Annotated in this window: 198 protein-coding genes, 2 tRNA genes, 5 pseudogenes and 2 riboswitches (1 of these 207 cut by a window edge); of the genes and pseudogenes, 110 read left to right on the top strand and 95 right to left on the bottom strand. The window is 63.5% G+C overall.

All coding sequences use genetic code 11. The annotated features are described in order from the left end of the window. Positions 1-335 precede the first annotated feature (335 nt). The 5 genes and pseudogenes from mnmE (at position 336) to AC5J09_RS26410 (ending at position 6,031) form a co-directional block, all read left to right on the top strand. Positions 336-1,658: pseudogene (mnmE, locus tag AC5J09_RS26390) on the top strand (tRNA uridine-5-carboxymethylaminomethyl(34) synthesis GTPase MnmE). Between the two features lie 112 nt (positions 1,659-1,770). Further along, positions 1,771-3,649 (top strand): annotated as a pseudogene (gene mnmG / locus AC5J09_RS26395) (tRNA uridine-5-carboxymethylaminomethyl(34) synthesis enzyme MnmG). Positions 3,650-3,657: 8 nt separating this feature from the next. Beyond that, positions 3,658-4,299 (top strand): 16S rRNA (guanine(527)-N(7))-methyltransferase RsmG, encoded by a 642-nt coding sequence (gene rsmG, locus AC5J09_RS26400; RefSeq protein WP_324762559.1) that lies wholly within the window; start codon positions 3,658-3,660, stop codon positions 4,297-4,299. A gap of 14 nt (positions 4,300-4,313) precedes the next feature. Then, on the top strand, positions 4,314-5,108 hold the full coding sequence (locus tag AC5J09_RS26405) for a ParA family protein (protein WP_494298943.1): 795 nt from the start codon (positions 4,314-4,316) through the stop codon (positions 5,106-5,108). 32 nt (positions 5,109-5,140) lie between these two features. Further along, the gene (locus tag AC5J09_RS26410; protein ID WP_100672636.1) at positions 5,141-6,031 is read left to right on the top strand and encodes a ParB/RepB/Spo0J family partition protein; all 891 of its coding nucleotides are present in this window, start codon (positions 5,141-5,143) and stop codon (positions 6,029-6,031) included. 9 nt (positions 6,032-6,040) lie between these two features. Here the strand turns inward: AC5J09_RS26410 and holA are convergent, their stop codons facing one another. From holA to leuS, 3 genes are read right to left on the bottom strand one after another with little or no spacing between them, the layout of a single operon-like run. Continuing rightward, a complete protein-coding gene (holA, locus tag AC5J09_RS26415; protein WP_100672637.1) occupies positions 6,041-7,072 on the bottom strand; it encodes a DNA polymerase III subunit delta in 1,032 nt (343 codons plus the stop codon). 12 nt (positions 7,073-7,084) lie between these two features. Next, positions 7,085-7,630: an LPS assembly lipoprotein LptE gene (locus AC5J09_RS26420; protein WP_275597101.1), complete on the bottom strand. Its 546-nt coding sequence runs from the start codon at positions 7,628-7,630 to the stop codon at positions 7,085-7,087. Continuing rightward, positions 7,617-10,247 (bottom strand): leucine--tRNA ligase, encoded by a 2,631-nt coding sequence (gene leuS, locus AC5J09_RS26425; RefSeq protein ID WP_494298944.1) that lies wholly within the window; start codon positions 10,245-10,247, stop codon positions 7,617-7,619. Before leuS ends, AC5J09_RS26420 begins: the two co-directional genes overlap by 14 nt. Positions 10,248-10,513: 266 nt before the next feature. On the opposite strand from leuS, the gene AC5J09_RS26430 reads away from it, so the two are divergent. Next, complete coding sequence (locus AC5J09_RS26430) at positions 10,514-11,173, top strand: YggS family pyridoxal phosphate-dependent enzyme (protein WP_494298945.1); 660 nt, start codon at positions 10,514-10,516, stop codon at positions 11,171-11,173. 111 nt (positions 11,174-11,284) lie between these two features. Beyond that, on the top strand, positions 11,285-13,192 hold the full coding sequence (locus AC5J09_RS26435) for a propionyl-CoA synthetase (RefSeq protein WP_494298946.1): 1,908 nt from the start codon (positions 11,285-11,287) through the stop codon (positions 13,190-13,192). Positions 13,193-13,294: 102 nt separating this feature from the next. On the opposite strand, the gene AC5J09_RS26440 is transcribed toward AC5J09_RS26435, so the two are convergent. Then, positions 13,295-13,993, bottom strand: coding sequence for a DUF1013 domain-containing protein (locus AC5J09_RS26440; RefSeq protein ID WP_018098706.1), 699 nt, complete (start codon positions 13,991-13,993; stop codon positions 13,295-13,297). Between the two features lie 276 nt (positions 13,994-14,269). On the opposite strand from AC5J09_RS26440, the gene acs reads away from it, so the two are divergent. Further along, on the top strand, positions 14,270-16,219 hold the full coding sequence (gene acs / locus AC5J09_RS26445; RefSeq protein WP_100672642.1) for an acetate--CoA ligase: 1,950 nt from the start codon (positions 14,270-14,272) through the stop codon (positions 16,217-16,219). Positions 16,220-16,389: 170 nt separating this feature from the next. On the opposite strand, the gene AC5J09_RS26450 is transcribed toward acs, so the two are convergent. Beyond that, positions 16,390-16,644, bottom strand: a complete 255-nt coding sequence (locus AC5J09_RS26450) for a DUF1674 domain-containing protein (protein ID WP_324762554.1) — start codon at positions 16,642-16,644, stop codon at positions 16,390-16,392. Between the two features lie 130 nt (positions 16,645-16,774). On the opposite strand from AC5J09_RS26450, the gene htpX reads away from it, so the two are divergent. The 4 genes from htpX to purH all read left to right on the top strand — a co-directional run bounded on the left by htpX (position 16,775) and on the right by purH (position 22,751). Then, positions 16,775-17,734 carry a zinc metalloprotease HtpX gene (gene htpX, locus AC5J09_RS26455; RefSeq protein ID WP_100672643.1) on the top strand — a complete coding sequence of 320 codons (960 nt, stop codon included), beginning with the start codon at positions 16,775-16,777 and terminating at the stop codon, positions 17,732-17,734. After that, positions 17,734-19,146, top strand: a complete 1,413-nt coding sequence (locus tag AC5J09_RS26460; RefSeq protein ID WP_494298947.1) for an RsmB/NOP family class I SAM-dependent RNA methyltransferase — start codon at positions 17,734-17,736, stop codon at positions 19,144-19,146. Before htpX ends, AC5J09_RS26460 begins: the two co-directional genes overlap by 1 nt. A gap of 167 nt (positions 19,147-19,313) precedes the next feature. Further along, positions 19,314-20,999, top strand: coding sequence for a heparinase II/III family protein (locus tag AC5J09_RS26465; protein WP_411932430.1), 1,686 nt, complete (start codon positions 19,314-19,316; stop codon positions 20,997-20,999). 141 nt (positions 21,000-21,140) lie between these two features. Then, complete coding sequence (purH, locus tag AC5J09_RS26470; RefSeq protein ID WP_494298948.1) at positions 21,141-22,751, top strand: bifunctional phosphoribosylaminoimidazolecarboxamide formyltransferase/IMP cyclohydrolase; 1,611 nt, start codon at positions 21,141-21,143, stop codon at positions 22,749-22,751. Between the two features lie 282 nt (positions 22,752-23,033). Here purH and AC5J09_RS26475 read toward each other — a convergent pair whose 3' ends face one another. Both AC5J09_RS26475 and AC5J09_RS26480 read right to left on the bottom strand, forming a co-directional pair. Beyond that, entirely contained in the window at positions 23,034-24,425 is a 1,392-nt protein-coding gene (locus AC5J09_RS26475; protein WP_494298949.1) for an MFS transporter, read from the bottom strand. 125 nt (positions 24,426-24,550) lie between these two features. Further along, positions 24,551-29,338, bottom strand: a complete 4,788-nt coding sequence (locus AC5J09_RS26480; protein ID WP_494298950.1) for an NAD-glutamate dehydrogenase — start codon at positions 29,336-29,338, stop codon at positions 24,551-24,553. 283 nt (positions 29,339-29,621) lie between these two features. On the opposite strand from AC5J09_RS26480, the gene pdxY reads away from it, so the two are divergent. Then, positions 29,622-30,503, top strand: a complete 882-nt coding sequence (gene pdxY / locus AC5J09_RS26485; RefSeq protein ID WP_275597106.1) for a pyridoxal kinase PdxY — start codon at positions 29,622-29,624, stop codon at positions 30,501-30,503. Positions 30,504-30,662: 159 nt separating this feature from the next. Then, positions 30,663-31,346 (top strand): carbonic anhydrase, encoded by a 684-nt coding sequence (locus AC5J09_RS26490; protein ID WP_324762548.1) that lies wholly within the window; start codon positions 30,663-30,665, stop codon positions 31,344-31,346. 95 nt (positions 31,347-31,441) lie between these two features. Here the strand turns inward: AC5J09_RS26490 and AC5J09_RS26495 are convergent, their stop codons facing one another. The 3 genes from AC5J09_RS26495 to AC5J09_RS26505 all read right to left on the bottom strand — a co-directional run bounded on the left by AC5J09_RS26495 (position 31,442) and on the right by AC5J09_RS26505 (position 33,754). Then, the gene (locus AC5J09_RS26495) at positions 31,442-32,263 is read right to left on the bottom strand and encodes a lytic murein transglycosylase (RefSeq protein WP_100672651.1); all 822 of its coding nucleotides are present in this window, start codon (positions 32,261-32,263) and stop codon (positions 31,442-31,444) included. Between the two features lie 172 nt (positions 32,264-32,435). Beyond that, positions 32,436-33,470, bottom strand: coding sequence for an aspartate-semialdehyde dehydrogenase (locus AC5J09_RS26500; protein WP_003531790.1), 1,035 nt, complete (start codon positions 33,468-33,470; stop codon positions 32,436-32,438). Positions 33,471-33,583: 113 nt separating this feature from the next. Further along, positions 33,584-33,754, bottom strand: coding sequence for a hypothetical protein (locus tag AC5J09_RS26505; RefSeq protein WP_018098718.1), 171 nt, complete (start codon positions 33,752-33,754; stop codon positions 33,584-33,586). 272 nt (positions 33,755-34,026) lie between these two features. Here AC5J09_RS26505 and AC5J09_RS26510 point away from each other — a divergent pair, with 272 nt between their 5' ends. Continuing rightward, a complete protein-coding gene (locus tag AC5J09_RS26510) occupies positions 34,027-35,916 on the top strand; it encodes an MFS transporter (protein WP_275597108.1) in 1,890 nt (629 codons plus the stop codon). Positions 35,917-36,014: 98 nt separating this feature from the next. Here AC5J09_RS26510 and AC5J09_RS26515 read toward each other — a convergent pair whose 3' ends face one another. Together AC5J09_RS26515 and leuB are read right to left on the bottom strand one after the other, a co-directional pair. Continuing rightward, positions 36,015-36,722 carry a phosphatase PAP2 family protein gene (locus AC5J09_RS26515; protein ID WP_275597109.1) on the bottom strand — a complete coding sequence of 236 codons (708 nt, stop codon included), beginning with the start codon at positions 36,720-36,722 and terminating at the stop codon, positions 36,015-36,017. 130 nt (positions 36,723-36,852) lie between these two features. Then, entirely contained in the window at positions 36,853-37,965 is a 1,113-nt protein-coding gene (gene leuB / locus AC5J09_RS26520; protein WP_494298951.1) for a 3-isopropylmalate dehydrogenase, read from the bottom strand. A gap of 333 nt (positions 37,966-38,298) precedes the next feature. Between leuB and AC5J09_RS26525 the strand changes: the two genes are divergently transcribed. Beyond that, the gene (locus AC5J09_RS26525) at positions 38,299-40,362 is read left to right on the top strand and encodes a M3 family metallopeptidase (RefSeq protein WP_494298952.1); all 2,064 of its coding nucleotides are present in this window, start codon (positions 38,299-38,301) and stop codon (positions 40,360-40,362) included. Between the two features lie 211 nt (positions 40,363-40,573). Here AC5J09_RS26525 and AC5J09_RS26530 read toward each other — a convergent pair whose 3' ends face one another. Next, positions 40,574-41,743, bottom strand: a complete 1,170-nt coding sequence (locus AC5J09_RS26530; protein WP_494298953.1) for a dihydrodipicolinate synthase family protein — start codon at positions 41,741-41,743, stop codon at positions 40,574-40,576. 277 nt (positions 41,744-42,020) lie between these two features. Between AC5J09_RS26530 and AC5J09_RS26535 the strand changes: the two genes are divergently transcribed. The 13 genes from AC5J09_RS26535 to AC5J09_RS26595 all read left to right on the top strand — a co-directional run bounded on the left by AC5J09_RS26535 (position 42,021) and on the right by AC5J09_RS26595 (position 58,013). After that, positions 42,021-43,064 (top strand): LacI family DNA-binding transcriptional regulator, encoded by a 1,044-nt coding sequence (locus tag AC5J09_RS26535; protein ID WP_100672658.1) that lies wholly within the window; start codon positions 42,021-42,023, stop codon positions 43,062-43,064. Beyond that, positions 43,061-44,062: a 1,5-anhydro-D-fructose reductase gene (locus tag AC5J09_RS26540; protein WP_018098725.1), complete on the top strand. Its 1,002-nt coding sequence runs from the start codon at positions 43,061-43,063 to the stop codon at positions 44,060-44,062. The genes AC5J09_RS26535 and AC5J09_RS26540 overlap by 4 nt, the downstream gene beginning before the upstream one ends. Beyond that, positions 44,062-45,684, top strand: coding sequence for an acyl CoA:acetate/3-ketoacid CoA transferase (locus AC5J09_RS26545; RefSeq protein ID WP_494298954.1), 1,623 nt, complete (start codon positions 44,062-44,064; stop codon positions 45,682-45,684). The genes AC5J09_RS26540 and AC5J09_RS26545 overlap by 1 nt, the downstream gene beginning before the upstream one ends. Beyond that, a complete protein-coding gene (locus AC5J09_RS26550) occupies positions 45,677-46,456 on the top strand; it encodes an enoyl-CoA hydratase/isomerase family protein (protein WP_379938388.1) in 780 nt (259 codons plus the stop codon). Before AC5J09_RS26545 ends, AC5J09_RS26550 begins: the two co-directional genes overlap by 8 nt. Beyond that, positions 46,456-47,964 (top strand): aldehyde dehydrogenase family protein, encoded by a 1,509-nt coding sequence (locus AC5J09_RS26555; protein ID WP_494298955.1) that lies wholly within the window; start codon positions 46,456-46,458, stop codon positions 47,962-47,964. Before AC5J09_RS26550 ends, AC5J09_RS26555 begins: the two co-directional genes overlap by 1 nt. A gap of 159 nt (positions 47,965-48,123) precedes the next feature. Continuing rightward, complete coding sequence (locus AC5J09_RS26560; protein ID WP_416385254.1) at positions 48,124-49,368, top strand: ABC transporter substrate-binding protein; 1,245 nt, start codon at positions 48,124-48,126, stop codon at positions 49,366-49,368. A gap of 211 nt (positions 49,369-49,579) precedes the next feature. Next, a complete protein-coding gene (locus AC5J09_RS26565) occupies positions 49,580-50,458 on the top strand; it encodes a carbohydrate ABC transporter permease (protein WP_018098730.1) in 879 nt (292 codons plus the stop codon). After that, the gene (locus AC5J09_RS26570) at positions 50,458-51,339 is read left to right on the top strand and encodes a carbohydrate ABC transporter permease (RefSeq protein WP_494298956.1); all 882 of its coding nucleotides are present in this window, start codon (positions 50,458-50,460) and stop codon (positions 51,337-51,339) included. The genes AC5J09_RS26565 and AC5J09_RS26570 overlap by 1 nt, the downstream gene beginning before the upstream one ends. 3 nt (positions 51,340-51,342) lie before the next feature. After that, positions 51,343-52,455, top strand: coding sequence for an ABC transporter ATP-binding protein (locus tag AC5J09_RS26575; RefSeq protein ID WP_494298957.1), 1,113 nt, complete (start codon positions 51,343-51,345; stop codon positions 52,453-52,455). After that, positions 52,452-53,972 (top strand): GMC oxidoreductase, encoded by a 1,521-nt coding sequence (locus AC5J09_RS26580; RefSeq protein ID WP_494298958.1) that lies wholly within the window; start codon positions 52,452-52,454, stop codon positions 53,970-53,972. Before AC5J09_RS26575 ends, AC5J09_RS26580 begins: the two co-directional genes overlap by 4 nt. Beyond that, positions 53,969-54,742, top strand: a complete 774-nt coding sequence (locus AC5J09_RS26585) for a 3-ketoacyl-ACP reductase (RefSeq protein WP_494298959.1) — start codon at positions 53,969-53,971, stop codon at positions 54,740-54,742. Before AC5J09_RS26580 ends, AC5J09_RS26585 begins: the two co-directional genes overlap by 4 nt. A gap of 237 nt (positions 54,743-54,979) precedes the next feature. After that, entirely contained in the window at positions 54,980-56,635 is a 1,656-nt protein-coding gene (locus AC5J09_RS26590; protein ID WP_494298960.1) for a GMC family oxidoreductase, read from the top strand. 106 nt (positions 56,636-56,741) lie between these two features. After that, the gene (locus tag AC5J09_RS26595; RefSeq protein WP_494298961.1) at positions 56,742-58,013 is read left to right on the top strand and encodes a glycerate kinase type-2 family protein; all 1,272 of its coding nucleotides are present in this window, start codon (positions 56,742-56,744) and stop codon (positions 58,011-58,013) included. A gap of 75 nt (positions 58,014-58,088) precedes the next feature. Here the strand turns inward: AC5J09_RS26595 and aptA are convergent, their stop codons facing one another. Continuing rightward, entirely contained in the window at positions 58,089-59,426 is a 1,338-nt protein-coding gene (gene aptA, locus AC5J09_RS26600) for an omega-aminotransferase AptA (RefSeq protein ID WP_127710443.1), read from the bottom strand. Positions 59,427-59,571: 145 nt separating this feature from the next. On the opposite strand from aptA, the gene AC5J09_RS26605 reads away from it, so the two are divergent. Next, the gene (locus AC5J09_RS26605) at positions 59,572-60,120 is read left to right on the top strand and encodes a cupin domain-containing protein (protein ID WP_018098737.1); all 549 of its coding nucleotides are present in this window, start codon (positions 59,572-59,574) and stop codon (positions 60,118-60,120) included. A gap of 75 nt (positions 60,121-60,195) precedes the next feature. On the opposite strand, the gene AC5J09_RS26610 is transcribed toward AC5J09_RS26605, so the two are convergent. From AC5J09_RS26610 to hglS, 4 genes are read right to left on the bottom strand one after another with little or no spacing between them, the layout of a single operon-like run. After that, positions 60,196-61,428: a pyridoxal phosphate-dependent aminotransferase gene (locus AC5J09_RS26610; protein WP_324762538.1), complete on the bottom strand. Its 1,233-nt coding sequence runs from the start codon at positions 61,426-61,428 to the stop codon at positions 60,196-60,198. Between the two features lie 16 nt (positions 61,429-61,444). Then, positions 61,445-62,977, bottom strand: coding sequence for an L-piperidine-6-carboxylate dehydrogenase (gene amaB / locus AC5J09_RS26615; protein ID WP_494298962.1), 1,533 nt, complete (start codon positions 62,975-62,977; stop codon positions 61,445-61,447). A 34-nt stretch (positions 62,978-63,011) separates the two neighbouring features. Further along, positions 63,012-64,433, bottom strand: a complete 1,422-nt coding sequence (locus AC5J09_RS26620; protein ID WP_494298963.1) for an FAD-binding oxidoreductase — start codon at positions 64,431-64,433, stop codon at positions 63,012-63,014. 10 nt (positions 64,434-64,443) lie between these two features. Then, positions 64,444-65,844 (bottom strand): 2-oxoadipate dioxygenase/decarboxylase HglS, encoded by a 1,401-nt coding sequence (hglS, locus tag AC5J09_RS26625; RefSeq protein ID WP_494298964.1) that lies wholly within the window; start codon positions 65,842-65,844, stop codon positions 64,444-64,446. A gap of 113 nt (positions 65,845-65,957) precedes the next feature. Between hglS and AC5J09_RS26630 the strand changes: the two genes are divergently transcribed. The 4 genes from AC5J09_RS26630 (at position 65,958) to AC5J09_RS26645 (ending at position 78,780) form a co-directional block, all read left to right on the top strand. Further along, on the top strand, positions 65,958-66,863 hold the full coding sequence (locus AC5J09_RS26630; protein WP_018098742.1) for a LysR family transcriptional regulator: 906 nt from the start codon (positions 65,958-65,960) through the stop codon (positions 66,861-66,863). A 420-nt stretch (positions 66,864-67,283) separates the two neighbouring features. Then, the gene (gene ndvB, locus AC5J09_RS26635; protein WP_494298965.1) at positions 67,284-75,782 is read left to right on the top strand and encodes a cyclic beta-(1,2)-glucan synthase; all 8,499 of its coding nucleotides are present in this window, start codon (positions 67,284-67,286) and stop codon (positions 75,780-75,782) included. Positions 75,783-76,069: 287 nt separating this feature from the next. Then, the gene (locus AC5J09_RS26640) at positions 76,070-77,227 is read left to right on the top strand and encodes an OpgC family protein (protein WP_100672675.1); all 1,158 of its coding nucleotides are present in this window, start codon (positions 76,070-76,072) and stop codon (positions 77,225-77,227) included. A 195-nt stretch (positions 77,228-77,422) separates the two neighbouring features. Then, positions 77,423-78,780, top strand: a protein-coding gene (locus AC5J09_RS26645; RefSeq protein WP_494298142.1) for an IS3 family transposase whose coding sequence is annotated in 2 segments (ribosomal slippage) — positions 77,423-77,927 and positions 77,927-78,780 — 1,359 coding nt in all. Because the reading frame shifts where the segments join, the coding sequence is not laid out codon by codon here. 80 nt (positions 78,781-78,860) lie between these two features. Here the strand turns inward: AC5J09_RS26645 and AC5J09_RS26650 are convergent. Further along, entirely contained in the window at positions 78,861-80,618 is a 1,758-nt protein-coding gene (locus AC5J09_RS26650; protein ID WP_018098745.1) for a glucan ABC transporter ATP-binding protein/ permease, read from the bottom strand. Between the two features lie 378 nt (positions 80,619-80,996). Between AC5J09_RS26650 and AC5J09_RS26655 the strand changes: the two genes are divergently transcribed. Then, on the top strand, positions 80,997-81,737 hold the full coding sequence (locus AC5J09_RS26655; RefSeq protein WP_003535227.1) for a helix-turn-helix transcriptional regulator: 741 nt from the start codon (positions 80,997-80,999) through the stop codon (positions 81,735-81,737). Between the two features lie 131 nt (positions 81,738-81,868). After that, positions 81,869-85,327, top strand: a complete 3,459-nt coding sequence (pyc, locus tag AC5J09_RS26660; protein ID WP_100672676.1) for a pyruvate carboxylase — start codon at positions 81,869-81,871, stop codon at positions 85,325-85,327. A 15-nt stretch (positions 85,328-85,342) separates the two neighbouring features. Here pyc and AC5J09_RS26665 read toward each other — a convergent pair whose 3' ends face one another. The 3 genes from AC5J09_RS26665 to AC5J09_RS26675 all read right to left on the bottom strand — a co-directional run bounded on the left by AC5J09_RS26665 (position 85,343) and on the right by AC5J09_RS26675 (position 87,700). Further along, positions 85,343-86,104 carry an amino acid ABC transporter ATP-binding protein gene (locus AC5J09_RS26665; protein ID WP_100672677.1) on the bottom strand — a complete coding sequence of 254 codons (762 nt, stop codon included), beginning with the start codon at positions 86,102-86,104 and terminating at the stop codon, positions 85,343-85,345. Beyond that, the gene (locus AC5J09_RS26670; RefSeq protein WP_003535752.1) at positions 86,101-86,781 is read right to left on the bottom strand and encodes an amino acid ABC transporter permease; all 681 of its coding nucleotides are present in this window, start codon (positions 86,779-86,781) and stop codon (positions 86,101-86,103) included. The genes AC5J09_RS26665 and AC5J09_RS26670 overlap by 4 nt, the downstream gene beginning before the upstream one ends. Positions 86,782-86,926: 145 nt before the next feature. Further along, positions 86,927-87,700, bottom strand: a complete 774-nt coding sequence (locus AC5J09_RS26675) for an amino acid ABC transporter substrate-binding protein (protein WP_018097439.1) — start codon at positions 87,698-87,700, stop codon at positions 86,927-86,929. A 252-nt stretch (positions 87,701-87,952) separates the two neighbouring features. On the opposite strand from AC5J09_RS26675, the gene AC5J09_RS26680 reads away from it, so the two are divergent. From AC5J09_RS26680 to ispG, 3 genes are all read left to right on the top strand, one after another. Then, positions 87,953-88,750 (top strand): DeoR/GlpR family DNA-binding transcription regulator, encoded by a 798-nt coding sequence (locus tag AC5J09_RS26680; RefSeq protein WP_494298966.1) that lies wholly within the window; start codon positions 87,953-87,955, stop codon positions 88,748-88,750. Positions 88,751-88,822: 72 nt separating this feature from the next. After that, complete coding sequence (locus AC5J09_RS26685) at positions 88,823-90,013, top strand: MFS transporter (RefSeq protein WP_198516757.1); 1,191 nt, start codon at positions 88,823-88,825, stop codon at positions 90,011-90,013. A 184-nt stretch (positions 90,014-90,197) separates the two neighbouring features. Next, the gene (ispG, locus tag AC5J09_RS26690; protein ID WP_018097436.1) at positions 90,198-91,451 is read left to right on the top strand and encodes a flavodoxin-dependent (E)-4-hydroxy-3-methylbut-2-enyl-diphosphate synthase; all 1,254 of its coding nucleotides are present in this window, start codon (positions 90,198-90,200) and stop codon (positions 91,449-91,451) included. Positions 91,452-91,460: 9 nt separating this feature from the next. Here the strand turns inward: ispG and AC5J09_RS26695 are convergent, their stop codons facing one another. The 3 genes from AC5J09_RS26695 to AC5J09_RS26705 all read right to left on the bottom strand — a co-directional run bounded on the left by AC5J09_RS26695 (position 91,461) and on the right by AC5J09_RS26705 (position 94,195). Then, a complete protein-coding gene (locus tag AC5J09_RS26695; RefSeq protein ID WP_275597126.1) occupies positions 91,461-92,102 on the bottom strand; it encodes a LysE family translocator in 642 nt (213 codons plus the stop codon). Positions 92,103-92,220: 118 nt separating this feature from the next. After that, positions 92,221-93,276 (bottom strand): histidinol-phosphate transaminase, encoded by a 1,056-nt coding sequence (hisC, locus tag AC5J09_RS26700; RefSeq protein ID WP_494298967.1) that lies wholly within the window; start codon positions 93,274-93,276, stop codon positions 92,221-92,223. A 4-nt stretch (positions 93,277-93,280) separates the two neighbouring features. After that, on the bottom strand, positions 93,281-94,195 hold the full coding sequence (locus tag AC5J09_RS26705) for a polyprenyl synthetase family protein (RefSeq protein WP_324762529.1): 915 nt from the start codon (positions 94,193-94,195) through the stop codon (positions 93,281-93,283). 149 nt (positions 94,196-94,344) lie between these two features. On the opposite strand from AC5J09_RS26705, the gene mtgA reads away from it, so the two are divergent. From mtgA to rpmF, 3 genes are all read left to right on the top strand, one after another. Further along, positions 94,345-95,133 (top strand): monofunctional biosynthetic peptidoglycan transglycosylase, encoded by a 789-nt coding sequence (mtgA, locus tag AC5J09_RS26710; protein WP_494298968.1) that lies wholly within the window; start codon positions 94,345-94,347, stop codon positions 95,131-95,133. A gap of 72 nt (positions 95,134-95,205) precedes the next feature. Further along, positions 95,206-95,853: a glutathione S-transferase family protein gene (locus AC5J09_RS26715; RefSeq protein WP_494298969.1), complete on the top strand. Its 648-nt coding sequence runs from the start codon at positions 95,206-95,208 to the stop codon at positions 95,851-95,853. 162 nt (positions 95,854-96,015) lie between these two features. Continuing rightward, positions 96,016-96,201 carry a 50S ribosomal protein L32 gene (rpmF, locus tag AC5J09_RS26720; RefSeq protein WP_003535764.1) on the top strand — a complete coding sequence of 62 codons (186 nt, stop codon included), beginning with the start codon at positions 96,016-96,018 and terminating at the stop codon, positions 96,199-96,201. Positions 96,202-96,378: 177 nt separating this feature from the next. Here rpmF and phaR read toward each other — a convergent pair whose 3' ends face one another. After that, positions 96,379-96,957: a polyhydroxyalkanoate synthesis repressor PhaR gene (gene phaR / locus AC5J09_RS26725; RefSeq protein WP_003535770.1), complete on the bottom strand. Its 579-nt coding sequence runs from the start codon at positions 96,955-96,957 to the stop codon at positions 96,379-96,381. A gap of 222 nt (positions 96,958-97,179) precedes the next feature. Here phaR and AC5J09_RS26730 point away from each other — a divergent pair, with 222 nt between their 5' ends. The 7 genes from AC5J09_RS26730 (at position 97,180) to AC5J09_RS26760 (ending at position 106,430) form a co-directional block, all read left to right on the top strand. Then, a complete protein-coding gene (locus tag AC5J09_RS26730; protein WP_100672683.1) occupies positions 97,180-98,361 on the top strand; it encodes an acetyl-CoA C-acetyltransferase in 1,182 nt (393 codons plus the stop codon). A 117-nt stretch (positions 98,362-98,478) separates the two neighbouring features. Further along, positions 98,479-99,204 (top strand): beta-ketoacyl-ACP reductase, encoded by a 726-nt coding sequence (locus tag AC5J09_RS26735; RefSeq protein WP_018097420.1) that lies wholly within the window; start codon positions 98,479-98,481, stop codon positions 99,202-99,204. Positions 99,205-99,949: 745 nt separating this feature from the next. Further along, positions 99,950-103,012: a helicase-related protein gene (locus AC5J09_RS26740; protein ID WP_494299136.1), complete on the top strand. Its 3,063-nt coding sequence runs from the start codon at positions 99,950-99,952 to the stop codon at positions 103,010-103,012. A gap of 9 nt (positions 103,013-103,021) precedes the next feature. Next, entirely contained in the window at positions 103,022-103,435 is a 414-nt protein-coding gene (locus AC5J09_RS26745; protein ID WP_018097418.1) for an RNA-binding S4 domain-containing protein, read from the top strand. Positions 103,436-103,819: 384 nt separating this feature from the next. Next, positions 103,820-104,158 (top strand): ferredoxin FdxA, encoded by a 339-nt coding sequence (gene fdxA, locus AC5J09_RS26750; RefSeq protein WP_003535779.1) that lies wholly within the window; start codon positions 103,820-103,822, stop codon positions 104,156-104,158. 409 nt (positions 104,159-104,567) lie between these two features. After that, a complete protein-coding gene (locus AC5J09_RS26755; RefSeq protein WP_003535785.1) occupies positions 104,568-105,137 on the top strand; it encodes a CarD family transcriptional regulator in 570 nt (189 codons plus the stop codon). A 426-nt stretch (positions 105,138-105,563) separates the two neighbouring features. After that, positions 105,564-106,430, top strand: a complete 867-nt coding sequence (locus AC5J09_RS26760; protein WP_018097417.1) for an RNA polymerase factor sigma-32 — start codon at positions 105,564-105,566, stop codon at positions 106,428-106,430. A 188-nt stretch (positions 106,431-106,618) separates the two neighbouring features. On the opposite strand, the gene AC5J09_RS26765 is transcribed toward AC5J09_RS26760, so the two are convergent. From AC5J09_RS26765 to thiB, 4 genes are all read right to left on the bottom strand, one after another. Beyond that, positions 106,619-108,130, bottom strand: coding sequence for a M48 family metalloprotease (locus AC5J09_RS26765; RefSeq protein WP_100672686.1), 1,512 nt, complete (start codon positions 108,128-108,130; stop codon positions 106,619-106,621). A gap of 321 nt (positions 108,131-108,451) precedes the next feature. Continuing rightward, a complete protein-coding gene (gene thiQ / locus AC5J09_RS26770) occupies positions 108,452-109,168 on the bottom strand; it encodes a thiamine ABC transporter ATP-binding protein (RefSeq protein WP_324762525.1) in 717 nt (238 codons plus the stop codon). Continuing rightward, positions 109,165-110,796, bottom strand: a complete 1,632-nt coding sequence (thiP, locus tag AC5J09_RS26775; RefSeq protein ID WP_494298970.1) for a thiamine/thiamine pyrophosphate ABC transporter permease ThiP — start codon at positions 110,794-110,796, stop codon at positions 109,165-109,167. Before thiP ends, thiQ begins: the two co-directional genes overlap by 4 nt. A gap of 7 nt (positions 110,797-110,803) precedes the next feature. Next, positions 110,804-111,832 carry a thiamine ABC transporter substrate binding subunit gene (thiB, locus tag AC5J09_RS26780; RefSeq protein WP_275597133.1) on the bottom strand — a complete coding sequence of 343 codons (1,029 nt, stop codon included), beginning with the start codon at positions 111,830-111,832 and terminating at the stop codon, positions 110,804-110,806. A gap of 48 nt (positions 111,833-111,880) precedes the next feature. Beyond that, positions 111,881-111,995, bottom strand: a riboswitch (TPP riboswitch). A 133-nt stretch (positions 111,996-112,128) separates the two neighbouring features. Here thiB and AC5J09_RS26785 point away from each other — a divergent pair. The 3 genes from AC5J09_RS26785 to AC5J09_RS26795 all read left to right on the top strand — a co-directional run bounded on the left by AC5J09_RS26785 (position 112,129) and on the right by AC5J09_RS26795 (position 115,173). Next, positions 112,129-112,614 carry a GNAT family N-acetyltransferase gene (locus AC5J09_RS26785; protein WP_494298971.1) on the top strand — a complete coding sequence of 162 codons (486 nt, stop codon included), beginning with the start codon at positions 112,129-112,131 and terminating at the stop codon, positions 112,612-112,614. Between the two features lie 77 nt (positions 112,615-112,691). Continuing rightward, a complete protein-coding gene (locus AC5J09_RS26790; protein WP_494298972.1) occupies positions 112,692-113,342 on the top strand; it encodes a thiamine diphosphokinase in 651 nt (216 codons plus the stop codon). A gap of 4 nt (positions 113,343-113,346) precedes the next feature. Next, on the top strand, positions 113,347-115,173 hold the full coding sequence (locus tag AC5J09_RS26795; RefSeq protein ID WP_494298973.1) for an ABC-F family ATP-binding cassette domain-containing protein: 1,827 nt from the start codon (positions 113,347-113,349) through the stop codon (positions 115,171-115,173). 48 nt (positions 115,174-115,221) lie between these two features. Here AC5J09_RS26795 and AC5J09_RS26800 read toward each other — a convergent pair whose 3' ends face one another. The 3 genes from AC5J09_RS26800 to rplS all read right to left on the bottom strand — a co-directional run bounded on the left by AC5J09_RS26800 (position 115,222) and on the right by rplS (position 117,580). After that, positions 115,222-116,043 carry an amino acid ABC transporter permease gene (locus tag AC5J09_RS26800; RefSeq protein WP_324762519.1) on the bottom strand — a complete coding sequence of 274 codons (822 nt, stop codon included), beginning with the start codon at positions 116,041-116,043 and terminating at the stop codon, positions 115,222-115,224. A 67-nt stretch (positions 116,044-116,110) separates the two neighbouring features. Next, on the bottom strand, positions 116,111-116,920 hold the full coding sequence (locus AC5J09_RS26805) for a basic amino acid ABC transporter substrate-binding protein (protein WP_379938432.1): 810 nt from the start codon (positions 116,918-116,920) through the stop codon (positions 116,111-116,113). 126 nt (positions 116,921-117,046) lie between these two features. Further along, positions 117,047-117,580, bottom strand: a complete 534-nt coding sequence (rplS, locus tag AC5J09_RS26810) for a 50S ribosomal protein L19 (protein ID WP_003529750.1) — start codon at positions 117,578-117,580, stop codon at positions 117,047-117,049. 284 nt (positions 117,581-117,864) lie between these two features. Here rplS and AC5J09_RS26815 point away from each other — a divergent pair, with 284 nt between their 5' ends. Then, positions 117,865-118,611, top strand: a complete 747-nt coding sequence (locus AC5J09_RS26815) for a sulfite exporter TauE/SafE family protein (RefSeq protein ID WP_100672693.1) — start codon at positions 117,865-117,867, stop codon at positions 118,609-118,611. Here the strand turns inward: AC5J09_RS26815 and trmD are convergent. The 5 genes from trmD to ffh all read right to left on the bottom strand — a co-directional run bounded on the left by trmD (position 118,593) and on the right by ffh (position 122,310). Then, on the bottom strand, positions 118,593-119,297 hold the full coding sequence (gene trmD / locus AC5J09_RS26820) for a tRNA (guanosine(37)-N1)-methyltransferase TrmD (RefSeq protein WP_494298974.1): 705 nt from the start codon (positions 119,295-119,297) through the stop codon (positions 118,593-118,595). The two genes, AC5J09_RS26815 and trmD, sit on opposite strands and share 19 nt — an antisense overlap. 10 nt (positions 119,298-119,307) lie before the next feature. After that, positions 119,308-119,871, bottom strand: a complete 564-nt coding sequence (gene rimM / locus AC5J09_RS26825; RefSeq protein ID WP_324762516.1) for a ribosome maturation factor RimM — start codon at positions 119,869-119,871, stop codon at positions 119,308-119,310. Between the two features lie 136 nt (positions 119,872-120,007). Next, the gene (rpsP, locus tag AC5J09_RS26830) at positions 120,008-120,382 is read right to left on the bottom strand and encodes a 30S ribosomal protein S16 (protein WP_018097407.1); all 375 of its coding nucleotides are present in this window, start codon (positions 120,380-120,382) and stop codon (positions 120,008-120,010) included. A gap of 38 nt (positions 120,383-120,420) precedes the next feature. Beyond that, positions 120,421-120,756: a chorismate mutase gene (locus tag AC5J09_RS26835; RefSeq protein WP_003529740.1), complete on the bottom strand. Its 336-nt coding sequence runs from the start codon at positions 120,754-120,756 to the stop codon at positions 120,421-120,423. 12 nt (positions 120,757-120,768) lie between these two features. Next, on the bottom strand, positions 120,769-122,310 hold the full coding sequence (gene ffh / locus AC5J09_RS26840) for a signal recognition particle protein (protein ID WP_494298975.1): 1,542 nt from the start codon (positions 122,308-122,310) through the stop codon (positions 120,769-120,771). 407 nt (positions 122,311-122,717) lie between these two features. On the opposite strand from ffh, the gene AC5J09_RS26845 reads away from it, so the two are divergent. The 6 genes from AC5J09_RS26845 (at position 122,718) to AC5J09_RS26870 (ending at position 128,967) form a co-directional block, all read left to right on the top strand. Beyond that, on the top strand, positions 122,718-123,734 hold the full coding sequence (locus AC5J09_RS26845) for an MBL fold metallo-hydrolase (protein WP_494298976.1): 1,017 nt from the start codon (positions 122,718-122,720) through the stop codon (positions 123,732-123,734). A gap of 93 nt (positions 123,735-123,827) precedes the next feature. Further along, positions 123,828-124,733 (top strand): diaminopimelate epimerase, encoded by a 906-nt coding sequence (gene dapF, locus AC5J09_RS26850; RefSeq protein WP_494298977.1) that lies wholly within the window; start codon positions 123,828-123,830, stop codon positions 124,731-124,733. Then, the gene (mtaB, locus tag AC5J09_RS26855) at positions 124,730-126,004 is read left to right on the top strand and encodes a tRNA (N(6)-L-threonylcarbamoyladenosine(37)-C(2))-methylthiotransferase MtaB (RefSeq protein ID WP_494298978.1); all 1,275 of its coding nucleotides are present in this window, start codon (positions 124,730-124,732) and stop codon (positions 126,002-126,004) included. Before dapF ends, mtaB begins: the two co-directional genes overlap by 4 nt. 14 nt (positions 126,005-126,018) lie before the next feature. Next, positions 126,019-127,650 (top strand): signal recognition particle-docking protein FtsY, encoded by a 1,632-nt coding sequence (ftsY, locus tag AC5J09_RS26860; protein ID WP_494298979.1) that lies wholly within the window; start codon positions 126,019-126,021, stop codon positions 127,648-127,650. Positions 127,651-127,747: 97 nt separating this feature from the next. Then, a complete protein-coding gene (locus AC5J09_RS26865; RefSeq protein WP_010970512.1) occupies positions 127,748-128,380 on the top strand; it encodes a septation protein A in 633 nt (210 codons plus the stop codon). Next, the gene (locus tag AC5J09_RS26870) at positions 128,377-128,967 is read left to right on the top strand and encodes a DUF2585 domain-containing protein (protein ID WP_494298980.1); all 591 of its coding nucleotides are present in this window, start codon (positions 128,377-128,379) and stop codon (positions 128,965-128,967) included. Before AC5J09_RS26865 ends, AC5J09_RS26870 begins: the two co-directional genes overlap by 4 nt. Before the next feature lie 107 nt (positions 128,968-129,074). On the opposite strand, the gene AC5J09_RS26875 is transcribed toward AC5J09_RS26870, so the two are convergent. Genes AC5J09_RS26875 through ccmA form a run of 5 tightly spaced genes read right to left on the bottom strand, consistent with a single transcriptional unit; the run spans position 129,075 to position 131,962 of the window. Continuing rightward, positions 129,075-129,683 carry a DsbE family thiol:disulfide interchange protein gene (locus AC5J09_RS26875; RefSeq protein WP_324762509.1) on the bottom strand — a complete coding sequence of 203 codons (609 nt, stop codon included), beginning with the start codon at positions 129,681-129,683 and terminating at the stop codon, positions 129,075-129,077. Continuing rightward, on the bottom strand, positions 129,680-129,856 hold the full coding sequence (gene ccmD, locus AC5J09_RS26880) for a heme exporter protein CcmD (protein ID WP_018097399.1): 177 nt from the start codon (positions 129,854-129,856) through the stop codon (positions 129,680-129,682). Before ccmD ends, AC5J09_RS26875 begins: the two co-directional genes overlap by 4 nt. Then, positions 129,853-130,623 (bottom strand): heme ABC transporter permease, encoded by a 771-nt coding sequence (locus tag AC5J09_RS26885; protein WP_324762508.1) that lies wholly within the window; start codon positions 130,621-130,623, stop codon positions 129,853-129,855. Before AC5J09_RS26885 ends, ccmD begins: the two co-directional genes overlap by 4 nt. A 59-nt stretch (positions 130,624-130,682) precedes the next feature. Next, a complete protein-coding gene (gene ccmB / locus AC5J09_RS26890) occupies positions 130,683-131,342 on the bottom strand; it encodes a heme exporter protein CcmB (RefSeq protein ID WP_338283715.1) in 660 nt (219 codons plus the stop codon). Further along, complete coding sequence (gene ccmA, locus AC5J09_RS26895) at positions 131,339-131,962, bottom strand: heme ABC exporter ATP-binding protein CcmA (protein WP_494298981.1); 624 nt, start codon at positions 131,960-131,962, stop codon at positions 131,339-131,341. The genes ccmB and ccmA overlap by 4 nt, the downstream gene beginning before the upstream one ends. Positions 131,963-132,232: 270 nt before the next feature. Here ccmA and acnA point away from each other — a divergent pair, with 270 nt between their 5' ends. From acnA to AC5J09_RS26925, 6 genes are all read left to right on the top strand, one after another. After that, entirely contained in the window at positions 132,233-134,923 is a 2,691-nt protein-coding gene (acnA, locus tag AC5J09_RS26900; protein WP_100672705.1) for an aconitate hydratase AcnA, read from the top strand. Positions 134,924-135,162: 239 nt separating this feature from the next. Then, positions 135,163-135,966: a DUF1223 domain-containing protein gene (locus tag AC5J09_RS26905; RefSeq protein ID WP_494298982.1), complete on the top strand. Its 804-nt coding sequence runs from the start codon at positions 135,163-135,165 to the stop codon at positions 135,964-135,966. A gap of 326 nt (positions 135,967-136,292) precedes the next feature. After that, positions 136,293-136,703, top strand: coding sequence for a DUF2794 domain-containing protein (locus tag AC5J09_RS26910; protein ID WP_018097393.1), 411 nt, complete (start codon positions 136,293-136,295; stop codon positions 136,701-136,703). 206 nt (positions 136,704-136,909) lie between these two features. Next, complete coding sequence (locus AC5J09_RS26915) at positions 136,910-137,224, top strand: ArsR/SmtB family transcription factor (RefSeq protein WP_100672707.1); 315 nt, start codon at positions 136,910-136,912, stop codon at positions 137,222-137,224. Then, a complete protein-coding gene (locus AC5J09_RS26920) occupies positions 137,221-137,580 on the top strand; it encodes an SRPBCC family protein (protein ID WP_100672708.1) in 360 nt (119 codons plus the stop codon). The genes AC5J09_RS26915 and AC5J09_RS26920 overlap by 4 nt, the downstream gene beginning before the upstream one ends. A 44-nt stretch (positions 137,581-137,624) precedes the next feature. After that, a complete protein-coding gene (locus tag AC5J09_RS26925; RefSeq protein WP_494298983.1) occupies positions 137,625-138,242 on the top strand; it encodes an ATP-dependent Clp protease proteolytic subunit in 618 nt (205 codons plus the stop codon). A gap of 17 nt (positions 138,243-138,259) precedes the next feature. Here AC5J09_RS26925 and AC5J09_RS26930 read toward each other — a convergent pair whose 3' ends face one another. The 4 genes from AC5J09_RS26930 to AC5J09_RS26945 all read right to left on the bottom strand — a co-directional run bounded on the left by AC5J09_RS26930 (position 138,260) and on the right by AC5J09_RS26945 (position 143,235). After that, the gene (locus AC5J09_RS26930; protein ID WP_494298984.1) at positions 138,260-138,817 is read right to left on the bottom strand and encodes a GNAT family N-acetyltransferase; all 558 of its coding nucleotides are present in this window, start codon (positions 138,815-138,817) and stop codon (positions 138,260-138,262) included. 126 nt (positions 138,818-138,943) lie between these two features. Further along, a complete protein-coding gene (locus tag AC5J09_RS26935; RefSeq protein WP_100672711.1) occupies positions 138,944-139,681 on the bottom strand; it encodes a Bax inhibitor-1/YccA family protein in 738 nt (245 codons plus the stop codon). A gap of 246 nt (positions 139,682-139,927) precedes the next feature. Further along, on the bottom strand, positions 139,928-142,519 hold the full coding sequence (locus AC5J09_RS26940) for an ABC transporter permease (protein WP_494298985.1): 2,592 nt from the start codon (positions 142,517-142,519) through the stop codon (positions 139,928-139,930). After that, entirely contained in the window at positions 142,516-143,235 is a 720-nt protein-coding gene (locus AC5J09_RS26945) for an ABC transporter ATP-binding protein (protein WP_494298986.1), read from the bottom strand. Before AC5J09_RS26945 ends, AC5J09_RS26940 begins: the two co-directional genes overlap by 4 nt. A 70-nt stretch (positions 143,236-143,305) precedes the next feature. Between AC5J09_RS26945 and AC5J09_RS26950 the strand changes: the two genes are divergently transcribed. The 9 genes from AC5J09_RS26950 to AC5J09_RS26990 all read left to right on the top strand — a co-directional run bounded on the left by AC5J09_RS26950 (position 143,306) and on the right by AC5J09_RS26990 (position 150,927). Further along, positions 143,306-143,947 (top strand): arylesterase, encoded by a 642-nt coding sequence (locus AC5J09_RS26950; RefSeq protein WP_018097385.1) that lies wholly within the window; start codon positions 143,306-143,308, stop codon positions 143,945-143,947. 114 nt (positions 143,948-144,061) lie between these two features. Further along, complete coding sequence (thpR, locus tag AC5J09_RS26955; RefSeq protein WP_018097384.1) at positions 144,062-144,649, top strand: RNA 2',3'-cyclic phosphodiesterase; 588 nt, start codon at positions 144,062-144,064, stop codon at positions 144,647-144,649. A 127-nt stretch (positions 144,650-144,776) separates the two neighbouring features. Next, the gene (locus AC5J09_RS26960; protein ID WP_003529694.1) at positions 144,777-145,094 is read left to right on the top strand and encodes a 4a-hydroxytetrahydrobiopterin dehydratase; all 318 of its coding nucleotides are present in this window, start codon (positions 144,777-144,779) and stop codon (positions 145,092-145,094) included. Between the two features lie 100 nt (positions 145,095-145,194). Then, a complete protein-coding gene (locus tag AC5J09_RS26965) occupies positions 145,195-145,572 on the top strand; it encodes a YkvA family protein (protein ID WP_324762500.1) in 378 nt (125 codons plus the stop codon). A 328-nt stretch (positions 145,573-145,900) separates the two neighbouring features. Further along, positions 145,901-146,404, top strand: coding sequence for an invasion associated locus B family protein (locus tag AC5J09_RS26970; protein WP_100672716.1), 504 nt, complete (start codon positions 145,901-145,903; stop codon positions 146,402-146,404). A gap of 257 nt (positions 146,405-146,661) precedes the next feature. Further along, positions 146,662-147,897 carry a dual-specificity RNA methyltransferase RlmN gene (gene rlmN, locus AC5J09_RS26975; RefSeq protein ID WP_494298987.1) on the top strand — a complete coding sequence of 412 codons (1,236 nt, stop codon included), beginning with the start codon at positions 146,662-146,664 and terminating at the stop codon, positions 147,895-147,897. Positions 147,898-148,101: 204 nt separating this feature from the next. Next, positions 148,102-149,055 (top strand): ABC transporter substrate-binding protein, encoded by a 954-nt coding sequence (locus AC5J09_RS26980; protein ID WP_018097379.1) that lies wholly within the window; start codon positions 148,102-148,104, stop codon positions 149,053-149,055. Between the two features lie 202 nt (positions 149,056-149,257). Continuing rightward, a complete protein-coding gene (locus AC5J09_RS26985) occupies positions 149,258-150,136 on the top strand; it encodes an ABC transporter permease (protein WP_275597162.1) in 879 nt (292 codons plus the stop codon). Then, positions 150,133-150,927 (top strand): ABC transporter ATP-binding protein, encoded by a 795-nt coding sequence (locus tag AC5J09_RS26990; protein WP_100672718.1) that lies wholly within the window; start codon positions 150,133-150,135, stop codon positions 150,925-150,927. The genes AC5J09_RS26985 and AC5J09_RS26990 overlap by 4 nt, the downstream gene beginning before the upstream one ends. Before the next feature lie 235 nt (positions 150,928-151,162). On the opposite strand, the gene AC5J09_RS26995 is transcribed toward AC5J09_RS26990, so the two are convergent. After that, a complete protein-coding gene (locus AC5J09_RS26995; RefSeq protein WP_018097376.1) occupies positions 151,163-151,804 on the bottom strand; it encodes a LysE family translocator in 642 nt (213 codons plus the stop codon). 250 nt (positions 151,805-152,054) lie between these two features. Here AC5J09_RS26995 and AC5J09_RS27000 point away from each other — a divergent pair, with 250 nt between their 5' ends. Next, positions 152,055-153,272, top strand: coding sequence for an argininosuccinate synthase (locus tag AC5J09_RS27000; RefSeq protein WP_494298988.1), 1,218 nt, complete (start codon positions 152,055-152,057; stop codon positions 153,270-153,272). Between the two features lie 63 nt (positions 153,273-153,335). Here AC5J09_RS27000 and AC5J09_RS27005 read toward each other — a convergent pair whose 3' ends face one another. Together AC5J09_RS27005 and AC5J09_RS27010 are read right to left on the bottom strand one after the other, a co-directional pair. Continuing rightward, positions 153,336-154,574: a multidrug effflux MFS transporter gene (locus AC5J09_RS27005; protein ID WP_494298989.1), complete on the bottom strand. Its 1,239-nt coding sequence runs from the start codon at positions 154,572-154,574 to the stop codon at positions 153,336-153,338. Next, positions 154,571-155,050 (bottom strand): MarR family winged helix-turn-helix transcriptional regulator, encoded by a 480-nt coding sequence (locus tag AC5J09_RS27010; RefSeq protein ID WP_494299137.1) that lies wholly within the window; start codon positions 155,048-155,050, stop codon positions 154,571-154,573. Before AC5J09_RS27010 ends, AC5J09_RS27005 begins: the two co-directional genes overlap by 4 nt. A 331-nt stretch (positions 155,051-155,381) precedes the next feature. Between AC5J09_RS27010 and leuC the strand changes: the two genes are divergently transcribed. Both leuC and AC5J09_RS27020 read left to right on the top strand, forming a co-directional pair. Continuing rightward, positions 155,382-156,791, top strand: a complete 1,410-nt coding sequence (gene leuC, locus AC5J09_RS27015; protein ID WP_100672722.1) for a 3-isopropylmalate dehydratase large subunit — start codon at positions 155,382-155,384, stop codon at positions 156,789-156,791. Between the two features lie 112 nt (positions 156,792-156,903). Beyond that, positions 156,904-157,455 (top strand): SixA phosphatase family protein, encoded by a 552-nt coding sequence (locus AC5J09_RS27020; RefSeq protein ID WP_494298990.1) that lies wholly within the window; start codon positions 156,904-156,906, stop codon positions 157,453-157,455. 37 nt (positions 157,456-157,492) lie between these two features. Here the strand turns inward: AC5J09_RS27020 and AC5J09_RS27025 are convergent, their stop codons facing one another. Beyond that, on the bottom strand, positions 157,493-158,041 hold the full coding sequence (locus AC5J09_RS27025; protein WP_494298991.1) for a L,D-transpeptidase family protein: 549 nt from the start codon (positions 158,039-158,041) through the stop codon (positions 157,493-157,495). A gap of 245 nt (positions 158,042-158,286) precedes the next feature. Between AC5J09_RS27025 and AC5J09_RS27030 the strand changes: the two genes are divergently transcribed. Beyond that, entirely contained in the window at positions 158,287-158,970 is a 684-nt protein-coding gene (locus tag AC5J09_RS27030; RefSeq protein ID WP_100672725.1) for a response regulator transcription factor, read from the top strand. A gap of 32 nt (positions 158,971-159,002) precedes the next feature. Next, positions 159,003-159,458 (top strand): cyclic nucleotide-binding domain-containing protein, encoded by a 456-nt coding sequence (locus AC5J09_RS27035; protein ID WP_100672726.1) that lies wholly within the window; start codon positions 159,003-159,005, stop codon positions 159,456-159,458. Between the two features lie 13 nt (positions 159,459-159,471). Here AC5J09_RS27035 and AC5J09_RS27040 read toward each other — a convergent pair whose 3' ends face one another. The 3 genes from AC5J09_RS27040 to AC5J09_RS27050 form a co-directional block, all read right to left on the bottom strand. Beyond that, positions 159,472-160,278 carry an exodeoxyribonuclease III gene (locus AC5J09_RS27040; RefSeq protein WP_018097367.1) on the bottom strand — a complete coding sequence of 269 codons (807 nt, stop codon included), beginning with the start codon at positions 160,276-160,278 and terminating at the stop codon, positions 159,472-159,474. 188 nt (positions 160,279-160,466) lie between these two features. Beyond that, on the bottom strand, positions 160,467-161,369 hold the full coding sequence (locus AC5J09_RS27045; RefSeq protein WP_494298992.1) for an ROK family protein: 903 nt from the start codon (positions 161,367-161,369) through the stop codon (positions 160,467-160,469). Positions 161,370-161,384: 15 nt separating this feature from the next. Beyond that, a complete protein-coding gene (locus tag AC5J09_RS27050; RefSeq protein ID WP_411922143.1) occupies positions 161,385-162,641 on the bottom strand; it encodes an ROK family transcriptional regulator in 1,257 nt (418 codons plus the stop codon). 111 nt (positions 162,642-162,752) lie between these two features. Here AC5J09_RS27050 and AC5J09_RS27055 point away from each other — a divergent pair, with 111 nt between their 5' ends. From AC5J09_RS27055 to AC5J09_RS27085, 7 genes are all read left to right on the top strand, one after another. After that, positions 162,753-163,496, top strand: a complete 744-nt coding sequence (locus tag AC5J09_RS27055; protein ID WP_494298993.1) for an ATP-binding cassette domain-containing protein — start codon at positions 162,753-162,755, stop codon at positions 163,494-163,496. A gap of 44 nt (positions 163,497-163,540) precedes the next feature. Continuing rightward, positions 163,541-164,521 carry an ABC transporter permease gene (locus AC5J09_RS27060; RefSeq protein WP_494299139.1) on the top strand — a complete coding sequence of 327 codons (981 nt, stop codon included), beginning with the start codon at positions 163,541-163,543 and terminating at the stop codon, positions 164,519-164,521. Between the two features lie 37 nt (positions 164,522-164,558). Then, entirely contained in the window at positions 164,559-165,572 is a 1,014-nt protein-coding gene (locus AC5J09_RS27065; protein ID WP_100672731.1) for a sugar-binding protein, read from the top strand. A 121-nt stretch (positions 165,573-165,693) separates the two neighbouring features. Further along, a complete protein-coding gene (locus AC5J09_RS27070; RefSeq protein ID WP_494298994.1) occupies positions 165,694-166,827 on the top strand; it encodes a Gfo/Idh/MocA family protein in 1,134 nt (377 codons plus the stop codon). 147 nt (positions 166,828-166,974) lie between these two features. Continuing rightward, positions 166,975-168,051 carry a Gfo/Idh/MocA family protein gene (locus AC5J09_RS27075; protein ID WP_494298995.1) on the top strand — a complete coding sequence of 359 codons (1,077 nt, stop codon included), beginning with the start codon at positions 166,975-166,977 and terminating at the stop codon, positions 168,049-168,051. Beyond that, the gene (locus tag AC5J09_RS27080) at positions 168,051-168,881 is read left to right on the top strand and encodes a sugar phosphate isomerase/epimerase family protein (RefSeq protein WP_379938490.1); all 831 of its coding nucleotides are present in this window, start codon (positions 168,051-168,053) and stop codon (positions 168,879-168,881) included. The genes AC5J09_RS27075 and AC5J09_RS27080 overlap by 1 nt, the downstream gene beginning before the upstream one ends. Beyond that, a complete protein-coding gene (locus AC5J09_RS27085; RefSeq protein WP_100672734.1) occupies positions 168,878-169,687 on the top strand; it encodes an alpha/beta fold hydrolase in 810 nt (269 codons plus the stop codon). The genes AC5J09_RS27080 and AC5J09_RS27085 overlap by 4 nt, the downstream gene beginning before the upstream one ends. 174 nt (positions 169,688-169,861) lie before the next feature. Here the strand turns inward: AC5J09_RS27085 and AC5J09_RS27090 are convergent, their stop codons facing one another. The 5 genes from AC5J09_RS27090 to tesB all read right to left on the bottom strand — a co-directional run bounded on the left by AC5J09_RS27090 (position 169,862) and on the right by tesB (position 176,477). Continuing rightward, complete coding sequence (locus tag AC5J09_RS27090; RefSeq protein WP_100672810.1) at positions 169,862-170,524, bottom strand: outer membrane lipoprotein carrier protein LolA; 663 nt, start codon at positions 170,522-170,524, stop codon at positions 169,862-169,864. 135 nt (positions 170,525-170,659) lie between these two features. Then, positions 170,660-173,308, bottom strand: a complete 2,649-nt coding sequence (locus AC5J09_RS27095) for an FtsK/SpoIIIE family DNA translocase (RefSeq protein ID WP_494298996.1) — start codon at positions 173,306-173,308, stop codon at positions 170,660-170,662. 326 nt (positions 173,309-173,634) lie between these two features. Further along, positions 173,635-174,990 (bottom strand): ammonium transporter, encoded by a 1,356-nt coding sequence (locus AC5J09_RS27100; protein ID WP_494298997.1) that lies wholly within the window; start codon positions 174,988-174,990, stop codon positions 173,635-173,637. Between the two features lie 27 nt (positions 174,991-175,017). Next, positions 175,018-175,356: a P-II family nitrogen regulator gene (locus tag AC5J09_RS27105; protein ID WP_018097362.1), complete on the bottom strand. Its 339-nt coding sequence runs from the start codon at positions 175,354-175,356 to the stop codon at positions 175,018-175,020. A 236-nt stretch (positions 175,357-175,592) separates the two neighbouring features. Then, positions 175,593-176,477: an acyl-CoA thioesterase II gene (gene tesB / locus AC5J09_RS27110; protein WP_018097361.1), complete on the bottom strand. Its 885-nt coding sequence runs from the start codon at positions 176,475-176,477 to the stop codon at positions 175,593-175,595. Positions 176,478-176,566: 89 nt separating this feature from the next. On the opposite strand from tesB, the gene AC5J09_RS27115 reads away from it, so the two are divergent. Next, the gene (locus tag AC5J09_RS27115; RefSeq protein ID WP_494298998.1) at positions 176,567-177,811 is read left to right on the top strand and encodes a ubiquinone biosynthesis hydroxylase; all 1,245 of its coding nucleotides are present in this window, start codon (positions 176,567-176,569) and stop codon (positions 177,809-177,811) included. Positions 177,812-177,924: 113 nt separating this feature from the next. Here AC5J09_RS27115 and AC5J09_RS27120 read toward each other — a convergent pair whose 3' ends face one another. The 4 genes from AC5J09_RS27120 to AC5J09_RS27135 all read right to left on the bottom strand — a co-directional run bounded on the left by AC5J09_RS27120 (position 177,925) and on the right by AC5J09_RS27135 (position 180,508). After that, positions 177,925-178,113, bottom strand: coding sequence for a Trm112 family protein (locus tag AC5J09_RS27120; RefSeq protein WP_003537577.1), 189 nt, complete (start codon positions 178,111-178,113; stop codon positions 177,925-177,927). Positions 178,114-178,121: 8 nt separating this feature from the next. Then, a complete protein-coding gene (locus AC5J09_RS27125) occupies positions 178,122-178,802 on the bottom strand; it encodes an LON peptidase substrate-binding domain-containing protein (protein ID WP_018097359.1) in 681 nt (226 codons plus the stop codon). Between the two features lie 144 nt (positions 178,803-178,946). Next, positions 178,947-179,939, bottom strand: a complete 993-nt coding sequence (trxA, locus tag AC5J09_RS27130) for a thioredoxin (RefSeq protein ID WP_018097358.1) — start codon at positions 179,937-179,939, stop codon at positions 178,947-178,949. A gap of 59 nt (positions 179,940-179,998) precedes the next feature. Next, positions 179,999-180,508, bottom strand: coding sequence for a prolyl-tRNA synthetase associated domain-containing protein (locus AC5J09_RS27135; protein WP_494299000.1), 510 nt, complete (start codon positions 180,506-180,508; stop codon positions 179,999-180,001). Positions 180,509-180,764: 256 nt separating this feature from the next. Between AC5J09_RS27135 and AC5J09_RS27140 the strand changes: the two genes are divergently transcribed. Both AC5J09_RS27140 and AC5J09_RS27145 read left to right on the top strand, forming a co-directional pair. Further along, positions 180,765-180,839: transfer RNA gene (locus AC5J09_RS27140), tRNA-Gly, on the top strand. Positions 180,840-180,933: 94 nt separating this feature from the next. Further along, positions 180,934-181,191, top strand: a pseudogene (locus AC5J09_RS27145) (SDR family NAD(P)-dependent oxidoreductase); the annotation flags it as partial. A gap of 3 nt (positions 181,192-181,194) precedes the next feature. On the opposite strand, the gene AC5J09_RS27150 reads toward AC5J09_RS27145, so the two are convergent. The 6 genes and pseudogenes from AC5J09_RS27150 to AC5J09_RS27175 all read right to left on the bottom strand — a co-directional run bounded on the left by AC5J09_RS27150 (position 181,195) and on the right by AC5J09_RS27175 (position 186,091). Then, on the bottom strand, positions 181,195-182,184 hold the full coding sequence (locus AC5J09_RS27150; RefSeq protein ID WP_494299001.1) for a CobW family GTP-binding protein: 990 nt from the start codon (positions 182,182-182,184) through the stop codon (positions 181,195-181,197). A 290-nt stretch (positions 182,185-182,474) separates the two neighbouring features. Beyond that, positions 182,475-183,491, bottom strand: a complete 1,017-nt coding sequence (locus tag AC5J09_RS27155) for an aldose epimerase family protein (protein WP_494299002.1) — start codon at positions 183,489-183,491, stop codon at positions 182,475-182,477. Positions 183,492-183,571: 80 nt separating this feature from the next. After that, a pseudogene (gene metA, locus AC5J09_RS27160) lies at positions 183,572-184,499 on the bottom strand (homoserine O-acetyltransferase MetA). Positions 184,500-184,562: 63 nt separating this feature from the next. Next, positions 184,563-184,640, bottom strand: a riboswitch (SAM riboswitch). 57 nt (positions 184,641-184,697) lie between these two features. Next, positions 184,698-185,078, bottom strand: coding sequence for a RidA family protein (locus AC5J09_RS27165; protein ID WP_003531294.1), 381 nt, complete (start codon positions 185,076-185,078; stop codon positions 184,698-184,700). 8 nt (positions 185,079-185,086) lie between these two features. Then, positions 185,087-185,692: a 3-isopropylmalate dehydratase small subunit gene (leuD, locus tag AC5J09_RS27170; protein WP_018097351.1), complete on the bottom strand. Its 606-nt coding sequence runs from the start codon at positions 185,690-185,692 to the stop codon at positions 185,087-185,089. A gap of 147 nt (positions 185,693-185,839) precedes the next feature. After that, complete coding sequence (locus tag AC5J09_RS27175; RefSeq protein ID WP_100672749.1) at positions 185,840-186,091, bottom strand: hypothetical protein; 252 nt, start codon at positions 186,089-186,091, stop codon at positions 185,840-185,842. Between the two features lie 120 nt (positions 186,092-186,211). Between AC5J09_RS27175 and AC5J09_RS27180 the strand changes: the two genes are divergently transcribed. Both AC5J09_RS27180 and AC5J09_RS27185 read left to right on the top strand, forming a co-directional pair. Continuing rightward, a complete protein-coding gene (locus AC5J09_RS27180; protein ID WP_100672750.1) occupies positions 186,212-187,114 on the top strand; it encodes an HpcH/HpaI aldolase/citrate lyase family protein in 903 nt (300 codons plus the stop codon). Beyond that, the gene (locus tag AC5J09_RS27185; protein WP_003531285.1) at positions 187,111-187,317 is read left to right on the top strand and encodes a DUF1737 domain-containing protein; all 207 of its coding nucleotides are present in this window, start codon (positions 187,111-187,113) and stop codon (positions 187,315-187,317) included. The genes AC5J09_RS27180 and AC5J09_RS27185 overlap by 4 nt, the downstream gene beginning before the upstream one ends. A 544-nt stretch (positions 187,318-187,861) precedes the next feature. On the opposite strand, the gene AC5J09_RS27190 is transcribed toward AC5J09_RS27185, so the two are convergent. Continuing rightward, complete coding sequence (locus AC5J09_RS27190; RefSeq protein ID WP_003531284.1) at positions 187,862-188,296, bottom strand: metallopeptidase family protein; 435 nt, start codon at positions 188,294-188,296, stop codon at positions 187,862-187,864. 142 nt (positions 188,297-188,438) lie between these two features. Here AC5J09_RS27190 and AC5J09_RS27195 point away from each other — a divergent pair, with 142 nt between their 5' ends. The 5 genes from AC5J09_RS27195 to bfr all read left to right on the top strand — a co-directional run bounded on the left by AC5J09_RS27195 (position 188,439) and on the right by bfr (position 195,266). Further along, positions 188,439-189,419, top strand: coding sequence for an ImuA family protein (locus tag AC5J09_RS27195; RefSeq protein ID WP_198516760.1), 981 nt, complete (start codon positions 188,439-188,441; stop codon positions 189,417-189,419). Then, positions 189,319-190,875 carry a DUF6504 family protein gene (locus tag AC5J09_RS27200; RefSeq protein ID WP_494299006.1) on the top strand — a complete coding sequence of 519 codons (1,557 nt, stop codon included), beginning with the start codon at positions 189,319-189,321 and terminating at the stop codon, positions 190,873-190,875. Before AC5J09_RS27195 ends, AC5J09_RS27200 begins: the two co-directional genes overlap by 101 nt. After that, positions 190,872-194,222, top strand: a complete 3,351-nt coding sequence (locus AC5J09_RS27205) for an error-prone DNA polymerase (protein ID WP_494299007.1) — start codon at positions 190,872-190,874, stop codon at positions 194,220-194,222. Before AC5J09_RS27200 ends, AC5J09_RS27205 begins: the two co-directional genes overlap by 4 nt. Before the next feature lie 281 nt (positions 194,223-194,503). Next, positions 194,504-194,815, top strand: a complete 312-nt coding sequence (locus AC5J09_RS27210; RefSeq protein WP_018097345.1) for a (2Fe-2S)-binding protein — start codon at positions 194,504-194,506, stop codon at positions 194,813-194,815. Continuing rightward, positions 194,781-195,266 (top strand): bacterioferritin, encoded by a 486-nt coding sequence (bfr, locus tag AC5J09_RS27215; protein WP_003531268.1) that lies wholly within the window; start codon positions 194,781-194,783, stop codon positions 195,264-195,266. The genes AC5J09_RS27210 and bfr overlap by 35 nt, the downstream gene beginning before the upstream one ends. Positions 195,267-195,463: 197 nt before the next feature. On the opposite strand, the gene AC5J09_RS27220 is transcribed toward bfr, so the two are convergent. The 14 genes from AC5J09_RS27220 to rplU all read right to left on the bottom strand — a co-directional run bounded on the left by AC5J09_RS27220 (position 195,464) and on the right by rplU (position 207,772). Beyond that, entirely contained in the window at positions 195,464-195,991 is a 528-nt protein-coding gene (locus AC5J09_RS27220; protein ID WP_100672754.1) for an RNA pyrophosphohydrolase, read from the bottom strand. A gap of 60 nt (positions 195,992-196,051) precedes the next feature. Continuing rightward, a complete protein-coding gene (locus AC5J09_RS27225) occupies positions 196,052-197,251 on the bottom strand; it encodes a divergent polysaccharide deacetylase family protein (protein WP_494299009.1) in 1,200 nt (399 codons plus the stop codon). Positions 197,252-197,430: 179 nt separating this feature from the next. Beyond that, positions 197,431-198,753 (bottom strand): S41 family peptidase, encoded by a 1,323-nt coding sequence (locus AC5J09_RS27230; protein WP_100672756.1) that lies wholly within the window; start codon positions 198,751-198,753, stop codon positions 197,431-197,433. Continuing rightward, a complete protein-coding gene (locus AC5J09_RS27235; protein WP_494299011.1) occupies positions 198,743-200,167 on the bottom strand; it encodes a murein hydrolase activator EnvC family protein in 1,425 nt (474 codons plus the stop codon). Before AC5J09_RS27235 ends, AC5J09_RS27230 begins: the two co-directional genes overlap by 11 nt. A 141-nt stretch (positions 200,168-200,308) precedes the next feature. After that, on the bottom strand, positions 200,309-200,791 hold the full coding sequence (rlmH, locus tag AC5J09_RS27240; RefSeq protein WP_026168840.1) for a 23S rRNA (pseudouridine(1915)-N(3))-methyltransferase RlmH: 483 nt from the start codon (positions 200,789-200,791) through the stop codon (positions 200,309-200,311). Positions 200,792-200,943: 152 nt separating this feature from the next. Continuing rightward, positions 200,944-201,435, bottom strand: coding sequence for a ribosome silencing factor (gene rsfS / locus AC5J09_RS27245; RefSeq protein ID WP_411932361.1), 492 nt, complete (start codon positions 201,433-201,435; stop codon positions 200,944-200,946). Positions 201,436-201,479: 44 nt separating this feature from the next. Continuing rightward, the gene (locus AC5J09_RS27250; protein WP_494299141.1) at positions 201,480-202,046 is read right to left on the bottom strand and encodes a nicotinate-nucleotide adenylyltransferase; all 567 of its coding nucleotides are present in this window, start codon (positions 202,044-202,046) and stop codon (positions 201,480-201,482) included. Between the two features lie 56 nt (positions 202,047-202,102). Then, entirely contained in the window at positions 202,103-203,386 is a 1,284-nt protein-coding gene (locus AC5J09_RS27255) for a glutamate-5-semialdehyde dehydrogenase (RefSeq protein WP_494299012.1), read from the bottom strand. Beyond that, complete coding sequence (proB, locus tag AC5J09_RS27260; RefSeq protein ID WP_494299013.1) at positions 203,379-204,560, bottom strand: glutamate 5-kinase; 1,182 nt, start codon at positions 204,558-204,560, stop codon at positions 203,379-203,381. Before proB ends, AC5J09_RS27255 begins: the two co-directional genes overlap by 8 nt. 2 nt (positions 204,561-204,562) lie before the next feature. After that, the gene (gene obgE, locus AC5J09_RS27265; RefSeq protein ID WP_003531226.1) at positions 204,563-205,573 is read right to left on the bottom strand and encodes a GTPase ObgE; all 1,011 of its coding nucleotides are present in this window, start codon (positions 205,571-205,573) and stop codon (positions 204,563-204,565) included. Positions 205,574-205,750: 177 nt separating this feature from the next. Beyond that, positions 205,751-206,338: a GNAT family N-acetyltransferase gene (locus AC5J09_RS27270; RefSeq protein ID WP_494299014.1), complete on the bottom strand. Its 588-nt coding sequence runs from the start codon at positions 206,336-206,338 to the stop codon at positions 205,751-205,753. Next, positions 206,335-206,967, bottom strand: coding sequence for a GNAT family N-acetyltransferase (locus tag AC5J09_RS27275; protein WP_018097332.1), 633 nt, complete (start codon positions 206,965-206,967; stop codon positions 206,335-206,337). The genes AC5J09_RS27270 and AC5J09_RS27275 overlap by 4 nt, the downstream gene beginning before the upstream one ends. Before the next feature lie 130 nt (positions 206,968-207,097). Further along, a complete protein-coding gene (gene rpmA / locus AC5J09_RS27280; RefSeq protein ID WP_018097331.1) occupies positions 207,098-207,367 on the bottom strand; it encodes a 50S ribosomal protein L27 in 270 nt (89 codons plus the stop codon). Between the two features lie 33 nt (positions 207,368-207,400). After that, positions 207,401-207,772, bottom strand: coding sequence for a 50S ribosomal protein L21 (rplU, locus tag AC5J09_RS27285; protein ID WP_494299015.1), 372 nt, complete (start codon positions 207,770-207,772; stop codon positions 207,401-207,403). 300 nt (positions 207,773-208,072) lie between these two features. Between rplU and AC5J09_RS27290 the strand changes: the two genes are divergently transcribed. After that, positions 208,073-208,162 (top strand) — tRNA-Ser (locus AC5J09_RS27290). Between the two features lie 75 nt (positions 208,163-208,237). Then, positions 208,238-209,062 (top strand): DUF429 domain-containing protein, encoded by an 825-nt coding sequence (locus AC5J09_RS27295; RefSeq protein WP_494299016.1) that lies wholly within the window; start codon positions 208,238-208,240, stop codon positions 209,060-209,062. A gap of 128 nt (positions 209,063-209,190) precedes the next feature. Here AC5J09_RS27295 and AC5J09_RS27300 read toward each other — a convergent pair whose 3' ends face one another. Then, positions 209,191-209,694 (bottom strand): hypothetical protein, encoded by a 504-nt coding sequence (locus AC5J09_RS27300; RefSeq protein WP_494299017.1) that lies wholly within the window; start codon positions 209,692-209,694, stop codon positions 209,191-209,193. A gap of 274 nt (positions 209,695-209,968) precedes the next feature. On the opposite strand from AC5J09_RS27300, the gene AC5J09_RS27305 reads away from it, so the two are divergent. After that, complete coding sequence (locus AC5J09_RS27305; protein ID WP_440853673.1) at positions 209,969-210,130, top strand: hypothetical protein; 162 nt, start codon at positions 209,969-209,971, stop codon at positions 210,128-210,130. Positions 210,131-210,190: 60 nt separating this feature from the next. Here AC5J09_RS27305 and AC5J09_RS27310 read toward each other — a convergent pair whose 3' ends face one another. Further along, positions 210,191-211,498: an amidase gene (locus AC5J09_RS27310; RefSeq protein ID WP_494299018.1), complete on the bottom strand. Its 1,308-nt coding sequence runs from the start codon at positions 211,496-211,498 to the stop codon at positions 210,191-210,193. Between the two features lie 125 nt (positions 211,499-211,623). Here AC5J09_RS27310 and AC5J09_RS27315 point away from each other — a divergent pair, with 125 nt between their 5' ends. The 4 genes from AC5J09_RS27315 to AC5J09_RS27330 all read left to right on the top strand — a co-directional run bounded on the left by AC5J09_RS27315 (position 211,624) and on the right by AC5J09_RS27330 (position 216,521). Further along, the gene (locus AC5J09_RS27315; RefSeq protein ID WP_100672766.1) at positions 211,624-211,845 is read left to right on the top strand and encodes a KTSC domain-containing protein; all 222 of its coding nucleotides are present in this window, start codon (positions 211,624-211,626) and stop codon (positions 211,843-211,845) included. A 330-nt stretch (positions 211,846-212,175) separates the two neighbouring features. Next, a complete protein-coding gene (locus tag AC5J09_RS27320) occupies positions 212,176-213,741 on the top strand; it encodes an alkaline phosphatase D family protein (RefSeq protein ID WP_494299020.1) in 1,566 nt (521 codons plus the stop codon). Between the two features lie 135 nt (positions 213,742-213,876). Beyond that, positions 213,877-215,703 (top strand): translational GTPase TypA, encoded by a 1,827-nt coding sequence (gene typA / locus AC5J09_RS27325; RefSeq protein WP_324762471.1) that lies wholly within the window; start codon positions 213,877-213,879, stop codon positions 215,701-215,703. 311 nt (positions 215,704-216,014) lie between these two features. Then, positions 216,015-216,521 carry a GNAT family N-acetyltransferase gene (locus AC5J09_RS27330; protein ID WP_494299021.1) on the top strand — a complete coding sequence of 169 codons (507 nt, stop codon included), beginning with the start codon at positions 216,015-216,017 and terminating at the stop codon, positions 216,519-216,521. A 46-nt stretch (positions 216,522-216,567) separates the two neighbouring features. Here the strand turns inward: AC5J09_RS27330 and AC5J09_RS27335 are convergent, their stop codons facing one another. Next, positions 216,568-217,170, bottom strand: a complete 603-nt coding sequence (locus AC5J09_RS27335; RefSeq protein WP_494299022.1) for a hypothetical protein — start codon at positions 217,168-217,170, stop codon at positions 216,568-216,570. Positions 217,171-217,327: 157 nt separating this feature from the next. Here AC5J09_RS27335 and ppa point away from each other — a divergent pair, with 157 nt between their 5' ends. Then, positions 217,328-217,861: an inorganic diphosphatase gene (gene ppa, locus AC5J09_RS27340; RefSeq protein WP_003531185.1), complete on the top strand. Its 534-nt coding sequence runs from the start codon at positions 217,328-217,330 to the stop codon at positions 217,859-217,861. A gap of 837 nt (positions 217,862-218,698) precedes the next feature. On the opposite strand, the gene AC5J09_RS27345 is transcribed toward ppa, so the two are convergent. Then, positions 218,699-218,992 carry a YggT family protein gene (locus AC5J09_RS27345; protein ID WP_003531184.1) on the bottom strand — a complete coding sequence of 98 codons (294 nt, stop codon included), beginning with the start codon at positions 218,990-218,992 and terminating at the stop codon, positions 218,699-218,701. A 232-nt stretch (positions 218,993-219,224) separates the two neighbouring features. On the opposite strand from AC5J09_RS27345, the gene AC5J09_RS27350 reads away from it, so the two are divergent. Then, positions 219,225-220,472 carry an MFS transporter gene (locus AC5J09_RS27350; protein ID WP_100672771.1) on the top strand — a complete coding sequence of 416 codons (1,248 nt, stop codon included), beginning with the start codon at positions 219,225-219,227 and terminating at the stop codon, positions 220,470-220,472. Positions 220,473-220,482: 10 nt separating this feature from the next. Here AC5J09_RS27350 and AC5J09_RS27355 read toward each other — a convergent pair whose 3' ends face one another. The 6 genes and pseudogenes from AC5J09_RS27355 to hemC form a co-directional block, all read right to left on the bottom strand. Beyond that, positions 220,483-221,256, bottom strand: a complete 774-nt coding sequence (locus tag AC5J09_RS27355; protein ID WP_324762468.1) for a glutamine amidotransferase — start codon at positions 221,254-221,256, stop codon at positions 220,483-220,485. A 2-nt stretch (positions 221,257-221,258) separates the two neighbouring features. Continuing rightward, positions 221,259-221,738 (bottom strand): tellurite resistance TerB family protein, encoded by a 480-nt coding sequence (locus AC5J09_RS27360; RefSeq protein ID WP_018097317.1) that lies wholly within the window; start codon positions 221,736-221,738, stop codon positions 221,259-221,261. 35 nt (positions 221,739-221,773) lie between these two features. Further along, a complete protein-coding gene (locus AC5J09_RS27365; RefSeq protein ID WP_494299023.1) occupies positions 221,774-223,426 on the bottom strand; it encodes a heme biosynthesis protein HemY in 1,653 nt (550 codons plus the stop codon). 18 nt (positions 223,427-223,444) lie between these two features. After that, positions 223,445-224,740 (bottom strand): COG4223 family protein, encoded by a 1,296-nt coding sequence (locus AC5J09_RS27370; protein ID WP_494299024.1) that lies wholly within the window; start codon positions 224,738-224,740, stop codon positions 223,445-223,447. Between the two features lie 215 nt (positions 224,741-224,955). Then, positions 224,956-225,661: pseudogene (locus AC5J09_RS27375) on the bottom strand (uroporphyrinogen-III synthase). A 4-nt stretch (positions 225,662-225,665) separates the two neighbouring features. Continuing rightward, a complete protein-coding gene (gene hemC / locus AC5J09_RS27380; RefSeq protein WP_324762464.1) occupies positions 225,666-226,595 on the bottom strand; it encodes a hydroxymethylbilane synthase in 930 nt (309 codons plus the stop codon). 171 nt (positions 226,596-226,766) lie between these two features. Between hemC and tsaD the strand changes: the two genes are divergently transcribed. From tsaD to AC5J09_RS27405, 5 genes are read left to right on the top strand one after another with little or no spacing between them, the layout of a single operon-like run. Beyond that, entirely contained in the window at positions 226,767-227,864 is a 1,098-nt protein-coding gene (tsaD, locus tag AC5J09_RS27385; RefSeq protein ID WP_494299025.1) for a tRNA (adenosine(37)-N6)-threonylcarbamoyltransferase complex transferase subunit TsaD, read from the top strand. A 10-nt stretch (positions 227,865-227,874) separates the two neighbouring features. Then, entirely contained in the window at positions 227,875-228,873 is a 999-nt protein-coding gene (locus AC5J09_RS27390) for an NAD(P)H-dependent glycerol-3-phosphate dehydrogenase (protein ID WP_100672778.1), read from the top strand. Positions 228,874-228,890: 17 nt separating this feature from the next. Further along, the gene (locus AC5J09_RS27395) at positions 228,891-229,184 is read left to right on the top strand and encodes a YciI-like protein (protein WP_100672779.1); all 294 of its coding nucleotides are present in this window, start codon (positions 228,891-228,893) and stop codon (positions 229,182-229,184) included. 6 nt (positions 229,185-229,190) lie between these two features. Next, positions 229,191-229,622 carry an EVE domain-containing protein gene (locus AC5J09_RS27400; RefSeq protein ID WP_100672780.1) on the top strand — a complete coding sequence of 144 codons (432 nt, stop codon included), beginning with the start codon at positions 229,191-229,193 and terminating at the stop codon, positions 229,620-229,622. Positions 229,623-229,635: 13 nt separating this feature from the next. Further along, positions 229,636-230,304 carry a class I SAM-dependent methyltransferase gene (locus AC5J09_RS27405; RefSeq protein ID WP_494299026.1) on the top strand — a complete coding sequence of 223 codons (669 nt, stop codon included), beginning with the start codon at positions 229,636-229,638 and terminating at the stop codon, positions 230,302-230,304. A gap of 16 nt (positions 230,305-230,320) precedes the next feature. On the opposite strand, the gene AC5J09_RS27410 is transcribed toward AC5J09_RS27405, so the two are convergent. After that, positions 230,321-230,686: the 3' portion of a hypothetical protein gene (locus AC5J09_RS27410; protein WP_494299027.1), read on the bottom strand. The gene runs 258 nt beyond the window's last position; only the last 366 of its 624 coding nucleotides appear in the window; the start codon falls outside the window, past its right edge; its stop codon occupies positions 230,321-230,323.

Genomic DNA, 230,686 nt, shown 5'->3' on the forward strand with positions numbered 1-230,686 from the left:
AGACTCTCTTCTCTCAGCCGAGAGGCCGGCGCCGCCCAGCGCCGGCCTCTCGCGTATCCGGGATGGAGCACTTCCTTCTGCCGCCATTTTCCCCTATCGACCGTGATCCCGGGACGGGAGTGATTCACGTGAAACGCCGGGGTGGATATGCGCCCAAACAGAGCGACACTTGATTTCGAGCGCGGCTCGGTGCATAAGGCGGCTTCGCAATAGCCGGACGAGTGTCGCACCAATTGCGCTTCCGAGGCTCTGCCCGATCCCCAATGTTCAATATGCCGAAATGGCGGGTATGGCCGGCGTCAAACCTGCTCGTCGTTGCGTAAACCGGTAAGCCGATGCCATCCACCGATACGATCTACGCTCTTTCGAGCGGCTCGCTGCCTGCAGGCGTTGCCATTATACGTGTGAGCGGTCCGGCGACCGCTGATGCGCTGGTGCGACTTTGCGGAGCCCTGCCTGCGCCGCGCATCGCGGCGCTCAGAACGATTTTGGACTCGAAACGGTGAAACGCTGGACAGCGGCCTGGTCCTCTATTTCCCGGCGCCGGCGTCTTTCACCGGTGAAGATTGCTGCGAATTGCAGGTTCACGGTGGACGAGCCGTGGTAAGCGCCATCCTCGAGGAGCTCGCCGCAACTGAGGGGCTACGGCATGCGGAGGCCGGAGAGTTCGCAAGGCGGGCCTTTCAGAACGGCAAACTGGACCTGGTGGAGGTGGAGGGGCTGGCCGACCTGATTGCTGCAGAGACGGAAATGCAGCGTCGTCTCGCCATAGAGCATTCCGGCGGCGGACAATCCGCACTCTATGCCGGCTGGGCCCGACGGCTGACCCGATTCGCGGGCAATGATCGAGGCAGAGCTCGACTTTGCGGATGAAGACGATGTGCCGGGTTCCGTCAGCGCCGCGATCTGGGAGGATATCGGCAGGCTCCGGCAGGAAATCGATGGACATATCGCGCGCGCCGGCCTTGCCGAAATCATCCGGGACGGGCTCAAGATCGTCATTGCCGGTGAGCTCGAACGCAGGCAAGTCGAGCTTGCTGAATGCACTGGCCCGAAGGGACATCGCTATCGTGACGGAGGTTGCAGGAACGACACGCGACGTTCTGTCCGTAGATCTTTCGTTAGCCGGATTCTCAGTTAAACTCTTCGATACGGCGGGACTTCGTGAAACGGACGAGCTTGTGGAGCGGGAGGGTATTCGGAGAGCCCGGCAGGTTATCGCCGATGCCGATCTTGTCCTTCTGTTATCGGAGAAACCGGGATCATTCCGGCTTGATGAGGCTCTTCCGGAAAAGGTCCCCGTCATTCGGGTCGCAACCAAGGTCGACCGCCCCTCACCACGATGGGCTGCATCGGATGCGGACATTTTCCTGTCCACGGGGTCCGGTGAGGGCATGGCCGATCTATTGACGGCACTGCAGTCGCATCTCCCCGATCTGGCCGGTAAGACTGCCCTGGCGATGCCGTCCCGGAAGCGCCATGTCGATTGTCTGCGGCAGGCCAGTGCGGCGCTGGAGCGGAGCCTGAGTTCTTCCGAACTCGAACTGCGTGCTGAGCAGCTTCGGCAAGCAGGAGACGCCCTGGGTAAGATTACCGGCCGGGTCGATGTGGAGAACCTTTTGGACGTGATATTCTCCGAGTTCTGTATCGGAAAATAACGAGACGGATACAACGCAGGCGAGTTGCCTCGGGCGTTTCACGTGAAACGCCCTTGACTCGACGGCATGAACTGACAATCAAGGCGGAAGCTGAGCAAAGCTAGGCTGGAGCATGTCTGAGATGGACTATGATGTCATTGTGATCGGTGGAGGCCACGCAGGTTGTGAGGCTGCCTCTGCTTCCGCGCGGCTCGGCGCCCGTACAGTTCTCATCACACATAAAAGGAATACGATCGGGGTAATGTCCTGCAACCCCGCGATCGGCGGGTTGGGCAAGGGCCACCTCGTTCGGGAGATCGATGCGCTCGACGGCCTCATGGGACGTGTGGCCGATGCCGCGGGTATTCAGTTCCGGCTTCTCAACCGGCGCAAGGGGCCTGCAGTGCGCGGACCCCGCACCCAGGCAGACCGCAAGCTGTATCGCGAGGCGATGCAGCGGGAGATCGACGGGATCGAACACCTCTCGGTGATCGAAGGGGATGCCTTCGACCTGTTGACCGAAGACGGTGTGGTTCGTGGCGTGATTATGAAGGACGGCCGAGTCTTTCGCGCATCAGCCGTCGTTCTCACGACCGGCACGTTTTTAAAGGGCCTCATTCATATCGGCCAACGCAAGATACCCGCCGGTCGCGTGGGCGAGGAACCGTCCCTGGGTCTCTCTGAGACACTGCGGCGCTTCGGCCTGCAACTTGGTCGATTGAAGACCGGCACGCCGGCGCGCCTGGACGGACGCACGGTCGACTGGGACCGCGTCGGGCGGCAAGGGCCGGACGAAAATCCAGTCCCGTTCTCCTTCATGACCGATGCAATCATCAATCGCCAGATCGATTGCGGCGTGACACGGACCACGGATGCGACGCATAAGATTATCGCCGATAACATTCACCAGTCCGCGATGTATTCGGGACAGATCGAAGGCGTTGGCCCACGCTACTGCCCCTCTATCGAGGACAAGATCGTCCGCTTCGGCGAGAGAGATGGTCACCAGATCTTTCTGGAGCCGGAGGGACTAGACGATGACACCGTCTATCCGAACGGGATTTCGACCTCCCTTCCCGAGGATGTGCAGGACGCCTTCATTCGTACGATTCCCGGTCTGGAGCAGGTCGAAGATTCTTCAGCCGGGTTACGCGATCGAGTACGATCATGTCGATCCGCGGGAGCTGGAACTCTCCCTCGGCGTGCGCAAAATGCCCGGACTGTATCTTGCGGGTCAGATAAACGGCACGACGGGATATGAAGAAGCCGGAGCTCAGGGGCTCGTTGCCGGTTTGAATGCCGCGCTTGCCGCGAGCGGACGGGCTCCCTATGTCTTCAGCCGCACGGACTCCTATATCGGCGTTATGATCGATGACCTGACTTCGCGGGGCATAAGCGAACCCTATCGCATGTTTACTTCGCGGGCGGAATACAGGCTGTCGCTGCGCGCAGACAATGCCGATATGCGGTTGACGCCGGCGGGCGTTGCGCTCGGATGTGTCGGCGACGCGCGCCGTCGACGCTTCGAGGCATGGAAGCATTCCTTCGAGACGGGACGCAGGCTCCTGCAGTCACTTTCGGTTACGCCAAACGAGGGCAAGCGTTTCGGCCTGAAGCTCAATCAGGACGGCCAGCGTCGTACCGCTTTCGATATCCTCTCTTATCCGGATCAGTCGATAGCCGCTTTGAAACCGGTATGGTCCGAGCTTCAAAACATTCCGGCCGGGGTGGTCGAGGCGCTGGAGATCGATGCGGCCTATGCTGTCTATATGGATCGCCAGGCCACTGACATTGCCGGTGTAAGGCGTGACGAAAATACGACCATACCGGATGATTTCGATTACGACGTGCTTCCCGGGCTTTCGAACGAGTTGAAGCAAAAGTTGGCACAACACAAGCCGCGGAACCTCGCCCAGGCTATGAAGGTCGATGGCGTGACGCCCGCGGCGATATCTCTCATTCTGTCCTGGCTACGAAGGCAGGATCGCCAGGCACAACGTGTGGGTGGATAGGTTATACAATGCAAGCGAGTCTAGTTCCGGCACTGAACGGATTGCGTGTTTCACGTGAAACGGTCGAAAAGCTCGAGCATTTTGCCTCCCTCTTCCAGAAATGGGCGCGATCGATCAACCTCGTCGCCCCCTCCACGCTAGGGGATCTATGGCAGCGCCACATCCTCGATAGCCTCCAGCTTTATCAACTCTCCCCTGCCCCGAAGACCTGGGTCGATCTCGGAAGCGGCGGAGGATTTCCCGGTGTCATTACGGCCATTTGTCTTTCCGAGGCAGAGAACGGATGGGTTCACCTGGTCGAGAGCAATAACAAGAAGGCCGCCTTTTTACGCGTCGCGCTCAGGGAAATCGGTGCCAGGGGTTCCGTTCATCCGATTCGAATCGAAGCGGCACCGGCTGAAATTCCGAATTGCGACGCGATTTCGGCGCGTGCGCTCGCCGATCTGAGCCAACTGCTCGATCATTGTGCGCCATGGATGCTCATGGAAGACTCCAAAACGGTGGCATTCTTTCACAAAGGGCGGGATTATCAGCAGGAAGTCGACAAAGCCGTTAGCCGCTTTCAATTCGATCTGATAAAACATGCAAGTGTCGTCGAGCCGGATTCGGTTGTGCTCGAGATTGCAAATCTTTCACGTCGGACGAAGTGATAGGCGAGCGAAACATGTTTGGCCCAAAGAATCGGATCATCACTATTGCCAATCAGAAGGGCGGCGTCGGCAAAACGACGACGGCCATCAATCTTGCTACTGCGCTCGCCGCCATCGGTGAAAGGGTGCTGATCGTCGATCTCGATCCGCAAGGCAATGCCAGCACCGGGCTCGGTATCCAGCGTCGTGCCCGGCATTTGTCTTCCTACGAGCTGATGATGGGGACCCATTCGATCGGCCAGATTGCTCAGGATACGGCGGTGCCAAATCTGGCCATCGTGCCTTCGACCATGGATCTGCTCGGCGTCGAAATGGAGATTTCCATGGAATCGGATCGGGTTTTCCGGCTCCGTAAGGCTTTGGCTTCGGTGGATGCTCTTGCTTATTCCTATGTGCTGGTCGACTGCCCGCCATCGTTCAATCTTTTGACGATGAATGCAATGGCAGCCGCGCATTCGGTTCTCGTACCATTGCAGTGCGAGTTTTTTGCCCTCGAAGGCTTGAGCCAGCTGCTGGAGACGGTCGAGCAGGTGCGGCAGACGGTGAATCCAGGCCTCGATATTCAGGGAATCGTGCTGACCATGTTCGATTCCCGGAACAATCTTGCCCAGCAAGTCGTCAGTGACGTTCGCTTGCATTTGGGAGATAAGGTTTATCATACCCTCATTCCCCGCAACGTGCGGGTGTCCGAGGCCCCCTCCTACGGCAAGCCGGCCATTCTTTATGATCTCAAATGCGCCGGAAGTCAGGCTTATCTCCAACTGGCCTCGGAAGTCATTCAGCGCGAGAGGCAGCGGAAGGCCGCTTAATCGTTTCGGTAGCGTAACTAATCAGGTGTCAGATGAACGATGACAGCTCCAAGAGGCGTCTGGGTCGCGGCCTTGCCGCCTTGATCGGCGAAATGGACCAGCCGCTGCACACCGGCGCGGCTCCGGCCGCCGCAATCAGCGCCGATCGGCGGATCCCGATCGAGTTCGTTTCCCGCAACCCTCGCAACCCCCGCCGGCAGTTCGACGAGGCTGAGCTTCAGGACCTTGCAAGCTCGATCCGCCAGCACGGGATCGTTCAGCCGGTCGTCGTGCGCACCGTCGGTCACGACCGCTATGAGATCATTGCCGGTGAAAGGCGCTGGCGCGCGGCGCAACTTGCGGGCTTCACCGAAATACCGGTCATCGTGCGCGATGTTGACGACAGGACGGCGCTGGAGATCGCCATTGTCGAGAACGTTCAGCGCTCCGACCTCAATCCCCTCGAAGAGGCCCTGGGCTACGAGCAACTGATCGCGGAACACGGCTACACGCAGAACGATCTCGGCGACATCATCGGCAAGAGCCGGAGCCATGTTGCGAACAGCCTTCGCCTTCTGAAGCTGCCGGAGCCCGTGCGCGACATGCTTTCCGATGGCAGCCTTTCCGCGGGCCACGCCCGCGCGCTTATACCCACATCGGACCCGGTGGCCTTGGCGCGTGCGGTCGTCTCGAAAGGTCTTTCGGTCCGCGAGGCCGAACGGCTGGCGCAGAACGACATCAAGTCGCAGAACGATCCCAACTACGCAAAGGGCCGCCAGCGTGAGGAGAAGGACGCCGATACGCTGGCGCTGGAGCGCACCCTGTCCGATAGCCTCGGCCTGGAAGTGAGCGTCAACCACAAGGCCAGCGGCGGGCATCTCAAGATTACATACAAGACGCTCGACCAATTGGAAGAGATCTGCCGGCTGCTCGAGCGGCGTTGACGAACACCCTCAACGCCGCGCAGACTGGATCGTGATCGCCAGGAGATTCTGGATCACCAGGCTCTCCTCAAGGCTCTGGCGGCTGCGGCTTTGATAGATGGTCGCCTGCAGGCGACCCAATTCGCGCCGGATCGCCGGAGCGGTCCAGTGTTTCAGCGCCGCTTCGACAACCGGCTTGCGGCGGAAGTGGAGGCCGCGGCCAAGGCTTGCGACGACCTGACCCGCGGACTGGCGGCCCGCATCCATTTCGGCACGCATCACGTCGAGCTGCTGGAATTGCCTCAGGCAGGCCTGAAGCACGAGGAAAGGCGGCGTCTTGGATGTCGTGATCTTCTTCATCGCGTGCAGCAGCGCGTCGGCGTCGCCCTTCAATACCGCATCGACCGCATCATCGACCGAAATGGCGCTGGCGTCGCCGACGATGCCGAGAACGTCGTCCTCGTCGACCAAATCCTTGCCGCGGCAATAGAGGGCGAGTTTCCGGAGCTCGTTGCGCGATGCCATGCGGTCGCCCCCGAGCGCCTCCACCAGACGTTCGCGTGCGGCGGGACCGATGCGAAGGCCCGCTTCCGAAAGTTCCTTGTCGACAAGTGCTTGCAGGCCCCTGGCGTCGTCGCTGTAGCAGGCGATCGAAGCGACGGAGCGGGAAGTCTCGCCCACTTTCCTGAGCGCCGCCCCCTTCTTCAGGTCGCCCGCTTCTATGATGAGCCGGGCGCCGGCGGGCGGGTCGGTCGCGAGAATCTGCAGCGCTTCGGTGAGCGCCTTCTCAGCGGACGCACCGCGCACCCAGACCAGCTTATCGCCGCCGAAAAGACCGATGGCATTGACTTCGTCCAGCACGCTTCCCGCGCCCTGCAATGACCCGGCATCAAGCTTGACGACGGCGAAAGGATCATCGAGAGGAAGGCCGAAGCTGCCGGCGAGTTCGGACGCGCGTTCCGAGACGAGGCCGCGATCGGGACCGTAGAGCAGGAAAAGTCGGTAGATCGCCGCAGATCGCTGCAGGAAATTATCGAATTCGTGCGACTTGACCTCGCTCATCTGACGAACGGATCAGCGGCCGAGAGCGGCTGCGAGGTCGGCCCCGATGATCTCCGCCAGTTCCTTGGCGGCGCGATTCTCGCCATCGCGCACGGCGCGTATCTTGGCGAATTCCTGCTGGGGGAAGTCGACCAAAGCGACGGCCGTCCGGTTCCCTGACTTCACGGTCTCGCCGGTGGCGGTCTTGGTCAGGTTGTAGTCCGCTTTCACGACGATGCGGCCGGCTCCGGCGTCGTCGTCGTCATTGTCGAGATCCGTGCTCTCATAGAGCACGCCCATCGTCCGGTGCGAGACGCTGAGCGCCAGATGATATTGCGGATTGACCGGTTCGCCCTGACCACGCGACGTCAGGAAGACGAGGGCATTTCGGACTTCCTGCTCGACGCGATCGTCGGCTTCCGAAATCTCGATCGCGGCAAGCGCGACAGAGGTCGAACCGGTAGGACCGTCGGAATAAAGGGGCCTGACCTGGCAGCCGCCAAGTGCCGCGAGCGACAATGCGCCCGCTACGAAGCCCAAGGACCGAAGACGGAAGCCAGCTATATCAGACAACGACATTGACGATCCTCTGAGGCACGACGATGATCTTCTTCGGGCTGCCGCCGTTGAGCGCGGCCTTGACGGCGTCAAGTGCGAGCACGGCGCTTTCGATCGCACTCTGATCTGCGTCGCGCGCGATTGTCAAATCGGCGCGCTTTTTCCCGTTGACCTGGACCGGCAGCGTGATCTCGTTCTCGACGATGAGCGCAGCATCGAATTTCGGCCAGGCCTTCTCGGCGATCAGACCTTTGCCGCCGATCTCCCGCCAGCATTCTTCCGCAAGATGCGGCATCATCGGCGCGATCAGGTGGATCAGGATCGTCGCGGCGTCCTTTACCGCAGCAGTCAGAGCGTTGTCCGCCTTGCCGCTCGCGACCTGCGTCAGCGGGCCGGCCATGGCATTCACCAGTTCGTAAATGCGTGCGACCGCCTTGTTGAAGGCGAGCTTGTCATAGTCGGCCTCTACCGCCTTGAGAGTGCGATGCGCGGCCTGGGACACGGCAAGCCCCTCGCCTCCGCTTGCCGGTGCGGCATCCACCGCACGCAGCTTCTCCGCGGCCTCGGTCAGAAGACGCCAGACGCGCTGCACGAAGCGATGGGCGCCTTCGACGCCTGCTTCGGACCAGATAACGTCGCGATCCGGCGGCGAATCGGAGAGCACGAAGAAGCGTGCAGTGTCGGCCCCGTAGGAGCCGATGATGTCATCCGGGTCGACGACGTTCTTCTTCGACTTCGACATCTTCTCGATCGAGCCGATGGCGATTTCCTCGCCGGTCTCGATGTGGACCGCGCGCCGCTGTCCGTCTGTTTCCTCGACGCGGATCTCGGCGGGCGTGATCCATTCCCGCTGCGCGCCTTCGCCGCGGCTATAGGTCTCGTGGACGACCATGCCCTGCGTGAACAGCCCCTTGAAAGGCTCGTCCAGCGCCACGTGGCCGGTCGCCTTCATCGCTCGGGTGAAGAAGCGCGAATAGAGCAGATGCAGGATCGCATGCTCGATGCCGCCGATATACTGGTCGACCGGCAGCCAGTGATTGGCCGCTTTCGGATCCGTCGGGTTGTCCTCCCAGGGCGCCGTGAAGCGGGTGAAGTACCAGGAGGAATCGACGAAGGTATCCATTGTGTCGGTTTCCCGGCGTGCGTCCTTGCCGCATTGCGGGCAGGCGACGTGACGCCAGGTCGGGTGACGGTCGAGCGGATTGCCGGGCTTGTCGAAGGTCACGTCCGGCGGCAGCGTCACGGGCAGGTCTGCCTTCGGCACCGGAACGACGCCGCAGTCGTCGCAATGGATGACCGGGATCGGGCAGCCCCAGTAGCGCTGGCGGGAAATGCCCCAGTCGCGCAGGCGGAAATTGACTTTGCGCTCGCCACGCGGCGTGCCGTTCAGCAGATCGTTTTCGAGTCTGGAGGCGACGGTCTCGAACGCCTCTTGCGCCGAGAGCCCGTCGAGGAAGCGCGAATTGATCATCACGCCGTCGCCGTCATAGGCCTCGTCGCCGATCGTGAAGGTCTGCGGATCGGCATCCTTCGGCATCACCACCGGAACGACCGGCAGATCGTATTTGCGGGCGAAGTCCAGGTCGCGCTGGTCGCCCGAAGGGCAGCCGAAGATGGCGCCGGTGCCGTAGTCCATCAGCACGAAATTGGCGACGTAGACCGGCAGCTCCCAGTTCGGATCGAAGGGGTGCCGCGCGCGGATGCCGGTGTCGATGCCCTTCTTCTCTGCCGTCTCCAATGCGGCGAGCGACGTGCCCGCGCGCCGGCATTCCTCGCAGAATGCTTCGATCTCGGCGTTCTTGGCTGCGGCATCCCTGGCGAGCGGATGATCGGCGGAGATCGCCAGGAAGGAGGCGCCGAACAGCGTGTCGGGCCGCGTCGTATAGACGGTGACTTCCTTCTCCTCGCCGGGGACCGTCGCCGGATCGAGCTCCCACCGCACCGACAGCCCTTCCGAACGGCCGATCCAGTTTTTCTGCATCAGCCGCACTTTTTCGGGCCACTCGTCGAGCGTGTCGAGCGCGTCGAGCAGATCCTGGCTGAAGTCGGTGATGCGGAAGAACCATTGCGTCAGCTCGCGCTGTTCAACGAGCGCGCCGGAGCGCCAGCCGCGGCCTTCGATCACCTGCTCATTGGCGAGCACGGTATTGTCGACCGGGTCCCAGTTGACCTTCGATTGCTTTCGGTAGACCAGGCCTTTTTCCAGGAAATCGAGGAAAAGATGCTGCTGGCGCTGGTAATATTCGGGATCGCAGGTCGCAAACTCCCGGCTCCAGTCGAGCGAAAGCCCCATGACCTTGAGCTGCGCCTTCATCGAGGCGATGTTCTGGTAGGTCCAGCTCGCCGGATGAACGCCGCGCTCCATGGCAGCGTTTTCCGCCGGCATGCCGAAGGCGTCCCAGCCCATCGGGTGCAGCACGTTGAAGCCGCGGGCGCGCTTGTAGCGGGCGACCACGTCGCCCATCGTGTAATTGCGCACGTGACCCATGTGGATCCGCCCGGACGGATAGGGGAACATCTCCAGGACGTAATATTTGTCGCGCGGATCGTCGTTCTTCGTCTCGAAGACCTTGCCCGCTTCCCATTGGTGCTGCCAGCGCGGTTCGGCATCGCGCGGATTATATCGTTCGGTAGCCATGTCTTTGTCGATGTTCCGGAAATTCTGCCGGGCGCGAGCGCCCGCGCGTGATAGCTGGCGTGACCTTCACCACGAAACGCCCCAAGCGTCAAGTTTTGAAGGATTCGCCGGGCGATCCCTTCGATTTGGCATTTCAAGCGCGGGCAGGATAACGCCGCGGCCAAAGCGAACCCGCCCGCTCCGGCTTGCGCTGGACTTGGCAAGCGTTGCAAGTTTCAATAAGCCGCAAGCGAGGATGTCTAGACGATCTTGAACGGGAGCGTGGAATGGAAGTCGAGGAACGGCTGAACGAAGTGCTGAGCCGGATTCGCGCAAGCGAGAAGTCGGCCAAGCGTTCGGAAAATGCTGTCAGCCTGGTGGCCGTGTCGAAAACCTTCGACGCCGAGACGATCCGGCCGGTGATCGAGGCTGGCCAACGCGTCTTCGGCGAGAACCGCGTGCAGGAGGCGCAAGCCAAATGGCCCGCGCTCAAGCGTGAGACCCCCGACATCGAGCTGCACCTGATCGGCCCGCTGCAATCCAACAAGGTTGCAGACGCGGTTGCGCTCTTCGACGTCATCGAGACGATCGACAGGGAGAAGATCGCGCGCGCGGTCGCCGCCGAAATGCAGCGCCAGGGGCGCAATATCCGCCTCTATGTTCAGGTGAACACGGGTCTCGAGCCGCAGAAAGCTGGCATCGCGCCGGAAGACGCGGCCGCCTTCGTCAGGCTCTGCCGTGACGAGTTGGCTCTGAACATCGAAGGACTGATGTGCATTCCCCCGCTGGACGAAAATCCGGGACCGCACTTCGCCCTGCTCGCCAAGCTTGCCGATCAGTGCGGCCTTTCCAGGCTCTCCATGGGCATGTCGGGCGATTTCGAAACGGCAATCGCCTTCGGCGCCACCGGCGTGCGGGTAGGCTCCGCCATTTTCGGAGCACGCTGAGTTCCAATCCCATTACCCTTTCGTCGGGGTTCCCGTTTACCTCCGTTCGCCTATCTTGCGAAGTGGAGGAACCGGGCTTCTCGTCCGGAGAGCGAGTGGGAGGAAACGGATATGGCGAGCCGCTATTCCGAAGTGTATGCCGCGTGGAAAGCCGATCCGCACGGCTTCTGGGCAGATGCCGCATCGGCGATTGACTGGTTCGAGCGGCCGGCGCGCATTTTCGAGCCTGCCGGCGGCACCTATGGCCACTGGTTTCCGGACGGCGTCACCAATACCTGCCACAATTGCCTCGACCGGCATGTCGAGGCCGGCCGAGGCGAGCAGCCGGCCTTTATCTATGACAGCCCCGTCACCCGCCGGATCGAGAGGATCTCCTATGCGGAGCTGCTCGCCGATGTGAAGGCGATGGCTGCGATCTACCGCAATCTGGGCGTCGACAAGGGCGATCGCATCATCATCTACATGCCGATGATTCCGCAGGCGGCGATCGCCATGCTCGCGGCGGCGCGGATCGGCGCGGTGCATTCCGTCGTTTTCGGCGGCTTTGCCGCCAACGAACTCGCCATGCGCATCGATGATTGCCAGGCAAAGCTCGTCGTCTCGGCAAGCTGCGGGCTGGAGCCCGGTCGGACCGTCGCCTACAAGCCTCTGCTCGATCAGGCGATCGAAACGGCCAGCCACAAGCCGGCCCATTGCCTGATCTATCAGCGCGATATGCTCGCCGCCTCGATGATTCGCGGCCGCGACATCGATTTCGCCGAGGCGCTTGCGCAGGCCAGAGACGCCGGTGAGGAAGCCTCTTGCACGCCGGTTGCCTCCACCGATCCGCTTTATGTCCTCTATACGTCCGGGACGACCGGCCAGCCGAAAGGCGTCGTGCGGGACAATGGCGGCCATATGGTCGCGCTCAAATGGTCGATGGAGAACTTCTTCGGCGTCAATGCCGGCGACGTGTTCTGGGCGGCTTCCGACATCGGTTGGGTGGTCGGTCATTCCTACATCGTCTACGGGCCGCTCCTCAACGGCTGCACGTCGATCCTCTTCGAAGGAAAGCCAGTCGGGACGCCCGACCCCGGAACCTATTGGCGCGTGATTTCCGAACACGGCGTCGCCGTCATGTTCACCGCGCCGACGGCGCTGCGAGCGATCCGGAAAGAGGATCCGGAAGCTGTCCATGCAGGCCGTTACGACCTGTCGCGGTTCCGGGCGCTCTATCTTGCGGGCGAGCGGGCCGACCCGGACACGATCCGCTGGGCGGAACGGGCGCTGAAGGTTCCGGTGATCGATCACTGGTGGCAGACGGAAACAGGATGGCCCGTCGCCGGCAATCCATTGGGTCTCGGCCTCCTGCCGGTAAAATACGGTTCCCCGGCGGTTCCCCTCCCCGGCTACGACGTGCAGGTCGTCGACGACGCGGGCCACCCGGTGGAAACCGGCGCGCTCGGCAATGTCGTGATCAAGCTGCCTTTGCCGCCCGGCTGCCTGCCGACGCTCTGGAATGCCGATCACCGCTTCCATGCGGCCTATCTCGAGGAATATCCCGGCTTCTACAAAACGGCGGATGCCGGCTATCTCGACGAGGACGGCTATATCTTCATCATGGCGCGGACCGACGACATCATCAACGTTGCGGGACACCGGCTGTCGACGGGGGCCATGGAAGAGGTTTGCGCCAGCCATCCGGATGTCGCCGAATGCGCCGTGATCGGCATCGCCGATCCCCTCAAGGGGCAGGTGCCGGCGGGCTTCCTGGTCATCAACGCCAATGTTTCCCGTGAAACAGAAGAAATCGAGAAGGAGGTCATCGGCCTCGTGCGCGAGCGCATCGGGCCGGTCGCCGCCTTCAGGACGGCGGTCTGCGTCAAGCGGCTGCCAAAGACGCGATCCGGCAAGATCCTGCGCTCGACGATCCAGAAGATCATCGACCGCCAGCCCTGGACGATGCCGGCGACGATCGACGATCCGTCGATCCTCGACGAGATTACCGAACTGTTGCGGTCCAAGGGGATTGGCGTTTAGAGCACTTCCAGGAAAGCGTGTAACGGTTTTCCGTCAGCGACGGTCAATAAAGAACCCGGATGTTGCGATCCGGGTTTTCTCATCTCGCAGATGGCGAACCGATCAGTAGTCGTCTTCCTCGTCGTCCTTGCGGTCCGACTTCAGCGACTTCAGCTTGGCGAAGACGGCATCGGCGTCGATTTCCTTCTCCTCTTCGCGATCGTGGCCGTAGTCGAGCTTCTCGGTCTCCTGCGCGGATTCGAGCGTCGCGCCGGTCTCGGCTGCGGAAGGAAGCGGGCGCCCCTTGGAGGCGCGCTCGACCTCCAGGTCCAGGTCGATCTGCGAGCAGAGGCCGAGAGTCACCGGGTCCATCGGCGTCAGGTTGGCAGAGTTCCAGTGGGTGCGCTCGCGAATCTGCTCGATCGTCGCCTTCGTCGTGCCGACAAGACGCGAGATCTGCGCGTCCTTCAGTTCCGGATGGTTGCGGACCAGCCACAGAATGGCGTTCGGGCGGTCCTGACGCTTGGAGACCGGCGTGTAGCGCGGGCCCTTGCGCTTGGAGTCCGGGACGCGGACCTTCGGCTCCGAAAGCTTGAGTTTGTGATTCGGATTTCCTTCGGCGCGTGCAATCTCGTCGCGCGAAAGCTGGCCGGTAGCGATCGGATCGAGGCCCTTGATACCCTGCGCCGATTCACCGTCGGCAATCGCCTTGACCTCGAGCGGGTGCAGCTTGCAGAACTGCGCGATCTGGTCGAACGAGAGTGCGGTGTTGTCAACCAGCCAGACGGCTGTTGCCTTGGGCATAAGCAGTTGCTGAGCCATGGATATAGTCCTTTTGTCCGTCCGCGCCGGTGTCGCGGGCCGTGGAGTCTACCACTCATTTCCGGGAATTGGGGGTTCTATACCGTTCTTGTCTCGAAATTGCAATTCTTCACTTTCAAATGTGCTTTTGTCTAATTGCGGACCGGAAGCGACCTGCTTATGAATTGTCGCAAAGGACCGGTGGGAGCCGATCCAGGGCGGAATGAGGAACTCTGTGCGCAGTTTTCCGCCGGTATCCGCCCATGATCTGACCAGAAATGCGCAGGGAGGAAAATTATGGACGTCAAGACCTACCCGGTCCTAGAAGCGGCCAAGAACCGCACGCTGCTCGACAATGCGACCTATCTCGAATGGTATCGCGAGAGCGTTGCCGATCCGGAGAAGTTTTGGGGCGAGCACGGCAAGCGGATCGAATGGTTCGAGCCCTATACAAAGGTCAAGAATACCTCCTTCGAGGGCGATGTCTCGATCAAGTGGTTCGAAGACGGACTGACCAATGTGTCCTACAATTGCATCGACCGCCACCTGAAGACGCACGGCGACAAGACGGCGATCATCTGGGAGGGAGACAATCCCTATCTCGACAAGAAGATCACCTATAACGAGCTGTACGACAGGGTCTGCCGTCTTTCCAACGTCATGAAGAAGCACGGCGTCAAGAAGGGCGACCGCGTCACCATCTACATGCCGATGATCCCCGAAGCGGCCTATGCGATGCTCGCCTGCGCGCGCATAGGCGCGATCCATTCGGTCGTTTTCGGCGGCTTTTCGCCCGAGGCGCTGGCCGGCCGAATCGTCGATTGCGAGTCCACCTTCGTGATCACCTGCGACGAGGGCCTGCGCGGCGGCAAGCCGATTCCGCTCAAGGAGAATACCGATACGGCGGTCGATATCGCTGCCAGGCAGCACGTAATGGTCAGCAAGGTCCTGGTCGTGCGCCGCACCGGCGGCAAGGTCGGCTGGGCTCCGGGGCGCGATCTCTGGTATCATCAGGAGACCGCGACGGTGGAGCCGCATTGCCCGCCGGAAAAGATGAACGCGGAGGACCCGCTCTTCATCCTCTATACGTCCGGCTCTACCGGCAAGCCGAAGGGCGTGCTGCACACGACCGGCGGCTATCTCGTCTACGCTTCGATGACGCATCAATACGTGTTCGACTATCGGGACGGCGACATCTACTGGTGCACGGCCGATGTAGGCTGGGTCACCGGCCACTCCTACATCGTCTACGGGCCGCTCGCCAATGCGGCGACGACGCTGATGTTCGAGGGCGTGCCGAACTTCCCCGACGCGGGACGATTCTGGGAAGTGGTCGACAAGCACAAGGTCAACATCTTCTACACCGCGCCGACCGCGATCCGCTCGCTGATGGGAGCGGGCGACGATTTCGTCAAGCGCTCCTCACGCTCTTCGCTGCGCCTGCTCGGAACGGTCGGCGAACCGATCAATCCGGAAGCCTGGGAGTGGTACTATCACGTTGTCGGCGACGAGCGTTGCCCTATCGTCGATACCTGGTGGCAGACTGAGACCGGCGGCATACTGATCACGCCGCTGCCGGGGGCCACCGATCTCAAACCCGGCTCGGCGACGCGGCCCTTCTTCGGCGTCCAGCCGCAGATCGTAGACAGCGACGGCAAGGTCGTAGAGGGCGCGGCCGACGGCAACCTCTGCATCACCGACAGCTGGCCCGGGCAGATGCGGACGGTCTATGGCGACCACGAACGCTTCATCCAGACCTACTTCTCCACCTACAAGGGCAAGTATTTCACGGGTGACGGCTGCCGCCGCGACGAGGACGGCTACTATTGGATCACCGGCCGTGTCGACGACGTGCTGAACGTCTCCGGCCACCGGCTCGGCACGGCGGAGGTGGAATCGGCGCTCGTCTCGCACAACCTCGTTTCCGAGGCGGCGGTCGTCGGCTATCCGCATCCGATCAAGGGTCAGGGCATCTATTGCTACGTTTCGCTGATGGCCGGCGAGGTCGGAGACGACGAACTGCGCCAGGCGCTCGTCAAGCACGTGCGTTCGGAGATCGGGCCGATCGCGACGCCGGACAAGATTCAGTTCGCGCCCGGCCTGCCGAAAACACGCTCGGGCAAGATCATGCGCCGGATCCTCCGCAAGATCGCCGAGGACGATTTCGGTTCGCTCGGCGACACGTCGACGCTCGCCGATCCAGGTGTCGTCGACGACCTGATCGCCAATCGTCAGAACCGCGCGTGATGTGAGCTGGGTGGCGAGAGCCACTGATCCCGCTGCCGCACCTTCTCCCCGCAAGCGGGGCGAAGGTGCATTGCGGGGAGAAGGTTAGGATGAGGGGCTCAACCCCGCCCTCTACCAGCCGCGAACGCAGCGCTCGATTCGCTACCGAAACGAAATTGAAACGACCTGCCTCAGAAATCGATCGCGCGGCCCTTGATCTCCCAATCGCCGAAGCGAGCCGGGTCGAGGCCGCCGCGCCCGCCTAGTTCCGCCGGCATATCCTTCGGCGCTTCGGCACGTCGCCTCTCTTCGGCCTCCTTCAGAGCACGCAGCGCTGCCGGGGAAAGCGGACGTTTGGGTCGGTCGGGAGAATTGTCGTTGTCGTTCTGCATACCGGTCGCGGTTTCCGTAACGATATTGAAGAGCTGGCCGTCTATACCCATCATATAGGCACTTCCGTGTGAACGGAAAAGCTTGATTCACGTGAAACCTTTGCGCGTACCGAATGGAACGAAGCGGCTGCAAGCGGCTTTCCAGGAGGCGCGGAAAGGACACCGATATGGTTGGAGCTCATTCATGAACCTCATGCGCACGGCAATGCTGCTTGCCTTCATGACCGTCCTCTTCATGGCCGTCGGCTATGTCATCGGCGGCCGCGGTGGCATGATGATCGCCCTCGTCATCGCCGCGGGCATGAACTTCTTCTCCTACTGGAATTCCGACCGGATGGTCCTGCGGATGTACCGGGCGCAGGAGGTGGACGAGCGCAGCGCGCCGGAATATTACGGCATCGTCCGCGATCTGGCGAAGAATGCCGGCCTGCCGATGCCGCGCGTCTACGTCATCGACAGCCCCCAGCCGAATGCCTTCGCCACCGGCCGCAATCCCGAGAACGCTGCGGTCGCCGCTTCGACGGGACTGCTGCATTCGCTCTCCTACGAGGAGGTTGCCGGGGTGATGGCGCATGAGCTCGCCCATATCCAGTATCGCGACACTTTGACGATGACGCTGACGGCGACGCTCGCCGGTGCGATTTCCATGCTTGGCAATTTCGCCTTCTTCTTCGGTGGCAACCGCGAGAACAACAATCCGCTCGGCTTCATCGGCGTGCTGATCGCGATGATCGTCGCCCCGCTCGCGGCCATGCTGGTACAGATGGCGATCAGCCGTACACGCGAATATTCCGCCGACCGCCGCGGTGCGGAGATCTGCGGCAATCCACTCTGGCTTTCCTCGGCGCTTCGCAAGATCGCCGGTGCCGCGCAGGTCATCCATAACAATGACGCGGAGCGCAATCCGGCGACGGCGCATATGTTCATCATCAATCCCCTCTCGGGCGAGCGGATGGACAATCTGTTCTCGACCCATCCGAACACGGAGAACCGGGTGGCGGCTCTGGAGAGAATGGCCCGCGAGACGTCCACGGGCTCGACGGCGCCGGTCCGCCCTGATAATGCAGGGCGCAAATCGCGCTCTGTCCCGAGAACCGGCTGGGGTCGCGGTGGTTCCGAACCGCCGAAAGGCCCCTGGTCCTGATGCCCGAAAACCGCAAGAACGATTCACGTCCGAAACGATCCCGCGAGCACAATCGCTCAAGAGCGGGAGGAGCCCGGCCCGACGCGGATGCCGCGGCCAAACCGGGCTTGAAGAGCCGCCAGGCGGCTGCCAAGATCCTGGCGGCGGTGGTGGATCGCAAGACGCCGCTCGACGGAATGCTCGATCCGGAGCGCGGGAACCCGGCCTATCGCGAGTTGAGCGAAGCAGATCGCGCGCTGGTGCGCGCCATTCTCAACTCGGCACTCCGCCATCTGCCGCGCATTCGCGCGGCCATCGACTCGCTTCTGCAAACGCCTCTCCCCGAGGGTGCGCGGGCTCTCGAACACGTGCTGACCGTTGCCGCCGCGCAAATTCTTTATCTCGACGTTCCGGATCATTCGGCGGTCGATCTCGCAGTGGAACAGGCCCAGTCCGACCCGCGCAATCGCCGTTTCGCAAGCCTCGTCAACGCCGTATTGCGGCGGCTTTCGCGTGAAAAGGACGAAATTCTCGAAAAGCTGCAGCAAGTGCCGGCGATGCCCGGCTGGTTCTTCGACAGGCTCGTCGCCTGTTACGGTCCCGACCAGGCCGAGCGCATCTCCGAGGCGCAGCTCGTTCCCGCCGCCATCGACGTGACCGTGAAATCCGATGCGGCGTCCTGGGCGGAACGGCTCGCTGGCACCGTGTTGCCGACCGGCTCCGTTCGTCTTCAGGACTTCTCCGGTTCGATCCCGTCGCTTTCAGGCTTTTCGGAAGGGGCCTGGTGGGTCCAGGACGCGGCTGCTTCCATTCCGGCCCGCCTTTTCGGCGATATTCACGGGAAAAAGGTGGTCGATCTCTGTGCTGCGCCCGGCGGCAAGACGGCGCAGCTCGTCCTCGCGGGGGCCGAGGTGACCGCGCTTGATCAGTCGTCAAGCCGGTTGCGGCGGCTCAAGGCGAACCTCGACCGGCTGGGCTTCGAGGCCCGGACAAAGGAGAGCGACATGGCCGAGTTCCGGCCGGAAGAGCTCTTTGACGCGGCCCTTCTCGACGCCCCCTGCTCCTCGACGGGCACCACCCGGCGGCATCCCGACGTGCTCTGGACGAAAGGCCCGTCGGACGTCGAGAAGCTTGCCAGGCTGCAGGAACGGCTGCTGCGGCATGCGCTTACCCTGGTGAAGCCCGGCGGGCTCATCGTCTTTTCCAATTGCTCGCTCGACCCGCTGGAGGGCGAGGAGGTCGTCGGCCGCGTCGTCGCCGACGGCGGATGCGAACGGGTGCCGATCGACGCAGCCGATTGGCCGGGGCTCGAAAAGGCGATCACCCCGCTTGGAGAGTTCCGCACGACACCTGCGATGCTTCCACTGGAACCGCCCTTCGCCGGTGGCCTCGATGGTTTTTATGCCGCCGTGCTGCGCCGTGAGGGAGCCTGAGGGTGCTCATCAACAGACTGTTTTGCTTTGACAATTGACGCCCTCGGACGGCCCGCCTATCAATGGCGACAGGGTTGATAAATATTTAATGATCTTTCCCGCACGATTCCGATCTTCTGCATGATCCTCGAATCGGCTCCGGTTGAAGAGGAAACCCACGGGCGCCGATGACGTTTTCCAGTAAAACAAGGCTCCTATATTTGTATTTGCGCGAAGGCCAACGCCGATTGGCGCGCTTGCTTTCGCGCGGAAAGACGGCGGCGCTGCGCGTTGCAGGCTCTACGCCCGCCCGTCTGATCGTCGCACCCACGGATCTTCGGGCCATCGATCCCTTTGCCGCCGAAGAGATTCTCGCAGGTCGTTTTCCGCTCGCCGGCCGCGTCCTGGATACCGAAGGCGAGTCGCCTTTCGAAATCGACCTGCCGTCGCACGAGTTCGCGGTTCGCCTTCATTCCTTCGGCTGGCTGCGGCACATGCGGGCGATCCAGGACGAAGCCGGCTCGATCAGGCTGCGCCAGATCATGGACGACTGGATCGGCTGCCATGGCCGAAGCATCGGCGAAATCTCGTGGGAAGCGGATGTGGTCGCGCAGCGCGTCATCGCCTGGCTGTCCCATTCGCCGGTGGTGCTGCGTAATGCCGAGCACGGTTTCTATCGCCGCTTCCTGAGAAGCCTTGCCCTTCAGGTCCGCTACCTCCGGAATGTCGCCGAGACCGTGACCGACGGAGAGGCGCGCCTGAGGGTTCGCCTGGCACTCGCCATGGCCTCCGTTTCGATGCCGGCTACGGCTTCGGCTATCCGCAAGGCGTCGCGCAATCTGGATCTGGAGCTGGAGCGGCAGCTTCTGCCTGACGGGGCGCATTTCTCCCGAAACCCCCGGGCCGGGCTCGAGCTGCTGCTCGATCTGCTGCCGCTGCGCCAGACCTATGTCAATCTCGGCCACGACGTGCCTTCGAGGCTCATTCCCTGCATCGACCGCATGTATCCGGCGCTCCGCTTCTTCCGCCACCAGAGCGGGGAGCTCGCTCTCTTCAACGGCGCGACATCGGTTCTCGCCCATGAGCTCGCCTCGGTGCTCAGATATGACGAGACGTCCGGCGAGCCGTTCCGGTCGTTGCCACACGCCCATTACGAACGCCTGTCGATGGGCGATACCGTCATCATCATGGACACTGGGCGTCCGCTTTCGGTCGACCTGTCGCGAACCGCCCATGCCGGCTGCCTCTCCTTCGAGATGTCCTCCGGCAGGAATCGCTTCGTCGTCAACTCCGGCGCGCCGAAATTCGCCGGCGAACGATTCAGGCAGATGGCGCGCACGACCGCCGCGCATTCCACCGTCACCGTCGACGACACCTCTTCCTGCCGCTTTTCGCAGTCGCGCTTTCTGGGCCCGATCATGATCAGCGGCCCCTCGCGCGTTGCGATCGAGCGAAAGGACGAGCCGGGAAGCATCGAGCAGGTCAAAGCGAGTCACGACGGTTACCTTGCGCCCTTCGGCCTGATCCACGAGCGCGACATCGGAATTCTCAATGGCGGGCGGTTGATCCGCGGCCGCGACCGCCTGCTGCTGGAGGATGGCAGTGATCCGGAAAATGACGACGACGCGGCCGCGGTCGCCCGTTTCCACATCCATCCGGCAATCGGCATGCGCCGGCACAGCGAGAGCGAGATTTATCTGACGGCGCCCGACGGAGAGACATGGCTCTTCGCCTGTCGCGACGGTGCGCTCGCGATCGAGGAGGATATCTTCTTCGCCGATCCCTCCGGCGTTCGCGCCTCGTCGCAGATAAGCGTGACCTTCTCCGCCGCCTCGCAGCCGGAGATCCAGTGGACTTTCACGCGGGAGGGATGACCCCGAAACTGCGCCGGGCCTATTTTCCCGTTGTTGCGGCGCCGAAGGTTCCTTCCGGCAACAAGCTATGCTAACGGGCAGCCATCCCAATCGCCGGAACTTCCTCCCTACGCGTCCGGCGCTGCCAAAGGAGCAAGGTCGATGGCTGTCGCCTCCAAGAAAATCCCCGCCCCGGACGAGGTCCGGATCAAAACCGCCCTCCTTTCGGTCTCCGACAAGACGGGCATCGTCGAACTCGCCCGCGCCCTCAACGACAAGGGCATACGGCTGGTGTCGACCGGCGGTACGCACAAGGCGCTTGCCGATGCCGGCCTTCCCGTCAGCGACGTCTCGGAGCTGACCGGCTTTCCGGAAATCATGGACGGGCGCGTCAAGACGCTTCACCCCGGCGTCCATGGAGGTCTTCTCGCGATCCGCGACGACGCGGAGCATGCGGACGCCATGAGCGCGCACGGCATCACCGCGATCGATCTCGCCGTCATCAATCTCTATCCCTTCGAAGACGTCCGCGCCAAAGGCGGCGACTACCCGACCACGGTCGAGAATATCGACATCGGCGGCCCCGCAATGATCCGGGCATCGGCCAAGAACCATGCCTATGTGACGATCGTCACAGACCCGGCGGACTATTCGCCGCTGCTGGAGGAAATCGCAGGCGGGACGACGCGCTACGCCTTCCGCCAGAAGATGGCGGCCAAGGCCTATGCCCGCACGGCCGCCTATGATGCGGCGATCTCCAACTGGTTTGCCGAGGTGCTCGACACGCCCATGCCGCGCCACCGCGTTCTCGGCGGCGTGCTCAGGGAGGAGATGCGCTACGGCGAAAACCCGCACCAGAAAGCCGGATTCTACGTGACCGGCGAGAAACGGCCGGGAGTGGCTACGGCGGCGCTGCTGCAGGGCAAGCAGCTCTCCTACAACAACATCAACGATACCGATGCCGCCTTCGAACTGGTGGCGGAATTCCTGCCGGAAAAGGCACCGGCCTGCGCCATCATCAAGCATGCCAATCCCTGCGGCGTTGCGACCGCGCCCTCGCTCGCGGAAGCCTATCGCCGGGCGCTCGCCTGCGATTCGACCTCGGCATTCGGCGGCATCATCGCGCTCAACCAGGAACTCGACGCCGAGACTGCGGAAGAGATCGTCAAACTCTTCACCGAGGTCATCATCGCGCCGTCGGTCAGCGACGACGCGAAAGCCGTCATCGCCCGCAAACCGAACCTGCGGCTGCTTGCGACCGGCGGCCTGCCGGATCCGCGCACGCCCGGCCTGACGGCGAAGACGGTCGCCGGCGGTGTGCTCGTCCAGACGCGCGACAACGGTATGGTAGAGGATCTGGAGCTCAAGGTGGTCACCAGGCGTGCGCCGACGGCGCAGGAGCTCGAAGACATGAAGTTCGCCTTCAAGGTGGCGAAGCACGTCAAGTCCAACGCCATCGTCTATGCCAAGGACGGCCAGACGGCGGGCATCGGCGCCGGCCAGATGAGCCGCGTCGATTCCGCCCGCATCGCTGCCATAAAGGCAGAAGAAGCGGCCAAGGCGCTCGGCCTCGCCGAGCCGCTGACGCGCGGTTCGGCCGTCGCCTCGGAAGCCTTCCTCCCCTTCGCCGACGGTCTTCTGTCAGCCATCGCGGCCGGCGCAACCGCCGTCATCCAGCCCGGTGGTTCGATGCGCGACGAAGAAGTGATCGCGGCGGCGGACGAACACAATGTCGCGATGGTCTTCACAGGCATGCGGCATTTCCGGCACTAGAGCCCTTTTGTCTAATGCACTTCCGGGCGGAAAACCGGGACACCTGGAAGTGCTCTAAGGCCTTAAGATTTATTGATTTCCTCATTCCTGTGCTCGTCACAGGAATCCAGCCAGACCAAGTCCTTGGGCTGAAAGATGACAAGCACAGGAATGAGGATGAGGAGAGATTGCAACCCTCCTTAGGTCGTTTCGACCTGAAACATGAATGTGATCGATTCCAAGACGTTAAGGCGCCGGATGCGGAGGAAACCGCATCCCGCTCCGGCCTCCTGCTCGACATTCCTATCGCGGCCGGTGCGCCGGATAGGGGGTCCGCAGGAGGATCACGAGACCGACGGCGAAAAAGGCCACGAGCGCCATCATGCCGATCCGGGCCGAACCGGTCATAAGCGTGATCGTCGCGACCGAGGCGGGCGCCAGGAACGAGGTGGCGCGGCCGGAAAGGGCGTAAAGACCGAAATAGCGCCCGGCTTCGTCGGGCGAGACACTGCGCGCGAGGTAGGATCGGGACGAGGCCTGGACCGGCCCGAAGGCGACGCCGACGAGCAGGCCGTAAAGAATATAGGCCTTTTCGGCGGCCGTGCCGAAGAGGCCGCCCGAGTCCGCCGAGCCAAGCGGGACAAGCCCGAAGAGCGTGAAACCAGGCCCAGTGGAGACGATGCCGAGCGTGGCGATCGTCAGTGAGACGAGGCTTGCGACGACGATCGTCTTGGAGCCGAGCCGTGCATCGAGCCTGCTCGCATAAAGGCAGCCGAAAATCGCCACGACATTCAGGATGATGCCGTAGAGCCCGAGTTCCATCGTCTGCCATCCGAACATCCCGGCCGCGAAGGTGCCGCCGAGCGCGAGCAGCCCGTTGACGCCGTCCTGAAAGATCATCCGGGCAATCAGGAACCGGAAGATGCCGGCCCTCTCCTTGAGTTCGGCAAGCGTGCCCTTCAGTTCCTCGAAGCCCCGAGCGGTTGCTTTCGCCATCGACATCGTTGCCTTGGTCGCATCCGGCGTGAAGAGGAACATCGGCAGGATGAAAACCATATACCAGGCGGCGGAAATGGGGCCAGTGATGCGGGCGTCTTCGCCCTTTGCCGGATCGAGCCCGAACAGAGGTTCGAGTCCGATCGCCGTCTTGCCGGTCTGCGGGCTCCCGGCAATCAGCGCGACCACGGCGATCAGCACGATCATGCCGCCGAGATAGCCGAGGCCCCAGGCGATGTTGGAGATGCGCCCCACTTCCTTTTCGCTCACGAGCCGCGTCATCATCGAATCGTTGAAGACGATGGAAAATTCGGCGGCCACGGTCGCCAGCGCAAGAAGGACCGCCGTATAGATCAGGGACGAGCCCGGCGCCGCGTTCCAGAGCAGGGCGAGCGAGATGATCTTCACGGCGGCGAAAAAGGCGATCCACGGCTTTCGCGGGCCGGCCGCATCGGCAATGGCGCCGAGAACCGGCGAAAGCAGGGCGATCACGATCCCCGCAATGGTCAGCGTATAGCCCCAGACCGCCTGCCCTTGGGCGGGATCGGCCGTTAGCCGGGAAACGAAATAGGGCGCGAAGATGAAGGTGGTGATCACGGTGAAGAAGGGTTGCGCGGCCCAGTCGAACAGCATCCAGCCGGCAATGCCGAGACGGGAAGTCCGAGGCCGCTCCTCCATTCGCCCAGCCGCGATATCCACTTCATCCCTCCCCGGCACTTGCGCAAGCGCGCCGCGTTCGTGGGCGGCGGGCAGGGCAATGAAGAACAACCTTCGACCGGAGCGGAATTGGTCCCTCCGGCCGAGTTATGGCCGGAGGGACTGTGTCATTTCGTCCAGCCGCGTGCAAGATCGCTGAGGAGACCGGCTGCGACAGTGACCTTGGCGAGCGTCGTTTCGCCCTTTTCGGTCAGGAGCCTCAGCTGGTCGCCGACAGTGGCGACGCGTTGGCGATCGCGATCCTGCCAGGCGAGAACGGGGTTTCGCTCGCCCTTATGCTCGACCAGGGCGGCGATGGTGATATCGCGGCGTGCGGTGCCGATATCGCCGACCGCCCGCGAGAGCGCCATCGACTCGAACTGCTCGGTGGCGGGCACGCGGTCGGCGGCCGCCAGCAGGCGGTTGATCCTCAGGCTCTCGGTGACGGTGAAATAGGCCTGGGCGGTGCGGCTCAGCGGCTCGCCGGTTACCGTGGCGATCTGCATGATCTCAGGGACCAGGGTCATGAGCGACAGTTCGGCGATTTCCTCGGCAAGCTTTGCCGGCACGCCGTTTTCGATGAAGCCGGCGGCCCTCAGGCGGGCTTCCTCGGCACCCTCCCTGGATATCGCCGCCCGCATGGTGCCGCGCAGCTTCTGCAGCCCGTCGCGAAGTCGGGCAACCGCTTCGGCCACGGAGCCCTCGGAGGCGCGGGTGCGCAACGCCCGTTCGGCGACGAGCGCAAAGATACGCCCCACCTCATGATAGAGCCGGTTCTGGATCACGCCGCTGATCCTGTTGTCGAGCGCGTCGATCTCGCCGTAGATGCGTGGCAGATCGAAGCCATCCAGGGCCAGCACCGCTGCCTTCACGACATCGGCGGAGAGGAAGCCGGTGGCATCCGTCAGCGTCGAAACGAAAGCGGGGCCGCCGCGGTTTATCGTTTCGTTGGCGAGTACGGTCGCGACGATTTCGCGGCGCAGCCGGTGCCCGTGAATATCGCCGGCATAGGCCTTGCGCATCTTTGCGGGGAAGTAGCGCTCCAGGGTCGCGGTGAAATAGGGGTCGTCCGGAAGCTCGCTGACGATCAGCTCGTCGAAGAGCACCAGTTTCGCATAGGAGAGCAGCACGCCGATCTCCGGGCGCGTGAGCGGCCGGCCCGCCTGGTAGCGCTCGCTCATCGCCTGGTCGGTGGGCAGGGTCTCGACCTTGCGGTTGAGGTGGCCGTCGGCCTCCAGCCGCGCCATCAGCCGCGCCAGCGGCGTGCGGTTGGCGAGGCCCTGCATTTCGGTGAGCGAGATCGCCAGCGACTGCTGGTAGTTGTTGCGCAGCACGAGATGTCCCACCTCGTCCGTCATCGATGCCAGAAGCGTGTTGCGCTTGGGCCGGGTCAGGCGGCCTTCGCGCATGGCGGAGGCAAGCGCGATCTTGATGTTGACCTCGACGTCGGAGGAATTGACGCCGGCCGAGTTGTCGATGGCATCGGAGTTGCAACGCCCGCCATTGAGCGAGAAGCCGATCCGGCCTTTCTGGGTGACGCCGAGATTGGCCCCCTCGCCGATCACGCGCGCCCGCACATCCTCGGCGGAGACGCGGATCGCGTCGTTGGCGCGGTCGCCAACCTCGGCATCCGTCTCGTTGGTGCCGCGCACATAGGTGCCGATGCCGCCGAACCAGAGCAGGTCGACCGGGCTCTTCAGGATTGCGCTCATGATCTCGAAGGGCGTCGCCTTCGGCTTGTCGATGCCGATCGCCGCCATCGCTTCGGGGGTGAGTGTCACCAGTTTTTCCGAACGCGAAATGATCATCGCGCCGGGCGAGAGCGCCTTACGGTCATAATCCTGCCAGCTGGAGCGCGAAAGCGCGAACATTCGCTTGCGCTCGGCAAAGGAGAGATCGATATCCGGCTCGGGATCGATGAAGATGTCGCGGTGGTCGAAGGCGGCGATCAGCCGGATCTTTTCCGAAAGCAGCATGCCGTTGCCGAAGACGTCGCCCGACATGTCGCCGACGCCGGCGACGGTGAAGGGCGTCGTCTGGATGTCGACGTCCATTTCGCGGAAGTGCCGCTTGACGGCCTCCCACGCGCCGCGCGCGGTGATTCCCATCTTCTTGTGGTCGTAGCCGGCGGAGCCGCCTGAAGCGAAGGCGTCGTCCAGCCAGAAGTCCGCTTCCTGGGCGAGCGCATTCGCCGTGTCGGAGAAGGTTGCCGTTCCCTTGTCGGCGGCAACGACGAAATAGGGGTCGTCGCCGTCGAGCCGCAGCGTGTCCTCCGGGGGAACGACGTCCTGGCCGACAATATTGTCGGTGACGGAGAGCAGCGTGCGGATATAGGTCTTGTACGCTTCCGTTCCCGCCTTGAAGACCTCGTCGCGGCTGCCGCCGACGGGCAGCTGCTTCGGGTAGAAGCCGCCCTTGGCGCCGACCGGAACGATGACGGCGTTCTTCACCTGCTGCGCCTTGACGAGGCCGAGCACCTCGGTTCGGTAATCCTGTGCCCGGTCGGACCAGCGAAGGCCGCCGCGCGCCACCTTGCCGAAGCGCAGATGGACGCCTTCCACTTCCGTGCCGTAGACGAAAATCTCGCGGAAAGGCCGCGGTTCCGGCAGGCCCTCGAGCTGCTTCGGATCGAGCTTGAAGGCAAGAACCGCGCGCGGCCTGCCTTCGGCGTCCTTTTGGAAATAGTTTGTCCGGAGCGTCGACTGGACCGCATTGACGTAGCGGCGCAGGATCCTGTCCTCGTCGAGGCTGGGCACGGCCGACAGAGCCTCCTCGATGCCCGACAGCAAGGCGTTGCACTTCTTGGTGCGCGCTTTCCCGTCCGTCGTCGGATCCATGCGCGTGGAGAAGAGGCGGAAGATGTCGGCGGCGATCGTCGGATACTTGTTCAGAGTATCGGCGATATAGCCTTGGGAATAGGTGATGCCGGCCTGGCGCAGATAGCGTGCATAGGCGCGCAGCACCGTGATTTCGCGGGCGGTGAGCCCGGCAAGCAGGACCAGCCGGTTGAAGTTGTCGTCCTCCGTCGTGCCGTTCCAGGCCGCCAGGAAGGCCTCCTCCAGGGCGGGGCCGATCCTGGCGAGATTGAGCGTGTGCCCGTCGCGATGGATCAGCTCCATGTCGTGAAGGACGACCTCGCGGGGCTCGTCCCCATGGACGTGCACACCGATGTCGTAGGTCTGCTCGCTGATGACACGGAAGCCGAGATTTTCGAGAAGCGGCACGCGGCGCGACAGCGAAACGGGCGTGTCGGCATGGAAGATCTTCAGTTCCAGCGTATCCGGCCGCTCCTGGTGTCGGTGGTAGAAGGAGATGCGGATCGGGTCGCCAGCCGTGCAGGCGGCGATGTCTCCGAGGTCGGCATAGGCTTCCGCGGGCGTGAAGGCCGCCTGATAGGCTTCACCGACCGATATCTCCGTGCCCTCCTTGCGGGCGAGCAGATTGAAGCGATCGATCCAGCGGGTGACGATTGCGCGGACCGCCTCTTCGAGCTTCGCCTGGGGAACCCGTGGCGTCTTGCCGCCCGAGCGGCCGATGATGAAATGGACGCGTGCAAGCCCGCCTTCGGGAAAGGCCGGGTAATAGGCCGAGACCCGGCCGTCATAGACCGTTTTCAGATAGTCGCCGATCTTTTCGCGGACGTCGGAATCGTATTGTTCGCGCGGCACGAACACGATGACCGAGACGAAGCGGTCGAAGTGGTCGATGCGCGGCAGCACCCGCACCCGGGGCCGGTCGCCGAGTTCGTTGATCTGTTCGCAGAAGGCGGCGAGCAGCCCGATGTCGATCTGGAAAAGATCGTCGCGCGGATAGGCTTCCAGCGTGTTGGCCAGCGTCTTGCCGGAATGGCTCTGCGGATCATAGCCGAAATGATCGACGATCTTCTCGATCTTGTGCCTGAGCAGCGGGATCTCCGACGCCTGCCGCGTGTAGGCCGTCGAGGTGAACAGACCGACGATGCGCAGTTCGCCGACGACGTTGCCGGAGGCGTCGAAACGCTTGATGCCGATGTAGTCCATGTGGGCACGCCGGTGGACGACCGACTTCACATTGGCCTTGGTGACGATCAGGAAGTCAGGCCCCTCGAGGAAGGCGAGGATTTCCGGGGTGGTCAGCACCGCATCCTTGCCCTGGCGCAGGACCCGCACGTCCGGATTGGACAGGATGCCGAGGCCCCTGCCCTTGCCGCGCTCGACCGTCGCCCGTTCGCCCTTGCCGGAATAGGTATATTCCCGCATGCCGAGGAAGGTGAAGTTGTTATCCCTTAGCCAGCGAAGGAACGCCAGCGCCTCGTCGCGGTCGCTCTTCTTGCGGGAAGCGTTGTAGTCTTCGAGCTCCCGCATTGCCTGGTCGAGCAGAGCGGTCATCGCCGGCCAGTCGTGTACGGCTTGATGAACCTGCTCCAGCACATCCGAGATGCGCTTGCTCAATGAGCGTGCCTCCAGCGGGGTCAGCCTGCTCAAGTGGATTTGAATGTGGCTGACGCGGTGCTCGGGCGCGCTTTCCTCGTCCGGATCGAACAGCTTCACGGGTTTGCCGGGCTCCATCACCAGAATCGGGTGGATCGCCAGGTGGATGTCGCGGTGGGTACTCGTCACCTCTCCCATCACCGAATCGTAAAGGAAGGGCATGTTGCGTTCGGTGATCGCGATGATCGAAACCTCGATACCACCCGGTGCGACCCCTGCCACCGTCTCCACCGAGACCTGGGGCTTGCCGCCGTCCCAGCGTGCGAGTTCGCTGCGTGCGTGGGCAGCGGTGAGCGCCAGCATCTCAGGCGTGTAACGGTCGAGGTCGTCGTTGCTCGCTCCGCCGAAGAGGATTTCCGGTGGCAGTGTCTCGGCCCCGAATCTGGACCCTGCCGCCCGGGCCGCATCGATGTGCCGGTCCCGCTTCGGATTATGCTTCACGCCCATGAAATCGCTCTCCACTCATGATGGTTGAACCTAGCAGAACCATGCCCAATGGCGACCGTTTTTATGATGGATTTCGGCAAAATGGAGCCGAATTTCGGAGAAAATCACGTAGATTCGACCTAAATCCATTTAAATCGAAGCCAATTTTGCAAAAATTTCCCGAAAAACCGCAAAAACGAACGAAAACGCCGAAGATTCGGTCACGTGGGTCTGCACGAGCAGCAGTTGACAGTCCGTGAGGGGCGGGCGATCACACTTCGAAAGCGAATAACGGGGTCTCCCAATGTCCGACACGCCTGCCGCGCCCGGTGCCGTCATCGTCATTTCGAGTCATGTGGTGCGCGGCGCGGTCGGCAACCGGGCTGCCGTCTTCGCGCTGGAAATGCTCGGTCACCGGGTCTGGGCCCTGCCGACGGTCGTGCTTCCCTGGCATCCGGGACACGGTCGGTCGACGCGGGTGACCATGCCGGACGAGGACTTCCGCTCGATCATCGGCGATCTCGTCGCTGCGCCCTGGATCGGCGAGGTGCGCGGGGTGCTGTCCGGCTATCTGGGTTCCCCCGAACAGGCGGCGGCCGTTGCCGGCCTCGTGAAGGCGCTGCGCCAGCGCAATCCCGCGCTCTTCTATGCCTGCGATCCGATTCTTGGCGATGCGGGCGGCCTCTACGTCCCGGTGGAGGTCGCCAGCGCCATCCGCGACCTGCTGCTGCCGCTTGCGACGCTCGCCACGCCCAACCGGTTCGAGCTTTCCTGGTTGGCAGGTGCTTCGCTCGAGACGAATGCGGCCATCCTCGACGCGGCGGTCGACCTAGGGCCGCCACGCGTGCTGGTGACGTCGGCGATACCGATGATGAGCGGCGGCACGGGCAATCTCTACCTGTCCGGACGCCATGCGCTGCTTGCCGAGCACCGACTGATCGACAATCCTCCGAACGGCACCGGCGATCTGCTCTCGGCCGTATTCCTGGCGCGCCTGCTGGAAGGGCTGCCGGAGGAACGCGCGCTGCAGATGGCGACCGCCAGCGTCTACGAGATCATCGCGAGAAGCCGCAAGCGCGATTCCGACGAACTGACGCTCGAACAGGATGCATCGAGCCTGGCGACGCCGATGGCAATGGTGCAGATGCGCCGCCTCATGCATCCGAGCCAGGCGCGGAAGAAATAGCGTCAGATATGGAAGAATTGCCTCATAGGCGCATTTCGCCCTTTCGGATGGCCGGAGCACGCTGTAACAGTTCGACGCTTCATGGTTCCCGGTGCGTCTTTCAGACACGCTACCCGCATGTTTCCTTGAATCCCGATCAAAGACAGGAGCACCAGGACGATGCAGCAGGAACGAGTGGATGAAACGGGGTTACCGATGGATATACAGGGCTTTCCGGAACATCTTCTGACCGGCTACCGCAATTTCATGAGCGGTCGCTTCACCGAACAGCAGCAGCGCTACAAAACGCTCGCCGAGAGCGGTCAGAAGCCGAGGACGATGGTCATCGCCTGTTGCGACTCCCGCGCCGCGCCCGAAACAATCTTCGATGCCGGCCCGGGAGAACTCTTCGTCGTGCGCAACGTCGCCAACATGATGCCGCCATATGAACCGGACGGACATTATCATTCGACCTCGGCCGCGCTCGAATTCGCGGTCCAGTCGCTGCGGGTCACCAACATCGTGGTCATGGGCCACGGGCGCTGCGGCGGCATCAAGGCGGCACTCGACCCGGACGCCGAGCCCCTCTCCCCCGGCGATTTCATCGGCCGCTGGATGAACCTCCTGAAACCGGCCGCCGAGCAGATCCAGAGCAATGACGTGATGACTCCGGCGGAACGACAGCGTGCGCTCGAGCGGGTCTCCATCCGCAATTCGATCGCCAATCTGAGGACGTTCCCCTGCGTGAACGTTCTGGAGTCGAAGGGAAAGCTTCGTCTCCACGGCGCATGGTTCGACATCTCGACCGGCGAGCTCTGGGTCATGGATGCGAAGACTGGCGATTTTTCCCGACCGGGAATGTAACGGTCGCCAGTCAGGCCCCTCGTCCGCCGGCCTGTCCCTTCTCCCCCGCTAGGGGGAGAGAAGTCGCGGCAGCGGGGTGAGGGGCAAAAGCGCTGTCACCCGCCGTCGATCTCGGCGCCGATGATGGCGATCGCCTGCTGATAGACGCTGGCGGCGTTCCAGCCCTGGATGGCGGCGAAGTTGACCTCGCCCGGCTGATAGCCGCCGCCCGGCTGCCAACCATGGCCGCGCAGGAAATTTGCGGTTGAGGCAAGCGCATCCGCTTTGGAGCGGACCATGTCGACATGGCCGTTGCCGTCCCCGTCCACGCCGTATTTCAGCACGTTCACCGGGAGGAATTGCGTCTGCCCGATCTCGCCGTGCGCCGCCCCGCGGGCGGCCGGGCTGAGGTCGCCGCGCTGGACGAGCTGGAGGGCGGCGTAAAGCTGGTTGGTGAAATAATCCGAGCGGCGACAATCATAGGCGAGCGTCGAGACGGCGGAAAGCGTGTGTTCCTTGCCCAGGAACGAGCCGAAGCCGGTCTCCATGCCCCAGATGGCGATCAATGGGCCGGCGGGAACGCCGTAGCGCTGCTCGATGCTCTGGAAGAGCCTGGCATTCTGCGCCCGCAGCTTCTTGCCGCGCGAAATGATCACCTGACCGCCGCGCTTCTGCATGAACTGGTCGAGCGACAGCTTGAAGCTCTTCTGGCCGCGATCGGCCCGGATCGTCGCCCTGCTGTAGGAGACGTTGGCGAGCGCCTGGTCGACCACCGAAGGGCTGATGCCGTTCCCGGCGGCTTCGCGCTTGAATTCCGACAGCCAGGCGGAGAAGCCGCTGCCGTCATTGCCGCACTGCGCCGCAGAGGCGTCCGCCGGAAGAACTACGGTTGAGATCAGGGCCGCCAGGCCCGCTGCTGCGCTCTTCACCCTATGCATGGATTACCCCGTCGATTGCCCGAATTTGTTGCCTTCGAAATTCCCGCTTCGTCATCCGCTCGTCGCCGGCACGATGGTTTCACGTGAATCCATTGCCCGCCGACGAACTGCGAACCCCGCCTGTCGCCGTAACGAAGCAGGCGGGGCTTAAAGTTTGCCCGACCGAGGCCGATCAAGCCGCCTGCTTGCGCGGTTTGATCAGGCCGCGGTTGATCAACAGCTCTGCGATCTGCACCGCGTTGAGCGCCGCGCCCTTGCGCAGGTTGTCCGAGACGATCCACATGTTGAGGCCGTTTTCGACCGTCGCATCCTCGCGGATGCGCGAGATGTAGGTCGCGTCCTCGCCGGCGCATTCGTAAGGCGTCACATAGCCGCCGTTCTCATGCTTGTCGACGACCAGGCAGCCCGGCGCTTCGCGCAGGATCTCGCGCGCCTCGTCGGCGGTGATCTCGTTTTCGAATTCGATGTTGACCGATTCCGAGTGACCGATGAAGACCGGGACGCGCACGGCCGTGCAGGTCACCTTGATCTTCGGGTCGAGCATCTTCTTGGTTTCGGCCAGTACCTTCCACTCTTCCTTGGTGTAGCCGTCCTCCATGAAGACGTCGATGTGCGGAATGACGTTGAAGGCGATGCGCTTGGTGAACTTCTTGCTCTCGATCGGATCGGCGACGAAGACAGCGCGGGTCTGGTTGAAGAGCTCGTCCATGCCGTCCTTGCCGGCGCCGGAAACCGACTGATAGGTGGAAACGACGATGCGCTTGATCTTGGCATGGTCGTGCAGCGGCTTCAGCGCCACCACGAGCTGCGCCGTCGAGCAATTCGGATTGGCGATGATGTTTTTCTTGGAGAACTGCGCGATCGCGTCCGCGTTCACTTCCGGTACGATCAGCGGAACATCGGCGTCGTAGCGCCAGGCCGAGGAATTGTCGATGACGACGCAACCCTCCCGGCCGATCTTCGGCGAGTATTTCTGCGAGACGGCGCCGCCGGCCGACATCAGGCAGATGTCGGTGTCGGAAAAATCATAGGTGTCGAGGTTCGTCACCTTCAGCGTCTTGTCGCCGTAGGAGACCTCGGTGCCGACCGAGCGCGAGGAGGCGAGCGCCACCACTTCGTCGGCCGGAAAGCCGCGCTCGGAAAGAATGTTCAGCATCTCCCGGCCGACATTGCCGGTGGCGCCTGCGACAGCAATTTTGAAACCCATGATCTAAGCTCTCTTTCTGTCTCTCCTCGTTTGGTGGAGGGGGAAACTGCGCGGTGCGACCGCGAAGTTCCTGTCCCCGGCCTTACCGGGGAGAGAGCGGAGGGCCAGAGACGTCAGACGGTTTTCGTCGTCGTTTTGGCCGTGGTTTTGCGCGCGAGCGAGAAATGGCTGATCCGCCCGGCGGTATGGGCCGGCAAATTCAGCGCAGCGATGGACGAACCCTTCGGTCCCATGGCGGTTTCCTCGTTCGCCGCTGCTCTTACCGGCTTTTCGGCAAGAGTCAAGCCGCGGAGGCTCCCTAGTGGTCGTCACGCAAGGCACGGCTTGCCCGCGGCACGATTGAAGACTTCGTGATGTGCGGGCGCGAGCATGGTGACCCCGGCATTAGACGAAAGTCATAAGCCCAAAGCATCCCTGCCTCGCGTGCCACTTTTCTGACATCTTGTTGCGAGGCGCACCACGCCCGGATGTCAAAGGGGACCCGACGTTCAGGGAGGAACGTCCGGACCGGGGAATGGGCGCTCCAATAGACCGATTTTGGAGTGGAGGAATCAAAATGGCAAACGTCGTGACAGCGGGCGGCACAAAAGCTGGCCCGATGACCGGCGAGGAGAAGAAGGTCATCTTCGCCTCGTCGCTCGGTACCGTCTTCGAATGGTATGATTTCTATCTTTACGGTTCGCTTGCCGTTTATATCGGTGCAACCTTCTTCAGCCAGTATCCCGAGACCACGCGCAACATCTTTGCGCTTCTCGCCTTCGCCGCCGGCTTCCTTGTCCGGCCGTTCGGCGCGCTGGTTTTCGGTCGCCTGGGCGACCTCGTCGGCCGCAAATACACATTCCTCGTCACCATTCTGATCATGGGCCTGTCGACCTTCCTCGTCGGCGTCCTGCCCGGTGCCGCCTCGATCGGCATTGCGGCTCCGATCATCCTGATCGGGCTCCGCCTCCTGCAGGGTCTTGCGCTCGGCGGTGAATACGGGGGTGCCGCGACCTATGTGGCAGAGCATGCGCCGCACGGCCGCCGCGGCTATTTCACCTCGTGGATCCAGACGACGGCGACGCTTGGTCTGTTCCTCTCGCTGGTGGTTATCCTTCTGGTCCAGTACATGCTGGGCAAGGAAGCTTTTGCCGAGTGGGGCTGGCGCATACCCTTCCTGCTCTCTTTCGTGCTGCTCGGCGTCTCCGTCTGGATCCGCCTGAAGATGAACGAGTCTCCTGCCTTCAAGAAGATGAAGGAAGAGGGCAAGGGTTCGAAGGCGCCGCTGACGGAAGCTTTCGGCCAGTGGCGCAACGCCAAGATCGCCCTTCTGGCGCTCTTCGGCGCGGTCGTTGGCCAGGCTGTGGTCTGGTATTCCGGCCAGTTCTACGCGCTGTTCTTCCTGCAGAGCATTCTGAAGATTGACGGCCAGTCGGCAAACCTGATGGTTGCCGCCTCGCTCCTTATCGGCACAGGCTTTTTCGTCTTCTTCGGCTGGCTGTCGGACAAGATCGGCCGCAAGCCGATCATCATGGCGGGCCTCCTGCTTGCCATGCTCACCTACTTCCCGCTGTTCAAGGCGATGACTTGGGCCGGCAACCCAGCGCTTGCGGAAGCGCAGCAGAACGTTCGCGCCACGGTCACCGCGGCTCCGGGCGACTGCAGGTTCCAGTTCAACCCGACGGGCACGGCGAAGTTCACCACCTCCTGCGACATCGCCACCGCCTTCCTGACCAAGAACTCGGTTCCCTATGACGTCGTGACCACGGCGGCTGCGGGGACACCGGCGACGGTGAAGATCGGCGAAACGACGATCACCAGCTTTGACGCCGTTGCGGCCGGCGACAAGGCGAAGGCCGAGGAAGCGGCTTTCGGCAAGCAGATCAACATGGCGCTGCAGGCCGCGGGCTATCCGCTGGTGCGCGGCGTTGCCAAGGTTCCGGAATCGAAGCTCGACGCCTTCGTCGCTGCCAATCCGGAACTTGGCCTCGACGCCGCTGCCGTGCGCGCCGGCGAAAAGGCCATGGTGCCGGCCGACAAGCTCGTCGCCGACAAGCTGCTCACCCAGGAAGAAGTCGGCAGCGCCACCGAAATGGCGGTCTACAGCATAGACAAGGGCGGCGCCTTCACGATGGTGGCCGACCCGGCCCGCGTCAACTGGACGGTGATCATTGCTGTACTGACCGTGCTCGTCATCTATGTGACGATGGTCTACGGCCCGATTGCGGCGCTGCTCGTCGAACTCTTCCCGACCCGCATCCGCTATACCGGCATGTCGCTGCCCTACCATATCGGCAATGGTTGGTTCGGCGGGCTGCTCCCGGCAACGGCCTTCGCGATGAGCGCGGCAAAGGGCGACATCTACTACGGCCTCTGGTACCCGATCGTTTTCGCGGGCATCACGCTGGTGATCGGTCTTCTGTTCCTGCCCGAGACGAAGGACCGGGATATCCACACGATGGAATGAGCCGGCGGACGGGAGCGGGATGGGAGCGTGTTTCCCATTCCGCCAACTCAACAGCTCTCCTGACTCCGGCGCGGCTTCCGCGCCGGCTTTTTTTCGATTTACTCGGCTTCCCTTTCCTCGGCCTCGTGCTCCACATGCCTCAGCACAGGCCAGCCGGCCGCACCGCGCTTGAACAGCCAGCCCTGCCGGGCAAAGAGGAAAGCCATCATCAGCGCGACCCAGAGCCCGAGCAGCAGGCCGGCGGCGACATCGCTCGGGTAATGCGCGCCGACCACGACGCGCGAGATGCCGACAAGCAGGGCCAGCAGCAGAAACAGCGGCCGAAGCTGCGGCATCACCATCGCGAAGGCGCCGAAGAAGGCGCCGGCCGCCGTGGAATGTCCCGACGGGAAGCTTTCGAACAGCGTGTCGCCGGTAAAGGGCGTGAGGCTGTAGGGGCCGTAATCTGCAAGGAGCTCGGGACGGGCGCGGCCGATCAGAAATTTCAGGCCGTGCACCAGCGCGCTCGCCGTGCCGATCGTCAGTAGGAAATAGGCGGACAGATTGCGCGCCGCGCGCGCCCTCTGCCGCAAGGTGTCGCGCGCGGAGGATCGGCGGACGACGAAGGCGATCAGCAGCAGCAGGGCCGAGCTGTAGATCATCCAGGCGAAGGTGCCGATATCGGTGATGGCGCGGTTGAAGCCGACGATCTCCTCCGGCAGACCTTGCGCCCATTCGGAAAGATGCGGGTCGAACGGGGTGAAGGCGACGACGAGGACGACCGTCATCAGCCAGATCCAGACGGTCAGTGAAAGCGGTCGGTTCATTTTGCTCCTTCCTTCGCCTTATGGATGTGAAGGCTCGGCCGGCAAAATCAAGACCCCGTAAACGCGAAGCACCCCCGGCAAGGCCGGAGGTGCGGTTCGACTATTCGGGCCGCGAGCGAAGGCGCAGTCGTCAGGCCGAGAGGCTCTTGAACTCGGCGAGGATCGCGTCGCCCATCTCGGCCGTACCGACTTTCCGGCAACCTTCCGCCATGATGTCGCCGGTGCGGATGCCCTGATCGAGCACGTTGGCGATCGCCTTCTCCAGGCCGTCGGCTTCCTTCACGAGGTTGAAGGAGTAGCGCAGGCACATGGCGAAGGAAGCGATCATGGCGATCGGATTGGCGACCCCCTTGCCGGCGATGTCCGGCGCCGAGCCGTGCACCGGCTCGTAGAGCGCCTTGCGCTTGCCGGTCTTGGCATCCGGAGCGCCGAGCGAGGCGGAGGGCAGCATGCCGAGCGAGCCTGTCAGCATGGCGGCGACGTCGGACAGCATGTCGCCGAAAAGGTTGTCGGTGACGATCACGTCGAACTGCTTGGGCTGCCGCACGAGCTGCATGCCGCCGGCATCCGCCAGCATGTGCTCGAGCTGGACGTCGGAATACTTCGCCTTGTGCGTCTCGGTCACGACCTGGTTCCAGAGCACGCCCGACTTCATCACGTTGCGCTTTTCCATCGAGCAGACGCGATTGTTGCGGGTGCGGGCGAGTTCGAAGGCGACCCCGGCGATGCGCTCGATCTCGTAGGTGTCGTAGACCTGCGTGTCGATGCCGCGCTTCTGGCCGTTGCCGAGATTGATGATCTCCTTGGGCTCGCCGAAATAGACGCCGCCCGTCAGCTCACGCACGATGAGGATGTCGAGGCCCTCGACCAGCTCGGGCTTCAGCGACGATGCGTTGGCAAGCGCCGGGTAGCAGATGGCGGGGCGAAGGTTGGCGAAAAGCTCGAGGTCCTTGCGCAGGCGCAGGAGCCCGGCTTCCGGCCGCACCTCATAGGGCACCGCATCCCATTTCGGTCCGCCGACGGCGCCGAAGAGCACCGCATCGGCGGCAAGCGCCTTCGCCATATCCCCTTCGGAGATCGACGCGCCATGGGCGTCATAGGCCGAGCCGCCCACAAGCCCCTCGTCCGTCACGAAGCCGGCGTCTCGCTCGGCATTCATGTAAGCGATGATTTTGCGGACTTCCGCCATGGCTTCCGGGCCGATGCCGTCGCCGGGCAGAAGGAAGAGATTGCGCACAGTCATGGATAGTCCTTCTCGCGTGAAAACTCGGCCGGGTTCTTAGCGCAACTTCGTATCAAGGGAAATTGCGTCTGCGAAAGAATTGTGCGTGCTCCGGTGTCACCGCTACCCTGTTTCCGCTTGACGGAATCGCCCGCCGGCGCTCGAATGGCTGAACTCAACCGGGGATTTCACCATGTCGGAAACGCTTCTTTTCGGTGCCTTTCCGCAGGCGGTCTGGCACGCAGCGCCCGGCCTTTTCGCCCTGCGCAAACCTTGACGGTCCGGCGCCGATCGACCACTTCAAGCACCTGCTTTGCGGTTTGCGCCGCGCTCCCGCATTCGAAAGGAATCCTGATGACCGACAGCGCTTCGCTCAATCCCGCCCTCGTCAACTGGACCGGACACGAGGGCCTGCCCCGGTTCGAGGCGATCATGGACGAGGATTTCGCGCCTGCCTTCGATGCGGCATTGGCGAGTCACGAGGCGGAGATCGAGGCCATTGCCAACAATGCGGAGGAGCCCACCTTCGACAACACCGTCGCCGCGCTGGAAATCGCCGGCGATGAACTTTCGCGCGTCTCCGCTCTCTTCTGGAGCAAGGCGGGCGCCCATACGAACGAGGTGATTCAGGCGCTGGAGCGCGAGATCGCACCGAAAATGTCGCGCCATTATTCGAAGATCGGCACCAACCCGGCACTCTTCGGCCGCATCGACGCACTCTGGGAGAAACGGGAAGAGCTCGGCCTCGATGTCGAAGCCATGCGCGTTCTGGAACGGCACTGGAAGAGCTTCGTGAAGGCGGGCGCCAAGCTTGACAAGCCCGAGCAGGAGCGTCTCGCGGCGATCAACGAGAAGCTCGCCGGCCTCGGCGCCAGGTTCGGGCAGAACGTTCTCGCCGACGAGAAGGGCTGGGCGCTCATCCTGTCGAGCGAAGAGGACCTGGCGGGGATTCCGGATTTCCTGAGAGATGCGATGGCGGCGGCCGCGCGCGAGCGCGGCGAGGAAGATAAATATGCGGTCACGCTGTCGCGCTCGATCATCGAGCCGTTCCTGACCTTCTCCGAAAGACGGGAACTGCGCGAACAGGCTTTCAGGGCCTGGACGGCGCGCGGCGAAAATGGCGGCGAGACCGACAATCGCGGCATCATCGCCGAAACGCTCGCTCTCCGGGCGGAAAAGGCGAAACTGCTCGGCTATGAGAATTATGCGGCGCTGAAGCTCGACAATACCATGGCGAAGACCCCTGAGGCGGTGAATGGCCTGCTGATGCAGGTATGGGAAAAGGCGGTGGCGCGGGCCCGGGAAGAGGAGGCGGAACTCGCCACGCTCATTGCCGAAGAGGGCCGCAACCACGAGGTCATGCCTTGGGACTGGCGACACTATGCGGAAAAATTCAGGGCCCGGAAATTCAGCTTTTCGGAAAGCGAACTGAAGCCCTATCTGCAGCTGGAGAAGATCATCGACGCCTGCTTCGCCGTCGCCAGCCGCCTCTTCGGCATCACCGCAACCGAGAAGAATGGCGTTCCCGCCTATCACCCGGACGTCCGCGTCTTCGAGATACGCGACGCCTCAGGCAGGCTCACGGCCCTTTTCCTCGGTGATTATTTCGCGCGCTCCTCGAAACGCTCCGGCGCATGGATGAGCTCCTTTCAGTCGCAGCACAGGCTGAAGCTCGAGAACGGCGCAATCGGCGAAATCCCGATCGTGTACAATGTCTGCAACTTCGCCAAGCCCGCCGAGGGCAAGCCGGCGCTTCTCTCGATCGACGATGCCCGCACGCTCTTCCATGAATTCGGCCACGCGCTGCACGGCATGCTTTCCAATGTCACCTATCCCTCGGTTTCGGGTACCGGTGTCGCGCGCGATTTCGTGGAGCTGCCCTCGCAGCTATACGAGCATTGGCTGACGGTGCCGGACATTCTCCGGAAATATGCGGTGCTCTACAGGACCGGCGAGCCGATGCCGCAGGCGCTGCTCGACAAGGTGTTGGCGGCGCGGACGTTCAATTCCGGTTTCGCGACGGTCGAGTTTACCGCCTCGGCGCTCGTCGATATGGCCTATCACACGGCGGAAGAGGTCGGCGATCCGATGGCGCTCGAAGCGGCGACGCTCGAGAAGATCGGCCTGCCGCAGTCGATCGTCATGCGCCACCGCAGCCCGCATTTTCTTCACGTCTTCTCCGGCGACGGCTATTCGGCCGGCTACTACTCCTACATGTGGTCGGAGGTGCTCGACGCCGATGCATTCGCGGCCTTCGAGGAGACCGGCGATCCCTTCGACCCGGCGATGGCGGCCAGACTGAAGGACAATATCTACTCGGTCGGCGGCTCCGTCGATCCGGAAGACGCCTACAAGGCCTTCCGCGGCAAGCTGCCAAGCCCGGATGCGATGCTGGCGAAGAAGGGGCTGGCGGCTTAGGCTCTTGTCTTTGAAAATATAGGGGGTAACTGCCCCCGACCCTCTCCCCGCAAGCGGCGGGAGGGGACGCGCCACACGGGCGATCTCATTGCGGCTACGCCTGTGGTGTGGAGGGGGACCGCGCGCGCCGTCGCCCCTTCGCCCCGCTTGCGGAGAGAAAGTCGCGAAGGCGACGAGGGGGCATGACCTGCCCGATGAAGACAGGTGAGATCTATGCCTGCTCCACCCCCAGCACAGCCAGCAGATTGTGCATCCGCTCAGTAGCCAGCTCCGGCTTGTCGAGCACATTGGCCTGATCCGCCAGGCGGAAGATATCGGCATAGTGGAGCAATCCGCGAGCCGATTGCAGGCCGGCCGGCAGGGTGAAATGCCGTTGGTGGCCGTTCAGCCAGGCCAGGAAGACGACGCCGGCCTTGTAGTATTGCGTCGGCGCCTCGAAGATCTTGCGCGAGAGCGGCACGGTCGGCTCTATGACGCCGCGAAAGGTCGCAAGATCGCCCTCGGCGAGGGCCGCGAGCGCCTTCGAGGCCGACGGCGCGACGGCGTCGAAGATGCCGAGCAGTGCGTGGCTGTACGTGTTGCCGTCGCCCTCGATCAGTTCCGCATAGTTGAAATCGTCGCCGGTGAAGCAGAGCACGCCCTCGGGGAGCCGGCTGCGCAGCGCCAATTCCTTGGCGTTGTCGAGCAGCGAAATCTTGATTCCCTCTACCTTGGCGCTGTTCTCGCCGATGATGGCCAGCATGGTTTCGAGTGCCTGCCCGAAGTTTTCCGAGCCCCAATAGCCTTTGAGCTGCGGGTCGAACATGTCGCCCAGCCAGTGGAGTACGACCTTGTCCCTGGTCTGGGAGAGGATGCGGCCGTAGACACGCCGGTAGTCGTCGGGGGAGCGCGCCACGCGCGCGAGCGCCCGGCTCGCCATCATGATCGCCCGGCCGCCCTCGGCTTCGACGAAGCCGACCTGCTCCTCGTAGGCCGCGATGACATCGTCAATCGAGCGCGCGTCGGCCGGCGAAAGGTGGTCGGTGCCGGCGCCGCAGGCGAGATCGGCGCCCGGAACGCTTCGCGCTTCGGCGAGCGAGCGGCGGATCAGCTCCTGCGCCGCCGTCCATGTAAGTCCCATGCCGCGTTGCGCCGTATCCATCGCCTCGGCGATCCGGAAGCCGAGCCCCCACAGGTGATGGCGGAAGGCCATCGTCGCTTCCCAGTCGATTGCCGGATTGCCCCAAGGGTCGCTGTCGCGAAGCGGATCGGAAACGACATGCGCGGCCGCATAGGCGATGCGGTTGAAGGTCGGGGCCGCTCCGGGTCGGGTGATCGGTTCGCCCCGAAGCCGGTACTCTTCGAGCGAACCGTCCTGGCGCGGCAGAAAAACGCTGGTCATCGGCTTATGTCCTCCTCTACCTCATCGCATCGAATAATTTAGACCGTTCCAAATTTCAAGACAAAAATGAAACTCTCTCCTCGCAGCAGCAGCGCTCCCCTGTGGAGTCCGAAATGAGGTAATCCTCTCGAATTAGCTATAACAGCCGCTTACGGGGAGAAATGCAGTGCCATGCGTTGCCAAGGCGCCGGAAAAAATGTGAACAGGAGCCTCTTGACGAAATTGGAACGTTCCAATTATTAAGGACGAGAGAGATGAAATTTCGGGGAGGATGTTCATGGGGAAGGAGCGGGTGACGGTTGTCGACATCGCGCGCGCCGCCGGCGTGTCGAAGTCGACCGTGTCGCTCGTCCTGCAGGCAAGTCCGCTCGTCAACGAATCGACGAGGGCTAAAGTCAATGCAGTCATCCGTGAGCTCGGCTACGTGTATAATCGCAGCGCCGCCAATCTGCGCCAGGCGAGATCGAAGATCATCGGCATCGTCGTCAACGATCTCACGAACAGCTTCTTTGCGGAGCTCGCGGTCGGCGTCGATGAGGTCGTGCAGGCCGCCGGCTTTGTGCAGTTCCTCGCCAATACGAGCGAGAAGCTCGACCGCCAGCGCGAGGTCATCGCCTCGATGCGCGAGCACGGGGTGTCGGGGCTCATCATATCCCCGGCGCGCGGAACGGAAGCCGCGGATCTCGCGCCGCTCGTTGCCGCCGGCATTCCGGTCGTGCTCGTCGTGCGCGACATTCCCGGCGCCGGTGTATCCTCTTTGACTTCGGACAATCATGCCGGCGCCGTTGCCGCCGTGCGCCATCTGGTCGAGCGTGGCCATCGCCGCGTCGCCTTCCTCGGAGGCTTCGCCGATACCGCGGTCTTCGAAGCGCGCATGCGCGGCTATGGCGATGCCCTTCGGGAGGCCGGCCTCCAAGTCTCAGACGACCTGGTCATCGGTTCGGCGCCCTCGCGCGCCGGCGGGGTGACGGCGATCGAGCAGGCGATGATGCTGAAGGAGCGGCCGACCGCGGCCCTCTGCTTCAACGATGCCGTCGCCTTCGGCGTCTGCGACGGGCTGCGTGCGCGCCGGCTGGAGCCCGGCGAGGATTTCGCGGTGATCGGTTTCGATGACGTGATCGAGGCCAAGACCGCGGTGCCGGCGCTGACCACGGTCTCGGTCGATCCGCATGGCATGGGCGAGCGTGCGGCGGAATTGCTCTTGAAACAGATCAATAGCGGCCGTGTCGAGCCGGAAGCGATCGTCAGCCCGGTCCGGCTCGCCATTCGTCAGAGCTGCGGTGCTGCCGTCGGACGCAGAGTGAAGGAGATTTCGTCATGATTCGCTGGGGACTGATCGGCGCGAGCACGATCGCGCGCGAATGGGTGATCGGCGCCATCCGCGCCGCAGGCGGCGACGTCGTCTCGGTGATGAGTTCGAGCGCGGAACGAGGAGAGGCCTATGCCGCCGAGAACGGGATCGTAAAGGCTGTCACGAGCGTCGACGATCTCGTCGGCGATCCCGACGTGGACGCCGTCTACATCTCCACGACGAACGAGCTTCACCACGATCAGGCGCTCGCGGCGATCCGCGCCGGCAAGCACGTTCTCTGCGAGAAGCCGCTGGCGATGAATCTCAATGACGGCTGTGAAATGGTGCTCAAGGCCTGCGAGGCCGGCGTCGTGCTCGGCACCAATCATCACTTGCGCAACGCCGCCACCCATCGGGCCATGCGGGAAGCGATCGCCGCGGGCCGGATCGGCCGACCGATCGCGGCACGGGTCTTCCATGCCGTCTATCTGCCGCCGCACCTCCAGGGCTGGCGGCTCGACAGGCCGGAGGCGGGCGGAGGCGTCATTCTCGATATCACCGTGCACGACGCCGACACGCTGCGCTTCGTTCTGAACGACGACCCGATCGAGGCGGTCGCGATCAGTCACAGCGCCGGCATGGGCAAGGAAGGACTCGAGGACGGGGTCATGGGCGTGCTCCGCTTCCGCTCCGGCGTCATTGCCCAGTTTCATGATGCCTTCACCACGAAATTTGCCGAGACGGGTCTCGAAGTGCACGGAACCGCGGGATCGCTGATCGGTCGCAACGTGATGACGCAGCGGCCTGTCGGCACGGTCGTGCTGCGCAATGAAGAGGGCGAGAGCGAATTGCCGCTCGACCACCGCAATCTCTACGAGACGGCGCTCGAGGCATTCCATTCCGCGATCGGGGGCAATGGCCGTCCGTCGGCGAGCGGCGAGGATGGCGTCTGGTCGCTCGCCACCGGGCTTGCGGTGGTAAAGGCGGCGGCTACCGGCGGTGCCGTCGAGATCGAAACGGGACTTTGATGCGCATGACGGGCAAACATATTTCGCTTGCGGAAGCTGCCGGCTTGATTCCGGACGGCGCAATCGTTTCGGTCTCCTCCTCCAGCGGGCTTGGCTGCCCGGACCTGATGCTGAAGGCGATCGGCGAGCGCTTCGAGGCGACCGGATACCCGCGCGATCTGACGACGCTGCATCCGATCGCCGCCGGCGACATGAGCGGCATCAAGGGTGTGGATCATATCGCCAGGAAGGGTCTCCTGAAAAAGATCATCGGCGGCTCCTATCCCTCAGGCCCGTCGAGCGCCGAACCGCCGCTGATCTGGCAGATGATCGGCGCGAACGAGGTGGCCGCCTATAATATTCCCTCGGGCATTCTCTTCGACATGCATCGCGAGGCGGCGGCCAAGCGCCCGGGCGTCATGACCAAGGTGGGGCTCGACACCTTCGTCGACCCCTCGCGCGAAGGCTGCGCCATGAATGCGTCAGCCGCCGCCGAACCGGTGGTGAAGAAGATCTCCTTCGAGGGCGAGGACTGGCTTTATTTCAAGGCGATCGCGCCTCAGGTGGCGATCATCCGCGCGACGACCGCCGACGAATGCGGCAATCTCACCTATGAGCACGAGGGCGCCTATCTAGGCGGCCTCGACCAGGCGCTTGCCGCCCGCAACAATGGCGGCATCGTCATCGCCCAGGTGAAACGCATTGCCAAAGAAGGCTCGCTGAAGCCCCATGATGTGCGTGTACCGGGCGTTCTGGTCGACTATGTCGTCGTGGATCCCGAACAGAAGCAGACGACGCAGACGCTCTACGACCCCGCCATTTCCGGCGAGATATTCCGTCCGCTCGACAGCTTCCGACTGCCGGAATTCAATATCCAGAAAGTGATCGCGCGCCGCGTCGCCAAGGAGCTCGAGGCGGGCAGTGCGGTCAATCTCGGTTTCGGCATTTCCGCAAACGTCCCGCGCATCCTCATCGAAGAGGGTCTGCACGGCGCAGTGACCTGGGTCATCGAACAGGGCGCCGTCGGCGGCGTGCCGCTCCTCGATTTCGCCTTCGGCTGCGCCTCGAATGCGGACGCCTTCATGCCGTCGCCATACCAGTTCACCTATTTCCAGGGCGCAGGCTTCGATGCTTCTCTGCTCTCCTTCCTGGAGATCGACCGCACCGGCTCCGTCAACGTCTCGAAGCTCAGCTTCCGCCCGCATGTAACGGCGGGGGCGGGGGGTTTCGTCGACATCACCGCGCGGGCGAAGAAGATCGTCTTCTCCGGCATGTTCAATGCGGGTGCGAAGCTGGCGGTCGCCGACGGGCGGCTCGTGATCGAGAAGGAAGGCAAGCTCAAGAAGCTCGTCAACACGGTCGAGCACGTCACTTTCTCCGGCCGCCGGGCCGTCGAACAGGGGCAGGACATCACCTATGTCACCGAGCGCTGCGTGATGAAACTGACCCCGGAAGGCGTGGTGCTCACCGAAATCGCCCCGGGCGTCGATCTCGAAACGGATATCCTTGGTCAGTCGGAGTTTCCGCTGATCGTCTCCGACGCGCTGAAGCCGATGGATCCGGCGCTGTTCGGCGAGGGGCCGATCGGCCTGACGCTGCCCGCCAAGGCGCCGCGCCGGCTCACGGGAGGCGACGATGGCTGACGAACGCATCCGCATCGATTTCGACGGTCCCATAGCGATCATGACGGTCGCGCGGCCGGAAAAGCTCAACGCCTTCGACATCGGCATGCTGAAGGCGCTAGACGCGGCCTGCGATACGGCCGAGGCGAAGCGCGACGTGCGCGTCCTGATCCTTACCGGCGAGGGCAAGGCCTTTTCCGCCGGCGGCGACATCAAGGCCTGGGGCGGCATGGAGCCAGTCGCCTTCGGCCATGACTGGGTCCGTTTCGGCCACCGCGTTTTCGAACGGCTCGCCACGCTGCGCATGCCGGTGATCGCGGCACTCAACGGCCATGCGCTTGGCGGCGGTCTGGAGCTTGCGGCGGCGGCGGATATACGTCTGGCCGAAAAACAGGTGAAGATCGGCCTGCCGGAGACGAGCCTCGGCATGGTTCCGGGCTGGTCGGGCACGCAGCGCCTGGTCGCGCGCTTCGGCGCGCAGATCGTTCGCCGCATGGTGCTCGGCGGCGAGATGTTCTCGGCGGCGGAAGCCAAGGCCGAGGGGCTTATCGACGCAGTGGTCGAGACCGGCGCGGTCATGCAGGCGGCGCGCGACTACGCTGCGCGGGTCGCCGGCCGCGGGCCGGCGGCGCTCGAAATATCGAAGCTGATGATCGCCTCGGCCAGCGGCGAAGACAAGGGCGCGGCGGTGGAAGCGTTGGGATCGATCCTCGTCGCCAAGACCGGCGATCTCAAGGAAGGCGTAGCCGCCTTCAGTGAAAAGCGTGAAGCTCGCTTCAAGGGAGAATGGTGATGACGGCGGTGGTGAGGCCGAAGGCGCTCGGCGACTACAAGATCCGTGAATTCCGGATGCTGATCGACGGTCAGTGGGTGGATGGCGCCGAGGGCCGCTCGATCGAGCGCGTGGCGCCGGGTCACGGCGTCGTCGTCAGCCGCTATCAGGCGGCGGCGAAAGCGGATGCCGAGCGGGCGATCGCCGCCGCACGGCGCGCCTTCGACGAAGGTCCGTGGCCGCGCATGACAGCATCGGAACGATCGCTGATCCTGCTCAGGGCCGCCGACATGATTGCCGCGCGCGCGGATGAGCTCGCTTTTCTCGATGCGGTCGAATCCGGCAAGCCGATCAGCCAGGCGAAGGGCGAATTGGCGGGTGCCGCCGACATCTGGCGCTATGCGGCAGCACTTGCCCGCGAACTCTCGGGCGAAAGCTACAACACGCTCGGGGAGGGTACGCTCGGCGTCGTGCTGCGCGAGCCGATCGGCGTCGTATCGATCATCACGCCGTGGAACTTCCCTTTCCTGATCGTCAGCCAGAAGCTTCCCTTCGCCCTTGCCGCCGGCTGCACGACGGTGGTGAAGCCCTCCGAACTCACCTCGGCCTCGACGCTGGTTCTCGGCGAAATCCTGCAAGCGGCCGGCGTGCCCCAGGGCGTCGTGAACATCATCGTCGGCACGGGGCCGGAGGCCGGCGCGCCGCTCACCACCCACCCGCATGTCGACATGGTCTCCTTTACCGGCTCGACCGGAATCGGCCGACTGACCATGGCCAATGCGGCGCAGACCTTGAAGAAGGTCTCGCTGGAACTCGGGGGCAAGAATCCGCAGATCGTCTTTCCGGACGCAAACCTGGACGAATTCATCGATGCGGCCGTCTTCGGCGCCTATTTCAATGCCGGCGAATGCTGCAATGCCGGCTCGCGGCTGATCCTGCATCGCGATATCGCCGAGGAGGTGACGGCGCGCATCGCCAGCCTCTCGGCCAAGGTCAAGGTCGGAGATCCGCTTGACCCTGAAACGCAGGTTGGCGCAATCATCACGCCGCAGCATCTGCAAAAGATCGCCGGCTATGTTTCTTCGGCGTCGAACGAAGGCGCGAGAATAGCCCATGGCGGCACCACGCTCGATCTCGGCATGGGACAGTTCATGGCCCCGACCATTCTGTCGGCCGTTCGGCCCGAAATGGCCGTGGCCCGGGAGGAAGTCTTCGGGCCGGTTCTCTCCGTTCTGACTTTCGAGAAGACGGAAGAGGCGATCCGGATCGCCAATTCGATCGATTACGGGCTTTCCGCCGGGGTCTGGAGCCGCGACTTCGACACCTGCCTGACGATCGGGCGGCGCGTACGCGCCGGCACGGTCTGGATGAACACCTTCATGGATGGCGCATCGGAGCTGCCTTTCGGCGGCTATCGGCAATCCGGTCTCGGCCGCGAGCTCGGTCGCCATGCGGTCGAGGACTATACGGAGACGAAGACGCTCAACATGCATATCGGCCGGCGCAGCAACTGGTGGATGCCGCGCTGAAGAAGGGAAGGGGCGAGGTTTCGTAATCGCCGAAAGGGTGTAACGTCTTGAATTGGCCGGGTGACGTCAGTCGCAGGCCAGCCGTCCGCGGGAACCGGGCGGCACCGGAAAAGAGCGGAGGAGGTTCCGCTTCGGAAACTTGCAAACGGGAGGATAACGATGCGCAAGTTCATGACGACGACTGCTGTTGCAGCACTGATGTTGGCGGCGACAGCTGCGGAGGCAGCCGAGAATGTGGAAGTACTGCACTGGTGGACGTCCGGCGGCGAAGCCGCGGCCCTCGACGTCCTCAAGAAGGACCTAGAGAGCAAGGGCATCAGCTGGACCGACATGCCGGTCGCCGGCGGCGGCGGCACCGAAGCGATGACGGTGCTTCGTGCCCGCGTCACCGCTGGCAACGCGCCGACGGCCGTGCAGATGCTCGGCTTCGACATTCTCGACTGGGCCAAGGAAGGCGCGCTGGGCAATCTGGACGAGGTCGCCTCCAAGGAGGGCTGGGACAAGGTCATTCCGGCGGCACTGCAGCAGTTCTCGAAATATGACGGACACTGGATCGCCGCGCCGGTCAACGTCCATTCGACCAACTGGGTCTGGATCAACAAGGCCGCCCTCGACAAGGCCGGCGGCAAGGAACCGACCACCTGGGAAGAGCTGATCGCACTGCTCGACAAGTTCAAGGAGCAGGGCATCACGCCGGTCGCCCATGGCGGCCAGCCCTGGCAGGACGCGACGATCTTCGACGCCGTCGTTCTTTCGCTGGGCAACGACTTCTACAAGCAGGCTTTCATCGATCTCGATCCGGCGGCGCTCGGCGGCGACAAGATGAAGGAAGCCTTCGACCGCATGACGAAGCTGCGCTCCTATGTGGACGACAACTTCTCCGGCCGCGACTGGAACCTCGCCTCGGCAATGGTCATCGAGAACAAGGCCGGCCTGCAGTTCATGGGTGACTGGGCGAAGGGCGAGTTCCTGAAGGCGAAGAAGGTGCCCGGCACTGATTTTGTCTGCATGCGCTTCCCCGGAACGCAAGGTTCGGTCACCTTCAATTCCGACCAGTTCGCGATGTTCAAGGTTTCGGAAGACAAGGTTCCGGCACAGCTGCAGATGGCCTCGGCAATCGAGAGCCCGGCCTTCCAGTCGGCCTTCAACGTCGTCAAGGGTTCCGTTCCCGCCCGCACCGACGTTCCGGATACCGACTTCGACGCCTGCGGCAAGAAGGGCATCAAGGACCTCGCGGAAGCAAATACCAACGGCACGCTCTTCGGCTCCATGGCCCACGGCCATGCCAATCCGGCTGCCGTCAAGAACGCGATCTACGACGTGGTCACACGCCAGTTTAACGGCGAACTCGACTCGGAAGAGGCGGTGACGGAACTCGTGGCGGCGGTCGAGGCTGCGAAGTAGAGGCACCGAGGAGGGGAAAAGCCCCTCATCCCGCTGCCGCGACCTTCTCCCCGCGTGCGGGGAGAAGGGACAAGCGGTGAGCTCCGGCGTCCTCTCGCCTTGAGATGAGGGCTTGAGCCGCTACGCCTCAGTCCCCTCTCCCCGCATGCGGGGAGAGGGCTAGGGTGAGGGGCAATCCCCTCCACGAACGAAACATACGGTGGTAGCAAACATGGATAGCCGCAACCGGCTGCAGGAGCTTTTGCCAAAGCTCGTGCTCGCCCCCAGCTTTCTCATAGTTCTGGTGTTCGTCTACGGCTTCATAGCCTATACGGGCTTCCTGTCGATGACGGACAGTAAGATGCTGCCGTCCTACAACTTCGTGGGTTTGAGCAATTACAGCCGGTTATGGGCCCTGCCGCACTGGTGGCGCGCGGTCAGCAATCTGGCGATCTTCGCGACTCTCTATATCGTGGTCTGCTCGGTGCTGGGTCTCGGGCTGGCGATCCTGCTCGACCAGAAGATCCGCGCCGAAGGTTTCCTTCGTCCGATCTATCTCTATCCGATGGCGCTTTCCTTCATCGTCACCGGCACCGCGTGGAAGTGGTTCCTCGATCCCGGTATCGGGCTTGAGAACACCATGCATCTCTGGGGCTGGGAAAGCTTCTCGTTCAACTGGATCAAGGACCGCAACTACGCCATCTACTGCGTCGTCATCGCGGCCGTCTGGCAGTCGACCGGCTTCATCATGGCGATGTTCCTGGCGGGCCTGCGCGGCGTCGACAACGAGATCATCAAGGCCGCCCAGATCGACGGGGCGACCACCCCAACCATCTATCGGCGGATCATCATTCCCCTGATGCGGCCGGTCTTCCTTTCGGCCTTTGTCGTACTCGCCCATCTTGCCATCAAGGCCTACGATCTGATCATCGCATTGACGGGCGGCGGGCCGGGGCAGGCGACCGAGCTGCCGGCGACCTTCATGTATTCTTACACCTTCACCCGAAACCAGATGGCGATCGGCGCCTCGTCGGCGATCGTGATGCTGGTGATGATCTTCTCGATCATCGTTCCCTATCTCTATTCCGAAGTCCGGGGAGGAAAACGCTGATGGGCGCTCCCAATTCCGAAAACGTCATCTCGCACAGCCGGCTGACGCGCGCTCTGATCTATTCGGCGCTGATCCTCTTCGCACTCTATTCGCTGCTGCCGCTCTATGTGATGCTGGTGAATTCCCTGAAGCCGCTGGATGAGATCCGGCAGGGCGGCATGTTGAACCTGCCTCGGACCTGGACCGTCGAGCCATGGCTTTCGGCCTGGTCGACCGCCCAGATCGGCGTGCAGCCCACCGGCCTTCGGCCTTTCTTCATCAATTCGATCCTGATGGTCGTCCCGGCCGTGGCGATTTCCACGATCATCGGCGCGCTCAACGGCTACGTGCTGACGAAATGGCGCTTCCCCGGGGCGAACATCTTCTTCGGCATGCTGCTTCTCTCGTGCTTCATTCCCTTCCAGATCGTGCTGATACCGATGGCGCGCATTCTCGGCATTATCGGCATCGCCGGTTCGATCTGGGGTCTGATCCTGGTGCATGTGGTCTACGGTATCGGCTTCACGACGCTCTATTTCCGCAACTACTACGAGGCCTTCCCGACCGAGCTGGTGCGTGCGGCACAGATCGACGGCGCCAGCTTCTTCCAGATCTTCCGGCGGATATTGCTGCCGTCGTCAGGGCCGATCATCGTCGTCTCGGTCATCTGGCAGTTCACCAATATCTGGAACGACTTCCTGTTCGGGGCCTCGTTCTCCGGGCCGTATTCGACGCCGATGACGGTGGCTCTCAACAATCTCGTGAGCTCGTCCACGGGGGTCAAGGAATACAATGTCCACTTCGCGGGCGCGATCCTCGCCGCCCTGCCAACGCTCATCGTCTACATCGTGTCCGGCCGCTATTTCGTCCGCGGACTGATGTCCGGCGCCGTGAAAGGATAAGCCATGTCGTTTCTGAAGATCACCAATCTGCGCAAATCCTACGGCGCTCTCGAGATCTTGAAGGACATCAACCTGGAGATCGAAGAAGGCGGCTTCCTCGTGCTCGTGGGCCCCTCCGGTTGCGGCAAGTCGACGCTTCTGAACACGATCGCCGGCCTGGAGCCGATCACCTCGGGCGACATCGCCATCAACGGCCGCTCGGTTTCGGGGCTGCACCCGTCGAAGCGCGACATCGCCATGGTATTCCAGTCCTATGCGCTCTATCCGAATATGACGGTGGCCGGGAACATCGCCTTCGGCATGGAGATCCGCGGCGTGCCGAAGGAGGAACGCGAGAAGGCGATCAAGCAGGTGGCCGACATGCTGCAGATCGGCCATCTGCTCGACCGCAAGCCGAGCCAGCTTTCCGGCGGCCAGCGCCAGCGCGTCGCCATGGGCCGGGCGCTGGTGCGCAATCCCCAGGTCTTCCTCTTCGACGAGCCGCTCTCGAACCTCGACGCGAAGCTGCGCGTCGACATGCGCACCGAGATCAAGCGGCTGCATCACCGCATGAAGACGACCATCGTCTATGTGACGCACGACCAGATCGAGGCGATGACGCTCGCGACCAAGATCGCCGTCCTGAAGGACGGCGTCCTGCAGCAATTCGGAACGCCGGCGGAGATCTACAACAACCCCGCTAATATGTTCGTCGCCGATTTCATGGGCTCGCCTGCGATGAACCTGCTCAAAGCGCAGATAGAAACCGCAGGCTCTCAAGTCTCGGTGACGCTGGCGCGGCCGAATGCCGAACCCCTGAGACTAGCCGTGCCGCAAAACGGCGCGCTCTCTGCCTATGCCGGCAGGGAGGTGGTCTTCGGCATCCGTCCGGAAGCGCTCACCGACCCGGACGGGGCGGATCGCAATGCGCAATTCGTCGTCGAAGGCGAATGCCTGATCGAGGTGGTCGAGCCGGCCGGCTCCGATACCTTTGCCGTCACGAGGCTCGGCGGCAAGGAAATCGTCGCAAGGCTCAGGGCCGATGCGCGCATTGCGCCCGGACAGACGTCACGGCTGGCCTTCAATCTCGACAAGGCCGTCTTTTTCGACCCGCAAAGCGAAAAGCGGATTGCATGAGAAAGACGATGGAGAGCCAGCCGGATATCGTCATCATTGGATCGGGGGTCGGCGGCGCAACCGTCGCCGCGGGTCTTGCCGCCTCGGGCGCCGAGATCCTGATTCTCGAAGCGGGCTCACATATCGAGGACCTGCCGATCAATCGCGACCAGCGGGCGATCTTCCAGCGCGGCCATTTCCGCCCGAAGGAGACGTGGTACGAGGCGGGCGGCCCCGGCTTCAATCCCGGCAACTACTACAATGTCGGCGGCAATTCGAAATTCTACGGCGCGGTGCTGACCCGCTACCGCCGCGAGGATTTCGAGGAAATGCAGCACCGGGACGGCGTCTCCCCGGCCTGGCCCTTTTCCTATGAGGAGCTCGAGCCGTGGTATTCCAAGGCAGAGCAGCTTTATCAGGTGCGAGGCAAATTGGGCGAGGACCCGACGGAACCCGCTCATTCGAGCGGCTATCCCCATGGCCCGGTGCCGGACGAGCCTGCGATCGCCATGGTCCGTGAGCGCCTGGCCGCGATCGGCCTTCATCCCTATTCGCTGCCGCTCGGCGTCGATATCGAGCGCTGGCTCGCCAAGGGCAAGACGCCGTGGGACGCGCATCCGAACTCATCCGACGGCAAGATGGATGCCGAAACGGCGGCGCTGGCGGCGGCGCTGAAATTTCCGAATGTGCGGCTGCAGACCGGCTCGCGGGTGACGCGGCTCGCAACCGGGCCGGGCGGAAAGGCGATCGAAACCGTGTTCTACGCCAAGGACGGGGCGGAGCACCGTCTTTCGCCGAAGCTCGTCATTCTCAGTGCCGGCGCGGTGCAGTCGGCCGTACTGCTTCTGCGCTCTGCCGACGACAGCAACCCGACCGGGCTTGCCAACCGGTCCGATCAGGTCGGCCGCAATTTCATGAACCATAATTCAAGCGCCGTCATCGCGCTCAGCCCCTGGTACCGCAACAATTCGGTCTATCAGAAGACCTTCGGCCTCAACGATTTCTATCTCTCCGACGGTGCGGGCGGGCCGCCGCTCGGCAATATCCAGCTTCTCGGCCGCATTTCCGGCGCGATCCTGAAGGCGAACATGCCGGCCATGCCGGAATGGCTGCTGAACCGGATGTCCGCCCGCGGTATCGACTTCTACGCCATGAGCGAGGACCTGCCGTCACCGGAGAGCCGCGTCATGGTCGACGGCGAGCGCGTCGTGCTGAAATGGGTGCGCACCAATTGGCAGGCCCATCTCGATCTCGTCGCCAAGCTGAAGGCGGTGCTGAAGAAAGCCGGCTTCCCGGTCGTGCTCGCGCGGGCCTTCGACAAGCGGACGCCTTCGCATCAGTGCGGCACGGTCCGGATCGGCAATGATCCCGGCCAGGCGCCGCTCGACGTTTATTGCCGCGCCTTCGATCATCCGAATCTCTTCGTCGTCGATGCCGGCTTCCTGCCGACCTCCGCCGCCGTCAATCCGGCGCTGACCGTCGCCGCCCAGGCGCTGCGTGTCGCCGATCATATCGTAAAACAGGATCTGCGGTCATGACCGATAAGGCACGCCCCGTCGCGATCGTCACCGGCGGCCGCCGCGGCATCGGGCTAGGGATCGCCCGGGCGCTCGCGGCGACCGGTTTCGACATCGCCATCACCGGCATTGGCGATGCGGAGGGTGTCGCTCCCGTAATCGCCGAACTCAACGGGCTCGGCGCCCGGGCGATCTTCCTGCGCGCCGATCTGGCCGACCTTTCGAGCCATCAGACGACCGTCGACGCGGCCGTCGCGGAATTCGGCCGGATCGACTGCCTTGTCAACAATGCCGGCATCGCCTCCATCGTGCGTGGCGATTTTCTCGATCTGAAGCCGGAGAATTTCGACACGATCGTCGGCGTCAATCTGCGCGGCACGGTGTTTTTCACGCAGGCCGTGCTGAAGGCGATGCTCGCGAGCGAGGCTCAAGCGCAGCGCTCAATCATCAACATCACCTCGGTCTCGGCGGCGATGACGTCGCCCGAGCGGCTCGACTATTGCATGAGCAAGGCAGGCCTTGCGGCCTTCAGCCAGGGCCTGGCGCTGAGGCTCGCCGAGACCGGCATCGCGGTCTTCGAAGTCCGTCCCGGCATCATCCGCTCGGACATGACGGCTGCGGTTTCCGGCAAATACGACGGGCTGATCGCGAGTGGCCTGGTGCCGATGCGGCGCTGGGGCGAACCCGAGGATATCGGCAATATCGTCGCCGGGCTTGCCGGTGGGCAGTTCGGTTTCGCCACGGGCTCGGTGATCCAGGCGGATGGGGGATTGTCGATCGGGCGGTTGTGAATTGTGTGCGGGCGTTTCCCGTCACCCGGTCGTCGAGATTTGCCCCTCACCCTAACCCTCTCCCCGCGTGCGGGGAGAGGGGACGTGCCCACCGAAACGCCGGCGGTCATGGTTGCGAATGCGGCCACCGCGAGTCCCTTCTCCCCGCCTGCGGGGAGAAGGTGCCGGCAGGCGGATGAGGGGCATGGCGAGACAGCTGATACCGCGCCTGAAGCGCGTGACATTGAGGACATGTGAATGACCTACGACTACATCATCACCGGGGCCGGTCCGGCCGGCTGCGTGCTTGCCAATCGTCTGAGCGAGGATCCGGACGTCAGGGTGCTGCTGCTTGAAGCCGGCGGCGGCGACTGGAATCCGCTGTTCCACATGCCGGCCGGCTTCGCCAAGATGACGAAGGGGGTCGCCAGTTGGGGCTGGCACACGGTGCCGCAGAAGCACATGAAGGGCAGGGTGCTGCGCTACACCCAGGCCAAGGTGATCGGCGGCGGTTCTTCCATCAATGCGCAGCTCTATACTCGCGGCAATGCGGCCGATTACGACCTCTGGGCGAGTGAGGAGGGCTGCGCCGGCTGGGACTATCGCAGCGTGCTTCCCTATTTCAAGCGCGCCGAGGACAATCAGCGCTTCGCCGACGACTATCATTCCTATGGTGGGCCGCTCGGCGTTTCCATGCCGGTTTCGGCGCTGCCGATCTGCGACGCCTATATCCGAGCCGGGCAGGAACTCGGCATTCCCTACAACCACGACTTCAATGGCAAGCAGCAGGCGGGCGTCGGCTTCTATCAGCTGACGCAGCGCAACCGCCGCCGGTCCTCCGCCTCGCTCGCCTATCTCTCGCCGGTCAGGGATCGCCCGAATCTGACGGTGCGCACCGGTGCCCGCGTCGCGCGCATCGTGCTCGAGGGCAGGCGCGCCGTCGGGGTGGAAGTCGCGACGAAGAGGGGCGTCGAGATCATCCGCGCCGATCGCGAGGTGCTGGTCTCGTCGGGTGCGATCGGCTCGCCGAAGCTGCTGTTGCAGTCCGGTATCGGCCCGGCCGATCACCTTCGTTCCGTCGGCGTCGAGGTCAGGCACGATCTCGCCGGTGTGGGCGGCAATCTCCAGGATCATCTGGATCTCTTCGTCATCTCCGAATGCACCGGCGATCACACTTATGACGGCGTCGCCAGGCTGCACCGCACGCTCTGGGCCGGGCTGCAATATGTGCTCTTCCGCTCCGGCCCGGTTGCCTCGTCTCTCTTCGAGACCGGCGGCTTCTGGTATGCCGATCCGAATGCCCGCTCGCCGGACATCCAGTTCCATCTCGGCCTCGGTTCGGGCATCGAGGCCGGCGTCGCGCGGCTCAAGAATGCCGGGGTCACACTCAATTCCGCCTATCTGCACCCGCGCTCGCGCGGTACCGTCCGGCTCTCCTCGGCCGACCCGGCGGCCGCGCCCCTGATCGATCCGAACTACTGGGAGGATCCGCACGATCGGCAGATGTCGCTCGAAGGTTTGAAGATTGCGCGGGAAATCATGCAGCAGCCTGCGCTGAAGCCCTTCGTCCTAGACGAGCGTTTGCCGGGCAAGGATGTGCGCACCGAGGAGCAGCTCTTCGACTATGGCTGCGCCAACGCCAAGACCGACCACCACCCGGTCGGCACCTGCAGGATGGGGACCGACGCGGCGGCGGTGGTCGACCTGGAGCTCAGGGTTCGCGGGATCGAGGGGCTGCGCGTCTGCGACAGCTCGGTGATGCCGCGGGTCCCGTCCTGCAACACCAACGGCCCGACGATCATGATGGGCGAGAAGGGGGCCGACATCATCCGCGGATTGCCGCCGCTGCCCCCGGCCGTGTTCCAGCACGAGCGTAACGACGCGCGCCCCCGGGCGCGCGCGGAGGTCCGCTGAAGGAGCGATCGGGTGTTGCAGTTTCGGACGGCCGATCGAAAAACGTTGCGGCGGCCGAAGGCGGCGTTCAAGGTGCCTCCCTATCTAGAAACTTCGGTCTGATTCCATGACGTCAATAGAGCCGCGCCCTTTTCTCATATCGCTTTTCGAGGCCGCCGTTGCCGCGGCCGATCCTGAGGCCGCCATTCGGGCGCACCTTCCGGCGCGGCCGAAGGGCCGCACGATCGTGGTCGGCGCCGGCAAGGCCGCGAGCCAGATGGCGGCCGCTTTCGAGCGGCTCTGGGACGGGCCGCTTGCAGGCGCCGTCGTTGCCCGCCACGGGCCCGTCGAGAAATGCGAGCGGATCAGGGTCCTGCAATCGGCTCACCCGGTGCCGGACGAGGCGGGGCTTGCCGCGTCATCGGCGCTCCTCGAAACCGTCGGGGGACTGACGGCGGATGATCTCGTGGTGGCGCTCATCTCCGGCGGAGGCTCCGCTCTCTTGCCGGCCCCGCCCGGCGGCTTGACCCTGGAGGACGAGATCGCCGTCAACAAGGCGCTGCTTGCCTCCGGAGCGCCGATTTCCGCCATGAATGTGGTGCGCAAGCATGCCTCGCGGATCAAGGGCGGGCGGCTTGCACTTGCCGCCGCCCCGGCGCGAGTCGTGAGCCTCGTCATCTCCGACGTGCCCGGCGACAATCCGGCCTTCGTCGCCTCGGGCCCGACGGTGGCCGACCGGTCCAGTCTCGAAGAAGCGCGCGAGATCGTCGCGCGATACGCTATCGCCCTGCCCGAGCGGGTGACGGCGCATCTCGCTTCCGAAGCGGCGCGGGCACCCCGGCCCGACGATGCTGCATTCGGCGGCAACGAAGTGCACGTCATCGCCTCGGCGGCCGTTTCGCTGGAAGCGGCGGCGGCACGGGCGCGGGAAAGCGGCATCGAGGCGATGATCCTGTCGGATGCGATCGAGGGCGAGGCGCGCGACATCGGCCGTATGCATGCGGCGCTCGCGCGGGAAGTGGCCTCGCGCAACCGTCCCTTTTCGAAGCCGGTCGTGCTGCTTTCCGGCGGCGAGACGACGGTGACGATCTCCGGCGAAAGTTACGGAAAGGGCGGACGCAACAGCGAATTCCTCCTGTCGCTCGCGCTCGACATCGACGGCATCGGCGGTATCGATGCGCTTGCCGCCGACACCGACGGCATCGACGGATCCGAGGACAATGCCGGCGCCTTTGCCGACGGCGCAAGCGTCGGCCGGATGCGGGCGGCAGGCGCCGATCCCCGCGCTCACCTCGCGCGCCATGACGCCTGGACGGCCTTCGCGGCCAGCGGCGACCTGTTCGTACCCGGGCCGACGGGGACGAATGTCAATGATCTGCGGGCGATCCTGATACGCTGAAGCGACGCCTGGATGAATGCGAGAATGCCCCCTCCAAGGCGTCGGGAGGGGGCATTTAAACTATCTCAAGCGCCGTTATTTCACCCGCTTCAACGCATCGGCAAGGATCGAGACGATCTCGCCGAAATGCTGCTTCTCCGCGATCAGAGGCGGCGAGAAGGCGATGATGTCGCCGGTGACGCGGATCAGCAGGCCCCGCTCGAAGCAATCGACGAAAACGTCATAGGCGCGAGCGCCGGGCGCGCCGTCGCGCGACTGGAGCTCGATACCGGCGATGAGGCCGATGGTGCGGATGTCGATGACATGCGGCAGGCCTTTCATGGAATGCATCGCCTCGTGCCAGTCGCCCTCGATTTCGGCGGCGCGCGTCATCAGGCCTTCGTCTCGATAGATGTCGAGTGTGGCGATGCCGGCGGCACAGGCGGCCGGATGTCCGGAATAGGTATAGCCGTGGAAGAGCTCGATCTGGCCTTCCGGGCCGTGCATCAGGGCGTCGTGCACCTTGCGGCTGGCAAAGACGGCGCCCATCGGGATCGCGCCGTTGGTAAGCCCCTTGGCGGTGGTGACGATGTCCGGCGTGACGCCGAAATAGTCGGTCGCGAAGGCCGCACCGAGCCGGCCGAAACCGGTGATCACCTCGTCGAAAATCAGGAGAATGCCGTGCTTGTCGCAGATCGCGCGCAGCCGCTCGAGATAGCCCTTCGGCGGGATCAGCACGCCGGTCGAGCCGGCGACGGGCTCGACGATGCAGGCGGCGATCGTCTCGGCGCCGTGGAGCGCCACGAGCCTTTCGAGGTCGTCGGCAAGCTCAGCCCCATGCTCCGGCTGCCCTTTGACGAAGGCGTTCTTCGCCGGGTCATGGGTGTGGCGCAGATGGTCGGACCCGGGAAGCTGCGGGAAGACGCGGCGGTTGTTGACGATGCCGCCGACGGAGATGCCGCCGAAGCCGACGCCGTGATAACCGCGTTCGCGGCCGATGAGGCGGGTGCGCGTGCCTTGGCCGATCGAACGTTGATAGGCAAGTGCGATCTTCAGCGCTGTGTCCACGGACTCCGAGCCCGAGCCGGTGAAGAACACCCGGTCGAGCTTGGCGCCGGCCGGGCCGGGCGCGATCTCGGCCAGCCGCTCGGCGAAGTCGAAGGCGATCGGATGTCCCATCTGGAAGGACGGCGCGAAGTCCATGGTCGAAAGCTGCCGCTCGACCGCGGCGGCGATCTGCCGGCGGCCGTGCCCGGCATTCACGCACCAGAGGCCGGCGGTGCCGTCGAGAACCGTCCGGCCGTCGACGCTGGTGTAGTGCATGCCCTCAGCGGCGGCGAGCAGCCGGGGCGCCGCCTTGAACTGACGGTTGGCGGTGAAGGGCATCCAGTAGCTGTCGAGAACCGGAGCGTTGGGCTTGTTGTGGGCGTTCATGGCATCCTCCTGTCGTTAGCTGATTGACGCCATGATTTGGATTTCCGAACAAGTCCTTTTCTAGGTCCATCTAAGCCATTGTATTTACATAGGTCAGTTTGCTAGAATTTCGCTATTTCAAACAAGGTCAACACCGGGGTTCGCTATGAGCGTCGATATCGGCAACCGTCTGCGGCATGTTCGGCTGAGGCACAAGCTTTCCCAGCGCGAACTCGCCAAGCGGGCGGGGGTTACCAACTCCACCATCTCGTTGATCGAATCGAATGCATCGAACCCCTCGGTCGGCGCGTTGAAGCGAATCCTCGACGGCATTCCGATCGGCCTTGCGGAGTTCTTCTCCTTCGAGCCGGAGAAGCCGCGCAGGGCTTTCTATGCGGCGGAGGAGCTGGTGGAGATCGGCAAGGGACCGATTTCCTATCGCCAGATCGGCGACAATCTTTTCGGCCGCAGCCTTCAGATACTGAAGGAGTGCTACCAGCCGGGCGCGGATACCGGCAAGGTGCCGCTGGTGCATGAGGGCGAGGAAGGCGGGATAGTGCTTTCAGGCCGGCTGGAAGTGACCGTGGACGACGAGAGGCGCATCCTCGGACCGGGCGATGCCTATTATTTCGAAAGCCGGCGCCCGCACCGCTTTCGCTGTATCGGGCCGGTGCCCTGCGAAGTGATCAGCGCCTGTACGCCGCCGACGTTTTGACCGGGAGAGAACGCCCCTCCCACCTGTGGGGAGGGGTTGGGGAGGGGGCCTTCTGAGGCGACTCCCGCCCTTCGCTTACGCAAGCCGCTCGCAGGCCGCCGCGATACGTTCGAGCGCCTCTTTCAGCTCCGCCTCCGAGGTTGCATAGGAAATGCGGAAAAAGGGTGAGAGGCCGAAAGCCGAGCCCGGGACGACGGCGACATGGGCGTCTTCCAGAAGATAGGCGCAGAAATCCGTATCCGTCTCGATCCTCTTGCCCGATGGCGTCACCTTGCCGAGAACGCCGGCGCAGCCGGAGAAAGTGTAGAAGGCGCCCTCGGGAACGCGGCAGTCGAGGCCGTCGATCGCGTTCAGGCCGTCGACCACGAGATCGCGGCGGCTCTGGAAGCTGGCTGTGCGTTCTTTCAGAAAGTCCTGCGGTCCGTTCAGCGCCGCGACCGAAGCCGCCTGGCTTATCGAAGAGGGGCAGGAGGTCGCCTGGCTCTGGACGACGGCCATCGCCTTGATGAGCTCGCGCGGGCCGCCGGCATAGCCGATCCGCCAGCCGGTCATCGCATAGGCCTTCGAAACGCCGTTTACGGTCAGCGTGCGGTTCTTCAGGCCCGGCTCCAGCTGCGCCGGGGTGACGAAGCGGAAACCGTCATAGACGATGTGCTCATACATGTCGTCGACGAGCAGCCAGACATGCGGGTGCCTCAGAAGTACCTCGAGCAGCGGCCGGTAGTCGGCCGCACTGTAGGCGGCGCCCGACGGGTTGGAGGGCGAGTTCAAGAGCACCCATCGGGTCCGCGGCGTGATGGCCGCCTCCAGCTTCTCCGCCGTCAGGCGGAAGCCGGAAGAGGCGTCGCAGGCGATCAGAACGGGCTTGCCCTCGCAGATCTGGACAATGTCCGAATAGGAGGTCCAATAGGGCGTCGGAATGATGACCTCGTCGCCCGGATCGAGCGACGCCATCATGGCGTTGAAGAGGATCTGCTTGGCGCCGGTCGCGACCGTGATCTCGTCCAGCTCGTAGGCCAGCGCGTTCTCGCGCTGGAATTTCTCGCGGATCGCCTTCTTCAATTCCGGCGTGCCGTCGAGTGCGGTGTATTTCGTTTCGCCGCGGTGGATCGCATCCGAGGCGGCCTGCTTCACGTGTTCCGGCGTGTCGAAATCCGGCTCACCGGCGCCGAGGATGATCACCGGCTTGCCTTCGCGCTTCATGGCGGCGGCGCGGGCGCCGATCTTCAGGATTTCCGAAACGCCGATCGAGGAAATCCGCGAGGCGGGCTGAAAGCCCGCCTCCTTGACCGTTGCATTGATGGTCATGGCCGATCCTGTTCGATTATTCGATGTCGAAAGAGACGCCCTGCGCCAGCGGCAGAGCCTTCGAATAGTTCACCGTGTTGGTGGCGCGCCGCATATAGGCCTTCCAGGCGTCGGAGCCCGATTCGCGGCCGCCGCCGGTCTCCTTTTCGCCGCCGAACGCGCCGCCGATCTCGGCGCCGGAGGTACCGATATTGACGTTGGCGATGCCGCAATCCGAGCCGTCGGCTGCGAGGAAACGTTCCGATTCCTGCATGTCACGGGTGAAGATCGAGGAGGAAAGCCCGGCCGCAACCGCATTGTGCTCGGCGAGCACCGCGTCGAAGTCGCTGTACTTCATGACGTAGAGGATCGGCGCGAAGGTTTCTTCGAGAACCGGGCCTTCCTGCTTCGGCATTTCGACCAGTGCCGGCTTGACGTAATAGCCGTTCTCGTGGCCGAGCTCGACCCGCTCGCCGCCGGTGACGGCACCGCCATGGCTCTTTGCTTCGGCGATCGCCTTCTGCATCCCGTCGAAGGCCGCCTTGTCGACGAGCGGCCCGACGAGTGCGGCCGATTCCAGCGGGTTGCCGACGGAGACCGACTGATAGGCCTTCTTCAGGCGCGGCACGAGCTGGTCGTAGACGCTTTCATGGACGAAGAGGCGGCGCAGGGTCGTGCAGCGCTGGCCGGCGGTGCCCATAGCCCCGAAAGCAATGGCGCGCAGCGCCATGTCGAGGTCGGCGGACGGGCAGACGATGCCCGCATTGTTGCCGCCGAGTTCCAGGATCGCACGGGCGAAGCGCTTGGCAAGCCGCGGACCGACCTCGCGGCCCATGCGGGTGGAGCCGGTCGCCGAGACCAGCGGCACCTTCGGATGGTCGACGAGGGCCTCGCCGATTGCACGGTTGCCGATCAGGACCTGCGACAGGCCTTCCGGAGCGTCGCCGAAACGGGCGATGGCGCGTTCCAGGATCGCCTGGCAGGCGAGCGCGGTGAGCGGCGTCTTTTCCGACGGCTTCCAGACGACGGCGTCGCCGCAGACGAGCGCGAGCGCCGCATTCCACGACCAGACCGCGACGGGGAAGTTGAAGGCGGAAATGATGCCGACGACACCGAGCGGGTGCCAGGTTTCCATCATCCGGTGACCGGGACGCTCGGTGGCGATCGTCAGGCCGTAGAGCTGGCGGGAAAGGCCGACGGCGAAATCGCAGATATCGATCATCTCCTGCACTTCGCCGAGGCCCTCGGACGGGATCTTGCCGGCTTCGATCGAGACGAGGCGGCCGAGATCGGCCTTGAAGGCGCGCAGTTCCTCGCCGAGAAGCCGGACGAGCTCGCCGCGCTTCGGCGCCGGCACGAGACGCCAGACGCGGAAAGCCTCGTCGGCCTTCTCGATCTTCCTGGCGGCTTCAGCGGCAGACACGGTCTTGAGACTGGCGATCTTCTCGCCGGTGACCGGGCTGAAGGACGGCATGTCGCCGCCGGTGTAGAGGTCCTTGGCGACGCCCATTTTCTCGAGGAGCGCGGCTGCCTCGCTCGCGACGTCGATTTTCTTGGCTGCAATGTTCATGTGGTGACTCCCGTCTTGTAGCTGGCGCGATGACCTAACCGAAGCGCACGCTGCCGAGCTTGCCCGGCGAGGTGAGCGTCGTGAGGCCGGCCGCCATGTTCTTCAATTTTTCCGGCGTGTAGAGATCGTAATAAGCCTGATTGCGGCGGCCGAGCGCATGTTCCGCGCTGAAGCTGCCGTGATATTGCTCGACCGCGACTGCAAAGACCCAATCGCGCAGACGCTGCTCGAAGGTCGCATCGGCCAGTAGCGGACTATCCTTTGCGACGACCAGGTTGAAGTGAACGCCGCCGTCGCCGATATGGCCGAAATCGCAGACCGTGACGCCCGGAAATTTTTCCGGCATTTCCGCCTTCATATGGTCGCAGAAGACCATGATGTCACCCCTGCGGAAGGAGAGATCGAAGGCGATCAGCTTGCCGAGGTGTTTTACGCCCTCCGAAAGCGCATGGCGCAGCGCCCAGATCTCGTGCGGCGGGCCGACGAGTGCATCGGCGAGCGGCGCCTCTTCCATCTCCCATATCTCCGCGAGCACGCTTTCGAGAACCGCGTCGAGCGGCTGCTCGCCCTCGCGCGGGCTCGAGGTGCGGGAGATTTCGGCAAGGATGACGTAGTCGGGGACCTTGCCGCCCTGGAAAGGGTTCTTCAGCGCCGGCACATGGGCGAAGGCCGCGGCGATCGCGTTCCCCGACATTCCCTCGAAGGCCGAGAGATAGGCGCCGAGCCGCTCTTCCATGGCCTTCAGGAGCGGCAGGACATGCGCGCCGCTCGCCGGCACCAGGAAGGCGGTCGCCGTCTGCTTCGGCAGGCGCTCGAGATTGAGCACGCATTCGGTGACGATGCCGAAGGCGCCCGAGGTGCCGATGAAGATCTGCTTCCAGTCGATGCCGGTATTGTTCTTGCGCAGGTCCGAGCCGAGGTCGAGCACCGTGCCCGCTTCGTCGGCGAGGACCACTTTCAGACCCAGCATGTTGCGGCGCACGTCGCCATATTTGAGGAAGCGCGAGCCGCCGGTATTGGTGGCGGCCATGCCGCCGATCCGAGGGTCGGCGCCGAGATCGATCGGGAAGAACAGGTCGTGTTCCTCCAGCCGCCGGTTGAGCTCGGACAGGCGAAAGCCGGCGTCGACGCGCACGGAGCGATTGTCGACGTCGAGCGCAAACTGGCGGGTCAGCCGGTCGAGGCTGACGACGACCTCGCTGCCCGACTCGTCCGGCGTCGACCCCGAGACCAGACCCGTATTGCCCGACTGGGGGATGAGGGCGATGCCGCTGCGGACGCAGTAACCGACGGCGGCCGAGACCTCTTCCGTCGTTGCCGGACGCAGAACGGCCGCCGCGCGGCCGCGGTCGTAGCGTGCGCCGGTCTCGTAAGCCTCCATGTCCTCCCGACGCGTGACGACGCCCTTGTCGCCAAGGAGCTTCGTCAATGCGTCGATATGGTGCTCGTCAATCATCGCCGGCGTATCACTCCGCTGCCATGGCGGCGGTAAGCGCCTTGAGGCAGCCTTCGATCGATGCCTGCTCGATGCCGGCATAGTGGTCGAATTCGTTGAGTACGGCGACGCCGAGATCGGTCTCGAAGCGCTTCTGGTTCGGGCTCGCCTCGAATTCCTGCTGCGCACCGTCGCCGAGGTTCGACTGGAAGATACCGGCGGCGCTGACGGGAAGGAAGTCCTCATAGACGATCGGATCGAACCGAATGAGGCCGTCGGCGATCAGGGAATTGAGATCGCGCCGGCCCGGCAGCTTCGTCCGCCGGCCCTTCTCCGTCAGGGAGTAGCTGAAATAGCCGAGGCCCGCCTGCCGGATTTCCGCCCAGCTGTCGGGGAAGGCCTCGAAGACCTGGGTCAAGGCCGCTTCGTATTCCCTGGCGTTTGAACCATCGGCGGCCGGACGTACGATCTTGCGCGATTCGTCGAGCAGCCGGTCGTAGAGACCGCGGCCCTTCGGCGTCAAGGCGATGCCGCGCTGCTCGATCTCGCCGAAGCGGGCGGTATGCGAGCCGGTCTTCCAGCCGCCATCGGCGCTACGGAAGGAAACCGGCTCTTCGAGCGCCTTGAAGGACGTCTGGCGAAGCAGGACCGGGCACTTGCGTGTCGGCGGCCCTTCGACCACGGCCTTCGGTGCAATGCCATATTCCGGCATCAGTGCCTGGACGCGGTCGATGTCGAGCGTACGTGGCGTCAGATGGTTGATATGCGGCCCCTTGAAGGAGACCACGTCGGCGATCAGCCGGTGCGCATCGTGCAGGCGCTCGTACATGTCGGCGCCGACATTCGCCTCGTCGTGCCAGCGGAAGGTCTCGAGTACTTCGGCGACGAAACGCTCGGCATCGGCCTTGTCGAGGCCGCCGTCGCGCTCGGCCTTTTCGGTAAGATCGACCGCACCGGATGTGAAGATCCGGCGCTCTTTCAGGATCGCCTCCGCCTCGGCGCGAAGAGCCTCGTCGGCAATGAGGTCGAGCCTCAGAAGCGAGGTGAAGACGCGGAAGGGGTTGTGCTTCAGGGCCGCGTCTCCGACCGGCCGGAAGGCCGTGGAGTGGACCGGCACCCCGGCGGTCGACAGATCGTAGTAGCCGACCGGATACATGCCCATCACGGCAAATACACGGCGCATCATCGAAAGCTCCGCCGGCGTGCCGAGACGGATCGCGCCGTGACGCTCCTCGGAAATGCGTTCGAGCGAATCCGTCGCCTCCAGCCTCTCCTTGAGGGTGGAGTCGGCCGAGAGCGTTTCGCCGTTGACCCTTGCGACGAGCTCCATCAGCGTGCCGTAGGCCGGTACTTCTTCGCGGTACATCAACGACATCGCAGCGGAAAAGGCCGAGCGGATATCGTCGGCGGATACGAAACTATTCTCTTTCACTGGGGCTCGCCTCGCGCTATGGATGAAGGACAAGGTCATTCTTAATTCTGATCATATCGGAAGGCTGTGAGCTTGGATCGCGCTGCTTCTGACTATGTTGATGCGAGGCTGGAATGAAGTTGAGCCGCCGACTGGTTCCCGACGTGACGACGCTGCAGGCCTTCGAATGCGCGGCGCGCCATGGCAGTTTCACCCAGGCCGCCGCGGAGCTCAATCTCACCCAGAGCGCCGTCAGCCGGCAGATCAAGGATCTCGAAAACCAGCTGGGCGTGCTGCTCTTCGAGCGGGTTCGCCAGCGGGTCATTCTTTCCGATGCGGGGCAGAAATTCCTGCCCGAGGTGCGCCGGCTTCTGAACCAGACCGAAGAGCTGATGGTGCGCGCCATGGCGTCGGCGCGGGCCGACTCGAGCCTCTCCATCGCATCGCTTCCGACCTTCGGCAGCCGCTGGCTGGTGCCGCGCCTGCCCGATTTCCTGAGGCGCCATCCGGGCACCGTCGTCAATATCGCCTCCCGTTCGGAGCCGTTCGACTTCGAAGAGCAGAACTTCGACCTCGCGATCCATTACGGCCAGCCCGTCTGGGCGCGCGCCATTTGCAACTATCTCTGCAGCGAAGTCATCGTGCCGGCCGCCAGCCCGACCCTCCTTTCGATGCATCCGGTGGAGGCGCCTGCGGACATCGGCGGCGGCCCGCTGCTGCATCTGGCGACGCGGCCCAAGCTCTGGGCGCAATGGTTCGAGGTAAACGGCGTCGAGCAGGACGGCGCCTATCGCGGCAACCGCTTCGATCAATTCTCGATGGTAATCGAGGCGGCGACTGCAGGTCTCGGTTTTGCCCTTTTGCCTCGCTATCTGATCGAGCAGGAACTTACCGCAGGCACCCTGCGGATCGTTCTCGATCGACCGATGCAGACGGAGAACAGCTATTATCTCGCCATTCCGGAAGGCAAGCTCGAAAATCCGATCAGTCGCGCTTTCCGGGAGTGGATCACCGAACAGGTCGGTGATCGGTCGCAGTAGCAAGTCCGGTTGAGGGCCTACGGATCTCAGCCTGCGGATAGGCTTACACCAGGAAGGGGCGGACTTTGACAGAGATATCCATCGAATGGAGGGAGCTCGCCGGCAAGCCCGGCCCCTCGCGCTACGGGTCTCCGGAGCCGGCTGCGGGCGATGCTCGCATTCCTTGCAAGCTGCTGACATCACGGCTAAAAAATGCCATCTTCATGCACCACGCGGCCGTGAAATCCAGCGCGCCGCCGGCTTTGCGTTCGGCGCCTGCCTTCACCGATACTCTCTTCCCGGGACAATGACGGCGAAGGAGGGCACATGACCGTGTCTAGAAACGCGCCGGCGCCGTCTGCATCCTCGGGGTCGCAGCCACACCGGCAGAACAACGACAACCGGGCCGATCAGTCCCGAGTGGAACCAGAATCCGTACCCATGCTCCAGAACACAACGCAGTCCAACTTACCGCGCGAACCGGAAGCGAAGCAGATCGACTACAACGATTCGATCCGCTCGACCTATTTCTCGATCGACGACCTGCGAGCATGCGGCGCGAGCCTCGCCGAACACGGCACTTCCGCTCTGCCGGGCTTCTTTCCGTTCGAATTTCGCGTCCGCCATCGGGAGAACGAGAAAGAAATCCTGCGCGTCTACCGGGCGACCGCGGCCGACGTGGAAGCCGGCGCCTCGATCACGCCTGCAGCCGAATGGCTGCTCGACAACCACCACGTCGTCGAAGAGGCGATCCAGGAGGTACGGCGCGACTTTCCACGCCGTTTCTACCGGCAACTGCCGACGCTATCGGTCTCCGGAACCGTCATCCCGCGCACGATGGCCCTTGCCTGGCTTTACGTTGCCCATACCCACAGTACCGTCACGCGGGAAAGCATCACCGCGATGGTGGAGGGCTTCCAGGAGCACGAGACCCTCAAGATCGGCGAATTGTGGGCGTTGCCGTCGATCCTGCGTTTCGTCCTCATCGAAAATCTGAGGCGCATCGCCATCCGCGTCGAGCGCTCGCGCGGCATGCGGCGGAAAGCGAACGAGGTCGCTGACCAGCTCATCCGGCTGAACGATCCGGAAGGCTGCCGGACGCTTCTGGTGGAGTCCGAGGCGCTTGCCGCCGACAACACTTTCATCGCACAGCTCCTTTACCGCATGCGTGACGGTTCCCAGAGTTCGGGTGCCGTGATCGCCTGGATCGAGGAGAGGCTGGAGAGGCGTGGCACCGACGTCGAGGAGGCGCTGGTAGCGGAGCAGAACCGCCTTTCGTCCGGCAACGCGACGATGAGCAATATCATCCGCAGCCTGCGCGAGATCGACGACACGGACTGGGCCGTCTGGTTCGAAAGCGTCAGCAAGATCGATGCGACGCTGCGCGAAGGATCCGACTATGCGGCGCTCGATTTCGGATCGCGCAACACGTATCGCGACACGATCGAGAAGCTTGCCCGCCGGTCCGGTCACAGCGAGCATGAAGTCACGAAGATCGCGATCGAGATGGTCGAGGAGGCAAAAGCCGCCGCGGCCGTCGAAGCGCCTCTGCAGGAGCCGAATGTCGGCTCCTTCCTCGTCGGCAAGCAGCGCCTGGCCCTCGAGAAGAGGATCGGCTATTCGCCCTCGATCTTCCAGCACCTCATCCGGTCGGTCCGCAAGCTCGACTGGTTCGCCATAGCCGGGCCGAACATTCTCTTGACGATCCTGGCGATGATCGTCGTCTATGCCTTCGTCAGCCCGATGGATATTCCGAGCGGCGCGAAGCTGATCATGCTCCTGCTCTTCGCGCTGCCTGCCTCCGAAGGCGCGATGGGCCTGTTCAACACGGTCTTCACGCTGTTTGCCAAACCCTCGCGGCTGGTCGGTTACGAGTTTCTCGACGGAATACCCGAGGATGGACGCACGCTGGTCGTGGTGCCTTGCCTGATTGCCAAGCGCGATCATGTAGACGAGCTCGTGCGCAACCTCGAGGTTCACTATCTCGCCAATCCGCGCGGCGAGATCTATTTCGCGCTCCTGAGCGATTGGGCCGACAGCAAGTCGGAGGAGGCGCCTGCCGACACGGATGTTCTCGAATATGCCAAGCGCGAGATCGCGTCTCTCTCGGCCCGCTATGCCTATGACGGCAAGACGCGCTTCTTCCTGCTGCACCGCCGCCGCCTCTACAACGAGGCCGAGGGCGTGTGGATGGGATGGGAGCGCAAGCGCGGCAAGCTGCACGAGTTGAATCTGCTGCTTCGCGGCGACCGCGATACCTCCTTCCTTCAGGGCGCCAACACGGTGCCGGAGGGCGTGCAATATGTGATGACGCTCGACTCCGACACGCGTCTCATGCGCGACGCGGTGACCAAGCTCGTCGGCAAGCTGTATCACCCGATCAACCGGCCGGTCGTCAATCCGAGGACACAGGAGGTCGTGACCGGCTACAGCCTCCTGCAGCCGCGCGTGACGCCGTCGCTCACCACCGGCAGCGAGGCCTCGGCCTTCCAGCGCATCTTCACCATCAATCGCGGCATCGACCCTTACGTCTTCACCGTGTCGGACGTCTATCAGGACATTGCCGGCGAAGGCAGCTTCACCGGCAAGGGCCTCTATCACGTCGACGCCTTCGAGGCTGCTCTCAAGAGCAGGATCGAAGAAAATGCGGTGCTCAGCCACGACCTTCTCGAAGGTTCCTATGCGCGTTGCGCGCTGGTGACCGACATCGAGCTCGTCGAGGATTTTCCGACCCGCTACGAGGTCGAGATGTCGCGTCAGCATCGTTGGGCGCGAGGCGACTGGCAGCTCCTGCCGTATATCTTCAATCCGAAGAACGGCCTTTCGATGCTCGGGCGCTGGAAGATGTACGACAACCTGCGCCGCTCGCTCATTCCCGTCGCCTGGCTCGCCGCTTCGGTCATGGGCTGGTACTACATGGAGCCGACCCCGGCGCTGATCTGGCAGCTCGTGCTGATTTTCAGCCTGTTCGTCGCGCCGACGCTGTCGCTGATCTCCGGGATCATGCCGCGGCGCAACGACATCGTCGCGCGTGCGCATCTCCACACCGTGCTGTCGGACATCCGCGCCGCCAACGCGCAGGTCGCGTTGCGCATCGTCTTCATCGCGCACAACGCGGCGATGATGGCGGATGCGATCGTGCGCTCGCTCTATCGCACCTTCGTCAGCCGCAAGCTGATGCTCGAATGGCGCACCGCCGCGCAGGTGCAGAGCGCCGGCCACGGTTCGATCGGCGACTACTTCCGCGCGATGTGGACGGCACCGGCGCTTGCACTGGTGTCGCTGGCGCTTGCCGCCATCTCCGATACGGGGCTGCCCTTCATCGGGCTGCCCTTTGCCCTTATCTGGGCCGCCTCGCCTGCGGTCGCCTGGTTCGTGAGCCAGTCCGCCGAGACCGAAGACCAGCTCGCCGTTTCCGAGGAGGCGATCGAGGAGATGCGCAAGATCGCCCGGCGGACATGGCGCTACTTCGAGGCGTTCGTCACCGCCGAGCAGAACTTCCTGCCGCCGGACAACTTCCAGGAAACGCCGCAGCCGGTACTCGCGGAGCGTACCTCGCCGACGAATATCGGCGTCTATCTCCTGTCGGTCATGTCGGCGCGCTCCTTCGGCTGGATCGGTTTCGAGGAGACGATCACGCGCCTCGAGCAGACGATCGCCACGATCGACCGCATGCCGAAATATCGCGGCCATCTCTTCAACTGGTATCGCACGCGCGGGCTCGAACCGATGGAGCCGCGTTATGTCTCCTCGGTCGACAGCGGCAACCTCGCCGGACACCTGATCGCGGTCTCCTCCATGTGCCGCGAATGGGCCGAAGCGCCATCCGCCCACGTCCAGGGCAATCTCGACGGCATCGGCGACGTCGCGGCGATCCTCAAGGAGGTGTTGAGCGAGCTTCCCGACGATCGCAAGACCGTACGGCCGCTGAGGCGCCTGATCGAGGAGCGCATCGCCGGCTTCCAGAATGCGCTTGCGGCGGTCAAGCGCGAGCGCGAGTTCGCCTCCATCCGGGTGATCAACCTCGCGGTGCTCGCACGCGACATGCACAAGCTGACGGTCAATCTCGACCATGAGGTGCGCACCGTCCCCAGCGGCGAAGTGGCGACATGGGCGGGCTCGCTGGTGGCCGCCTGCGAGGCACATATCGCCGACGGCGTCTTCGACCTCGGTGCCATCGAGGCTCTGCGCCAGCGTCTGCTGGTGCTCAAGGAGCGCGCACGCGACATCGCCTTCTCGATGGACTTCAGCTTCCTGTTCCGGCCGGAGCGGCGGCTGCTGTCGATCGGCTACCGGGTCAACGCCAACGAGCTCGACGAGGCCTGCTACGATCTGCTCGCCTCCGAGGCGCGGCTGACGAGCCTTTTCGCGATTGCCAAGGGGGATCTGCCGACCGAGCACTGGTACAAGCTCGGCCGTCCGATCGTGCCGATCGGCGCGCGCGGTGCGCTCGTCTCCTGGTCGGGTTCGATGTTCGAATATCTGATGCCGCCGCTGGTCATGCAGGAGCGGCAGGGCGGCATCCTCAACCAGACCAACAATCTGGTGGTCCAGGAGCAGATCAATCACGGCCGTCGGCTCGGGACGCCATGGGGCATTTCCGAGGCGGCGTTCAATGCGCGCGACCACGAGCTGACCTACCAGTATACGAACTTCGGCGTGCCGACGCTGGGTCTGAAGCGCGGCCTCGGGCAGAATGCCGTCATCGCACCTTACGCGTCCATTCTCGCCTGCATGTACGATCCGAAATCGGCGCTCGCCAACCTGGCGCGGCTCCGGGAGGTCGGCGCCCTTGGGGCCTACGGCTATCACGACGCCGTCGACTTCACGCCGACGCGCGTGCCGGAAGGGCAGAAATGCGCCGTCGTGCGCAACTATTATGCCCATCATCACGGCATGTCGGTCGCCGCGGTCGCAAATGTCGTCTTCAACGGGCAGCTGCGCGAGTGGTTCCATGCCGACCCCGTCATCGAGGCCGCCGAACTCCTCCTGCAGGAGAAGGCGCCGCGCGACATCCCGGTCATGGCCGCCAAGCGCGAGCCGGAAGCGCTGGGCAAGGGCCAGGCCGATCTCCTGCGCCCCGAAGTCCGCGTCGTCGAAGACCCGATCAACCAGGATCGCGAGACGGTTCTGCTGTCGAACGGTCACTACTCCGTCATGCTGACGGCGACAGGGGCGGGCTATGCCCGCTGGAACGGCCAGGCGGTCACGAGATGGACTCCGGACCCGGTCGAGGACAGGACGGGGACCTTCATCTTCCTTCGCGACACGGTGACGGGCGACTGGTGGTCGGCGACGGCCGAACCCCGGCGTGCGCCGGGCGAAAAGACCGTTACCCGCTTCGGCGACGACAAGGCCGAATACGTCAAGACCGTCGGCGATCTGACAAGCGAGGTGGAATGCATCGTCGCCACCGAGCACGATGCCGAAGGCCGTCGGGTTATCCTGCTCAACACGGGTACGGAAGACCGGTTCATCGAGGTGACGTCTTATGCCGAGCCCGTGCTTGCCATGGACGATGCCGACAGCTCGCACCCGACCTTCTCGAAGATGTTCATCCGCACCGAGATCAGCCGTCACGGAGACGTGATATGGGTCTCGCGCAACAAGCGCAGCCCCGGCGATCCGGACATCGAGGTCGCCCATCTCGTCACCGACAATGCCGGCAGCGAGCGCCACACGCAGGCGGAGACCGATCGCCGGCGCTTCCTCGGCCAGGGCCGCACGATTGCCGAGGCGGCCGCATTCGACCCGGGCGCCACGCTTTCCGGTACCGACGGCTTCACGCTCGATCCGATCGTGTCGCTCCGTCGCGTCGTACGCGTGCCGGCGGGCAAGAAGGTGAGCGTCATCTTCTGGACGATCGCCGCCCCGGACAGGGAAGGCGTCGATCGGGCGATCGACCGTTACCGGCATCCGGAAACCTTCAATCACGAGCTCATCCATGCCTGGACCCGCAGCCAGGTGCAGATGCGCCATGTCGGGATCACCTCGAAGGAGGCCGCGAGCTTCCAGATGCTCGGCCGCTATCTCGTCTATCCGGATATGCACCTTCGCGCCGACGCGGAGACCGTCAAGACCGGGCTTGCCTCGCAATCGGCGCTGTGGCCGCTGGCGATCTCCGGCGATTTCCCGATCTTCTGCCTCAGGATCAACGACGACGGCGATCTGGGCATCGCCCGCGAGGCCTTGCGGGCGCAGGAATATCTGAGAGCTCGCGGCATCACCGCCGATCTGGTGGTGGTCAACGAGCGCGCCTCCTCCTATGCGCAGGATCTGCAGCACACGCTCGACTCCATGTGCGAGAATTTGAGGCTTCGCGGCCTTTCGGACGGCCCGCGCCAGCACATCTTTGCGGTGCGCCGGGACCTGATGGAACCGGAAACCTGGTCGACGCTGATCTCGGCATCGCGGGCCGTCTTCCATGCCCGCAACGGCACGATCTCGGATCAGATAGCCCGCGCCACATCGCTCTACTCCAAACCTTCCGAAAAGAAGGAGGAGGGCGCCGAGATGCTGCTGCCGGTGATACGGGAGACCGACGAGCCGGTGGCGGTCGAACTCGACGGCGGCGACCTGGATTACTGGAACGGTTTCGGCGGCTTTGCCGAGGACGGCCGCGAATATGCCGTGCGGCTGCGCGGAGGCGAGGCGACGCCGCAACCCTGGATCAACGTCATCTCCAACGAGCAATTCGGCTTCCATATCTCCGCCGAAGGTGCGGCCTTCTCCTGGAGCCGCAATTCGCGCGACTATCAGTTGACGCCCTGGACCAACGACGCGGTCGTCAATCGTCCGGGCGAGGCGATCTTCGTGCGCGACATGGCAAGCGGCGCGGTGCTGACGCCCTATGCCGCACTGTCGCGACGCAAGTCCGCCCAGTTCGAGACCCGTCACGGCCTCGGCTATTCGCGCTTTCTCAGCACGCAGGACGAGCTCGAGATGGAGGCCATGCATACGGTCCACAGGAGCCTTCCGGCCAAGCTCGTCCGGCTGACGATCCGCAACCGCAGTTCGGCCGCGCGCAAGTTGCGCATCTACGGCTACGCGGAATGGGTGCTCGGCAACAATCGCAGCCGTACCGCGCCCTTCGTCCTCAGTGAGTGGGACGAAAGCGCGAAGACGCTCGTTGCCACCAATCCTTACAGCATCGACTATCCGGGCCGGTGCGCGTTCTTCGCCAGCGACGGCGATATCGCCGGCTATACGGCGAGCCGGCGGGAATTCCTTGGCCGGGCCGGAGGAATCCTCGCGCCGCAGGCAGTGATCGCCGGCGCCGAGCTCACCGGATCGACGGATGTGGACGGGGATGCCTGCGCGGCGCTCGCGACGGATCTGACCATCGAGGCGGGCGTGGAGCGACAGGTCACCTTCTTCCTCGGTGATGCGGACAATTCCGATCAGGTGCAGGCGGTGCTGGAGGAACTCAGGGCGGACAGTTTCGACGCTGCGCTCGAAGCGGCGAAGGCGTTCTGGGGTGATTTCACCGGAGTCGTGAAGGTGGAGACGCCCGATCGCGCCTTCAACCACATGATCAACCACTGGCTTCCCTATCAGGCGCTCGGCTGCCGGATCATGGCACGCTCGGCCTTCTACCAGGCAAGCGGTGCCTTCGGTTTCCGCGATCAGCTGCAGGATACGCTTGCCTTCCTCATCCATCGGCCGGCGCTTGCCCGTGCGCAGATCCTCAATGCCGCGGCGCGGCAGTTCGTCGAAGGCGACGTGCAGCATTGGTGGCTGCCCGGCACGGACGCGGGCGTCCGCACGATGATCTCGGACGACGTGGTCTGGCTCGCTCACGCGGTTGCGCATTATTGCGCCGTCACCGGCGAGGAAGACATCCTCAAGGAGAAAGTTCCTTTCATCACCGGGCCGGCTCTGGAAGAAGGCCAGCACGACAGCTTCTACAAGCCGGATGTGGCCGACGAGGTGGGCGACGTCTACGAGCATTGCGCCCGTGCGGTCGATCTCGCCATCCGCCGGACCGGCGCGAACGGTCTGCCGCTCATTCTCGGCGGCGACTGGAACGACGGCATGAACCGTGTCGGGGAGGGCGGGAAGGGCACGAGCGTCTGGCTCGGCTGGTTCCTGGCAGGCACCCTGCGCGCGTTCCTGCCCTATGCCCGTGCCCGGAAGGACAAGCCGCGCCTGGCCCTATGGGAGCGGCATCTCGAAGCACTGAAGGATGCGCTCGAACAGGCAGGCTGGGACGGCGATTACTATCGCCGCGGCTATTACGACGACGGCACGCCGCTCGGATCGGCGGAGAACGGCGAGTGCCGCATCGATTCGATCGCGCAATCCTGGAGCACGCTTTCGGGAGAGGGCGACAAGGAGCGCTCTCTGCGCGCAATGGACGCGGTGATGGCGGAGCTCGTAGATCCCGAAAAGCGCATCGTCCGGCTGTTCACGCCGCCGCTCGAGACGACGAAGCAGGACCCGGGCTACATCAAGGCCTATCCCCCGGGCGTGCGGGAGAATGGCGGTCAGTATACCCACGCGGCCACCTGGGTGGTGCTGGCATTCGCCGCTCAGGAGCGGGCGGAAGAGGCCTGGCGCACCTTCCGCATGCTCAACCCCGTGTCGCATGCTCTCAGCCAGGAGGACGCCGAACATTATCGTGTCGAGCCCTATGTGGTTGCTGCCGATATCTATGGAGAAGGCGCGCTTGCCGGCCGCGGCGGCTGGACCTGGTACACGGGCTCCGCCGGCTGGCTCTACCGCGCCGGTGTCGAGGGGATTCTCGGCATCCGCAAGCGGGGTGACAAGCTCTTGATCCGGCCCGTCCTACCCTCCGAATGGCCGGGCTTTTCGGCCGAAGTGCGCGTGAACGGCGCCACGCACCGGATTTCCGTCAGCCGCGATCCAAAAAGTGGCGAACCGGTCGTTAGCGTAAATAATAGTGTCACAGAAAACGCGCATGAAGGGGTTTTGCTGTAGCTGCCGGCTTGAAGCACGAGCTGAACCGGCTTTGTTTTCCTGGATCACGATGGCTTGGATCGAACGACCCAAAGCAATCGTGATCCGATCCAACAAGTCGAGCGGAATGCAGGGCGTAAAACGGTACACACATTTCCTCGTCCCGCTCGGAGGCAAGGCCGGCTTTTCTTTGCCGTGTCAGGTTCGCCATTCATTCATGGCGTCGGCGCCGCCCGCATCGGGGCGGCACGGCGGCGCCGGTTTCAACAGGGGTGGGGCGGGGCGCCAAATCCCGGATATCAACGCGCATGCTGCAGAAGACCTTTGAGGGCGGCACCGATCAGAGAGGGGTCGCCCCTCCGGTGCCGACCGGGCGCGACACACGCCTCGACGTTTTTCGGGCACTTTGCCTGCTGACCATCTTCGTCAACCATGTACCGGGCCAGTATCTCGAATATCTGACCCACAAGAACTTCGGCTTTTCCGATTCGGCGGAGGCCTTCGTGCTGATTTCCGGCCTGTCGGTGGGGGCGGCCTATTCCGGCAAGTTCCTGGCCGGCGGCCGGCTCGCCCTCACGCTGAAGATATGGCGGCGCGCCCTGGCGCTCTATGTCGCGCACATCATGACGAGCGTGGTGACGCTTGCGATCTTCGCCGGCGGCGCCCTCTATTTCGGCCGTCAGGAGTTGATCGGCGAGATCAACATCCGGCCGATCGTCGAGCAGACGGAGCAAGGGATCGTCGCCATGGTGCTGCTCGGGCACCAGCTCGGCTACAACAACATTCTGTCGATGTATGCGGTGCTGTTCCTGCTGCTGCCCGGGTTTCTGTGGCTGAATGCCGTGCGCCCCCGATTGCTGTTCGCGTTTTCCGCGACGCTCTGGCTCGCTGCCGGCTGCTTCAAAATGGTGCCCTATAACTTTCTCGACGACGGCTACTGGTTCCTCAATCCCTGGTCCTGGCAGTTCCTGTTCGTGATCGGCATTCTGTGCATGAGCCATGTGCGGCGGGGCGGGAGTCTCCCGCGGAGCCCCTGGCTTCTCGGCCTTTCCGTCGCCTATCTCGCGATTTCCGCCTTCTGGGTGCTGTTTTCCTGGTGGAACATCGATCTCTCCTTCGGCCTGCCTGCGGTGCTGACGGGCTTCGACAAGACCTTCCTGTCGCTGACGCGGCTGCTGCATGTGCTGGCGCTTGCCTATATTCTCGCAACCGTCCCCGTCTTCAGCCGGCTGACGCGGGTCGGAAGCAACCACCCCCTGGTGATGATCGGGCGCCATTCGCTTGCCGTCTTCATTTTCGGGACGATCCTCGCAATGGCGGGCCAGGTGCTGCTACTCGTCACCGACCGGGACCGGATCATCGGCACGATCTTCGTCATCGGCGGCATCGGCCTGCACTTCGCCTATGCCTATTACCTCGAATGGCTGAAGGAGGTCTCCGTGGCGCCGCCGCTGAAGGCGGCGTGAGGGACTTATCCGCACGGCGGGAGGAGAGTCGCCCCCTCCCGGCGCGGCGGCGGTCATCACAGACCGCACAACCGTTCGATGATTTGCCCTGGCGCTCATGACGCTCGCGGATGTCGCGACCTTCCCGATCACATAGAAATGCCCCGGAATTGAACTGACCCCCGAAAGTTGGACATCCACTTTCGGGGGTTTTGCATGTCCAAGTACAGCGAGTGTCTGAAGCGAGCGATTGTCGAGCGATGCCTGAACGGCGAGGAGAGTTATAGCAGCGCTGGCCGGCCTTATGGCATTGATCATTCGACGGTCCGCAAATGGGTGGCGAGCTACGAGGCACATGGAGCTGCGGGGCTTGCCAAGAAGTTCGGCCGCTATGATGCAGCGTTCAAGCTATCGGTTCTCGAACGGATGTGGGAGGATGGGCTTTCCTACCGCCAGACGGCGGCGTTGTTCAACATCCGCAATGCGGGTTGCCTTCCGGATTGGGAGCGGCGCTACGAGACTGGCGGGCTTGATGCCCTGGCCCCGCGCCGCAGAGGAAGGCCCCGATCGATGCCCGAGCCGCCGGTGCGCAAGCAGCCGCAAGCGCCGCAGAACGATGAGACGAAGAGCCGCGAAGAGTTGCTGGCGGAACTGAACCATCTGCGCATGGAGAACGCCTATCTAAAAAAACTGGAGGCCTTAACGCGGGACCAGGCGGCGCCGAGAAAGCGCAAGTCGTCCAGGCGTTAAGGCCGTTTTATCCGCTTGCCGCGCTGCTGAAGCTGGCGGGGCTCTCGCGCAGTACGTTCTATTATCGACTGAAGCTGGCGTCGCTTGCCGACAGGCATGCCGTGCTCAGGGAGCGGATCAAGGCGATCTTCGCCCTGCACAAGGGCCGCTACGGCTACCGTCGGGTGACGGCGGCGATCCGCCAGCCCGGGCAGAAGATCAATCACAAGACGGTCCAGCGCCTGATGGTCGAGATGGGATTGAAATCGCTGGTGCGGCCGAAGAAGTACCGCTCCTACAGGGGCGACGCCGGGCGGGTGGCGCCCGACCTCCTCAAACGCCAGTTCCAGGCCGAGGGGCCGAATCAGAAATGGGTGACGGACATCACCGAGTTCAATGTGGCCGGCGAGAAGCTCTATCTCTCACCGGTCATGGACCTGTTCAACGGTGAGATCATCGCTTATGAAACCGCCAGACGTCCGGTCTTCAAGCTGGTCGAGGGCATGCTCAACAAGGCAATGGAGAGGCTCAAGGGCAAAGACAGACCGATCCTGCATTCCGATCAGGGATGGCACTATCAGATGCCGGCCTATCGGCGCCGGCTGCAGGCGCGCGGCATCGCCCAGAGCATGTCGCGCAAAGGCAACTGTCTCGACAACGCCGCCATGGAGAGCTTCTTTGCCGTGCTCAAATCCGAGTTCTTCCACCCCAACCGGTTCAACAGCATCCAGAGCCTGAAGGACGGCATCGCCGACTACATCACCTATTACAATCATCAGCGCATCAAGCTGAAACTGAAAGGACTGAGCCCTGTGCAATACAGAACCCAGTCCCTCGTAACGTAGCCCAGCAACCGTCCAACCTTTTGGGGTCAGTTCAAATCCGGGGCATTTCGTTGTAGATCATCCGGTGACCGGTGAGGCGATCACGCCGCCGTAAGGCTCTTGCGGACATCCTCGTCCGTGAGGATACCGCTGGCGCGAAGCAGTGCCGCGAAGCGGCCGTTGCTCTGGCTGAGTTCATGGAAGCCGCCCATTTCCACGATCCGGCCCTGATCCATGAAGATGACGAGATCGGCTTCCCGCACCGTCGACAGGCGGTGGGCGATGATGAAGGTCGTCCGGTCCTTGCGCAAGGCGTCGATGGCATCCTTGACGCGGGCCTCGGTCTCGACGTCGAGCGCGCTGGTCGCCTCGTCGAGCACCAGGATCGGCGCGTTCTTCAGGATCGCGCGGGCAATCGCGACGCGCTGGCGTTCGCCGCCCGACAGCCGGTTGCCGCGTTCGCCGACGACCGTGTCGTAGCCGTTGAGACGGTCCTCGATGAAGTCGCTCGCGGCGGCGGCCTCGGCGGCTGCCATCACCTCGTCCAAAGAGGCGTCGTCACGGCCGAGGCGGATATTTTCGCCGATCGAGCGGTTCATGAGGCCGGCATCCTGGAAGACCGTGGCGATCGACCGGCGCAGCGATTTGCGGGTGACGGTCGCGATGTCCACGCCATCGATGAGGATCTGGCCGTGCTTCGGCTCATGGACCCGCTGCAGGAGGTTGACGAGCGTGGTCTTCCCGGCACCGGTCGGGCCGACGATGGCGATCGTCTGGCCGGCCTTGGCCTTGAACGAGACGTTGCGCACGCCTTGGGCGGAGTTTGCGAAGTCGAAGGAAATGTCCTTGAATTCGACCTCGCCGACGACACCCTTCAGTTCCCCGGCATCGGACGGCTCCTCGCGGTCCTGCACGGAGTCCTCGAGCTGGAAGAAATCTTCAAGTTTGGCGCGCGCTTCGAAGATCTGGGTGGCGAAGGCCTTCATCTGGTCGAGGCGGCCGATCAGCAGATTGGCGAAGCCGATGAAAGCGATCACCTCGCCGACACCGAGCTCGCCGCGCTGCACCAGAACGGTGCCGATGACGAGGATCGCCATCATCGAGATGGTCGAGGCAATACGGTTGAGGCCGCTCGCCAAAGCCCACCAGTCGAGCACCGGATACTGGGCCGACAGCAGGCGCTGCGTGAACTTCTTCAGCTCGCGCGTTTCAGCTTCGATGCGGTTGTAGCTGTGAACCACCGAAACGTTGCTGATCGAGTCGGACACGTGCGAGAAGACCGTGTGGTAATGGCCCTCGACGGCAGCCTGACCCTCCTTCGTGCGGCTCATCACGACCTTGCTGATCATCACATAGGCAGCACCGAGCACGACGAGGATGAGCGACAGACGGACGTCCATGGCAAAGGCGGTCGGAATGAGAAGCACGAGCGCCACTGCCGTTGCCAGATGCTGCCGCATGAATTCGAGCCAGAGGCCGAAGAGCGTCTCGCAGGCCCGCAGCAGCGTGTGCAGCGCGTTCGAAGTGCCGCGCTGGCTGTGCCAGGAGAGAGGCATCGAGACGATCCGGCCGAAGGCTTCGGTCAGGAGCGAAGCGCGGCGACCGTGGGCGAGACGGTCCGCCTCGCGGGAGACGAGCACGAAGGCGATCGTATTGAAGACGCCGAAGCCCGCCCACAGGAGCAGCATCGGCGCGACGTCCTTCTGTGAGGAGATCGCGTCGATGATTCGGCCGAACAGAATCGGCTCCGCAATGGTGATGGCAGCCAGGACGATATTGGCTATGACGATCGCCCCGACGCGAAACTTGTGGACAGCAAGATACTGAAGCGCTCTTGCATACACCTGAAACAAGGACACTGTCTCACCCCTTTCGGGTATCGGAATTGGCGCCGCAACGGCACGATGCGGCGATGCGTTGCGTCTTGAACCGACGGCAAGAGGATTTTCATCCACCTTGCGTGCCGGCAAAGCCGCGGGTGACGGCCTTTGCGTTCTTCCCAAAAAACGCGGTAGACGGGGCGGATCAGCGAGAAGGATCATCCGATACCATGGGAGGGTTGGCGGGATGATCCATCGTTAGCTATCTTGATGCCTCGACTCCGAGTTTTTGCAGGTTTCCTGCAAGACCGGGCGTGATATGAAGAATTATCGCGGTTGCAACATGAATGGCTTCTGAACGGCGTATTCATATGGCCTGGCGGGTTGCGCGGCGCGTTTTTGATTCGAGGATGCTCTATGAATATTACGTTGCTCGTACAGTTTCTGGCGCTACTGGAAGAGATGAAGACGCGCGAGGAGATCCTGCCTGAGTTCGAGCGGCTGCTCGACCGGTGCGGTTTCGACTTCTACGGCATCGTGCGTCAGCCGAAACCGCACGAGAATCCGCTGAGACTTCTTCTGGCCGGACGCTGGCCGGAGGGCTGGCCGCAGATCTACATCCGCAAGAAATACGTCGTCATTGATCCGACTATCCGCTTCCTCGGGCATGCCCAGCGCGGCTTCCGCTGGCGCGACACGCTCGTGGCCTTCCGCTCGGACCCGCACCGCAAGCGCATGGAAAGCATGATGGTCGAGGCCCGCAATCACGGCCTCTTCGACGGCTATATCTTTCCGGTGCACGGCCGGCGCGGGCTCATGGGCAACCTGACCGTGGGCGGCCGGGTGGTCGACCTGAGCCCGGTGGAGTTGAGCCTTTTCGACGCCATCGCCAAGCGGCTGTTCTGGAAGCTGCTCGAACTCACCGATCCGGAGATCATGGCGGAACTCGTCTCGCGCGTCGAAGTCCAGATGACGCGGCGCGAAATGGAGGCGCTCCACTATCTCGCCGACGGCATGACATCGAACGACATCGGCAAGGTCCTCGACATTTCCAGCCACACGGTCGACTGGTACATGAACGGCATCCAGGAAAAGTTGAAGGCGAAGAACCGGCATCACGTCGTGGCGATCGCCTTCCGCCTGGGACTGATCTCCTGACGACCCGCGCTCCTGACCGAATGGGTCAGCATTCGTGTCGCATCTGAAATTGCGCTTCATTCCTTGACTCGCTAATAGTTCTTTTCGCGGGTGCAGCATTCCCGCGTGTCCAAGTCTATGAGGAGTCCGACTTGTCCATTTCCAAGATCCTTGTTGCCAACCGTTCCGAAATCGCCATCCGCGTCTTCCGCGCGGCCAATGAGCTGGGGCTTAAAACGGTCGCGATATGGGCTGAGGAGGATAAGCTGGCGCTGCACCGCTTCAAGGCGGACGAGAGTTATCAGGTCGGGCGCGGACCGCACCTTCCCCGCGACCTCGGCCCGATCGAGAGCTACCTGTCGATCGACGAGGTGATCCGCGTCGCCAAGCTGTCCGGCGCCGACGCCATACACCCGGGCTATGGCCTGCTCTCCGAAAGCCCGGAATTCGCCGAAGCCTGCGCTCAGAACGGCATCACCTTCATCGGCCCCAAGCCGGAGACGATGCGCCAGCTCGGTAACAAGGTCGCGGCCCGCAACCTGGCGATCTCGATCGGCGTGCCGGTCGTACCGGCGACCGAGCCTCTGCCGGACGATCCGGAAGAGATCAAGCGACTGGCCGAGGAGATCGGCTATCCGGTCATGCTCAAGGCGTCCTGGGGCGGCGGCGGCCGCGGCATGCGGGCGATCCGCGACCCCAAGGACCTGATCCGCGAGGTGACCGAGGCCAAGCGCGAGGCCAAGGCCGCCTTCGGCAAGGACGAGGTCTATCTCGAAAAGCTGGTCGAGCGCGCCCGTCACGTCGAAAGCCAGGTCCTCGGCGACACGCACGGCAACGTCGTCCACCTTTTCGAGCGCGACTGCTCGATCCAGCGTCGCAACCAGAAGGTCGTGGAGCGGGCGCCGGCGCCCTATCTCGATGATGCGCAGCGCCAGGAACTCGCGGATTATTCGCTGAAGATCGCCCGGGCGACCAACTATATCGGCGCCGGCACCGTCGAGTATCTGATGGATTCCGACACCGGCAAGTTCTACTTCATCGAGGTCAATCCGCGCATCCAGGTCGAGCATACGGTCACCGAGGTCGTAACCGGCATCGATATCGTCAAGGCGCAGATCCACATCCTCGACGGCTTCGCCATCGGCGCGCCGGAATCGGGCGTGCCGCGCCAGGAGGACATCCGCCTCAACGGCCATGCGCTGCAGTGCCGCATCACCACGGAAGACCCGGAGCAGAATTTCATTCCGGATTATGGCCGCATCACCGCCTATCGCGGCGCCACCGGCTTCGGCATCCGCCTCGACGGCGGCACTGCCTATTCCGGGGCGGTGATCACCCGTTACTACGATCCGCTGCTCGAGAAGGTCACCGCCTGGGCGCCGAATCCGGGCGAAGCGATCCAGCGGATGATCCGTGCGCTGAGAGAATTCCGCATCCGCGGCGTGGCGACCAACCTCACCTTCCTCGAGGCTATCATCAGCCACCCGAAGTTCCAGGACAACAGCTATACGACGCGCTTCATCGACACGACGCCGGAATTGTTCCAGCAGGTCAAGCGCCAGGACCGCGCCACCAAGCTTCTCACCTATCTCGCCGACGTCACCGTCAACGGCCATCCGGAAGTCAAGGGCCGGCCGAAGCCCTCCGACGATATCGCCGCGCCGGTCGTGCCGTTCATCGGCGGCGAGGTGAAGCCCGGTACGAAGCAGCGCCTCGATCAGCTCGGTCCGAAGAAATTCGCCGAATGGGTGAAGGCGCAGCCGGAGGTGCTGATCACCGACACGACGATGCGTGACGGCCACCAGTCGCTGCTCGCCACCCGCATGCGCACCTACGATATCGCCCGCATCGCCGGCACCTATGCGCGGGCGCTGCCGAGCCTCTTCTCGCTCGAATGCTGGGGCGGCGCGACCTTCGACGTCTCCATGCGCTTCCTGACAGAGGACCCGTGGGAGCGGCTGGCGATGGTGCGCGAGGGTGCGCCGAACCTGCTCCTGCAGATGCTTCTGCGCGGCGCCAACGGCGTCGGCTACAAGAACTATCCGGACAATGTCGTCAAATATTTCGTCCGCCAGGCCGCGAAAGGCGGCATCGACGTCTTCCGCGTCTTCGACTGCCTGAACTGGGTCGAGAACATGCGCGTCGCGATGGATGCGGTGGCCGAGGAGGACAGGATCTGCGAGGCGGCGATCTGCTATACCGGCGACATCCTCAATTCCGCCCGGCCGAAATACGACCTGAAATACTACACGGCGCTCGCCGCCGAACTGGAAAAGGCCGGCGCCCATATCATCGCCGTCAAGGACATGGCCGGGCTATTGAAGCCGGCCGCCGCCCGGGTGCTGTTCAAGGCGCTGAAGGAAGCGACCGATCTGCCGATCCATTTCCACACCCACGACACTTCGGGCATTGCGGCGGCCACCGTGCTCGCGGCGGTCGAATCCGGCGTCGACATCGTCGATGCGGCGATGGACGCGCTCTCCGGCAACACCTCGCAGCCCTGCCTCGGCTCGATCGTCGAGGCGCTGTCCGGCTCGGAGCGCGACCCGGGCCTCGATCCGGAATGGATCCGCCGCATCTCCTTCTACTGGGAGGCGGTACGCCATCAATATGCGGCCTTCGAAAGCGACCTCAAGGGACCGGCTTCGGAAGTCTATCTGCACGAGATGCCGGGCGGCCAGTTCACCAATCTGAAGGAACAGGCCCGCTCGCTCGGCCTCGAGACCCGCTGGCACGAGGTGGCGCAGGCCTATGCCGACGCCAACCGGATGTTCGGCGATATCGTCAAGGTGACGCCGTCTTCCAAGGTCGTCGGCGACATGGCGCTGATGATGGTCTCCCAGGATCTGACGGTCGCCGATGTCGAGAATCCGGGCAAGGACATCGCCTTCCCGGAATCGGTCGTCTCCATGCTCAAGGGCGATCTCGGCCAACCGCCGGGCGGCTGGCCGGAGGCGCTGCAGAAGAAGGCGCTCAAGGGCGAAGAGCCCTATGACGCGCGTCCGGGCTCGCTGCTCGAAGACGCGGATCTCGACGCCGAGCGCAAGGGCATCGAGGAGAAGCTCGGCCGTGAGGTGACCGATTTCGAGTTCGCCTCCTACCTCATGTATCCGAAGGTCTTCACCGATTATGCGGTAGCCTGCGAAACCTACGGCCCGGTCAGCGTGCTGCCGACGCCCGCCTATTTCTACGGCATGGCGCCGGGTGAGGAACTCTTCGCCGACATCGAAAAGGGCAAGACGCTCGTCATCCTCAACCAGGCGCAGGGCGAGATCGACGAGAAGGGCATGGTCAAGATGTTCTTCGAAATGAACGGTCAGCCGCGGTCCATCAAGGTACCCGACCGCAATCGCGGCGCCTCGGCCGCCGTCCGCCGCAAGGCGGAAGCCGGCAACGCCGCCCATCTCGGCGCGCCGATGCCGGGCGTGATCTCGACCGTCGCGGTGGTCTCCGGCCAATCGGTCAAGGCCGGCGACGTGCTGCTCTCGATCGAGGCGATGAAGATGGAGACGGCGCTTCATGCCGAGAAGGACGGAGTGATTTCCGAGGTGCTGGTAAGGGCCGGCGATCAGATCGATGCGAAAGATCTGCTGGTCGTGTTCGGGGGTTAAGCACCGCCCGATGCCTCAAATGTCATAGCTCATCGGCGCGCTCAGGGAGGCGATGAATCGCTTCGTCCGCTCGCGCTCCGGCGTCGAGAAGATCTTGCGCGGGGGACCGCTTTCGACGACGACGCCGCCATCCAGGAAGACGACGTGATCGGCGACGCGGGAGGCGAGGCGAAGGTCGTGGGTGGCCATGATCATCGTGGTGCCTTCCCGCGCAAGGCGGCTCAGGACCTCCACCACTTCTTCCGCCAGTTCCGGATCCAGCGCCGAGGTCGGCTCGTCGCAAAGGAGCACGCGCGGCGAGGGAGCAAGTGCCCGGGCGATCGCGACACGTTGCTGCTGGCCGCCGGATAGCGTGGCCGGCCAGGCATCCGCCTTATGCGCCATTCCGACTTTCTCCAGCAGCTCGAGCGCCCGGGTGCGGGCCCGGTCGGCCGGCCACTTGAGGACGGTGACGAGGCCTTCCATGACATTGCCGATCGCCGTCTGGTGCGGGAAAAGCTGGAAGTTCTGGAACACCATTCCCGTCTGACGGCGCAGTCTCTGGATCGCCTGCCAGCCGACCTTCCGGCCTTCCGCGAATTCGAGCCGGTCGTCGCCGAGGCGAATTGCCCCCGCCGTCGGGATCTCCAACAGGTTGACGCAGCGCAGCAGCGTGCTCTTGCCGCCGCCGGACGGTCCAACGAGCGCAGTCACGCTGCCTTCCGCGAGCGAGACGCTGATGTCGTTCAGCACGGTGTTGGTGCCGAAGCGCTTGACGATGTGGGAGAGCTCGATCATGCGCGCGCCTCCAGGAAGCCGCCATAGCGGGCGAAGCGCTGCTCCAGTTTCCCCTGCAGCGCCGAAAGGACGGAACTCATGACAAGATAGATCAGGGCGGCTTCGATGTAGAGGATCAAGGGTTCATAACTGGTGGCGACGATGCGCTGCGCCGTCTGAAATAGCTCCGGCACCGTGATCGCGGCGGCGAGCGAGGTGTCCTTGACGAGCGAGATGAAGGTGTTCGACAGCGGCGGAACGGCGACGCGGCCCGCCTGCGGAAGGATCGTCCGGCGCATCGCCTGGCTCCAGCTCATGCCGATCGAGTAGGCCGCTTCCCACTGCCCCCTCGGAACCGACGAGATCACCGCGCGGATGATTTCGGAACTGTAGGCGCCGATATTGAGCGTGAAGCCGATCAGCGCTGCGGGAAAGGCGTCGAGCAGTATGCCCATGCTCGGCAGGCCGTAGAAGATGACGAAGAGCTGCACGAGCAGCGGCGTGCCGCGGATCACCCACACATAAAACCGGGCCACGGCCGCGAAAGGAGCGGGAGCAAACAGCCGGACGACGGCGGTGACGAGGCCGAGAGCCAGGCCGAGGGTGAAGGAGAGGAGCGTTAGAGGGATCGTGAAGATCAGCCCCGCCCAGAGCAGGGCCGGCAACGAATCCGCCATCAGTTGAAGCCAGTGGGGCAAGGGAGAACCTTTCAAAACGCGCGATCCGTCCCGGATGCCGGGACGGATCGCGATTCATAAGCAGGATGGGGAAAGGTGTGAAGCCCACATCCGTGCAACTTGAAGAGCGGGGGCGGTTGTTCGACCGGTCGCGCTTCCGCAGGCCCTATTTCGAAACGTCGGCGCCGAAATATTTCTGCGAGATCTTCTCATAGGTGCCGTCGGCCTTGATCTCGGCCAGCGCCTTGTTGATCGCTTCGAGCAGCTCCGGCTCGCCCTTGCGGATGATGATGCCCGAATAATCGGCATCGGGCTTTTCGGCGGCGATCTTCACATTCGCATCCGGCTTCTGCTTCTTGAAGTCGAGGAAGGAAAGGCTGTCATTGATGGTCGCGTCGGCCCGGCCCGTCAGCACGAGCTGGATCGACTGGTCGAAACCGTCGGTTCCGACGAGCTCTGCGCCCGAGGCTTGCGCGAGCTTGCCGAAGTTGCTGGTCAGCGACTGTGCCGACTTCTTGCCCTTCAGGTCGGCGAAGTCCTTGATCTCCTCGTCGTCGCCGCGGACGATCAGCACCGCCTTGGAGGCGATATAGGGTTCGGAGAAGTCGTATTTCTTCTTGCGTTCCTCGGTGATGCCGACCTGGTTGATGACCGCGTCGTAACGGTTTGCGTCGAGGCCGGCGATCAGGCCATCCCACTTGCCTTCCAGGAATTCCGGCTTGACGCCGAGGCGCTTGGCGACTTCCTGGCCGATCTCGACGTCGAAGCCGACGAGAGCGCCGCTCGCGTCATGATAGGTGAAGGGGGCGTAAGTGCCCTCGGTGCCGATCTTCAGCACGCCTGCGGACTTGACCTCGTCCAGGTTCTGCCCCGCCTCAGCGGGAACGAAGGCGGCGAGTTGCAGGAGGGCGGCAGCAAAAAGCGTCGGAAGGAGTTTCATGGTTGTTTTCCAGTTCTGGTTCTCCGGCCGTCATCCGGATTGCAGCGAATTTCGCATAAACCCGCCAGTTTCCAAGCGTATAAAAGACCAATTCCGAACGGTTTCGATGAAGATTTTTCCTCAGATGGCCGATTCCCCCCGAAAACGCTGCGGCGTGAAATGTTCCGCTGCGTGCCTGCGGTTTTGCGGCAGGCGGGATTGAAAGCCGTGGTTGGGAGTGATAATCACGCTTCCATCGATTCATGCACGATTATGCACGGTTTCAGGATGTCCATCGATCTGCTGCTGCGAGAGAGAAAGAGTCTGATCCAGGAAAGGCTCAGAACCGAGGGCCGGGTGCTTGCGGCCGATCTCGCGCGCGAATTCGGCGTGTCGGAAGACACGATCCGCCGCGACCTGCGCGAAATGGCCGCCGCCGGTCTTTGCGAGCGCGTCTATGGGGGAGCGTTGCCGGTTGCGCCCGACGCGGGCTCGCTCGTGGCCCGGATATCGCGCGCGCCCGAACGGAAGGCGGCGCTGGCGCGGGCTGCGGTCGCCTTTCTGAGGCCGCGCATGACCGTGTTCCTCGACGCCGGCTCCGCCAATCTGGCGATTGCGCAGGCGATCGGACCGGACCTCCCCGCGACGATCATCACCAATACGCCGCCGGTCGCGGCGGCCTTGATGGAGAAGCCGGGCATCGAAGTCATTCTGGTGGGCGGGCCGTTGAACCGCGCTGTCGGCGCGGCAGTCGGTGCGCGGGCGCAGCGCGATGCCGAGCTCTTGCGGCCCGATCTCGCGATACTCGGAACCTGCGGTGCGGATGCCGAAGCAGGGCTGACCGCGTTCCACTTCGAGGATGCGGAATTCAAGCGGCTGATCGCTTCCAGGAGCCGCGCCCTGCTTGCGGCCGTCACGACCGACAAGCTCGGTACCGCTGCGCCGCATCCGGTGGTCGCCATAGACGGTGCCTCCACGCTCGTTCTCGAGGCGGATGCGCCGGAAGCCCATGTCGCGGCCTTCACGGCGCGGGGGGCGAACGTCGTTCTCGCGAAGGAGCGTATCCGGTGATCCGCGATCCCGACGGCAATCTCATCGAAATCACCAATTGGGCCGGACGATCCGGCAGCGGAAGGTTAACCCATGGATCAGCGTACAGATTCCGCCCAGAAAGCCGTTGGCCGGCAGGGCTATATGTCGAAAAACCGGCTAGCCGTGTCTCTCCTGTTTCTGATGAACGGCTTCGTCACCGGAAGCTGGGCGCCGAAAATCCCGGAGTTCAAGGAACGCCTCGGCATCGGCGAGAGCGTTCTCGGCCTTCTCATCCTCGGTTTCGGCATCGGCTCGCTGGTGCTGATGCCGATTGCCGGCGGCTTCATCGCCCGTCTCGGCTCGCAGAAGGTGGTCAAGGTCACGGCGATCATCCTTTCACCGCTGCTTCTCCTTCTGACGCTGCTGCCGAATCTGTGGACGGCAGCACTCGGCATGTTCCTGCTCGGCGGCTTCGTCGGCGCGATGGATGTGGCCATGAACGCCAATGCCGTCGAGGTCGAGAAGTCGATGCGCCGTGCAATCATGTCCTCGTGCCATGCCTATTGGAGCCTCGGCGGGCTGATCGGCGCCGGGATCGGCGGCTTTCTGATGGCCCGCTTCGGCGTGCTGCCGCATGCGATCGTCGTCACCTGTCTGTGCCTTGCGATACTCGCGGTTGCCTGGCCGATGATCCTTGCCGACCGGCCGCATCCTGCGGCAACCAAAGAGAAGCTTAGGCTGCCGATGACGCCGCTGCCCTGGCTGATCGGCATCATGGCGCTTTTCTCGATGGTGCCCGAGGGTGCCGTTCTCGACTGGGGTGCGCTTTATCTGAAGGATGAACTCGGCGCCTCCGTCGAGCTTTCAGGCTTCGGTTTTGCGGCCTTCTCGGCGACCATGGCGGCGATGCGCTTTGCCGGCGATCACGTGCGCGACCGGCTCGGCGCCACTCTGACCCTGCGCATCTGCACCGTGACCGCTCTCTTCGGCATGGTGCTGGCCGGTCTCGCTCCCAATGCCGTTCTCGCGATCCTCGGTTTTGCGCTTGCAGGCATCGGCATTTCCAACATGGTGCCGATCGCCTTTTCGGCTGCCGGCAATATGCCGGGTCTGCAGCCCGGCATCGGGCTGTCGGTCGCGACCACCATGGGCTATTCCGGCATGCTGTTTGCGCCCTCATTGATCGGCTTCATCGCGGAACACAGCGGCTTCGCGATCATCTTCGCCTGTGTTCCCGTGCTGTTCATCGTGGTGCTGCTGCTTTCGCATCACGCCGTTCATGCGGATCATGGCAAGGGGTGATCGTCCTTCGGGCGGGGCGCAGACCGGCGCAAGCGACTGCTCGCGTAGCCGCTGCCATCAATTCGCCGTCAGCGCGTGATGTTGCCGTTGACAAGCGGGCGTTCCTTCGCCACCTGAAAAGTGAAAGTATCGGGCGGTCCGTGCGCGTTCCGCTCTGCAGCAACGGACCCAAGAAGAGGCCTTCATGTCTTCTGCCTTCGATTTCGAGCCACAGCCGCGCCGCGCCTCGGTTGCCGTCGATGTCGGCGGCGTGATCGTCGGTGGCGGTGCTCCGGTCGTCGTCCAGTCGATGACGAACACCGATACGGCCGATATCGATGCGACGGTGGCGCAGGTGGCCGCACTCCACAAGGCAGGTTCGGAGCTGGTGCGCATCACGGTCGATCGCGACGAGAGCGCCGCGGCCGTGCCGAAGATCCGCGAGCGGCTCCTGCGCCTCGGCATGGACGTGCCGCTCGTCGGCGATTTTCATTATATCGGTCACAAGCTGCTCGCCGATCATCCGGCCTGTGCCGAGGCGCTTGCGAAATACCGCATCAATCCCGGCAATGTCGGTTTCAAAGACAAGAAGGACAAGCAGTTCGCCGAAATCATCGAGATGGCAATCCGCTACGACAAACCGGTTCGCATCGGGGTGAACTGGGGCTCGCTCGATCAGGAACTGCTGACGCGCCTGATGGACGCGAACCAGGCGAATGGCTCCCCTCTGACGGCACAGCAGGTGATGCGCGAGACGATCGTGCAATCGGCGCTTCTCTCGGCGGAACTTGCAGAGGAGCTGGGCCTGCCGCGCAACCGCATCATCCTGTCCGCCAAGGTCTCGGGCGTGCAGGACCTGATCGCCGTCTATGCGATGCTCGCCGCCCGTTCCGACCATGCGCTTCATCTCGGCCTCACCGAGGCGGGCATGGGCACCAAGGGCATCGTCGCCTCTTCCGCCTCGCTCGGCATTCTGATGCAGCAGGGCATCGGCGACACCATCCGCATTTCCCTGACGCCCGAGCCCGGCGGCGACCGCACGCGCGAGGTGCAGGTGGCGCAGGAGCTACTGCAGGTGATGGGCTTCCGTCAGTTCATTCCGGTGGTCGCGGCCTGTCCGGGCTGCGGCCGCACCACCTCGACCGTGTTCCAGGAACTGGCCCAGAAGATCCAGGAGGATATCCGCGCGAGCATGCCGGTCTGGCGTGAGAAATATCCGGGCGTCGAGGCGCTGAAGGTCGCCGTGATGGGCTGCATCGTCAACGGCCCCGGCGAGAGCAAGCATGCCGATATCGGTATTTCGCTTCCTGGAACCGGCGAAATGCCGGCCGCACCCGTCTTTATCGACGGGCAGAAGGCGCTGACGCTGCGCGGACCGAAGATCGCCGAGGACTTTCAGCTGCTCGTCGCCGATTATATCGAGAAACGCTTCGGCCACGGCCAGGCGGCCGCGGAGTAGTATCGAGGATCAAAGCCGCGCCGTCAAAAGCTTGAAGCCGGCAAAGGCGAAGAAGCCGGCCATCAGGCTTTCGATGATCCGCCGCGATTTCAGATAGGCCCGATGGACCGGCGCGAGCGAGAAGACGATCGCGAAGCCGCAGAAGGTCACGAGACCGATCAGCATGCAGCCGACGATGAAGGCGGCGGTGACGCCGACCGGCGCTCCCTCCGGCATCCCGAGCGAAACCAGCATCATCCAGGCGAAGATCGCCTTCGGATTGGTCAGGTGGATCCCGAGACCTTTGAGGTAAAGCTTCTTGAGCGAGGAGGTCGGGGGCACACGAAGGGCGGACGGTCGGGCGTCGCCCCGCATCGCCGCTCTGAGCGCATTATAGGCAAGCCAGAACAGGTAGCAGGCGCCGGCGATCTTCAGGACGATGATCGCCTGGCCATAGGTCCGGATAAGGGCCGACAGGCCGGAAGCCGTCAGCATCGCCCAGGTGTAGCTGCCGCTCAGCACGCCGAAGGCGAGCGCGAGGCCTGCGCGTCTCCCCCGGCTGATCGAGGTGGCGATGATCGCCAGAACCGCGGGCCCCGGCGAGGCAACGGCGATGACATAGGCCGTCCAGGCGACGAGGAGCTGCGGCAGATAGGGCGTAAGGTCCAGCATGACGGCGTCCGATTGTCCTTGCGAACGGGACAGTAGCCGAGGCCTCCGTTGATGCCAATGGGAGGTATGGCCGTAGCCACCTGCAGCATTTTGCGGCAGCACCCGATTCTGCGCTGCCTTACAGAATCTCGTCGAGTGCCGCGACCAGCTTGGCGCATTCCGCGTCGGTGCCGATGGTGATGCGCAGGAAATCCGCGATTCGGGGCTTGGCGAAATGGCGGACGATCACAGCCCTTTCGCGCAGTTTCGCCGCCAGCGTCTGGCCCGCATGTCGGGGGTGGCGGGCGAAGACGAAGTTTGCCTGCGACGGCAGGACCTCGAAGCCGCGCTTTTCGAGTTGGCTCGTCAGCTTCGCCCGCGAGGCGATGATCTTGCCGCGGGTAACCTCGAACCATGCCTCGTCTTTCATCGCAGCCGTTGCACCCGCCTGGGCGGTGCGTCCGAGCGGATAGGAGTTGAAGCTATCCTTGACGCGCTCCAGCGCCTCGACCAGCGGGCGCTGGCCGATCGCGAAGCCGACGCGCAGGCCGGCCAGGGCGCGTGACTTGGAGAAGGTCTGAACGACGAGCAGATTGTCGTATTTCGGAACGAGCCCGATTGCGGATGCGCCGCCGAAATCGATATAGGCCTCGTCGATCACCACCGGCTGATCGGGATGCTCGGCCACCAGCCTTTCGATATCGGCAAGCGGCAGGCCGATGCCGGTGGGGGCGTTCGGGTTCGGCAGGATGACCGCGCCCGAGGGACGGCGATAATCGGCGATGTCGATGCGGAATGCGGCGTCGAGCGGCACCTCCACCGCCTCGATGCCGAAAAGGCCCGCATAGGTCGTGTAGAAGCTGTAGGAGATGTCCGGAAAAAGCAGCGGCCTGTCGTGCTTCAGCAGCGCGGCGAAAGCGTGTGCCAGGACCTCGTCGGAACCGTTGCCGACGAAGACCTCCCCGACCGATACCTTGTGGCGCGCGGCGATCGTCTCCCGCAGCCCGAGAGCGACGGGATCCGGATAGAGGCGGAGATCCGTGTCCGCCGCCGCCCGGATCGCCTCGAGCGCCTTTTCCGAGGGCCCATAGGGGCTCTCATTGGTGTTGAGCTTGACGAGATCGGCCATGCGCGGCTGTTCACCGGGAACGTAGGGTTTCAGCGCGGCCACGATCGGCGACCAGAATTTGCTCATGAGCTCAGTTCCTGCGATTGGCGATGAAGCGGGCGGTTTCGGCAAGGATCGCCGAGCTTGGCCCATAGGGTTCGAGCAGGCCTTCCGCCTCGGCCACCAGGCTTTCGAGCCGGCGCTCGGCCCAGGGCTGGCCGTGCAGGGAGACAAGCGTACCCTTCCCCCGTGCCGCATCCTTGCCGGTCGCCTTGCCGACGATTGCTGCATCGGCGGTGAGGTCGAGAAGGTCGTCGGCGAGCTGAAAGGCGAGGCCGATCTTCTCTCCGAAGGCGCGCAGGCGTCGGCGGTCCTCTGCCGGCGCATCGGCGATGATTGCGCCCGCCTCGCAGGCGAAGCGGATGAGGGCTCCTGTCTTCATCGACTGCAAAAGGACGATGCCGGCTTCGTCGGGAGCACTCTTTTCGGCGGCAAGGTCGAGCGCCTGACCGCCGGCCATGCCGCCATGCCCGGCCGCGCGCGCGAGCGCCAGCACGAGCGTCGTCTTCTGGCGGTCGGAAAGCGCCGTTTCCGGCGCCGCGATGATGTCGAAGGCGAAGGTCAGCAGGCTGTCGCCCGCGAGGATCGCCGTCGCCTCGTCGAAGGCGACGTGCACCGTCGGCTTTCCGCGGCGCATGTCGTCGTCGTCCATGGCCGGAAGGTCGTCATGGACGAGTGAGTAGCAGTGGATGCATTCGAGCGCGGCGCCTGTTCTGAGCGCCGCTTCCGCATCGCCGCCGAGGAGGGCCGCGCTTTCGGCGACGAGAAAAGGCCTCAGCCGCTTGCCGCCGTTGAGCACGCCATGGCGCATGGCGCCGAGCAGGTTTTCCGGGCGGGCGATTTCGCCCGCGCCCGGGGCCGGGCCGAGCAACGTCTCGAGCAGCGCTTCGACTGCGGCCGCGTTGGTCCTGAGGCGCGCCGGAAAGGATGATCTTTCGTCTGTCATAGAGGCTCTTTGACATGCGGCGGAGCGGCTTTCAACGGGGTTTTGCGTCGCGCGCACAGGGCCGGTCCGGGGACGACGGCGCTGCAGAGCCTTGCCTTTTGCGAGAAAGGCCGTTCAACTTTCGCTCGCCATCGCATATGAGAGGGTGAATGGGACAAGAGGCGGGCGGAAAAGAGGTGGACGGACGGGGCGTGGAGATCGTTTCGGAAGAACGCGAGGAGGCGGAGTTGTCCGCCGGTCGCCGGACAGCCACGCGCAGGACGTGGCGCTCGCGGTGGCGTCGGCTCGTTCTCGTCGTCCTCTCCGTTCTCATCCTGCCTTATGCCTTGATCGTCCTCTATCTCCTGGAGTTCATTCACCCGGTCTCGACACTGATGCTGCGCGACCTCGTGCTGCTGCGCGGCTATGACCGGCAGTGGGTGGAATTCGACGACATCGCGCCGGTGCTCGTCCAGTCGGTGATGATGTCGGAGGACGGGCAGTTCTGCGCTCATGCCGGCATCGATTGGGCGCAGATGCGTGGCGTCGTCGAGGACGCGCTCGACGGCGAACAGACGCGTGGCGCCAGCACGATCCCGATGCAGACGGTCAAGAACCTGTTCCTCTGGAACGGCCGTTCCTTCGTGCGCAAGGCGATGGAACTGCCGCTGGCGATCGCAGCCGATTTCGCCTGGAGCAAGCGGCGCCTGATGGAGATCTACCTGAACGTCGCCGAATGGGGCGAGGGCATCTACGGGATCGAGGCCGCCGCCCGTCATCATTTCGGCGTTTCGGCGGCGAAGCTTTCGCGCCGGCAGGCCGCTCTCCTCGCCGTTTCGCTGCCCAACCCGATCGACCGCAATGCGGGAAAGCCCGGGCGCGGTCTCAGGCGCCTCGCCGGCGTGATCGAGCGCCGTGCCAGCCGCTCCGGCGGTTACATCACCTGCCTTTATGATTAAGATGAAACCAATTCATTGGTTTGTCCGGTGCCGATGTGGCAAGTCTGCCCTCGGTTTCAGCGGAGACAGATCATGACCAAGCTCGTCCTCTATGTCGGCAACAAGAACTATTCGTCCTGGTCGATGCGCCCCTGGCTCGCGCTCACGGCTTGCGGCATTCCGTTCGAGGATGTCGTTATTCCTTTCGATTTTGCGGCCGGCAATCCGCGGTTCCGCGAAATCTCGCCGACAGGACGCGTTCCGGTGCTCCACCATGGCGAAAACCGCGTTTGGGAGTCGCTCGCGATCATCGAATACGCGGCGGAGCTTTTCCCGGATGCGGGTCTCTGGCCGGAGGACCGCGCGGATCGTACCCGTGCGCGCAGCTACTCGATGGAGATGCTCTCCGGCTTCCGGGCGCTGCGCGGCGCCTGCCCGATGAATATCCGCCGGCCGAGAAAGTCGATCGCTCTGCCGGATGGCGTCAGCGAGGATGTGGCGCGGATCGAGACGATCTGGCGGGAGTCGGTCGAGCGATCAGGGGGGCCGTTCCTTTTCGGCCGGTTCACCGCGGCCGACGCGATGTTCGCTCCGGTCGTCAACCGTTTCGAGACCTATGAACTCGTGACGGATTCGGCGACGCTCGCCTATATGGACGCCGTCAAGGCGCATCCGGCCTTCCGCAGGTGGGAGGAGGCCGCAAGAGCCGAAACCTGGATCGTGCCGGAGGACGAGGCCTGAAGCGGATCGAGGCTTCCCGAGGGGAGTCGAAAATTTGCGCGCGGGGACTGGTCAAAGTGCGGTTCGACATGTATAAGCGCGCGAAATTCCGAGATCGACATCTGTTTGACCCGGCCATTTTCGGCTGCTGAACAGTGTTTTGCCCGATAAGTGGAGAATGAAATGGCTGTACCGAAAAGAAAAACGAGCCCGTCCAAGCGTGGCATGCGCCGTTCCGCTGACGCCCTCAAGGCTCCGACCTACATCGAAGACAAGAACTCCGGCGAACTGCGCCGCCCGCATCATATCGACCTGAAGACCGGCATGTATCGCGGCCGCCAGGTCCTGACGCCGAAGGAAAACGCATAAGCGTTTCCGCCTGCGGATGAAGTTCGAAGGGTCGGCATTGCCGGCCCTTTTTCTTTTGGTGCGAATGTCTGATGGCTTGGACGAGCGCGCCTCTCATCCGGCCTGCCGCCCACCTTCTCCCTGCAAGCGGGGTGAGGGGCTGGAGCCCCTGCCATCACGGAGAAGCATCGCGGAAGTTCAGCCCAGATTGTCCAGTTTCGTCTGAAGGGCGCGAAGCTGTTCCTTCAGTTCGTCGATGTCCTTCGCCTCGGCCTTCCTGGTTTCCTTGGCCGGCGGGGCGGCCATGAAGGGCGAAAACATCTGCATGGCCTGATGGAACATTTCGGTGTTGCGCCGGACCTGTTCCTCGACGAGCTGCAACGGCACCTTCAGGTTCTTGCCGATCGGCGTGTCGCCGAAGGCCTTGGTGATCTGCTCGCGCATCTGCGCCTGCTGTTCGGTGAAGGCCTGCATCGAGTGCTCGAGATAGCTCGGTACGACCATCTGCATCTGGTCGCCATAAAAGGAGATCAACTGGCGGAGAAAGGAAATCGGCAGAAGCGTGTTGCCGGTCTTCGACTCCTGCTCGAAGATGATCTGCGTCAGCACGGAATGGGTTATGTCTTCGCCGGACTTGGCATCCTGCACGATGAAGTCCTCGCCCCTCTTCACCATGACAGCCAGGTCGTCGAGGGTCACGTAAGTGCTCGTACCGGTATTGTAGAGGCGCCGGTTCGCATATTTCTTGATGACGATCTGGCCTTCGTTTTTCCCCATCAGGGTCTCCTCTTACCCATGGTCCCGTCTTTATTGTATTTTTCAGAGTATCCGCAAAAGAGCGCCACTGACAATCTCTTTGTGCAATGCGGCGACGCAGCTGCGAACAAGCGCCGACAAGCCACCGTGAAGCTTTTGCGGCAGTGCAACTAGCCGTTTGACTCACGCTCCTCCCTTTGCCAGTCTGCCTCCATCAGGCAAAGCAAATATGAGGAACGTCCCATGAGCAATCCCTCGATCGTCATCGCCAGCGCGGCCCGCACGGCCGTGGGCTCCTTCAATGGCGCCTTCGGCAACACTCCCGCGCACGAACTGGGCGCGGCCGCCATCAAGGCGGTGCTCGAGCGGGCGGGCGTCGAAGCGGGCGAGGTGGACGAGGTGATCCTCGGCCAGGTGCTGCCGGCAGGCGAGGGGCAGAATCCTGCACGGCAAGCGGCGATGAAGGCGGGCCTCCCGCAGGAAAAGACCGCCTGGGGCATGAACCAGCTTTGCGGCTCGGGCCTGCGCGCCGTGGCGCTCGGCATGCAGCAGATCGCCACCGGCGATGCGAAGGTCATCGTTGCCGGCGGCATGGAGTCGATGTCCATGGCGCCGCATTGCGCGCACCTGCGCGGCGGCGTGAAGATGGGCGACTACAAGATGATCGACACGATGATCAAGGACGGCCTGACGGATGCCTTCTACGGCTACCACATGGGCATCACCGCCGAGAACGTTGCGCGGAAATGGCAGCTGACGCGCGAGGAACAGGACGAATTCGCGCTTGCCTCCCAGAACAAGGCGGAAGCGGCCCAGAAGGCCGGGCGTTTTGCCGACGAGATCGTGCCTTTCGTCGTGAAGACGCGCAAGGGCGACGTAACCGTGGATCAGGACGAGTACATCCGCCACGGTGCCACGCTCGATTCGATCGCAAAGCTCCGCCCGGCCTTCGACAAGGAAGGTACCGTGACCGCGGGCAATGCTTCGGGTCTCAACGACGGCGCCGCCGCGGCGCTCTTGATGACCGAGGCCGAGGCGACCCGGCGCGGCATCCAGCCGCTTGCCCGCATCGTCTCCTGGGCGACGGCAGGCGTCGACCCGCAGATCATGGGCACCGGCCCCATTCCCGCATCGCGCAAGGCCCTCGAAAAAGCCGGCTGGTCGGTCGCCGACATCGAGCTCGTGGAAGCGAACGAGGCTTTCGCGGCTCAGGCCTGCGCCGTCAACAAGGACCTCGGCTGGGATCCTTCGATCGTCAACGTCAATGGCGGAGCGATCGCCATCGGCCATCCGATCGGTGCCTCCGGTGCCCGCGTGCTGAACACGCTTCTTTTCGAAATGAAGCGGCGCGGCGTTTCCAAGGGGCTTGCCACCCTGTGCATCGGCGGCGGCATGGGCGTCGCCATGTGCGTGGAACGCCTGTAACCGGCCGCCTGCAATGCGGGCAAGTTTCGGATCGGACGATGGACATCAGCGGCCCGGGCTCGCCGGGCTGCAGGGGTGTGCTTTTGCGAATTTGGTTCAACCGAGCGGGAGGCGAGTATGAGCAGGGTAGCACTGGTAACGGGCGGATCCCGCGGCATTGGCGCCGCAATTTGCGTGGCGTTGAAGGCTGCGGGCTACAAGGTGGCCGCAAACTATGCCGGAAATGACGAGAGGGCCAAGGCCTTCGAGCAGGAAAGCGGCATTCCCGTCTATAAATGGGACGTATCGAGTTATCAGGCCTGCGTCGATGGCATCGCCAGGGTCGAGGCGGACCTCGGACCGGTCGACATCCTCGTCAACAATGCCGGCATCACCCGTGACGCCATGTTCCACAAGATGACGCCGGAACAGTGGGGCGAAGTGATCGGCACCAATCTCACCGGCGTGTTCAACATGACGCATCCGGTCTGGTCGGGCATGCGCGACCGCGGTTTCGGGCGCATCGTCAACATCTCGTCGATCAACGGCCAGAAGGGGCAGATGGGCCAGGTGAACTATTCCGCCGCCAAGGCCGGCGATCTCGGCCTGACCAAGGCGCTGGCCCAGGAAGGGGCGGCGAAGGGGATCACCGTCAACGCGATTTGCCCCGGCTATATCGGCACCGAGATGGTGCGCGCCGTTCCGGAAAAGGTGCTCAACGAGCGGATCATTCCGCAGATACCGGTGGGACGCCTGGGCGAGCCGGAGGAAGTGGCGCGCTGCGTCGTGTTTCTCGCTTCCGACGACGCGGGCTTCATCACCGGCTCGACGATTTCGGCCAATGGGGGCCAGTACTTCGCCTGAGGCGTGGTGCCTGCGGCTTTTTTTCGGCGCCCTTCGGGGCGCCGGATTCCGTTTTGGCCCTCGGATCTCGCATCCGTGTCCATGCTGAAGCCTGCCCCCGATGTCTATAGGTGCCACTAGATATTGTGGCGAACGAAAGGGGAAAACGTTCCTCCGGGCGAGTCGGCGCCGCTCTGCCCATGCGGGAGCGGGTGCCTGTGAAGCGATTCCTATTTCCGGACTCGGCCGATCGGCGGCGAATCCCGTTAAAATTTTTCAATCTTTCCAGACTCTTGGATTCGGAATCCTTTTGCGTGGTCAAAGGCTGCAATGACGACAATGGAAGCCGATCGGCGACTTCCGAGGGATGATCCTCCCCTTGGATTCAGCATCTGGTGCGTAACTAGATGTTGAAATCTATATATAGCCGTGAACATAAAGTGAATCAGCGCGAGTCAGCGATTCGTCTCTGATTCGTTCCGTCGCTGTTCCAGAATCCAGAACTGCAGTTGAAAGGGGAGCCGCAAGATATGGTGTGCCGCTTGGCGCATTTATTCCCCGTGAACCCTTGCGTTTGGCACGTCGCATAGGCATCTGTTTCCCGCCGGAGCGTGAACGCGCGCCGGCTCACCATACGTGTTCCTTAAATCGGAGCCGTTTTAAGGATTATATATACGCCAAATCAGCACTGCAGCGAGCTTTGCGCGACCAAGGAAGCGCGGTGCTGTAGAGACTGCCCGGGATAGAGACCTTGTCTTTTCAATCCATGATCCTGAGCGGCCGCGGCGTGACCGCGGTGCTCGGACCCACCAATACCGGCAAGACCCATTATGCGATCGAGCGCATGATCGCGCATGACAGCGGCGTCATAGGGCTGCCGCTGAGATTGCTCGCACGCGAGGTCTATACCCGTCTCGTGGAGAAGGTCGGCCACCACAATGTCGCGCTGATCACGGGCGAGGAAAAGATCGCCCCGCATCGCGCCCGCTTTTCGGTCTGCACGGTGGAAGCGATGCCGCGCGAGACCACGGCCTCCTTCGTGGCGATCGACGAGGTTCAGCTCGCGGGCGATCTCGAACGCGGCCATATCTTCACGGACCGGATACTGCACCTGCGCGGCCGCGGCGAGACGCTGCTGCTCGGCGCCGCGACGATGCGGCCGATCCTCGAATATCTGCTGCCCGGCATCACCGTCGTCGAGCGGCCGCGCATGTCGCAGCTTCTCTATGCCGGCTCCAAGAAAATCACCCGCCTGCCGAACCGCTCGGCAATCGTCGCCTTTTCGGCCGACGAGGTCTATGCGATCGCGGAGCTCATCCGGCGCCAGCGCGGCGGCGCGGCCGTGGTACTGGGCGCGCTTTCGCCGCGAACCCGCAATGCCCAGGTGGCGCTCTATCAGGAGGGGGAAGTCGACTACCTCGTGGCGACCGACGCCATCGGCATGGGGCTGAACCTCGACGTCGATCATGTCGCCTTCGCTCAGGACAGGAAGTTCGACGGCTACCAGTACCGTAACCTTAATTCGGCGGAGCTCGCCCAGGTCGCGGGGCGCGCGGGCAGGCACGTCCGGGACGGGACCTTCGGCGTGACCGGACGCGTCGATCCGTTCGACGAGGAGCTGGTGCACCGCATCGAATCGCACGAGTTCGACCCGGTCCGCGTGCTGCAATGGCGCTCCAAGGCGCTCGACTTTTCTTCGCTGAAGGCACTGAAAAAGAGCCTCGAGGCCGCACCGGCGGTATCCGGCCTGGCACGGGCGCTCCCGGCCGTCGATCAGCAGGCGCTCGAGCATCTGACCCGCTACCCGGAGATCGTCGACGTCGCCACGGCGTCCGAGCGCGTCGAGAAGCTCTGGGAAGCCTGCGCGCTCCCGGATTATCGCCGCATCACGCCGGCTCAGCATGCGGATCTGATCTCGACCATCTATGCCGACCTCGTTCGCCATGGCACGGTCAACGAGGATTTCATGGCCGAACAGGTCCGGCGCGCCGATCATACGGACGGCGAAATCGACACACTTTCGGCGCGAATTGCGCAGATCAGGACCTGGACCTATGTATCCAACCGGCCCGGGTGGCTTGCCGATCCGACACACTGGCAAGAAAAGACGCGGGAAATCGAAGATCGATTGTCCGACGCGCTACATGAAAGGTTGACGAAACGCTTTGTTGATCGCAGGACATCTGTGCTCATGAAGCGCCTGAGAGAGAATGCGATGCTGGAAGCAGAAATCAGTGTGAATGGTGATGTCTTCGTCGAGGGACACCATGTGGGTCAGCTAGCCGGTTTCCGGTTCACGCTCGCCGCGGGCAGCGAGGGAACGGACGCGAAGGCCGTTCAGGGTGCCGCCCATAAGGCGCTCGCGCTGGAATTCGAAGCGCGCGCCGCTCGTCTCCATGCGGCCGGCAATGGCGACCTGGCTCTGTCGTCGGACGGTCTTGTCCGTTGGCTCGGCGATCCGGTCGCGCGGCTCACGGCGAGCGACCACGTCATGCGTCCCCGCGTCATCCTGCTTGCCGACGACCAGCTTCAGGCTAATGCCCGCGAACATGTCCTGGCGCGGATCGAGCGTTTCGTGAACCATCACATCAGCACGGTGCTGAAGCCGCTGGACGACATTTCGCGCGCCGAGGATCTGGAGGGTCTCGCCAAGGGTCTCGCCTTCCAGATCGTCGAGAATCTCGGCGTGCTCTTCCGTCGCGACGTCGCCGAAGACGTGAAGTCGCTCGATCAGGAGAGCCGCGCGTCGATTCGCAGATACGGTGTACGCTTCGGCGCCTATCACATCTTCCTCCCCGCGCTTTTGAAGCCGGCTCCGGCGGAGCTGATCACGCTTCTCTGGGCACTGAAGAATGACGGGCTGGACAAGCCCGGTTACGGCGAGCTCATCCCGATGCTTGCCGCCGGCCGTACCTCGGTCGTCACCGATCCGTCTTTCGAGCGGACCTTCTACAAGCTCGCGGGCTTCCGCTTCCTCGGCAAGCGCGCTGTGCGGATCGATATCCTCGAGCGGCTTGCCGATCTCATCCGTCCGCTCCTGCAGTGGAAGCCGGGGACGTCGCCCCGTCCGGAAGGCGCCTATGACGGCCGCCGTTTCGTCGCGACGACGTCGATGTTGTCCATTCTCGGGGCGACGCCGGATGACATGGAGGAAATCCTCAAGGGTCTCGGCTATCGCGCCGACGCCGTGCCGGCCGAAGAGGCGGCAGCTTTCCTGGCAAGCCAGAACGGGGACACGGCGTCTGCCGAAGAGGCCGGTGCCAGCGTAGCGGATACGGGCGCCGAGGCCGAGGCCGCGGATGCGCCTGCCGCAGAGACGGAAACGGCCGGAACCGCGGCTGCCGAGACGCCTGCCGCAGAGACGGAAGCAGAGACGGAAGCCGCCGTCGATACCGCCACTGCAACGACGCCGGTGGCGCCGGCAAGCGACGATGCAGCGGCACCGGCTGAGCCGGAGGCCCCGGTTGAAGCCAAGCCGGTGCTCCTGTGGCGTCCGGGCACCCGTCAGGACAATCAGCGACAGGGCGGCCGCCAGGGCGAACAGCGCCGAGGGGGCCAGCGCCATGGCCAGACCGAAGGCCGCGAGGGCGGTCGCAGGCAGGCTCCTCATGGCAAGTCGCAGGGCAAGCCCTGGGAAGGCAAGCCGCAGGAAGGCAAGGGGTCCGAAGGAAGGCCGGGCGGTCAGCGAAAGGACCGCGGCGACCGGCACGATCGAAACAAGTCGTCTCCCTCCAAGTTCGAAGGGCGCCCGCCCCGCAAGGAAAAGCCGATCGATCCGGATTCGCCTTTCGCCAAACTCGCTGCTCTGAAGGAGCAGATGAAGAAGTAGGTCAAGCCCATGGAAAAGCAGCCGCCGTCCGCCCCTGCAATGCGCCAGCGGCTCGACAAGTGGCTGTTCTTCGCCCGGCTGATCAAATCGCGCTCGCTCGCTCAGAAGGCGATCGAGGCGGGCCATGTGGCCGTCAACGGCAAGCGTGAGACGCAATCGTCCGCCCAGATCAGGGCCGGCGACATGCTCGAGGTGTCGCTGGAGCGGCGCGATCTCGTCGTGCGCGTGCTGCTGCCCGGTTCCCGCCGCGGCCCCTATGAGGAAGCGCGCCTCCTCTACGAGGATCTGACTCCCGCCGTGCCCGCCGGCAGACCCACGCTTTTCGAGCAGGCGACGCGCGACCGCGGCGCGGGGCGGCCGACAAAGCGGGAGCGCCGCGAGACGGACCGCCTGCGGCCGGGGCCGGACCCCGAAGACGACTGATTTTCAGACTTTGGACCCGGCGCCGTAGACCGTCGCACGCGGCCTGCAACCGATTTCGGCACGCCCGTCCCGAGGCTGGAAAACTGTGCCCCCAGAGGGGCAAATCGCGCATGGATAATTCTTGCAAAGGCCCGTCAAAGCCTTTACGTGACAAGCAACGCTACAGTGCCGAACGTCCAGTTCGAAGGGCGAAGGGTGGTGTAGCAGCTTGAACCGATGTGTGGTTTCACCGGATCGATTCCGATCCACGAAGCCATGCAGAGGATGGCATTCGGGTCTGCATCGGCAGCTATGCGCGCCGGACATGCCTAGCATGCGCGGGCGATCGAGTATCACCGTTGATTGCCGTCTGCCATCAAATGTGAGCATTGGCTGGAGTACCTCATGACGTATGTCGTGACCGATAACTGCATTCGCTGCAAGTACACGGACTGCGTTGAAGTCTGCCCGGTGGATTGTTTCTATGAGGGGGAGAACTTCCTCGTCATCCATCCGGATGAATGCATCGACTGCGGCGTATGCGAGCCGGAATGTCCCGCGGGTGCAATCAAGCCGGATACCGAGCCGGGTCTCGATATGTGGTTGAAACTGAACGCGGAATTTTCCACGCAGTGGCCGAACATCACCGTTAAGCGCGACCCGCTGCCGGAGGCCAAGGAGATGGATGGCGTAGAAGAAAAATACGAGAAGTATTTTTCTTCCGAACCGGGACAGGGCGACTGAGACGGGTTTCGGTCGCTCGGTTCGTCGCTGCTGACGGACGACAGATGGCGAGGCCGGAAAGCTGGGGAAATCCTGCCGGCACTTCGCGCTTGCGAGCGCGGCGACTTGATCGTTGCCGTGCAGCAAATTATTGATTTCCGCTCTTTTTTGTGATAGTTTTCACGCACTGATCCACAGAGGGTGCTTTTGCGCGCCCGAAAACCAGCACGAAAGCAAACGATCTCCACCGCGCGGCACTTTTGAGATATGCAACGGCCCGTTGCTTGTGACTGCGCCCTAAGAGCTTGTTTGCGTTTCGTTGGAGGACCAGGTGGACCCACCCGGCGGTACCCCCGTCTATCCCGGGCCTGACTGACCCGGCCCCGGCCCCTGTGAAGGCCGGGTGCGCACTAGGGAGTGTTTGAAACGAATGACCACCCAGCAGAAGAAATCTTCAACGCGCCAAGGCTTCAAGACCGGTGAATCGATCGTTTACCCGGCCCATGGCGTTGGCCAGATCGTCGCGATTGAGGAGCAGGAAGTCGCGGGCATGAAGCTCGAACTCTTTGTCATCGACTTCGAGAAGGACAAGATGCGTCTCAAGGTGCCGGTGGCGAAGGCCGTGGGCATCGGCATGCGCAAGCTGTCCGAAACCGATTTCGTCGACCGCGCGTTGAAGGTCGTGCAGGGCAAGGCGCGCGTGAAGCGGACCATGTGGTCGCGCCGCGCTCAGGAATACGATGCCAAGATCAATTCCGGCGATCTTATTTCCATCGCGGAAGTCGTACGCGACCTCTATCGCGCCGAGAACCAGCCGGAACAGTCCTATTCCGAGCGCCAGCTCTATGAAGCCGCGCTTGACCGGATGGCGCGCGAAATCGCGGCCGTGAACAGGATGTCGGAAACGGAGGCCGTTCGCCTCGTCGAGGCCAATCTCAACAAGGGCCCGAAGCGCGGCAAGGCTATCGAAGAAGACGACGCACAGGACGAAGCCGCTTAAGCGCTCCTTGCGTCGATCAACCAGATCAGCCCGGCCATCAAAAAGGCCGGGCTTTTTTGTTGCCGTATATTCCCGGAAGCTGAGCGCCCGATGGCGCAAGAAGGCGAGAGACTGGGGGCGGCGAAGCCGCGTTACAATCGTTGGGGCGTATAGCGGCGGTATCCACAATCAAAAATCGCTGTCGCCCGCGGAACTTTTCGCGCCCGCGCACGTTTAACACTCCCGGCAGGGAGGTCTTCGCCTGTGCTGCCGAGCGATCTTGGCCCCGTGATTTCCTCACGCCTCAGGTTCGTATTCTTCCATCTAGGGCGCCCTGTCATTTCGTCAACCAGCGCCATCCGTCCCGTTGCCGAACGCAGCAAGAGAGCGCTCGGCGTTTGGAGTTCAATCGTGAAATGGCGCTCGCCGCCAGCTACGGAGCAATCGATGAAGACCCTCACAGCAGACAGGCGTATGATCAAGATTGCCATGGAAGCGCCCTATCTCGAGCGGGACGAGGAACATGCGCTCGCACAGGCCTGGCGGAACGATAACGACCAGGAGGCGCGCAACAAGATCGCAATGTCGCACATGCGTCTGGTGATTTCGATGGCGGCGAAGTTCCGCAGTTTCGGGCTGCCCATGGGAGATCTCGTGCAGGAGGGGCATATAGGGCTCCTGGAAGCCGCAGCGCGTTTCGAGCCGAGCCGGGAGGTGCGTTTCTCGACCTATGCGACCTGGTGGATCCGCGCATCGATGCAGGATTACGTGCTGCGCAACTGGTCGATCGTACGCGGCGGCACCAGTTCGGCGCAGAAGGCGCTGTTTTTCAATCTGCGCCGGTTGCGCGCGAGGCTCGCCCAGGGGGACAGACAATTGACCTCTCAGGCGATGCACGAGGAGATAGCCGCGGCGCTCGGTGTCAGCCTTGCCGACGTGCAGACGATGGATGCGCGCCTTTCCGGAAACGACGCGTCGCTGCAGGCGCCGATCGGCGGCGGCGACCCGGATGCCGGCGCCCGGCTGGATTTCCTGGCGAGCGAGGCACCTCTGCCCGACGAGCAGGTGAGCGATCTGATCGACGGCGAGCGCGCCCGCCGATGGCTGCAGATCGCGCTCGGAGAACTCAGCGAACGTGAAATGAAGATCATTCGCGCCCGCCGCCTGACGGAGGATGGCGCCACGCTGGAGGAACTCGGCGTCGCGCTTGGAATATCGAAGGAACGGGTGCGGCAGATCGAAACGCGCGCGCTCGAAAAGCTTCGTGCGGCGCTCACCGCCAAGGCACCCGCCCTGACGGCGGCGATGCATTGAAGCGCGATGCTTCGCAAGCCATTTGCCCTCATCCGCCTGCCGGAGCCTTCCCCCCGCGGGCGGGCCCGAGCGACGAGCCTCGGCCTCGCCAATGCTCAATTGAGCGACTGAGAGGCGAAACGGCGGCATGAGTCCTCTTCTCCCCGCGAGCGGGGAGAAGGTCGCGGCTGCGGCGCCGTTACGCCGCCTCACTCCGAAATGATCTTCACCTTGTCGCCGGGTCTGACCGTCGATGTGATCTGCATCGCATTGATCAGCCGGAAAAGGTCGAGCTTGCGGTCCGTACCCATCATGCGGGCCGCAAGGGTCGCGATCGTATCGCCGGACCTGACCGTGACCACCCGAATGCGCAGCGGCTTCAACGACTGGACCTCGCCGGACGTCATGCGGCGGAAGGAGGTTCGCAACTGGTTTGCCGTCGGCTCGAGTGCGCTCGAGCCTTTCGGAACGGCCGTCAGGAAGCGGTAGATGCGCTCGCCGAACCTGATCACCGTGACGTCGAAATCCCAGCGGTCGGCCGATGCGCGCGCCGTTGCGGCCTCGAGGCCGTTGACGGTGATCGGGCGGATCGTATCGGGTTTCAGGCCCGTGACCCAGCCGCTGGCGATGTAGTCGGTGAGGCTGCGCCGGCTCGTATCGGCGATGCCGTCGAAACGAATGGCGACCTCGCCCGGGCCGGTGGCAAGCACCGCCTCGGCCTTGTTGTCGATCTGGAAGCCGGTGGGCACGTCGAAGCGTATGCCGAGCTGGCCGTGCAGGAAGGTCTGTCCGCGGACATAGCCCTCCTGCGGACTGTCGCCATAGAGGATACCGTCGATGCCGGCGAGATAATAGTCGCGCCCGCGATCGCCGCTCGTCCCCTCGGGGCCGAAGGCGCGGGCATGCCGGCGCGCGAGATCGACGCGTTGCGGCGCGTTGGGGTGGCTCGACAGGAAGTCCAGGCTCTGGTCCGCCTCCGGATCGACCGCGCTGAAGCGGCTATAGGCGGCCATGGAATCGAGGAAGCGCGCCGCCGAATAGGGGTCGTATCCCGCCTCGCCCAGCATGCGGACGCCGATCACGTCGGCCTGCAGTTCCTGATTGCGCGAGAAGGCGGCAAGGCGCAGCTTGCCGCGGGCAAGCGCCTGCTTGCCGGCAAGATCGGAGGAGAGCACCTCGGACACGACGCGGCTGGCGATCACCTCCGCCTCCTCGCGCTGCTGGCGCTGGATGCCGTGATTGGCCGTCACATGCGCCATCTCGTGCGAGAGCACGGCGGCCACTTCCGCGGCGTCGTTGGCGAGCGCCAGCAGACCGCGCGTCACGTAGAGATAGCCGCCCGGAAGCGCGAAAGCGTTGATTGCCGGCGAGTTGAGAATGGTGATGCGGTAGGATTGCTGCGGGTTTTCCGAAACCGCCGTCAGGGCGCCGGTGATCCGGGCGACCAGCCGCTCGGTCTTGGCGTCGCGGTATTCTCCGCCGTAGCTCGCCACGATGCGCGGATGCTCGCGCGCACCGAGCTGGGCCCGCGGGTCGTTCTTCTGCACTTCCTCGACGATCTGCGGATTCGAAGATGGCGAAACGGTGGGCTCGTAGGTCTGCTCGATGACGGATTGGCAGCCAGCCATCAGCGTCGTGGCACCCAATGCGACCAGCGCTCGTGCGCGCACGGCTCCATGCCGCCGCGGAAACCAGCCATTCATGACTGCCTGCCTTATCATGCCTCAGCCCGTCCCCATCCGCCGGCGCGACCCGCGGCTCGAAGCCATTCATCGCAATCGGCGAAAAGTCCTACTTTTTCAGCCGGATGCGGCGCACCGGCGCGGGTGTTTCAGCCAGAATTCTGCTGTATCCGATTTCAGCGCCGCCTGCCTAGCCGACCCCAGTAGAAATAGTTGCCCCGTGGTATCGCAGCAACGGATGCGCGAATTTTGCGAGATACCCGCTGGTGTCTCCCGCGCCTCGCACGGCGCGGCGGTCAAATTGTGGCGTCCGGCGAATTTAGTGCGTCCGACGTCGGATCGGCCGCCGCGAACAGTTCGTCATCCCTCCTTGCCGAGGAACCGGTTGATGGCCGTGATGTCGCGGCGCCCGAGAAACCGATCGACTTCATCATGGGCGACAATCCGGCCCCGGTCGAGGAAAAGAACGCTGTCGGCGAGCGCCCTCACGTCATCGGGATGATGCGTGATCATCAGTATCGTGTTGCCTTCCTCCTCGTGCAGATCGCTGATGAGTGTCCGCATCTCGGCGCGCATGCCGGGATCGAGCGCGGCGAAAGGCTCGTCGAGCAGGAGGATCGGGCGGTGCCGCACGAAGGCGCGCGCGAGCGCGACCCTCTGGCGTTCGCCGCCTGAAAGCGTCGGCGGCAGCCGCTTGCCAAATCCGGCGAGCCCGACACGGGCCAGCGCGTCCTCCACTTTCATGCGGTCGGCCGCATCCAGTCGCAGCGCCGGGCTGATGCCGAAGCCGACATTGGTGGCGGCGTCGAGATGTGCGAAGAGGTTATGTTCCTGAAATATGATCGATACCGGCCGTTCCGCCGGCGGGCGACCGGTCATTTCCTCGCCGAAGATCCGGACTTCCCCGCGCTCCGGTTGCTCGAAGCCGGCGATGATGTTGAAGAGCGTCGACTTGCCCGAGCCGGAGGCGCCGGCCACGGCGACGATCCGCTCCGCGGGAACCGTGCAGTCGAAGGCGAGCGTCGTTGTTTCGAAGCTTATCTCGACGTCCTTTACGGCGAGAGCGGTGGAACTCATGTGTATTTACCCTCCGGCCGCCTCTCCTCTCCCGCCGTGCCGAGCACCGTCAGGACAAGGCAGAGAAGGCCGAGAACCAGCGCCAGTCCGGCCGCATCCGCGGTGCGATAGCTGCCCATCCGGCTATAGAGCAGATAAGGGAGGGTTACCATGTCCTCGGAGCCGAAAAGAGCGACGGCTCCCAGATCGCCGAGCGAGAGGGCCATGGCAAAGGAAAAGGCGACGAAGAGAGGTTTGCGCAGGCCCGGCCAGTCGATCCACAGCAGGCGGTGGAAGCCCCCGATGCCGAGGCTCGCGGCAAGGCGCGCGGTGCGCGCGGCATGCGTCGCCATGGCCGGCGCCAGCACCCGGTGAACGAAGGGAAGCGCCATCAGCGCATTGATGGCGACGACGACGGCCGGTGCGAAACGGGCGACGTCGCCGAACGGCCTCAGGAGCAGGAACCATCCGGCGCCGAGCACGACGGGAGGCACGAGCAGTATGAAGGAGGTGCTTGCGCCGATCCCTCCGGCAAAGAGGCGAGCCGCCGGCCCCGGGCGCCGCCGCGCCAGCGCGAGGCGTTCGGTACGGATCATCAGCGCCGCGATGACGACCGAAATCGTGGCGGAGACAAGGGCGATCGTCGCGCTCATGGCGAGCGCCCGATGGAATGCCGGCTCGCTCACGAGACGGACGAGGTCGGCCTTCGATCCGCTATAGGCGATAGCCGCAAAGGGCAGGCCGACGAGGACGACGGCGAGTACCAGCCAGATACGGTCGGCAAGCCGCGACAGACCGCTCGCGCCGTCGAAACGCCGGATGGCCCTGCCGCTAGTCTCTCCCTCCAGCGGCGCCGGCGCGATCAATTTCAAGACGAGAAGCAGCGTTCCGGTTAGGGCGACCTGAAGTGCCGAAAGGGCGATCGCCCGCGGCGGGTCGAAGTCGAAGCGCAGCGCCTGGTAAATCGCCACTTCGAGCGTGCTCGCGGCCGGCCCCCCGCCAAGCGTCAGCACGAGCGTGAAGCTGGTGGCGCAGAGCATGAAGATGAGCCCGGCGATGCCGGGAAGCAATCCACGGATCACCGGCCACTCGATGAAGCGAAAGGTGGCGAAGGAACCCATGCCGAGATTGGCGCAGCTGCGCCAGTATTCGGCCGGAATTCGCTCGATACCGGCAAGCATCAAGCGTGCGGCGAGCGGCATGTTGAAGAAGACATGGGCAATGAGAATGCCGGAGAGGCCATAGATGCTGACCGGCTGCTCCAACCCCGCTGCCGAAAGCACCCTGTTCAAGAGCCCCTGCCGGCCCCAGATTTCGATCAGCCCGAGTGCGGCGACGATCGCCGGCAGGCCGAGTGGCAGCGCCAGAAGCCGCAGCACCCAGATACGGCCGGGGAACGAAGCCTGGCGGGCAAGTGCCCGGGCCACGGGTATGGCGAAAAGGATGGCAAGAAGAGTCGAGAGGCTGGCCTGCAGCAGCGTGAAGCGTGTGATGCGCCAGATATAGGCATCGAAAAGCGGACCGGCGTCGGCGCTGCCGGCCGACTGGGCAAGCAGTGCCGCGCCGGCGAGGCCGACGAAAAGCAGGATGCCGCCGAGGGCGAAGGCCCCGGCGGCGATTGTCATCTTGCTTTCCTTCGTGCCGGACAATCCGGCCTCAGTTCCGGCTCATGGCGGCCAGCCATTCGTCGACCCAGGCCTTGCGATTGGCGGCGACCTCCTCGGAGGGAATGAGGAGCGTCTTTTGCGGGTCGACGAGCTTGCTGAAGGCTTCAGGCAGCGGCTCCTTGGTCGCGGTCACCGGCATCATCCAGTTGGTCGTCGGGATGATCGACTGGAATTCCGGACCGATCATGAAGGTCAGGAAGTTCCGGGCGAGTTCCGGGTCCTTCGCGTTCTTCGTCAATGCGGCGACTTCGATCTGGATATAGTGGCCTTCGGCGAAGGGGGCCGCCTGGTAGCGCTCGGTGTTCTCCGCCACCATGTGATAGGCGGGCGAGGTGGTGTAGGAGAGAACCATCGGGGCCTCGCCCTTCGTGAAGAGACCATAGGCTTCCGACCAGCCCGGCGTGACCGTCAGCACGCGGTCCTTGAGCTTCGCCCAGGCCTGGCCGGCCTGGTCGCCATAGACCGACTTCACCCACAGCAGGAGGCCGAGGCCGGGGGTTGAGGTCCGGGGGTCCTCGATGACGATCTTCTGCGACGGATCGCCCTCGACCAGTTCCTTGAGGCTCTTCGGTGGATCCTTCAGCGTCTCGGTGTCGTAGACGACGGCGAAATGGCCGTAGTCATACGGTATGAAGGTGTCGTCGGAGAAGCCGCCCGGGACCTTGACGGAAGCGGTATCGGCGCCGTGTTGCGCGAAGAAGCCGGTCGCCTTCGCCTCCGCCACCAGATTGGTGTCGAGACCGAGTACGATGTCGGCCTTGGATGCCTGACCTTCGAGCTTCAGCCGCGTCAGGAGTTCGACCCCGTCGGCAACCCCTACATAGTCGACCTTGCAGTCGCAGGTCTTCTCGAACGCTTCCGCCACCTTGGCGCCCGGCCCCCATTCGGTGATGAAGCTCTCATAGGTATAGACCGTCAGGGTTTTTTCCGCGGCCGCCGCGCTCACGGAAAATGCCGCGATCGAAGCTGCGGCGATCGCAAGCCGGCCAAGGATTTTTCGATGGAGTGAACTAGACATTCTGGCACCTCTCCCTTTGTTGTTGCTGCAATGGGAAAAGCGCGTATCGGTCCGATCGCTTCTAATCCCTCCGCCGGTATGAGCCGGATCAGGTTCCGCGGGTTGGCTCGAAGCCTCTCAGCCACGGTCGCAAAAGCCGACCAGGGCACCCCGTTAGAGCAGCAAGAGATTTAGCTTCCGGCGACGGCTTAGGCAAGCTGAGTTTCAGCAGGGGCGTTTGCCGTCCGCGTCAGCCGCGCTATTAAAAGTCAAACAATTACCGGCGTCGTTTGTTCGCCGAAAGCGGAGACAATTTCATGCCAGACATGCTCGTCCGCCTCTATGCCTTGCCCGAGGGCCGCCCATCGCGTCTCGACCCCGACATCCGCATCCGCCGGGCGCTTGCGGCCGAGCGGCGTGCCGTCATTCCCTGGATCGAGGAGCGCTTCGGGGCCGGGTGGGCCGGCGAGGCCGAAACCGCCTTCTCCTCGACGCCGACGCGCATCCATATCGCTCACCATCGGGATCGGATCGTGGGCTTCGCCTGCCATGACGCAACCGCGCTCGGCTTCTTCGGTCCGACCGGAGTCGACGCGACCATGCGCGGCAAGGGCATCGGCGAGGCCCTGCTCGTCGAAAGCCTGCTATCCATGCGCGCCGCCGGCTATGCCTATGCGATCATCGGCGGCGTCGGCCCTGCCGAATTCTATGCCCGCGCGGTGGGTGCGGTGGAGATCGCCGGGTCGACGCCCGGCATCTACAACGGCATGCTCTTTCCCGGGGATCCGGCGTCCGGAACCTGATCCGCGCAGCATGCGTTCGCAAAACAGCAGCCGGAGCCCTTTTCCTTCGCCGCTGCTTTGCGCTATGGGCTTCTGCCATGACCCGATCACCCTTCACCATCCTGCTCGGCGGCGCGCTGACGCCGACAGACCGGCTTGCTCGACAGCTCGAAGGCAGCCGCTTCGTCGCCGCCGACGGCGGCATGCGTCATGCAAGGACGCTGGGGATCGTTCCCGATCTCTGGGTCGGCGATTTCGATTCCACCGATGAGGCGCTTCTAGCGGAGTTTGCCGGCGTCCCGCGCGAACGCCATCCAGCTGCCAAGAACGCGACCGACGGGGAGATCGCCGTCGAGGCAGCCCTCGAGCGTGGCGCGACCTCGCTCGTCTTCGCGGGCGGACTCGGCGGCGCGCGCAGCGACCATGCTTTCCTGCATCTCCTCGGTACCGTCGCGCTTGCCCAGAGCGGCGTTGCGGTGATGATGACCTCCGGCGAGGAGGAGGCCTATCCGCTGCTGCCCGGCTCGCAGGAGATCGAGGTGCCGAAAGGCAGCCTCTTCTCGATCCTCGGCTTTGCGGACCTTGACGGTCTTTCGATCGAGAACGTGCGCTATCCGCTGAAGGATTTTCATTTGCCCTTCGGCTCGTCGCGCACCATTTCGAACATCGCGGATGGCACGGTCCGCTTGACCCTGAAATCCGGCCGGGCCGTCGTTCTCGCCCGCCCCTATGATCTTTCCGGAGCCTGATGCCTTGGCGCCTCCCATTCTGAAGCTTGACGACATTCTACTGACCTTCGGCGGCACGCCGCTGCTTGCGGGTGCGGGCCTGCAGGTCGAGCCCGGCGATCGCATCTGCCTCGTCGGCCGCAATGGTTCCGGCAAATCGACGCTGATGAAAATCGCCGCCGGGCTTGCAGAACCCCAGTCGGGCGAGATCTTCAGGCATCCATCGGTGACGATCCGCTACCTGCACCAGGCGCCCGATTTCGACGGCTTCGATACGGTTCAGGCCTATGCCGAAGCCGGACTTGGGCCAGGCGACGATCCCTACCGGGTCGCCTACCTGCTGCAGCATCTGGGGCTGACCGGGGAGGAAGAGCCGACGCGCCTTTCCGGCGGCGAGGCGCGTCGTGCCGCCCTTGCCCGTGTGCTTGCCCCGGAACCCGACATTCTGCTTCTCGACGAGCCGACGAACCATCTCGATCTGCCGACGATCGAGTGGCTGGAAGACGAGCTCGTCCGCAGCCGTTCGGCGCTGGTGCTGATCTCGCACGACCGTCGCTTCCTCGAAAAGGTGTCGACGGCGACCGTCTGGCTGGACCGCGGCCAATCGCGCCGCCTCGATCGCGGCTTCGCGCATTTCGAGGCCTGGCGCGACGAGGTGCTGGAGGCGGAAGAGCTCGAGCAGCACAAGCTCGGTAAGGCGATCGAACGCGAAGAGCACTGGCTGCGCTACGGCGTGACCGCAAGGCGCAAGCGCAACATGCGTCGGCTCGGGGAGCTGCAGGACATGCGGGCCCGCCATCGCGGGCACAAGGGGCCGCAGGGTACGGTCCAGGCCACCGTTGCCGACGCCAGGGAATCGGGCAAGCTCGTCATCGAGGCGGAAAAGATCACCAAGGCCTATGGCGATCGCACGATCGTCGCGCCGTTCTCGATCCGTGTCCACCGCGGCGACCGCATCGGCCTCGTCGGGCCGAACGGCGCCGGCAAGACGACGCTGCTGAAGCTCCTGACCGGTCAGCTCGCGCCGGACACGGGCAGCGTCAAGCTGGGCACCAATTTGGAGATCGCCACGCTCGACCAGAAACGCGAGGAACTGAACCTCGACGAGACGCTGGCGCATTATCTGACCGACGGGCGCGGCGAGACCCTCCTCGTCAATGGCGAGCAGCGCCATGTCACCGGCTACATGAAGGAATTCCTCTTCCAGCCGGAGCAGGCGCGAACGCCCATCCGCGATCTGTCCGGCGGCGAACGCGCGCGTCTCATGCTCGCCCGCATCCTGGCACGCCCGACCAACCTCCTGATCCTCGACGAACCGACCAACGATCTCGATATCGAGACGCTGGATCTGCTGCAGGAGATCGTTGCCGGATTTTCCGGAACGGTGATCCTGGTCAGCCACGACCGCGATTTCCTCGACCGGACGGTGACCTCGACCATCGCGCCGGCCAACCCGGAGGCGCCCGATGGTCGCTGGATCGAATATGCCGGCGGCTACTCCGACATGATGGCGCAGCGCCGCGGCGCAGTCGAGGAAAGGCGCCGGAGCGAAAAAGCCGAAAAGGCCAGATCGAGCGGCGCCTCCCCCTTGCCGAGCGAACCTCAGAAGGCGAAAGGCAAGCTCTCCTTCAAGCAGAAATTCGCACTCGAGAACCTGCCGAAGGAGATTGCCAGATCGGAGGCGGAGATCGCGAAGCGAGAAGAGAAGATGGCGGATCCGGCCCTATTCTCGCGCGACCCGAACGGCTTTGCCAGGCTCGCCGCCGAGCTCGAGAAGCTCAGGACGGACCTCACGCGCATGGAAGAGGAATGGCTCGAACTGGAAATGCTGCGCGAGGAAATCGAGGGCTGAGCGGGCGGAACTGTGACGGCAGCGTTGGGGGTGCAGTACCCCTTCTGCCTACCGGACTTGCGACCGCCTCAACCGCCGCTCGACCGCCCGAAGGGCCAGCGACAGTCCTATCGTCAGCACGAGATAGACATAGGCGACGATGGAATAGGTCTCGAAGAAGCGGAAGGAGCCCGAGGCATAGACCTTGCCCATCTGGGTGATGTCGGCGACGCCGAGCACCGAGACGAGGGAGGAATCCTTGACCATCGCCACGAAGTCGTTGCCGAGCGGCGGCAGGATGACGCGGATCGCCTGCGGAAAGACGACGAGGCGAAAGCGCTGGTAGCGGGAGAGCCCGAGCGCCTTTGCCGCCTCCACCTGGCCCTTGTCGACCGACTGGATGCCGGCGCGGAAGACTTCGGCGATGAAGGCCGAATAGCCGATCATCAGCGCCATGATTGCCCGCCACATCAGCGACACGTCGCGAACGACGAACGGCTCGATCCAGCCCGCCGAAATCAGCGGCGCCGACAGGAAATTCGCGATCGTCACCAGGGCAGGCGCGCCGACGAAGGCGATATAGAACAGCAGCACGAGGATCGGTACGCCGCGGATGACTTCCGTATAGAAGCGCGCGATCTGACGCAGGACCACGTGCTCGGAAAGCGCCATTAGGGCCACGCCGAGGCCGAGCACCGTTGCGAGCACGAATCCGACGAGAGTGACGAAAACGGTGACGCCCAAACCCTTCAGGACGACGGTGAACACCTGCGTGAAGATATCATTGGCGGCGATGACGACGGCCAGTGCCGCAGCGATCACGAGAAGGGCGATAAGCCACCAAGGATAATCGCCCTTCCCGGAAGTGTCGGATGATTGGATCGGCGTCATTGCAATTCCAATAAGGGGAAGCGGGACATGGGCGGAAAGCCGCCCATGTGTTTATCCCGTTCCGCGGTCAGCCGCCCATCTTGTAGTCGAGGAACCACTTCTTGTTGAGCGCGTCGAAGGTGCCGTCCTCCTTGAGCGCCTTTATGGCGGCATTGACCGGCGCCACGAGTTCCGATCCCTTCGGGAAGATGAAGCCGAAATCCTCGGTGCCGAGCGGCTCGCCGACCACCTTGAGCTGGCCCTCGGAGGAGTCGACATAACCCTTGGCCGCGACACTGTCGGTCAAGACCAGATCGACGTCGCCGGCCTTCAGCGCCTGCACCGTCGCACCGAAGGTTTCGAACAGCTTGATGCGCGGGTTCTGCTCGTTGCCGTCGAGAACCTCGTAGACGGCCGTGTAGAAAGGCGAAGTGCCGGGCTGGGCGCCGACCAGACCGCTTTCGAGCGCGGCGAAGCTCTTGGCGTCGTCGAACCGGGTCTCGTCGCCGCGCACCAGCATGAACTGCTGCGAGCGCATATAGGGATCCGAAAAATCGACCTTCTCCTTGCGGTCGTCCTTGATGGTGATTCCGGTCATGCCGATCTGGTATTGACTGTCGGAAACCGCCTGGATCATCGCGTCCCAGCTCGTGTTCTGATACTCGACCTTGAAATTCAAGCGCTTGGCGATTTCGTTCATCGCGTCATATTCCCAACCGATGGCCTGGCCGGATTTCGGATCGACGAACTGCAGCGGCGGATAGGCGTTCTCCGTCACCACGACGACCGTCTTGCCACCGAGGTCGGGCAGGTCGCTGGCGAAAACGGGCGCCGGGACTGCGAATGGAACGGCAAGAACTGCGGCAATGCCCGCAAGCACGCGGCGAAGAATTGTCATTGAGGAACTCCCAGATTGTGGCGACAGAAAATGTCATAAAATCTATGGGGAACACAAGCGGCCGATAACCAAAAAGAAAGGCGGCCCGAGGGCCGCCTTTCCGCACAACTCTGAAGAGTTGAAAACTTATTCTGCTGCAGCTTCCGCAGCCTTTGCTTCTTCCGCCGCCTTTGCCTCAGCGGCTTCGGCTGCTGCCTTCTCGGCGGCCAGAGCCTGGGCGGCTGCGACCTTTTCAGCCTCGATGCGTGCCTTCTCCTCGACAACGGCCTGACGTTCGGCGTCGTTCAGCTTGCGGGCGCGGGTGCCGGTGTTCTCGACGATACGAGCCGACTTGCCGCGGCGGTCGCGCAGATAGTAAAGCTTGGCGCGGCGGACCTTACCGCGGCGAACCACATCGACGCTCTCGACGAGCGGGGAGTAGACGGGGAATACGCGCTCGACGCCTTCACCGTAGGAAATCTTGCGAACGGTGAAGCTCTCGTTGATGCCGCCGCCGGAGCGGGCGATGCAGACGCCTTCGTAAGCCTGTACGCGGGTGCGGTTGCCTTCGACAACGCGTACATTGACGCGGACGGTGTCGCCCGGGGAGAATTCGGGAAGGGTGCGCTTTGCGGCGATCTTGGCGGCCTGTTCGGCTTCCAGCTGCTGGATGATGTTCATCGGTCTAACCTTTGCGTTTTTCTGAAACAGCCAGAGCGCTCTCTATCGGCCTGTCGGACTTTCCTTCAGGCCTTGCCGCATTTGCGGCAGGAGCGTATTCGCCATTCTTTGTTGACGGTCGACGGGCAAGGAACCCGAACCGGGCCGGCACATACACCATATGACCGGCCTTGTCATCCCCGAAAGCGGATTTTGTCGCGCGCGCTTCAAGAATGCCCCTCCCCACGGACTTGCGGTCGACCGCGCCACCGGCTATCCCGATTCACACGTTTCGGGAGAAAGCCATGACGTTGCTCCAGGCCTTTTTGCTCTTCGTCGCCGGCTTCCTGTCCGGCGTCGTCAATGCCATTGCCGGTGGCGGCACCTTCCTGACTTTCGGAGCGATGACGCTTGGCGGGCTCCCGCCGATCGTCGCCAACGCGACCTCGTCCATCATCCAGTTCCCCGGCTATATCACGTCGACGCTTGCCTATGCCAAAGAGATTCGCGCCGACCGGAAGAACGCCATCGTCCTCGGCATCATTTCGGCGATCGGCGGGCTCGCCGGCGCCCTCCTGCTTCTGTCGCTCTCCAATCCGGCCTTCCGTGCGATGGTGCCCTGGTTGCTGATCGCGGCAACGGCGATCTTCGCCGCCGGCCCCCTCCTGAAGCCGAAGGCGCGCAGTGACGAGCATCGCATCGGACCGCTGGGCGTTGCGAGCCAGCTGGCGACCTCCGTCTATGGCGGCTTTTTCGGCGCCGGCATGGGCATCATGATGCTCGCCGTGCTCGGACTTGCCACCGGCGGCGGCTATCACCGGCTGAATGCACTCAAGAACTTCATCTCCATCGTCATCGCCGCAATCGCCATCGTGGTTTTCGCTGCGGGCGGCGTCGTCTCCTGGCTGCATGCGGCAATCATGGTGCCGGGCGCGGCGCTTGGCGGCTACATGGGCGTCTGGGCGGCACGACGCGTTCCGCAGGCGGTTATCCGAGCCGTGGTGGTGGCGGTGGGCCTGTTGCTCGCGGCCTATTATTTCTTCACGGGCTGAGCCGGATCGCGCTCCAGAAGATCCGGCCGGCGTTCCGCCGTCAGCCGGCGCGCCGCCGCTTCCCGCCATTGCGCAATGGCCGCGTGGTTGCCGGAGGTGAGGACGGCCGGGATTTCGTGACCTTCGAAGATCTGGGGACGCGTGTAGTGGGGGTGTTCGAGGAGCCCTCCCTCGAAGCTCTCGTGGACGCCTGACAGCTGATTGCCCATCACGCCCGGCAGGATACGCACCACGGCGTCGAGCAGAACGAGTGCTGCCGGCTCGCCGCCGGAAAGAATGTAGTCGCCGATCGAGACTTCCTCGAGTTCACGCGTGTCGATGACCCGCTGGTCGACGCCCTCGAAACGTCCGCAAACGATGACAGCGCCGGGACAGGCGGCCAGCGCCCGCACCCGTTCCTGTGTCAGCGGCCGCCCGCGCGGGCTCATCAGAAGCCGCGGCCGCCCGTCGTCTGCAGCGACATGATCGATGGCGCGGGCAAGAACGTCGGGCTTCAATACCATTCCGGCACCGCCGCCCGCCGGCGTATCGTCGACGGTGCGGTGCTTGTCACCGGCAAAGTCGCGAATCTGCACGGCCTCCATCGACCAGTCTCCGCGCTCCAGCGCCTTTCCGGCGAGCGAAACGCCGAGGTGCCCCGGAAACATCTCCGGATAGAGCGTCAGGACGGTCGCGCGAAAGGGCATTGCCTTGAGCTCACTTGCGCTTGGTCGGAAAGGGCTTGCCAGGCCCGCTCTTCTCGTCGTCGACGAGGCCGGCGGCGGTCGGGTCGATGACGAGCTTGCCCGCTTCGAGATCGATTTCGAGTACCGACCATTCCGTGAAGGGAATAAGCACCGGCCTGAGGCCCGGGCCTTTCAGTTCGAGGAGATCGCCAGCGCCGAAATCGAAGACGCCGGTCACCGAACCATAGCTCTTTCCGGTGCGATCGACCGCTTCCAGGCCCTCGAGGTCTGCGTAGAAGAATTCGTCCTCGTCGAGATCGTCGTCGGGGAGATTGTCGCGCTCGATGAAGAGTTCGAGACCGTTGAGCGCTTCGGCAGCAGTCCGATCGTTGACGCCCCGAAACCGCACGACGACGACGTTCTTGGCCTCGCGGATTTCAAGCACCTCGAAGACGCGCCCGTCCTCGCTGTGGAGCTTGCCATAGTCGCCGAGTGCAGCCGGATCGTCGGTGAAGGACTTTACCCGCACCTCGCCGCGCAGCCCTTGCGCCGCGCCGATCGTCGCCATCAGGACAGGGTTCTTCAGCTGTGTCATCGTCGGGCATCCAGGGTGAACTTGCTGCATGTCTCCCGAACCACATCGGGATGAGAACATGCGATTTTCCGGTGCACATAAAGCAAAACGGGCGGCATGGAAATGCCGCCCGTTCTCAATGCCATTCCGCCGGAAATTATTCCGCGGCAGCTTCCGCAGCCGCAGCGGCTGCTTCTTCCGCCTTCTGCTTGGCTTCAGCGGCACGTTCCTGTGCCTTCTTGCCGGGCAGCGCCTTGGTCGGGTTGTTGCGGGCCGGACGCTTGGCAAGGCCGGCCTGGTCGAGGAAGCGCATGACGCGGTCGGTCGGCTGGGCGCCCTGGGCGATCCAGTGCTGAACGCGCTCGGCGTTCAGTTCGATGCGCTTTTCGTCGTCCTTGGCAAGCATCGGGTTCCAGGAGCCGAGCTTTTCGAGGAAGCGGCCGTCACGCGGGCTGCGCGCGTCGGCAACGACGATCTGGTAATAGGGACGCTTCTTGGAACCGCCGCGGGCGAGACGAATTTTCAGTGCCATTTCAATTTACTCCTTGCAGGCTTTCTTGACCGCTTGACTCAAGCGGAATGGGTGGTGCCGGCGCTGCCCGCGTTCTGCGAGCAATCGGCGGCGATGGCTTCATGATGCCGGATGACTTCCTTGATGATGAAGTTCAGGAACTTCTCGGCGAAATCCGGATCCAGATTGGCGTCTTTCGCCAGGTGGCGGAGGCGTTCGATCTGGTATTCTTCGCGCGCCGGATCGGCCGGCGGCAGCTGGTGCTTGGCCTTGAGCACGCCAACCGCCTTGGTGCAGCGGAAGCGTTCGGCCAGCATGTGGACGAGCGCGGCATCGATATTGTCGATCGACTGCCGGTAGCTCGCCAATTCCTCTTTGATCTCGGGATCAAGCATTCGTCGCGATCCTCACTTCTTCTTCGGTAGGCCGGGGAGGCCGGGAAAACCGCCGCCCAGACCGGGCAAACCACTGCCAAGGCCAGGCAGGCCGCCGCCGGGCTTGCCGAGACCGGCGGCTTGGGCCTGCTTCTGCAGGGCCTCGAGCTGCTTCGGATCCATTTTCGAAAGATCGGGCATTCCGCCCCCCAGGCCGCCGAGGCCCATCTTGCCGGCGAGCCCGCCCATCATCTGCTTCATCATGCCGCCTTTGCCCTTGCCGCCCATCATCTTCATCATGTCCGCCATCTGGCGGTGCATTTTCAGAAGCTTGTTGATGTCGGAGGCATCGGTGCCGGAGCCGCTGGCGATGCGCTTCTTGCGCGAATGTTTGAGAATATCGGGATTGGCGCGCTCCGCCCTGGTCATCGAGGAGATGATCGCGAGCTGGCGCTTGAAGAGCGAGTCATCCAGGCCGGCGGCGGACATCTTGTCCTTCATGCCGGCCATGCCGGGCATCAGACCCATGATGCCGCCCATGCCGCCCATCTTCTGCATCTGCTGCAGCTGATCGGCGAGGTCGTTGAGGTCGAACTTGCCCTTGGCCATCTTGGCGGCCATGGCGGCCGCCTTTTCGGCGTCGATGTTCTCCGCCGCCTTTTCGACGAGCGAGACGATGTCGCCCATGCCGAGGATGCGGTCGGCGACACGGCGCGGATGGAACTCCTCGAGTTCGTCCATCTTCTCGCCGACGCCGATGAGCTTGATCGGCTTGCCCGTGACGGCGCGCATGGAGAGCGCCGCACCGCCCCGGCCGTCGCCGTCCATGCGCGTGAGCACCAGGCCAGTGATGCCGACGCGTTCGTCGAAGTTGCGGGCGAGGTTGACGGCGTCCTGTCCGGTCAGCGCATCGGCGACCAGCAGGATCTCATGCGGGTTGGATTTCCGCTTGATCTCCGCCATCTCGATCATCAGCGGCTCGTCGATATGGGTGCGGCCTGCGGTGTCGAGGATGACGATGTCGTGGCCGCCGAGCTTGGCCGCCTGCACGGCGCGCGCAGCGATATCGGTCGGCGACTGGCCGGCGATGATCGGCAGCGTATCGACGCCGGTCTGCACGCCGAGCTGGCGCAACTGTTCCTGCGCGGCCGGGCGGCGGGTATCGAGCGAGGCCATCAGGACCTTCTTCTTGTCCCGCGCGGTCAGCCGCTTGGCGATCTTGCCGGTCGTCGTCGTCTTGCCCGAGCCCTGCAGGCCGACCATCATGATGACGACCGGAGCCGCCGCATTGAGATCGATCGTGACGCCCTCGGAGCCGAGCATCGCTATGAGCTCGTCATGAACGATCTTGACGACCATTTGGCCGGGCTTGATCGACTTTACGATTTCGGCGCCGACCGCCTTTTCGCGAACCTTCTCCGTGAAGGACCGCACCACATCGAGCGCCACGTCCGCTTCGAGCAGCGCACGGCGAACCTCCCGAAGCGCTGCGGAAACATCGGCTTCCGACAGGGCGCCGCGGCCGGTCAGTCCATTCAATATGGAACCAAGACGGTCCTGGAGGCTCTCGAACATATTCTCTTCCTTCTTGTCTCCGGATTGCGATAGATCGGCTCGTCCGGAAACGTGGGTCCCTTCGCGCGGAAAACAAGGCGCAAAGCCAAAAACCACCCGAGGGCGCAGCGCGCTGTCGGGTGTTGACCTCCGGGCTCTCTTTATACCTTTGCGGGGCCCGGTCGGTGGCTTCGGAAGTCATCACTTGCGAAGGAATTCGCCGCGATAAACAGGAAACCGGGAGAAAAGTCAAGGATCGACCGCGGAGACGCTGCGCTCGGGCTCCACCTATGATCCCACACGCGAGCAGGACCACCACCTCCGTCCGGTCGCATCATCAGGAAATTGTCGGCCGCTCCTGCCCGAGCCCTGTGATCCGGCGGCAAATGCGCCTATTTCTCTGCAGGTGTCCCTCAACCGAGGCAGCGATGAAGAAAAGCGGCAATCCCTACTATAGCGGGCCCGTTTCGGACCACTTCGACGGCATTCGCTTCTACAATCCGGGCGGCACACCGCCGCGCGGCTTCGCCGACCTCCTGCGCTGGCAGTCCGGCGGTGGACGCGAGCAATGGCCGCGCCACTATGACAGCCCCTTTCCGCAGGCGAGGCCGGATACCAGTGTCGACGGCGAGCGGCTCCGCGTCACCATGGTCGGTCACGCAACGCTGCTGATCCAGGTCGCGGGCCTCAACATCCTGACCGACCCGGTCTGGTCGCATCGCGCCAGCCCCTTTACGTTTGCCGGACCCCGCCGCCGCAACCCGCCAGGCATTCTCATGGACGACCTGCCGCGGATCGATATCGTGCTCGTCACCCATAACCACTACGACCACCTCGATCTCGCCACGCTCGGCTCGCTCCACACCAAGCACGCGCCGCATCTCGTAACGCCGCTCGGCAACGACACGATCATTCGCCGCGCCGTCGCGGGTGCCGAGATTTCCGTCGTCGACTGGGGCGACCGGCTCGACCTCGGTGATGGCGTCGTCATTCATGCGGAGCCATGCCACCATTGGTCGGCTCGCCGCTCGAACGACCGGCGCATGGCGCTCTGGGCCGCCTTCGTTATCGAGACGCCGGCCGGCAAGATCTATCATGTCGGCGACACAGGTTTTCACGACGGCATCAATTATCGTGCGGCGCGGGAAAAACACGGATGCTTCCGCCTCGCCAACCTGCCCTTCGGCAGCTACGAGCCACGCTGGTTCATGGCCTCTCAGCACCAGAATCCGGAAGAGGCGGTCCTGGGCATGGTCGCCTGCGGCGCCGAATACGTGGCGGGTCACCATTGGGGCACCTTCCGGTTGACCAACGAGGGGGTCGAGGAGCCGCTCCGGGCGCTGGAGACTGCGCTCGCCAAGCACGGTATCGGTCAAAACCGTTTCCGGGCGCTGCGACCGGGAGAAGTCTTCGACGTCCCTCTCCCGCCGATGGCACGGGAATGACGCCGGCACTGGTAATTTCCGGGCTTTTCCGCCATATACAGCCCGAATGAAGGGCGCCTCCGAAGCGGGGGCCAGCGTTTGGACAGTCGCGACATGGCCGATCAGGTGCAATTTGCCAGGATGAACGGGCTTGGAAACAAGATCCTGGTGGTCGACATGCGCGGGCGCAAGGACCGCGTGACGCCGCAGGCGGCGATCGCGCTCAATGCCGACCCGGCGACCGAGTTCGACCAGATCATGGCCATTCATGACCCGAAGTCTGCCGGGACCGATGCCTGGATCGACATCGTCAATTCCGACGGGTCGATGGCCCAGGCCTGCGGCAACGGCACCCGCTGCGTCGTCCAGGCGCTTGCGGCCGAGACCGGCAGGAAAGCCTTCCTCTTCCATACGGTCGCGGGCCTTCTCGAAGCCAAGGAACACGACGACGGCACGATCTCGGTCGATATGGGAAAGCCCCGTTTCGGCTGGGACCAGATCCCGCTCGCGGAGGAATTCCACGACACGCGGCGCATCGAGCTGCAGATCGGGCCCATCGATGCGCCCGTGCTGCACTCTCCCTCGGTCGCCTCCATGGGCAATCCGCATGCGATCTTCTGGGTCGAGAACGATGTGTGGAGCTACGAGCTCGACCGGTTCGGACCACTCCTCGAGAACCATCCGATCTTCCCCGAGCGCGCCAATATCTCGATCGCGCGCATCCGCTCCCGCCAGGAGATGGACCTTCGGACCTGGGAGCGCGGCGCCGGTCTGACGCTTGCCTGCGGCTCGGCCGCCTGTGCCGCCGCCGTCAGCGGTGCGAGAACCGGCCGGACGGAGCGGATGGTCACCGTGCACGTGCCCGGCGGTCCGCTCAAGATCGAATGGCGCGAGCGCGACGACCACGTCATCATGACGGGGCCGGCCGAATGGGAATGGTCCGGCACCGTCGATCCCGTCACCGGCATCTTTGCACGCAATGAGCCGGAGAGCGGCGACAACGGAGCGAGAGCCCTTTGAGCGGGGTCGAGGTCATAACCTTCGGCTGCCGGCTAAACACCTATGAGTCGGAAGTGATGCGGGCGGAGGCCGAAAAGGCGGGGCTGAACAACGCCATCCTCGTCAATACCTGCGCAGTCACCGCCGAGGCCGTGCGCCAGGCCCGACAGGCGATCCGCCGGGCGCGGCGCGAAAATCCGCACGCCCGTATCATCGTCACCGGCTGCGCCGCCCAGACCGAGAAGGAAACCTTCGCCGAAATGGCGGAGGTGGACGCGGTGCTCGGCAACGAGGAGAAGCTCAGGAGCGCTTCCTATCGCTCGCTGCCGGATTTCGGCGTCTCGGCCGAAGAGAAACTCCGTGTCAACGACATCATGAGCGTGCGCGCCACCGCGCCGCAGATGGTGAAGCACATAGACGGGCACGTGCGCGCCTTCATACAGGTGCAGAACGGCTGCGACCACCGCTGCACCTTCTGCATCATTCCCTATGGCCGCGGCAATTCGCGCTCCGTGCCGATGGGCGCCGTCGTCGACCAGGCGAGACGCCTTGCCGAAAGCGGCTATCGCGAGATCGTTCTGACCGGGGTCGACGCCACGAGCTACGGCGCCGATCTGCCCGGAACGCCGACCCTCGGGCTTCTGGCGAAGACCCTGCTGAAACAGGTGCCGGAAATCCTCCGCCTGCGGCTTTCCTCCATCGACAGCATCGAGGCGGACGGCCACCTCCTCGACCTCATCGCCGAGGAGCCGCGCTTCATGCCGCATCTGCATCTTTCGCTGCAGCACGGAGACGACCTGATCCTGAAGCGCATGAAGCGGCGGCATTCGAGCGCCGATGCGCGCGCCTTCTGCGACGAGGTCCGGCGCCTGCGCCCCGAGATCAGCTTAGGCGCGGACATGATCGCCGGATTTCCGACCGAGACCGAGCCGATGTTCGAGAACGCCATGCGGCACGCCGAGGATTGCGGCATCGCGCATCTTCACGTCTTCCCCTATAGCCCGCGCCCCGGCACCCCGGCCGCCCGCATGCCGCAACTCGACCGCGCGCTTGTCAAGGAGCGTGCCGCGCGCCTGCGTGCGAAGGGGGCGGAGCTTCATGCGGGCCACCTCGAGGGCATGATCGGCAGCAGCCAGACGATCCTTGTGGAAATGAACGGTCTGGCCCATACGGAAAACTTCACGCTCGTAGATGCGGCCGGCCTTGAGCCGCGGTCGCTTGTGACGGTCGGAATCACCGGCCACAATGGCAAGCATCTGACGATCGAGCGCAAACAGATGGCTGCGGCCTGACAGCGGACATTCCCATGGCGATTGGTTTCATCAAGAAGATCTTCTCCTTCGGCAAGGATGCCGTCGAAGAGAAACCGGCGCCGCCGCAGGAGACGGCCGCTGCCGATGAGGTCGCGGTAACCCCCCCTGTCCCTTCGGGAGAACAGGGCGGGACCCAGGCACCGGTCGAGGAAGATCGTAGTGCAGCCGAGGTAACGGAAGCTAGCACGGACGATCGCGATGTTTCCTTCGCGCCAGACACGCCAACGGCCGAAACCACGCGTGAGGAAGGGCCAGTAAGCACTGCTGCCACCGCAGATGAAAACACTGTGGAGCAGGGCGAGAGCGTCCCGCATCCGATCTCCCCCCTTGCGGGGGAGATGCCCGGCAGGGAAGAGGAGGGTGAGCGGCCTTCCGAACACCCAACGACTGTCGACGAGCTCTCGGCACCCGCCTCTGTCCCTTCGGGAGAGCAGGAAGAGCACGAAGCCGCCATCGCAGCCGACGTCGAAGAGGCGGAGATTGACGCAGACGACCGTGCGGAAGGCACAGGCTCTTCGGCAGATGAAACGGCAGCGCCGGAGGACGAGAGCGTGCGTCTCCCAATCCTCCCCCTCGCGGGGGAGATGCCGGGGAGGGCAGAGGGGGGTGAGCCTCCATCCGAGCCCCTGGCACCCAGCCTTCCCAAAGGCTTCGCCGCCGCCGAGAGGCGCCCCACGGAAGAAGCGCCCGCCCCGCAAGCCAAGCTCAACTGGTACCAGCGCCTTCGCCTGGGCCTTGCGCGCACCTCGTCGCAACTCACCGGCCAGATCGCCAGCCTCTTCACCAAGCGCAAGCTCGACGAGGCGACGCTGCAGGACCTCGAGGACCTGCTGATCCAGGCGGACCTCGGCGTCGAGACGGCGATGCGCGTCACCGACACGCTCGCCTCGGAGCGCTATGGCAAGGATGTGTCCGGCGAGGACGTTTCGCGCATCATGGCCGGCGAGATCACCAAGGTGCTGGCGCCCGTCGCCAAGCCGCTGGAACTCGATCTCAGCCACAAGCCGCACGTGATCCTCGTCGTCGGCGTCAACGGAACCGGCAAGACGACGACGATCGGCAAGCTTGCGGCAAAGCTTTCCGGCGCGGGACTTAAGGTCATGCTGGCCGCCGGCGATACTTTCCGGGCGGCGGCGATCGAGCAGCTGAAGATCTGGGCCGAACGGACGAAATCCGAAATCGTCTCCTCGAAGCTCGGCGCCGATGCGGCCGGGCTTGCCTACGAGGCGTTCCAGCGTGCCCGCGAGCAGAAGGCGGACGTGCTGATCATCGACACCGCCGGACGGCTGCAGAACAAGGCCGAACTGATGGCGGAGCTCGAAAAGATCGTGCGCGTTCTCGGAAAACTCGATCCGGACGCGCCGCATACGGTGCTGCAGACGCTCGACGCGACGACAGGGCAGAACGCCCTGCAGCAGGTCGAGATATTCCGCAACGTCGCCGGCGTCAGCGGCTTGATCATGACCAAGCTCGACGGCACTGCACGCGGCGGCATTCTGGTGGCGATCTCCGCCAAGCACAAGCTGCCGGTTTACTTCATCGGTGTCGGCGAAGGGATCGAGGACCTCGAACCGTTCGAAGCCAAGGACTTCGCCGAGGCGATCGCCGGCGTTGCTGCTCCTTGACGAAGCGGAGGAGGTTTGCGCCAAAACCGCGGTTGATATGGTTTTGCCGCAATCCTGATGCTATGAGCGGCAGAAGATGACAGAACAGGATCCGCACATGTCGACGATCGAGGCCGCCAAGCCGAAGACAGAGGTAAGCCCGCTGCTCAAGCTCGTGCTGGAACTCGGCCCCCTGATGGTCTTCTTCTTCGCCAATTCGCGGGGCGAGTGGCTGGCTGGCCGTTTTCCCGCGCTGGCGGAGCTCGGCGGGCCGATCTTCATCGCGACCGGCCTGTTCATGGCGGCAACGGCGGCGGCGCTGATTGCTTCCTGGATCATGACGCGCACGCTGCCGATGATGCCGCTCGTTTCCGGCATCGTCGTCTTCGTCTTCGGCGCGCTGACGCTCTGGCTGCAGAACGACACCTTCATCAAGATGAAGCCGACCATCGTCAACACGCTCTTCGGCGCGATCCTGCTCGGCGGCCTCCTCTTCGGCAAATCGCTGCTCGGCTACGTCTTCCACGCCGCCTTCAAGCTGGACGAGGAGGGATGGCGGAAGCTGACGATCCGCTGGGGCGTGTTCTTCCTGTTCCTCGCCGTGCTCAACGAGGTGATCTGGCGCTCCTTCTCGACGGACTTCTGGGTGGCTTTCAAGGTCTGGGGCACCATGCCGATCACCATCCTCTTCACGCTCGCCCAGATGCCGCTGATCATGAAGCATTCGCTCGAACAGGATAGCGCGGAGTGACGATCGCGGCCGCCTCGCAGGACAAGCAGCGACGAGCGGCGCTCTGGTTGCTTGCCTGCCTCGGCGTGCTGGCAATCCAGGTCCTCGTGCAGCACCTGATGGGGCGGCTTTGGATCTGCGAATGCGGCTACATCAAGCTCTGGGAAGGCGTCGTCAAATCCAGCGGTAACTCCCAGCACCTTTCCGACTGGTACACGCCATCCCATGTCATCCACGGCTTTCTCTTCTACGGCCTCGGTCACCTTCTCATGCGCGGCAAACCCTGGAGCGCCCGCCTGCTTCTCGCGACCGTGATCGAGTCCGCCTGGGAGATCGTCGAGAACACGCCGGTGGTGATCAACCGTTACCGGGCCGCGACGATCTCGCTCGACTATTTCGGCGACAGCATCCTGAATTCGGCCATGGATACGCTCGCCATGGCTGTCGGCTTTCTCATCGCCTTGCGGCTGCCGGTCGCAGCCACGGTCGCGATCGCCATCGTTTTCGAACTCTTCACCGGCTATATGGTGCGCGACAACCTGACGCTCAACGTGCTGATGCTGGTCTGGCCGCTCGATGCGGTGAAGGCTTGGCAGGCGGGGGGTTAGCCGCTCCTTCGATAGGGAAGTCAGGTGGTTCAGGAGGCGCCGCGTGTCTCCTTCGCCCCGCTTGCGGGGAGAAGGTGGCCGGCAGGCCGGATGAGGGCAGTCGCGGCCTACGAGCCCGCAAGCGCCTTCTCGATCGCCGGCAGCAGCCCTTCCCTGAGGCTCTTTTCGTCGAAGGGGCCGGCACGCTTGTAGAGGATCGTGCCGTCGGCGGCGACGAGGAAGGATTCCGGGATGCCGTAGACGCCCCAGTCTATCGCCGCCTTTCCGTTCGGATCGACGCCGATTGCAGAGAAAGGGTTGCCGAGTTCGCCGAGGAAGCGCAGCGCGTTTTCGTTCCGGTCCTTGTAGTTGATGCCGACGACGGTGAGGCGCGGGTCTTTCGACAGCTCAAGAATGATCGGATGCTCCTGCCGACAGGGCACGCACCAGGAAGCCCAGACATTGACGAGCGTGAGCTTGCCCTTGACCGCCGTGTCGTCGAGAGCCGGCATGGGTTCGCCCGATGGCGTTGCAGCCCCTTCGAGCGGCGGCATGGCGAGCATCGGCGCCTTGGTGCCGATCAGCGCCGAGGGGATTTCGCTGACGTCCCTGCCGGAGTTCAACTGGCTCCAGAAGATGAGTGCGAGCACCGCGAAGATGAGGAGCGGAAGCGCCGCCATGAGATAGCGGAGGGCTCCGGGCCTGCGCTCGTCCTGCGGCGTCTCAGCGTTCGTCATTTGCCCCCTCCGGCCGGCAGTTCCGCGGAGCGGCGGCGGATCCCGGCGGCCTCGAGCTGCTGCAATTCGCGCCTGCGGGCGCGGCCGTCGGTGAGGACCCAGAGGATGAGTCCGGCTACCGTGGCGGCGGCAACCGCGTAGCTGGCAATGACATAGGCGGCATGGCTCATCATGGCGAAAGCTGCTCCCGGCCGGCATTGCGCGCCGCTTGGCGCCTGAGCGAGGCCACGCGGCGGCGCCAGATCTCGTTGCGCATGGCGGCGATATGCAGGGTGAAGAACAGGAGCGTGAAGGCGATCGCCATGACGATGAGCGGCCGCAGGAATTCCGGATCGATCGTCGGCCCGTCGAGGCGCATGACGCTTGCAGGCTGATGCAGCGTGTTCCACCATTCGACCGAGAACTTGATGATCGGGATGTTGACGAAACCGACGAGGATAAGCACGGCCGAGACGCGCGCCGATCGGCTCGGCTCATCCATGGCGCGGTTCAGCGCGATCAGCCCTAGATACATGAGGAAAAGCACGAAGACCGAGGTCAGCCGCGCATCCCAGACCCACCAGGTGCCCCACATCGGCTTGCCCCAGAGCGAGCCGGTGACGAGAGCCAGAAAGGTGAAGCAGGCGCCGATCGGCGCTGCGGCTCTTGCCGAGACGTCGGCGAGCGGATGACGCCAGACGAGCGTGCCGAGTGCGGAGATCGCCATGACCGTGTAGCACATCATGGAAAGCCAGGCCGAAGGCACATGCACATACATGATGCGCACCGTCTCGCCCTGCTGGTAGTCGCCCTCGGTGGTGAAGGAGAGCCAGAGCCCGGCCGCAAAGACGAGCAGCGTGAGAGCAGCAAGCCAGGGCAGCACGCGATCCGTCAGCGCCAGGAACCGGGTAGGGTTGGCGAGATCGCTGAATTTCCGAATGGCCAGGCTGCTTTCACTCATGACGGTTCTTTAACGCGGAAGGCCGGCTTCCGCAATTCATCCTAAGGTGCCGGGTCTCCTCAGTCGGCCGAGTGCCTGAGTGCCGCCGCGGCCGCCACTGGTCCGATCACCGCGAAGAACAGGGTTATCGCCATCAATATCATGAAAGGCGGCAGAAACGGGGCCGGATCCTCGATCGCCGCATAGACCGCGCTGACGCCGAAGATGAGCACCGGTATGGCAAGCGGCAGGACGAGGATCGAGACGAGCAGCCCGCCGCGCGGCAGCGCCACCGCGACAGCAGCGCCGACCGCGCCGATGAAGGTTATCGCTGGCGTCCCCGCGAGCAGGGTGACCATGGTGGCTCCGATGGCGCCTTCGTCCATGTTCATGAACAGTCCGAGAAAGGGCGAGGCGATCACCAGCGGCAGGCCGGTGGCGGTCCAATGAGCGGCGCACTTGACGAGAACGGCTAGGAGCAAGGGCGTCTCCTGCATCATGATGAGGTCGAGCGAACCGTCCTCGCGCTCCGCCTGAAAGAGCCTGTCGAGGCCGAGCAGCGACGCGAGCAGCGCGCCGATCCAGAGGATCGCCGGGCCGATGCGGGCGAGCAGGTTCAGATCGGGGCCGACGCCGAAGGGGATGACCGCGACGACCGTCATGAAGAAAAGCACGCCGATCATCGCGCCGCCGCCGGCGCGCACCGAAAGCTTGAGATCCCGGAAGTAGAGCGCGATCAATGGACGAATCCCGTCATTTCAAGGCTTTTCGCCCCCGCGAATCCAAGCGGCTGGTGGGTGGCCGCGACGACGACGCCGCCGCGGGCGAGATGGGCGGCGACCAGTCCGGCAAAAAGCCTGTCGGCGCTGACGTCGAGCGCCGCCGTCGGCTCGTCGAGAAGCCAGATGGGCCGGAAGGCGACAATGAGCTTCGCCATGGCCATGCGCCGCTGCTGGCCGGCGGAAAGATAGCCGAAGGGCAGATGAATGATGTCGGCGAGCCCCACTGCCTCCGCCGCTTCGAGGAGGCCGATGCCGGAGCCGCCCGGCGAATCGCCAAGGAAGCGCTGCCAGAAGGTGAGGTTTTCCTCCACCGTCAGCTCGCGCTTCATCGCGTTGCGGTGGCCGAGATAGTGGCTGAGTTCGCGCGGATGTTCGTATCCCGATGGGCCGTCCTCCAGCCGGACGCGGCCCGATTCCGGCTCGAGGAGCCCCGCCAGGACGCGCAGGAGGGTCGACTTGCCGGCACCGTTCGGACCCGTTACCACAAGCGCCTCGCCGGCAGCCAGCGCGAACGAAATATCGTTGAAAATCAGGTCCTCGCCGCGCCTTGCACTCAAACCTTCAGCCATGAGGCGCATGAATTTCCAGCTTCCCTTGACGTGTCTTTTCGCGGAGCAAAAAAAGTTCCGATTGAACCTTGGTTGGTCTGGCACGATTTGGAGAAATTATCTATAAGGCGGCCAACACGCCAGCGGTCGGCGTGAATTTCATCCTAGCGCCGAACATGGAACGAGCTTCCACGTACGGACAGCGGAAATGACCGTACCCGCATCCCACTTCGCGCCTCACAGGTGCTCGGGCGTTCGTACGTCAGTTTTTGGCGATCAGACGGAACGGGGTATCATCCAGTGTCCAAATCCCTAGACAGCTTCAATTGTCGCTCCACGCTCACGGTCAACGGCGTGGACTATGTCTATTACAGCCTGCCGAAGGCGGAGGCGAACGGCCTCGCCGGCATCTCGAAGCTTCCCTATTCGATGAAGGTTCTGCTGGAAAACCTGTTGCGCAATGAAGATGGACGCTCGGTCACCAAGAAGGACATCGAAAACATCGCCGCATGGCTCGGCGACAAGGGCACGGCCGAGAACGAGATCGCCTATCGCCCGGCGCGCGTGCTGATGCAGGACTTCACCGGCGTTCCGGCCGTCGTCGACCTCGCGGCAATGCGCGACGCAATGGTTTCGCTCGGCGGCGACCCGGAAAAGATCAATCCGCTCGTTCCCGTCGATCTCGTCATCGACCACTCGGTGATCGTCGACGAATTCGGCACGCCGACCGCCTTTGCCCGCAATGTCGAACTTGAATACCAGCGCAACGGCGAGCGCTACCGCTTCCTCAAATGGGGCCAGCAGGCCTTCAAGAACTTCCGCGTCGTGCCGCCCGGCACCGGCATCTGTCACCAGGTCAATCTCGAATATCTGGGCCAGGCCGTCTGGACCAGGGAAGAGGACGGCGAAGTCACCGCCTATCCGGATACCTGCGTCGGCACGGACAGCCACACGACGATGATCAATGGGCTGGGCGTGCTCGGCTGGGGCGTCGGCGGCATCGAAGCCGAAGCGGCGATGCTCGGCCAGCCGGTTTCCATGCTCCTGCCGGAAGTCATCGGCTTCAAGCTCACCGGCAGGCTCAAGGAAGGCGTGACCGCGACCGACCTCGTGCTTACCGTCGTGCAGATGCTGCGCAAGAAGGGGGTCGTCTCCAAGTTCGTCGAATTCTTCGGCTCCGGCCTCGACAACATGACGCTCGCCGATCGCGCGACGATCGGCAATATGGGCCCGGAATACGGCGCCACCTGCGGCTTCTTCCCGGTCGATGCCGAAACGATCAACTATCTCACCATCTCGGGTCGTGAAGAGAGCCGCATCGCGCTGGTCGAAGCCTATTCCAAAGCCCAAGGCATGTGGCGGGAAGGGGATGGTTCCGAGCTCGTCTTCACCGACACGCTGGAACTCGACCTCGGCGATGTCGTGCCGTCGATGGCCGGCCCCAAGCGCCCCGAGGGCCGCATCGCGCTCGAGAACATCGCCTCCGGCTTCGCGGCGGCGCTCGACAACGACTATAAGAAGCCCGGCCAGCTCGCCAACCGCTACGCGGTCGAGGGGACCGACTACGATCTTGGTCATGGCGACGTCGCGATCGCCGCGATCACCTCCTGCACCAACACCTCGAACCCCTCGGTGCTGATCGCCGCCGGCCTGCTTGCCCGCAAGGCGGTCGCCAAGGGCCTAAAGACGAAACCCTGGGTCAAGACGTCGCTGGCGCCCGGATCGCAGGTCGTCGCCGAGTACCTGTCGAAATCCGGCCTCCAGACAGATCTCGACAAGCTCGGCTTCAACCTGGTCGGCTTCGGCTGCACAACCTGCATCGGCAATTCCGGCCCGCTGCCGACGGAGATCTCCAAGACGATCAACGACAAGGGTCTGATCGCCGCCGGCGTGCTTTCCGGCAACCGCAACTTCGAAGGCCGCATCTCGCCGGACGTACAGGCGAACTATCTCGCCTCGCCGCCGCTCGTCGTCGCCTATGCGCTGGCGGGTTCCGTCCAGAAGGACCTGACGAAGGAGCCGATCGGCGAAGACCAGAACGGGCAGCCCATCTACCTGAGGGACATCTGGCCGACTTCGCAGGAGATCCAGGACTTCATCTTCAAATACGTCACCCGCGAGCTCTACGCGACCAAATATGCGGACGTGTTCAAGGGCGACGCCAACTGGCAGGCCGTCCAGGTTCCGGCCGGCCAGACCTATGCCTGGGACGAGGGGTCCACCTACGTCCAGAACCCGCCCTATTTCGTCGGCATGGGCAAGAAGGGCGCCGGCATTTCCGACATCAAGAACGCCCGTGTCCTCGGTCTCTTCGGCGACAAGATCACCACCGACCACATTTCCCCGGCCGGTTCGATCAAGGCGGCCTCGCCTGCCGGCGCCTATCTTCTCGAGCACGGCGTCGGGATTGCCGACTTCAACCAGTACGGCACGCGCCGCGGCAATCATGAGGTGATGATGCGCGGCACCTTCGCCAATATCCGCATCCGCAACCACATGCTCGGCCCGAACGGCAAGGAAGGCGGTTATACGATCCACTATCCCTCCAAGGAGGAGATGTCGATCTATGACGCGGCCATGCAGTACAAGGAGGAGGGCGTTCCGCTCGTCATCTTCGCCGGCGTCGAATACGGCAACGGCTCTTCGCGTGACTGGGCGGCCAAGGGCACCAACCTCCTCGGCGTCAAGGCCGTGATTGCGCAGTCCTTCGAACGCATCCATCGTTCGAACCTGGTCGGCATGGGCGTCGTACCCTTCGTCTTCGAGGAAGGCACGACCTGGGAATCGCTGGCTCTCAAGGGCGACGAAGTCGTGACGATCGAGAATCTCGCCAATGTCCAGCCGCGCGAGAAGCGCGTGGCGAAGATCACCTATGGCGACGGCTCGGTGAAGGAGGTCCCGCTCATTTGCCGCATCGATACGCTCGACGAGGTCACCTACGTCAACAATGGCGGCATCCTGCAGACGGTTCTGCGCGATCTCGCCGCCTGATCGGCGACGTATGAACAGAAAAGCCGGGGCGTCCACATCGACGCCCCGGCTTTTTATTGTCCGGTCCACAGGGTTTTGCACGGCTTTGTGGCAGTCACTCCAACGTGACTTTTCGTTGAAGAATACCCGTCGTATGTAGGGGTCTCCCCGCGCGGCAAACGCGTTGAAGCGACGCACTTCCGGATGGAAACGTTCCACATTTTCCCGGAAGTGCTCTAACGAGCACGAACAAAGACGCCATGATATCCGCCTGCACACCAACAATCCGACGTCTCGCCCTGGCGATCGGGCTGTTTGGTGCGTTCTGCGGAGCTTCCGCAGCGGATGACGGCAGGGCGGCCGAGAGCGGGCCGGTCAAGGACGGGGCGCTCAAGGGCGTCGTCGAACTCTTCACCAGCCAGGGCTGCTCCTCCTGTCCCCCGGCGGACGCGGCGCTCAAGAAGCTCGTCGATGAAGGCGAGGTCGTCGCGCTCGCCTATCATGTCGACTATTGGAACTATCTCGGATGGGCGGACACGCTCGCTTCCAAGGAAAATACCGAGCGGCAATATGCCTATGCGCGGATGCTCGGCCGCTACGGCGTCTATACGCCGCAGGCGATCCTGAACGGGCGCGACCACGCCAACGGCGCGGACCTGCCGGCCATCAGGAACCGGCTTGCCTTGATGGAAGAGAAGGGCAAGGGCCTGTCGGTGCCGATCGCCGCCTCGATCGGCGGCGATGAAATCTCGATCAAGGTCGGTGCCGGCAAAGGCAGGGCGAATGTCGTCGTCGTCTATTTCGACCGGGCAAGGGTGGTCAAGGTCGAGAAGGGCGAGAACAGCGGCAAGGAGATCGCGTATTGGCATGCCGTGCGCGACATCCAGACCATCGGCATGTGGGAGGGCAAGCCCGCGGAGTTCACGCTGCCCGCCTCGGTCCTGTTCGAAGGCCAGGGCAATAGCGGTTGCGCGGTGCTGCTGCAATCGATGAAGGACAAGGAAACGCCGGGAGCCATCATCGGCGCCGCAACGGTTCTCGCAGGGCCGCAGGGAAAGCTCTGATGACAGGAAATGTTCCGCATCGCTTGCGACGGAACAGGGGATGGTTCGGCCCGGCAGCATCGAGGGGCTGGGGCTGAGGGTTCGAAGTTACCGGACCGAACCAGCCATGTCTGCGTTCGAGAACCTCCCGCAGCATGACGGCTGGCCGGACATACGGTGGCAACGACTCTGTCCGGCAGCGGTCGGAGTGTTGCGGCGAATTGGGGCGGCGTTTTGACTGAATTGCGGCAGCCCCAAGAATTGCTGACATTGATCAACAGCTTCCGGCTTGCTTTTCCGATCGTGTGAGGCACACTGTCGTGGTCCTGTCACATTAGAAGGCCGAAATGCCGATGACTGATGAAACGGATTTGCCGCGAGGCGAAGCACGTCACTACGGCCAGACCACCTCCGATGTGGTCGTCGATCTTCACGAATACAAGCAAGCCAAGAACCCCCCGCCCGTCACCTTCCATCGCCGCGAACTCGACCTGATCCTCAAGGTCTACGGCCGTATGGTGGGCGAAGGGGAGTGGCGCGACTATGCGATCGACCACCTGAGGGACCGGGCCGTTTTTTCGGTGTTCAAGCGCGCCGGAGAAGTGCCTCTCTACCGCATCGAGAAAAACCCGAAGCTCGCCGCGAAACAGGGCGCCTTCAGCGTGCTCAACGCTCACGGGACGATATTGAAGCGGGGCCACGAGCTCGCCCAGGTGCTCAAGGCCTTCGACAAGGTGCTGAAGCTCGTCAAAACCTGACGACATATCACTCGGAGCTTCCCCTCATCCGCCTGCCGGCACCTTCTCCGCGCAGACGGGGCGAAGGGACAAGCGGCAGCGCTTCGCCTCGGTCCCCTCTCCCCGCATGCGGGTTTATCCCTGAATCGGTTGGCGGCGCCAAACCGCTTGCATCGAAGCGTGCCATCCGTGTTGCGAATCAGATAAGTGTATGCTTATCTGACGTCATGACTGAGAACGACATATTCAAAGCGCTCGCCGACCCGACACGCCGTGCAATCTTCGAGAAGCTGGCGAGCGGAAGCATGAACGCCAGTGCCTTGCGCGACGGAATGGACATCAGCCAGCCGGCTATGTCCCAACATCTCCACGTGTTGCGTAATGCAAAGCTGGTGCGGGAGGAGCGGCAGGGGCGCTTCGTGAACTACGAGGTCGACCCGGAGGGGCTGGCGCTCGTTGCCGGATGGCTGGCGAAATATCGCGCCTACTGGCCGGCGCGGATCGATGCGTTGAAGGTCTTGCTGAGGGATATGGATCAATGAACGATGTGGAGCTGAACGAGCAGGCAAGGAATCTGGTGCTCGAATACGAACTCGATGAATCGCCTGAAAAGGTGTGGCGGGCAATCAGCATGCCTGAGTTCCGTGAGCGATGGCTGCCCAGGCGCGAACTGACTGGGGCCGAGCCTGTCTCCACGGCGCCGGGCAAGGAAATCCGCTACAGAATGCGCGACGACGAACCTCCCTTTCTCGAAAGCCTCGTGGCGTTTCAGGTCAGGCCCAGCAATGACGGCGGCACGATTCTGAGAATTATCCATGGGCTGGAGGATGAGCGGCTGGCTCCGCGAACTCCGCCGGCGGCGAACAGCAACCGGCTTTGGCTGATGCGCGCCGCCTGACGTCTCACTCTACCAAAACAAACTCATCAGACAGGAGTTCGCCTATGCGCGAAGTGATGCAACTCGTCCCTATGGTCGTCGAGCAATCCAGCCGTGGCGAGCGCTCATTCGACATCTATTCCCGCCTGCTGCGGGAGCGAATAATCTTTCTGAACGGCGAGGTGAACGATGCAGTGTCTGCTCTCGTTTGCGCACAGTTGTTGTTCCTGGAAGCCGAAAGCCCCAGAAAACCGATCCAACTCTATATAAACTCGCCCGGCGGTGTCGTTACCAGCGGCTTCGCGATGTACGACACGATGCGTTACATCCGGGCGCCTGTGCATACGCTTTGCATGGGGACGGCCCGTTCGATGGGTTCGTTCCTGCTGATGGCAGGCGAAGCGGGCGAGCGCACCGCCCTGCCCAATGCAAGCATTCTCGTCCATCAACCTTCGGGCGGCTTTCAGGGACAGGCCTCCGATATGCTCATCCATGCCGAGGAAATCAGGCGAACCAAACACCGCATGACGCGGCTTTATGCCGAGCATTGCGGGCGAACATATGAAGAATTCGAACGCGCGATGGATCGCGACCGCTTTATGACGGCGGAAGAAGCTCTGGAGTGGGGTCTGATCGACCGCATCCTCACCGAGCGGGAGTTCGGTGCCGAATTTGACGCTTGAAGCTCACCTGCGCAGGCTCAGCTCCTATAAAGCGTATCCGGATAGACGCCCTCGGCGGGCTTCGTTGCGGTTCCTTCTCCGAGCGGCCGCTGCATCAAGGCCGTATCCAGCCATCGGCCATGCTTGAAGCCGGTTGCCTTCATCAGCCCCTGCAGTTCAAAGCCGAGCGCCCGGTGCAGGGCGATCGATGAGGGGTGCGCCCCGCCGATTACCGCTATCATCTGGCGGAAGCCGAGAGCCGTACAGCGCCCGACCAGTTCGGAAAGCAGCGCCTTGCCGATGCCCTTGCCCCGTGCTTGCGGCGAAAGATAGATCGAATCCTCCACCAGGAACCGATAGGCGGTGCGGTTGCGGAAGGCGGAGGCATAGGCATAGCCGATAACCGCGCCACGCTCGTCCAGCGCGACCACATAGGGGTAGCCGTTGCCGGTGATCGTGGAGAAGCGGAGCGCCATCTCGGCTTCGGATGGCGGCGTCTCCTCATAGGTCGCGACCCCGTTCAAGACGGACTCGCGATAGATCTCGGTAATCGAGCGGAGGTCGGCGGCAACGGCGTCGCGGAGCGTGGCGGTCATGGAATTCTTCGCGCATTATGGCTGGAGATGTACTGTCTCGCATGGATGCGCCGGATCGATCAAGACCGGTTCCGGGCAAACAAAAAAGGCGGCCGAGGCCGCCTTTTTCGTCAAACCGGTTCGCTACTACTCGTTCCTGTTGCCAAGGAACTGCAGCATGAACATGAACAGGTTGATGAAGTCGAGGTAGAGCGTCAGCGCACCCATGATGGCCTTGCGGCCGGCGACCAAGGCGTCATCGCCTTCGAAGTACATTTCCTTGAGCTTCTGCGTGTCGTAGGCGGTCAGGCCGGCGAAGATGAGCACGCCGATCACTGAGATCGCGAAGCCGAGTGCCGAAGAGGCAAGGAAGATGTTGACGACGGATGCGATGATCACGCCGAAGAGGCCCATGATCAGGAACGATCCGAGGCCCGAAAGGTCTTTCTTCGTCGTATAGCCGTAAAGCGACAGGGCGCCGAACGAAGCAGCCGTCACGAAGAACGTCTGCACGATGCTCTGGCCGGTGAAGACCAGGAAGATCGACGACAGGGACAGGCCCATCAGCGCCGCATAGACCCAGAACGTCGTCTGCGCCGCGGAAACGCTCATGGAATTGATGCGGAAGCTCAGGAAGAACACCAGCGCAAGGGGCGCCAGCATCACGACCCACTTCAGGGGGGAAGCGTAGATAAGCTGGGCGAATGCCGGATTAGAGGCGGCAAGCGCATAGGTTCCGTAAGCTGCCACGCCGGTGATCGCCAGGCCGAGGGCCATCAGGTTGTAGACCTTCAGCATATAAGCGCGAAGGCCTTCGTCGATCACGGCACCCGCCTGAGCGCCGGCGGGCGACATTCGGGTTTGGTAGTTTCTCAGATCAGCCATTGTTTCCTCATTTAAGCCCCGGTTGAAGTTACGGTGTCGGGCGGCGAACCTTGTCGTTCCTTTGCGCGCCCAGGCGCCGCTGCGGGGCTCCAGCATGCCTGTGGACAAATATGATGGTGAACGCCGTCATGCACAAGGGCGAAGCGCTTGGAATCGAACAAAGTCGGCCCGCCGGACCATCAAACTGGAGTGATTTACGGTTAACTCGGCCGTCATGGCCGAAATCGCGCGACAGGCATGGCAGGATCAGAGTTCCCGCAGCACCGGAGCGGCCTTTTGCCCGAGGACGCGCCAGGTTCCGGCGAGGCCGATCCCGACCGTCACGACCAGCGCAAGAACGATGGTCGCGACCGCAACGTCCGGCAGGAAGCTCGAGGGCAGGGTCATGATGCGGCTGACGACGAACCAGGCCGAAACGCCGCCGGCGAAAAGCGCGAAGACGGCAGTCGCCAGGCCGAGAATGACGTATTCGTAGCTGAAGGCGCGGATCAGGGTCGCCCGCGTCGCGCCGAGCGTCTTCAGGACCACGGCATCGTGGATGCGGGCACGGTTGCCGGCGGCAAGTGCGCCGGCGAGCACGAGGATAGACGCGACAAGCGCGACCGCCGCGGCCGCGCGCACCGCAGTTGCAAGCTGCCCGAGCAGCGTATTGACGATGTCGAGCGCGTCCTTCACGCGCACGCTGGTGATCGTCGGGTAGGCATTCGTCACCCTCTTCAACACCGCCGCCTCCTCCTCGGCCGAGGCGTCGGGATCGATGATGGTCGCGAGCCAGGCATGCGGGGCGCCGGCGAAGGTGTTCGGCGAGAAGACCATGACGAAATTGATCGACAGCGACTCCCACTCGACCTCGCGGAAATTGGCGATCCGGGCCGTGATGTTGCGGCCGAGCACGTTGACGGTCACCGTATCGCCGAGCTTCAGCCCGAGCTCGCGGGCCTCCTCCGCCGAGAAGGAGACGAGCGGCTCGCCGCCATAGTCCTCGGGCCACCAGCTGCCTTCGGTGAGTTTGGAATTTTCCGGCCTGTTCTTGGCGTAGGTGATGCCGCGATCTCCGCGCAGCACCCATTGGCCGCCGGGGGGAACGTTGCGGCTGTTCACATCCTCGCCGTTGAGCGCGACGATGCGCCCGCGCAGCATCGGCACTTCGATGATCTTGCCCTCCGGCATCGCTCCCGCGAGCACGGAGCGGAAGCCTTCGATCTCGCTGCCCTGGATGTCGACGAAGAAGAAGTTGGGCGCGCGCTCGGCCATGTCGCCGGTGAGCTCGCGCCGCAGATTGCCGTCGATGAGCGCCAGCGTCACCAGAAGAGTGAGGCCGAGGCCGAGTGACAGCACCACCGACGGGGTCAAGGCACCGGGCCGGTGAATGTTGCCGATCGCCAGTCTCAACGCCGGCGAATTGACGCGCGGGCTGCGCCGCGCCAGCCAGGATATGAGGAGCGAAACCCCGCGCAGCACGATGAAGGCAAAGGCGATCGCGCCAAGGAAGATCAGCGAAATGGAACGGTCATAGGCGGCCCAGACCGCGAGCCCGGCAAGTCCTGCCAGGCAGATGAAGGCTCCGGCGAGATAGGGCAGGGCAGGCAAGCCCGCCGGCTCGAAACCCTGCTGCCGGAAAAGCGCAGTCGCCGGCACACGGCGCGCCCGCCCGAGCGGCAGGATGGCGAAGGTCAGCGCCGTCAGAAGGCCGAAAAGCGCCGCAAGACCCAGGGCCGAGGGATAGAGCACGAATGCGGTGGATACGGGCAGCAGGCCGGCAAGGAACTGCGCTGCCACGAAGGGGATGAGGGCGCCGAGCACGAGGCCGATCGCGATGCCGATGAGGGCGATCATCAGGATCTGCGCAAGGTAGATCATCGCGACCAGCGACGCCGGAGCGCCGAGACATTTGAAAGTCGCGATGACGCTGCGCTTGCCGTCGAGATAGGAGCGCACGGCGTTGGCAACCCCGACGCCTCCGACGATCAGCGCCGTGAGCCCGACGAGCGTCAGGAATTGCGAGAAACGCGTGATGTTTGCATTGAGGGAGGGTGCGGCATTGCCGCTCGTCCGTATCGACCAACCGGCGGAGGGAAAGCGCGTCTCGGCCTGCACGCGAATGAGCGGCACGTCTGCGGGATCCGGCAGACGGACCTTGTAGGTGTGTTCGACAAGGCTGCCGGTCTGCACGAGCCCGGAAGCGGCAAGCGCATCGGAGGAAATCATCAGCCGCGGCGCGAAACCGAAGCCGTCGGAAAGAGCGTCGGGTTCGCTGGCGAGTACCGCGCCGACCCGGATACGCGCATTGCCGATGAGAATTTCCGCGCCCGGCGAGATGCCGAGGCGCTCGAGAAGCAGCGGTGCGGCGACTGCGCCGAACACCTCGCCGTCCTTTGCCAGCAATTCAGGGAGCGGCTTTGCCGGCTCGCTTTCGAGCTTGCCGTAAAGCGGGTAGGCGCCGTCCACGGCCTTGAGCTCCACCAGCGCCTGGTTGGAGCCGTCCGGGAGCCGCGCCATGGAACGCAGACCCGCGGATACCGAAACCTCGCCGAGACCCTGGAGGAAGGCACGCTCGTCCGCGGTCGCCACCCGATTGTTGAGCTCGAACCGGATGTCGCCGGCGAGCAGTTCCTGCCCTTGCGAGGCGATCGTTTCGCTGATCGACTGGGACAGCGAGTTGACCCCGGCGATCGCGGCCGTACCGAGAGCGATGCAGGCGAGGAAAATATAGAAGCCCCTCAGGCCCCCGCGCATTTCCCGGAGTGCCAGACGAAGAGCGAACAGCGGGCGAAGCGCGAGCAGAGGGCGCAGGGAAATCGTCGGGAGCAGCCGCCGGACGGCAACCGTCCCGCTCATGCGGACACGGCTCCCTGCCGGGCCGAGGCGGAGAGCCGTTCAGCGTCGGGGACGATTTCACCGGAGCGGACGCGTATCTGTCTTTCGCAGCGTCCGGCGAGCGCCGCATCATGCGTGACGAGAACGAGCGTCATGCCACGCTCGCGCTGTTCGGCAAAGAGGAGGTCGGCGATCTGCCGGCCGGTCTCCGCGTCGAGGTTGCCCGTCGGCTCGTCGGCGATCAGCAGCTTCGGAGAGGGCGCGAGCGCCCGGGCGATCGCCACGCGCTGCTGTTCGCCGCCGGAAAGCTGCCCGGGGTAGTGCGTCAGGCGTTCGCCGAGCCCCACGGCGATCAGTTCCTTACGCGCTATGTCGAATGCATTGCGGACATTCGCGAGCTCGAGCGGCACCGCGACGTTCTCGAGCGCGGTCATGTTCGGGATGAGATGAAAGGACTGGAAAACGATGCCGACATTGCGGCCGCGGAAATCGGCGACTGCATCCTCGCCAAGGCGGTGGAGCGCCGTGCCGTCAATGATGATTTCGCCGCCGTCGAGCCGCTCCAGCCCGGCCATGACCATGAGCAGAGTCGATTTGCCCGAGCCCGAGGGGCCGACGATGCCCACCAATTCGCCGGCATCGATCGCGAGGCTTACGCCCTTCAGCACATGCACGGACGCCGCGGCTTCGCCCAGCGTCAGATCCGCATTTTTCAACTCGATGATGGTTTTTGCCACGCGAAAGAGCCCTATATGAAAATTTGATACGGATCATCAAACAATTGTCCGCCGATTTAGGAACGAGCCTATGGCATTAAAAGACTTTCTGCCCATTTTATTCGGCCTGACAATGACAATCGTGTTATCGGCGGCGGCTCGCGCCGAGCCCGTCAGCCTCGTCGGCTTCGGCGACAGCCTGATGGCCGGCTACCAACTTCCCCCGGAAGATGCCTTCCCCGCCCGCCTCGAAAAGGCCCTTAAGGACAAGGGGCTCGCCGTCACGATCGCCAATGCCGGCGTATCCGGCGACACCACCTCCAGCGGTCTTGCCCGCATCGACTGGTCGATCCCCGACGGAACAGACGGCGTAATCCTCGAGCTCGGCGCCAACGACGCGCTGCGCGGCATCCCGCCGGAAGAGACGCGCAAGAATCTGGAGGCGATGGTCGCACGCCTCAAGGAGCGCGGCATCGCCGTCCTGCTCGCGGGAATGATGGCGCCGCCGAACATGGGGCCGGATTATGCGGCGCGCTTCAATCCGATCTATCCCGACCTCGCAAAGGAACACAATCTCGTCTTCTACCCTTTCTTCCTCGACGGCGTCGTGACCGAGGTCGGCCTTAAGCTCGACGACGGCATGCATCCGAACGGCGGGGGTGTCGGCGTCATGGTAGAGCGCTTCCTGCCGACGGCGGAGCTTTTCGTCCGCTCACTTGCGAAAGGAGAATGACAGCGCATCCACAGTTAAGGGAAAGTAAACGTTCCGACGGGACAAATAATGGTTGCGTGCAGATGCGATGCGTGATTCGCTTCAAGCATCTGCAAGAGATTCGGGGAGCTCGCCATGCCGAGACTATTCACCGCCCTCGAAATTCCGCGCAATGCAGCAATGAGTCTTTCCTTGCTGCGCGGAGGTCTTCCCGGAGCTCGCTGGATCGATGTGGAGAATTACCACATCACGCTCCGCTTCATCGGCGACGTCGACTGGCGAACCGCCGACGAGATCATCGACAGGCTTGACCGCATCGAACGGCCCGAGTTTCAGCTGCAGCTGTCGGGCACCGGCGCCTTCGGCTCCAAGAAACCGCACTCCGTCTGGGCCGGCGTCAGCATGGCTTCCGAAATGTTCGCCCTTCAGGCCGAGATCGAGCGCATCTGCCAGCGCATAGGGCTGCCCTCGGATCCGCGAAAGTTCACCCCGCATGTAACGCTGGCGCGCCTGCGCTCATCGCGCGTCGAGGATGTCGTCGAATATCTCTCCGGGCGCGGCAATTTCGTCACCGCTCCCTTTACCGTCTCCCGCTTCGTGCTCCTGTCGTCACGCGATTCGGTCGGCGGCGGTCCGTATCTCACGGAAGAGGTCTTCCCGCTTCACGAAGAGCGCTCGAACCTCGCGAGCAATGAGGAGCATCCTGCTTCGAGCGTCTGGTAAAGCGCCCGAAGGCCTCCGCCGGCTCCCGGATAGGGACCGGAACGTCCTCGTCGAGCGGCGGGCTTGCGCGTGAACATTGTCGCGGGCAAGCTCGTTGTTAAGGACGGGATGCACAAGGAGGAAGAGCATGCGGCCGGAAAAATTGGACGCGGCGGCCATCGCCGAGCATTTGCACAAGATGGAGGGCTGGGTCCTTGCGGAGGACGGCGGCTCTATATGGAAGACCTTCCGGTTCAAGACCTTCGCCGAGGCCTTCACCTTCATGACGCAATGCGCCTTTGCCGCCGAAAAGCTCAATCATCATCCGGAATGGTTCAACGTCTACAACAAGGTGGACGTGACGCTGTCGACTCACGATGCGGATGGACTGACCGAACTCGATTTCAAATTGGCGGCAAAGATGGACCAGGCAGCCGAGGGCCGCATGCCCGACCATATGAAATAAGAGGCGCACGCCCGGCCATTTGAAATAGCGGCCACCGTTCCCATATCAGGCTGCGGCACTACAATGCCGCGCAGTACCCTGAACGACCGGAATCGACGCGATGGACGATATCAAGATCGGTGAAATTCTCCTCCCCGGCGAGGAATCCGAGCAGGAGCGCAAGGAACACAAGGTGCGCCGCCGGTTCTGGCCGACCTTCCGGCGCGCGGCCCGGCAGATTCCCTTCAGCCGCGACCTCGTCGCCGCCTATTATTGCGCAGTCGATCCGGCGACGCCGACGCGCACGCGCGGCATTCTGCTCGCGGCGCTCGGCTATTTCGTCCTGCCGCTCGATTTCGTGCCTGACATGCTGGCCATGATCGGCTTCTCCGACGACATCGCCGTCTTGACGGCGGCCTTTGCCGCAATCAGCGGCCAGATCAAGGAACGGCATTACCAAAAGGCCGATGAAGTGCTGCGAGACAGCGCCGGGCAGTGAGGTATTCCCGCTACTGCGGCGTTTACGCGTCCGATCCCCGGCGCCAGAGGCGCCTTGCCGCAATCCCGCCCGGAAAGTCAAACTCTTGCCCGATTCTTTGTGACATAGAGGGAGGCAAGGGGCGGCTCTCCAGTATCGACGTCGACCGGATCGGCAATCCGTGTGCGAATGGACCTCGAGGCGCATTCGGGCGCAAAAAGGGGCGTTTTCCCGAGTCGTTGACGGTTTGGTAACCCGGATTAAGTCAAAATAAACTTAAATCGTGACTATGCGTTGCCCATCCCACGCGGTATCGGGCGACCGTAAGCAAGACAAGCGGCAGGAACTCATGTTTGTAAGAAAGATCGCAACTGCACTCGCACTCGTAATGGCTGCATCCGGCGTGGCTTCCGCTCAATCTCCGACGCGAATCCAGCAGTTCAACGCCTGGGGTGCATATTCCTACCAGGCCGGCAACGGCAAGGTCTGCTATGTGCTGTCCGTGCCGAAGGAAAAGACCCCGGCCGGCGTCGATCACGGCGATATCTTCTTCCTCGTTTCGCAGCGTCCGGGACAGAACATCAGCTATGAGCCGCAGGCGATGATGGGATACCCGCTGCAGGACAATTCCAAGGTCAACGTGGTGGTCGACGGCCGCACCTTCGTCATGTTCACCAAGGGCAATTCCGCCTGGGTGGAAAACGCCGCCGAGGAACCGGCACTGGTCGCTGCGATGAAATCGGGCAAGGCCATGTCGGTCAACGCGAAATCGCGGCGCGGCACGGAAACCTCCTACTCCTATTCGCTCTCCGGCATTTCGGCCGCCCTGAAGCAGATCGAGGCCTGCAAGTAAGAGCCAAGCGCGCGTGACGATTGCAAGGGTCGGCCATCAGGCCGGCCTTTTTGCGTTGGGTGTTCAGGCGGATCAGGGCAGAATAACTTCCAATGGTGACTCGCCGCCAAAAGAATGCTAAAGCGCCCCCAAATTCTGAGCCCCCGCACCCCCGTCGAGCGCGTGGCCGAGGCTCGCCAGATTTCAATTCGAGCATCGGAACAGGATCCGGAAACGTCTCCGGACGAGCCGTCGCTTTACGACAGGACCAGATGAGCATGGCAGCCACCGAGATTCTAAACAGGGCGGACATCGTCAAGGCGCCCCAGGTGCGGCTTGCGCCACAGCCGGAAAAGCCGTCGCTGATCGGCCTGTTGCGCGAAGACATCGCGAAGCTGCTCGTCGAAAAGGGCGTGCCGGAGCGGCAGGTGAAGATGCGCGTCAGCCAGCTCTGGCACTGGCTTTATGTTCGCGGCGTTTCGGATTTCGACGAAATGTCCAACGTCTCCAAGGACATGCGCGAAATGCTGAGGGAGCATTTCACCATCGCACGGCCGGAGATCGTCGAAGAGCAGGTTTCGGGCGACGGAACGCGCAAGTGGCTGCTGCGCTTTCCCCCACGCGGCGCCGGCCGTCCGGTAGAGATCGAGACGGTCTACATTCCGGAGGAGGGCCGCGGCACGCTTTGCATTTCGAGCCAGGTCGGCTGCACGCTCACCTGTTCCTTCTGCCATACCGGCACGCAGAAGCTGGTGCGCAATCTGACGGCGGAAGAGATCCTCGCGCAGCTTCTGCTCGCCCGCGACCGGCTCGGCGATTTCCCCGAGCGCGACACGCCGCAGGGTGCGATCGTGCCGGCGGAAGGCCGCAAGATCACCAATATCGTGATGATGGGGATGGGCGAGCCGCTCTACAATTTCGAAAACGTCAAGACGGCGCTGCTGATCGCGTCCGACGGCGACGGGCTGTCGCTGTCGAAGCGGCGCATCACTCTTTCGACCTCAGGCATCGTGCCGGAGATCTACCGCACCGGTGAGGAAGTCGGGGTAATGCTCGCGATTTCGCTTCATGCCGTGCGCGACGATCTGCGCGACATGCTGGTGCCGATCAACAAGAAATATCCGCTGAAGGAGCTGATGGAGGCCTGCCGCGCCTATCCGGGCCTGTCGAATGCCCGCCGCATCACCTTCGAATATGTGATGCTGAAGGACGTCAACGACAGCCTGGAAGACGCCAAGGAACTGGTGAAGCTGCTGAAGGGCATTCCGGCCAAGATCAACCTGATCCCCTTCAATCCCTGGCCGGGCACCAATTATCAGTGCTCGGACTGGGAGCAGATCGAGAAGTTCGCCGACTTCATCAATCAGGCCGGCTACGCCTCGCCGATCCGCACCCCGCGCGGCCGCGACATTCTTGCCGCCTGCGGACAGCTCAAGTCGGAATCGGAACGCATGCGCAAGGTCGACCGCCTCGCCTTCGAGGCGATGATGATCGCCAATCACGGCGAGGACTGAGGCGGCTCATCGCCCTTCCACCAGTTTCGGGCGTGCCGCACGATCACCGCGATCGATGAAGAAGTTTGATGGATGAAGCTGTTTGCGCCGATTGATTTCGGGCCCTTGCTTTCCTAAGAAAGCGGCGGAATTATTCTGAAGCGATGCGGGAGGGACGGTAGCCGACCTTCCCGGAAATCGCCAACCATAAACCGGAGGACACCCATGCGTTCGCTTCTTATCGCGCTTGCCGCCACGGTCGCGCTTTCTCTACCGGCACGCGCCGACGAAGTCACGGTTGCCGTCACGGCAATCGTCGAACATCCCGCGCTCGATGCCGCACGCGACGGCGTCAAGGATGCGCTGGCCGCCGCCGGCTACAAGGAAGGCGAGAACCTCAAGTTCATTTACGAGTCGGCGCAGGGTAACCCGGCGACCGCAGCACAGATCGCCCGCCAGTTCGCGGGCGAGGCCCCGAGCGTAATCGTGCCGATCTCCACCCCGTCGGCCCAGGCCGTGGTCTCCTCCACCCGCGATATTCCCGTTGTCTTCACCGCCGTTTCCGATCCGCTGGGCGCGCAGCTCGTCAAGGACATGGAGAAGCCCGGCGGCAACGTCACCGGTCTTTCCGACCTGTCCCCGGTCGCCGAGCACGTGGCGCTGATCAAGGAGATCCTGCCGAACGTCAAGACCATCGGCTATCTCTACAATTCGGGCGAAGCGAACTCCGTCTCGCTGCTGGCGGTCCTCAAGGAAGAGGCTGAAAAGGCCGGCCTGACGGTGATCGAATCCGCCGCGACGAAATCGGCCGAAGTCCAGGGTGCGGCTCGTGCGCTCGTCGGCCGCGCCGACGCGATCTATGTCCCGACGGACAACACCATCATCTCCGCCCTCGAAGGTGCCGTCGCCGTCGCAGAGGAAAGCAAGCTGCCGCTCTTCACCGCCGACACCGATTCCGTCTCCCGCGGCGCACTGGCGGCCCTCGGCTTCAATTACTATGACGTCGGCAAGCAGACGGGCGAGGTCGTCGTTCGCGTCCTCAAGGGTGAAAACCCCGGCGATATCGCCGTCAAGGTCGCCGCCGGAACCGATCTCGTGATCAACAAGGGCGCCGCCACCCGTATGGGTGTCACGCTGCCGGAGAGCGTCGTCGGACGGGCGACCCGGACGATCGAGTAACGATCCCCCTCTCCGGACGATCCCCCTCTCCGGGCGATCCCCTTTCCGGGCGATCATTGTCTTTTTGCCGCCCCCGTTCCATACGGGGGCGGTTCGCTTATCGAGCGGGATACGGAAATGGTGCGCATCCCGCTTCAACTTCAGAATACGTGCTCCGCAGCGCCCTACGCCTGCGGAGCATCCGAGAAGAGGACTACCGGCGTTGAGTCAAATCGCTTTCTGGGGAGCCGTGGAGCTGGGGCTTGTCTATGCCTTCGTCGCCGTCGGCGTCTTTCTCGCCTTCCGGGTGCTCGACTTTCCGGATCTGACCGTTGACGGCTCCTTTCCGCTTGGCGCCGCAGTCACCGCGGTCCTGATCATCGCCGGCGTCAATCCGTGGCTTGCCGCAGCGGTGGCGATGGTCGCCGGTGCTGCCGCAGGGATGGTAACGGCGCTCCTGAACGTGCGGTTCAAGATCCTGAACCTGCTCGCCTCGATCCTGACGATGATTGCGCTCTTCTCGGTCAATCTCCGCATCATGGGCAAGCCCAACGTCGCATTGATCAATGCCGACACGATGCTTTCGCCCTTCTACGGCCTCGGTCTGCGGGACTTCTATGTGCGCCCGCTTTTCGTCGGCATTCTCGTCGCCTTTGCCGTCGTTCTCGTCTGGCGCTTTCTTGAAAGCGATGCGGGCCTTGGGATGCGGGCGACCGGCGCCAATTCCCGCATGGCACGGGCGCAAGGGGTCGACACCAGCCGGCAGATCTATCTCGGCATGGCGATCTCCAACGCACTCGTCGCCCTGGGCGGTGCGCTGTTTGCCCAGACCAACGGCTTTGCCGACGTGACCTCGGGTGTCGGGACGATCGTCGTGGGGCTTGCCGCCGTGATCATCGGCGAGACGCTGCTCGGCGCGCGCGGCATTCTGATCGCGCTCATCGGCTGCGTGCTCGGGTCGATCCTCTACCGCATCGCCATCCAGGTAGCGCTTTCGACCGATACGCTCGGCCTGCAGGCTTCCGATCTCAATTTCGTGACCGCGCTGCTGGTGACGATAGCGCTCATCCTGCCCCGCCTGCGCCGCGGAGGTGCCGCATGATCAACGTCGAAAACATCCAGGTCGTCTTCGGCAAGGGCACGCCGCTCCAGAAGCAGGCGCTGAACGGCGTCAGCCTCACCATCGAGGAAGGCTCCTTCGTCACGGTCATCGGCTCCAACGGTGCCGGCAAGTCGACGCTTCTCGGGGTTCTCGCAGGCGACGTGCTGCCGAGCGGCGGCCGCGTCACGATCGGTACGACCGACGTGACGCGCAAGGGCACGGCGGCCCGCGCAGGGCTCGTCGCGCGTGTCTTCCAGGATCCGCTCGCCGGCAGTTGCGGCGCTCTCTCGATCGAGGAAAACCTGGCGCTGGCCGCCAGGCGCGGCGAAAGCCGCGGCCTGACGCCGGCGCTCGGCTCGCGGCGGCGCGAGCATTTCCGCGAGCGTATCGCCGAACTCAATCTCGGTCTCGAAAACCGCATGCGCGACCGCATGGACCTGCTTTCAGGCGGCCAGCGCCAGGCGGTCTCGCTGGTGATGGCGACGCTTGCGGGCTCCGAGGTGCTGCTGCTCGACGAGCACACGGCGGCACTCGACCCGGGAATGGCCGAGTTCATCATGAACCTCACCCAGAAGATCGTCTCGGACCGCAAGCTGACGACGCTGATGGTCACGCATTCGATGCGCCAGGCGCTCGATTTCGGCCACCGCACCGTCATGCTCCACGGCGGCGAGATCGTGCTCGATGTTGCGGGCGACAGCCGCAAGACGCTTCAGGTCGAGGATCTCATCGCCATGTTCCGCCGCATTCGCGGGCAGACGTTGGACGACGATGCGCTGCTGATCGGGTGACGAAGTTTGGAGGGGTGTGGCCCCTCATCTGCCTGCCGGCATCTTCTCCCCGTAGGACGGGGAGAAGAGCGCACGCCGCGATCTCGGCGCTCGATCCGCGACCTTGAATATCGGCTCGACATTTGGGTAGCGAGGTATGCGGATCTTGCCGCTTGTCTCTTCTCCCCGTCAGGACGGGGAGAAGATGCCGGCAGGCAGATGAGGGGCAAATAACCGCAAGCGCCCGGAGGTAATCTCAGCGCGCCTGCGTCAGGAAAATCTTCACGGCAAAAATCGAGAAGACGCCGGCGAAGCTGTAGTCGATCGCCCGCATGACGCGCCTGTTGCGTTGCAGCCAGGCGGCAAGCCAATCGGCGGCGAGCACGACCATCGCATTGACCGGCATGCCGATGACGATGAAGAAAAAGCCGAGGAACAGGAGCTTGCCCGTGACGGCGGGATCTCCGGCGCTGACGAACTGCGGCAGGAAGGTCATGAAGAATATCACGACTTTCGGGTTCAGAATGTTCACCGAAAAGCCGGTCGCGACGTTCGAAAGCGCAGTTCCCTTCGCCTCCGTCACCTTCGTCACCGACAGGCTGGACCCGTAGCGGATCGCCTGGATCGCAAGCCAGAGGAGATAGGCTGCACCGCCGGTCTTCAGAACCAGGAAGGCGGTCGGAGATGCCGTGATCAGTGCCGAAATGCCGAAGGCGACGAGCAGCGTATGGACGACGATGCCGAGCCCGGTGCCGAGCACGACGAAAAGCGCGGCCTTCTTCCCCTGCGCCAGCGCCCGGCTGATCGAAAGCGTCATGTCCGGACCCGGTGTCGCGGCGAGGAGGAGACTTGCTGCGGCGAAAGCGATGAGTGTCGGCAGGTTAGGAACGAAATCCATGACGCATTCCTCGAACGACGATCCTTGCTGATACCTCCGGCCTGAGGCTTTTGCCAGTGGATTCACGCGATCTGGCGACCGCCTTGCATTTTCTTCCCGCCTGTCCTCCGCGCTCAAACGCGGCACAGTTTTGGGCGACATGCAGTAGTTCCGCTTGTATCCCCTCAAGTTCTGGCTAAAGTGCCGCAGATTTTCGATGCGGCAGCGCCGCGCCCGAGAGCCTGACAAAACGAGCAGACGGACAAAAACCATGGCATCGCATAAAGACGTCAAGAAGGTCGTTCTCGCCTATTCCGGCGGTCTCGACACCTCGATCATCCTCAAATGGCTGCAGACTGAACTGGGCGCCGAAGTGGTGACCTTCACCGCCGACCTCGGCCAGGGCGAAGAACTGGAGCCGGCTCGCAAGAAGGCCGAGATGCTCGGCATCAAGGAGATCTATATCGAGGACGTCCGCGAGGAATTCGTGAGGGACTTCGTGTTCCCGATGTTCCGCGCCAATGCCGTCTATGAAGGCGTCTACCTGCTCGGCACCTCGATCGCCCGTCCGCTGATCTCCAAACACCTCATCGATATAGCCAGGAAGACCGGCGCCGATGCGATCGCCCATGGCGCGACCGGCAAGGGCAACGACCAGGTCCGCTTCGAGCTTTCTGCTTACGCGCTCAATCCGGACATCAAGATCATCGCCCCCTGGCGAGACTGGTCGTTCAAGAGCCGCACCGATCTGCTCGAATTCGCCGAAAAGCACCAGATCCCGGTCGCCAAGGACAAGAAGGGCGAGGCGCCTTTCTCCGTCGACGCCAACCTCCTGCACTCCTCCTCGGAAGGAAAAGTGCTGGAGGACCCGGCCCAGGAAGCTCCCGAATATGTGCATATGCGCACCATTTCGCCGGAAGCGGCACCCGACAAGGCGACCATCATCAAGGTCGGCTTCGAACGTGGCGATGCCGTGTCGATCGACGGCGTGCGCATGTCGCCGGCAACGCTTCTTGCCAAGCTCAACGAATACGGCCGCGACAACGGCATCGGCCGCCTCGACCTCGTGGAGAACCGTTTCGTCGGCATGAAGTCGCGCGGCGTCTACGAGACTCCCGGCGGCACGATCCTGCTTGCGGCCCATCGTGCGATCGAGAGCATCACGCTCGACCGCGGCGCGGCGCATCTGAAAGACGAACTGATGCCGCGCTATGCCGAGCTCATCTATTACGGCTTCTGGTTCTCTCCGGAACGCGAAATGCTGCAGGCGGCGATCGACAAGAGCCAGGAGCATGTGGAAGGCGAAGTGACGCTGAAGCTCTACAAGGGCAATATCATGGTCATCGGCCGCGAGAGCGGCAAGTCGCTCTATTCCGACAAGCTCGTCACCTTCGAGGACGATCAGGGCGCCTACGACCAGAAGGATGCCGCCGGCTTCATCAAGCTCAACGCGCTGCGCCTGCGCACGCTGGCAGCGCGCAACCGCTAAGCTCTGAAGGATTGCAGGTTGGGAGCCGCGGTGGATCGCTCCGCCGCGGTTTTTTATCTTTGCTCACTCCGCCGCTTCGCTCAGCGGCGTCTCCGCAGCCGCCGGTGCGACCAGCGGCCTTAGGCAAACGGACCTGCGGTACCAGAAATAGCTTGCAAGCGAGAGAAGGCCGAAGCTCGGAATGATCGTTCCGAGTGCTGTGGCCGGCACCCCGACGAGAGCGGCAAGCGCGCCGCCGAGGAGTCCGGCGCTCATCTGGATGAAGCCCATCATCGCCGAAGCCGTGCCGGCGATATGCGGGAAGGGGGCCATCGCCGCGGTCATCATATAGGGCATGACGAAGGCGATGCCGAAGGCATAGATCCCGATCGGCGTCATCACCGAGAGGAAAGTCGGTTCCAGCGCATGCATGGTGAAGGCGAGGGCGAGGCTCGCCGCGCCGATGAAGAAGAGACCGGCCGGCACGAGCGCCTGCGGCGTGAAGCGACGCATCATGAGACGCATCGTGACCGTGCCCGAAAAGAACAGTCCCGATTGCATGAGCATGCCGATGCCGAACTCGGTCGGGGTGAGCCCGACCTGGCTGATCAGCACGAAGGGCAGCATGGTCGCCCATGCATAGAGCGCGCCGACCGCGCCGGCGATCACCAATGTCGAGGACACGAAGCGAGCGTCCCTCATAAGCTCGCCATAGGCTGCGAGAATGGGCCGGAAATGCCCCTTGGTGCGATCCGGCGTCGTCGTCTCCGCCATGAAGAGCTGAACGATGAAGCACGCCATCAGCGCGAAGCCGACCATCAGCAGGAAGATCGACTGCCAGCCGAACAGGCCAAGCGCGATACCGCCGAGGGTCGGTGAGACCGCCGGCCCGAGCGCCAGCATCATGCCGATCATGTTCATGATGCGCGCCGCCGTTGTGCCGGTGAACTGGTCGCGAACGATGGCGCGCGCCACGGTCATTCCGACGGAGGCGCCGATTCCCTGCACGAGGCGCCCCGCGAGCAGCACCGGGACGGAAGGCGCGAAGGCCGCCATCAGGCTGCCGGCGAGATAGATCGCCATGAAGATCAGCGTTGTTCGCCGCCGGCCGATGACGTCGGAAAGCGTGCCCGAGGCGAGCTGGGCAAGGGCGAAGCCGCCGAAATAGAGAGACAGCGTCATCTTGATCGCCGCTTCGGTGGAGGCGAAGGCACGCACGAGCTCCGGCATTGCCGGCGTGTAGAGCGCCATCGAGATGGGGCCGAGCGCCACCAGGAAGGCGCCGATGATGCTCGTGCGCCGCTCGCTCATCCTGAGCGTCATTCGGCCGCCCCCTTCTCCTTGCCGGCGACACACGGGTCGAGGCGGCGGAGACTGTCCCGCAGGATCCTCAGGTTTGCGCGCAGGACCTCCCGTCCGTCGTCGCCCAGGTCCTCGGTATAAGCATTCATCATTTCACGCAGGCCCGACATCAGCTCGGTGATGAGCGGGTCGGCCTTATCGGTCACGACGACGTTCTTGGCGCGCCGGTCCGCCGGATCCGGGATGCGCGCGACGAGGCCCATCGCTTCCAGGCGGTCGAGATAGGCGGAGAGGGTCATGGGCTCGATCCCCATTCGGGTCGCGATCTCCGCCTGCTTGATGCCCTCGGTGACGGCCACCTGGACCAATGTGCGCGCCTCGCCGGGCGTGATCCCGAGGTCCATCGCATTGACCTTGCGATCGAAGGCACCGCGCAACAGGCGGGAGACATCGGTGAGGAGCATCCCGATCGTATCGGACTCGAGTTTCCTGGGCATTTGATCGATCGCGTTGAATAATAAGTTTTGCTTATCATATCCGTTCCGCCCATTCAACGCGAGCACGCTCGTCATCGGGTTTCACTCCCCGCCTCGCCGATTGCCGAACTGTCAAAAAATTGATATGAGCACGGTCATGGAATGCAAATTCGGATGTCGCGAGCAGAAGATCGTCGTGCTGCAGGATCACAAGCGCCTGCCGGCACGCTTTTTTGCGCGCGTTTCAGGGGCGCTCACCAGCCGCCTATCCTGATCGCACGATCAGCGTTACCGGCCGCATTGGCGCCGGCCCCCATTCCAAATTCTTGAAAATACGATGGATACATACCCCATGAGCGCACCGCGTACTCTCTACGACAAGATCTGGGACGATCACCTGGTGGACAGCCAGGCCGACGGAACCTGTCTCCTCTACATCGATCGTCACCTCGTTCACGAGGTGACGAGCCCGCAGGCCTTCGAAGGACTGCGCATGGCCGGACGCAAGGTTCGCGCCCCGGAAAAGACGCTCGCCGTCGTCGACCATAACGTGCCGACCTCGCCGGACCGCCATCTCGGCATCAAGAACGAGGAAAGCCGCATCCAGGTCGAGGCGCTTGCCAGGAACGCCGCGGATTTCGGCGTCGAATATTATTCGGAGAACGACAAGCGCCAGGGGATCGTTCACATCGTCGGTCCGGAGCAGGGCTTCACGCTGCCGGGCATGACGATCGTCTGCGGCGACAGCCACACTTCGACGCACGGCGCTTTCGGCGCGCTGGCGCACGGCATCGGCACGTCCGAGGTCGAGCATGTCCTGGCGACGCAGACGCTGATCCAGAAAAAGGCGAAGAACATGCTGGTGCGCGTCGACGGCCAATTGCCGCCGGGCGTCACCGCAAAGGACATCATCCTTGCGATCATCGGCGAGATCGGCACGGCAGGCGGCACCGGCCACGTCATCGAGTTTGCCGGTGAGGCGATCCGGTCGCTGTCGATGGAAGGCCGCATGACCGTCTGCAACATGACGATCGAAGGCGGAGCGCGCGCCGGGCTGATCGCACCGGACGAAACCACCTTCGAGTACATCAAGGACAAGCCGCGCGCCCCCAAGGGCGAGGCCTGGGACAGGGCGGTCGAATACTGGAAGACGCTGCACACGGACGAAGGCGCCCATTACGACCGCGTCGTCGTGCTCGATGCCGCCAATCTGCCGCCGATCGTTTCCTGGGGCTCCTCGCCGGAAGACGTCGTCTCCGTCCAGGGCGTCGTTCCCGACCCGGACGACATCCAGGACGAGACGAAGCGGACCTCCAAGTGGCGTGCGCTCGACTATATGGGCCTGAAGCCCGGCACGAAGATCACCGACATCGCCATCGACCGGGTGTTCATCGGCTCCTGCACCAATGGCCGCATCGAGGACCTGCGCGCCGTCGCACAGGTGGTCGAAGGCCGCAAGGTCGCCCCGACCGTTTCGGCGATGATCGTTCCGGGCTCCGGCCTCGTCAAGGAACAGGCGGAAGCGGAAGGCCTGGACAAGATCTTCAAGGAAGCGGGCTTCGACTGGCGCGAGCCCGGCTGCTCCATGTGCCTGGCGATGAACGACGACCGCCTGAAGCCCGGCGAACGTTGTGCCTCCACATCGAACCGCAACTTCGAAGGCCGCCAGGGCTTCAAGGGGCGCACGCATCTGCTTTCTCCGGCAATGGCAGCCGCGGCGGCGGTCGCCGGTCATTTTGTCGACATTCGCGAATGGAAATAGCCGGTTTTGAGCTTTTCCGGCGTTTGAGCCGCCCTTCGGGGCGGCTTTTTTTATGCGCATGATGATGCGACAATGCGCTGCCGCCCCCGGTTTTCTGCCCTGAGGAGCTTTCATGCCCGATGACGCCCGGCCCTCGACACGCCGACTCATGCTGCTACGCCATGCGAAGTCCGCCTGGCCGGACGGCGTTGCCGACCATCGCCGGCCGCTTTCTGAGCGTGGACGCAAAGCGGCGCCCGTCGTCGGCGCCTTCATCGCCCGGCAAGGGCTTGCTCCGGACCTGGCGCTCGTTTCGACCGCGCGGCGCGCCCAGGAGACCTGGGAGCTCGTCGCCGGGGCGTTGCCGCACAAGATCCCCGAGCGCGATGCGGTCGGCATCTACGAGGTCTCCGCATCGGCCATTCTCGACGCCGTCCGCAGGGTCGAGCCGACGGTGGAGAAACTGCTCCTCGTCGGCCACAATCCGGGAATGGCCGATCTTGCGCTTCTGCTTGCCGGGCGCGGCGATGAAGCGACTCTGGAGCGGCTGAGGGAGAAGTTTCCGACAGCCGGACTTGCCGTCATGGATTTCGACGTCGAGCGCTGGTCGGACATAGCGCCCGGCACCGGCCGCCTGGTTCGCTTCGTGACGCCGCGCATGCTTGAGGAGGAACGGTCGGGCTGATGCGGAGTGCCCGTTCGGCTTTGCTGCGCGACCGAAGCTACACCACCTTCACGATCATCCCGCGGTGCATTTGCCGGAGCAGTCGCCGCATGGCCGAAAGGCTGACGGCCACGCAGCCCTCGGTCGGCTCGTAGCCCGGACGGATGAGGTGGAAGAAGATCGCCGAGCCGGCATTGCGCCTTCGGGAGGAAATGTTCCAATCCATGACGAGGCAGATGTCGTAGAGCCCGTCGTCGCGCATCATGCGTTCATGCCCGGCACGAAACGGCGCCCTGACGGGGCGATTGTAGCACGGGTGTTGCGGGGCATCGCACCAAAGCATGTCGCCCCGGACGGCCCGCATCGGCAGGCGCGTCGAGGGAAACGGGACGCGATCGCGCCTGACATAGCCGCCGATGAGCCGCATGACCGCGCGGGGCGTCGCCCCGTCGCCTTCGCGCTTGATGGCAGTGACGCCGCTGCGCCCGATCGCAGCCCGCTCGACCCGTCCGTCGAAAAGCACGAGGGCGCGCTTGCGGTCGCGCGGAGCGGTTCTGACGACGATGGTCCCTTTTCTCGATCCTGTTGTCGACGCCTTCTTGCGCATCGGTCTCACAAATTCTTGCTTTGCCGTGATCGCGCCGCGACCTTAAGCCGGTTTTCCTATATGACGATGCCTGCGGCGCCGTGCGTCTCATCAGACGCGCAGACGCCGCTGCGGCCACTTTCAGTTGCGGCCTGTTTCTATCCTAAATAGGTTAGGATTTACGGAAACATGCGGCAGCGACTGCCGCGCTTGCCAAGAGCGGCATTTGAGTTAGTTTTGAACCAGGAAGCAACAGGAACTGTCCCATGGCGACTCGCACCATCCTCCTTGTCGACGACGACGATGATCTGCGTGAGACGTTGATAGAACAGCTCTCTCTCTACGAAGAGTTCGACCTTCTGCAGGAAGCGACCGCCGGGAAGGGCATTCAGATGGCGCGTGGCCGACAGGTCGACCTCCTGATCATGGATGTCGGTCTGCCCGACATGGACGGGCGCGAGGCGGTGAAGCTCTTGCGCAAGGGCGGCTTCAAGGCCCCGATCATCATGCTGACCGGCCACGACACCGATTCCGACACGATCCTCGGCCTCGAGGCCGGCGCCAACGATTATGTGACGAAGCCGTTCCGCTTCGCCGTGCTGCTTGCCCGCATTCGCGCCCAGCTCCGCCAGCATGAGCAGAGCGAGGACGCGACCTTCAATGTCGGCCCTTACACATTCAAGCCCAGCCAGAAGCTGCTTACCATGGAGAACGGCCAGAAAATCCGCCTGACGGAGAAGGAAGCCGCAATCATCCGCTATCTCTACCGCGCCGACCAGAAAGTGGTCACCCGCGACGTGCTGCTCGAGGAGGTCTGGGGCTATAATTCCGGCGTCACGACCCATACGCTCGAGACGCATGTCTACCGGCTGCGCCAGAAAATCGAGCGCGACCCTTCCAATGCCGAGATATTGGTGACAGAGAACGGCGGCTACAAGATCGTTCCCTAAGCCGGACGACATGACCGGGGGAGATTTGCCGCTTGGCGCTCAATGACGACATCGCACTCTTGTCCAACGTGTCGCTCTTCGCCGACATCGGCGAGGACAAGCTGAGGCTTATCGCCTTCGGCGCCGAGCGCCGCCGGGTGGCCAAGGGGCACGAACTCTTCCGGGAAGGCGCGCCGGCCGATTGCGCCTATGCCGTGGCGGCCGGCAGCTTCGCGCTTTCGAATGCGAATGCGCAGGGCCGCCAGCAGCAGGTGATGACCGTCGGCCGCGGCGCGCTCCTGTCCGAGCTCGCGCTCATCTCGATGGTCGAGCGCAAGTTCACCGCGACGGCGCAAGAGGACAGCGAAGTGATCCGGATCAACCGTCCGCTCTTCCGTCGGATGCTGGAGGAATATCCCGAGGTGACCGCCATGGTGGAAGCCCGCATCCGGGAAAACATCCAGGCGATGATCCGCCGCGTGGAGGCGCTTGCCGGGCGGTTTACGTAAGCGGACGGCGCCGTCAAAGCTCGAAATGGGCTATGACGGGCACATGGTCGGACGGGCGCTCCCAGCCGCGCGCTTCCTTGAGGATCTCGACGCGCACGAGCTGGCTCGCGAGATCGGCGGAGGACCAGATGTGGTCGAGCCGGCGTCCGCGGTCGGCGGCGGTCCAGTCCTTCGCCCTATAGCTCCACCAGGTGTAGAGTTTTTCCGGCGGCGGCGTGTGGAGGCGCATCAGGTCGACCCATGCACCTCCGGTCATCACCGAGACCAGGCCCTCGGTTTCGATCGGCGTATGGCTGACGATCTTGAGAAGCTGCTTGTGCGACCAGACGTCGTGCTCGAGCGGCGCGATGTTGAGGTCGCCGACGAGGATCGACGAGACGCCGGCCTCGGCCTCCGCGTGCAGGAGCTTCATCTCGTCGACGAAGTCGAGCTTGTGTCCGAACTTCGGATTGACCGTGCGGTCCGGCTCGTCGCCGCCGGCCGGTACATAGAAATTATGGAGGCGGATTGTCTTTCCACCGGCCGCGAAGACGACGGAGAGATGGCGTGCATCGCCGACGCCACAATAGTCGCGGCGGTCGGAGAGCTCATGAAGCGGCAGGCGAGAGATAGTGGCGACGCCGTGATAGCCCTTCTGCCCGTGCATCTCGATGTGTTCGTAGCCGAGCTTCCTCAGCGGAGCCGAGGGGAACTGGTCGTTCCGACACTTGATTTCCTGCAGGCAGAGGATGTCCGGCTGCCATGTCTTGAGGAAATGTTCGACCAGCGGCATGCGCAGGCGAACGGAGTTGATGTTCCATGTGGCGATGGAAAGAGGCATTCCTCGTTCTCCCGGGAAATTGCCGGAAAAGGGATCACGCGTCCGGCAACGGGAGCGTTTAAACAGGTTAGCCACCGATCGACAAGCTTGAAAAAATCGCCCGGTGCGGAGATCGCGCAAGGCTTCCTGTCGGCGCCGCTTTCGCAGCCGGCAGTCAAGACGCGTTCTCGCGCGGATCTGCCGACGGATTAAGCCGCCATGTCGCCAAGACGAGCGGCACCGAAAATGGCTGCCTGCCAGCCCAGTGTGGCCCAGCGTATGTCGATGGAGTGAATCGAGCCGGAATGCGGCAATGCGCCAACAATGCGCTGTGTGAGCGTGTGGCGCGGATAGCCGTCCATGTCGATGACGCCGCCGCCCAGCAGAACGATGCGTGGCGAAAACAACACCGTCGCTCTGGCAACGGTTATCGCCTGCTGCCACAATATGTCGTCGAGAGCGTCGCACAATTCCGGCGACTGCGCAGCAGCCTGGAAGAGGTCCTTCACGGCGACGCCATGTGCAGATGCGAGGTCCACCAGAGTTGCACCAGAGGCGTACGCCTCGATCCGCTTGGGGAATTCCTGACGGTCACCCGGCTCGAGCACCGGCATGTGGCCGATTTCAAGCGCCCACCCGCCGCCACGAAAAATGCCGTTTTCGCCAAGGTAAGCGGCACCGATCCCGGTGCCGAAGTAGACAGCCAACACCTCGCATTCGTTGGCAATCGCGCCGCAGGCGCTTTCCCCGAGCAACTGCAGAACCACGTCCCGCTCCAACTGGACGGGAACCGAAAGCGTGGAAGCCAATTCGGAGGCCAGGTGAACGCCGTTTAGTTCGGGGACGTTTGCGGCATGGATGATCGTATCGCAGTCACGTCCGATGAACCCGGGGACAGTTGCCACCACCCGGTCGATGGTCAGGCCGGCATCGACGGACGCACATTGCAGGAGCCGGGCGAGTTGGGCCGCAGGAGCGCCTCGGCGAAGATTGCTCGTCGAAAAGGTGCGCGTGACTTCGAGCGGCACACCATGATCCGCAAAACCGATCTTGACCGAGGTTCCCCCGATTTCGGCAACGGCGATCGTTTCGGAGGCGGCTTTGAGCGTCATGAAAACTCCTGTCTGTCAACGAACTGCGACATCGCGCGTATGCGGGCGCGTATTGCCTGCAAGCATTGCCTGATGCAGAAGATAGGCAGCACCCAGGGCGGGGCCGTCATTGCCGGTGCTTGACGTTTCGACGCGGGGCATCGGATAGCCTTCGATGAGAGACGCGGCCAACAAATCCTCCGTTTGTTCGGCCACGAAGGGATAGATCGCGCTGACCGATCCGGCGAGGATGATGCGGCCCGGCTGCAGGACGCAGGCAAGGGTCGCCAGCCCCCGAACCAGCCAGCGAGCCCAGTCGCGGGCGCAGGCAAGCGCGGTGGGGTCACCCGACGACAGCACTGCGATAAACGCGTCAAGCGAACTAATGACGCCGCTGATATGTGCGTATCGGGCAAGGAGGGCGTCCTTGCCTATAAATGTTTCCCACCGACCAGGACGCACAGCGTCATAAACGAAGCCAGCCTCTCCGATCGGCATATGGCCGATCTCGCCAGCGCCGCCCAACTGACCGCGATGCAGCTTGCCATTGCTGACGATGCCGCCCCCAACGCCGTTCTCTATGAGAACGACGAGGCTGTCATCGCCCTCGCCATCCGGCGGAGCCGAGCGATAGGTCTCAGCCACGGCCACCGCATTGGCGTCGTTTTCGAGGAGCACCGGGACACCAAGGCCGATGGACTCGGAAATCAGTTGCGCGAGGCTGACCCCATGCCAGCCCAAAATGGCGGCATGAAAGGTTTCGCCGTCCCCATCCAGGAAGCCCGGCAGCGCTACGTTGAGGCCATGGGGCCGTGCGCCGGGAGGCAACGTTCTGCGCACCTCATCAACCAGTGCTACGATGAGTTTCATCGCTTGAGCGGGCCTGCTTGCCGCACCCGAGAATGGGCGGGTGGCCTTCGCTCGGACTTTTCCCGACAGGTCGATGGCGATGACGTCGATCCGGTTCACGCCGATATAGGCGCCGAGAAAGAAGACACCGCTGCCGGCGATTTCAACGACGATCCCGGGGCGACCGACCTTGGCCCCTGCTTCGTTGCCCGTTGTCGATTCCCGTTCCCGTGCCAAACCAGCGTCGACAAGGCTTTGCACCAGAGTCCCCGTGGTCGAGCGGGTCAGATCGAGCTCACGGGCCAAGGATGCGCGAGTCAGCCCACCCGTGCGAAACAGTGCCGAAAGCGCGCGCGCTTCGTTCGGACGAAAAAGCAGTGTGTTTGACAATTTGAAGCCTATTTGTTCGATAAAATTACTAATACCCTCAGACAGGCCTGTCAATTGGGCCGATTCTTGATGCATTGCAGCATAGAAAAGGGGATATGCCGCTATTGACGGTCAAGGGAAACGGTGTTTTGTTCGGTTACGCTACAAAAATTCCGGTAGGGTGCAATGACGGTTTTGGCGCGACTCGAAAACATCGTGAAGGATTTCGGTGCCGTCCGCGCACTCGATGGCGTCACCCTCGAAATCAACCAGGGCGAGATTCTTGGCCTGATGGGGGACAACGGGGCCGGCAAGTCGACATTGGTGAAAACCATCGCCGGAAACTTCCAGCCGTCTTCCGGTTCCTACACCCTGGAAGGTGAGCCCGTGGTCTTTTCCGGACCGGCGGAAGCTCGTCGCCATGGAATAGAGGTCGTCTATCAGGATCTGGCGATCTGCGACAACCTGACCGCGTCGGCGAACGTTTTCCTCGGCCGCGAATTGATGCGGCAGATCGGGCCGTTCAAGGTGCTCGATCACAAGCGCATGAACGCCCGCTCGGCCGAGATATTCCAGGAACTCAAATCCGAGACCCGCCCGGCCGATCTCGTGGTGCGCATGTCCGGCGGCCAGCGTCAAGCGGTGGCAATTGCTCGTACCCGGCTCGCCAGGTCGAAAATCGTCCTTATGGACGAACCTACGGCGGCAATCAGTGTCCGGCAGGTTGCCGAGGTGCTGGCCCTGATCCGCCGCATGAAGGCACAAGGCCTTTCCGTGATCCTGATCAGCCATCGCATGCCCGATGTCTTCGAGATTTGCGACAGGGTCGTGGTGCTGCGTCGGGGTCGCAAGGTGGCCGACAAGATGATCGAGCAATCGAGCCCCGAAGAAGTGACCGGCCTGATAACCGGCGCGATCCAGACGGCCTGATTCCGGAGAAACAACGCATGAGTGCTCCCGAGGAAGTTCCCCACATGGATGTCGATCTCCTGAAGAGGTCCGACCGCCCTTTCTGGAGCCGCGTATTCCTTGCGCAGGAGACGTGGATAGCACTGGCTATCCTGGTGATAGGCCTGGTCGTATCGGTCATCTCGGCAAAGTTCGCGACTTCCGGAAACCTCCTCAACATTTTCCAGAATGCCTGCTTCATCGGGATCATGGCGCTCGGCATGACGCCGGTGCTCATCAGCGGCGGTATCGATATCTCCGTCGGATCGATCCTCGGCATGTGCGGGGTGACGCTCGGCATCGTGCTCAATTCGGACATGCCGCTCGCGGTCGGCATCCTCGCGACACTCGCCATGGGTGTCGTCTGCGGCATGGTCAACGGAGTCATCATCTCCTACGTCAAGCTCCCGCCATTCATCGTCACGCTTGCTACCCTATCCATCGGACGCAGCCTCGCGCTGGTGCTCACGAACAACGAGGTGTTCTACGAATTCGGACAGGCCACCAACGGTATCATCGCGCTCGGCGGCGGCTATAGTTTCGGACTGCCCAATGTCGTCTATGCTCTCGTCGCCGGCGTGATCATCCTGCATTTCCTGCTGACCATGACGCGGTGGGGCCGCTACCTGTTCGCGATCGGCGGCAACGAGGCTGCGGCGCGAGTGGCGGGTATCCCTGTGGACCTCATCAAGGTCTCGGCCTACGCCTTCAACGGGCTGATGGTCGCCATAACGGCCGTGTTCCTGGTCGGCTGGCTTGGCGCCGTCACCAACGCGATCGGAACCGGATACGAGTTGCAGGTCATCGCGTCGACGGTCATCGGCGGAGCGTCGCTGACAGGCGGGTTCGGCACTGCGCTCGGCGCAGCCATCGGCGCGATCCTCGTAGAGGTTATCCGCAATGCCCTGCTCATCGCAGGGGTAAACCCGTTCTGGCAGGGAATGTTCGTGGGAAGTTTCATTCTAGCCGCGGTCCTGCTCGAAAGAATCCGCTCGCTGCGTCGGTGAGCGCGTCCGCATCAACAAGGAAAAGGGAGGAACTTCAATGCAACCAGTACACACTCTCACGGCAGCCCTTTCGGTGGCCTGCCTGGCCGTCGGCTTGACTGTGCCCCAGGCCAACGCTGCCGATCGCGAATTCGCCCTCGTCTTCAAGGTGCTCAACAACGCCTTCAGCCCGCCGATCCAGCAGGGGTGCGAGGCCGCCGCGAAGAAGCTGGGCGATGTCACCTGCACCTATCTCGGCCCGACCGAGTATGACGAAGCCAAGCAGGTCCAGCTTGCCCAGGATATGGTCACCCGCGGAGTGGCCGGCCTCGGCGTTTCGGCCGGCAACCCGAAGGCCATGGCTCGCATCATGAAAATGGCCCAGGATAAAGGCATTCCGGTCGTGACTTTCGACACGGACGTTCTGCCCGAAGATGCAGGCCTGCGCTCGACCTACATCGGAACCGACAATTATGAATTCGGCATCGCATTGGCGCAGAAGGTGCTGGAGACCAAGAAGGACGGCGGCACCGTCTGCATCCAGTCGGGTGCGCCTGCATCCGAGAACCTGAAAGCCCGCGTCCAAGGCATCCGCGACACTCTTGCGGGCGTCACGAAGGACAAGGGTGCGGAAACGCTGACCGGCCAGAACGGGTGGATCGAGCCGGCAGGTTGCCCTGTCTATAATAATGACGACATCACGCTTGCCGCCCAGCAGGTGCGCGACGTGATGACGAACAACCCCGAGCTTAGCGCTTTCATCGCGGTCGGCGGCTGGGCTCAATATGCTCCGCAGGCTTACAAGCAGGCCATGGAGCCGCTCAAGGCACGCCTCGACAGCAAGGACCTGGTCGTGGTGTTCGGCGACAATTTCGGCCCGCAGTTGCCCCTGCTGGCCGAAGGACTCAGCCACTACAACATCGGCCAGCGTCCCTATGACATGGGTTATGAAACCATCATGGCGCTGGACAAGCTGACCAAGGGCGAAAAAGTGGAGCCGTTCATCAAGACCGGTACCGAGGTTTGCACCCCGGAGGACGCGCTGACGACCTGCGGCAAGACTGCGAACTAGTCCTTTTCCATTCCCCATCCCGCCCCTGTTTCGGCCGGGATGGGGACTTGTACTCGGCAAACCGCCCGCCGGGCGCAGGCTCTCCATCACTCAAGGGCCGATGGGCCTGACGGACTTTTGCATGGCTTCTCGACGTTTCAGACTGGGTATGGTGGGTGGCGGTCAGGGCGCCTTCTTCGGTGCAGTCCACCGCCGCGCGGCGGCGATGACGCATCGTTTCGAGTTTGTCGCCGGTGCGCTGTCGAGTGATCCGACGCGCGCCCTGGAAAGTGCCGACGCGCTGTATCTCGGCCGCGATCGCAGCTACACCGACTTTGCCGCCATGGCGGCCGCCGAGGCCGGACGCGACGACGGCATCGACCTCGTGGCCGTCGTAACGCCCAACCACATCCACGCTCCCGCTTCTCTTGCCTTCCTGGCGTCGGGCATCAGCGTCATGTGCGACAAGCCGCTGACCGCGACGCTCCCCGAGGCTCTCGAAGTCGAGCAGGCGGCAAAGGCCGGCACTGCGCTTTTCGGCGTCAGCTACACGAACGCCGGCTTCGACATGGTTCGGGAAGCACGCGCTGTCGTCGAAAGCGGAGCCGTCGGCGAAATCCGACTCGTGCGGGTTGAGTTTCCCCAGGAATGGCTCGCCTCGGCGACCGAGGCCGAGGGCAACAAACAGGCCGAATGGCGCACCGATCCGAAGCGAAGCGGCGCGGGTAGCCTCGGCGATATCGGAACGCATGCCTTCCACCTTGCCGAGTTTATCAGCGGTCTCCAGTGCATCATGGTGTCGGCCGAGGTCGACAGCTTTGTTCCCGGGCGACAGGTCGACGACAACGTTTCCGTTCAGCTTCGGTTCGAAAATGGCGCCAAGGGCAGCTTGTGGGCAAGCCAGGTCGCGATAGGGAAGACCAATGGCCTTCGCATAGAGATTTATGGCGACAAAGCGTCGCTCGGCTGGGGTGTGGCGGACGCGAACGTTCTGCACTTCTGCCCGCTGGGCGGGCAGCGGATTATCATCGATCGCGCTTCACATGGCACTGTGGTCAAAGGACACATGCCGCCCGGACATCCACAAGGCTTCGTCGAGGCGCTTTCGCAACTTTACGCCGACATGGCGGACCAGCTCGAAGCTCGCTTTAACGGCGTGGCCGCGTCCTCGAAATCTCTCCTCTTGCCCGGCATAGACGCCGGGGTGCGAGGAATGAGGTTCATCGACGCGACGCTGCGCTCAGGCAGCGCCGAAGGAAGATGGATCACGCTCTAGATCACGATGTTTTCATGCCGGATGGACCTGAAACTTCGTGACCGGCTTCCGGGAGTTAGAGCGGGATGCGCGCGGAAAACCGTACACACCACTCACTTTGACGCCCGACGGGCTGCCGCTCTGTGAACAAACTTAAGGAACTCTAGAATGCCAGCAAAACAGGAACGCCGCCTTCGAGTGGGTGTGCTCGGTGCCGGGCAGATCGCCCAGGCCGCTCATTTCGAGGCCTGCACGAAGGCTGTCAATGCCGATCTCCATGCTATCTGCGATGTCGCCGATGACCTGCGCGAACGCATGGCGATTACCCACGGTGCAGCGAAGACCTACGACGACTACGACAGGATGCTTGCCGATCCCGATATCGAAGCCGTGATCATCGCGACCGCCGACGCCTTCCACGTCCCGGCCTCGCTGCGCGCACTCGAAGCCGGCAAGCATGTGCTCTGCGAAAAACCCGTCGGCGTGACGGTCGAGGAATGCCTCGATCTCAGAGAGGCCGTCGAAAAGTCCGGCAAGATATTTCAGGTCGGCCACATGAAGCGCTTTGATGCCGGTCTCCAGGCGGCAAAAGCCTTCATTGCTGACGAGATGGGCGAGATGATCGCCTTCAAGGCCTGGTATTGCGACAGCACGCACCGCTATGCGATGACGGATGCCGTCCAGCCGCTGATCGTTACCAGCGCCAATGCGAAAAAGCCTTCGGCCAATCCGAAGGCGGATCTGCGCCGCTACTACATGCTGGCCCATGGCTGCCACCTGATCGACACGGCGCGTTACTTCGGCGGCGACATCGTCTCGGTGCAGGCGCGGCTTTCCGAACGGGCCGGCATCTGGTGCTGGTTCGTCGACGCCGAGTTCGCTTCCGGCACGCTCGGCCATCTCGATCTGACCGTGCAAGTCCGCATGGACTGGCACGAGGGTTTCCAGATTTACGGCGAGAAGGGCAGCGTTCTCGGCAAGACCTATAACCCCTGGTACTACAAGACGAGCGAGGTGGACATTTTCCGCGAGGCCGAGGGCGCGACGCATCGGGTGCTCGGTGCTGACGGTCATTTCTATCGCCGCCAGGTCGAAGGTTTTGCACGCACCATCCTCGATGGTGCGCCGATGGAAGGCGCCGGCATCGACGACGGCCTCGCCTCGGTGCGGGCCATGGTCGCCATCGCCCGCTCGGTGGCGAGCGGCAAGGCGGTTGCGCTTGCCGATGTCGAGGGTGGCGTCTGATGAAGCTCGGAATCTTCGCCAAGACCTTTGAAGGCACGCAACCGGGTGCGGTGCTCGATGCCGTCGCGGCTGCCGGGTTTGCCGCCGCGCAATACAACATGGCCTGCTCGGGCCTCGCCTCCATGCCTGAAGGCATCGACGAGCGGCAGGCGTGCGCCGTTGCCGATGCGGCGAAGAAGGCCGGTATCGAAATCGCGGCGGTCTCCGGCACCTACAATATGATCCATCCCGACCAGGCGATGCGCGAGGCCGGCCACCGCCGGCTGGCCGTTCTGGCGGAACGCAGCCACGCCATGTCCACCCGCCTCATCACGCTCTGCACCGGCACGCGTGATCCGCTCGACCAGTGGAGGGAGCACCCCGAAAACGACACGCCGGAAGCCTGGCGCGATCTGCTCCGGGCCATGGAGACGGCGATCGGCATTGCAGACCGCTGCGACGTCGATCTCGGCATCGAGCCGGAGCTTGCCAATGTCGTCAACTCGGCGGAAAAGGCCCGCCGGCTCATCGACGAGATGCGGAGCCCGCGTATCAAAATCGTGCTCGACCCCGCCAATCTCTTTGAAACGACAACGCTTGACGAGCAGCGGACGACCGTGTCCGCGGCAATCGATCTTCTCGCCGACCGCATCGTCATGGCGCATGCGAAGGACCGGAATCCGGACGGCAGTTTTGCGACCGCTGGAAAGGGGGTGCTCGACTACGCACATTACCTCGCTCGCCTGAAGGCCATCGGCTTTACCGGCAGCCTGATCGCTCATGGGCTTGCAGCAAGCGAGGCCAAGGACGTTGCCCGCTTCCTCTCCGAAAAGCTCGAGGCGGGGCCATGAGCATCAACTTCGAGACACGCGACGGCACGCGGCTGAATGTCGACACGGCGGGCGAGGGCACGCCGGTTGTCTTCCTGCACGGACTTTGCGGCGACGCGGGCCAGGCCTCCGAAGCGTTTCCTGGCGAATCCGGCTTCCGTCGCGTCACGATCGAGGCTCGCGGTCATGGCCGATCGCAGTCCGGCGGACTCGACAGGCTTTCGATCGAAACCTTCGCGAATGACGTCGCCGCCTATGTGGAGGCCAATCTGGGCGTGCCTGTCATCATCGGCGGCATTTCCATGGGCGCGGCGATTTCGCTTCGCCTGGCCGTAAAGCGTCCCGATCTCGTCCGCGCCCTTGTCCTTGCCCGGCCCGCCTGGCTGACGGCATCGGCGCCGGAAAATATGATCCCGAATGCCGAAGTCGGCCACCTTTTGACCCGTCTGCCGCCGCCAGCGGCAAAGGCCGCTTTCCTTGAAGGTCCCATCGGGCAGCGTCTTGCGGCGGCCGCGCCGGACAATCTGGCCTCGCTCACCGGCTTTTTTGCGCGGGAACCCATCGAGGTCACCGCCGCGCTCCTCACCGCCGTTTCCAGCGACGGCCCGGGAGTCACGGAGGCTGATCTCGCCCGCATCGCCGTCCCGACGCTCGTCATCGGCCATGAACGCGATCTCGTTCATCCCATCGCCCACGCGCGTGCGCTGGCGGAGAAAATCCCCGCTGCACGCTTCGTCCAGATCACCCCCAAGGCGGAAGACAAGGCGCGATACGTCGCCGATTTCCACCACGCCATGCGCAGGTTCCTGAAGGATTTTCAGAGATGACCGTCGCCGCAAGCGGGCAAGCTTGTCGAGCGCATCGGTCAGCGCGGGATTTGTGTCGTCTCTGCGGCGCGAGCCCGCGGCGGGGTATCCCGAACTTAAACAGGCTTAAAGCACTTCCAGGAAGAATGTCTTCCGTTCGGAAGTGCCTGGTTTCAAAGTCGGAGCATTTCGCGATCAGCCGCCGCGGCGCTTGTTGCGCACCTCGTCATAGGGGATGCGGAAGACCTTGTCGTCGAGCGCGATGCCGGTCCGGACGTTGAAGATCATCACCGAGGTGTCCTTCTTTTGCGCATCGGTGATCGTCCACTGCCGCAGATTGTAGCTCTTCGGGTCGAACATCATCGTGATGGTCGAATCTCCGAAGATGGAGCGGTCGCCGAGTACGATGGTGATGAGGTCCGCTTCCACCCTCACGTCGCGTACCATCCTGCTGCTCAAGTCGATCCTTTCGCTGAGCAGCAGATTGAGCGGGGTCTTCGAGAGCGGATAGATATCCCAGGTCTTGAGCTTCATATTGCCGATGACGACGGACTTGCCGTCGGCGATGACCCGCATCGGCGAGGGTGCTTCGTAATTGAAGCGGATGCGACCCGGCCGGCGGATATAGAACTTGCCGCCCGTCTGTTCGCCGCGCGGGCCGAACTGGACGAATTCGCCGGCCATGGTCTTCACGGACGAGAAATGATCCGCGATCCTCTGGGCAACGGCGGACGCCTGAGCCGAAGCATCGCCGGCGCCGAACGTCGTGGCGCCGAAGCCGGCGAGAGCCGCCAGGCCGCCAACGAAGACGCGCCGCGAGATTGCGCCGTTGCGGCCGTCGGTTTTGGTCTCCATCATCGCAGTCTCCTTCATTCGTGACCATTTGAAGGGCAAGTGGGGCGCCTTCAAGGCGTTGGAAAATCCCGAAAACACGACGCCTTCAAATGACCGTTACCGCCCGCCGCGCGCTGATCACGCCGCTGTGGCGCTGTCTTACCGGCCGGTGATCTCCGCTTCGGTCGGCACTAGTATCTCGCGCTTTCCGGCGTGGTTTGCGGGGCTGATGATGCCTTCCTGCTCCATCCGCTCGATCAGCGAGGCGGCCCTATTATAGCCGATACCGAGGCGGCGCTGCACGTAGGAGGTCGAAGCCTTGCCGTCGCGCAGCACGATCGCCACCGCCTGGTCGTAGGGGTCCTCGGAATCGGCGAGGTTGGAGGTGCCGGCCGGACCGCCGCCGTCACTCTCGTCCTCGTCGTCCTCGGTGATCGCGTCGAGATATTGCGGCACGCCTTGCGTCTTGAGATAGGCAACGACCTCTTCGACCTCGGTGTCCGAGACGAAGGGTCCGTGCACGCGCTGGATACGGCCGCCGCCGGCCATGTAGAGCATGTCGCCCATGCCCAGGAGCTGTTCGGCTCCCTGTTCGCCGAGGATGGTGCGGCTGTCGATCTTGGAGGTGACTTGGAAGGAAATGCGGGTCGGGAAGTTCGCCTTGATCGTGCCGGTGATGACGTCGACCGAGGGGCGCTGTGTCGCCATGATGACGTGGATGCCGGCAGCACGCGCCATCTGCGCAAGCCGCTGGACGGCGCCTTCGATATCCTTGCCGGCGACCATCATCAGGTCGGCCATCTCGTCGATGATGACGACGATATAGGGCATCGGCGAAAGATCGAATTCCTCCGTCTCGTAGACGGCCTCGCCGGTCTGTCGGTCGAAGCCGGTCTGGACGGTGCGCGTGATCGCCTCGCCCTTGGCCAGTGCCTGCTCGACGCGGCTGTTGAAGCCGTCGATGTTGCGCACGCCGATCTTCGACATCTTCTTGTAACGCTCTTCCATCTCGCGCACGGTCCATTTCAGCGCCACGACCGCCTTCTTGGGGTCCGTCACGACCGGCGAGAGAAGGTGCGGGATGCCGTCATAGACGGACAGCTCGAGCATTTTCGGATCGATCATGATGAGGCGGCACTGATCGGGTCTCAGCCGGTAGAGCAGCGACAGGATCATGGTGTTGATCGCCACCGACTTGCCCGAGCCGGTGGTGCCGGCGACGAGCAGATGCGGCATCTTGGCGAGATCGGCAACGACGGATTCGCCGCCGATCGTCTTGCCGAGCGCCATGGCGAGCTTCGTCTTGGTCGTCTCGAAGTCGCGGGAGCCGATCAGTTCGCGCAGATAGACCATCTCGCGCCGCTGGTTCGGCAGCTCGATGCCGATGGCGTTGCGGCCGGGTACGACGGCGACGCGTGCGGCGATCGCGCTCATGGAACGGGCGATGTCGTCGGCGAGACCGATGACCCGCGACGATTTGATCCCGGGCGCGGGTTCCAGCTCATAGAGGGTGACGACGGGGCCGGGGCGGACATGGATGATCTCGCCCTTGACGCCGAAATCCTCAAGGACGCCTTCGAGCATGCGGGCGTTCTGCTCGAGCGCATCGGCCGAAAGCGAGGCGTCGCGCGCGACATTCTTCGGCTCGGCGAGGAAGTGGATCGGCGGAAGCGTGAAATCGCCGTCTTCATCGACGAACGAGCGCTGCGCCTCGCGCTCGACGCGCTGCCCGGCTTTCGGCCGCGGCGGCGGCGGGGCGACGCGCGAACCCACCATTGCCACAGCCGGCTTCGGCGGTGCAGGCCGCGGAGCCCAGTCTGCGGCCACGTCGTCTTCGTCGTCCGGCAGGATGCCGGCGGGCCGTCGCTCATCGATATCGAAGGGCGGGTCGTCTTCGTCGCCCGTGATCGGCGGCGGAGTGACGATGCGGCGCTCGGTGCGATCGAGCGAGGGCTCGATACGACCGGCCTGCGCCTTCGGCCGGACCGGCTCGTTCAATGTGCCGAATTCGTCGTTGTTGAAGTCGTAGGGCTCGTCATACTGCCGCTTCGCCGGCTTTGCTCCCATGCCGAAGGCACGGCGAAGCCTGGCCTGCGCCGTGTAGCGCATATGGGCGAGCGAGCCCATCAGCACCGTAAGGGGGCCTTCTTCGTCTTCCTCTTCGAGTTCGTCGCGTATGGTGCGCGCCTTGCTGGGTGCAGGCTCAGGTGCCGGTTCTGCTTCTTCATCCTCGCTGACGCCGATGAGGCCGGCGCTGTAGACGAGGCACCAGGCGGCCGGTGCGGTGAAGAGGCAGGCGAGTACGGTCGCGAAGGTGCCCGTCGGGAAGGTTCCGGTGAAGAGCGCGGGAAAACGGAGGATCATGTCGCCGAAGACGCCTCCGAGGCCGTTCGGCAGCGGCCAGGTGATCGGCGCCGGAACGCAGCTCAAGGCCGCGCTCGCCAGCACCGAGCCGGCGAACCACAGGCCGAGCCGCTTGAGCACCTTGTCGAAATGCGTGCCGCGGATGAGAACGAGAGCCCAGGCGACGGCCGGCAGCAGCGCCACGACGCTCGCAAGGCCGAAGAACTGCATGAAGATGTCGGCGAAGACGGCGCCGCCATAGCCGAGCAGGTTGGTCGGCTCGTTCGAAGTTGCATAGGAAAAGCTCGGATCCGCGACGTTCCATGTCGAAAGGGCGGCAATGGCGAGCGCCAGCGCACCGACGAGAACGAACCCCGCCAGCGAGGCGATCTGCCGCCAGACGAAGTGGGTCAGCACGAACCGGTTGGAACGGCTGTCAAGCGTTGCGGTATTGCTTCTGCTCATGTTGCCTGCTTTGCCCGTTTCGATCCGCCGGAACGAGAGCGCGCGAAAAGGCCGCCCGTGAATATTCCAGCCCTTTTGGTGAGGAGCAGCCTTCTCACCCTCAATCAGGGCGAAAAGCGGGATGCTCCGGGCACATTGCGTGCCCATGGAATCAACCTAAGCGAAGTAGGGTTAATGTGACATTAACCATGCGCGTGTGCCGGCAAAATTGCCGCTGGGACGCGTATGCAGCAAAAAAAGGCCCGGATCGCGAGATCCGGGCCAAGGGCGATCCGCAGACTGCGGACCGCGACGGGACTTTTGGCGGCGTCGTTTGCCGACGCTGCTCAGCTCGCGTGATAGGCGGCTTCGCCATGCGAGGAGAGGTCGAGCCCTTCCCGCTCCGCTTCCATCGATACGCGAAGGCCGACAAGCGCATCGACCACCTTGTAGAGGATGGCGGATACGATACCGCACCAGACGATCGTGATGGCGACGGCCGTGATCTGGGTCATCAACTGGGTTCCCATGGTCACGCCGTCGGCATAGCCGATGCCGCCGAGCGTGGAGGAGGCGAAGATGCCGGTCGCGATCGCGCCGAAGAAGCCGCCGACGCCGTGTACGCCGAAGACATCTGCCGTGTCGTCATAGTGGAACTTGTTCTTGATCACCGAGACGAAGAAGTAGCAGAGCGGCGAGACGATCAGGCCCATGATGATCGCGCCCATCGGACCGGCAATACCGGCCGCCGGCGTGACGGCGACGAGCCCGGCGATCATGCCCGATGCGGCACCGAGCATCGAAGCCTTGCCGCGCGTGAGCGTCTCGACGAGTGACCACGAAAGGACTGCGGCAGCCGTTGCGAGGAAGGTGTTGACGGTGGCGAGAACCGCACCGCCGGAGGCTTCGAGATTGGAGCCGGCGTTGAAGCCGAACCATCCGAACCACAGCATGGCAGCGCCGACGAGCGTCAGCGTCATGGAATGCGGGGCCATCATGTCCCGGCCGTAGCCGGTGCGCTTGCCGACCATGAATGCACCGACGAGGCCGGCGACGCCGGCATTGATGTGGACCACGGTGCCGCCGGCGAAATCGAGCGCGCCCATGCCGAAGAGCAGGCCGTTGGCGTCCCAGACCATGTGCGCAATCGGGAAATAGACGAATGTCGCCCAAAGGATGGCGAAGAGGATCGCGGCCGAGAACTTGATGCGCTCAGCAAAGGCGCCGACGATGAGCGCCGGGGTGATCGCGGCGAAGGTCATCTGGAACAGCATGAAAAGATATTCCGGAATGACGACGCCGTCGGAGAAGGTCGCCGCGGTGCTGTCGACGGTCACGCCCGCGAGGAAAAGCTTGGCGAAGCCGCCGAAATAGGCGCTCGTCGAGCCGCCGAAGGCAAAGGAATAACCGTAGACGACCCAGACGATCATCATGACGGCGCCGATGACCGTGCACTGCATCAGCACCGACAGCATGTTCTTGGCGCGCACGAGGCCGCCGTAGAATAGGGCGAGGCCCGGAATCAGCATGAACAGGACGAGAAGGGTCGAAAGGAACATGAAGGTGGTATCGGCCTTGTCCGGCACCGGCGTTGCGGCCGCGGCGGGCGCCGCTTCCTGGGCAAACGCGACGACCGGCGCGAGCATCGCGGCAGCAGTCGCTCCCACGCGTCGAAGAGAGGTGGAAAGGGTGAATGACAACATCGAAAATAGCTCCCTGAACGGCGTGGTTTACAACGCTTCTGAGTCGGTCTCGCCGGTGCGGATGCGCACGGCATGGTCAATCGAGTAGACGAAGATCTTGCCGTCGCCGATCTGGCCGGTCTTGGCGGCCGAAGCGATGGCTTCGACGGCCTTGTCGACGATCTCCGTCGCGACCGCGATCTCGACCTTCAGCTTAGGCAGAAAGCTCACGGCATATTCGGTGCCGCGGTAAATCTCGGTGTGCCCCTTCTGGCGGCCGTAGCCCTTCACTTCGGTCACGGTCAAACCCTGGATGCCAACGGCAGTGAGGGCTTCGCGAACCTCATCGAGCTTGAACGGCTTGATAATGGCCATCACAATTTTCATCGAGTTCCCATCCTTGTCTGCCTCCAGCGGAGGCCGTCTCTCCTTGCTGCTTGAGCGCCTGACGCGCTGGCAACCGGACAGCTACATTCAAGGGGCGTGCCAGATTCGATGAGGCAGAACAAACCACTGAAATCTAATGGAAAAAACACGTTCGGCGAGGGGGCTGCCGCGGAACGCTGAAAATAGGCCAGTCGGAATGATTAAAATATGAGCAGAATCCGAAAAATGGCAAAAAATTACGCAATTGCCTTTTTGCGGATCAATCCTTCCTGCGCGACAGAGGCGATCAGAACGCCGGAGCGGTCGAAAAGACTGCCGCGGGTCATTCCGCGGGCACCATGCGCGCTGGGGCTGTCCTGGGTATAGAGCAGCCAATCGTCCATTTTCGAGGGCCGGTGGAACCACATGGCGTGGTCGAGGCTGGCGACCTGGAGGCTGCGGTCGAAGACCGATGTGCCGTGTGCGTAAAGCGACGTGTCGAGGAGCGTCATGTCGGAAAGATAGGCGAGGACCGCGGCCTGGAGATGGCGCTCGTCAGGCACCGTCCCGACCGCTTTCACCCATACGTCCTGCTTCGGGGACGCCTTTGCGCGCGAGAAATAGTGTTCGAGCGAGACGGGCCGGATTTCGATCGGCCGCGGCCGCTCCCAATAGCGGCGGATCGCCTCCGGCGCGTGGACGAGAAACTTCTCCTTGAGTTCCTGCTCGCCCGGCAGCGTCTCCGGCATCGGCACTTCCGGCATGTCGAACTGGTGCTCGAATCCATCCTCGTCGTACTGGAAGGAGGCGGACATGGCGAAGATGGCCTTGCCGTGCTGGATCGCCACCACGCGCCGCGTCGCGAAGCTCGAGCCGTCGCGGATCCGGTCGACCTCGTAGATGATCGGAACGGAAGGGTCGCCCGGACGCATGAAATAGGCGTGCAGCGAGTGAACGTAGCGGCCCCCGTCGACCGTGCGCTGGGCGGCGACCAGCGCCTGGCCGATCACCTGGCCGCCGAAGACCCGCTGCCAGCCGACCTGCGGGCTCAAGCCCCGGAACAGGTTTTCCTCGAGCTTCTCGAGGTCGAGTATTGCAAGGAGCGCATCCATGGGCGTGGCGGTCTCGGTAGGGCGCGACATTTTCGGCGGTCTCCGATGGTAGGAACGGCGTTGGCATTGATCTATATAGGCACGAGATGATGCTTCAAGTGCGACGGGAGACGAGACGGATGATCGACGTTCTGATTGCCGGGGGCGGCTATGTCGGCCTCTCGCTTGCCGTATCGCTGAAAAAGGCGGCCCCCCATCTCGATGTCATGGTCGTCGATGCCGCGCCGGACGGCGTGTGGAAGAAGGACGAACGGGCATCGGCCGTTGCCGCCGCTGCCGAGCGGATGCTCGACGTCCTGGGCGTCTGGCAGGCGATCGCGCCCGAGGCCGAGCCGATCCGCAGGATGGTGATCACCGATTCGAAGACGGCCGATCCGGTCCGACCGGTATTCCTTACATTCGAGGGCGGAGGCGGGGGCGGGGGCGCGGGCGAGGACAATGGCGGCGACGGCCGCCCCTTCGCCCATATGGTGCCGAATACGGCGCTCGTCGGTGCGCTGCGCCGCGCCTGCGACGAACTTGGCGCCCCGATCCGGCAGTCGACCGTGGTGGAGAGTTTCAGGAGCGGAGATCATTCCGTCGCCGTCACTCTGGCGGGCGGCGAGACGATCGAGGCGCGGCTGCTGGTCGCCTGCGACGGTGTTCGTTCGAGGCTGCGCGAGGCGGCGGGCATCAAGGTCGTGGAGTTCGATTACGGCCAGTCGGGCATCGTCACCACCGTCGAGCACGAGCGCCCGCACGGCGGGACGGCGGAGGAGCATTTCCTGCCTGCCGGTCCCTTCGCGACGCTGCCGCTCAAGAATAACCGCTCCTCGCTCGTCTGGACCGAGAGCACCTATGATGCCGAGCGTCTGGTGAAGGAGGACGATTTCATCTTCGAGGAGGAACTGGAGCGCCGTTTCGGCCATAAGCTCGGCCGTCTCAAGGTGGTCGGCGGCCGGCGTGCCTTCCCGCTCGGCCTCACGCTTGCCCGCGACTTCGTCGCGCCGCGTTTCGCGCTCGCCGGGGATGCCGCGCACGGCATCCACCCGATTTCCGGCCAGGGGCTCAATCTCGGCTTTAAGGATGTCGCGGCCCTCGCCGAAACGATCGTCGAGGCGGACCGCCTGGGCCTCGATATCGGCTCGCTCGCGGTTCTGGAGCGCTACCAGACGTGGCGACGCTTCGATACCTTCCGGATGGGCGTTACGACCGATGTCCTCAACCGGCTCTTCTCCAACGACATCATGCCCGTGCGGGTCGTGCGCGATCTCGGCCTCGGCCTCGTCGATCGCCTGCCGTCGCTCAAGAAGTTCTTCATCCGCCAGGCGGCGGGCACTCCCGGCAGAGCCGATCCGCGGCTGCTCGCCGGCGAGCCGATTTGAACGCCACCGTTTGCGCAGGGTCCGCATGGGGAGAAGGGCCAGTTTCGAGCAAACCCGAGGAGAGGGGCAAACCACACGGCAGATCAGGCAGGCTGACCGCCGAACATCGGTCTTCAATCCTCGATCTTGCGCGCCTCGGAAACCAGCATGATCGGCACGCCGTCGCGGATCGGATAGGCGAGGCGGGCCTTTTCGGACACCAGTTCGTTGGCTTCCGGATCGTAGCTGAGGCGGCCCTTTGTCAGAGGGCAGACGAGCAGTTCCAGGAGTTTCGGATCGACCTTGCTGGCGTTGATGTCCATCGCTCGTTTCATTGCAGAATATTGTCGAGGTCGCCGAAGTTGCGGGCGAGCACGATCTCGGTGATGGCGATCAGCGTTTCGGCCCGCGTCTTCAGGTCGGGGGCCTCCAGCAACGCCTGTTTTTCCGCCGGTCCATAGGGCGACATCATTGCCATGGAGTTGACGAGGGTTCGGTTGCTTGCGCGTTCCACGCTTTCCCAGTCGGCTTCGAGCTTGTTGGCGTCGAGATAGGCCCGAAAGGCTGCGAGAAGCGCCTCCCGGTCGACGAGGCTCTCGTCGTCCGGATTTTCGAGATCGCTCCCGAAGGGGCCGATGCGGAACCGGCGGTAGCCGCGACAGCCGGCCACCTCTGCGAAGAGCCGGAAGCGGCACACACCGGTGAGAGAGGTGATGTAGCGGCCGTCGCCGGTCTCGGCGAAAGAGGTGATCCGGCCGATGCAGCCCACTTGGCAAAGAGCGGGCACCGACGAGGCGTCGATCTCGTTGCGGCCTTCCGCGAAGGAGGGCTGAACGATGCCGATCAGCCGGTTGCCGGCGAGCGCATCGTCGAACATGGCGAGATAGCGCGGCTCGAAGATGTTGAGCGGAAGCTGTGCGCCGGGAAGCAGCAGCGCGCCCGTCAAGGGAAACACCGGAAGAATCTCCGGTAAGTCCTTCGGACCGAGATAGCGCGCATTTCCGACATGCATTCCGACAGACCCTGCAGATAGCGGCCGCGCCTCATCGAGGCGCGGTGCCGTAGGACCAAAAAATGGTGCGGCCCTTCGAAATCTCAAGGGAGAAATACACTGGAATCGATCGGGTGGAGCTGAAAATTTCGACGCGGAGGCCGCTTACGAAAAGAGAATCGACGACAGCTTGCGCCGCGCGGCGATCGTTGCCGGGTCCTTCGGTCCCCATACCTCGAAGAACGACAGCAGTTCGCGCCGGGCGCCGTCGTCCTCGAAGCTGCGGTCGCGCTTCATGATCGTGAGGAGATGTTCGGCGGCGGCGGTGCGGTCGCCCTCGACATTGCGGAGCTTGGCGAGCTTGAGCCGTGCCGCGTGGTCGTCCGGGTCGAGCGCGAGCTGGCGCTCCAGCGCGGCCGGGTCGCCGAGCTTGCGGGCCTCCTCGATCTGGTCGAGCTTTTTCGAGACCGCGGCGACGGCCGCTTCCGCGGCGAGTGCTTCCGGCAGGCCCGAAAGCGCCTGGCGCGCCTCGGCGACCTGCCCGAGCGCAATCATGCATTCGATCATGCCGGCGACAGCCGCGGCGTTTTCCGGGTCGGCCTGGAGAACGGCACCATAGAGTCCGGCGGCGTTCTGCGCATCGCCTGCATCGATCAGCGCCTTGGCATCGGCAAGCACACTCTCGATCTCTGCCTTGCCGTCGTCTGCGGCCGGACCGGCAATCCGATCGATGAACTCTTTGATCTGGCTTTCGGGCACGGCGCCCATGAAACCATCGACCGGGCGCCCGTCGATGAAGGCGATCACCGCGGGAATGGACTGAATGCCGAGCTGGCCGGCGATCGATGGATGGTCGTCGATGTTCATCTTGACGAGCTTCACCCGGCCGGCGGCTTCCCTCACCACCTTCTCGATGATGGGGGTCAGTTGTTTGCAGGGCCCGCACCAGGGCGCCCAGAAATCGACGAGCACCGGCTGCTGGCGCGATGCCTCGAGCACATCCCGGGTAAAGGCGGCGGTTGTCGTCTCCCTGATCAGGTCGTCCGGGATCGGGCCGTTCGGGGCGCTCGAAGTGCTTGCCGGCTGTCCGCCGAAGGAGGCCGAGCCCGTCATCTGGGTGCCGAAGGAACCTTGATAGGGATTGTCGCTACCGCTCATTCTTCTCTCCTCGCGGACTTGGGCGTCCGGCTTCATGCATTCGCGCCAAAGATCGTATGTCAGGCCGTCACTTTCAAGACAAGCGGCTCGTGCCCGGTTGCCTCCATGAAGCGCAGCATGTCCTTCGACGCGATCGAGGTCGTCTGGTCGTTGGAGAGCGGATGGCAGTTGACCGTCTCGAACGCCATCAGAGTCTCGTCGAGAATGATCTTCACCTTGCCCTCGCTGTCGTTGATCGCGCCGAAGGCGGTGACGGCGCCCGGTATCACGCCCAGATATTCCATCAGCTTCTCCGGCTTGCCGAAGGAGACCTTGCTTGCAGCGCCGATGATCTGATGAACGGTCTTCAGGTCCACCGTCGCGTGTTCCTCGACGGTCAGAAGGAAATAATTGTCCTTTTTGTCCTTCAGGAACAGGTTTTTTGTATGTCCGCCGGGGATTTCATCGCGCAGCGCCACCGATTCGGCGACCGTGAAGACCGGCGCGTGCCGCTTCGTCCTGTGTTCGATCCCGAGTTCGTCGAGAAAGCGGAAGAGGTCTTCCGCAGTCTTCGGCTCAGCCTTGCTCATGCTCCATCCTTCCTGCCGTCGCGATTTTCTCTCGGCCTGCTTTAAAGAGGAGCGAGAGGTTCCGCAATCTCATGCGCGGCGCAGCGCGGCCGGAAACGCGGCGTTCCCGGTCTTCGAACGCGCTCGCGAAAAAATTCTTGGCATTCGCGTCATTTCCCTGTTGCATTTGAAAAGGGCTTGGGCCATATAGCGCCCGTCGCCGCAAGACGGGCGACACCCCTGGTCCATCGACTACCCCCGGGCCTGGGTCTTATGAGCGGGTGTAGCTCAGGGGTAGAGCACAACCTTGCCAAGGTTGGGGTCGGGCGTTCGAATCGCCTCACCCGCTCCAAATTTCTCGGACAATTCAGCAGGTTGATGAGCCCTTCGGGCATTCTCGTTCGCCCCGCCGTGCTACAGCGGGAGCGAAGCGGCGTTTTTCCGTGACGCGCGTGCTGGCACAGGAAGTGGGTGCCGACGGGATCACCGCCAACTGCGTGTGCCCCGGGATCATCCGCACCGATATGGGGCGGGTCAATCTTGAGGATCCCGCGGTCAGGAGGACGTGGCAGGACAAAACCGCCATGCGTCGCATCGGCGATCCCGAGGATGTTGTCGGCGCGGTGGCCTTCTTTGCTTCGGACGATGCGGCTTTCGTGACTGGCCAGACGCTGAATGTCGACGGCGGCATCGTGCTTAGTTGACGCCTATCCGATGTCGGCCGAACTCGCGCAGCATGCCATGAAGCCGTCGGCGATGATGTCCTTCGGAAGGTTGCGGCCGATGAAGACCAGGCGCGAGACGCGCTCTTCGCCCTCCTTCCAGGGGCGCTGGTGGTCGCCTTCCACCAGCATGTGGACGCCTTGGACGACATAGCGGTCGGTGTCGCCGGCAAAGGCGATGATGCCCTTCATCCGCAGCATGTCCGTGCCGAAGGCCCGGGCGGTCGTCTGGAGCCAGCGGAAGAATTTTTCCGGGTCGACGGGTCGGCGTTCGACCAGAGAGAAACTCGTGACATGGTCGTCATGCTCATGACCGTGGTCCGCTTCGAGAAAGTCGGGCTCGACCTCGAGAATGCGGTCGAGATCGAAGGCATTGCGATCGAGCAGGCTGGCGATCTCGAGATTGCAGCGCTGCGTCCTCAGGATGCCGGCCGTTGGGTTGATGCGGCGGATGCGATCCTCCACGGCCTGCAGCCCTTGGGGCGATACGAAATCGGTCTTGTTGAGGATGATCGTGTCGGCGAAGGCCAATTGCTCCTGCGCTTCATGTGCGCGGTCGATCTCGCCGAGAAGGTGCCTGGCATCGACAACGGTGATGATGGAGTCGAGCCGTGTCTTGGAGCGGACATCCTCGTCGACGAAGAAAGTCTGGGCGACCGGCGCGGGGTCGGCGAGGCCCGTCGTCTCTATCAGAATGCCGTCGAACCGCTCGCGCCTGCGCATCAGCGCCTCGATGATGCGGATCAGGTCCCCACGCACCGTGCAGCAGATGCAGCCATTGTTCATTTCGAACACCTCCTCGTCGGCATCGACGATGAGATCGTTATCGATGCCGACCTCGCCGAACTCGTTGACGATGACCGCGAACTTCTTGCCATGCGGCTCGGAGAGGATGCGGTTGAGAAGCGTGGTCTTTCCTGCTCCGAGATAGCCGGTGAGGACGGTGACGGGGGTGGGGACAAGCTGATCGGGCATTGACGAGAACCTCACTGTCGCATGGACGGCCGGAGGCAATGCTCCGGCTTCGTGGATACGTTATTACGTTTCGTTTTCTTGAATGTAATAACGTAACGTCGCCGGGGGTTGTCAAGTCCGATTCTACGCTGAAACGCTGGGGCTCTCTTCTTTTCTCGCCGCAGCCGAATTCGTCACCGGTCTCACGCTGCCGGTGGATGGCGGTTATCGGGTCGGATGGGAGCGACAGGAAGCGTTTCACTGTTCGATGAAACGGTGAAACTGAAAGTGCTCTAACGGCCTGCCCTGCCTCAGCTTTTCGTAAAAACGTAATCCGTTTCCTGCCGGAGCGTTTCGCCGGGTCTCAGCACCGCCTTCGGGAAACCTTCGTGGTTCACCGCATCGGGCCAGATCTGGGTTTCCAGGCAGAGGCCGGCGAAGGGGCCGTAACGGCGGCCGTCGAGGCCGGGAACCGGAACGTCGAGCTTTTCTCCGGTATAGAGCTGCACGCCGGGCTCCGTCGTCAGCACTTCCAGCGACACACCGGAATTGATGCTGCGTACCAGCGCCACGGAGCGTTTCTGCGTCCGTTCCGGCGAGAGGCAGAAATTGTGGTCGTAAGCGATCCCGTCGCCGTCCAGCTGCCTTCTCAGCGAGGTCATTTCGCGAAGATCGAAGGCGGTGCCGGCGACGGGGCGGATCTCGCCCGTCGGAATCTGCCGTTCATCGGTGGGCAGGTAGTGGTCTGCCGCAATCATGATGTCGTGGCCGAATGCGTCCGCGCCGCCGTCGAGGTTGAAATAGCTGTGCTGGCAGACATTGGCGAGGGTCGGCGCGTCGGTCTGAGTTTCGTAGACGACGTTGAGCGCGCCGCCCGGTTTCAGCGTATAGGTGCAGGTGATCGTGCAATTGCCCGGGTAGCCGGCGCGGCCGTCCGGATCGGTGATCTCCAGCGTTACGCTGTCTTCGGCCCGCCTGAGGATCGACCAGTTGCGCTTGGCGATATTGTCGCTGCCGCCGTGGAGATGCGTGGCGCCCTTCTCATTGAGCTCGAGTTGATAGGCCTTGCCTTCGAGCACAAAGCGGCCACCGCCGATGCGGTTGGCGTTGCGCCCGGGCGTGGCCCCGAAATAGGAGGAATGGACCGGATAGCTTTCGAAATCCTCGAAGCCGAGCACGAGCGGGGCTGCATGTCCTTCGAGCCGAAGATCCTGGATGACCGAGCCCCATGTGATCACCGACGCCGTCAGCCCGCCGCCCTTAAGCGTCACGCGCTGTACGGGCTCGCCGGAGGGCAGGTGGCCGAAGATTTCCGTGTCTGTTCCCATGCATCTCCCCATTTCCGCGAGTCGGCGTCAACCTGCTGCATTTCCGCCGAGGCGGCAACCGGAAAGTCATACTTTTTACGTCAACGCGCTTCGGTTCCGATCTTTGCCAGCTCGTAGGGCGTCGTCTGGTAAATCTCGTTGATCCAGTTGCCGAAGAAGAGATGTGCATGGCTGCGCCAGCGGTTCTGCGGCGGAAGTGCGGAGTCATTGTGCGGGAAATAGTCGTGCGGCAGCTTGATCGGCACGCCGGCATCGACGTCGCGGAAATATTCCTCCGACAGGGACGTCGAATCATATTCGACGTGATTGAACATGTAGAGCCGGTTGCCTTTCTTCTCGTGTACGAGGCAGACGCCCACTTCCTTTGAATTCCATCAGGATTTCGAGATCCGGCACCCGGTCGATATCGGCGCGGCGCACCTCGGTCCAGCGCGAAACGGGCACGGCGAAATCGTCGGAAAAGCCGTTCAGATAGACCGAAGAGGGCTGCAGGTTCTGGTGGCGGTAGACGCCGAAGGCTTTTTCCTTCAGCGGATATTTCGGAACACCGTGGAAATGGTAGATCGCAGCCATCCCGCCCCAGCAGACGTTCAGCGTCGAATGGACGTTGGTCGTCGTCCAATCGAAGATGCGCTGCAGCTCCTTCCAGTAGGTGACCTCTTCGTATTCGAGCGTCTCGATCGGCGCGCCGGTGATGATGAAGCCGTCGAACTTACGGGCCTCCACTTCCTCGAAGGTCTCGTAAAAGGCGAGCAGATGTTCTTCGGGCGTGTTCTTCGGCCGGTGGCCGTTGACGCGGACCAGCGTCAATTCGACCTGAAGCGGCGTGGCGCCGATCAGCCGCGCCATCTGGATCTCGGTCTTGATCTTGTTGGGCATCAGGTTCAAGAGCCCGATCTGCAGCGGCCGGATGTCCTGGCGGATCGCCTCGGTCTCGGTCATCAGCCGCACACCCTCGTGAACGAGCGTTTCGAAGGCGGGCAGCGTATCGGGTATCTTGATGGGCATGGGCGTCCACTCGATCAATACAAAAAAACCGGCGGCGAAACGATCGCGACCGGTCCTCGGAAATCCATTGTTCCCTCGGCCCTTTAGCGACTTCTTTAACGTGGCTGCAAGCCGGCCGGCCAAATCACCACGGATCGTAGATAGCGCGAGGAGGGCCGCGCGGTCAATGAAAAAGGATTCGCCGGCGTCGGGGCGGCTTTATCCCCGAAATGCCGTAACCTCGATCTCGATCAGCATTTCCGGGCGGATGAGGTCGCAGACGATCATCGTCGCGGCCGGGCGGATCTCGCCGAAGGTCTCGCCGAAGATCGGGAATACGCGGTCGGCAAAGCTGGCATCGGTGACGTAGTAGTGGTTGCGAACGACGTCCGACAGCGAGAAGCCGGCTTCCTTCAGGGCGCCTTCGATCGTCTTCAGGCAGTTGCGGGCCTGTTCCTCCACCGTTTCCGGCATGGTCATGGTGGCGTAGTCGTAGCCGGTCGTGCCGGAGACGAAGCACCAGTCGCCCTTTGCGACGGCACGCGAATAGCCTGCCGTCTTTTCGAAGGGCGAACCGGACGAGATGAGCTTGCGCGTCATCCGACAGCTCATGCCCAGGGGCGGGAAGCGGCGGTCGCCTTCTCGTAATTGTCGATGGAGCGGCCTTTTTCGAGCGTGAGGCCGATATCGTCGAGGCCGTTCAGCAGGCAGTGGCGCTTGAAGGCATCGACCTCGAACTTGATCGAGCCGCCGTCCGGACCGGTGATCTCCTGCGCTTCGAGATCGACTGTGAGAATGGCGTTGGAGCCGCGGCTGGCGTCATCCATCAGCTTGTCGAGGTCTTCCTGGCTGACGACGATGGGCAGGATGCCGTTCTTGAAACAGTTATTGTAGAAGATGTCGGCGAAGGAAGTCGAGATGACGCAGCGGATGCCGAAATCGAGGAGCGCCCAAGGTGCATGCTCGCGCGAGGAGCCGCAGCCGAAATTGTCGCCGGCGACGAGAATCTTGGCGTTCTGATAGGCAGGCTTGTTGAGGACAAAGTCCGGGTTGGGGGTGCCGTCCTCGTTGTAGCGCGCCTCGGCGAAAAGCCCGGTGCCGAGACCGGTGCGCTTGATCGTCTTCAGGTAATCCTTCGGAATGATCATGTCCGTGTCGATGTTGACGACGGGCAGGGGAGCGGCAACGCCGGTGAGCTTGACGAACTTGTCCATGACTTGGCCTTCGATTTCAGCGGAAATGTTCGAGAAGCGTTTAGATCAGTTTTGCGCCGAAATGAAGGAGAATCTGCTTTCATGAAGCGGGATGCGGGCGGAAAACCGCTTCGCACTTTGCTTCATCCCGCTTCCGGCAATCCGATTCTAAAGATCGATGATCGTCCCGCGCCCGTCGTTCCACACCCGCATCTCGCGCTGAGTGCTTCCCGGATTGGCGCGTGCGCCCGCTCGAACATGCACGGGCCGTCCGTTGAGCTTGGCGGCGATCGCGCTGCCGACCGCAATAATGGCGGCGATCCCGGCGAGCGCCAGGGCGAGCGAGGCGGTGAACACGAAGGCCACGAGCGTGATGGTGATGGCGGCGGCCGTGAAGAGAACGGAGCGGATGCTTTGCATGATTGTCACCTTTCTGCTCGGCATGTGGGTGCTGGCCACGCCGCTTGCAAGAGGGCCGCCCGTCTCGTCTTGCGCAAAGGTTGAAAGGCAGGCACAACGAACGGCATGACAGGGAACGGCATGAGAGCGATCGACCACCATCCCGTGCGGCTGCGCCGCTCGGTGCTTTCGGTTCCGGCCGACAATCAGCGCGCGCTCGCCAAGGCTCGTGAATTGGCTGCGGACGCCGTGATCTTCGACCTCGAGGATTCCGTCTTGCCGGACCGCAAGGCTGCGGCGCGCGATGCGCTCGTCCGGCATCTTGCCGGCAACCGGCCGCAGGGCGAAACGGTCATCCGCGTCAATGCGGCGGGCTCCGGCTTCGGCGAGGCCGATCTCGCAGCGGCTCTTGCCGCGCGGCCCGATGCTATCCTCCTGCCCAAGGTCGAAAGCCCCGCCGATATTCAGGGCGCGCTCGATTGGCTTGCGGAAAGGGACGCGCCGGATGAGCTGAGGCTCTGGGCGATGATCGAGACGCCGCGCGGGGTCGTGAACGGGCCGGCGATCGCCGAGACCGGCCGCACCTCCGGCGGCCGGCTGGACTGCTTCGTCGTCGGGCTGAACGATCTTCGCAAGGAGACGGGCGTGCCCGCCTTTCCGGGCCGGACCTATCTCGTTCCGTGGCTGATGCAGATTCTTCTTGCCGCGCGCGGCAGCGGGCTCGACGTCATCGACGCGGTCTTCAACGATTTCCGCGATCCGGAAGGCTTCGAGGCGGAGTGCCGGCAAGGGCGCGACATGGGTTATGACGGCAAGATGCTGATCCATCCGGCGCAGATCGATGCGGCCAATCGGCATTTCGGCCTGGACGAGGCTGCGGTCGAGGAGGCGCGCGCGATCATCGAGGCCTTTGCCTTGCCGGACAATGCCGGAAAGGGCGTCATCAACCTTCATGGGCGGATGGTCGAGCGCCTCCATCTCGAACAGGCGATGAGGATCGCCGCCAAGGCGGACATCATCGAAAAACGAAAGGCAAACTCTTGAAACTTTATCGCTTTCTCACCGGCCCCGACGATGCCTCCTTCTGCCACAAGGTGACGGCGGCATTGAACCAGGGGTGGACGCTGCACGGTCCGCCGACCTACGCCTTCAATGCCGACACCCAGCATATGCAATGCGGCCAGGCGGTGGTGAAGGAAGTGGAGGGGAAGGATTATCATCCCGACATGAAGCTGTCGGAGCAGTAGGGACTGCAATCTCTCCTCACCTCATCCCTGTGCTCGTCACAGGGTTGAGAGCAGCGCCGGGTCGGCGGCGCGGAAGAGCCTTTCCAGCCCAAGGACTTGGTCTGGCTGGATTCCTGTGACGAGCACAGGAATGAGGGACCGGAGATGTGCGGCTCCTACATTCTCGCATCGAAGCGAAACGGGACGCTGTATACGGGCGTGACTTGGGGCATTCCGCGCCGCCTCGCTATCTTCACGGTTTATGAAGCGCGCCGAGGGACCGCACCCTCTTCGTCCTCATCCCTGTGCTCGTCACAGGGATCCAGCAGCGCCGCGTCTGCGGCGCGGGAAGCGTTCTTTCAGCCCAAGGACTTGGTCTGGCTGGATTCCTGTGACAAGCACAGGAATGAGGAAATCAAACAAGACGCCGCGGGTAGCGCGATTCTCAACAGGCCTCAGGAAGGTATCGGAGGACTGCAGTCTCTCCTCCCCATCATCCCTGCGACAAGCACAGGAATGAGGAGATTAAACAGGCCGCGGCGGGTATCCCGAATCTCGGCAGGCCTCAGCCGCCCACGTGTTCCACGCTTTCCTCGATCCGCTCCATATCGTCGTCCGACAGGCCGAAATGGTGGCCGATCTCGTGGATCAGCACATGGGTGATGATATCGCCGAGCGTTTCCTCGTTTTCGGCCCAGTAGTCGATGATCGGGCGGCGGTAAAGGGTGATGCGGTTCGGGAACTCCCCGGTTTCCATGGTGAAGCGTTCGCCGAGGCCGCGGCCTTCGAACAGGCCCAGCAGGTCGAACGGCGTTTCGAGCGCCATGTCTTCGAAGACATCGTCGCTTGGAAAGTCGGCGATTTCGATCGTGAGATCCGTCGTCAGCTTGCGGAATTCCTCAGGCAGATGGCTGTAGGCTTCAAACGCGAGCTGTTCGAATACGGTAAGCGACGGTGCGTGGCGTTCCCGCCAATCATCGGTTTGGTCAATGCGGGCCATGGGCACTCCTTGTTGCCCCTCATATAGCGATTTTGCCTTTGTTTTTCGAGTGATGAATTCTACCCCGGAAAGAAGGAGGAATATATTCTCAATATTGGTTGTTGACTCTTGAGGGCAGCTCTGGAATCCATAAGAACATAACATGAACATGCAGATGGAGCTGACCGTCATGGCCGGAAACGCCGTGCAACGGCAAACCGTTCTTTCCCTTCGCGAGACCATTGCGCGGATTGAAGATCGCGGGGTGCCGGGATGCGTCCGGCCGGCCAAGGCGGCCGATCCCGCCGGCTTTCGCCGCGACAAGGAGGAGGCGCCCCGCCGCAAGGTCCTGCCGCTCGGCGTCCCGCAATTCGATGAGGCCCTCCAGGGCGGGTTGCCGCTCGAGGGCATGATGGAAATCCGCAATGCCGAGACCCGGGATGCGGGCGCGGCCGCCGGCTTCGTGGCGGCGCTTGCGGTGCTCTATCAGCGGCAGAAGAAGGAGAATGGCCGTCTGGCCCCGGTCCTTTGGATCAGCCAGACGCTTGCTGCCTGTGAGGCGGGTCAGCCTTATGCGCCGGGCCTCAAGGCCTATGGACTCGACGCCGAGCGCTTCCTCTTCGTTTCGGCACGCACGGTGAAGGATGCGCTGTGGATCGCCGAGACGGCGCTTTCGGTACCGGTCTTCGCCGTGGTCGTTCTGGAAATCCGCGGCAACCCTGCCTGTCTCGCCCTGAGCGAGAGCCGGCGTCTGCATGTGAGGGCCCGGGCGGGCGGCGTGCCTCTTCTCGTCTTGCGTCAGGCGGGCGAGGAGGAGGCGAGCAGCGCCTTCTTCCGGATCCAGGTCAAGCCGGCACCGGCCGGCGAACGTCCTCTTCCCGATGGTTCGGTGCTTTGCGGCAGCATCGGCCATTCCGCCTTTCACCTCCTTGTCGAAAAAAGCAGGCGCCAAGCCTCTGACGACATCTTTCTCGAATGGAACGCCCATGACCGCCGCTTCTACTCACTCGATGAGCGCCGGAGCGCCGCTCTTCAGACAAACGATGAGCCAACGGATCCTGTCGATCCACTTTCCGCATCTGCCGGCCGATCGCGTCGCGCGCAACCGATGGGGCGCCTCCTGGCTTTCGCGCGGGCGTCCTGACCATCCGCCCGTCGTCTTCGCCGCCAAGATCGACAATGCCATGCGGCTCGTTGCGCTCGATACTTTTGCAGAGCGTATCGGCCTGAAGCGCGGCCAGGGGGCGGCGGAAGCCCGCGCCATGTGTCCCTCGCTCGACGTGATTGCCGCCGATCCGGCCGCCGACCAGGCCTTTCTGGAGGCACTTGCCGACTGGTGCGACCGCTATACGCCGCTCGTGGCACTCGACGGCACGGATGGCCTGTTTCTCGACATCACCGGCTGCGCCCATCTTCAAGGCGGCGAGAAGGCGCTCGTCAGCGATGTCCTGTCGCGTCTTTTCTCTCTCGGCGTCGAGGCGCGGGCGACCGTCTCCTCCGCAGCCGGGCTTTCCTGGGCTGTCGCCCGTTACGGCGATGCCGACGTCATTGCGCCCGAGGACGGGGACCCGGTGCTTGCACCCTTGCCGGTCGCCGCGCTGCGACTGCCGGCGGACACCGCGGCCGCACTCGAACGGGTCGGGCTGAAACAGATCGGCGATCTTCTCGAAGCGCCGCGGGCGCCGCTCGCCCGCCGCTTCGGCTCCTCCCTTCTCCTCAGACTCGATCAGGCGAGAGGCTTCGAGGACGAGCCGCTTTCGCCCCGGCTGCCCGTGCCGAGCTTCTCCGCCGAGCGCCGGCTCGCCGAGCCGGTGCAGGACGAGGAATACATTCTCGAACTGACCCGTCACCTCGCCAGGGATGTCCGCTCCTCGCTGGAGCGGCATGGCGAAGGCGGGCGGCTCTTCGAGCTCCTCCTGTTCCGCGTCGACGGCCGGGTATTCCGCGTCCGAGCCCATGCGGCCGTGCCCTTGAACGATGCCGCCCGCATAGCCGCCCTCTTTCGCGAGCGGCTGCAGGCGGTTCATGACGATCTCGATGCCGGATATGGTTTCGAAATCGTCCGGCTTTCGGTCCTCGGAGGCGAAAGGCTCGATCCGGCGCAGCAGGATTTTTCCGGCGCCCCCGACGAAAGCCAGCCGCTCGCGGCCTTCGTCGACAAGGTCTCCGCCCGTTTCGGGCCCGGGTGTCTGATGCAGGCGACCCTTGCCGAAAGCCATATGCCGGAACGGGCGGGCGGATTTGCCGCCGTGACGGACGTGGCCGCGGTCCTGAGGCCGCCTGCTCTTGAAGAGAAGGCTTTCCCCGAGAACCGTCCGCTTCGGATTTTCGCGCATCCCGAACCGGTGGAGGCGACGGCGGAAGTGCCCGAGGGCGCTCCGCGAAGCTTCAACTGGCGCAAGACCCGCTACCGCGTCGCCCGTGCCGAGGGGCCGGAGCGCATCGCCGCCGAATGGTGGATCGACGGGGAGAATCATCCGACGCGCGATTATTTCCGGATAGAGGATCAGGAGGGCCGCCGCTTCTGGCTGTTTCGCGAAGGCCTTTACGGAAGGGAGACCGCCTCACCCCGCTGGTTCATGCACGGAGTTTTCGCATGAGCGCGGATACTGTCTTCTGCGAACTCGGTGCGCGCACGAATTTCTCCTTCCTCGAAGGGGCGGCGCCGGCCGAAGAGATGGTCGTCTTCGCCAAGAAGGCAGGGCTTGCCGGTCTCGGCATTGCCGACCGCAACAGCGTCGCCGGCGTCGTCAGGGCCCATGCCAAGGCGAAGGTGGAGGGCTACCCCTTCCAGCCGGGCGCCCGCCTGGTTTTTGCCGACGGCACGCCGGACATTCTCGCCTATCCGAAAAACAGGCGGGGCTGGGGGCATCTCTGCCGCCTGCTCAGCGCCGGGAACCTGCGCTCGAAGAAGGGCGACTGCACGCTCCATCTCGCCGACTTGCTCGAATGGCAGGAGGAGCTTCTTCTGATCGTCATGCAAAGCGAAGGACGGCCGGAGGCGGAGAGCCTGGAGGTGCTGCTCGGGACATTGCAGGAGCATGCGGGCAACCGGCTCTATCTCGGCCTGGCGCCGCATTATGACGGTTTCGACCGGCATGATTTTGCCGTCCTGGCAGCCATTGCCCGAAAGACCGGCATCGGGTTGCTCGCCACCAATGACGCGCTCTATCACGATCCGCATTACAGGCCGCTCGCGGATGTCGTCACCGCCATCCGGGAGCATGTGCCGATCGCCGGCGCCGGTTTCCTTCTGCAGAAGAATGCCGAAAGGCACCTGAAGGGCCCAAGGGAAATGGCCAGGCTTTTCAGCGACTACCCCGAGGCGCTTGCCAATACGCGGAAATTTTTCAGCGAGCTCACCTTCAGCCTCGACGAGCTCAGCCATCAATATCCGGATGAAAACGCCGATGGCGAGACGCCGGCCGAAAGCTTGCGGCGGCTCGTCGCGGAAGGTGCGGCCGAGCGCTATCGCGAAGGCGTGCCGGAAAAGGTGATGCGGCAGATAGACTATGAGCTCGAACTCATCCACGACAAGAAATACGAGCCTTATTTCCTGACCGTGCACAAGCTCGTGAAATTTGCCCGCAGCGTGAACATTCTCTGCCAGGGGCGGGGATCGGCGGCCAATTCCTCGGTCTGCTTCTGCCTCGGCATCACCGATGTCGATCCGCAGAAATTCACCCTGCTGTTCGACCGTTTCCTGTCGAAGGATCGCGACGAGCCGCCCGATATCGATGTCGACTTCGAGCACGAGCGGCGCGAAGAGGTGATCCAGTATATCTACAGGACTTACGGCAAGGAGCATGCGGGCCTGACCGCCGCGGTGATCAGCTATCGCTCGCGCTCCGCCGGGCGCGAGGTCGCCAAGGCCTTCGGCCTTTCGGAAGACGTTCAATCGGCTCTCGTCAGTTCGATCTGGGGCTGGGGCACCTCGCCTTTCACCGAGGAGCAGGCGAAAGGGGCGGGGCTCGACGCGGCGGACCCTCTCACCAGGCGCGTGCTTGCCTATGCCAGTCTGCTCATGAATTTTCCGCGCCACCTCTCGCAGCATGTGGGCGGCTTCGTGATGACCCGCGACAGGCTCGACGAGGTCGTGCCGATCATGAACACGGCCATGCCCGACCGCTACATGATCGAATGGGACAAGGACGACCTCGACGAGCTGAAGATACTGAAGGTCGACGTGCTGGCGCTCGGCATGCTGACCTGCCTTGCCAAGGGCTTCAAGCTGCTCGAGGCGCATTACGGCAAGCCGATAACGCTGGCCGAAATCTACCAGGATCATCGGGACGCGGTTTACGACATGATCTGCCGCGCCGATACGGTCGGCGTCTTCCAGATCGAAAGCCGGGCGCAGATGAGCATGCTGCCGCGCCTGCAGCCGCGCGAAATGTACGATCTGGTGATCGAGGTAGCGATCGTTCGCCCCGGTCCCATCCAGGGCAATATGGTGCATCCCTATCTGAAACGGCGCGAAGCCCAGCGCAGCGGCGAGGCGGTCGTGTATCCCAGCCCGGAATTGAAGGCGGTCCTTGAAAGGACGCTGGGCGTGCCGCTGTTCCAGGAGCAGGCGATGCAGATCGCCATCACCGCCGCCGGTTTTTCGCCCAGCGAGGCCGACCGCCTGCGCCGCGCCATGGCCACCTTCAAGCGGACCGGAACGATCCACACCTTCGAGCGGAAGATGGTGGAGGGCATGGTCGCGAATGGCTACGAGAGGGAATTCGCCGAGCGCTGCTTCAACCAGATCAAGGGATTCGGCGAATATGGCTTCCCCGAAAGCCATGCTGCCTCCTTCGCCTCTCTCGTCTATGCCTCGGCCTGGCTCAAGACCTATTATCCGGACATCTTCTGCGCCGCGCTCCTGAACGCGCAGCCGATGGGTTTCTATGCACCGGCGCAACTGGTGCGCGATGCCCGCGAACACGGGGTCAGAATGCTGCCGGTCGACATCAACCATTCGGATTGGGACGCCCTGCTCGAAGGCGAGGGTTCCTTCGACAAGAATGCTGTCCACCCGCGCCACGCCAGCATGCGGGAGGTGATCAAAACCCGGAAGGCCGTGCGGCTGGGCTTCCGATTGGTCAAGGGCCTGAAGCAGACGGATATGGAAGCGCTCGTCGCGCGCCGGGGGGAGGGATACCGCTCCGTTCATGACCTGTGGCTTCGGTCCGGGCTTTCCCGCGCCGTTCTGGAGCGCCTTGCGGATGCCGATGCCTTCCGGTCGGTAGGTCTCGACCGGCGAGCGGCCCTTTGGGCGGTAAAGGCGCTCGACGAGCAGTCGGCGGTGGAGCGGTTGCCGCTTTTCGAAGGGGCGGGTTCCGACGATCTGCAGATCGAGCCCAAGGTCGCTCTTCCCGAAATGCCGGCAGGCGAACAGGTCATTCATGACTATCGCACCCTGACGCTCTCCCTGAAGGCGCACCCCGTGTCCTTCATGCGGGAGGATTTTTCGCGAATGGGTATCCTGCGCAGCCGGGATCTGGCGGCAACCGCGACGGGGAGATGGGTGACTGTGGCGGGCCTTGTACTGGTCAGGCAGCGGCCGGGCTCTGCCAATGGCGTCATCTTCATGACGATCGAGGACGAAACAGGCATCGCCAATATCATCGTCTGGGAAAAGACGTTCCAGAAATACCGGCGGCAGGTCATGGGATCGCGGCTTGTGAAAGTCCGCGGCCGCTTGCAGAACCAGAGCGGCGTCATTCACGTGGTCGCCGATCATCTGGAGGATATAACGCCGATGCTTGGCCTGCTGCGCCGGGAGGCGCGGCGTTTCGGCGTCAACGACCGCGCGGACGAGGTCTTGCGGCCGAGCGCGGACGCCCGCGAAAAGAAAAAACTCCGGCAATTGCGCCTGGGCCTGCCCGCTCGCGCAGCACCGGAGGGCGAGGCGGCCGCCCAGGTAGCGGAGGTCATGCCGAAGGGGCGCAATTTTCATTGAGCCCCGTCATTACTCGCAGCGAAGTCGTCGCCTTGCGATTGAGGCCTCCAAGGCGACCTGTGTAAAAATGTCGCAGGCTCCGTTGCCCGAATTACAAGTCATGGAGGAAAAATCCTCTCCTTAGAATCGCCTAATGTAATGAAAATGCGACGATTTCCGTCAAGTTTAGAATCGCTCTAATGCATCCTTCAACCATATGGAGAAGAGTTTTTAGTTGACGGCAAATGTCCTCTTTTGCTTTATCGCAAAATCAGAGCGTTGCGTATGATGGACACGACGAAATGCTGGTTTGCAGTTGCAACTTCATCACCGAGAAAGAGATCGAGGACACGATCGTCGGCCTCCTCGACGAGGACTGTTGGCAGTTGATCGTGCCGGCGAAAGTCTATCATGCGATGGAAAAACGCGGCCGTTGCTGCGGCTGTTTTCCCAACGTCGTCGACATCATCATCCGCACCACCGAGCAATATCACGCCCGCCGCGACTCGACGGACGCCGATATATTTGATTTCATGAACCGCCTCAGACAATTCCATGAAGAAAACCGGAGGGCGGATCTTGAAAGGCGACGCAAAGGTCATCGAGCAGCTTAACGAAGCGCTCTATCTCGAACTCGGTGCCGTAAACCAGTACTGGCTGCATTACCGCCTTCTCGAAGATTGGGGATACACGCTGCTCGCCAAGAAGGAGCGCGCCGAATCGATCGAGGAAATGCACCACGCCGACAAGCTCGTCTCCCGCATCATCTTTCTCGAAGGCCATCCGAATCTGCAGACGGTCGCGCCGCTGCGCATCGGCCAGAACGTCAAGGAAGTGCTGGAAGCCGACCTTGCCGGCGAGTACGACGCGCGCACGGCCTACAAGAACTCCCGCGACATCTGTCACGCGGCCGGCGATTACGTCTCGATGAAGCTCTTCGAGGAACTGCTCGCCGACGAGGAGGGTCACATAGACTTCCTCGAAACGCAGCTCGATCTGCTCCGCAAGATCGGTGAGGAAAAATACGGCCAGCTCAACGCCGCTTCCGCCGACGAAGCCGAGTAAATCCAGCCCCCTCAAGCCCCTCATCCGGCCTGCCGGCCACCTTCTCCCCGCAAGCGGGGCGAAGGGGACAGGCGGCAAACGCCAGGCGTCTTCCGCCGTCGAATTCAGGGCAAGGCGGAGCCGCGTGTCCCTTCTCCCCGCAAGCGGGGAGAAGGTGGCGGCAGCCGGATGAGGGGCTTATTCCGGTAGCCTTTCGCTCATCGCACCAGATGCGAAAATGCCGCGACGACCTCTTCATAGGCCTTGCGCTTGAAGGGCACGATCAAACCCGGAAGTTCGTGCATGGGCTTCCATTCCCAGGCGTCGAATTCCGGCTCGTGGCCGCCGGGCGGCGGGTTAATGGCGATCTCGCTCTCCTCGCCCTCGAAGCGGAAGGCGTACCAGCGTTGCCTCTGGCCGCGGTACTTGCCCTTGAGACCGATCCCGATCAGATGCGACGGGAGGTCGTAATTGATCCAATCCGGCGCCTCCGCCAGGAGCGAGACCGAGCGGATGCCGGTCTCCTCGTAGAGTTCGCGATAGGCGGCCGCGAGCGGGTCCTCGCCCTCGTCGATGCCCCCTTGCGGCATCTGCCAGAGCTGCGGCGAACCGTCGTATTCGGAATTGCCGACGGCGAGCCGGTGCCCGGCCCAGACAAGTCCCTGCCGGTTGAGAACCATGACGCCGACACATGGCCGATAGGGCAGATCCTCAGCCGTCATGACGCGCCCCTTATCCTTCCCCATATCGTCCTTCCTTTGCATGTTGCCGCGAGCCGTATGACTCGATGGTCCACTGCGCTTAAATCAGTTTTGTTTCGGATCTTTGACGAGTGCGGCCACGCCGACCACCTCGATGCCCCGCCCGCCGGCTTCCTCGATCCATTCGGCAATGGCCGCCACGCTTTCGTCGAAGGCGGAAGCGACCCCGATCGCGGTACCGTTCCTCCGCGCGATGCGCTCCAGCTCGTCGAGTCTGCGCAGGATGGCATTGCGGCTGAGTTCGCCATCGAGCACGAGATCGGCGAAACCGTGCGGCACGTCGAAGGCGCCGGCGAGCGTGCCCGAGAGCGATTGCGCCGACGTCCCGTCGTCCAGGAACAGGAGGCCCCGCTTGCCGAGATCGCGCATCACGGGCTCGAGCGCATCCGAATCGGAGAGAAACCGGCCTCCGAGATAGTTCATCACGCCGGTGTAATTGGTGATCTGTCCCATGCTTCGATGCAGTTCCGCAAGGTTCTTCCCGGCATCGGAGGAAACGCGCAGCGCGTGTGGGCCGGGATCGTTGTTCGGATAATCGAACGGTTCCATCGGCACCTGCAGCAGGATCTCGTGGCCGTTACGCCTCGCCTCCTGCATCCAGCGCTGCAGGCTGTTTCCGGCCGCGGCGAAGGCAAGCGTCACTTCCGGCGGCAGTGCGCGGAGGGCGCGCTGCGTCCCCGTCTGACTGAGGCCGAGGCCGCCGACGACGATGGCGATCCGCGTTCCGCGGGCGCCGGACCACGGGCGCGCATATTGCTCCATCGGCCTCAGCCCGTCCGGGCCGATGACCGGCAGGCGGCCTTCGGGGCGGTCTTCCAGCAGGCTTTCATTTGGAAGGGCTGCCATGCGAGGGTCCTGCCCTCGCGTGGGCTCGACACCGATCAGCGCGGGGCCGCCGGTTTCGCGCGCACGGGGCGTGTATTTCCTGACCGTCGCGCCATCATCGGTTAGAACGGCCTCGACATGCGCGCCGGAGAGAGCGCCGCTCCGGTGGAGCGCCTCGGGCCTGGCTTTTTTGCCCTCCGAGGGTGGCGCCGGTTCGGTAGCGAGGGTCGCGGTTGCTGCGGGCATTGCAGGCGAACGGGTCTGGTGGCCGGGAGAAAGGGCGCTCCATGCGGAAAGCCCGATGACCGCAAGGGCTCCGAGGCTGAGGCCGCAGTAACGCAGGACGCGACGGAGATCGCGCTTGCGTGCCGGTCTCTCCTTGCGGTTCTGGCCCAGCGGGGCGTTGAGGTCAGTTGCCAAACGGGGCCTCGGTCGAGCTTCGATCCTGGCGCGAATCGCCGCTGGCCATGACGATGGACTTGAAGGAGGCCAGAATCATCGCACATGCGACTGCATGCCGATGGATAATATAAAGGCGCCGGGTTGAACAGCCCGGCGCCTCCTTGATTCCTCTCACCTGAAACTCTGCAGGTGAGGGCTTATTCCTTCAGCTGCGCCTGTTCCGGGTTGGCGGGGAAGGCCGGATCCGTCTTCTTGCCACGCAACAGGTCGAACGCATAGTTCAGCTGAATGTCGTCCTTGGTTTCCGGCGGCACGTAGGCGACCGAGCCGGAGCCCTCTTCGGTCTCTTCCTGGCCCGGAATGTGACCGCGCAGATCGGATTCGCCCTGCGCTTCCACCTTGCCCAGAAGCTCGGGCGGCAGCGGCTGCTCCACCTTGATGTCGGGCGTGATGCCGGTGCCCTGGATCGACTTGCCGGACGGCGTGTAGTAGAGCGCCGTCGTCAGACGCAGCGCTCCGGCGTCGCCGAGCGGGATGATCGTCTGTACCGAGCCCTTGCCGAAGGAGCGCGTGCCGAGAACGGTGGCGCGCTTCAGGTCCTGGAGAGCACCGGCCACGATTTCCGACGCGGATGCCGAGCCGCCGTTGACGAGCACGACGACAGGCTTGCCGCCGGCCAGGTCGCCCGGGGTCGCATTGAAGCGGCGGGTTTCATCCGGATTGCGGCCGCGGGTCGAAACGACCTCGCCACGCTCGAGGAACGCGTCCGAGACATTGATCGCCTGGTCGAGCAGGCCGCCCGGATTGAGGCGCAGGTCGAGGACATAGCCCTTGAGCTTGTCCGCGGGAACTTCCGCCTGGATCTTCTCGATGCCCTTCTTCAGGTCCTCGAAGGTCTTTTCCGTAAACGAGATGACCCTGAGATAGCCGACATCCCCTTCGACACGGACCTTCACCGCGCGGACCGCGATCACGTCGCGTACGATCGTCAGTTCGATCGGCTTTTCGGCTCCCTTGCGCAGGATCGTCAGCTTGATCGGCGTGCCGACGGCGCCGCGCATCTTGTCGACCGCTTCCTCCAGCTTGAGGCCGCGGACGTCCTGACCGTCGATCTTCGAGATGAAATCGCCTGCGAGCACACCGGCGCGCGCGGCGGGCGTGTCGTCGATCGGACTCGTCACCTTGACGAGATCTTCTTCCATGGTGACCTCGATGCCGAGGCCGCCGAACTCGCCGCGCGTCTGGGTACGCATATCTTCGGCGTCGGTCGAGTTCATGTAGCTCGAATGCGGGTCTAGAGACGAGAGCATGCCGTTGATGGCGTTCTCGATCAACTTGTCATCCTGCGGCGGCGTCACGTATTGCGCGCGCACGCGCTCGAACACGTCGCCGAAGATCGCCAGTTCGCGGTATGTCGACGAATTTGCGGCCACGGCCGGCATGGTTGCCGAGTAGACGACGCCCATCGCCGTCGCGCCCATCAGCGCCCCGACCAGGACAAGTGAAGCTCTACGTATCATTTCGCGCCCTTCCAACCTCTGCTGCGGTCCACCACGGTCGGGAATCAACCGGCTTCCCGTCTTTTCTGAATTCAATGTAAAGCGTCGGCCTGTCGGTTTCCAGCGCCAAGGCCGCCGCACTCGCCACTCTTTTTGCACCCATCGCCGCCACCGGCTCCCCGGCCACGACGAATTGCCCCGGCCGGACACTGACGTTTTCCATGCCGGCGAGCACGATATGATACCCGTCACCGGCATTGAGAATGATCATCTGCCCGTAGCTGCGGAAACTCCCGGCATAGACGATCCACCCGTCCGCCGGCGTAGTCACCAGCGCGCCTGCATTGGTCTCGAGCATGATCCCCTGCAGCGAATGCCCCGTTCCGTCCGCGTCGCCAAAACGGCGCACAAGCGAACCCGCAACGGGATAAGCCAGCCGCTCCCGCAGCTCGGAAAAGACATATGCCGGCGCAATGCGGTTTTTGTCAGGCACGGCACTCCGGGCGAGCTCCCGCGCAGCCTCGCGCTCGGCCTCGCTCATGCGGCGGCGTTCCTCCTCCTCGGCGCGGGCGGCGGCGGCGGCTTCGCGCACGGAGGAGATCTCGTTTTCGAGCGATGAGATCAGGCCCTCGAGGTTCCCCGCCTGCAGGGCGAGTTCCTCGGCCTTACGCTGTTCGACCGCCAGATCGGCCGCATTGCGTTGTCTCAGCTTCTCCTTTTCGGCGACGAGCATCGACATGCGCCGCTCTTCCTCGAGCCCGGCGGTCATTGCCGCGGTCAGTTCCTCGCGTTCCCTGGCGATGCCGCTGCGGATATCGGCGAGCGCCTTCAGGTCGGCGACGAGGCTGTCGGTCTGCTCGCGTATCTCAGGAACGACGGCGCCGAGCAGAATGGCGCTGCGTACGGAGCCGAGCGCATCCTCCGGGGTCACGAGGATTGCCGGCGGCGGATTGCGGCCCATGCGCTGGAGAGCGGCGAGCACCTCGGCCAAAAGGCCGCGACGGGCGCGCAGCGAACGCCGCACCACATCCTCCTTGACGCGCAGGTCGCCGAGCTTCCTTTCGCCGTCGGCGATCCGGCGTTCGAGCTCCTGCCGCTTGGCTGCCGAATCCACGAGGGCGTCACGCAGGGTCTCGTTGCTCTTGTCGATCTCGGCGATCGTCTTTTCCAGTGCCTCGGAGCGATCCCGCGAGAGCGTGATCGTCTTCGACAGTGCCTCGAGCTCGCTCGCGGTACTGTCGCGCCGGACCGCCAGATCGGCAGCCGGATCCGGCGACGTCGACTTGGAGGCACCCGCATCGGCCGGCGCGGCGGCGGGCGCGTCCTGAGCCGCAGTCGGACCGATCACCGACAGGAAAAGCGCCATGACCGCAGTACCGCAGCCGAACCGCCGGGCGCCCCGCTTCAAGCAGGCTCTATTCGTTGGAGGTCTCATCCCGTCTCATAAGTCCAAAAGTTAGGAGACCCTAATCTGATTTGGCTGGGCAAACCAATACATATTCGCGTTATCGTATCGGGAGGCGGACCGGGCCGGTTCTACGGAAAGAAAGCGCGGCAACGGGGTGCGGCAGCCGGATCAGGCCCGATGATAAGGATGCCCCGAAAGGATCGTCACGGAGCGATAAAGCTGCTCGGCGATGAGGATGCGCACGAGCTGGTGCGGCCAGGTCATCCTGCCGAGGTTGAGCACGGCGTCGGCGCGGGCGTGGAGCGCGGGATCGAGTCCGTCGGCACCGCCGATCGCTATCATCAGATCGCGCTTGCCGCTGTCTCTGAAGGTAGCGAGCAGGTGTGCGAAAGCTTCCGAGTCGAGCGCCTTGCCGCGCTCGTCGAGCAGCACGAGCAGGCTGCCGTCGGCGAGCGCTTTTTCCAGCTGTCCGGCTTCCTCGCGCTTGCGCGTCTCCGCATTGCCGGCGCGGCTTTCGACTGTCTCCACGACGCGGGCCAATTCGAGGCCGACGGCTGGACCCGCCTTGGCGAACCGGTCGAGATAGCGGCCCGCAAGGTCCTTTTCCGGCCCCGCCTTGAGGCGGCCGACTGCGAAAAGTCCGATACGCATGACCCGATCCGTCCCCGCCGGCGCCGATCGGTTGTTATCGACCGGCAAAATTCTTGCCGCCATCCGCCTTGTCGGCGATGGCAATCGCATGTCACGTTCGGCACCGGCCGCCGCTCCGTCCTGAGTCGATGGTCAGGATCGGGCGACGTGTCTCAGTGCAGGGTACCGTCTTCGATCTCGGGAGCCGCCCACATCTTTTCGATGTTGTAGAACGCCCGGATTTCCGGCCGGAAGATGTGAACGATCACATCGCCGGTGTCGATCAGTACCCAGTCGCCACCCTCGAGACCTTCGACGCGAGCCCTGCCGAGGCCGTCGTCCTTCAGGTCCGTGATCAAGTGGTCGGCAATGGCCATCACATGCCTGTTCGATCGCCCGGAGACGACGACCATGAAGTCTCCCAGCGCCGATTTTCCGGCAATGTCGATGGTAACGATATTTTCTGCCTTCGAGTCCTCTAGGCTTTCGAGGACCAGTTGAAGCGCACGGACAGCGGCTTCGTCGCTCGATTCCGTGCTGCGCGGGAATGCGGATGCCACATATCCCTTGGCGTGTGCTGTTGTCAGGGTTTTTCCTTTCCAAATGAACAGAACAGGCACGTTCGATTCGAAATAATTGTTCGAACCGTACTTAAATGTAGGCATCAAACCCATACGGTTTCAAGACACGAGATCCGAATTACGGGAAATCACCCGAATTTGGCCGAACGAAGCGCCGTCGAACTCAAGCCCGAACGCGGGCCGTGAATGAAGGTCCAGGCAGGCGCGCGGCGGAAAGCGAGGGTTCCCGCATCCTCCTCGTCGACCCGGGCCTTGCTGAAAGCCCTCGCCATCGGCGAGGAGAGATAAGCAAGAGTCGATCCCGGCCGGTCGATAACAGCGATAGGGAAAGTGCCGACGATCTTGCGCCAGTCCTGCCAGCGGTGAAAGTTCTTGAGATTATCCGCGCCCATGACCCAGACGAAACGGACGTCGCGGTTGCGCGCGCGGATCGCTTCCAGCGTGCGGGCCGTGTAGCTCTGGCCGAGCGCCTGCTCGAAAGCGGTCACCTTGATGCGCGGATTCCGGGCGATCTTCTCGCTCATCGCGATGCGTTCGCCAAGAGGTGCGAGATGGTTGCGGTCCTTGAGCGGATTGCCGGGCGTCACCATCCACCAGAGCTGATCGAGCCCGAGCCGGCGCAAAGCGGTCTCGGCGACGAGCGCATGCCCGTCATGCGGCGGATTGAAGGATCCGCCGAACAGGCCGACGGCCATGCCGGACTCGACATGCGGCATGCTGAGATAGCGCGCATTCACTTCGCTCGGTGTCGTCAGGGCCGCACCTGTCCGGTGCCGCGCACGCGATACTTGAACGAGGTGAGCTGCTCGACGCCGACAGGCCCGCGGGCGTGCATCTTGCCGGTGGCGATGCCGATCTCGCCGCCCATGCCGAACTCGCCGCCGTCGGCGAATTGCGTCGAGGCATTGTGCAGGAGGATCGCCGAATCGATCTCGGAGAAGAACCGCTCGACCACGGCGGGATCCTCGGCGATCACGGCTTCCGTATGGGCCGACGACCAGGTGTTGATGTGCTCGATCGCGCCGGAAATGCCGTCGACCAGTCTTACCGAGATGATCGCATCGAGATATTCGGTGGCCCAATCCTCGTCGGTCGCAGCTTTCAGGCCGGGCATGAGCCTTGCGAGGTCGTCGCAGACGCGCACCTCGCAGCCGGCATCGACGAGCGCCTCAAGGAGCGGCTCTGCGAATTTCTCGGCTGCGTTGCGGTCTATCAGCAGCGTCTCGGCGGCGCCGCAGATGCCGGTACGGCGCATCTTCGCATTGACGACGATCTTCTTCGCCATATCGCGATCGGCCGACGCATCGACATAGATGTGGCAGAGACCCTCGAGATGGGCGAAGACCGGCACCCGCGCCTCTTTCTGAACACGGGCGACCAGGCTCTTTCCGCCGCGCGGCACGATCACGTCGATCGCGCCGTTCAGGCCGGTGAGCATGGCGCCGACGGCAGCGCGATCGGCGACCGGCACCATCTGGATCGCATCTTCCGGCAGGCCGGCGGCCTTCAATCCCTCGGTCAGGCAGGCATGGATCGCCCGCGACGAGTGAAAGCTGTCGGATCCGCCGCGCAGGATCACCGCATTGCCGGCCTTGAGGCAGAGCGCGCCGGCATCCGCCGTCACGTTCGGACGGCTTTCATAGATCACGCCGATCACGCCGAGCGGCGTCCGCACCCGTTCGATGTGGAGCCCGTTCGGACGGTCCCATTCGGAGATCACCTCGCCGACGGGGTCCCTGAGTTCGGCGATCGCGCGGATGCCGTCCGCCATGTCGCGGATGCGGCTTTTCGTCAGCGTCAGCCGGTCGATGAAGGCGGCGGCGACGCCGCTTTCGCGCGCGTTTTCGAGGTCGAGCGCATTGGCGCCGAGGATCTCGGCGGTCCGCGCGACGATGACGTCTGCCATGGCGACGAGTGCCGCATGCTTGCGCTCGGCGCTTGCAGTCGCGAGCGGTCGGGCGGCCGCTTTGGCGCGGCGTCCGATCTCCAGCATCATCGCGTTGACGTCCTTGTCCTGTTCGACCGTCTCAAGCATGGAGCTTGCCCTTTCCCTCGTCGCTTTCCTCTGCAGGGCGCGCGCCCGATGGAGCCGTCATGACCAGATCGTCGCGGTGAACCATGGCGGTGCGGCCGGCATAGCCGAGGATAACAGCGATTTCGGCCGACTTCTTGCCGGCGATCTGGCGCGCCTCGTCGGCATCGTAGCCGGCAAGGCCGCGGGCGATCTCGCGGCCGGAATCGCCGATGATCGCAATCGTATCTCCACGGCTGAAGCTTCCCGTCACCTGCCGGACACCGGCCGGCAGCAGGCTCTTGCCGGAACGCAGCGCCGCTTCCGCTCCGGCATCGATCGAGAGCGAACCGGCCGGCAGGAGCTGTCCGGCGATCCAGGTCTTGCGGGCGGTCACCGGAGAGCCTGACGGCGCGAACCAGGATGAGCGCGCGCCCGCCTCGATCGCGGCCAGCGGATGATCCGGCTTGCCGGAGGCGATGATCATGGCGCAGCCGGCAGTGGTGGCGATCTTGCCGGCGTCGATCTTGGTACGCATGCCGCCGCGCGACAGCTCGGAGGCAGCGCCGCCCGCCATTGCCTCGATCTCGGGCGTGATTTCGGCGATCGTTTCCAGGAAACGGGCGTTCGGATCGAGATGCGGCGGCGCGGTATAGAGCCCGTCGATATCCGAAAGCAGGACCAGAAGGTCGGCGCCGACCATGGTCGCGACCCTGGCTGCGAGCCGGTCGTTGTCGCCATAGCGGATTTCGGTGGTCGCGACCGTGTCGTTCTCGTTGATGATCGGCACCGAGCCGAGCTTCATAAGCTGGCCGATCGTCGCGCGAGCATTGAGGTAGCGTCGTCGTTCCTCGGTGTCGCCGAGGGTCAGGAGGATCTGGCCGGCGACGATCGCATGGGTCGAGAGTCTCTCAGACCAGGCACGCGCCAGCACGATCTGGCCGACGGCGGCGGCCGCCTGGCTTTCTTCGAGCTTCAGCGCACCCGCTGGCAGATCGAGCACCGTTCGTCCAAGCGCGATCGCTCCCGAGGAGACGACGAGGACTTCCACGCCCTTGGCCCTGAGGGCCGCAATATCGGCGCAGAGCGCGTCGAGCCAGCTCTTCTTGAGCCCCGTCTTGCGGTCGACGAGGAGTGCCGAGCCGATCTTGATGACGACCCGGCGGTATTTCTCGAGCGCTTTGCGGGCCTTGTTCATGCCTAAGCTTCCTCTTCGCCCGCCTTTGCAGCGGCGATGACGCTGCGCAATGCTCTCAGCGCCTCCGTCATACCCTTGTTGGTCACGGCGGAGATGAGAAGCGGCGGCGTGCCGCAGGCTTTGCCGAGCGCCTTGGCCTTCGCCTTCAATTCCTCCTCGTCCAGCACGTCGATCTGCGACAGAGCCACGATCTGGGGCTTCTCCTCGAGCCCCCCGCCATAGGCCTCGAGCTCGTGCTTCACGGTCTTGTAGGCCTTGGCGACATCCTCTTCCTGCGCGGAGACGAGATGCAGCAGCACCCGGGTGCGCTCGACATGGCCGAGGAAGCGGTCGCCGATGCCGACGCCCTCATGCGCCCCTTCGATCAGCCCCGGAATGTCGGCGATGATGAACTCCTTCTCGTCGATGGTGGCAACGCCGAGATTGGGATGCAGCGTCGTGAAGGGATAGTTGGCGATCTTCGGCCGAGCCCGGGTGCAGGCGGCGAGAAAGGTCGACTTGCCGGCATTCGGCAGGCCGACGAGGCCGGCATCGGCTATCAGCTTCAGCCGCAGCCAGATCGTCTTTTCCTCGCCCTCCAGGCCCGGATTGGCCCAGCTCGGCGCCTGATTGGTGGAGGATTTGAAATGTGCGTTGCCGAAGCCGCCATTGCCGCCGGCGGCGAGCCGGTAGCGCTGCCCTTCCGCCACCATGTCGACGATCAGCGTCTCGTTGTCTTCCTCGAAGATCTGCGTGCCGACCGGCACCTTCAGCGTCACGTCGCCGCCCTTGGCCCCGGTACGGTTGCGTCCCATGCCGTGCGTGCCGGTCTTGGCCTTGAAATGCTGCTGATAGCGGAAGTCGATGAGCGTGTTGAGGCCATTGACGGCTTCCACCCAGACATCGCCGCCGCGGCCGCCGTCGCCGCCATCAGGGCCGCCGAACTCGATGAACTTCTCGCGGCGGAAGGAAACGGCGCCCGCGCCGCCATCCCCTGACCGGATATAGACTTTCGTTTCGTCGAGGAATTTCATCGGTTCGCCATTTCTGAGTGATCGCTTCGAGTCGAGGACGGAATGCGGGGCAGCCCGCGCACGTTCCCGATCCCGCTCTGCTTTTGCGCCATCGATATAGGCGCTTCCGGCAGAGGTCAAAGATTATCGACATGAAGAACCCCGCCAGGAGCTGTACCGGCGGGGTTTCCTATCCGTTCAGTCCGGCCGGCGCAGGTCCTCGGCCGCCAGCCGGGTTTCGATATGCGCGACCATCGCATTGCGGGCGAGCGCATAGATCTGGCTGCAGCCGGTGATCCGGAAGCCCAGCTTTTCCTGCACCTTTAGCGAGGCCGGGTTGTCGGCGAAAACGCCCGAATGCAGCACCGTTTCCGGCATACGGCGGAAGAAGCGCTCGACCGCGGCATGGACCGCCTCGCTCGCCAGACCCTTGCCCCAGTAGAACCGGTTCAGCCAGTAGCCGACATGCCATTGGCCGTGCCGGAGCTCGATGCCGATGCAGCCGATATGAACGTCGTCGCCCGGGGTGGTGATGGCGAGCGTCCAGTCCGGCAGCACATCGGCCGTCTGGCGGTTGAGCCAGTCGAGCGCATCCTGGTGGTGGTAAGGCGCCGGAACGCGCGAAAGCATCTGCGCGACCTGGAAATCCCCGAGCGAGTCGGCGATCGCCGCCGCATCGGAAAGCCGGTGCGGCCGCAGCCGCAGCCGTTCCGTTTCGATGACCGGCGCCGGGCCGGGGCCGGGACGGGCGACCGCCCGGGCGCGCTCTGTGACCAGGGCGTTCATCGGACACCTCCCCAGCTTCTCAAGGAGACCCAGGTCTTGCGGTCGAGCCTGTACCATTCGACCGGGACCATGCCGCCGAGCGCCAGGCTGCCGACCATGCCGGAACCCTGGAACTGGAAGCCGCACTTCTGGATGACCCGGCGCGACGCGATGTTCATGACCCGGCAGCGCGCATCGATCTGGTCGATGTCGCGGGTGCGGAAGGCCATGTCGGTCAGGGTCTGTGCCGCCTCGGTCGCATAGCCCTGGTTCCAGTAGGGCTCGCCCAGCCAATAGCCGAGCTCGACGGTTTTTTCGTCGGCGTGCGGCTCGACACCGCAGCAGCCGAGAAATGCGCCATTGTCCGCTTTCGTGATCGCGTAGACGCACTTGCCAATCGTGCCGGCTTTTGCGCGTCGCACGAAATCGGCCGCATCCGCCGTCGTATAGGGGTGCGGCATGCGCGAGACCATGTTGGCGATGTTGGCATTGTTGGCAAGATGGGCAAGGGCGTCGATATCGTCTTCATGGGGCGCGCGCAAAACGAGCCTGGGCGATAACAATATCGGGCAATCGGTCCTTGACCGCTGAGGCCTCAGCCTTTGTTCGGGAGACCGGGATTGGTCTTCCCTGACGAGCTCGGTTTGCATGGTTCTTCCTCCAGACATGCGAAAAGGGGAGTTGGGTATCGCCCCATCTCCCCTTTGAAGTCTGGCTTTGGAACCTTGCGGTGCGTCAGCCGGGTCGATGAGACGCCGGCTGTTTTAGAGCGCTACCGGCTTATTCCGCTGCTTCGGCTTTCGGCATTACAGACACGTAGACTCGGCCGTTGGCCTTCTTGCGGAAGTCCACGTTGCCCGTCGTAAGCGCAAAAATCGTATGGTCCTTGCCGAGGCCTACATTGACGCCGGCATGCCACTTCGTGCCGCGCTGGCGCACGATGATGTTGCCTGGAATGACGGCTTCGCCGCCGAACTTCTTCACGCCAAGGCGCTTGGACTCGGAATCGCGACCGTTACGCGACGAACCGCCAGCTTTCTTGTGTGCCATTGGTGTTCTCCTTTAAACCTTCGATCCCGGAACTCAGTTTGCAGCTTCAGCGGCGGCTTCGGTCTTCTTCGAAGCCTTCTTCGCCTTGCCGCCGGCGGCAGCGATGTCCAGGATGCGGACGATCGTCTGATGCTGGCGATGTCCGCGCGAGCGCTTGGAGTTCTGGCGGCGGCGCTTCTTGAAGGCGATGACCTTCTTGGCGCGGCCCTGATCCACGACTTCGGCGCTGACGACGGCACCTTCGACAAACGGAGCACCGATGGTGGCATCGGCGCCGACGCCGACCATCAGGATCTCGGTGAATTCGATCTTGTCGCCAGCAACGCCTTCCAGCTTTTCGATGGCAATGACGTCATTGGCCGCCACGCGGTACTGCTTACCGCCGGTCTTGATGACTGCGAACATATTTTGTCCTTTCATGTTCGGTCCGGCTCTTTGCCCGAAGACAAGGCCGTCTTTTTGTCAGTCGCTACATGGAGCGAAGCGCCTCGGAAATCCTCGACCTTCGCCAGTGAACGGGCACAACACTTACCCGGCGCGGCACGGGCTAAGCCCACACCAACTCATGGCGCGGATTACGGGAACGGCCCTTGCTTGTCAAGGCGAAAGCCACCATATCGCAGATATTCTTATCGCAAGCCCTTGCCAGCGGCAGAAACTGCCGCTATGAACCGGCCGCGCTGAACAAGCGCCAACCGGCCCCGCGGAGAGGTGGCAGAGTGGTTGAATGCACCGCACTCGAAATGCGGCATGGGTGCAAGCCCATCGGGGGTTCGAATCCCCCCCTCTCCGCCAGATGTCTTACTGCGTTTTTTCCGAGTTTTCTACCGTTTGCCATAATTCCCGGCACGCTCGATCTTATGAGGCGGGATGAGCTTGCACACCAGTTTTAATTCCGTCGTAGGCTTCGACTCAGCCTGGACCGATAACCCGAAAGCTCCCGGAGCGATCTGCGTCATTCGTCTGGATGGCGACGGCACTCATTTGCATCTTGCGCCTCGGCTCGCCTCGTTTGCGGAGGCTCTGGATGTCATCGAGCGCGAGCGCAAGGATGCCCAGAAGTGCCTTGTGGCGCTTGATCAGCCGACGATCGTCCCGAACCTCACCGGCTCGCGTCCCGTCGACAGGGTAGCCGGCTCGCTGATCTCCTGGATTGGAGGCGGCGTTCAGCCTGCAAGCCGGTCGAAGAAGGGTATGTTCGATGACGGCGCGCCGATCTGGCGGTTCAAGCAGGCCATGGGAGCGACGGAAGAGCCGGAAATGGCACGAACGGCTTCCAGCGGCCTCTTCCTGATCGAAGTTTTTCCGGCTCTGGCACTGGCTGCTATCGAGGGGGCCTTCTGTTCGAGGCTTGCAGCCCCGAAGTACAATCCTGCCAACCGGAAGCGCTTCAAGATCAGCGACTGGCAGGCAGTCGCAGAAGCGACCAGGCGGTTCGGCATGCTGAACTCGCTGCGGCACCTGGACGAATGGTGCTTGATAGCGGCAAACGCCGAGGCGCCGAGCAAGGCCGACCAGGACAAGGTCGACGCATTGATCTGCGGCCTTATCGGGTTGCATTGGCTTGTCGCTCCGCGGGATCAGTCGGTGATGATCGGTGACCTGGAGAGTGGCTATATGATCGCGCCGGCGACGCGCGGCGTGCATGAGAGGTTGCGCGCGGCGGCGCGGCAGCGGGATGTAGCGATTGCCTGAGAAGGGTCACGCACACAGGTCCGCCGCTTCCATGCTGGAATGTCAATCCTCAAGCCCGAGAGGCGGATCTCAACCCGGTCTTATTCTGTGAGCACACAGCGCGAAGCGCCCTTATGCATCCCCCAGCATCACTCCCCCGCATTCCTGCTGAGCCACGCCTCCAATCCCGCGATCACCGACAGCCTCAAACTGGCGTTGCGCGTCAGCGCCCGGGCAAGCGGGCGGCCGTCGGGTGGGAAGCCCATTTCGGCCATGACGTCGGCAGGTTTCAGCCCGCGCCGGGTCATTATCGTTCTGATCCCGGCAATTGTTGAGGGAAGCAGGTAGCGGCCGCTGGCGATCGGGGTTCCGGCGGGCTGCGGGCCGGCTTCCAGCGGGGCGGCGGCGGGCGCGGGCAGCGCGCCTTTGGAGACGAGCCAGGCGAGAAAGCTTGCACGTTCGGCATCGCTTGCCTTCGCCCAGGAGTTCTTGAGCTTCTCCAGACGGCTGCGCTCCGGCTTCAGGCCGGCGAGGACCAGCGCCTGGCGCAGCGACGGGATTTTGCCGGTGGCAAGCGCGGCGTGGATTTCCGGAAATTCGGCCTTGAGGCGGTGCAGGTTGGGGGCGTCGTCGCCTTTGGTTTTCTTCGCCATCTCGGCTCCGCTTGTGACTCTCCCGGGCGGTCTAGAGCATTTCACCGTTTCATAGAAACACTGAAATTCTCTAACGGATACAACGCAGTTTCGGACGGAAAACCGTTACACACTTTCCTGGAAGCGCTCCAGCGCCGGCAGAATGGGGGCGAGCGAATATCCGATGTCCGCTGAACCTCGGTTTGAAAGCCGGTCCCGCTCCAGTTCTGCACAAGTCAGCCTTTCTAACGTCGCCCGACAGCCGTAATGAATGCGGCGAAGGAAGGACGATTCGATGTCTGACGATGTTGAGCGCTACGGCGACCCGCAGGATGCGACCGTGGCCCTGTACCTCATGAACAATGACGGCGGCGAGCTGACCGACGTGCTGGTCGCTGCGCTCGAAGACGCGTTTCGGATTCTCGATGAGGAATGGTCGAGCCGGTCGATGCATTGAGGCATCGCCGGTAAAGCCTGCACGCAAACGGCCATTCTGCGCGCGGAAACGCGAAGCCGTTCACCCGTTCTTGAGCAGACCCTCCATTGCGGCCGCAGCGCCGAGCAGCATCGCGTCCGCGCCGTGCCGGCCCATCAGCATCAGCCCTGCCGGCCGGCTCGAGCCCACCATCGGCAGGGTTATTGCGGTCAGGTCGAACTGGTTGGCAACCTGAGTGTTGCGCAGCAGCAGGTCCTCCACGCGGCGGTATTCCCTCCTGTCCTCTTCGACCGAGGCGATGCTGACGGCGGGGATGGGTGTGGTCGGCAGCAGCGTGAGATCGAAGGGTGCCAGCCGCTCGTCCATGACGCGCATGAGCTCTTGCCGCGTCCGCAGCAGGTCCTGGATCGCGGCGTCGGGGACCGTGAGGCGGCGGCGCAATGTGGATTTTACGCGGATGTCGACCGGCGCATTGTCGTCCAGGAGCCAGCCCGCGTGCACACGGCTTGCCTCGAGGCCGGCGAGCGAGCCGATCGCGGTTGCCTCGGCGAAGCGGGCAAGCAGATCGTCGATCCTGCATGCGGCGAGTTTCGCACCCGCACGGGAGAGTGCCTGCAGGCTCCTTTCGAAAGCCGCCGCAATCTCCGGCGCAAGCCCTTGGAGAAGGGCGCCTTCGGGGATGCCGAGCTTCAGGCCGGCGAGCGGCACGGGCTCGAGCGGCCTCGGCGTCTCGCCGGCCATGACCGCGTCGGCGGCCGCGCAATCGGCGACCGTGCGCGCAAGCGGGCCGATCGAATCGAGGCTGGGGGACAGGGGAAATGCGCCCTCCAGAGATACGCGGCCGGCGGTGGGCTTGAAGCCGACCAGGCCCTGCAGGGCGGCCGGAATGCGCACCGAGCCGCCGCTGTCGGAGCCGATGGCGATCTCGCTCGTGCCCTCCGCCGCCGAGACAGCGGCACCCGAGGAGGAACCGCCGGGAATGAGGCTCGGGTCGACGGCGTTGCCGGGCACCGGGTAATGCGGATTGAGGCCGACGGCGGTAAAGGCGAATTCCGTCATGTGAGACTTGCCGATGATGACGGCGCCGGCCGCGCGGAGACGCCGGACGATCACCGCGTCCGCTGTTGCCGGAGGCGCCGCGCGGCGGATGATGGAGCCCGCAAGCGTCGGCTCGCCGGCGATGTCGAAGAGGTCCTTGATGGAGACGATCCGCCCGTCGAGGGGCCCGAGGCGTGTGCCCTCGCGCCGCCTCCCGTCGGCAGCGTCCGCCTCCGCGCGGGCTCGCTCCCGATAGAGCTTTACAAAAGCGCGTTCATCGTTTCGCCGCCCGTCAAGTCGGGCGAGAACGGTTTCGAGTCGGTCGCGGGACGGCATATCTGACGGGGGCAAGGAAGGACCTCGTGAATTGCGGCCCAAGTCCGGATGGAAGTCCTTGGAAGCGCTCCAATATTTAAAGGATCGTACGATTGATGTACAATAGGGGGCGATAGCGACAAGCAATCGGGAAGACGCCGATGCGAATTCTACGATCCTCCGCAATCCTCGACTCCTCCGCCATCCACGAGGTCAGATACGATGCGCCGCGCCGGACGTTGAGCGTCTGGTTCCTCGGCAACCGCAGGCCCTATCACTACCTCGACGTTCCGGAAGAGGTTTACGAGGAACTGTTGCATGCGGATTCCGCCGGCAACTATTTCAATCAGCACATCCGCCATCACTACGGGTTCCTGCATTAAGGCCTGTTTCATTACTGAGATTCATTTCGGAGGACTGCAATCTCTCCTCCCTCGTCATCTCTGTGCTCGTCACAGAGATGAAAGCGGCGCCGCGTCTGCGGCGCGGGAAGCGTTCTTTCAGCCCCAAGGACTTGGTCTGGCTGGATTCCTGTGACAAGCACAGGAATGAGGAAATCGAACAAGCGGCGGCGGATGGCCCGAGGCCGTTTCACAGAACTGTCGCCAAACAGTCCGAATAGTTTCATCCGTCTGTAAAGCCGCTGACATCCGGCTGGCCAATGGTCCGCTCGCAAGAACCGACGATTCGCGAAACGGAACCGGAGGCAGGGATTGGCCGCTCTTCGAAACACCCTCACCAGGCGTTCTTTCCTCTTCTCCGCCGGCGCCGCCGGTCTTGTCGCTTCTTCCGGTCTCGCCACGCCGTTCTATGCGCGCGGCTACGGGCGGCCGGAATTCGCCCATGGGGTGCAGTCCGGCGATGTCGATACGGGCTCGGGGATGATCTGGACGCGGGTCGATCGGCCGGCGCGCGTTTCCGTCGAATATTCGACCACCGAGAGCTTTTCGAATGCCGTCAGGCTTGCCGATATCGATGCGACGCCGCTGACCGACTGCGCCGTCAAGTGCCGGCTCGACAAGCTGCTGCCGGACCAGGACATCTTCTATCGATTCGTCGCGACCGATCTCTACGACGCCAATCGCGTCTCCGAACCGGTCGTCGGGCGCTTCCGGACGGCTCCCTTGCGGCGCCGCTCCGTGCGTTTCGTCTGGTCCGGCGACACGGCGGGGCAGGGCTGGGGCATCGACGAGATCGGCATGAAGACCTATTCGACCATGCGGCTGCACGAGCCGGATTTCTTCATTCATTCCGGCGACACGATCTATGCCGACAACCCCATCCCCGACGAGATCAGGCTGCGCGACGGCGGCACGTGGAAGAACCGGATCGTCACGCCCGAGAAGCGCGACGTCGCGCGCACGCTCGAGGAATATCGCGGCCAGTGGAAGTACAACCTGCTCGACGAGCATGTGCGGAGGCTCCATGCCGAATGTCCCACCTTCTATCAGTGGGACGACCACGAGGTCCTGAACAACTGGTCGGCCTCGACCGATCTCAGCGACGATCCGCGCTATCCGGAGAAGGATGTCGCCGTCTATGCCGCCCGCGCGGCCCGCGCCTTCCACGAGATGACGGCGATCCGCACGCTTCCGACGGAGCCCGGCCGCATCTTCCGCAAGATCGCCTATGGTCCGCTGCTCGACGTCTTCTTCGTCGATCTGCGCTCCTATCGCGGCCCCAATCAGGGCGAGGGGGGAGGCGGCGACCTCTTCGGCTGGCGGCAGGCGGACTGGCTGAAGCGCGAGCTTGCGGCGTCCAGCGCCACCTGGAAGGTGATCGCCTGCGACATGCCGATCGGTCTTATCGTCTGGGACGACTATTCGGCAAGGCGCGGATCGGATGCCATCGCCGATGGCGACAATGGCGCGCCGAAGGGGCGCGAGACGGAATTTGCGGATCTCCTGCGCTTCGTCCGCGACAACGCGATCGAGAACATCGTCTGGCTGACGGCGGACGTGCATTACACGGCGGCGCATCACTACGATCCCTCGCGGGCCGCCTTCAAAGACTTCTCGCCGTTCTGGGAGTTCGTCTCCGGGCCGCTTCATTCCGGCACCTACGGACCGAAGGAGCTCGACATGACCTTCGGACCCGAGGTTCGCTTCATCAAGGCGTCGGGCGGAGGAATCGACAGCAACCTGCCGCCGTCGGCGGGCCTGCAATTCTTCGGCATCGTCGATATCAGCGGCCAGACGCGGCAGATGACGGTGCGGCTGATGGACCGGCAGGATCGGGAACTCTGGCGGGTAATCCTCGATCCGGCGGTGTCCGTTTGAGCCGGCGGCGCTTCACGCAGGTCAGCCCTGCGCGCCGGCCCCCTTTCGCTCCCGGGAAAAAACCTGTATGAGCGCGGCAACTGAAAAGCGGTACCTGCCTCGTCGCGCGTGCCCACGAACTTTCCGAGACAAAAAATGAGCATTCGCAACATCGCGATCATCGCGCACGTCGACCATGGGAAAACCACGCTCGTCGACGAACTCCTGAAGCAGTCGGGCTCCTTCCGCGAAAACCAGCGCGTCGCCGAGCGCATGATGGATTCCAACGAACTGGAAAAGGAACGCGGCATCACCATCCTCGCCAAGGCGACTTCGGTCGAGTGGAAGGGTACGCGCATCAATATCGTCGATACCCCCGGCCACGCCGACTTCGGCGGTGAAGTTGAGCGCATTCTGTCGATGGTGGACGGCGCCATCGTTCTGGTCGACGCCGCCGAAGGCCCGATGCCGCAGACGAAATTCGTCGTGGGCAAGGCCCTCAAGGTCGGTCTTCGGCCGATCGTGGCGATCAACAAGATCGATCGTCCCGATGCCCGTCACGAGGAAGTCATCAACGAGGTATTCGATCTCTTCGCGGCGCTGGACGCGACCGATGAGCAGCTCGACTTCCCGATTCTCTACGGTTCCGGCCGTAACGGCTGGATGAACGTTGCGCCGGAAGGTCCGCAGGATCAGGGCCTGGCACCGCTCCTCGATCTCGTTCTCGATCACGTTCCGGAGCCGAGCGTCGGCGAAGGTCCGTTCCGGATGATCGGCACCATTCTGGAAGCCAATCCCTTCCTCGGCCGCATCATCACTGGCCGCATTCATTCCGGTTCGATCAAGCCGAACCAGGCGGTCAAGGTCCTCGGGCAGGACGGCAAGGTGCTCGAATCCGGACGCATCTCCAAAATTCTTGCATTCCGCGGCATCGAGCGCCAGCCGATCGAGGAAGCCCATGCGGGCGACATCGTGGCGATCGCCGGCCTCTCCAAGGGTACCGTCGCCGACACCTTCTGTGATCCGGCCGTCAACGAGCCGCTGAAGGCGCAGCCGATCGATCCGCCGACCGTCACCATGTCCTTCCTCGTCAACGATTCTCCGCTCGCGGGCACAGAAGGCGACAAGGTCACTTCGCGCGTCATCCGCGACCGCCTGTTCAAGGAGGCCGAGGGCAACGTCGCGTTGAAGATCGAGGAATCGTCCGAGAAGGATTCGTTCTACGTGTCGGGCCGAGGCGAACTGCAGCTCGCGGTCCTGATCGAAACGATGCGCCGCGAGGGCTTCGAGCTCGCCGTCTCGCGTCCGCGGGTGGTCATGCACAAGGATGAGAACGGGCAGCTTCTGGAGCCGATCGAAGAGGTCGTCATCGACGTCGACGAGGAGCATTCGGGCGTCGTCGTCCAGAAAATGTCCGAACGCAAGGCCGAAATGGCCGAGCTTCGCCCGTCCGGCGGCAACCGCGTGCGGCTGGTGTTCTTCGCGCCGACCCGCGGTCTCATCGGCTATCAGTCCGAGCTTCTGACCGATACGCGCGGCACGGCCATCATGAACCGTCTGTTCCACGACTATCAGCCCTACAAGGGTGAGATCGGCGGCCGGGTGAACGGTGTTCTGCTCTCGAACGACTCCGGCGAATCCGTGGCCTATGCAATGTTCAATCTCGAAGATCGCGGCCCGATGATCATCGACGCAGGTGAAAAGGTCTATGCCGGCATGATCATCGGCATCCACACGCGCGACAACGATCTGGAAGTCAACGTCCTCAAGGGCAAGAAGCTCACCAACATGCGCGCGTCCGGCAAGGACGAGGCGGTAAAGCTGACGCCGCCGATCCGCATGACGCTCGACCGGGCGCTGTCATGGATCCAGGACGACGAACTGGTCGAGGTCACGCCGAAGTCGATCCGGCTCCGCAAGATGTATCTCGATCCGAACGAGCGCAAGCGCTTCGAGAAGTCGCGGACGGCCGGCGCGGCTTAAGGGCTGGACGAGGAACCGGAACGTCCCTCATCCGGCCTGCCGGCCACCTTTTCCCGTTGTGACGGGCAGAAGGCGGCTCGCGGCTGAACCCGAGGAGAGGGCGAGTCCGATCCTTCTGATTTCGTCGATCTTGCGAACCCCGGAGCGATCCGGGGTTTTTGCTGTGTGTGCCTTTCGCGGGCGGCTTGCGGATAAAGTTAAAAAGGCGTTAACCTTGGGGCAGGTGCCGTTAAAGTTGCCTGTGGGTTAACGCCGCGCGACAGTCCGGCGGGATTCCTGTCCGCCGCGTCGTGTGTTTAGAGTCGCAAGTCATGAAGACTGTTTCGATCGAGGTTCGGCCTGGGGAGCCGCATGAGGCGGCGGCAATCGCCGACGTGCATCGCGTTTCCTGGTTGCAGGCCTATGGCGGCATCATCCCGCACCGCCCCCTTGTCCGAATGGTCAATCGCCGCGGCGAGACCTGGTGGCGCAAGGCCACGCGCGGACCGGCGACCCTTCTCGTCGTCGACGTCGCCGGCACGATAGCCGGCTATGCGACGCTGGGCCTGAGCCGGGCGCGAGCGCTGCCGCAGGAAGGCGAAATCTACGAGATATATCTCAGGCCGGAATATCAGGGCATCGGCCTCGGACGTGTCCTTTTCGGGGAAGCAAAGAGCCTTCTAAAGTCGCTCGGCTGCGAAGGGCTGGTCGTCTGGTGCCTGGAAGACAGCGCGAACGCCTATAATTTCTTCCATTCGGCAGGCGGTCGCGATATTGCCGAAGGGATGGAGGATTTCGGCGAGAAGCACCTGAAGAAGGTCGGCTTCGTCTGGAGTTGAGGAGTGCCGCGAGGCGCTGTCATCGGTCCGGGCGTTTAGGACAGCCTCATTTCGGCAGGAAGTGCATGGGTTCGCCCGCCTTGTCGCCGCGATTTCCGTGATAGGATGCCTGGTCCGTGCCGCAGCGGAAGCTTGCGGCTCTTTCGTCGGCTATCCTGCGCGCCAGCGTGTTCGCATCGGCATTGGCGAGCGCGTCGACGTAGCCGACGACGCAGCCGTCGCCGTCCTCCTTCTGCGCGACCTTCGAAATCACCAGAACCTGTCCTTGGAACGCCTTCGTGCTCCTGTCCGTCTGCGGATCCGGGTTCTCGATGATCCAGCGCAGGATGGCGGCGATCGGCTTCCTGCTGTCGTCGAGGCGCCATTCGACGGTGGTTTCGGCATGGTTGAAGGGACCGAAACTCTCGAAGCCGTTCTCCAGATAGCTTTGCCTGACATGGCCGAAGAAGAAGCTCTGGCGGATATCGCTCTCGATGAAATGGACGGGATAGTCACCTATCCCGGGACAAAGGCTCTGCGACGAGGCACCTTCCCACTCGCGCAGGAGCCGGCACTTGTCGCGGCTGACGTCTGTGTAGACGCTGTCATTGGCAAGTGCAGGCGCAGAGATCAGGGCGGCGGAAAGAAAACAGCGAAGTTTCGGGCGCATTGTCTCTCCTGCGAAGATAAATATCAGCCCCGCCCCTTTTTAGCCGCGTGGCGTGCCTAGAGCAAATCCGCCCGCCCGGAACCAAAGTCATGTTGCATCGCGGCATGTTTCCCTTTATCCGACGGGACGACTTTTCAAACGACCCCTGGAGGTGCTCATGCGGATCGACGCGATTTCCATCGGAAAGAATCCACCGGAAGATGTCAATGTAATCGTGGAAGTCCCGGTCGGCGGGCATCCGATCAAATACGAAATGGACAAGGAGGCCGGCACGCTGGTGGTCGATCGCTTCCTCTACACGCCGATGACCTATCCGGGCAATTACGGCTTCGTGCCGCACACGCTTTCCGACGACGGCGATCCGATCGACGTGCTGATCTGCAATACCCGTCCGCTGGTTCCGGGCTGCGTCATCAATGTCCGCCCGATCGGCGTGATGATGATGGAAGACAATTCCGGCCAGGACGAAAAGATCATCGCGGTTCCCTCCGCCCATCTGACCAAGCGCTACGACAAGGTGCACGATTACACCGACCTGCCGGAAATCACCCTCAAGCAGATCGAGCATTTCTTCGAGCACTACAAGGATCTGGAGCCCGGCAAGTGGGTGAAGATCTTCGGCTGGAAGGATGCCAGCATGGCCAAGCAGCTGATCCGGGAAGCGGTCGAGCGCGCCAAGACGAAGAAATAATCGTTTCGCTGTTTTTCCGAAACTGAAAATCTCCGGCTCGACCTCGATCCGGAGGTTTTTTGCGCTTGGATCAGGACGATCTTAGGTCGGGTCGCCGCAAACTCTCGAATAGGTCGACGCGCGGGACGGGGCGAAACCGCACGCACTTTTCCTCATCCCTGCTCTGAGGCGTGTTGAGATCCGGGCCCGTCGCCGCCGCCTGTTCGATCTCCTCATTCCTGTGCTTGTCACAGAAATCCAGCCAGGCCAAGTCCTTGGGCTGGAAGGCTCTTCCGCGCCGCAGACGCGGCGCTGCTGGATCCCTGTGACGAGCACAGGGATGAGGGTGGAGAGGGTGCGGTCCTCGGCGCGCCTGATATACCGTGAAGAGAGTGAGGCGGCGCGGAAGGCGGGGCACGCCCGTGTACAGCGTTCCGCTTCGCTTCGCTTCGATGCAGATGTAGACGTAGCCCTTTATCGCGTGGCAGGTTGGCCATTCCCTCGCACATCGGCAAGCGAAAGTTGTAGTAGCCGCACATCCCCCGGTCCCTCATTCCTGTGCTTGTCACAGGAATCCAGCCAGACCAAGTCCTTGGGCTGAAAGAACGCTTCCCGCGCCGCAGACGCGGCGCTGCTCTCATCCCTGTGACGAGCACAGGGATAAGGATGAGGAGAGATTGCAGTCTCCGAAAAGTTTCCTACGACGCCGCGCGTCTTATGAGACGCGCAAAGGTCGCTGCAGCACTTTGAGCTGCTGCATGTTTTTGTCCTTTGATCGGCTACGATCAAAGGAAACGTTCAGTGGCGCACGAAGGAATTCGAGCGCATCGCCATGGGTGCCGGCAATCGCAACAGGCCTTAGCGCAGCAGCGCAGGAGCGATGGTGGTGTTCAGGAAGAGCTGGATGAAATAGAGGATCACCAGCACGACGAGCGGCGAAAGGTCGACGCCGCCCATGTCGGGCAGCACGCGCCGGATCGGCCGGTAGAGCGGTTCGGTCAACTGATAGAGCGAGCGGCCGATCATGTTGATCGCCTGATTGTTCACGTTGATCACGTTGAACGCATAGAGCCAGGAGAAGATGGCCGAGGCGATGATCAGGAACCACGCAATGTTGATGATGAAATTCAAGGTGCCGATGACAGCAAGCATGCCAGTCTCCAATTCGTTGTTGACAGACATGTAGACATTAGGAACTAAACGAGCAAGTACGCCGGCCCGTCTCGCGCGATCATGTCAATGGCACGGAGCGCGCCTTTCTTCCCTTCCCTGCAGTGCTCAGCGGTCTTCCGATGCGCAAGGATCGCTGCAGGATTCAATTTCCGCACGCTCCCGCTGTTCGATCGGCGACGATACCAGGAGCCTGCAGCAGGAGCATTCAAGCATGTCGGCCGTCCATGCCGCGCACCGCTTCGCCGCCTTCAGGCATGTCGGCTACCGGCGTTATTTCTTCTCCCGCCTGCTCGCCTATTTCGCCGTCCAGATCATGTCCGTGGCCGTCGGCTGGCAGATCTACGATCTGACGCGGGATCCTTTCTCGCTTGGTCTCATCGGCCTTTTCCAGTTCCTGCCCTCCCTCGTCCTCATTCTCGTGACGGGCAGCGTGGCGGATCGCTACAATCGTCGGGCGATCATGGGCATCTGCATGCTGGTCAGCACGCTCTGCGGCGCAGCACTTCTGCTTTTGACGGTGACGGGGCTGTTTTCACCCTGGCCGGTTTACGCGATCCTCGTCGTGTTCGGCATAGAGCGGGCTTTTCTGGGGCCCGCTTCCCAATCGCTGGCGCCCAATCTGGTGCCCGCGGAAGACCTGCCCAATGCAATCGCCTGGAACTCGACCTCCTGGCAGACGGCGATGATCGTCGGCCCGGTGGCTGGTGGGCTCCTCTACGGATTCGGCCCGACCGTGCCCTATGCGGTCAGCCTCGGCTTCTTCGCTGCCGGCGCCCTGATGGTCTTCGCCGTGCCGAAGCCCGCGAGGCGCTCGCCGCCGTCGGCCGCAAGCTGGCAGACGATCACCGCGGGTTTCCGCTACATCAAGGCCGAGAAGATCGTGCTGGGGGCGATCTCGCTCGATCTCTTCGCCGTGCTGCTCGGCGGCGCCGTCGCGCTCATGCCGGTCTTCGCGCGGGACATCCTGACGCTCGGGCCGTGGGGCCTCGGCCTCCTGCGGGCCGCACCCGGTGTCGGTGCGGTCGGCATGGCGGTGTGGCTGGCCGCCCACCCGATCCGCAATCGGGCCGGTCTCTATATGTTCGTCGGCGTCGCCCTCTTCGGCCTCGCAACGGTCGTTTTCGGCCTTTCGGCGACGCCCTGGATATCGATCGCCGCGCTCGTCGTCATGGGCGCTTCCGACATGATCTCGGTCTATGTGCGCGAGATCCTGATTACGCTCTGGACCCCGGATGAGCTGCGCGGCCGCGTGAACGCCGTCAACATGGTGTTCGTCGGTGCTTCCAACGAACTCGGCGAGTTCCGCGCCGGCATGATGGCGTCCGGCTTCGGCGCGGTCTTCGCGGTCGTCTTCGGCGGCGCAGGCACGCTTTTCGTGTCGCTGCTGTGGGCACTCGGCTTTCCGCAATTGCGCCGGATCGACACGCTGGATGTGCCGGAGGCGCAGCGGAGGGGGTGATTGGGAGGGGTCAGGAAGCGGGCAATTGCTGCTGCACGCCGCGATCGCGCCCTCTCACAGCCCCGCCCTCCATAAAAATCAGCTCCAGAAAATTCTCCATCCATGTCCGCAAGGGATGGTCGTGCAGCATGCGGCCCTCCAGATGCGCTTTGCCCAGCTGGGCACCGGGGAGCTCGAAGCGATGGGCGCCGTGCACCACCCAGCGATGCATCATCGCCCGCGTCAGCTCGCCGTGGAACTGGATGCCCCAGGCATTTTCGCCGTAGCGGAAGGCCTGGTTGGGGTAGGTATCGCCGGTTGCCAGCAATTCGGCGCCCTTCGGCAGGTCGAAGCCTTCGCGGTGGAAGTGATAGACCATCGCCGGCCAGTCCATCAGGGCCTTGCCGGCCTGCGTGGCTCTCAAGGGATACCAGCCGATCTCGGTGATGCCTTCGTGATGGGCTGCGACCTTGCCGCCGAGATTTCGGGCCAGCATCTGCGCCCCGAGGCAGATTCCGAGATAGGGCTTGTTTTCCAGCAGCGGCACGGACAGCCAGTCGATTTCGCGCCGTACGAACTCCTCTTCGTCATTAGCGCTCATCGGTCCGCCGAAGATGATCGTCCCCGAATGCGCTTCCAGCGTGGGCGGCAGCTCGTCGCCGAGCGCGGGGCGGCGGATGTCGAGCGTAAAGCCCTTCCGCTCGAGAATGTGACCGACACGGCCGGCGCTCGAGCGCTCCTGGTGAAGCACGATGAGGATGGGTCTCTTGGCGTCTCTTTGGGTGTCTGGGACCTCTGGCGGCATCGTCAGCTTTCCTGTTGCGCCTCGTTTTCCTCCACCATGTCGATCTTGGCGGCTGCTTCCTGGCGTTTCAAGACCCGGTCACGCCCGGAAACGCCGAGGAGGTCGGCAATCCGCCAGATCACGTGATCTTCCATCTCGCTGCGCGCGCCGTCCGCGTAAACGATTTCCCACAGCATGCCGACGAGCTCGATGCGTTGCTCCTCGGGCAGGTGCCGCTTTATATCTGACGTGAACTGGTAGAAATCGATCGCTTCGCTCTCGGCGCTCTCGCCGGCCGCGACCAGGGCGTTGAGAGCGGCATCGTCAAGCTTGTAATGCTCCTTGATGAGCTTGCGCATCTTGCGGCGCTCGGAGCTGCGGACCGCGCCGTCCGCTTCCATGACCTGAAAGCAGAGGCCGATCACCGCCACGCGGGGATCTCCCACTTCAATCCGCGCCGAGCCCGTCATTCCTTCCAGAAATGCGCGAAAACGTTCAAACATGCACTATCGCCTGCAGCCTGTGGATATGTCGGGGTTCAGAAAAGACGGAAGTTGGCGGTGGTCCGTTCCGCCGCCGCCGGTTCGCGCACGCCCGGATCGTCCGGGGGGCGGCCGAAAAAGGGATCCGGCGCCTCCTCCGCATCCTTGTCCTTGGCGGGCGATGCGGCCGGTTCCTTCCGGTCGGGAACGGTGATCGCCTTCTCCGGCTCGGCCCGTTCTTTCTCGTCCCGCTCTCCCTCGGCCCGTTCTCTGTCAGTTTGCTCGCGCTCCGCTGGCGAGGCAGCCTCGACCGTCCGTTCAGAAGCCGGTTCCTCGGCGGGGCGGAGCACCGTCGCGACTGGCGGGAGGCTGCGAATTGCCTGGTCGGGGTTCAGATGCCCGTCCTCCGTTGCCGCCGCGATCTGCGACGGCGGAGCCTTCCACTCGAAAGCGTCGAGTTTGCCGCTGACCGGCGAGACCGGCAGCCAGACGGGCGAGGTGACGCCGTCGGCGGTCCAGGCCGGATCACGCGGGCTCTTCAGTGCCTGCGCCATCCAGTGCCGGATACGGCCCTCGTCGCCGGTGTCGGCCTCCTCGATATCCGCGAGCAGCAGAAAAATGCTCTCCCTCGGCTCGAGCCGGGCGGCGGCCTCTGCCTTCGACCGGGCAAGAGCGAGCTCGCGCGCATCGAGCGCCGCCTCGGCGACGGTCGCCAGTGCGACGGCATTGTTGCTGCGGAGCGATTCGAGCTTCTTCGCCCGCTTCAGACGGTCGAGGGTGGAATCGCCGCCGCGCGCCCGCACATAGAGGCGCGCAATGTCCGGATGCGGATCCGCTTTCCACATCCTCTCGAGGATCGAGGCACCCTTGCGCAGATTGTCCTCGCGAAAGAGCGCCTTGGCGGCAACGAGGGCCGCCGGCACGAGGCGGTCGTCGAGCTTCAGCGCCGCCTGCGCGTCGTCCCGCGCGGATTTCGGGTCTGCATCCAATCTTTCCATTGCCCGCGCCGTCAGAAGAACGGCCTTTTTCCGGTCCGCTTCTTTCCTTTCGAGCACATGGGCGGCGCGGCTCTGGTCGAGCAGACGGATCGCCTCATCCCACTGGCGCGCTTGGCTGCGATGGTCGAGCGTTGCCAGGGTCGCCCACGGCAAGTGCGGCGCCTTCTCGGAGGCACGCTCGGCGTATTGGCGCGCGGCCTCGTTGGCGCCGAGGCGCTTGGCTTCCAGATAGAGCCCGCGCAGGCCGAGTTCGCGCGTCTCCGGGTCGTCCGCCATCGCCTCGAATTTCTTGCGTGCGTCGTCGTATTTGCCTTCGATCAGCGCGGTCTGCGCTTCGAGCAGATGGATGAGCGGCTCCTGATCCGAGCTGATGAGGTTCCGCGTGCGTGCGGCCATCTTGCGGGCGAGATTGGCGTCGCCGGCGCCGGCCGCGATCAGGCCGGTCGACAATGCCTGATAGCCCCGGTCGCGCTTGCGGGCGCGAAAGTAACGCGTGACGGTGTGCGGCGACAGCCAGATCGTGCGAAGCAGCCAGACGACGATCAGAACGGCAGCGAAGAGCGAGATCAGGATCGAGGCGGCGCGCATCAGGCTCATCTCGATGAGCTGGCCCTGCCAGATCAGCGACAATTCCCCCGGACGATCCGCGAGCCAGGCAAAGCCGAGAGCCAGGCAAAGGACGAGGAGTACGAAGAACAGTATCCGGATCATATGGTCTTCTTTCTCCCGCTAACCTTGCTTGCCCGTGCGCGTCATGGTGCCGGCGACGGCGGCATCGATCACCGTTTCGACGCCAAGCCGCCGGTCGAGCTTCTCCTTGAACCCCTGGCCAGCGGATTTCGCGGCTTCGGGAAGGCTGTCCCATTCGAGCGATGCGCCCTTGAGATCGCCGTTGTCGAGCTTGTCTTCGATGCGGGCGATCACCGCTTCCGGCGTGTCGCCTTCGACGCTGCCGACCGGTCGCACGCGAATGCCCGACATAGCGCTGGAGACGAGGCGATCGAAAATGCCCTGATCGGGATCGGGCCGATGCAGCGCGTCCAGCATCGCGTCCGCCGCTGGCCGGAAACTTTCCCTCAATTCCGTCCGTGTGGGGACCCCTGTCGCGGCGACATCGGCCAGTTCTTTGACGACGGGATCCTCGGGGGCGATGCTTCGCAATGCGTCGAGTTCGGCGAGGAACGGCCCGCCGCGATCGATCGCCGTCTTCAGCGCGGTGACGGCAACGGCTTTCGCCATCTCGATATCGTTCGCAGGCTCGTTGAGCTTCTGCTCCGCCTGGTCGATACGGCCGGCAAGTTCCGCCCTGGCGGCGTCCGCTGCCCGGCGAGCCTCGGCAAGCTCGGTCTTCAGAGCTGCCATTTCATTCGTCAGATTGGCGACCTCCGCTTCGAGCGCCTTGATTTCGGGAGCGTCCGCCGCAGCTGCGCTGGGCTCCCGGGCCGCCTGTTCCAGAGCGGCGAGGCGGTTTTCCAGAGGGGCGATGTCCACCGCCGCCGCCGGAGCCTGAAGCTCCGCCTTGATCGCTTCGATCTCGCTCGCAAGGTTCTGCTCGGTACCCGGTTGCCCCGGTCCGGGCGCCGGAACGTAGCCGGCATATTGCAGCACGCCGGCACCGGCAAGCGCTATGAGACCGCCGAGGATGCCGGCTGCAAGCGCACCTGCGCCTGTGGCCTGTCTCCTCTTTGCCTCGGGCAGTTCGCCGTTGGTCGCGTGCGGAAGCTCCGCGTCGAAGGCGGCCGCAGCCGCGTCGGCGCGTGCCTCCTCCGTCTCTGCTTCCTCTTGCGGATCGCCCGCCGGCAAAGGAGGTTCGCCGATGCCGGCTTCGTTGCTTTCGACTTCGCCGGTCCTCACTTCGCCGGCTTCCGCCGCCTCGCTCGTCGAAATATCCGCCGGCTTGCCCGGTGCCGCATCCGGCCCGGCCGCTGCCTCGCCCGCTGCAGGTTCGGTCTTCTCCGCCTCGAGATCGATCGTCAGCGGTTCTTTCCCGGGTTTCGAGCGGCGCGGCGGCTTTTCCGATGCCATGGTCACCTCATTACCGTTTCATTGCCTGTCGGTCGGGCCTGAGCGGATCTGCAGCAGGAACGCTCCGCACCTTCCTCCGTTCTAAACGCAAACCTAGTCAGCGAGGATGACGAGGGAAAGCCCCAGACCATGCTTTTTGACGGAAATGGCCCAGATGACCCGAGCAATGTGCACAAGGCAGGCGGAAAACCGGCGCCGACTTTGCTGATTTGGCCTCAAAGAAGCTGAAAGAGATTTTCCTCGTCCGGCGCTGCCGCGACCCCGCAGACAAGACCGTCCGGCAGGGTCTCTCTTATTGGCCAGCTCAGGCAGAGAAAGCGCGAGGCGAGGTCCGCGGGTTCAAGCCCGCTCTCCCGCAATGCTGCATCCAGGCGCCGCGCGCTCTCGCGGGAATAGAGCATTACCGCATCGAAGGGGCCCGCGCGGAGGAGCCCCGGCAGCGTCTCCGCAGGATAGTGGACCGGCGCCATCCGGTAGCATTCGGCGGTCCTGTGCTCGATTTGCCGTTGGTGCAATGCCCGTTCAAAACCCTCGGTCCGCGGTGAACCGGCGAGATAGACCAGCATTTCGCCGGGGGAGAAGGGCAGCGACCGTCTCGGCGAGCCCCTCGCCGGTTCCCGGTCCGATGCGGATGTCGGTAAATCCGAGATCGCCTGCGGCGCGCGCCGTCGCTTCGCCGACTGCAAAGAGCGGTGTTGCAAGGTGTGGCTCAAGCGCCGGACCAAGCGCGCCGAGGACGCGGACCGCCTCCCCACTGGTGACGGCGATCGCCTGGTGGGGCTCGCTCAATGCTGCCCGAACCGCGCCGGCGAGATGCTGCGCCTGCATAAGCGGCAGGATGACCGCTTCATGACCCATGGCGCTGAGCCTTGCCGCCGTCCTTTCGGCGGCCGGGCGTGGCCGGGTCACGAGCACGCGCATCGGATCAGCTCCAGGTCGAGAAGAAACCCGGCCCCGCCTTGGCGCGGATCCGCTCGCCGGCCTCCTGCCCGAGCCTTTCCGCGTCTGCCGCTTTGCCGTCGATTTCGATCTGGTGGAAGGTGGTGCCGTCGGGCGTCAGGATCATGCCGGCAAAACGGATATGTGTCCCGTCCGATTGCGCGTAGCCGGCGATCGGCGTACGGCAGGAGCCGTCGAGTGTCGCCAGGAAGCCGCGCTCGCAGGAGACCGCCTCGTGTGTGCGGGGGTCGTCGATTGCCGCAAGCAGCGTGTTGATACGGTCGTCGCCGATGCGGGCTTCGACGCAGATCGCGCCCTGAGCCGGCGCCGGCGGAAATTCTTCCGGGTCAAGCAGCTCCGTCGGCACATGCTCCATGCCGAGACGCTTCAGGCCGGCGAAGGCCAGAAGCGTGCCGTCGACCTGACCTTCGGCAAGTTTGCGCAGGCGTGTCTCGACCTGTCCGCGGTAGGTGATCACGTCGATATCGGGCCGAAGCCGCCGGATCAGCGCCTGACGGCGCAGCGAAGACGAGCCGACGGTGGCGCCTTGCGGGAGATCGGCGAGCCTTTCGGCCGAGCGGCCGACAAAGGCGTCACGGATGTCCTCGCGCGGCAGGAAAGCCGAAAGGAACAGCCCGTCCGGCAGCTTCGTCGGCATGTCCTTGGACGAATGTACGGCGAAGTCGAGGTCTCCCGACAGAAGCTGCTCCTCGAGCTCTTCGGTGAACAGGCCCTTGCCGCCGATCTCCGCAAGCGACCTGTCGGTGATCCGGTCGCCCTTCGTGGAAAGAATGACGATCTCGAACATTTCCGGTGGCAGACCATGGGCGGCGGCGAGCCGGTCGCGCGTTTCATGCGTCTGGGCCATCGCCAGCGGGCTGCCGCGCGTGCCGATGCGGAAAGGTTTCGTTTGCATCCTTCGCCATCCGTTGTTACTGCATGCTTCCTTGGATCGGAACCGGTTCAGGACAAAACCATGCAGCAGTTCAAAGCGTTACAGCGTCCCTTGTGCGTCTGAAGGCGCACGGCGCTGTTTGAGTTTCGTGTAACCACCTTTCACTGCGACCGCAATCTTTGAGTATAGCACGTGACGTCCCCGCCTTTGCGCATCCTCGGCATTGAGACAAGCTGCGACGAAACCGCCGCTTCGGTCGTGCTGCGTGACGAAGAGGGCCACGGCCGGATTCTCGGCGACGTGGTGCTGAGCCAGCTGGAAGAGCACAGTGCCTATGGCGGCGTCGTTCCCGAGATCGCGGCGCGCGCCCATGTCGAGGCGCTCGACACGCTGATCGAGGAAGCGCTCCTGCGCGCCGGTGTGACGCTCCGGGACATCGACGCGGTCGCTGCGACAAGTGGTCCCGGCCTGATCGGCGGGCTCATCGTCGGGCTGATGACCGGCAAGGCGATCGCGCGGGCGACCGGCAAGCCGCTCTATGCGGTCAATCACCTCGAAGGTCACGCGCTGACGGCGCGGCTGACCGACGGCCTTTCATTTCCCTATCTGATGCTGCTCGTCTCGGGCGGCCATACACAGCTGATCCTCGTCAAGGGCGTCGGCGAATACGAACGCTGGGGCACGACGATCGACGATGCGCTCGGCGAGGCCTTCGACAAGACCGCAAAGCTGCTCGGTCTTCCCTATCCGGGCGGGCCGGCCGTCGAGCGGGCGGCGCAGGCCGGCAATGCGGAGCGCTTCGATTTTCCCCGGCCGCTCGTGGGTGACGCCAGGCTCGACTTTTCTTTTTCGGGCCTCAAGACGGCCGTCCGCCAGGCTGCACAGTCGCTGGAGCCGGTGACGGATCAGGATATCGCCGACGTTTGTGCCTCTTTCCAGCGCGCCATTTCCCGCACGCTCAGGGATCGGGTCGGGCGCGGCTTGAAGCGGTTCAGGGCGAACTTCGCTTCCGTCGACCAACCGGCTCTCGTCGTGGCCGGCGGGGTTGCCGCGAACCAGACATTGCGCCGGACATTGCAGTCGCTTTGCGACGAGCACGGCTTCCGCTTCATCGCGCCGCCGCTCTCGCTTTGCACCGACAATGCCGCGATGATCGCCTGGGCCGGTGCGGAGCGCCTCGCGGCGGGCCTGCCGGCGGACGGGCTCGATGCGGCTCCGCGTTCGCGCTGGCCGCTCGATTCCGAAGCCAAGGCATTGATCGGCTCCGGCAGACGCGGCGCCAAGGCATGATGGACGGAAGATGAGCGGCAAATCGAAGAGCGCGCAAAAAATCGTGGTCGTCGGGGCGGGCGCCTTCGGAACGGCGCTTTCGGCCGTCGCGGCAGCGAAGGACAAGGCGAATGTCACTCTGCTTGCCCGGCGGGAGGAGGCGGCCGCGCAGTGTCGCCGTACCGGGCGGAATGACGCCGTTCTCCCGGGAATTCCGCTTCCCCCGCGCCTTGTCTATTCTTCACAGGCGGCCGCGCTCGAAGACGCCGACATCGTGCTTTTTGCGATGCCTTCGCAAGCGCATCGGGACGCGGCGCGGAGCTACGGTGCCGCGATCGGCGCCAGGGCGATCGTCGTCACCTGCGCCAAGGGCATGGAGCAATCGACCGGCCGACTCCTCACCGACGTTCTCGAAGAGGAGTTGCCGGGCCGCCGCGTCGGGGTGCTTTCCGGCCCGGGCTTTGCCGCCGATATCGCTCGCGGCCTGCCAACCGCCATGGTGGTCGCCGCCCCCGATACCGCGATCGCGACGGAGCTCGCGGAGGCGCTTTCCGGGCGGACCTTCCGGCTTTATCCCTCGGCGGACCGCACCGGCGTTCAGCTGGGCGGGGCGCTCAAGAACGTGCTGGCGATCGCCTGCGGCATCGTCGAAGGCGCCGGCCTCGGCGACTCGGCCCGAGCTGCGCTGATCTCGCGCGGGCTTGCGGAAATGTCGCGCTTCATCGTCGCGAGGGGCGGCGAGGCGGACACTGTGCGTGGCCTTTCGGGATTGGGTGACCTCGTGCTGACCGCGACGAGCCACCAGTCGCGCAACCTGCGCTTCGGCATAGCCCTCGGTAAAGACGGCCGGGCTGCGGCCGGCAGCGAGTTGGTGGAGGGCGCTTTTGCCGCATCCGTCGCCGCCCGCGTGGCGGGGGGACTCGGCATCGAGATGCCGGTCACCGAGGCCGTCGCAGCCATCGTCGACGGAAAGCTGGATGTCCGCTCGGCTCTCGAACAACTGATGTCCAGACCGATCACCCACGAATGATGTCTTCAGGAGGATCCATGCTCTTCGCACTGCTCTGCACCGACAAGCCCGGCGCGCTGCAACTCAGGGTCGACACCCGACCTGACCATGTCGCCTATCTCAACGACCTCAATGCCCGGGGCATCCTGAAGATCGCAGGGCCTTTCCTCGGCGCCGACGGCAAGCCGACGGGGAGCCTCGTGATCGTCAAGGCCGACACGCTCGAAGAGGCCAGGGCGCTTGCCGAGGCCGATCCCTACGCGAAGGCGGGTCTCTTCGCCAATGTCGAGATCAAGGCCTACAACTGGGTCTTCAACAATCCGGAGGCTTGAGGGGCGATGGCGTTCTGGCTCTACAAATCCGAACCGGCGAAATGGTCCTGGCAGATGCAGAAGGATGCCGGCGAGAAGGGCACCGAATGGACCGGCGTGCGCAACTACCTGGCGCGCAACAACATGCGGGCGATGAAGATCGGCGACAAGGGTTTCTTCTATCACTCCAACGAGGGGCTCGAGATCGTCGGCATCACCGAGGTCTGCGCGCTGTCGCATCCGGACTCGACGGCAGAGGGCGACGCCCGCTGGGACTGCGTCGACATCCGCGCCGTCAGGGACATGCCGCGGCCGGTTTCACTCAAGGAAATCAAGGAAAATCCGAAGCTCGCCAAGATGTCGCTCGTCACGTCGATGCGTCTTTCGGTGCAGCCGGTGACGGATGACGAGTGGATCGAGGTCTGCCGCATGGGCGGGCTGGACAATCCGCCCCGATAGCGACCCGAATGTCGTGAAGACCGATCCCGAAAGCTTCATCCGCGCCAACACCGACATTCTCGCGCCGCCGCACGTGCCGGAAGTCCGCCTGCATCTTGCGGGCGAGGCGCATGAATTGTGGCTGAAGACCGAGGAAGAGCTGGAACGGATCGGTCTGCCGCCGCCCTTCTGGGCCTTCGCCTGGGCGGGAGGGCAGGGGCTTGCCCGCTATGTCCTCGATCATCCCGAGACGGTGCGCGGCCGCCGCGTCATCGATTTCGCCTCCGGTTCCGGCCTCGTCGCCATTGCGGCGAAGTTGGCCGGCGCCGATGAGGTCACCGCCGCCGACATCGACCCATGGTCCGAAACGGCCGCGCGGCTGAATGCCGGGCTCAACGGCGTATCGCTCGCCTTCACCGGAGACGATATCGTCGGCTCGGAACGGGCGGCCGACATCTACCTCGCCGGAGACGTCTTCTACGACAAGAGCTTCGCCGATCTTCTTCTGCCCTGGTTCGACGCGCTCGAACGTGCCGGTGCCGTCGTTCTCGTCGGCGATCCGGGCCGGGCCTATTGTCCGCGCGGGCGGATGACTGACCTTGCGACCTACGAGGTGCCGGTGACGCGGGCGCTCGAAGACAGCGAGGTGAAGCGCACGACGGTCTGGCGGTTCGGTCCGGCTGTCGGCGCCGGCGACGATTGAGAGGAACGTCCGCCCTCTACGGCCGGACGACGCAGACGCCGTGCTCCCAGGAGCAAGCGCTGGCGTTTACCTGCGGCGAGACGATGATGATCTTCGCGCGTTTCGACGATGGGTTGGCTGCTGCGGTCTCGCCGGCAAGATAGGCGTAGCCGCCGTCCCGGCTGAAATAGATGCCGTTTCCTTCATCGCGGAACGCCGAAAGGCCGCCGGCATAGGTGCCGATGTCCGGAATGGGTGTCGGGAAGTCGTAACTCCCATAGCTGCCGTAACCGCCGGACGCGTATCCGCCGCCATTGATAACGATCACAGGACCACGATCCCGCCCGGGGCGAGCGTAACGATGCCGGGAGTATCCGGGCCAGGGATATCTCGGCCGGACATG

It is taken from the genome of Sinorhizobium sp. (genome assembly GCF_059070375.1).

Coding starts and splice junctions, on each gene's coding strand:
- amaB (WP_494298962.1), bottom strand. CDS start 62,977: ATGAACATTGCAGCCAAGAAAATCGACGTCGCGAGCGAGGCAGCCGCG.
- AC5J09_RS26430 (WP_494298945.1), top strand. CDS start 10,514: ATGGAAGTCGAGGAACGGCTGAACGAAGTGCTGAGCCGGATTCGCGCA.
- AC5J09_RS27150 (WP_494299001.1), bottom strand. CDS start 182,184: ATGCCCGATCAGCTTGTCCCCACCCCCGTCACCGTCCTCACCGGCTAT.
- hemC (WP_324762464.1), bottom strand. CDS start 226,595: ATGCAAACGAAACCTTTCCGCATCGGCACGCGCGGCAGCCCGCTGGCG.
- AC5J09_RS27365 (WP_494299023.1), bottom strand. CDS start 223,426: ATGATCCGGATACTGTTCTTCGTACTCCTCGTCCTTTGCCTGGCTCTC.
- leuD (WP_018097351.1), bottom strand. CDS start 185,692: ATGGACAAGTTCGTCAAGCTCACCGGCGTTGCCGCTCCCCTGCCCGTC.
- AC5J09_RS27125 (WP_018097359.1), bottom strand. CDS start 178,802: ATGCATGTCGGAAATGCGCGCTATCTCGGTCCGAAGGACTTACCGGAG.
- dapF (WP_494298977.1), top strand. CDS start 123,828: ATGGCCGATCAGGTGCAATTTGCCAGGATGAACGGGCTTGGAAACAAG.
- AC5J09_RS26920 (WP_100672708.1), top strand. CDS start 137,221: ATGAACGATGTGGAGCTGAACGAGCAGGCAAGGAATCTGGTGCTCGAA.
- phaR (WP_003535770.1), bottom strand. CDS start 96,957: ATGGGGAAAAACGAAGGCCAGATCGTCATCAAGAAATATGCGAACCGG.
- AC5J09_RS26865 (WP_010970512.1), top strand. CDS start 127,748: ATGTCGACGATCGAGGCCGCCAAGCCGAAGACAGAGGTAAGCCCGCTG.
- AC5J09_RS26560 (WP_416385254.1), top strand. CDS start 48,124: ATGCGCAAGTTCATGACGACGACTGCTGTTGCAGCACTGATGTTGGCG.
- AC5J09_RS27315 (WP_100672766.1), top strand. CDS start 211,624: ATGCGAATTCTACGATCCTCCGCAATCCTCGACTCCTCCGCCATCCAC.
- AC5J09_RS27005 (WP_494298989.1), bottom strand. CDS start 154,574: ATGACGCTCAGGATGAGCGAGCGGCGCACGAGCATCATCGGCGCCTTC.
- AC5J09_RS26605 (WP_018098737.1), top strand. CDS start 59,572: ATGAGCGTCGATATCGGCAACCGTCTGCGGCATGTTCGGCTGAGGCAC.
- AC5J09_RS27390 (WP_100672778.1), top strand. CDS start 227,875: ATGAGCGGCAAATCGAAGAGCGCGCAAAAAATCGTGGTCGTCGGGGCG.
- AC5J09_RS26410 (WP_100672636.1), top strand. CDS start 5,141: ATGAACGATGACAGCTCCAAGAGGCGTCTGGGTCGCGGCCTTGCCGCC.
- AC5J09_RS26450 (WP_324762554.1), bottom strand. CDS start 16,644: ATGATGGGTATAGACGGCCAGCTCTTCAATATCGTTACGGAAACCGCG.
- ndvB (WP_494298965.1), top strand. CDS start 67,284: ATGCTCCAGAACACAACGCAGTCCAACTTACCGCGCGAACCGGAAGCG.
- AC5J09_RS26925 (WP_494298983.1), top strand. CDS start 137,625: ATGCGCGAAGTGATGCAACTCGTCCCTATGGTCGTCGAGCAATCCAGC.
- leuB (WP_494298951.1), bottom strand. CDS start 37,965: ATGACTGTGCGCAATCTCTTCCTTCTGCCCGGCGACGGCATCGGCCCG.
- AC5J09_RS26815 (WP_100672693.1), top strand. CDS start 117,865: ATGACGTTGCTCCAGGCCTTTTTGCTCTTCGTCGCCGGCTTCCTGTCC.
- AC5J09_RS27235 (WP_494299011.1), bottom strand. CDS start 200,167: ATGAGACCTCCAACGAATAGAGCCTGCTTGAAGCGGGGCGCCCGGCGG.
- AC5J09_RS27085 (WP_100672734.1), top strand. CDS start 168,878: ATGAGCATCAACTTCGAGACACGCGACGGCACGCGGCTGAATGTCGAC.
- AC5J09_RS27000 (WP_494298988.1), top strand. CDS start 152,055: ATGGCATCGCATAAAGACGTCAAGAAGGTCGTTCTCGCCTATTCCGGC.
- ppa (WP_003531185.1), top strand. CDS start 217,328: ATGCGGATCGACGCGATTTCCATCGGAAAGAATCCACCGGAAGATGTC.
- AC5J09_RS26540 (WP_018098725.1), top strand. CDS start 43,061: ATGATTCGCTGGGGACTGATCGGCGCGAGCACGATCGCGCGCGAATGG.
- AC5J09_RS26960 (WP_003529694.1), top strand. CDS start 144,777: ATGCGGCCGGAAAAATTGGACGCGGCGGCCATCGCCGAGCATTTGCAC.
- AC5J09_RS27155 (WP_494299002.1), bottom strand. CDS start 183,491: ATGGGAACAGACACGGAAATCTTCGGCCACCTGCCCTCCGGCGAGCCC.
- AC5J09_RS26735 (WP_018097420.1), top strand. CDS start 98,479: ATGAGCAGGGTAGCACTGGTAACGGGCGGATCCCGCGGCATTGGCGCC.
- trmD (WP_494298974.1), bottom strand. CDS start 119,297: ATGCCCTTTCGCGCGACCGTCCTGACGCTCTATCCGGAGATGTTTCCG.
- AC5J09_RS27075 (WP_494298995.1), top strand. CDS start 166,975: ATGCCAGCAAAACAGGAACGCCGCCTTCGAGTGGGTGTGCTCGGTGCC.
- AC5J09_RS26970 (WP_100672716.1), top strand. CDS start 145,901: ATGTTTGTAAGAAAGATCGCAACTGCACTCGCACTCGTAATGGCTGCA.
- AC5J09_RS26885 (WP_324762508.1), bottom strand. CDS start 130,623: ATGAGTGAAAGCAGCCTGGCCATTCGGAAATTCAGCGATCTCGCCAAC.
- purH (WP_494298948.1), top strand. CDS start 21,141: ATGGCTGTCGCCTCCAAGAAAATCCCCGCCCCGGACGAGGTCCGGATC.
- AC5J09_RS26980 (WP_018097379.1), top strand. CDS start 148,102: ATGCGTTCGCTTCTTATCGCGCTTGCCGCCACGGTCGCGCTTTCTCTA.
- AC5J09_RS26575 (WP_494298957.1), top strand. CDS start 51,343: ATGTCGTTTCTGAAGATCACCAATCTGCGCAAATCCTACGGCGCTCTC.
- AC5J09_RS27135 (WP_494299000.1), bottom strand. CDS start 180,508: ATGAGCAAGGCTGAGCCGAAGACTGCGGAAGACCTCTTCCGCTTTCTC.
- ccmA (WP_494298981.1), bottom strand. CDS start 131,962: ATGCGCCTCATGGCTGAAGGTTTGAGTGCAAGGCGCGGCGAGGACCTG.
- AC5J09_RS26800 (WP_324762519.1), bottom strand. CDS start 116,043: ATGACGCCGATCCAATCATCCGACACTTCCGGGAAGGGCGATTATCCT.
- AC5J09_RS27355 (WP_324762468.1), bottom strand. CDS start 221,256: ATGCCGCCAGAGGTCCCAGACACCCAAAGAGACGCCAAGAGACCCATC.
- AC5J09_RS27100 (WP_494298997.1), bottom strand. CDS start 174,990: ATGTTGTCATTCACCCTTTCCACCTCTCTTCGACGCGTGGGAGCGACT.
- pdxY (WP_275597106.1), top strand. CDS start 29,622: ATGTCCGACACGCCTGCCGCGCCCGGTGCCGTCATCGTCATTTCGAGT.
- AC5J09_RS26930 (WP_494298984.1), bottom strand. CDS start 138,817: ATGACCGCCACGCTCCGCGACGCCGTTGCCGCCGACCTCCGCTCGATT.
- AC5J09_RS26835 (WP_003529740.1), bottom strand. CDS start 120,756: ATGCTTGATCCCGAGATCAAAGAGGAATTGGCGAGCTACCGGCAGTCG.
- AC5J09_RS26435 (WP_494298946.1), top strand. CDS start 11,285: ATGGCGAGCCGCTATTCCGAAGTGTATGCCGCGTGGAAAGCCGATCCG.
- rimM (WP_324762516.1), bottom strand. CDS start 119,871: ATGACACAGCTGAAGAACCCTGTCCTGATGGCGACGATCGGCGCGGCG.
- AC5J09_RS26555 (WP_494298955.1), top strand. CDS start 46,456: ATGACGGCGGTGGTGAGGCCGAAGGCGCTCGGCGACTACAAGATCCGT.
- rsfS (WP_411932361.1), bottom strand. CDS start 201,435: ATGCCTACATTTAAGTACGGTTCGAACAATTATTTCGAATCGAACGTG.
- fdxA (WP_003535779.1), top strand. CDS start 103,820: ATGACGTATGTCGTGACCGATAACTGCATTCGCTGCAAGTACACGGAC.
- AC5J09_RS27020 (WP_494298990.1), top strand. CDS start 156,904: ATGCCCGATGACGCCCGGCCCTCGACACGCCGACTCATGCTGCTACGC.
- AC5J09_RS27080 (WP_379938490.1), top strand. CDS start 168,051: ATGAAGCTCGGAATCTTCGCCAAGACCTTTGAAGGCACGCAACCGGGT.
- AC5J09_RS26665 (WP_100672677.1), bottom strand. CDS start 86,104: ATGATCGAGCTCTCCCACATCGTCAAGCGCTTCGGCACCAACACCGTG.
- AC5J09_RS27090 (WP_100672810.1), bottom strand. CDS start 170,524: ATGATGGAGACCAAAACCGACGGCCGCAACGGCGCAATCTCGCGGCGC.
- AC5J09_RS27270 (WP_494299014.1), bottom strand. CDS start 206,338: ATGAACGCCCTGGTCACAGAGCGCGCCCGGGCGGTCGCCCGTCCCGGC.
- AC5J09_RS26730 (WP_100672683.1), top strand. CDS start 97,180: ATGAGCAATCCCTCGATCGTCATCGCCAGCGCGGCCCGCACGGCCGTG.
- AC5J09_RS26530 (WP_494298953.1), bottom strand. CDS start 41,743: ATGACCAGCGTTTTTCTGCCGCGCCAGGACGGTTCGCTCGAAGAGTAC.
- acs (WP_100672642.1), top strand. CDS start 14,270: ATGGACGTCAAGACCTACCCGGTCCTAGAAGCGGCCAAGAACCGCACG.
- thiQ (WP_324762525.1), bottom strand. CDS start 109,168: ATGAGTTCCACCGCTCTCGCCGTAAAGGACGTCGAGATAAGCTTCGAA.
- AC5J09_RS27295 (WP_494299016.1), top strand. CDS start 208,238: ATGAGCTTGCACACCAGTTTTAATTCCGTCGTAGGCTTCGACTCAGCC.
- AC5J09_RS26570 (WP_494298956.1), top strand. CDS start 50,458: ATGGGCGCTCCCAATTCCGAAAACGTCATCTCGCACAGCCGGCTGACG.
- AC5J09_RS26495 (WP_100672651.1), bottom strand. CDS start 32,263: ATGCATAGGGTGAAGAGCGCAGCAGCGGGCCTGGCGGCCCTGATCTCA.
- AC5J09_RS26610 (WP_324762538.1), bottom strand. CDS start 61,428: ATGACCATCAATGCAACGGTCAAGGAGGCGGGCTTTCAGCCCGCCTCG.
- AC5J09_RS26510 (WP_275597108.1), top strand. CDS start 34,027: ATGGCAAACGTCGTGACAGCGGGCGGCACAAAAGCTGGCCCGATGACC.
- AC5J09_RS26580 (WP_494298958.1), top strand. CDS start 52,452: ATGAGAAAGACGATGGAGAGCCAGCCGGATATCGTCATCATTGGATCG.
- rpmA (WP_018097331.1), bottom strand. CDS start 207,367: ATGGCACACAAGAAAGCTGGCGGTTCGTCGCGTAACGGTCGCGATTCC.
- AC5J09_RS27040 (WP_018097367.1), bottom strand. CDS start 160,278: ATGCCTCTTTCCATCGCCACATGGAACATCAACTCCGTTCGCCTGCGC.
- AC5J09_RS26755 (WP_003535785.1), top strand. CDS start 104,568: ATGACCACCCAGCAGAAGAAATCTTCAACGCGCCAAGGCTTCAAGACC.
- AC5J09_RS27395 (WP_100672779.1), top strand. CDS start 228,891: ATGCTCTTCGCACTGCTCTGCACCGACAAGCCCGGCGCGCTGCAACTC.
- AC5J09_RS27165 (WP_003531294.1), bottom strand. CDS start 185,078: ATGACGCGCAAGCTCATCTCGTCCGGTTCGCCCTTCGAAAAGACGGCA.
- AC5J09_RS27205 (WP_494299007.1), top strand. CDS start 190,872: ATGAGCGCGGATACTGTCTTCTGCGAACTCGGTGCGCGCACGAATTTC.
- AC5J09_RS26965 (WP_324762500.1), top strand. CDS start 145,195: ATGGACGATATCAAGATCGGTGAAATTCTCCTCCCCGGCGAGGAATCC.
- rpsP (WP_018097407.1), bottom strand. CDS start 120,382: ATGGCACTGAAAATTCGTCTCGCCCGCGGCGGTTCCAAGAAGCGTCCC.
- AC5J09_RS26695 (WP_275597126.1), bottom strand. CDS start 92,102: ATGCTGGACCTTACGCCCTATCTGCCGCAGCTCCTCGTCGCCTGGACG.
- AC5J09_RS26515 (WP_275597109.1), bottom strand. CDS start 36,722: ATGAACCGACCGCTTTCACTGACCGTCTGGATCTGGCTGATGACGGTC.
- rlmH (WP_026168840.1), bottom strand. CDS start 200,791: ATGCGTATCGGACTTTTCGCAGTCGGCCGCCTCAAGGCGGGGCCGGAA.
- AC5J09_RS27055 (WP_494298993.1), top strand. CDS start 162,753: ATGACGGTTTTGGCGCGACTCGAAAACATCGTGAAGGATTTCGGTGCC.
- AC5J09_RS26675 (WP_018097439.1), bottom strand. CDS start 87,700: ATGAAACTCCTTCCGACGCTTTTTGCTGCCGCCCTCCTGCAACTCGCC.
- rlmN (WP_494298987.1), top strand. CDS start 146,662: ATGGCAGCCACCGAGATTCTAAACAGGGCGGACATCGTCAAGGCGCCC.
- AC5J09_RS27065 (WP_100672731.1), top strand. CDS start 164,559: ATGCAACCAGTACACACTCTCACGGCAGCCCTTTCGGTGGCCTGCCTG.
- AC5J09_RS26745 (WP_018097418.1), top strand. CDS start 103,022: ATGGAAAAGCAGCCGCCGTCCGCCCCTGCAATGCGCCAGCGGCTCGAC.
- AC5J09_RS27180 (WP_100672750.1), top strand. CDS start 186,212: ATGAGAGCGATCGACCACCATCCCGTGCGGCTGCGCCGCTCGGTGCTT.
- AC5J09_RS27210 (WP_018097345.1), top strand. CDS start 194,504: ATGCTGGTTTGCAGTTGCAACTTCATCACCGAGAAAGAGATCGAGGAC.
- AC5J09_RS26405 (WP_494298943.1), top strand. CDS start 4,314: ATGTTTGGCCCAAAGAATCGGATCATCACTATTGCCAATCAGAAGGGC.
- AC5J09_RS26845 (WP_494298976.1), top strand. CDS start 122,718: ATGAAGAAAAGCGGCAATCCCTACTATAGCGGGCCCGTTTCGGACCAC.
- typA (WP_324762471.1), top strand. CDS start 213,877: ATGAGCATTCGCAACATCGCGATCATCGCGCACGTCGACCATGGGAAA.
- AC5J09_RS26995 (WP_018097376.1), bottom strand. CDS start 151,804: ATGGATTTCGTTCCTAACCTGCCGACACTCATCGCTTTCGCCGCAGCA.
- rpmF (WP_003535764.1), top strand. CDS start 96,016: ATGGCTGTACCGAAAAGAAAAACGAGCCCGTCCAAGCGTGGCATGCGC.
- AC5J09_RS26480 (WP_494298950.1), bottom strand. CDS start 29,338: ATGGGCGTGAAGCATAATCCGAAGCGGGACCGGCACATCGATGCGGCC.
- AC5J09_RS27025 (WP_494298991.1), bottom strand. CDS start 158,041: ATGCGCAAGAAGGCGTCGACAACAGGATCGAGAAAAGGGACCATCGTC.
- AC5J09_RS26640 (WP_100672675.1), top strand. CDS start 76,070: ATGCTGCAGAAGACCTTTGAGGGCGGCACCGATCAGAGAGGGGTCGCC.
- thpR (WP_018097384.1), top strand. CDS start 144,062: ATGCCGAGACTATTCACCGCCCTCGAAATTCCGCGCAATGCAGCAATG.
- AC5J09_RS27275 (WP_018097332.1), bottom strand. CDS start 206,967: ATGCAAACCGAGCTCGTCAGGGAAGACCAATCCCGGTCTCCCGAACAA.
- AC5J09_RS26875 (WP_324762509.1), bottom strand. CDS start 129,683: ATGACGAACGCTGAGACGCCGCAGGACGAGCGCAGGCCCGGAGCCCTC.
- ftsY (WP_494298979.1), top strand. CDS start 126,019: ATGGCGATTGGTTTCATCAAGAAGATCTTCTCCTTCGGCAAGGATGCC.
- AC5J09_RS27195 (WP_198516760.1), top strand. CDS start 188,439: ATGAACATGCAGATGGAGCTGACCGTCATGGCCGGAAACGCCGTGCAA.
- AC5J09_RS26760 (WP_018097417.1), top strand. CDS start 105,564: ATGAAGACCCTCACAGCAGACAGGCGTATGATCAAGATTGCCATGGAA.
- AC5J09_RS26940 (WP_494298985.1), bottom strand. CDS start 142,519: ATGAGCGGGACGGTTGCCGTCCGGCGGCTGCTCCCGACGATTTCCCTG.
- AC5J09_RS27200 (WP_494299006.1), top strand. CDS start 189,319: ATGAGCCAACGGATCCTGTCGATCCACTTTCCGCATCTGCCGGCCGAT.
- AC5J09_RS27250 (WP_494299141.1), bottom strand. CDS start 202,046: ATGGCCGTCGGCCTGTTCGGCGGATCCTTCAATCCGCCGCATGACGGG.
- AC5J09_RS27105 (WP_018097362.1), bottom strand. CDS start 175,356: ATGAAAATTGTGATGGCCATTATCAAGCCGTTCAAGCTCGATGAGGTT.
- AC5J09_RS27305 (WP_440853673.1), top strand. CDS start 209,969: ATGTCTGACGATGTTGAGCGCTACGGCGACCCGCAGGATGCGACCGTG.
- proB (WP_494299013.1), bottom strand. CDS start 204,560: ATGAACAAGGCCCGCAAAGCGCTCGAGAAATACCGCCGGGTCGTCATC.
- AC5J09_RS27360 (WP_018097317.1), bottom strand. CDS start 221,738: ATGTTTGAACGTTTTCGCGCATTTCTGGAAGGAATGACGGGCTCGGCG.
- holA (WP_100672637.1), bottom strand. CDS start 7,072: ATGAGCGAGGTCAAGTCGCACGAATTCGATAATTTCCTGCAGCGATCT.
- AC5J09_RS26460 (WP_494298947.1), top strand. CDS start 17,734: ATGCCCGAAAACCGCAAGAACGATTCACGTCCGAAACGATCCCGCGAG.
- AC5J09_RS26630 (WP_018098742.1), top strand. CDS start 65,958: ATGAAGTTGAGCCGCCGACTGGTTCCCGACGTGACGACGCTGCAGGCC.
- AC5J09_RS27230 (WP_100672756.1), bottom strand. CDS start 198,753: ATGATACGTAGAGCTTCACTTGTCCTGGTCGGGGCGCTGATGGGCGCG.
- AC5J09_RS26935 (WP_100672711.1), bottom strand. CDS start 139,681: ATGGCTGATCTGAGAAACTACCAAACCCGAATGTCGCCCGCCGGCGCT.
- AC5J09_RS26525 (WP_494298952.1), top strand. CDS start 38,299: ATGACCGACAGCGCTTCGCTCAATCCCGCCCTCGTCAACTGGACCGGA.
- AC5J09_RS27330 (WP_494299021.1), top strand. CDS start 216,015: ATGAAGACTGTTTCGATCGAGGTTCGGCCTGGGGAGCCGCATGAGGCG.
- htpX (WP_100672643.1), top strand. CDS start 16,775: ATGAACCTCATGCGCACGGCAATGCTGCTTGCCTTCATGACCGTCCTC.
- trxA (WP_018097358.1), bottom strand. CDS start 179,939: ATGAGCGGTAGCGACAATCCCTATCAAGGTTCCTTCGGCACCCAGATG.
- AC5J09_RS27350 (WP_100672771.1), top strand. CDS start 219,225: ATGTCGGCCGTCCATGCCGCGCACCGCTTCGCCGCCTTCAGGCATGTC.
- AC5J09_RS26535 (WP_100672658.1), top strand. CDS start 42,021: ATGGGGAAGGAGCGGGTGACGGTTGTCGACATCGCGCGCGCCGCCGGC.
- AC5J09_RS26465 (WP_411932430.1), top strand. CDS start 19,314: ATGACGTTTTCCAGTAAAACAAGGCTCCTATATTTGTATTTGCGCGAA.
- AC5J09_RS26685 (WP_198516757.1), top strand. CDS start 88,823: ATGGATCAGCGTACAGATTCCGCCCAGAAAGCCGTTGGCCGGCAGGGC.
- AC5J09_RS27400 (WP_100672780.1), top strand. CDS start 229,191: ATGGCGTTCTGGCTCTACAAATCCGAACCGGCGAAATGGTCCTGGCAG.
- AC5J09_RS26490 (WP_324762548.1), top strand. CDS start 30,663: ATGCAGCAGGAACGAGTGGATGAAACGGGGTTACCGATGGATATACAG.
- AC5J09_RS27335 (WP_494299022.1), bottom strand. CDS start 217,170: ATGCGCCCGAAACTTCGCTGTTTTCTTTCCGCCGCCCTGATCTCTGCG.
- AC5J09_RS26790 (WP_494298972.1), top strand. CDS start 112,692: ATGACCCGATCACCCTTCACCATCCTGCTCGGCGGCGCGCTGACGCCG.
- AC5J09_RS27220 (WP_100672754.1), bottom strand. CDS start 195,991: ATGGGGAAGGATAAGGGGCGCGTCATGACGGCTGAGGATCTGCCCTAT.
- rsmG (WP_324762559.1), top strand. CDS start 3,658: ATGCAAGCGAGTCTAGTTCCGGCACTGAACGGATTGCGTGTTTCACGT.
- AC5J09_RS27030 (WP_100672725.1), top strand. CDS start 158,287: ATGGCGACTCGCACCATCCTCCTTGTCGACGACGACGATGATCTGCGT.
- leuC (WP_100672722.1), top strand. CDS start 155,382: ATGAGCGCACCGCGTACTCTCTACGACAAGATCTGGGACGATCACCTG.
- AC5J09_RS26550 (WP_379938388.1), top strand. CDS start 45,677: ATGGCTGACGAACGCATCCGCATCGATTTCGACGGTCCCATAGCGATC.
- obgE (WP_003531226.1), bottom strand. CDS start 205,573: ATGAAATTCCTCGACGAAACGAAAGTCTATATCCGGTCAGGGGATGGC.
- AC5J09_RS26500 (WP_003531790.1), bottom strand. CDS start 33,470: ATGGGTTTCAAAATTGCTGTCGCAGGCGCCACCGGCAATGTCGGCCGG.
- AC5J09_RS26545 (WP_494298954.1), top strand. CDS start 44,062: ATGCGCATGACGGGCAAACATATTTCGCTTGCGGAAGCTGCCGGCTTG.
- leuS (WP_494298944.1), bottom strand. CDS start 10,247: ATGGCTACCGAACGATATAATCCGCGCGATGCCGAACCGCGCTGGCAG.
- AC5J09_RS27070 (WP_494298994.1), top strand. CDS start 165,694: ATGGCTTCTCGACGTTTCAGACTGGGTATGGTGGGTGGCGGTCAGGGC.
- AC5J09_RS27175 (WP_100672749.1), bottom strand. CDS start 186,091: ATGCAAAGCATCCGCTCCGTTCTCTTCACGGCCGCCGCCATCACCATC.
- hisC (WP_494298967.1), bottom strand. CDS start 93,276: ATGAGCAAATTCTGGTCGCCGATCGTGGCCGCGCTGAAACCCTACGTT.
- AC5J09_RS26715 (WP_494298969.1), top strand. CDS start 95,206: ATGACCAAGCTCGTCCTCTATGTCGGCAACAAGAACTATTCGTCCTGG.
- AC5J09_RS26905 (WP_494298982.1), top strand. CDS start 135,163: ATGATATCCGCCTGCACACCAACAATCCGACGTCTCGCCCTGGCGATC.
- AC5J09_RS26990 (WP_100672718.1), top strand. CDS start 150,133: ATGATCAACGTCGAAAACATCCAGGTCGTCTTCGGCAAGGGCACGCCG.
- AC5J09_RS26785 (WP_494298971.1), top strand. CDS start 112,129: ATGCCAGACATGCTCGTCCGCCTCTATGCCTTGCCCGAGGGCCGCCCA.
- AC5J09_RS27345 (WP_003531184.1), bottom strand. CDS start 218,992: ATGCTTGCTGTCATCGGCACCTTGAATTTCATCATCAACATTGCGTGG.
- AC5J09_RS27060 (WP_494299139.1), top strand. CDS start 163,541: ATGGATGTCGATCTCCTGAAGAGGTCCGACCGCCCTTTCTGGAGCCGC.
- AC5J09_RS27115 (WP_494298998.1), top strand. CDS start 176,567: ATGATCGACGTTCTGATTGCCGGGGGCGGCTATGTCGGCCTCTCGCTT.
- AC5J09_RS27255 (WP_494299012.1), bottom strand. CDS start 203,386: ATGCTTGAGACGGTCGAACAGGACAAGGACGTCAACGCGATGATGCTG.
- AC5J09_RS27190 (WP_003531284.1), bottom strand. CDS start 188,296: ATGGCCCGCATTGACCAAACCGATGATTGGCGGGAACGCCACGCACCG.
- AC5J09_RS27010 (WP_494299137.1), bottom strand. CDS start 155,050: ATGCCCAGGAAACTCGAGTCCGATACGATCGGGATGCTCCTCACCGAT.
- rplU (WP_494299015.1), bottom strand. CDS start 207,772: ATGTTCGCAGTCATCAAGACCGGCGGTAAGCAGTACCGCGTGGCGGCC.
- ispG (WP_018097436.1), top strand. CDS start 90,198: ATGTCTTCTGCCTTCGATTTCGAGCCACAGCCGCGCCGCGCCTCGGTT.
- AC5J09_RS26595 (WP_494298961.1), top strand. CDS start 56,742: ATGACGTCAATAGAGCCGCGCCCTTTTCTCATATCGCTTTTCGAGGCC.
- AC5J09_RS26420 (WP_275597101.1), bottom strand. CDS start 7,630: ATGTCGTTGTCTGATATAGCTGGCTTCCGTCTTCGGTCCTTGGGCTTC.
- AC5J09_RS26915 (WP_100672707.1), top strand. CDS start 136,910: ATGACTGAGAACGACATATTCAAAGCGCTCGCCGACCCGACACGCCGT.
- AC5J09_RS26565 (WP_018098730.1), top strand. CDS start 49,580: ATGGATAGCCGCAACCGGCTGCAGGAGCTTTTGCCAAAGCTCGTGCTC.
- ccmD (WP_018097399.1), bottom strand. CDS start 129,856: ATGATGAGCCATGCCGCCTATGTCATTGCCAGCTACGCGGTTGCCGCC.
- AC5J09_RS26585 (WP_494298959.1), top strand. CDS start 53,969: ATGACCGATAAGGCACGCCCCGTCGCGATCGTCACCGGCGGCCGCCGC.
- ffh (WP_494298975.1), bottom strand. CDS start 122,310: ATGTTCGAGAGCCTCCAGGACCGTCTTGGTTCCATATTGAATGGACTG.
- AC5J09_RS26765 (WP_100672686.1), bottom strand. CDS start 108,130: ATGATAAGGCAGGCAGTCATGAATGGCTGGTTTCCGCGGCGGCATGGA.
- AC5J09_RS26680 (WP_494298966.1), top strand. CDS start 87,953: ATGCACGGTTTCAGGATGTCCATCGATCTGCTGCTGCGAGAGAGAAAG.
- mtgA (WP_494298968.1), top strand. CDS start 94,345: ATGGGACAAGAGGCGGGCGGAAAAGAGGTGGACGGACGGGGCGTGGAG.
- AC5J09_RS27045 (WP_494298992.1), bottom strand. CDS start 161,369: ATGACGCTCAAAGCCGCCTCCGAAACGATCGCCGTTGCCGAAATCGGG.
- rplS (WP_003529750.1), bottom strand. CDS start 117,580: ATGAACATCATCCAGCAGCTGGAAGCCGAACAGGCCGCCAAGATCGCC.
- AC5J09_RS27120 (WP_003537577.1), bottom strand. CDS start 178,113: ATGGACATCAACGCCAGCAAGGTCGATCCGAAACTCCTGGAACTGCTC.
- AC5J09_RS26805 (WP_379938432.1), bottom strand. CDS start 116,920: ATGACAATTCTTCGCCGCGTGCTTGCGGGCATTGCCGCAGTTCTTGCC.
- AC5J09_RS27095 (WP_494298996.1), bottom strand. CDS start 173,308: ATGAGCAGAAGCAATACCGCAACGCTTGACAGCCGTTCCAACCGGTTC.
- AC5J09_RS26620 (WP_494298963.1), bottom strand. CDS start 64,433: ATGATTGACGAGCACCATATCGACGCATTGACGAAGCTCCTTGGCGAC.
- aptA (WP_127710443.1), bottom strand. CDS start 59,426: ATGAACGCCCACAACAAGCCCAACGCTCCGGTTCTCGACAGCTACTGG.
- AC5J09_RS26440 (WP_018098706.1), bottom strand. CDS start 13,993: ATGGCTCAGCAACTGCTTATGCCCAAGGCAACAGCCGTCTGGCTGGTT.
- tesB (WP_018097361.1), bottom strand. CDS start 176,477: ATGTCGCGCCCTACCGAGACCGCCACGCCCATGGATGCGCTCCTTGCA.
- AC5J09_RS27370 (WP_494299024.1), bottom strand. CDS start 224,740: ATGGCATCGGAAAAGCCGCCGCGCCGCTCGAAACCCGGGAAAGAACCG.
- AC5J09_RS26950 (WP_018097385.1), top strand. CDS start 143,306: ATGGCATTAAAAGACTTTCTGCCCATTTTATTCGGCCTGACAATGACA.
- thiB (WP_275597133.1), bottom strand. CDS start 111,832: ATGTCTAGTTCACTCCATCGAAAAATCCTTGGCCGGCTTGCGATCGCC.
- AC5J09_RS26655 (WP_003535227.1), top strand. CDS start 80,997: ATGAATATTACGTTGCTCGTACAGTTTCTGGCGCTACTGGAAGAGATG.
- AC5J09_RS26705 (WP_324762529.1), bottom strand. CDS start 94,195: ATGACAGACGAAAGATCATCCTTTCCGGCGCGCCTCAGGACCAACGCG.
- AC5J09_RS27300 (WP_494299017.1), bottom strand. CDS start 209,694: ATGGCGAAGAAAACCAAAGGCGACGACGCCCCCAACCTGCACCGCCTC.
- AC5J09_RS26910 (WP_018097393.1), top strand. CDS start 136,293: ATGCCGATGACTGATGAAACGGATTTGCCGCGAGGCGAAGCACGTCAC.
- AC5J09_RS26740 (WP_494299136.1), top strand. CDS start 99,950: ATGATCCTGAGCGGCCGCGGCGTGACCGCGGTGCTCGGACCCACCAAT.
- AC5J09_RS26590 (WP_494298960.1), top strand. CDS start 54,980: ATGACCTACGACTACATCATCACCGGGGCCGGTCCGGCCGGCTGCGTG.